Origin of the sequence: Pantoea sp. EKM101V (assembly GCF_011800325.1) — a bacterium.
In the GTDB taxonomy this organism is placed as follows: Bacteria; Pseudomonadota; Gammaproteobacteria; order Enterobacterales; family Enterobacteriaceae; genus Pantoea; species Pantoea anthophila.
The window spans coordinates 1-197,080 of sequence record NZ_JAALFP010000010.1; the positions used below are offsets into that span (position 1 = coordinate 1).

Annotated in this window: 185 protein-coding genes, 2 rRNA genes and 2 other RNA genes; 90 read left to right on the forward strand and 99 right to left on the reverse strand. The window is 56.9% G+C overall.

Annotated features, from left to right (window positions below; genetic code table 11):
- Positions 1–117: 117 nt before the first annotated feature.
- Positions 118–251: non-coding RNA, RtT sRNA (locus HFD92_RS15605), on the forward strand.
- 235 nt (positions 252–486) lie between these two features.
- Entirely contained in the window at positions 487–840 is a 354-nt protein-coding gene (locus tag HFD92_RS15610; protein ID WP_111208558.1) for a FlxA-like family protein, read from the forward strand.
- Here the strand turns inward: HFD92_RS15610 and HFD92_RS15615 are convergent.
- The gene (locus HFD92_RS15615) at positions 837–1,757 is read right to left on the reverse strand and encodes a LysR family transcriptional regulator (protein ID WP_058957427.1); all 921 of its coding nucleotides are present in this window, start codon (positions 1,755–1,757) and stop codon (positions 837–839) included. The genes HFD92_RS15610 and HFD92_RS15615 overlap by 4 nt on opposite strands.
- Before the next feature lie 95 nt (positions 1,758–1,852).
- Between HFD92_RS15615 and HFD92_RS15620 the strand changes: the two genes are divergently transcribed.
- A complete protein-coding gene (locus tag HFD92_RS15620) occupies positions 1,853–2,863 on the forward strand; it encodes a bile acid:sodium symporter family protein (RefSeq protein WP_111208557.1) in 1,011 nt (336 codons plus the stop codon).
- Positions 2,864–2,891: 28 nt separating this feature from the next.
- Here HFD92_RS15620 and HFD92_RS15625 read toward each other — a convergent pair whose 3' ends face one another.
- The 3 genes from HFD92_RS15625 to zipA form a co-directional block, all read right to left on the reverse strand.
- Complete coding sequence (locus tag HFD92_RS15625) at positions 2,892–3,110, reverse strand: DUF3820 family protein (RefSeq protein WP_009088854.1); 219 nt, start codon at positions 3,108–3,110, stop codon at positions 2,892–2,894.
- A 1-nt stretch (position 3,111) separates the two neighbouring features.
- Entirely contained in the window at positions 3,112–5,130 is a 2,019-nt protein-coding gene (ligA, locus tag HFD92_RS15630; protein ID WP_167429230.1) for an NAD-dependent DNA ligase LigA, read from the reverse strand.
- 75 nt (positions 5,131–5,205) lie between these two features.
- A complete protein-coding gene (gene zipA / locus HFD92_RS15635) occupies positions 5,206–6,219 on the reverse strand; it encodes a cell division protein ZipA (protein WP_046102334.1) in 1,014 nt (337 codons plus the stop codon).
- 218 nt (positions 6,220–6,437) lie between these two features.
- Between zipA and cysZ the strand changes: the two genes are divergently transcribed.
- The 6 genes from cysZ to crr all read left to right on the forward strand — a co-directional run bounded on the left by cysZ (position 6,438) and on the right by crr (position 11,392).
- A complete protein-coding gene (cysZ, locus tag HFD92_RS15640; RefSeq protein ID WP_046102335.1) occupies positions 6,438–7,205 on the forward strand; it encodes a sulfate transporter CysZ in 768 nt (255 codons plus the stop codon).
- A gap of 141 nt (positions 7,206–7,346) precedes the next feature.
- The gene (cysK, locus tag HFD92_RS15645; protein ID WP_009088849.1) at positions 7,347–8,315 is read left to right on the forward strand and encodes a cysteine synthase A; all 969 of its coding nucleotides are present in this window, start codon (positions 7,347–7,349) and stop codon (positions 8,313–8,315) included.
- Positions 8,316–8,335: 20 nt separating this feature from the next.
- A complete protein-coding gene (locus tag HFD92_RS15650; RefSeq protein WP_058957424.1) occupies positions 8,336–8,530 on the forward strand; it encodes a hypothetical protein in 195 nt (64 codons plus the stop codon).
- Positions 8,531–8,702: 172 nt separating this feature from the next.
- Positions 8,703–8,960 (forward strand): phosphocarrier protein Hpr, encoded by a 258-nt coding sequence (gene ptsH / locus HFD92_RS15655; RefSeq protein ID WP_003848868.1) that lies wholly within the window; start codon positions 8,703–8,705, stop codon positions 8,958–8,960.
- Positions 8,961–9,121: 161 nt separating this feature from the next.
- Positions 9,122–10,849, forward strand: coding sequence for a phosphoenolpyruvate-protein phosphotransferase PtsI (ptsI, locus tag HFD92_RS15660; protein WP_009088845.1), 1,728 nt, complete (start codon positions 9,122–9,124; stop codon positions 10,847–10,849).
- 42 nt (positions 10,850–10,891) lie between these two features.
- Positions 10,892–11,392 carry a PTS glucose transporter subunit IIA gene (crr, locus tag HFD92_RS15665; protein WP_009088842.1) on the forward strand — a complete coding sequence of 167 codons (501 nt, stop codon included), beginning with the start codon at positions 10,892–10,894 and terminating at the stop codon, positions 11,390–11,392.
- A gap of 62 nt (positions 11,393–11,454) precedes the next feature.
- Here crr and HFD92_RS15670 read toward each other — a convergent pair whose 3' ends face one another.
- The 10 genes from HFD92_RS15670 to HFD92_RS15715 all read right to left on the reverse strand — a co-directional run bounded on the left by HFD92_RS15670 (position 11,455) and on the right by HFD92_RS15715 (position 20,205).
- Positions 11,455–12,786, reverse strand: coding sequence for an ATP-binding protein (locus HFD92_RS15670; RefSeq protein ID WP_167429231.1), 1,332 nt, complete (start codon positions 12,784–12,786; stop codon positions 11,455–11,457).
- Positions 12,783–13,463 (reverse strand): response regulator transcription factor, encoded by a 681-nt coding sequence (locus tag HFD92_RS15675; RefSeq protein ID WP_009088840.1) that lies wholly within the window; start codon positions 13,461–13,463, stop codon positions 12,783–12,785. The genes HFD92_RS15670 and HFD92_RS15675 overlap by 4 nt, the downstream gene beginning before the upstream one ends.
- Before the next feature lie 166 nt (positions 13,464–13,629).
- Positions 13,630–14,514, reverse strand: coding sequence for a cysteine synthase CysM (gene cysM, locus HFD92_RS15680; RefSeq protein ID WP_046102338.1), 885 nt, complete (start codon positions 14,512–14,514; stop codon positions 13,630–13,632).
- 82 nt (positions 14,515–14,596) lie between these two features.
- Positions 14,597–15,685 carry a sulfate/thiosulfate ABC transporter ATP-binding protein CysA gene (gene cysA, locus HFD92_RS15685; protein WP_046102339.1) on the reverse strand — a complete coding sequence of 363 codons (1,089 nt, stop codon included), beginning with the start codon at positions 15,683–15,685 and terminating at the stop codon, positions 14,597–14,599.
- Entirely contained in the window at positions 15,675–16,550 is an 876-nt protein-coding gene (cysW, locus tag HFD92_RS15690) for a sulfate/thiosulfate ABC transporter permease CysW (RefSeq protein ID WP_009088837.1), read from the reverse strand. The genes cysA and cysW overlap by 11 nt, the downstream gene beginning before the upstream one ends.
- On the reverse strand, positions 16,550–17,383 hold the full coding sequence (cysT, locus tag HFD92_RS15695; RefSeq protein WP_009088836.1) for a sulfate/thiosulfate ABC transporter permease CysT: 834 nt from the start codon (positions 17,381–17,383) through the stop codon (positions 16,550–16,552). Before cysT ends, cysW begins: the two co-directional genes overlap by 1 nt.
- Positions 17,383–18,399: a sulfate ABC transporter substrate-binding protein gene (locus tag HFD92_RS15700; RefSeq protein WP_167429232.1), complete on the reverse strand. Its 1,017-nt coding sequence runs from the start codon at positions 18,397–18,399 to the stop codon at positions 17,383–17,385. The genes cysT and HFD92_RS15700 overlap by 1 nt, the downstream gene beginning before the upstream one ends.
- A 241-nt stretch (positions 18,400–18,640) precedes the next feature.
- Complete coding sequence (locus HFD92_RS15705; RefSeq protein WP_009088834.1) at positions 18,641–19,258, reverse strand: RpoE-regulated lipoprotein; 618 nt, start codon at positions 19,256–19,258, stop codon at positions 18,641–18,643.
- A 64-nt stretch (positions 19,259–19,322) separates the two neighbouring features.
- Complete coding sequence (locus HFD92_RS15710) at positions 19,323–19,790, reverse strand: DUF2919 domain-containing protein (protein ID WP_009088833.1); 468 nt, start codon at positions 19,788–19,790, stop codon at positions 19,323–19,325.
- Complete coding sequence (locus tag HFD92_RS15715; protein ID WP_167429233.1) at positions 19,780–20,205, reverse strand: GNAT family acetyltransferase; 426 nt, start codon at positions 20,203–20,205, stop codon at positions 19,780–19,782. The genes HFD92_RS15710 and HFD92_RS15715 overlap by 11 nt, the downstream gene beginning before the upstream one ends.
- Before the next feature lie 208 nt (positions 20,206–20,413).
- On the opposite strand from HFD92_RS15715, the gene amiA reads away from it, so the two are divergent.
- From amiA to tkt, 5 genes are all read left to right on the forward strand, one after another.
- Positions 20,414–21,262: an N-acetylmuramoyl-L-alanine amidase AmiA gene (gene amiA / locus HFD92_RS15720; RefSeq protein WP_009088831.1), complete on the forward strand. Its 849-nt coding sequence runs from the start codon at positions 20,414–20,416 to the stop codon at positions 21,260–21,262.
- Between the two features lie 91 nt (positions 21,263–21,353).
- A complete protein-coding gene (gene hemF / locus HFD92_RS15725) occupies positions 21,354–22,268 on the forward strand; it encodes an oxygen-dependent coproporphyrinogen oxidase (RefSeq protein WP_009088828.1) in 915 nt (304 codons plus the stop codon).
- A 199-nt stretch (positions 22,269–22,467) separates the two neighbouring features.
- Complete coding sequence (locus HFD92_RS15730; protein WP_167429234.1) at positions 22,468–23,307, forward strand: class I SAM-dependent methyltransferase; 840 nt, start codon at positions 22,468–22,470, stop codon at positions 23,305–23,307.
- A gap of 499 nt (positions 23,308–23,806) precedes the next feature.
- Entirely contained in the window at positions 23,807–24,757 is a 951-nt protein-coding gene (gene tal, locus HFD92_RS15735; protein WP_009088826.1) for a transaldolase, read from the forward strand.
- Between the two features lie 57 nt (positions 24,758–24,814).
- Positions 24,815–26,815 carry a transketolase gene (tkt, locus tag HFD92_RS15740; RefSeq protein ID WP_009088825.1) on the forward strand — a complete coding sequence of 667 codons (2,001 nt, stop codon included), beginning with the start codon at positions 24,815–24,817 and terminating at the stop codon, positions 26,813–26,815.
- 80 nt (positions 26,816–26,895) lie between these two features.
- Here tkt and HFD92_RS15745 read toward each other — a convergent pair whose 3' ends face one another.
- On the reverse strand, positions 26,896–27,075 hold the full coding sequence (locus HFD92_RS15745; protein WP_146239922.1) for a hypothetical protein: 180 nt from the start codon (positions 27,073–27,075) through the stop codon (positions 26,896–26,898).
- On the opposite strand from HFD92_RS15745, the gene ampH reads away from it, so the two are divergent.
- A complete protein-coding gene (gene ampH / locus HFD92_RS15750) occupies positions 27,074–28,237 on the forward strand; it encodes a D-alanyl-D-alanine-carboxypeptidase/endopeptidase AmpH (RefSeq protein WP_046102347.1) in 1,164 nt (387 codons plus the stop codon). The genes HFD92_RS15745 and ampH overlap by 2 nt on opposite strands.
- On the opposite strand, the gene HFD92_RS15755 is transcribed toward ampH, so the two are convergent.
- The 4 genes from HFD92_RS15755 to HFD92_RS15770 form a co-directional block, all read right to left on the reverse strand.
- The gene (locus tag HFD92_RS15755; RefSeq protein WP_111207804.1) at positions 28,234–29,307 is read right to left on the reverse strand and encodes a DUF1176 domain-containing protein; all 1,074 of its coding nucleotides are present in this window, start codon (positions 29,305–29,307) and stop codon (positions 28,234–28,236) included. The genes ampH and HFD92_RS15755 overlap by 4 nt on opposite strands.
- Before the next feature lie 182 nt (positions 29,308–29,489).
- Positions 29,490–30,068 (reverse strand): GDP-mannose pyrophosphatase NudK, encoded by a 579-nt coding sequence (nudK, locus tag HFD92_RS15760; RefSeq protein ID WP_046102349.1) that lies wholly within the window; start codon positions 30,066–30,068, stop codon positions 29,490–29,492.
- A gap of 135 nt (positions 30,069–30,203) precedes the next feature.
- The gene (gene ansP / locus HFD92_RS15765) at positions 30,204–31,700 is read right to left on the reverse strand and encodes an L-asparagine permease (protein WP_009088814.1); all 1,497 of its coding nucleotides are present in this window, start codon (positions 31,698–31,700) and stop codon (positions 30,204–30,206) included.
- Positions 31,701–31,980: 280 nt separating this feature from the next.
- Positions 31,981–32,253 (reverse strand): YdgH/BhsA/McbA-like domain containing protein, encoded by a 273-nt coding sequence (locus tag HFD92_RS15770; RefSeq protein ID WP_058957421.1) that lies wholly within the window; start codon positions 32,251–32,253, stop codon positions 31,981–31,983.
- Positions 32,254–32,506: 253 nt separating this feature from the next.
- On the opposite strand from HFD92_RS15770, the gene narQ reads away from it, so the two are divergent.
- From narQ to HFD92_RS15800, 6 genes are all read left to right on the forward strand, one after another.
- The gene (gene narQ, locus HFD92_RS15775; RefSeq protein WP_111207803.1) at positions 32,507–34,195 is read left to right on the forward strand and encodes a nitrate/nitrite two-component system sensor histidine kinase NarQ; all 1,689 of its coding nucleotides are present in this window, start codon (positions 32,507–32,509) and stop codon (positions 34,193–34,195) included.
- Positions 34,196–34,263: 68 nt separating this feature from the next.
- Positions 34,264–34,893 carry a response regulator gene (locus HFD92_RS15780; protein ID WP_058957420.1) on the forward strand — a complete coding sequence of 210 codons (630 nt, stop codon included), beginning with the start codon at positions 34,264–34,266 and terminating at the stop codon, positions 34,891–34,893.
- Between the two features lie 167 nt (positions 34,894–35,060).
- Positions 35,061–38,177 carry a multidrug efflux RND transporter permease AcrD gene (acrD, locus tag HFD92_RS15785; protein ID WP_046102353.1) on the forward strand — a complete coding sequence of 1,039 codons (3,117 nt, stop codon included), beginning with the start codon at positions 35,061–35,063 and terminating at the stop codon, positions 38,175–38,177.
- Positions 38,178–38,755: 578 nt separating this feature from the next.
- On the forward strand, positions 38,756–39,124 hold the full coding sequence (locus HFD92_RS15790) for an ArsC family reductase (RefSeq protein WP_009088808.1): 369 nt from the start codon (positions 38,756–38,758) through the stop codon (positions 39,122–39,124).
- 1 nt (position 39,125) lies between these two features.
- Positions 39,126–40,253, forward strand: coding sequence for a succinyl-diaminopimelate desuccinylase (gene dapE / locus HFD92_RS15795; RefSeq protein ID WP_009088806.1), 1,128 nt, complete (start codon positions 39,126–39,128; stop codon positions 40,251–40,253).
- Between the two features lie 22 nt (positions 40,254–40,275).
- On the forward strand, positions 40,276–40,464 hold the full coding sequence (locus HFD92_RS15800) for a YpfN family protein (protein WP_009088805.1): 189 nt from the start codon (positions 40,276–40,278) through the stop codon (positions 40,462–40,464).
- Positions 40,465–40,494: 30 nt separating this feature from the next.
- Here the strand turns inward: HFD92_RS15800 and ypfH are convergent, their stop codons facing one another.
- The 6 genes from ypfH to dapA all read right to left on the reverse strand — a co-directional run bounded on the left by ypfH (position 40,495) and on the right by dapA (position 47,008).
- Positions 40,495–41,175 carry an esterase gene (gene ypfH, locus HFD92_RS15805; RefSeq protein ID WP_009088803.1) on the reverse strand — a complete coding sequence of 227 codons (681 nt, stop codon included), beginning with the start codon at positions 41,173–41,175 and terminating at the stop codon, positions 40,495–40,497.
- A gap of 73 nt (positions 41,176–41,248) precedes the next feature.
- Positions 41,249–43,231 carry a tRNA(Met) cytidine acetyltransferase TmcA gene (locus tag HFD92_RS15810; RefSeq protein WP_167429279.1) on the reverse strand — a complete coding sequence of 661 codons (1,983 nt, stop codon included), beginning with the start codon at positions 43,229–43,231 and terminating at the stop codon, positions 41,249–41,251.
- On the reverse strand, positions 43,231–44,094 hold the full coding sequence (locus tag HFD92_RS15815) for a neutral zinc metallopeptidase (RefSeq protein ID WP_167429235.1): 864 nt from the start codon (positions 44,092–44,094) through the stop codon (positions 43,231–43,233). The genes HFD92_RS15810 and HFD92_RS15815 overlap by 1 nt, the downstream gene beginning before the upstream one ends.
- 130 nt (positions 44,095–44,224) lie before the next feature.
- On the reverse strand, positions 44,225–44,938 hold the full coding sequence (gene purC / locus HFD92_RS15820) for a phosphoribosylaminoimidazolesuccinocarboxamide synthase (protein WP_009088797.1): 714 nt from the start codon (positions 44,936–44,938) through the stop codon (positions 44,225–44,227).
- Between the two features lie 145 nt (positions 44,939–45,083).
- A complete protein-coding gene (gene bamC, locus HFD92_RS15825; protein WP_009088796.1) occupies positions 45,084–46,115 on the reverse strand; it encodes an outer membrane protein assembly factor BamC in 1,032 nt (343 codons plus the stop codon).
- 14 nt (positions 46,116–46,129) lie between these two features.
- Positions 46,130–47,008 carry a 4-hydroxy-tetrahydrodipicolinate synthase gene (dapA, locus tag HFD92_RS15830; protein ID WP_009088794.1) on the reverse strand — a complete coding sequence of 293 codons (879 nt, stop codon included), beginning with the start codon at positions 47,006–47,008 and terminating at the stop codon, positions 46,130–46,132.
- A 143-nt stretch (positions 47,009–47,151) separates the two neighbouring features.
- Here dapA and HFD92_RS15835 point away from each other — a divergent pair, with 143 nt between their 5' ends.
- Together HFD92_RS15835 and bcp are read left to right on the forward strand one after the other, a co-directional pair.
- Complete coding sequence (locus tag HFD92_RS15835) at positions 47,152–47,733, forward strand: glycine cleavage system transcriptional repressor (protein ID WP_167429236.1); 582 nt, start codon at positions 47,152–47,154, stop codon at positions 47,731–47,733.
- Positions 47,734–47,889: 156 nt separating this feature from the next.
- Entirely contained in the window at positions 47,890–48,357 is a 468-nt protein-coding gene (gene bcp, locus HFD92_RS15840; protein WP_009088790.1) for a thioredoxin-dependent thiol peroxidase, read from the forward strand.
- 74 nt (positions 48,358–48,431) lie between these two features.
- On the opposite strand, the gene HFD92_RS15845 is transcribed toward bcp, so the two are convergent.
- The 3 genes from HFD92_RS15845 to HFD92_RS15855 form a co-directional block, all read right to left on the reverse strand.
- On the reverse strand, positions 48,432–49,997 hold the full coding sequence (locus HFD92_RS15845; RefSeq protein WP_009088788.1) for a sensor domain-containing diguanylate cyclase: 1,566 nt from the start codon (positions 49,995–49,997) through the stop codon (positions 48,432–48,434).
- Between the two features lie 381 nt (positions 49,998–50,378).
- Positions 50,379–50,987 (reverse strand): DsrE family protein, encoded by a 609-nt coding sequence (locus HFD92_RS15850; RefSeq protein WP_009088786.1) that lies wholly within the window; start codon positions 50,985–50,987, stop codon positions 50,379–50,381.
- 31 nt (positions 50,988–51,018) lie between these two features.
- The gene (locus HFD92_RS15855) at positions 51,019–51,624 is read right to left on the reverse strand and encodes a DsrE family protein (protein WP_009088784.1); all 606 of its coding nucleotides are present in this window, start codon (positions 51,622–51,624) and stop codon (positions 51,019–51,021) included.
- 756 nt (positions 51,625–52,380) lie between these two features.
- On the opposite strand from HFD92_RS15855, the gene HFD92_RS15860 reads away from it, so the two are divergent.
- Positions 52,381–53,844 (forward strand): M48 family metallopeptidase, encoded by a 1,464-nt coding sequence (locus tag HFD92_RS15860; RefSeq protein WP_009088781.1) that lies wholly within the window; start codon positions 52,381–52,383, stop codon positions 53,842–53,844.
- A gap of 29 nt (positions 53,845–53,873) precedes the next feature.
- A complete protein-coding gene (arsC, locus tag HFD92_RS15865; RefSeq protein ID WP_009088779.1) occupies positions 53,874–54,215 on the forward strand; it encodes an arsenate reductase (glutaredoxin) in 342 nt (113 codons plus the stop codon).
- On the opposite strand, the gene hda is transcribed toward arsC, so the two are convergent.
- The 3 genes from hda to upp form a co-directional block, all read right to left on the reverse strand.
- Positions 54,212–54,913 carry a DnaA inactivator Hda gene (gene hda / locus HFD92_RS15870; RefSeq protein WP_219854829.1) on the reverse strand — a complete coding sequence of 234 codons (702 nt, stop codon included), beginning with the start codon at positions 54,911–54,913 and terminating at the stop codon, positions 54,212–54,214. The two genes, arsC and hda, sit on opposite strands and share 4 nt — an antisense overlap.
- 107 nt (positions 54,914–55,020) lie before the next feature.
- Positions 55,021–56,304 carry a uracil permease gene (gene uraA, locus HFD92_RS15875; protein WP_046102358.1) on the reverse strand — a complete coding sequence of 428 codons (1,284 nt, stop codon included), beginning with the start codon at positions 56,302–56,304 and terminating at the stop codon, positions 55,021–55,023.
- Between the two features lie 144 nt (positions 56,305–56,448).
- The gene (gene upp / locus HFD92_RS15880; protein ID WP_009088774.1) at positions 56,449–57,075 is read right to left on the reverse strand and encodes a uracil phosphoribosyltransferase; all 627 of its coding nucleotides are present in this window, start codon (positions 57,073–57,075) and stop codon (positions 56,449–56,451) included.
- Between the two features lie 229 nt (positions 57,076–57,304).
- On the opposite strand from upp, the gene purM reads away from it, so the two are divergent.
- Positions 57,305–58,345 (forward strand): phosphoribosylformylglycinamidine cyclo-ligase, encoded by a 1,041-nt coding sequence (gene purM / locus HFD92_RS15885; protein ID WP_167429237.1) that lies wholly within the window; start codon positions 57,305–57,307, stop codon positions 58,343–58,345.
- Positions 58,342–58,980 carry a phosphoribosylglycinamide formyltransferase gene (gene purN / locus HFD92_RS15890; protein ID WP_058957413.1) on the forward strand — a complete coding sequence of 213 codons (639 nt, stop codon included), beginning with the start codon at positions 58,342–58,344 and terminating at the stop codon, positions 58,978–58,980. The genes purM and purN overlap by 4 nt, the downstream gene beginning before the upstream one ends.
- Before the next feature lie 181 nt (positions 58,981–59,161).
- Here the strand turns inward: purN and pstB are convergent, their stop codons facing one another.
- Genes pstB through HFD92_RS15905 form a run of 3 tightly spaced genes read right to left on the reverse strand, consistent with a single transcriptional unit; the run spans position 59,162 to position 63,660 of the window.
- Positions 59,162–59,929 carry a phosphate ABC transporter ATP-binding protein PstB gene (gene pstB, locus HFD92_RS15895; RefSeq protein WP_046102360.1) on the reverse strand — a complete coding sequence of 256 codons (768 nt, stop codon included), beginning with the start codon at positions 59,927–59,929 and terminating at the stop codon, positions 59,162–59,164.
- Between the two features lie 12 nt (positions 59,930–59,941).
- Positions 59,942–61,576 (reverse strand): phosphate ABC transporter permease PstA, encoded by a 1,635-nt coding sequence (gene pstA, locus HFD92_RS15900; RefSeq protein ID WP_154927548.1) that lies wholly within the window; start codon positions 61,574–61,576, stop codon positions 59,942–59,944.
- Positions 61,573–63,660, reverse strand: coding sequence for an ABC transporter permease subunit (locus tag HFD92_RS15905; protein ID WP_167429238.1), 2,088 nt, complete (start codon positions 63,658–63,660; stop codon positions 61,573–61,575). Before HFD92_RS15905 ends, pstA begins: the two co-directional genes overlap by 4 nt.
- 150 nt (positions 63,661–63,810) lie before the next feature.
- On the opposite strand from HFD92_RS15905, the gene ppk1 reads away from it, so the two are divergent.
- The 5 genes from ppk1 (at position 63,811) to mgtE (ending at position 69,903) form a co-directional block, all read left to right on the forward strand.
- Positions 63,811–65,871, forward strand: coding sequence for a polyphosphate kinase 1 (gene ppk1, locus HFD92_RS15910; RefSeq protein ID WP_046102362.1), 2,061 nt, complete (start codon positions 63,811–63,813; stop codon positions 65,869–65,871).
- A gap of 5 nt (positions 65,872–65,876) precedes the next feature.
- Positions 65,877–67,403: an exopolyphosphatase gene (ppx, locus tag HFD92_RS15915; RefSeq protein WP_009088767.1), complete on the forward strand. Its 1,527-nt coding sequence runs from the start codon at positions 65,877–65,879 to the stop codon at positions 67,401–67,403.
- A 41-nt stretch (positions 67,404–67,444) separates the two neighbouring features.
- Complete coding sequence (gene tehB / locus HFD92_RS15920; RefSeq protein WP_009088764.1) at positions 67,445–68,059, forward strand: tellurite resistance methyltransferase TehB; 615 nt, start codon at positions 67,445–67,447, stop codon at positions 68,057–68,059.
- Positions 68,060–68,160: 101 nt separating this feature from the next.
- Positions 68,161–68,346, forward strand: a complete 186-nt coding sequence (locus HFD92_RS15925; protein ID WP_033736145.1) for a YfgG family protein — start codon at positions 68,161–68,163, stop codon at positions 68,344–68,346.
- A 123-nt stretch (positions 68,347–68,469) separates the two neighbouring features.
- Entirely contained in the window at positions 68,470–69,903 is a 1,434-nt protein-coding gene (mgtE, locus tag HFD92_RS15930; RefSeq protein WP_140029701.1) for a magnesium transporter, read from the forward strand.
- 3 nt (positions 69,904–69,906) lie between these two features.
- Here mgtE and HFD92_RS15935 read toward each other — a convergent pair whose 3' ends face one another.
- Together HFD92_RS15935 and HFD92_RS15940 are read right to left on the reverse strand one after the other, a co-directional pair.
- Entirely contained in the window at positions 69,907–70,404 is a 498-nt protein-coding gene (locus tag HFD92_RS15935; protein ID WP_154927545.1) for an AlpA family transcriptional regulator, read from the reverse strand.
- A gap of 20 nt (positions 70,405–70,424) precedes the next feature.
- Entirely contained in the window at positions 70,425–70,670 is a 246-nt protein-coding gene (locus HFD92_RS15940) for a hypothetical protein (protein WP_140029703.1), read from the reverse strand.
- Positions 70,671–70,857: 187 nt separating this feature from the next.
- Here HFD92_RS15940 and HFD92_RS15945 point away from each other — a divergent pair, with 187 nt between their 5' ends.
- Positions 70,858–71,037, forward strand: coding sequence for a hypothetical protein (locus tag HFD92_RS15945; RefSeq protein WP_009088756.1), 180 nt, complete (start codon positions 70,858–70,860; stop codon positions 71,035–71,037).
- 32 nt (positions 71,038–71,069) lie between these two features.
- On the opposite strand, the gene HFD92_RS15950 is transcribed toward HFD92_RS15945, so the two are convergent.
- The 3 genes from HFD92_RS15950 to guaB all read right to left on the reverse strand — a co-directional run bounded on the left by HFD92_RS15950 (position 71,070) and on the right by guaB (position 75,268).
- Positions 71,070–71,843, reverse strand: coding sequence for a DUF3750 domain-containing protein (locus HFD92_RS15950; protein WP_150028945.1), 774 nt, complete (start codon positions 71,841–71,843; stop codon positions 71,070–71,072).
- A 309-nt stretch (positions 71,844–72,152) separates the two neighbouring features.
- Positions 72,153–73,733 carry a glutamine-hydrolyzing GMP synthase gene (guaA, locus tag HFD92_RS15955; RefSeq protein WP_009088749.1) on the reverse strand — a complete coding sequence of 527 codons (1,581 nt, stop codon included), beginning with the start codon at positions 73,731–73,733 and terminating at the stop codon, positions 72,153–72,155.
- A 68-nt stretch (positions 73,734–73,801) separates the two neighbouring features.
- A complete protein-coding gene (gene guaB, locus HFD92_RS15960) occupies positions 73,802–75,268 on the reverse strand; it encodes an IMP dehydrogenase (protein WP_009088747.1) in 1,467 nt (488 codons plus the stop codon).
- A gap of 168 nt (positions 75,269–75,436) precedes the next feature.
- On the opposite strand from guaB, the gene xseA reads away from it, so the two are divergent.
- From xseA to HFD92_RS15975, 3 genes are all read left to right on the forward strand, one after another.
- Entirely contained in the window at positions 75,437–76,810 is a 1,374-nt protein-coding gene (xseA, locus tag HFD92_RS15965) for an exodeoxyribonuclease VII large subunit (RefSeq protein ID WP_167429239.1), read from the forward strand.
- A 115-nt stretch (positions 76,811–76,925) separates the two neighbouring features.
- The gene (locus tag HFD92_RS15970; RefSeq protein ID WP_058957403.1) at positions 76,926–77,939 is read left to right on the forward strand and encodes a M4 family metallopeptidase; all 1,014 of its coding nucleotides are present in this window, start codon (positions 76,926–76,928) and stop codon (positions 77,937–77,939) included.
- Positions 77,936–78,268, forward strand: coding sequence for a protealysin inhibitor emfourin (locus tag HFD92_RS15975; protein WP_009088741.1), 333 nt, complete (start codon positions 77,936–77,938; stop codon positions 78,266–78,268). Before HFD92_RS15970 ends, HFD92_RS15975 begins: the two co-directional genes overlap by 4 nt.
- Before the next feature lie 270 nt (positions 78,269–78,538).
- On the opposite strand, the gene HFD92_RS15980 is transcribed toward HFD92_RS15975, so the two are convergent.
- The 11 genes from HFD92_RS15980 to ndk form a co-directional block, all read right to left on the reverse strand.
- On the reverse strand, positions 78,539–80,980 hold the full coding sequence (locus HFD92_RS15980) for a glucose/quinate/shikimate family membrane-bound PQQ-dependent dehydrogenase (protein ID WP_009088739.1): 2,442 nt from the start codon (positions 80,978–80,980) through the stop codon (positions 78,539–78,541).
- A gap of 301 nt (positions 80,981–81,281) precedes the next feature.
- Positions 81,282–81,503 (reverse strand): zinc ribbon domain-containing protein, encoded by a 222-nt coding sequence (locus HFD92_RS15985; RefSeq protein ID WP_140029707.1) that lies wholly within the window; start codon positions 81,501–81,503, stop codon positions 81,282–81,284.
- Between the two features lie 62 nt (positions 81,504–81,565).
- Positions 81,566–83,056 carry a ribosome biogenesis GTPase Der gene (der, locus tag HFD92_RS15990; RefSeq protein WP_167429240.1) on the reverse strand — a complete coding sequence of 497 codons (1,491 nt, stop codon included), beginning with the start codon at positions 83,054–83,056 and terminating at the stop codon, positions 81,566–81,568.
- Between the two features lie 174 nt (positions 83,057–83,230).
- Positions 83,231–84,412, reverse strand: coding sequence for an outer membrane protein assembly factor BamB (gene bamB / locus HFD92_RS15995; RefSeq protein ID WP_058957402.1), 1,182 nt, complete (start codon positions 84,410–84,412; stop codon positions 83,231–83,233).
- 19 nt (positions 84,413–84,431) lie between these two features.
- Positions 84,432–85,049, reverse strand: a complete 618-nt coding sequence (locus HFD92_RS16000) for a YfgM family protein (RefSeq protein WP_009088731.1) — start codon at positions 85,047–85,049, stop codon at positions 84,432–84,434.
- A 33-nt stretch (positions 85,050–85,082) separates the two neighbouring features.
- Entirely contained in the window at positions 85,083–86,360 is a 1,278-nt protein-coding gene (gene hisS, locus HFD92_RS16005) for a histidine--tRNA ligase (RefSeq protein ID WP_046102368.1), read from the reverse strand.
- Between the two features lie 106 nt (positions 86,361–86,466).
- Positions 86,467–87,588: a flavodoxin-dependent (E)-4-hydroxy-3-methylbut-2-enyl-diphosphate synthase gene (gene ispG, locus HFD92_RS16010; RefSeq protein WP_009088728.1), complete on the reverse strand. Its 1,122-nt coding sequence runs from the start codon at positions 87,586–87,588 to the stop codon at positions 86,467–86,469.
- A 37-nt stretch (positions 87,589–87,625) separates the two neighbouring features.
- On the reverse strand, positions 87,626–88,639 hold the full coding sequence (gene rodZ / locus HFD92_RS16015; protein WP_009088726.1) for a cytoskeleton protein RodZ: 1,014 nt from the start codon (positions 88,637–88,639) through the stop codon (positions 87,626–87,628).
- Entirely contained in the window at positions 88,629–89,363 is a 735-nt protein-coding gene (gene pilW, locus HFD92_RS16020) for a type IV pilus biogenesis/stability protein PilW (protein WP_167429241.1), read from the reverse strand. The genes rodZ and pilW overlap by 11 nt, the downstream gene beginning before the upstream one ends.
- 80 nt (positions 89,364–89,443) lie before the next feature.
- On the reverse strand, positions 89,444–90,613 hold the full coding sequence (locus tag HFD92_RS16025; protein ID WP_167429242.1) for a bifunctional tRNA (adenosine(37)-C2)-methyltransferase TrmG/ribosomal RNA large subunit methyltransferase RlmN: 1,170 nt from the start codon (positions 90,611–90,613) through the stop codon (positions 89,444–89,446).
- Positions 90,614–90,799: 186 nt separating this feature from the next.
- Positions 90,800–91,231 carry a nucleoside-diphosphate kinase gene (gene ndk / locus HFD92_RS16030; protein ID WP_003848684.1) on the reverse strand — a complete coding sequence of 144 codons (432 nt, stop codon included), beginning with the start codon at positions 91,229–91,231 and terminating at the stop codon, positions 90,800–90,802.
- Between the two features lie 318 nt (positions 91,232–91,549).
- Between ndk and sseA the strand changes: the two genes are divergently transcribed.
- Positions 91,550–92,392, forward strand: a complete 843-nt coding sequence (sseA, locus tag HFD92_RS16035; RefSeq protein ID WP_167429243.1) for a 3-mercaptopyruvate sulfurtransferase — start codon at positions 91,550–91,552, stop codon at positions 92,390–92,392.
- Between the two features lie 38 nt (positions 92,393–92,430).
- Here sseA and sseB read toward each other — a convergent pair whose 3' ends face one another.
- From sseB to trmJ, 5 genes are all read right to left on the reverse strand, one after another.
- Complete coding sequence (gene sseB, locus HFD92_RS16040) at positions 92,431–93,195, reverse strand: enhanced serine sensitivity protein SseB (protein WP_167429244.1); 765 nt, start codon at positions 93,193–93,195, stop codon at positions 92,431–92,433.
- A gap of 46 nt (positions 93,196–93,241) precedes the next feature.
- Positions 93,242–94,528 (reverse strand): aminopeptidase PepB, encoded by a 1,287-nt coding sequence (gene pepB / locus HFD92_RS16045; protein WP_009088714.1) that lies wholly within the window; start codon positions 94,526–94,528, stop codon positions 93,242–93,244.
- Positions 94,529–94,689: 161 nt separating this feature from the next.
- Positions 94,690–95,850, reverse strand: coding sequence for an IscS subfamily cysteine desulfurase (locus tag HFD92_RS16050; protein WP_167429245.1), 1,161 nt, complete (start codon positions 95,848–95,850; stop codon positions 94,690–94,692).
- A gap of 88 nt (positions 95,851–95,938) precedes the next feature.
- The gene (iscR, locus tag HFD92_RS16055; RefSeq protein WP_009088710.1) at positions 95,939–96,436 is read right to left on the reverse strand and encodes a Fe-S cluster assembly transcriptional regulator IscR; all 498 of its coding nucleotides are present in this window, start codon (positions 96,434–96,436) and stop codon (positions 95,939–95,941) included.
- A gap of 145 nt (positions 96,437–96,581) precedes the next feature.
- Positions 96,582–97,319 (reverse strand): tRNA (cytosine(32)/uridine(32)-2'-O)-methyltransferase TrmJ, encoded by a 738-nt coding sequence (gene trmJ / locus HFD92_RS16060; protein ID WP_009088708.1) that lies wholly within the window; start codon positions 97,317–97,319, stop codon positions 96,582–96,584.
- A 132-nt stretch (positions 97,320–97,451) separates the two neighbouring features.
- On the opposite strand from trmJ, the gene suhB reads away from it, so the two are divergent.
- On the forward strand, positions 97,452–98,255 hold the full coding sequence (suhB, locus tag HFD92_RS16065) for an inositol-1-monophosphatase (protein ID WP_009088706.1): 804 nt from the start codon (positions 97,452–97,454) through the stop codon (positions 98,253–98,255).
- 59 nt (positions 98,256–98,314) lie between these two features.
- Here the strand turns inward: suhB and HFD92_RS16070 are convergent, their stop codons facing one another.
- The 3 genes from HFD92_RS16070 to HFD92_RS16080 form a co-directional block, all read right to left on the reverse strand.
- Complete coding sequence (locus tag HFD92_RS16070; RefSeq protein WP_046102373.1) at positions 98,315–99,328, reverse strand: TIGR04086 family membrane protein; 1,014 nt, start codon at positions 99,326–99,328, stop codon at positions 98,315–98,317.
- Positions 99,329–99,531: 203 nt separating this feature from the next.
- Positions 99,532–100,512, reverse strand: coding sequence for a nickel/cobalt transporter (locus tag HFD92_RS16075; protein ID WP_167429246.1), 981 nt, complete (start codon positions 100,510–100,512; stop codon positions 99,532–99,534).
- Complete coding sequence (locus HFD92_RS16080) at positions 100,503–101,129, reverse strand: DUF1007 family protein (RefSeq protein WP_009088701.1); 627 nt, start codon at positions 101,127–101,129, stop codon at positions 100,503–100,505. Before HFD92_RS16080 ends, HFD92_RS16075 begins: the two co-directional genes overlap by 10 nt.
- Positions 101,130–101,284: 155 nt before the next feature.
- On the opposite strand from HFD92_RS16080, the gene csiE reads away from it, so the two are divergent.
- Entirely contained in the window at positions 101,285–102,553 is a 1,269-nt protein-coding gene (gene csiE, locus HFD92_RS16085; RefSeq protein WP_111208322.1) for a stationary phase inducible protein CsiE, read from the forward strand.
- Here the strand turns inward: csiE and HFD92_RS16090 are convergent.
- Entirely contained in the window at positions 102,535–103,683 is a 1,149-nt protein-coding gene (locus tag HFD92_RS16090) for a 3-phenylpropionate MFS transporter (RefSeq protein ID WP_167429247.1), read from the reverse strand. The genes csiE and HFD92_RS16090 overlap by 19 nt on opposite strands.
- A gap of 128 nt (positions 103,684–103,811) precedes the next feature.
- Positions 103,812–105,065 carry a serine hydroxymethyltransferase gene (glyA, locus tag HFD92_RS16095; RefSeq protein WP_009088694.1) on the reverse strand — a complete coding sequence of 418 codons (1,254 nt, stop codon included), beginning with the start codon at positions 105,063–105,065 and terminating at the stop codon, positions 103,812–103,814.
- A 324-nt stretch (positions 105,066–105,389) separates the two neighbouring features.
- Between glyA and hmpA the strand changes: the two genes are divergently transcribed.
- On the forward strand, positions 105,390–106,574 hold the full coding sequence (hmpA, locus tag HFD92_RS16100; RefSeq protein WP_167429248.1) for an NO-inducible flavohemoprotein: 1,185 nt from the start codon (positions 105,390–105,392) through the stop codon (positions 106,572–106,574).
- A 93-nt stretch (positions 106,575–106,667) separates the two neighbouring features.
- Here the strand turns inward: hmpA and glnB are convergent, their stop codons facing one another.
- From glnB to purL, 5 genes are all read right to left on the reverse strand, one after another.
- A complete protein-coding gene (glnB, locus tag HFD92_RS16105; protein ID WP_003848647.1) occupies positions 106,668–107,006 on the reverse strand; it encodes a nitrogen regulatory protein P-II in 339 nt (112 codons plus the stop codon).
- A 183-nt stretch (positions 107,007–107,189) separates the two neighbouring features.
- Entirely contained in the window at positions 107,190–108,524 is a 1,335-nt protein-coding gene (gene glrR / locus HFD92_RS16110) for a two-component system response regulator GlrR (RefSeq protein ID WP_009088690.1), read from the reverse strand.
- A complete protein-coding gene (qseG, locus tag HFD92_RS16115) occupies positions 108,524–109,192 on the reverse strand; it encodes a two-component system QseEF-associated lipoprotein QseG (protein ID WP_009088688.1) in 669 nt (222 codons plus the stop codon). Before qseG ends, glrR begins: the two co-directional genes overlap by 1 nt.
- A 3-nt stretch (positions 109,193–109,195) precedes the next feature.
- Positions 109,196–110,623 (reverse strand): HAMP domain-containing sensor histidine kinase, encoded by a 1,428-nt coding sequence (locus HFD92_RS16120; protein ID WP_046102377.1) that lies wholly within the window; start codon positions 110,621–110,623, stop codon positions 109,196–109,198.
- Between the two features lie 560 nt (positions 110,624–111,183).
- Complete coding sequence (gene purL, locus HFD92_RS16125) at positions 111,184–115,071, reverse strand: phosphoribosylformylglycinamidine synthase (RefSeq protein WP_167429249.1); 3,888 nt, start codon at positions 115,069–115,071, stop codon at positions 111,184–111,186.
- A 268-nt stretch (positions 115,072–115,339) separates the two neighbouring features.
- Between purL and mltF the strand changes: the two genes are divergently transcribed.
- Positions 115,340–116,806 (forward strand): membrane-bound lytic murein transglycosylase MltF, encoded by a 1,467-nt coding sequence (gene mltF, locus HFD92_RS16130; protein WP_150028955.1) that lies wholly within the window; start codon positions 115,340–115,342, stop codon positions 116,804–116,806.
- Here the strand turns inward: mltF and tadA are convergent.
- Together tadA and yfhb are read right to left on the reverse strand one after the other, a co-directional pair.
- Positions 116,803–117,294 (reverse strand): tRNA adenosine(34) deaminase TadA, encoded by a 492-nt coding sequence (tadA, locus tag HFD92_RS16135; protein ID WP_009088680.1) that lies wholly within the window; start codon positions 117,292–117,294, stop codon positions 116,803–116,805. The genes mltF and tadA overlap by 4 nt on opposite strands.
- 52 nt (positions 117,295–117,346) lie before the next feature.
- The gene (gene yfhb, locus HFD92_RS16140) at positions 117,347–117,985 is read right to left on the reverse strand and encodes a phosphatidylglycerophosphatase C (RefSeq protein ID WP_009088677.1); all 639 of its coding nucleotides are present in this window, start codon (positions 117,983–117,985) and stop codon (positions 117,347–117,349) included.
- 156 nt (positions 117,986–118,141) lie between these two features.
- Between yfhb and HFD92_RS16145 the strand changes: the two genes are divergently transcribed.
- Both HFD92_RS16145 and HFD92_RS16150 read left to right on the forward strand, forming a co-directional pair.
- Positions 118,142–118,981 (forward strand): MurR/RpiR family transcriptional regulator, encoded by an 840-nt coding sequence (locus tag HFD92_RS16145; RefSeq protein ID WP_009088675.1) that lies wholly within the window; start codon positions 118,142–118,144, stop codon positions 118,979–118,981.
- A 55-nt stretch (positions 118,982–119,036) separates the two neighbouring features.
- The gene (locus HFD92_RS16150) at positions 119,037–119,285 is read left to right on the forward strand and encodes a YfhL family 4Fe-4S dicluster ferredoxin (RefSeq protein ID WP_009088672.1); all 249 of its coding nucleotides are present in this window, start codon (positions 119,037–119,039) and stop codon (positions 119,283–119,285) included.
- Here HFD92_RS16150 and acpS read toward each other — a convergent pair.
- The 11 genes from acpS to rpoE form a co-directional block, all read right to left on the reverse strand.
- Entirely contained in the window at positions 119,282–119,662 is a 381-nt protein-coding gene (acpS, locus tag HFD92_RS16155) for a holo-ACP synthase (RefSeq protein ID WP_009088670.1), read from the reverse strand. The two genes, HFD92_RS16150 and acpS, sit on opposite strands and share 4 nt — an antisense overlap.
- Entirely contained in the window at positions 119,662–120,393 is a 732-nt protein-coding gene (gene pdxJ / locus HFD92_RS16160) for a pyridoxine 5'-phosphate synthase (RefSeq protein ID WP_009088667.1), read from the reverse strand. Before pdxJ ends, acpS begins: the two co-directional genes overlap by 1 nt.
- Positions 120,394–120,465: 72 nt before the next feature.
- On the reverse strand, positions 120,466–121,194 hold the full coding sequence (gene recO / locus HFD92_RS16165; protein ID WP_058958401.1) for a DNA repair protein RecO: 729 nt from the start codon (positions 121,192–121,194) through the stop codon (positions 120,466–120,468).
- Positions 121,195–121,198: 4 nt separating this feature from the next.
- Complete coding sequence (era, locus tag HFD92_RS16170; RefSeq protein ID WP_167429250.1) at positions 121,199–122,104, reverse strand: GTPase Era; 906 nt, start codon at positions 122,102–122,104, stop codon at positions 121,199–121,201.
- 95 nt (positions 122,105–122,199) lie between these two features.
- Entirely contained in the window at positions 122,200–122,880 is a 681-nt protein-coding gene (gene rnc / locus HFD92_RS16175) for a ribonuclease III (protein ID WP_009088661.1), read from the reverse strand.
- Positions 122,881–123,011: 131 nt separating this feature from the next.
- On the reverse strand, positions 123,012–123,986 hold the full coding sequence (gene lepB / locus HFD92_RS16180; RefSeq protein ID WP_140029717.1) for a signal peptidase I: 975 nt from the start codon (positions 123,984–123,986) through the stop codon (positions 123,012–123,014).
- Positions 123,987–123,995: 9 nt separating this feature from the next.
- On the reverse strand, positions 123,996–125,795 hold the full coding sequence (gene lepA / locus HFD92_RS16185) for a translation elongation factor 4 (RefSeq protein WP_009088658.1): 1,800 nt from the start codon (positions 125,793–125,795) through the stop codon (positions 123,996–123,998).
- Positions 125,796–126,013: 218 nt separating this feature from the next.
- Positions 126,014–126,478, reverse strand: coding sequence for a SoxR-reducing system protein RseC (gene rseC, locus HFD92_RS16190; protein ID WP_046102382.1), 465 nt, complete (start codon positions 126,476–126,478; stop codon positions 126,014–126,016).
- On the reverse strand, positions 126,475–127,431 hold the full coding sequence (gene rseB, locus HFD92_RS16195; RefSeq protein ID WP_046102383.1) for a sigma-E factor regulatory protein RseB: 957 nt from the start codon (positions 127,429–127,431) through the stop codon (positions 126,475–126,477). Before rseB ends, rseC begins: the two co-directional genes overlap by 4 nt.
- Entirely contained in the window at positions 127,431–128,084 is a 654-nt protein-coding gene (gene rseA / locus HFD92_RS16200; RefSeq protein ID WP_167429251.1) for an anti-sigma-E factor RseA, read from the reverse strand. The genes rseB and rseA overlap by 1 nt, the downstream gene beginning before the upstream one ends.
- A gap of 27 nt (positions 128,085–128,111) precedes the next feature.
- Positions 128,112–128,690, reverse strand: a complete 579-nt coding sequence (gene rpoE, locus HFD92_RS16205) for an RNA polymerase sigma factor RpoE (RefSeq protein ID WP_009088652.1) — start codon at positions 128,688–128,690, stop codon at positions 128,112–128,114.
- A 412-nt stretch (positions 128,691–129,102) separates the two neighbouring features.
- Between rpoE and nadB the strand changes: the two genes are divergently transcribed.
- Complete coding sequence (nadB, locus tag HFD92_RS16210; RefSeq protein ID WP_167429280.1) at positions 129,103–130,725, forward strand: L-aspartate oxidase; 1,623 nt, start codon at positions 129,103–129,105, stop codon at positions 130,723–130,725.
- Here the strand turns inward: nadB and HFD92_RS16215 are convergent.
- Entirely contained in the window at positions 130,710–131,459 is a 750-nt protein-coding gene (locus tag HFD92_RS16215; protein ID WP_167429252.1) for a tRNA1(Val) (adenine(37)-N6)-methyltransferase, read from the reverse strand. The genes nadB and HFD92_RS16215 overlap by 16 nt on opposite strands.
- Positions 131,460–131,623: 164 nt before the next feature.
- Here HFD92_RS16215 and srmB point away from each other — a divergent pair, with 164 nt between their 5' ends.
- Positions 131,624–132,952, forward strand: coding sequence for an ATP-dependent RNA helicase SrmB (gene srmB / locus HFD92_RS16220; RefSeq protein ID WP_150028959.1), 1,329 nt, complete (start codon positions 131,624–131,626; stop codon positions 132,950–132,952).
- A 217-nt stretch (positions 132,953–133,169) separates the two neighbouring features.
- On the opposite strand, the gene grcA is transcribed toward srmB, so the two are convergent.
- Positions 133,170–133,553 (reverse strand): autonomous glycyl radical cofactor GrcA, encoded by a 384-nt coding sequence (gene grcA, locus HFD92_RS16225; RefSeq protein ID WP_009088643.1) that lies wholly within the window; start codon positions 133,551–133,553, stop codon positions 133,170–133,172.
- Positions 133,554–133,795: 242 nt separating this feature from the next.
- Here grcA and ung point away from each other — a divergent pair, with 242 nt between their 5' ends.
- A complete protein-coding gene (ung, locus tag HFD92_RS16230) occupies positions 133,796–134,476 on the forward strand; it encodes a uracil-DNA glycosylase (protein WP_167429253.1) in 681 nt (226 codons plus the stop codon).
- A 59-nt stretch (positions 134,477–134,535) separates the two neighbouring features.
- Here ung and grpE read toward each other — a convergent pair whose 3' ends face one another.
- On the reverse strand, positions 134,536–135,117 hold the full coding sequence (gene grpE / locus HFD92_RS16235) for a nucleotide exchange factor GrpE (protein WP_009088632.1): 582 nt from the start codon (positions 135,115–135,117) through the stop codon (positions 134,536–134,538).
- Between the two features lie 122 nt (positions 135,118–135,239).
- On the opposite strand from grpE, the gene nadK reads away from it, so the two are divergent.
- From nadK to bamE, 3 genes are all read left to right on the forward strand, one after another.
- A complete protein-coding gene (gene nadK, locus HFD92_RS16240; protein WP_009088631.1) occupies positions 135,240–136,118 on the forward strand; it encodes an NAD(+) kinase in 879 nt (292 codons plus the stop codon).
- An 84-nt stretch (positions 136,119–136,202) separates the two neighbouring features.
- The gene (recN, locus tag HFD92_RS16245) at positions 136,203–137,864 is read left to right on the forward strand and encodes a DNA repair protein RecN (RefSeq protein ID WP_167429254.1); all 1,662 of its coding nucleotides are present in this window, start codon (positions 136,203–136,205) and stop codon (positions 137,862–137,864) included.
- A 185-nt stretch (positions 137,865–138,049) separates the two neighbouring features.
- The gene (gene bamE, locus HFD92_RS16250; protein WP_009088629.1) at positions 138,050–138,397 is read left to right on the forward strand and encodes an outer membrane protein assembly factor BamE; all 348 of its coding nucleotides are present in this window, start codon (positions 138,050–138,052) and stop codon (positions 138,395–138,397) included.
- Positions 138,398–138,486: 89 nt separating this feature from the next.
- On the opposite strand, the gene HFD92_RS16255 is transcribed toward bamE, so the two are convergent.
- Entirely contained in the window at positions 138,487–138,780 is a 294-nt protein-coding gene (locus HFD92_RS16255; RefSeq protein ID WP_167429255.1) for an RnfH family protein, read from the reverse strand.
- Positions 138,773–139,207, reverse strand: a complete 435-nt coding sequence (locus tag HFD92_RS16260; RefSeq protein WP_009088627.1) for a type II toxin-antitoxin system RatA family toxin — start codon at positions 139,205–139,207, stop codon at positions 138,773–138,775. Before HFD92_RS16260 ends, HFD92_RS16255 begins: the two co-directional genes overlap by 8 nt.
- A 158-nt stretch (positions 139,208–139,365) precedes the next feature.
- On the opposite strand from HFD92_RS16260, the gene smpB reads away from it, so the two are divergent.
- The 3 genes from smpB (at position 139,366) to HFD92_RS16275 (ending at position 141,639) form a co-directional block, all read left to right on the forward strand.
- A complete protein-coding gene (smpB, locus tag HFD92_RS16265; protein ID WP_009088626.1) occupies positions 139,366–139,848 on the forward strand; it encodes an SsrA-binding protein SmpB in 483 nt (160 codons plus the stop codon).
- 43 nt (positions 139,849–139,891) lie between these two features.
- Positions 139,892–140,253, forward strand: a transfer-messenger RNA (tmRNA) gene (gene ssrA / locus HFD92_RS16270).
- Between the two features lie 192 nt (positions 140,254–140,445).
- Entirely contained in the window at positions 140,446–141,639 is a 1,194-nt protein-coding gene (locus HFD92_RS16275) for an integrase domain-containing protein (RefSeq protein ID WP_167429256.1), read from the forward strand.
- Positions 141,640–141,703: 64 nt separating this feature from the next.
- On the opposite strand, the gene HFD92_RS16280 is transcribed toward HFD92_RS16275, so the two are convergent.
- The 3 genes from HFD92_RS16280 to HFD92_RS16290 form a co-directional block, all read right to left on the reverse strand.
- The gene (locus HFD92_RS16280; protein ID WP_167429257.1) at positions 141,704–142,921 is read right to left on the reverse strand and encodes a hypothetical protein; all 1,218 of its coding nucleotides are present in this window, start codon (positions 142,919–142,921) and stop codon (positions 141,704–141,706) included.
- Positions 142,922–143,440: 519 nt separating this feature from the next.
- Positions 143,441–143,683 carry an ogr/Delta-like zinc finger family protein gene (locus HFD92_RS16285; protein ID WP_167429258.1) on the reverse strand — a complete coding sequence of 81 codons (243 nt, stop codon included), beginning with the start codon at positions 143,681–143,683 and terminating at the stop codon, positions 143,441–143,443.
- The gene (locus tag HFD92_RS16290; protein ID WP_167429259.1) at positions 143,680–144,396 is read right to left on the reverse strand and encodes a hypothetical protein; all 717 of its coding nucleotides are present in this window, start codon (positions 144,394–144,396) and stop codon (positions 143,680–143,682) included. The genes HFD92_RS16285 and HFD92_RS16290 overlap by 4 nt, the downstream gene beginning before the upstream one ends.
- 523 nt (positions 144,397–144,919) lie before the next feature.
- Between HFD92_RS16290 and HFD92_RS16295 the strand changes: the two genes are divergently transcribed.
- From HFD92_RS16295 to HFD92_RS16320, 6 genes are read left to right on the forward strand one after another with little or no spacing between them, the layout of a single operon-like run.
- Positions 144,920–145,177 (forward strand): AlpA family transcriptional regulator, encoded by a 258-nt coding sequence (locus HFD92_RS16295; RefSeq protein WP_058781707.1) that lies wholly within the window; start codon positions 144,920–144,922, stop codon positions 145,175–145,177.
- A complete protein-coding gene (locus tag HFD92_RS16300) occupies positions 145,174–145,422 on the forward strand; it encodes a hypothetical protein (protein ID WP_167429260.1) in 249 nt (82 codons plus the stop codon). The genes HFD92_RS16295 and HFD92_RS16300 overlap by 4 nt, the downstream gene beginning before the upstream one ends.
- A gap of 13 nt (positions 145,423–145,435) precedes the next feature.
- Positions 145,436–145,960, forward strand: a complete 525-nt coding sequence (locus HFD92_RS16305; protein WP_167429261.1) for a host cell division inhibitor Icd-like protein — start codon at positions 145,436–145,438, stop codon at positions 145,958–145,960.
- Positions 145,957–146,223: a hypothetical protein gene (locus HFD92_RS16310; protein WP_058781704.1), complete on the forward strand. Its 267-nt coding sequence runs from the start codon at positions 145,957–145,959 to the stop codon at positions 146,221–146,223. Before HFD92_RS16305 ends, HFD92_RS16310 begins: the two co-directional genes overlap by 4 nt.
- Positions 146,210–146,551, forward strand: a complete 342-nt coding sequence (locus HFD92_RS16315; protein WP_167429262.1) for a DUF5375 family protein — start codon at positions 146,210–146,212, stop codon at positions 146,549–146,551. The genes HFD92_RS16310 and HFD92_RS16315 overlap by 14 nt, the downstream gene beginning before the upstream one ends.
- A gap of 14 nt (positions 146,552–146,565) precedes the next feature.
- On the forward strand, positions 146,566–148,881 hold the full coding sequence (locus HFD92_RS16320; RefSeq protein WP_167429263.1) for a primase-helicase zinc-binding domain-containing protein: 2,316 nt from the start codon (positions 146,566–146,568) through the stop codon (positions 148,879–148,881).
- A 123-nt stretch (positions 148,882–149,004) separates the two neighbouring features.
- Here the strand turns inward: HFD92_RS16320 and HFD92_RS16325 are convergent, their stop codons facing one another.
- From HFD92_RS16325 to HFD92_RS16335, 3 genes are all read right to left on the reverse strand, one after another.
- Positions 149,005–149,883, reverse strand: a complete 879-nt coding sequence (locus tag HFD92_RS16325) for a hypothetical protein (protein WP_163657846.1) — start codon at positions 149,881–149,883, stop codon at positions 149,005–149,007.
- Between the two features lie 416 nt (positions 149,884–150,299).
- On the reverse strand, positions 150,300–151,670 hold the full coding sequence (locus HFD92_RS16330) for a reverse transcriptase domain-containing protein (protein ID WP_167429264.1): 1,371 nt from the start codon (positions 151,668–151,670) through the stop codon (positions 150,300–150,302).
- Complete coding sequence (locus tag HFD92_RS16335) at positions 151,660–152,199, reverse strand: SLATT domain-containing protein (protein ID WP_163657848.1); 540 nt, start codon at positions 152,197–152,199, stop codon at positions 151,660–151,662. The genes HFD92_RS16330 and HFD92_RS16335 overlap by 11 nt, the downstream gene beginning before the upstream one ends.
- A gap of 1,229 nt (positions 152,200–153,428) precedes the next feature.
- Here HFD92_RS16335 and HFD92_RS16340 point away from each other — a divergent pair.
- From HFD92_RS16340 to HFD92_RS16405, 14 genes are all read left to right on the forward strand, one after another.
- Positions 153,429–154,202, forward strand: a complete 774-nt coding sequence (locus tag HFD92_RS16340; RefSeq protein WP_167429265.1) for an RNase A-like domain-containing protein — start codon at positions 153,429–153,431, stop codon at positions 154,200–154,202.
- 55 nt (positions 154,203–154,257) lie between these two features.
- Positions 154,258–154,554, forward strand: coding sequence for a contact-dependent growth inhibition system immunity protein (locus HFD92_RS16345; RefSeq protein ID WP_167429266.1), 297 nt, complete (start codon positions 154,258–154,260; stop codon positions 154,552–154,554).
- A gap of 481 nt (positions 154,555–155,035) precedes the next feature.
- Positions 155,036–156,292 carry an oxalate/formate MFS antiporter gene (oxlT, locus tag HFD92_RS16350; RefSeq protein WP_167429267.1) on the forward strand — a complete coding sequence of 419 codons (1,257 nt, stop codon included), beginning with the start codon at positions 155,036–155,038 and terminating at the stop codon, positions 156,290–156,292.
- 443 nt (positions 156,293–156,735) lie between these two features.
- Entirely contained in the window at positions 156,736–157,566 is an 831-nt protein-coding gene (locus HFD92_RS16355; protein ID WP_009088604.1) for a DeoR/GlpR family DNA-binding transcription regulator, read from the forward strand.
- Positions 157,567–157,578: 12 nt separating this feature from the next.
- Positions 157,579–158,562 (forward strand): substrate-binding domain-containing protein, encoded by a 984-nt coding sequence (locus HFD92_RS16360; protein ID WP_009088600.1) that lies wholly within the window; start codon positions 157,579–157,581, stop codon positions 158,560–158,562.
- A gap of 1 nt (position 158,563) precedes the next feature.
- Entirely contained in the window at positions 158,564–160,069 is a 1,506-nt protein-coding gene (locus tag HFD92_RS16365; protein ID WP_058957968.1) for a sugar ABC transporter ATP-binding protein, read from the forward strand.
- Positions 160,062–161,051: an ABC transporter permease gene (locus tag HFD92_RS16370; RefSeq protein WP_046102397.1), complete on the forward strand. Its 990-nt coding sequence runs from the start codon at positions 160,062–160,064 to the stop codon at positions 161,049–161,051. The genes HFD92_RS16365 and HFD92_RS16370 overlap by 8 nt, the downstream gene beginning before the upstream one ends.
- Positions 161,052–161,066: 15 nt before the next feature.
- Positions 161,067–162,116, forward strand: a complete 1,050-nt coding sequence (locus HFD92_RS16375) for an ABC transporter permease (RefSeq protein ID WP_046102429.1) — start codon at positions 161,067–161,069, stop codon at positions 162,114–162,116.
- On the forward strand, positions 162,116–162,808 hold the full coding sequence (gene alsE, locus HFD92_RS16380) for a D-allulose 6-phosphate 3-epimerase (RefSeq protein ID WP_058957966.1): 693 nt from the start codon (positions 162,116–162,118) through the stop codon (positions 162,806–162,808). Before HFD92_RS16375 ends, alsE begins: the two co-directional genes overlap by 1 nt.
- The gene (gene alsK / locus HFD92_RS16385) at positions 162,805–163,701 is read left to right on the forward strand and encodes an allose kinase (RefSeq protein ID WP_140029737.1); all 897 of its coding nucleotides are present in this window, start codon (positions 162,805–162,807) and stop codon (positions 163,699–163,701) included. The genes alsE and alsK overlap by 4 nt, the downstream gene beginning before the upstream one ends.
- On the forward strand, positions 163,698–164,660 hold the full coding sequence (locus HFD92_RS16390; RefSeq protein ID WP_009088588.1) for a ribokinase: 963 nt from the start codon (positions 163,698–163,700) through the stop codon (positions 164,658–164,660). Before alsK ends, HFD92_RS16390 begins: the two co-directional genes overlap by 4 nt.
- A 138-nt stretch (positions 164,661–164,798) precedes the next feature.
- Complete coding sequence (locus HFD92_RS16395; protein ID WP_167429268.1) at positions 164,799–165,044, forward strand: YmjA family protein; 246 nt, start codon at positions 164,799–164,801, stop codon at positions 165,042–165,044.
- Between the two features lie 261 nt (positions 165,045–165,305).
- A complete protein-coding gene (locus HFD92_RS16400; protein WP_009088583.1) occupies positions 165,306–165,794 on the forward strand; it encodes a cold-shock protein in 489 nt (162 codons plus the stop codon).
- A gap of 332 nt (positions 165,795–166,126) precedes the next feature.
- Positions 166,127–166,981 carry a PA4780 family RIO1-like protein kinase gene (locus HFD92_RS16405; protein ID WP_167429269.1) on the forward strand — a complete coding sequence of 285 codons (855 nt, stop codon included), beginning with the start codon at positions 166,127–166,129 and terminating at the stop codon, positions 166,979–166,981.
- 58 nt (positions 166,982–167,039) lie between these two features.
- Here the strand turns inward: HFD92_RS16405 and mgtU are convergent, their stop codons facing one another.
- A complete protein-coding gene (mgtU, locus tag HFD92_RS21915; RefSeq protein ID WP_350769224.1) occupies positions 167,040–167,126 on the reverse strand; it encodes a magnesium transporter protection protein MgtU in 87 nt (28 codons plus the stop codon).
- Positions 167,127–167,136: 10 nt separating this feature from the next.
- Positions 167,137–169,839: a magnesium-translocating P-type ATPase gene (mgtA, locus tag HFD92_RS16410; RefSeq protein WP_167429270.1), complete on the reverse strand. Its 2,703-nt coding sequence runs from the start codon at positions 169,837–169,839 to the stop codon at positions 167,137–167,139.
- Positions 169,840–170,496: 657 nt separating this feature from the next.
- On the opposite strand from mgtA, the gene HFD92_RS16415 reads away from it, so the two are divergent.
- From HFD92_RS16415 to speG, 6 genes are all read left to right on the forward strand, one after another.
- Positions 170,497–172,065: an ABC transporter substrate-binding protein gene (locus HFD92_RS16415; protein WP_167429271.1), complete on the forward strand. Its 1,569-nt coding sequence runs from the start codon at positions 170,497–170,499 to the stop codon at positions 172,063–172,065.
- Complete coding sequence (locus HFD92_RS16420) at positions 172,065–173,117, forward strand: ABC transporter permease (protein ID WP_046102403.1); 1,053 nt, start codon at positions 172,065–172,067, stop codon at positions 173,115–173,117. The genes HFD92_RS16415 and HFD92_RS16420 overlap by 1 nt, the downstream gene beginning before the upstream one ends.
- Positions 173,114–173,971 carry an ABC transporter permease gene (locus tag HFD92_RS16425; RefSeq protein ID WP_009088573.1) on the forward strand — a complete coding sequence of 286 codons (858 nt, stop codon included), beginning with the start codon at positions 173,114–173,116 and terminating at the stop codon, positions 173,969–173,971. The genes HFD92_RS16420 and HFD92_RS16425 overlap by 4 nt, the downstream gene beginning before the upstream one ends.
- Positions 173,961–174,791 carry an ABC transporter ATP-binding protein gene (locus tag HFD92_RS16430; RefSeq protein ID WP_167429272.1) on the forward strand — a complete coding sequence of 277 codons (831 nt, stop codon included), beginning with the start codon at positions 173,961–173,963 and terminating at the stop codon, positions 174,789–174,791. The genes HFD92_RS16425 and HFD92_RS16430 overlap by 11 nt, the downstream gene beginning before the upstream one ends.
- Positions 174,784–175,461, forward strand: coding sequence for an ABC transporter ATP-binding protein (locus tag HFD92_RS16435; protein WP_167429273.1), 678 nt, complete (start codon positions 174,784–174,786; stop codon positions 175,459–175,461). The genes HFD92_RS16430 and HFD92_RS16435 overlap by 8 nt, the downstream gene beginning before the upstream one ends.
- Before the next feature lie 157 nt (positions 175,462–175,618).
- Positions 175,619–176,164 carry a spermidine N1-acetyltransferase gene (gene speG, locus HFD92_RS16440; RefSeq protein WP_009088567.1) on the forward strand — a complete coding sequence of 182 codons (546 nt, stop codon included), beginning with the start codon at positions 175,619–175,621 and terminating at the stop codon, positions 176,162–176,164.
- On the opposite strand, the gene HFD92_RS16445 is transcribed toward speG, so the two are convergent.
- The 4 genes from HFD92_RS16445 to HFD92_RS16460 all read right to left on the reverse strand — a co-directional run bounded on the left by HFD92_RS16445 (position 176,165) and on the right by HFD92_RS16460 (position 179,476).
- A complete protein-coding gene (locus HFD92_RS16445) occupies positions 176,165–176,584 on the reverse strand; it encodes a hypothetical protein (RefSeq protein ID WP_009088566.1) in 420 nt (139 codons plus the stop codon).
- A gap of 86 nt (positions 176,585–176,670) precedes the next feature.
- The gene (mmuM, locus tag HFD92_RS16450) at positions 176,671–177,606 is read right to left on the reverse strand and encodes a homocysteine S-methyltransferase (protein WP_167429274.1); all 936 of its coding nucleotides are present in this window, start codon (positions 177,604–177,606) and stop codon (positions 176,671–176,673) included.
- A complete protein-coding gene (mmuP, locus tag HFD92_RS16455; RefSeq protein ID WP_009088562.1) occupies positions 177,596–179,005 on the reverse strand; it encodes an S-methylmethionine permease in 1,410 nt (469 codons plus the stop codon). Before mmuP ends, mmuM begins: the two co-directional genes overlap by 11 nt.
- Positions 179,006–179,140: 135 nt before the next feature.
- On the reverse strand, positions 179,141–179,476 hold the full coding sequence (locus tag HFD92_RS16460) for a DUF2002 family protein (RefSeq protein WP_009088560.1): 336 nt from the start codon (positions 179,474–179,476) through the stop codon (positions 179,141–179,143).
- Between the two features lie 153 nt (positions 179,477–179,629).
- Between HFD92_RS16460 and HFD92_RS16465 the strand changes: the two genes are divergently transcribed.
- The 8 genes from HFD92_RS16465 (at position 179,630) to emrB (ending at position 188,248) form a co-directional block, all read left to right on the forward strand.
- The gene (locus HFD92_RS16465) at positions 179,630–179,947 is read left to right on the forward strand and encodes a DUF883 family protein (protein ID WP_009088558.1); all 318 of its coding nucleotides are present in this window, start codon (positions 179,630–179,632) and stop codon (positions 179,945–179,947) included.
- Positions 179,948–180,244: 297 nt separating this feature from the next.
- Positions 180,245–180,487 (forward strand): glutaredoxin-like protein NrdH, encoded by a 243-nt coding sequence (gene nrdH, locus HFD92_RS16470; protein WP_009088556.1) that lies wholly within the window; start codon positions 180,245–180,247, stop codon positions 180,485–180,487.
- Positions 180,488–180,491: 4 nt separating this feature from the next.
- Positions 180,492–180,905, forward strand: coding sequence for a class Ib ribonucleoside-diphosphate reductase assembly flavoprotein NrdI (nrdI, locus tag HFD92_RS16475; RefSeq protein ID WP_009088554.1), 414 nt, complete (start codon positions 180,492–180,494; stop codon positions 180,903–180,905).
- Positions 180,875–183,013, forward strand: coding sequence for a class 1b ribonucleoside-diphosphate reductase subunit alpha (nrdE, locus tag HFD92_RS16480; protein ID WP_167429275.1), 2,139 nt, complete (start codon positions 180,875–180,877; stop codon positions 183,011–183,013). Before nrdI ends, nrdE begins: the two co-directional genes overlap by 31 nt.
- Before the next feature lie 8 nt (positions 183,014–183,021).
- The gene (gene nrdF, locus HFD92_RS16485; protein WP_111209037.1) at positions 183,022–183,981 is read left to right on the forward strand and encodes a class 1b ribonucleoside-diphosphate reductase subunit beta; all 960 of its coding nucleotides are present in this window, start codon (positions 183,022–183,024) and stop codon (positions 183,979–183,981) included.
- Between the two features lie 855 nt (positions 183,982–184,836).
- Positions 184,837–185,367, forward strand: coding sequence for a transcriptional repressor MprA (gene mprA, locus HFD92_RS16490; protein WP_003850381.1), 531 nt, complete (start codon positions 184,837–184,839; stop codon positions 185,365–185,367).
- A 153-nt stretch (positions 185,368–185,520) separates the two neighbouring features.
- Positions 185,521–186,696, forward strand: coding sequence for a multidrug efflux MFS transporter periplasmic adaptor subunit EmrA (gene emrA / locus HFD92_RS16495; protein ID WP_167429276.1), 1,176 nt, complete (start codon positions 185,521–185,523; stop codon positions 186,694–186,696).
- A 16-nt stretch (positions 186,697–186,712) separates the two neighbouring features.
- Entirely contained in the window at positions 186,713–188,248 is a 1,536-nt protein-coding gene (gene emrB, locus HFD92_RS16500) for a multidrug efflux MFS transporter permease subunit EmrB (RefSeq protein ID WP_009088545.1), read from the forward strand.
- Between the two features lie 37 nt (positions 188,249–188,285).
- On the opposite strand, the gene HFD92_RS16505 is transcribed toward emrB, so the two are convergent.
- Positions 188,286–189,458 (reverse strand): tRNA/rRNA methyltransferase, encoded by a 1,173-nt coding sequence (locus tag HFD92_RS16505; protein ID WP_167429277.1) that lies wholly within the window; start codon positions 189,456–189,458, stop codon positions 188,286–188,288.
- Between the two features lie 159 nt (positions 189,459–189,617).
- On the opposite strand from HFD92_RS16505, the gene trxC reads away from it, so the two are divergent.
- The 4 genes from trxC to pssA all read left to right on the forward strand — a co-directional run bounded on the left by trxC (position 189,618) and on the right by pssA (position 195,052).
- Positions 189,618–190,037: a thioredoxin TrxC gene (gene trxC / locus HFD92_RS16510; RefSeq protein ID WP_009088541.1), complete on the forward strand. Its 420-nt coding sequence runs from the start codon at positions 189,618–189,620 to the stop codon at positions 190,035–190,037.
- Positions 190,038–190,118: 81 nt separating this feature from the next.
- The gene (locus tag HFD92_RS16515) at positions 190,119–190,796 is read left to right on the forward strand and encodes a tRNA-uridine aminocarboxypropyltransferase (RefSeq protein ID WP_046102408.1); all 678 of its coding nucleotides are present in this window, start codon (positions 190,119–190,121) and stop codon (positions 190,794–190,796) included.
- A gap of 125 nt (positions 190,797–190,921) precedes the next feature.
- Entirely contained in the window at positions 190,922–193,579 is a 2,658-nt protein-coding gene (locus HFD92_RS16520; protein ID WP_167429278.1) for a bifunctional acetate--CoA ligase family protein/GNAT family N-acetyltransferase, read from the forward strand.
- 117 nt (positions 193,580–193,696) lie between these two features.
- Positions 193,697–195,052, forward strand: a complete 1,356-nt coding sequence (pssA, locus tag HFD92_RS16525) for a CDP-diacylglycerol--serine O-phosphatidyltransferase (protein ID WP_058957954.1) — start codon at positions 193,697–193,699, stop codon at positions 195,050–195,052.
- Between the two features lie 159 nt (positions 195,053–195,211).
- Here the strand turns inward: pssA and HFD92_RS16530 are convergent, their stop codons facing one another.
- The 3 genes from HFD92_RS16530 to HFD92_RS16540 form a co-directional block, all read right to left on the reverse strand.
- Positions 195,212–196,501 carry an MFS family transporter gene (locus HFD92_RS16530; RefSeq protein ID WP_009088534.1) on the reverse strand — a complete coding sequence of 430 codons (1,290 nt, stop codon included), beginning with the start codon at positions 196,499–196,501 and terminating at the stop codon, positions 195,212–195,214.
- A gap of 277 nt (positions 196,502–196,778) precedes the next feature.
- Positions 196,779–196,894, reverse strand: a 5S ribosomal RNA gene (gene rrf, locus HFD92_RS16535).
- A gap of 91 nt (positions 196,895–196,985) precedes the next feature.
- Positions 196,986–197,080: ribosomal RNA gene (locus tag HFD92_RS16540) — 23S ribosomal RNA — on the reverse strand; the annotation flags it as partial.

Genomic DNA, 197,080 nt, shown 5'->3' on the forward strand with positions numbered 1-197,080 from the left:
GTCGTTAGCTCAGTTGGTAGAGCAGTTGACTTTTAATCAATTGGTCGCAGGTTCGAATCCTGCACGACCCACCAATTCAGAGAAAAGCGCCTTTCAGGCGCTTTTTTCGTTTCTGCCGCACAGTCATTCCCGTGCAGGATGAGAACCTGCAGCAGGTTCGACCGAATCGCCAGGCGATTCAGGCTGATGCGTCAGCATCACCCAGAGGGCGAGGCCCGGAATGGGCCGAGGCTATCCTGCACGACCCACCAATGCAGAGAAAAGCGCCTTTAAGGCGCTTTTTTCGTTTCTGCCCCCCTTCACTTATTCTGGCTGCCTGAGTGCCACGTTTATTTTACTGCGCCAGGCTAAGCCTGAATGACGACTCCCCTCAGAAAAGGGCTTTCAGAAGAAGAATCTGCTTTTTTACTCCCCTGCTCTTTTTTGACACTTCAGTTATTCCTGCCTGCGCCGATAACCTTATAGACGAACTACAGGGAGAAAATGATGTCCTCAATAGCCGGAGTTTTAAAAGTTATGTCAGGTGGCAGTGACAGCGGCGGCGGAAGTATCGCCTCGCAGATCGCCGCACTGAATAAACAGATTCAGAGCGTGATGAAAAAAGTCAAAGAGCTTGCCGACAACCACGATCTTGACGAAGACCAGAAATCTAAAATAGCGCAGATGTATCAGTCGCAGATCACCATGCTGGAAGCGCAGATTGCTCAGCTGCAAAAGAAGCAGGCTGAGCAGGCCGAAAAGGCGCAGCAGAAAAGCGACAGCGTTAACCCGGTCAGTGAAAGCAAGGCGAACGGGATTAACCGCCCGACTGACAAAAATAATGTCGATGTCTATATCTAAAACGCGGGCGTAATGGCCCGCTGTTGCGCCAGCAGCGCCGCCTGCTGGCGCACCTCCTGCCAGATGGCTTCGGCGGCGGGCGTCAGTGAGCGGTTTTTGCGTTTAATGAGGGTCAGACTTCGATTGATCTCGGGATAAAGCCGCCGCACGGTGAGCGCGCGATCCGCCGGCAGGGGTAATGCCAGTGCGGGCAGAATACTGATACCAATCCCTACCTGCACCATCGGAAACAGCGTGGCAGGATGACCAATCTCCTGCACCACCTCTGCCTGAATATTCTGCTGCTGCATGGCTGCATCAATCAGTACCCGGCTGCCGGATGCATAATCCTGCAACACCAGCGTGCGCCCATCCAGCATCGACCATTCCGCCCTGTCCACCCGCGCCAGCGGATCATCATCCCGGCACAACAGTAAGAAAGGCTCATCCAGAATGGCAATCGTGTCAAAATCGCTGTCGCGTAGCGGCCCGATCACGATGCCAAAATCAACTTCGGCGTTTCGCACACTTTGCAGCACCCACTGCTGCGCGCGGTCGTGCAGTATCACTTTAATGTCGGGGAAGTGCTGCTGGCTGGCCGCCAGACACTGAGGCATCAGATGCGCGGAAATCGTCTGGCTGGCTGCCACCCGCACGGTGCCGCTGCGCTGTTCGCCAAAACTGCGGATATCCAGCAGCGTAGTATTAATCTCCTCCAGCAGACGTTCCATGCGGGATGCCAGCTGTTTTCCTGCCTCGGTCAGCATCACCTCGCGCGTGGTGCGATCCAGCAGCCGCACGCCAGTTTCCGCCTCCAGCTCTTTGATGCTGTGACTCACCGCCGACTGGCTCAGGCCTATCGCCTGCCCCGCCTGACTGAAACCACCGTAATGTGCCACCGCAATGAAAGTCCGCAATTGACGCAGGGTATAATTCATCGATTACGCTCATAGATTAATGCAATAAATCAATTTTATTTCTAAAAATGATTCCCGCACAATCGGCCTATTGAAAAATTTACCGGATTTTAACAATGGGATTTTTAAAACTTGATCCGATGATGGTTAAGCTCATCATCACCGTACTGCTGGCCACCTTCCTGCCTGCCAGAGGGATCTACGTCGATATCTTCAGCTACCTCGCCACCGCGGCTATCGCACTGCTGTTCTTTATGCACGGTGCCAAGCTGTCGCGAGAGAAGATCATTGCGGGAAGCAGCCACTGGCAGCTGCATCTCTGGATCATGTTCAGCACCTTTGTGCTCTTTCCGGCGCTGGGCATGCTGCTGGTCTGGTGGCATCCGGTTGATGTCGGTCCGGAAATTTATACCGGCTTTATCTATCTCTGTATCCTGCCTGCCACCGTGCAGTCCGCCATCGCATTTACCTCGATGGCCGGCGGTAACGTCGCGGCCGCCGTGTGCAGCGCCTCGGCATCCAGCCTGCTGGGGGTCTTCATCTCCCCGTTGCTGGTAAATGTGGTGATGGATATCCACAGCAGCGCGCCGACTGACGGTCTGGAGCAGATCGGTAAGATTATGCTGCAACTGATGGTGCCGTTTATACTGGGCCATCTTTCACGCCGCTGGATCGGCGGCTGGGTTGAAAAGCACCGCAGCCTGATTGGCAAAACTGACCAGACCTCGATTCTGCTGGTGGTCTACAGTGCCTTCAGTGAGGCGGTGGTGAACGGCATCTGGCATCGCGTGGGCGTGATTACCCTGCTCTGGATTGTGGCAGGCTCCATTCTGCTGCTGGCCACCGTGCTGATTATCAACCTGCTGGCTTCGCGCCTGTTCCGCTTCAAACGCGCCGATGAGATTGTGGTACTGTTTTGTGGATCGAAGAAGAGTCTGGCGAATGGGGTACCGATGGCAAATATCCTGTTCCCGGCCAGTACCGTGGGGATTATCGTGCTGCCGCTGATGATCTTCCATCAGGTTCAGCTGATGGTCTGTTCGTTCATCGCCGGACGCTACAAGAAGAGCGGTGAGAAAAAGCAGGCTTTAGAGGTGAAAACCTCCGTGATGGAGTCGCAGAAATAGTCTGCATGGCCCGCCAAAGCGGGCCACGTTATTTCCGGGTCTGAAGCGGCTTCACCAGCCCCTCCAGACCTTCGATTTTTATCGTCAGCGTGAGCTGCATCAGGTCACCCAGCTGGCCGGAGGGGAAGTCGCCACTGCGGGCAAACCACAGCAGGTAGGGTTCAGGCAGATCGATCAGCATCCGCCCTTTATATTTCCCAAACGGCATCGCCGTATTCGCTATCGCCACCAGCTGATGCTTATCCATCTCAGGCACCCAGCAGACGGATCATTTCAGCTTCATCGATCACCTCGATGCCCAGCTCCTGCGCTTTCGCCAGCTTGGAACCCGCCGCTTCACCGGCAATCAGCAGATCCGTTTTCTTCGACACGCTGCCGCTGACTTTAGCTCCCAGCGCGATCAGCTGTGCTTTGGCATCGTCGCGGTTCATCTGCGACAGCGAACCGGTCAGCACCACGGTTTTCCCGGCAAACGGACTGTCAATCTCTTCGGCTTTCACCACCACAACAGCTGGCCAGTGAACACCAATATCGTCCGTCAGCTGGCGGATGACCTCGCGGTTGCTCTCCTCTTCCATAAAGTTGCGAACGTGCGCGGCGACGACCTTACCCACATCCGGCACGGCAATCAGCGCATCCAGATCGGCATCCATCACCTTCTGCAGCTCACCAAAGTGGTTTGCCAGATTGGCGGCGGTGGCTTCGCCCACTTCACGGATCCCCAGCGCATAGAGGAAACGCGCCAGCGTCGTCGACTTCGCTTTTTCCAGCGCATCCACTACGTTCTGTGCCGATTTTGGCCCCATGCGATCCAGCCCGGTCAGCTTACCCGCCGTGAGACGGAAGAGATCGGCGGGGGTCGAGACATACTCTTTCTCCACTAGCTGGTCGATAATCTTATCGCCCATGCCGTCGACATCGAGCGCCCGACGCGAGACAAAATGCTTCAGCGCCTCTTTTCGCTGCGCGCCGCAAATCAGACCGCCGGTGCAGCGCGTGACCGATTCGCCTTCTACCCGTTCCACCTCAGAACCACAGACCGGGCAGTGAGCAGGAAACACCACTTCACGCGTCTCTTCAGGACGTTCAGCGGTAACCACATTCACGACCTGCGGGATCACATCGCCTGCACGGCGAATCACGACCCGGTCCCCGATGCGCAGTCCCAGCCGCGCGATTTCATCGGCGTTATGCAGCGTGGCGTTGCTGACAATCACGCCCGCTACCTGCACCGGCTCCAGGCGGGCGACAGGAGTGATTGCCCCGGTCCGGCCAACCTGAAACTCGACATCCCGCACCCAGGTCAGCTGCTCCTGCGCCGGGAATTTAAAGGCTATCGCCCAGCGCGGCGCACGCGCCACAAAGCCCAACTGTTCCTGCTGCGCCTGTGAATCGACTTTGATGACCACGCCATCGATATCAAATCCGAGACTGGGGCGCTGTTGCTCAACGTCGTGATAAAAAGCCAGCGCCTCTTCCGCATTATGCACCAGCTTAATGCGGTCACTGACCGGCAGCCCCCAGGCTTTGAACTGCTGCAGGCGTGCCATGTGACTGTGCGGCATCTCGCCGCCTTCCAGCAGGCCGAAACCGTAGCAGAAGAAGGTCAGCGGACGTTTTGCGGTGATGCGCGGATCAAGCTGACGCAGCGAACCTGCCGCTGCGTTGCGCGGGTTAGCAAAGACTTTGCCGTCCGTGCGGCGCGCTTCCTCATTCAGCTTTTCGAAGCCGCGCTGCGTCATAAAGACTTCGCCACGCACTTCCAGCCGCGCCGGAATGTTGTCACCTTTAAGACGCAGCGGAATAGCGCGAATGGTGCGCACGTTGGCGGTAATATTCTCGCCGGTGGTGCCGTCTCCCCGCGTTGCGGCCTGAACCAGCAGCCCGTTTTCATATATCAGGCTCACCGCTAAGCCATCGAGTTTAAGTTCACAGCAGTAGGTAATCTCTTCACTGCTTTTCAGCCGATCGCGCACCCGCTTGTTGAAAGCCATAAAGGTCGCTTCATCGAAGGCGTTATCCAGCGACAGCATCGGGACTTCATGGCGAACCTGTTCAAACACCGTCAGCGGCGCAGCGCCGACGCGCTGGGTTGGTGAGTCCGGCGTAATGAGATCGGGATGATCCGCTTCCAGCTGGCGCAGTTCACGCATCAGGCGATCATATTCGGCATCCGGCACTTCCGGTGCATCCATGACGTGATAGAGGTATTCGTGATGACGCAACGTAGTGCGCAGTTCGGTGATGTGATCCTGGACGGATTTCATAAAGCCCCATCAGATAAAAAACCCCCGACATGCGGGGGTTTGTTTTAACAGTTCAGATAGCGGTTTGCGCCGTGGTCAGACACCGACCACATCGCGAATACGCGCCTTGTAAGTTTCCAGCTTCTGCGGCGTCATCATGCGACGTTCATCATCCAGCACTACGCCGCCAACATCATCAGCGATGCGCTGTGCCGACTGCAGCATCAGCTTGAAGTTCTGATTCGCATCGCCATAGGAAGGCACCATCATAAAGATAGAGATACCCGGCGTGCTGAAATCTGTCATCAGGTCAGGGTTAAACGAGCCAGGCTTGACCATATTGGCCAGACTGAACAGGACCGGACCACTGCCTGCCGGACTGAGATGGCGATGGAAGATGTTCATCTCGCCAAACTGGAAGCCCGCCTGCAGAATCCCCTGGAGGAGCGCCTCACCATTGAGTTCGCCACCCGAGTGTGCGGCAACATGCAGAACCAGCACGGCTTCTTTCGGCTTCTCTGCCGGTGCGGCAGGTGCAGACGGCGGAACAGGAGTCGGTTCCGGCGCCTGAGTGGCTTCAGGCTGCGGCTCGGGTTCAGCCTGGTACTGCGGTGCGGGCTGCACCGATTCCAGCGGGTCCAGATCCAGCAGCGGATCGGCCTGCACAGGCGGCGCGACAAAGGCAGGCGCGGGCTGTTGCTGCTGACGAGCCGGTTCCGGACGCGGCTGAGGAGCAGGCTGCGGTGCGGGACTGAAAAGCGGATCGCTTTCCGGTTCGGCTTGCGGAGCAGGTCGTGGCGCAGGCTGACGAACAGGCTCAGCAGGCGCGGGCTTACGCGGCGCAACCGGCTGGGATTCGCGAATATCATCGAAACGCGGTTCCTGATGGTTGCTGCGCTCAGCGCGAACACGAACCTCGCCGACGCCATCATCTTCGTCGTCGATCAGGTCCGGCTCATCATGTTCATCACGTTGTTTCAGACGTTTGTGCGGGCGATCGCGGAACACTGACGAACGCTCTTTACGGCTGGTCCACAGTCCGTGAAGAAGGAGCGCTATTATGGCGATCGCGCCAACAACGATTAATATCAGACGCAAATCCTGCATCATTGTATTCTCTGTTGTTCCAATACCTTGCCACCGCGGCAAACTTTATCCTCTAACTGTATTTGCCCTGCTACACAAGTGCAAGTCTGTGCACTATTTTCTAACAAATAAGATAGGCAACCCACGCTTTTTCGCTGTTTTTTTACCCAAACGGCACCTGGCCTGGGGAAAAAGCCAGGTTATAGTGGGCCCGCCCTATTACCTTCAGGAGAATTGCCTATATGGCCCTTGAGAAGTCCGTCTCAGATTTTAACGGCATACACTACTTCAGCCAGGGCTGGAAACTGATGCGTCTGCCTGGCATTCGTCGCTTTGTGGTCATGCCGCTGCTGATCAACATTCTGATGCTGGGTGGCGCATTCATCTGGCTTTTCTACCGTCTGGGTGACTGGATCCCGCGGCTGATGGCCTCGATTCCGGACTGGCTGCAGTGGCTCAGCTATCTGTTATGGCCACTGTCGGTGATTGCGATTGTGCTGGTCTTTAGCTACTTCTTTTCCACCCTCGCTAACCTTATCGCCGCACCGTTTTGCGGTTTGCTGGCCGAGCAGCTTGAGGGACGCCTGACCGGTAAACCGCTGCCTGACAGCGGCTGGGCGGGTCTGATCAAAGATGTGCCGCGCATCATGAAGCGCGAGCTGCAAAAGCTGGGCTACTACCTGCCACGTGCGGTGGGACTGCTGCTGCTCTACTTTATCCCGGGTTTCGGCCAGACGGTTGCGCCCGTGCTGTGGTTCCTGTTCAGCGCCTGGATGCTCGCGATCCAGTATTGCGACTACCCCTTCGATAATCACAAAGTGCCTTTTCAGCAGATGCGTAACGCCCTGCGTCGGCATAAAACCGCCAATATGCAGTTTGGTGCGCTTACCAGTCTGTTTACCATGATCCCGGTGCTGAACCTGGTCATCATGCCGGTGGCCGTCTGCGGGGCCACAGCGATGTGGGTCGATCGCTATAGGCAGCAACTGGCACGGCAGGAAGTGCGCTGAACATATCAGCGCGCCTTATGCTCTTTTTAACAAGGCTTATTGCCGGGTGACATATAGATATGCGATTTCTTTCCTTCCGCCCCCAGGCAGAACAGGTATGCTCATAGGGTTCCCAATAATTCATACAGTTAAGGACAGGCTATGAGTAAGATCTACGAAGACAACTCTTTGACAATTGGTCATACGCCATTGGTTCGACTGAACCGCATCGGTAACGGCCGCATCCTTGCGAAAGTTGAATCCCGTAACCCGAGCTTCAGCGTAAAATGCCGTATCGGTGCCAATATGATTTGGGACGCAGAGAAACGCGGTATTCTGAAACCGGGTATTGAACTGGTTGAACCGACCAGCGGCAATACCGGGATTGCCCTCGCCTATGTGGCCGCCGCGCGCGGTTATAAACTGACCCTGACCATGCCTGAGACGATGTCCGTTGAGCGTCGTAAGCTGCTGAAAGCGCTGGGCGCGAATCTGGTCCTGACTGAAGGTGCCAAAGGCATGAAAGGGGCTATCGGCAAAGCTGAAGAGATTGTTGCAAGCGACCCGGATAAATATGTCCTGCTGCAGCAGTTCAGCAACCCGGCTAACCCGGAGATCCATGAAAAGACCACCGGCCCGGAAATCTGGGAAGATACCGACGGCGAAGTGGATGTCTTTATTGCTGGTGTCGGCACCGGCGGTACGCTGACCGGCGTGAGCCGCTACATCAAGAATACCAAAGGTAAAAAAGATCTGATCACCGTCGCGGTGGAGCCAACCGATTCGCCGGTCATTGCTCAGGCCCTGGCAGGAGCGGAGATCAAACCTGGCCCTCACAAAATTCAGGGGATCGGCGCAGGCTTTATTCCGGGCAACCTTGAGCTGAATCTGGTTGATCGGGTTGTGGCTATCACGAATGAGGAAGCGATCAGCACCGCGCGTCTGCTGATGGAGCAGGAAGGCATTCTGGCCGGTATCTCCTCCGGTGCTGCAGTCGCCGCCGCACTGAAGTTGCAGGAAGAGGAAACCTTCGCCAACAAGAATATCGTGGTGATTCTCCCCTCCTCAGGTGAACGCTATCTGAGTACCGCTTTGTTCGCCGATCTCTTTACAGAAAAAGAGCTGCAGTAGTCGGGGCAGAAAGTCTGAAAATGCCGCAAAAAGCACCCGACCGGGTGCTTTTTTGTGGCGCAGATCTCACTTTCACCACCCGGCAGATTGATTTCAGTGACGCCGCTCTGGTATTTAGACTGCCAATTATTTCGATGCCTGAAATTAATCCGCGTTTGAAGTGGATCAAGCTGAATCGATTTACGGATTCAGTGAAACGGCGAATCACGGCATAATTAACCGGTGACGTGTAGAATCGGTTTTACGACGCAACGGAATGTCGATTTGACGCATGCGCGTCCTGGGTCAGCATGAAGCTATACCCGCGCACCGACACAGGCTAAAGTGAAGGCTCCAGGCTAGACTTTAGATCCATAACACTCATTCTGATAACGTTGGGGAAATAGAATGTTCCAGCAAGAAGTTACCATTACTGCACCAAACGGTCTGCATACTCGCCCAGCAGCGCAATTCGTTAAAGAAGCCAAAGCTTTCCAGTCAGAAATCACTGTGACCTCTAACGGTAAATCTGCCAGCGCCAAGAGCCTGTTCAAGCTGCAGACACTGGGTTTAACGCAGGGAACCGTTGTGACCCTGTCAGCAGAAGGCGAAGACGAACAGAAAGCAGTTGAGCATCTGGTCAAACTGATGGCTGAACTGGAGTAATCTCCGCTCAGCTCTCCAGCCAATCGACTCCTCTGCGCCATTGAGTGCAAACATCTTGATCGCGGACAATCTGTCCGCGTTATTGCTTTCGTAGAGTACGTGTCCCGCGACAATGGCACCGCAAAGAGTCCCATCAGCCATCGTGATTAAAAGGTAGCGTTATGATTTCAGGCATTTTAGCATCACCAGGTATCGCTTTCGGCAAAGCACTGCTGCTGAAAGAAGACGAGATCGTCATCAACCGTAAAAAAATTTCTGATGACCAGGTTGAGCAGGAAGTTCAGCGCTTCCTCGATGGTCGCGGTAAAGCGGCACAGCAACTGGAAGCGATTCGCGTCAAAGCGGGTGAAACCCTCGGTGAAGAGAAAGCTGCGATCTTCGAAGGCCACATTATGTTGCTGGAAGATGAAGAGCTGGAGCAGGAAATCATCGACCTGATCAAAAAAGATCACGCCTCTGCCGATGCTGCTGTCGACTCGGTTATCGATGGTCAGGCGAAAGCGCTGGAAGAGTTAGATGATGAGTATCTGAAAGAGCGTGCGGCTGACGTGCGCGACATCGGTAAGCGTCTGCTGCAAAACATCCTCGGTCTGCATATCGTTGACCTGAGCGCCATTCCGGATGAATCCATTCTGGTAGCCAAAGATTTAACGCCGTCAGAAACCGCACAGCTGAACCTGAAAAAGGTGCTGGGCTTTATTACCGATCTGGGTGGCCGTACCTCACATACCTCAATCATGGCGCGCTCGCTGGAGATCCCAGCCATTGTCGGCACCGGCAATGTCACCGTCACGGTTAAAAACGGCGACTTCCTGATTCTGGATGGTGTGAACAACGCGATTCACGTCAATCCTTCTGACGCCGTTCAGGAAGAGCTGAAAGCCGTACAGAACCAGTATCTGTCGGAAAAACACGAATTAGCCAAGCTGAAAGACCTGCCTGCGGTCACGCTGGATGGTCATCAGGTTGAAGTCTGCGCCAACATCGGCACCGTGCGCGACGTCGCCGGCGCAGAGCGCAACGGCGCAGAAGGCGTGGGACTTTACCGCACCGAGTTCCTGTTCATGGACCGCGATGCGCTGCCGACCGAAGAAGAGCAGTTCCAGGCGTATAAAGCCGTTGCTGAAGCCATGGGTTCACAGGCCGTTATCGTCCGTACCATGGATATCGGTGGTGACAAAGATCTGCCTTACATGAACCTGCCGAAAGAGGAAAACCCTTTCCTCGGCTGGCGCGCTATCCGTATCGCCATGGACCGCAAAGAGATTCTGCATGCGCAGCTGCGTGCTATCCTGCGCGCCTCCTCCTTCGGCAAACTGCGCATTATGTTCCCGATGATCATTTCCGTTGAAGAAGTGCGTTCGCTGAAAGCGGAACTGGAACTGCTGAAAGCGCAGCTGCGTGAAGAAGGCAAAGCGTTCGACGAGTCCATCGAAGTCGGTATCATGGTGGAAACCCCGGCGTCAGCGGTGATTGCACGTCATCTGGCGAAAGAAGTCGACTTCTTCAGTATTGGGACAAACGACCTGACGCAGTATACTCTGGCGGTCGATCGTGGTAACGATTTGATTTCGCACCTGTACAATCCAATGACGCCGTCTGTGCTTAACTTAATTAAGCAAGTCATTGATGCATCTCACGCTGAAGGTAAATGGACCGGCATGTGTGGTGAGCTGGCAGGTGATGAACGTGCTACACTACTGTTACTGGGAATGGGGCTGGACGAGTTCAGCATGAGTGCCATTTCTATCCCTGGCATCAAGAAAATCATTCGTAATACTAATTTTGAAGATGCGAAGGCATTGGCAGAGCAGGCACTGGCTCAACCGACAGCGGAAGATTTAATGAACCTGGTGAACAAGTTCATTAAAGAAAAAACGCTCTGCTAATCTGCATGATACTGGCCCCAAATTACTGCTTAGGAGAAGATCATGGGTTTGTTTTCTAAACTTTTTGGCGAAAAAACGGATAGCGCTGGGACAATCGATATCGTAGCGCCTCTGTCAGGCGAAATTGTGAATATTGAAGACGTACCAGATGTGGTGTTTGCAGAAAAAATCGTGGGCGACGGTATCGCGATCAAACCGACTGGCAACAAAATGGTTGCGCCGGTGGATGGCACTATCGGTAAGATTTTTGAAACCAACCATGCTTTTTCAATCGAATCGGACAACGGCATTGAGCTGTTCGTGCATTTCGGTATCGATACGGTTGAACTGAAAGGTGAAGGTTTCAAACGCATCGCTGAAGAAGGCCAGAAGGTCAAAAAAGGCGACGTCGTTATCGAGTTCGATCTGCCATTGCTGGAAGAGAAAGCGAAATCAACCCTGACTCCGGTTGTTATCTCCAACATGGATGAAATCAAGGAACTGATTAAGCTCTCTGGCCAGGTCACCGTCGGCGAAACGCCGGTGATTCGCATCAGAAAATAAGGCTTTGTTCCTGCTATGACGGCACCTTCGGGTGCCGTTTTCGTTTCTGCTCTCTGCGCTTTTCAGGAGGGCCAGTGCGGCAGCCTCAGCGTCAGTTCCAGCCCTCCTTCCGGCCGGTTCCGTGCCTCGACTTCACCCTGATGCGCCAGCACCACTTTGCGGACGATCGCCAGCCCGAGGCCATAGCCCTTTCCCATCAGCGGTGAGTTGACCCGCACAAACGGGTCAAAGATGCTGGAGAGTTTCTCTTCATCAACACCCGGCCCCTGATCGCGCACCTGAATTTCCAGCCACTGCTGCGCGGTGCGCAGTTCAACCTCGATCCGCTGGCCTGGCAGGGAAAAGCGCAGCGCGTTGCGTAACACATTCTCGGTGGCGCGCCGTATCAGTTCGGCATTGCCACGCACGGTGTAGTCGGCCCGATTGTCCACCTGAAACGCCACCTGCACACCGGGGAGCTGCGCTTCATAGCGGACATCGGTGATCACCGCCTCCAGCAGGCCGGTGAGGTCAAAGTACTGCTCATCCGGAATACTTTCATGCTCAGCGCGCGACAGCGTCAGCAGTTCACCGATCATCTTATCCAGCCGGCGCGCCTCTTCGTCGATACGATCGAGCGAACTGTGCACGTTTTCTGGCGTTTGTCTGGCCAGCCCGGTCGCCAGCTGCAGGCGCGCCAGCGGTGAACGCAGCTCGTGTGAGATATCGTGCAGCAGCTCTTCGCGCGCGCGGACCAGGGTCTCCAGCCGCTCAGCCATAGTATCGAAGGCCCGGGCGACATCAGAAATCTCATCATGCCGTTTACGCATCACCGGAAAAAGCCGCACGCTTAAATCGCCCTCTGCGACCCGGGAGAACCCTTCGCGCAGCTGACGCATGGGTCGCGTCAGATTCCAGGCGAGCAGCAGGCTGAAGAGTAATCCTACCGAACCGGCGAAAACAAACATCGGTTCAGGGATATTGAGGAATTTGCGCGGCATGCTGTTCATCATGCTCTCTTTTCGCATGCCATCGATGTCATAGCGCAGCTGATACCCTTTTCCATCGGCGCCGCGCACCCAGCGTTTACTTTCGGCGGGCCGATGCGCCTCCCCATCCGGGTTAGCCTGTGCAGGCGACGGTTGCGCCTGTGGCAGGATGTGGAAAAACTGCCGGTCACGTTCGTCCCAGCCCGACAGCATCGCGTTCAGCGCCTCAGGCCCGTTCTGCGCCAGCACCGTCGCCGCCGAGGTGAGTTGCAGATCGGCCACGCGGCGGACCGCCACCAGCTCAGGCGGCTCGTGTCGTCTACCGGAGAGCGAAAAGCCGAGCCAGATAAGCTGACTGATGATGACAAAGACGATCCAGAAGCCGATAAAGATCTTCCAGAACAGGCGTCCACGGTAGTGCCTCATCGAATGCGATAACCGATACTACGAACGGTTTCGATCGTAATGCTATCAGCGGTTAAGGCACTGAGCTTCTGACGGATGTTGCTGATATGCACATCGACGCTGCGATCATACGCCTCGCGCGGGCGACCAAGTCCCTTCTCCGACAGCTCATCTTTTGATACCACCCTGTCGGGGGCGCGCATCAGCAGTTCCAGCAGATTAAATTCCGAGGCGGTGAGATCGAAGGCTTTCTCCTGCCATTCACTGATACGGGTGGCGGGATTGAGGGTCAGCGCCCCCCAGCGTAGCGGCTCCTGGCTATCCGGCTGCGGAGCCTGCTCTTCGAAACGCCGCAGCACCGCCCGCAGACGCGCCACCAGCTCGCGCGGATAGCAGGGCTTGGGCATGTAGTCATCGGCCCCCATCTCCAGACCGATTACGCGGTCAATGTTATCGCCTTTGGCGGTCAGCATAATCACTGGTATGCGGCTGTTCTGACGCACCTGGCGCAGAACGTCAATGCCACTCATATCGGGCAGCATGATGTCCAGGATCATCGCGGTGAACTGGCCGGAGAGCGCGCCCTGAATCCCGGCGCTGCCGGTCAGCACCAGCTGAGCATCGAAGCCTTCCGCAATCAGGTACTGGCTTAACATCGTGCCCAGCTCTACATCATCATCTACAAGCAGAATTTTCATGGTCATTTCTCCGGAGAACGGGCGCTATTTTCACCTGTGCGGCCGATCGGCGCAGCCTGATTTACGTGATCCTTACAGATTCACACTCGCTGGCACAGTAAACCGGGCAAAAAAAAGGCCTGTGGGCAGCAGACGCTTCACAGGCCAGGTTTCGCATCCGCAGCGGTTACGGGTGATAGAGACCGGTCGAGAGATAACGATCGCCGCGATCGCAGGCGATCGCCACCACCACGCTTCCCGGATTTGCCTCGGCGATGCGCAGTGCACCCGCCACCGCGCCGCCTGAACTGACGCCACAGAAGATGCCCTCACGGCGTGCCAGTGCCCGCATGGTCTCCTCCGCTTCCTTCTGCGTCATATCGATGACGTCATCCACCAGATTGGGACGGTAGATCCCCGGCAGATAGGCCAGTGGCCAGCGACGGATGCCCGGAATGCTGCTGCCCTCGCTGGGCTGTAAGCCAATGACCTGCACGCCGGTGTTGTGCTCTTTCAGGTAGCGTCCCACGCCGGTGATCGTGCCGGTGGTGCCCATACTGGAGACAAAATGGGTCATACGCTGATTCGACTGCTGCCACAGCTCCGGGCCGGTGGTCTGATAGTGGCCCAGCGGGTTATCGGGATTGTTGAACTGATCCAGCACCCGGCCCTCGCCGCGTGCCGCCATCGCCTGCGCCAGATCGCGCGCCCCTTCCATTCCCTGCTCGCGCGGCACCAGTATCAGCTCTGCGCCATAGGCACGCATCGCATCCTGCCGCTCCTGACTCATGTTGTCCGGCATCAGCAGGCGCATACGATAGCCTTTCATCGCGGCGATCATCGCCAGCGCAATGCCGGTGTTGCCACTGGTGGCTTCGATCAGCTGATCGCCGGGCGTGATATCTCCGCGCAGCTCCGCCTGATTGATCATCGACCAGGCCGCACGATCCTTGACCGAACCCGCCGGATTGTTGCCTTCCAGCTTAAGCCAGACCTCACTGCCGTTAGCGGGCGTCAGGCGCTGTAACCTGACCAGCGGGGTATTGCCGATGGTATTTTCGAGAGTCGTCACGGTAAGGTTCCTGGCTTAATGCAAACAGAAGGCAAAAAAAAAGGCGGGAGTCACACTCCCGCCCGGTGTTGATCAGAAAATATCAGGCGCTCTGGGCAAAGGCAACAGCGCGCAGCGGGGTATCCCCCTTATAGAGACGCGCCTGCTGCAGGCCAACAAACAGGCGTTCGCCACGAATCGGGGCGGTCTGTTCACCTTCAAATACCAGCGAAAACGGCTCGCTCTGCCAGCCAGCGGGCTGCACCACCAGCTGCCAGAAGTGTCCACGCGGACTCACTTCCAGCACCTGCACCGGCAGCGGGGTTTCCAGGCTGCTGTGGCGGGACACGTCGATTTCCCACGGACGCAGGAACAGCTCAACCGGGCCCTGATGTGCTGAGGTATACCCCAGCGGCCAGTGATGCGCACCGACATGGAACTGCGACCCGTGGATCTCACCATCAAAGCGATTCACTTCACCCAGGAACTCCAGCACAAAGCGGGTTGCCGGATCGCGCCACACGTCATCTGGCGTGCCGACCTGCTCGATATTACCCTGGCTCATCACCACCACGCGGTCTGCCACTTCCATCGCCTCTTCCTGGTCGTGGGTCACAAACACGCTGGTAAATTTCAGCTCTTCATGCAGCTGACGCAGCCAGCGACGCAGCTCTTTACGCACCTGCGCATCGAGCGCGCCAAAAGGTTCATCCAGCAGCAGGATTTGCGGTTCTACCGCTAACGCACGCGCCAGCGCCACACGCTGTTTCTGCCCGCCCGAAAGCTGAGACGGGAAGCGGTTCGCCAGATGGGCCAGCTGCACCATCTCCAGCAGACGGGTAACACGCTGTTTGATCTCGGCCGCAGAAGGACGTTCCCGACGCGGCAGCACCGTCAGGCCAAAGGCGATGTTGTCGAACACCGTCATATGGCGGAACAGCGCATAGTGCTGGAAAACAAATCCAACCTGACGATCGCGCGCATGCAGACGGCTCACATCGTTGCCATGAAAACGGATCTGGCCGCTGTTCTGATGCTCCAGCCCGGCAATAATGCGCAGCAGCGTGGTTTTACCGGAGCCGGATGGGCCAAGCAGCGCCACCATTTCACCCGAGGCAATATCCAGAGAGATATCGTTCAGCACCGAGGTGCGACCAAAGGATTTGTTGATCTTGTTAATCTCAATGCTCATGATTTCCCTCCTGTTGCAGGTGCTTGTGCTGTTGCTCCAGACGCCACTGCACAATACTTTTCAGAAACAACGTTACAATGGCCATCAGGGTCAGCAGCGCGGCAGCGGTGAAGGCGCCGACCGTATTGTAATCCTGATGCAATAATTCAACCTGAAGCGGCAGCGTATAGGTCTCACCGCGAATCGACCCCGATACCACCGAGACTGCACCAAACTCACCAATCGCACGGGCGTTGGTCAGCACGATGCCATACAGCAGCGCCCAGCGAATGTTCGGCAATGTCACACGACGGAACATCTGCCAGCCTGAAGCGCCCAGCAGCACCGCCGCTTCATCTTCGTGACTGCCCTGGCTCAGCATCACCGGCACCAGTTCGCGCACCACAAACGGACAGGTCACAAACACGGTCGCCAGCACCATGCCCGGCCAGGCGAACATAACCTGGATGTTATGCGCATCCAGCCAGCCGCCCGCCGGACCGTTGACGCCCCAGAACAGCAGATACATCAGACCGGCCACCACCGGCGACACGGCAAACGGAATATCAAACAGGGTCAGCAGCAGCTGACGCCCCGGAAAGGTAAAGCGGGTCACCAGCCAGGCGAGCAGCGTGCCGAACACCAGGTTAACCGGAACGGTGATCAGCGCCACCATCACCGTCAGCCAGATGGCGTGCAGCATATCGGGGTCAGCCAGGTTGCTCAGGGAGACCAGCAGCCCCTGATTCAGCGCCTCCCAGAAGATGGAGATCATCGGCACCAGCAGCAGCAGAATAGAGAGCAGCGCACCGATACCAATCAGCAGCCATTTGCCCCAGTTCACCGGCTGGCGATCCGCATGATTCAGTTGTGAGACTTCAGCCATTAGTGACCTCCCAGTCGACGGCCAAAGCGGCTCTGTAAGGTGTTAATCGCAAATAACAGGATAAGCGAGGCGGCCAGGATCACCGAGGCGATGGCGCTGGCGGCCGGATAGTCAAACTCCTGCAACCGGACAAAAATCATCAGCGAGGTCACTTCCGTTTTCCAGGCGATGTTACCGGCAATAAAGATCACCGCACCAAACTCCCCCAGGCTGCGGGTAAAGGAGAGCGCCGTGCCCGCCAGCAGCGCCGGGGCAACTTCCGGTAACACCACGCGACGGAAGCTCTGCCACGGTGTGGCACCCAGCGTTTCAGCGGCTTCTTCATACTCCGGGCCTAACTCCTCCAGCACCGGCTGTACCGTGCGCACCACAAACGGGATGCTGGTGAAGGCCATGGCGATGGCGATGCCGATCCAGGTGTAGGAGATTTTGATATCGAAATGGGCAAACCACTGTCCATACCAGCCGTTGACCGAAAAGAGTCCGGCCAGTGTCAGGCCCGCGACGGCGGTCGGCAGCGCAAACGGCAGATCCATCAGGCCATCCAGCAGCGTGCGGCCCGGGAAGCGGTAGCGGGTCAGGATCCACGCCATCAGCATGCCGAACACCGCATTAAACAGCGAGGCTACACCGGCGGAGAGCAGCGTAACCTTGTAGGCTGCAACCAGCTGCGGGTTGGTCACCACATCCCAGTACTGCTGAAGGGTCATCTGTGACAGCTGCATGATCACGGCGCTGATGGGCAGCAGCAGAATCAGACAGGTAAAAAGCAGGCTGGTGCCCAGGCTCAGTCCAAAGCCGGGCAACACGCGTTTATGACTTGCTGCAAACATTATCCACGCCCCGCCGCTAACAATTTATCCAGCTCACCGCCGCTGGCGAAATGCGTTTTCATCACGTTGTCCCAGCCGCCAAAGGCCTCTTCAACCCGGAACAGGCTGGTCTGCGGGAAGCGATCCTTCTGCTCTGCCATCAGCTGCGGATTGTTCACGCGATAGTAGTAGTGCGTAATAATCGTCTGCGCTTCCGGTGTGTAGAGGTAGCGGAGATAGGCGCTGGCCGCATCCGCGGTATGGTTACCGGCAACGTTTTTATCTACCCACGCCACCGGGAACTCCGCCAGAATGTTGGTTTTCGGCACGATCACCTCATACTCATCTTTGCCGTACTGGTTGCGGATATTGTTTACTTCCGACTCGAAGCTGATCAGTACGTCGCCCAGACCGCGCTCAGCGAAGGTCGTGGTCGCACCACGGCCCCCGGTATCGAAAACTTCAACGTTTTTCAGAAACTGCATCATAAAGGCACGGGTTTTAGCCTGATCGTTACCGTCCGCTTTATCAGCAGCCCCCCAAGCGGCCAGATAGGTATAGCGACCATTGCCGGACGTTTTCGGGTTAGGGAAAATCAGCTTCACATCATTACGGGTCAAATCTGACCAGTCATGAATCTGCTTTGGGTTTCCTTTGCGCACCAGAAACGCCATGGTGGAATAGAACGGTGAACTGTTATTCGGCAGACGGCTTTTCCAGTCTGCGGCAATCAGGTTGCCTTTATCATGCAGGACCTGCACATCCGTCACCTGGTTGTAAGTGACAACATCGGCGCGCAGTCCCTGCAGGATAGCCAGCGCCTGTTTGGATGAACCGGCATGAGACATTTTGATGGTCAGCGGGTCGGCAGGATGGCTGGCATCCCACTGTTTAACGAAAGGGGCATTCAGGGCAACAAACAGCTCCCGGGACACATCGTAAGAGCTGTTAAGAAGTTCAGTGGCATTGGCTGCGCCAGCAAGGCTCAGCGACAACGCGATACCGCTCACGACTTTTTTCATCGCTTGTAATGTCATTTGGCACCCTGAAAAAAATTTGATGCGGATCTCACCCGCTGAAACATCAGTTTATTTATAACTCAGGGAAAACCAGTAACGGTTTTATATATCGTTTGATGATTTCAAAGTCGAAAAAAGCATAAGACAGCGGCAGAGTTTATGCAGAAATCAGCAAAAGCCGCAGAGAGGATAACCCCCGCTGAGCACCAGCCTGCGGGGGTAACCAGGCGCGTCAGCGCATGGCGTTTAGCAGGCAGTGTTAACGCTGCCAGACGATTTTGCTGAGTTTCCAGGTTTTCAGCGTGTCATCGGAAGGCATCAGCCCTTCCGGTCCATGCCAGTCGCCATGGTAGAGATAGGTGAGATGCTGACTGCCGGGGGCCCGGCATGCTACGTCTCGCGCATCCGTTCCGCTGGCCAGGGTGCAGTTGCTGAAGGCTTTGGTGAACTTATTGCTGAAGGCATCGCCCACTTTACTGCCGTCGCTGCTGGCAATCTGGCTGTCCATCACCTCAATGCGTTCAACCTGCGACTGCCCGTAAATCACCAGCTTCACCTTGTCGTCATCCAGCGCCTGCCAGAACGCAACCACCTGACCGTTTTCGCCACGCATGCCCTGACGCAGGGTGTAATCCCCGTTCAGGCCGGCTTTGATCGCCTCCTCTTTCATGGCCGTCGAGGCGGTCAGTCCGCCTACGCCCTGCTCCGTCGCAGTGAGCGATGAACCGAACCAGTTCCACGGCAGCGCCGAGGACCAGTGATACGTCAGCGGATTCCACCAGCTGGCCTGCTGGCTGCTGTCAGTGCCGGAACCCGAACTGGCACAGCCGCTCAGTGCAACGGCGGCGATCAGTAGCGTGGAACGAACAGCTTTCATGAGAACTCCTGTAAATACGATGCCGGAAGGCGGAACTGATTGGAGTCGCAAAGCGCCAAAAAGTTTATTTAAGATGATGTTCAGGCAGAAAGCAGTCGCGGCAGCGACGGTCAGTCTGCAGCCAGATGAGAGCCAGCAGGTCAAACAGCGTCAGCAACAAGGGCAGCGGCGAACTGAGCAGATCACCCTGCACAAACTGCAGCCCCTGCCAGATAAGATTCACTAAAAATGACAGCGACAGCACGCTGCGCCAGTGCTGCCAGAGTCGCGGCAGCCGCAGCCGGTAACCGGTCAGCAGCAGACCTGCCAGCGCCGGTAATCCCAGGGCAAGACCGATCCAGAACGCCTGGCGATCCGGATAGAAGAGCGCCAGCAGATCGTTACCCTGCTGCCGTGACGCCCCGGCCATCACCAGCAGTAGCCAGGTGCGCGCCTGCAGTAACAGGATCAGCCAAAAAAGAAACGGCAGCCGCAGCTGCCCTCTGGCGTCATAGTGGTCCGGCTGATAGTCAGGGGACGGTTTAGTATTCACGATCTTCGATCAGACGTTTGCCAAACAGCAGCGCATCGACCGGCTCATAATCGAGCTTCTCGTAAAAGGCCACCACCTGTTCGTTCTCTTCGCGGATCATCAGATGCAGCTTCGGACAGCCGCGAGCGATGAGCTTCTTCTCCAGACGATTCATCAGCGCATTCGCAAAACCGCGTCCCTGATAGTCAGGATGCACCGCCAGATAATAGGCCGCACCGCGATGACCATCGTAGCCCCCCATCAGAGTGCCGACGACCACGCCGCCGACTTCAGCGACCAGAAAGAGATCGGGGTCGTGATGCATTTTGCGTTCGATATCCAGCTCCGGATCGTTCCATGGCCGTAACAAATCGCAACGTTCCCATAAGGTGATCACTTCTTCAAAATCTTCCTGGCGGAAGGCGCGGATTTCCATCTTCTTCACCTGCAATTAAGCACAATTTGCTGATTATCACGCATTCTCTGCCGCACGCAACCCTCGGCTGAACGGCGGCAAATAAAAAAGCGCAAATTTTCTGTTCGCGGCCTGCAATACAAAGTAATGCCCTGAAATGGTTATGTGATCGCAGACAACAGAGCCTTAGGCTATAACACCGGCAGGATTTCTGTTACCGGACCCGCACATGCACCTGCTTAAACGTTTGATTCATCGCCGTCAGTTACTCCTTTCCGGTCTGGCTCTGGCCGTTTTATCGCCGCGCGCGGTTCAGGCCAGAGAGCCTTCAGCGCTTACAGGAACAGGCCGCCATGCACGCCCTGCTCCGCCAGCCAGTAACGGAAAGCGCATTGTGATGATTGATCCCGGCCACGGGGGCATCGACTCCGGCGCGGTCGGCGAGGAGGGTTCAGAAGAGAAGCACATCGTGCTGGAGATTGCCGGTAACGTGAAACGGCAGCTGCAGAGCCATCCGCGCATCGAAGTGCGTCTGACCCGCGACAGCGACCATTTTATTCCGCTCTACCAGCGGGTGGAGATTGCTCATCAGCATGGCGCGCATCTGTTCATGTCGATCCATGCCGACGGCTTTACCAGCCCCGATGCCAGCGGCGCCTCGGTATTTGCCCTCTCTAATCGCGGTGCCAGTAGTTCAATGGCGCGTTATCTCTCTCAGCGTGAGAACGATGCGGACAAACTGGGCGGCGTGAAGGCGCAGCAGCAGGATCACTATCTGCAGCAGATCCTGTTCGATCTGGTTCAGACTGACACCATCAAAAACAGCCTGACGCTGGGCAAACATGTGCTGGATCAGATTCGCCCGGTTCATCATCTGCATAGCCAGCACACGGAACAGGCTGCTTTCGCGGTCCTGAAGTCGCCCTCCATCCCTTCGGTGCTGGTTGAAACCTCCTTTATTACCAATCCGCACGAAGAGCAGTTGCTCGGCACCACGGCGTTTCGTCAGAAAATTGCCGCCGCCATTGCCAGCGGTATCGTCAACTACTTTGATGAATTTGATCGCCGTAATGCCTGATGCGGAAAGTTCCTGTATCGCGCCGCACTCATGCAAGCAGCCCGATTTTGCGTATAATCGCCCTAAATTAAAACCGACGATAAGCGAAAAGATGGCTGATATTTCCCGCGTAAAAGCATTCCTGCTCGCTCTGCAGGATGAGATTTGTAACCAGCTGGCGGCTGAAGATGGCGGCGCAGCGTTCGCAGAAGATAGCTGGCAGCGTCCGGGCGGCGGCGGCGGTCAGAGCCGCGTACTGCGAAACGGTGCGGTGTTTGAACAGGCGGGCGTAAACTTTTCGCACGTGCATGGCGATAAGATGCCGGCCTCGGCTACGGCGCACCGTCCGGAACTGGCGGGCCGCAGCTTTGAAGCGATGGGTGTGTCGCTGGTCATCCACCCGAACAATCCCTATGTGCCCACCAGCCACGCCAACGTGCGCTTTTTTATCGCGGAGAAACCCGGTGCCGATCCGGTGTGGTGGTTTGGCGGCGGGTTTGATCTCACGCCGTTCTACGGCTTCGAAGAAGATGCACTGCACTGGCATCAGACTGCCGCCGACCTCTGTCAGCCTTTTGGCGACGACGTTTATCCGCGATATAAAAAGTGGTGCGACGACTATTTCTATCTGAAACACCGCGATGAGCAGCGCGGCATTGGCGGCCTGTTTTTTGACGATCTTAACACGCCCGATTTTGAGCAGAGCTTCAGCTTTATGCAGGCGGTGGGACGCGGCTTTATTGATGCCTACCGGCCGATTGTGGCACGCCGCAAAGATCATCCGTGGGGCGATCGTGAGCGCCAGTTCCAGCTCTACCGCCGCGGGCGTTATGTGGAGTTCAATCTGGTGTGGGACCGTGGCACCCTGTTTGGCCTGCAGACCGGCGGCCGCACGGAATCGATCCTGATGTCGATGCCGCCGTTGGTGCGCTGGGAATATGATTATCAGCCTGAACCAGACTCGCCTGAAGCGGCCCTCTATCGCGATTTCCTGCCGGTGAAGAACTGGCTCAATCTGCCGTCATAATCCCCCGGACCGCAACGTGGCTGCCTGCCTGCGTTGCGGTTCATTACGCTGTCTCAACCGCCTGAAACCGTTCATCTTCCTGCCGCTCCCACCCGACCTGATAACCGATAAAAAGGGTTCAGTTCCGTTTGTTTCTCATTCATTAGTGCCCTGAATTTCATTGATACACTAGGCCATATTCAGGATAAGGACACCAATGATGGCTTCATTCACAGACCCCGATAAAAACCTTGAAACACGGAGTTTTGCGGAAATAGCGGAACGGCTTAACATCGAAATATACAGTGGTTTCAAACCCGACCTTTCTCCCTGGCTGGGCAGAAATATTATCTTCGACGACATCATCGCAAAGAGAGCGGCGACTGAAGGTCACTACGAAGATCAATGCTCCGGGAAATATTACTTTGATATTTTTAACACCATTAAGTCGGCACTGGGTGAAGTCAGCAGAATCGTTGAAGTGGGCGTCTTTATGGGAGGCAGCACCTCTGTTCTGGCTGGCTGTGCACACTATCTGGGTATTGAACTCGATTTGATCGACATCAGTCCGGACCATTTACAGTTCGCCAGAGAGCGCGCAAGAAGAGCCTATCCGGAAACCGTCGAAAGTCGGGTCAGGATGTACCATGGCACCCTTCCGGAGTATGTCAGGGATGTGCTGATGAAAGAAGAAGGCGGAAACGTCATCATTCATCATGATGGCGCGCACGATTTCGAGCAGGTGATCCGTGACCTCGGCAGCCTCTTTTATATCAAAGATAAACTGCACAGCTTACTGATTCAGGATACCCATCTGCGTGGCGTTCCTGAATATTTTAATTTTGTCGATGCCGCCGTCTATTCTATTTTCGGTCGGGATGTCACTTATGCGCCGCTGGGTACCGTCTATAACGACGGGCCGGTTTGTGAACCGAACCGCTGGCAGGGCAACTATTTTATGCCGGGTGAACCCGAAGGGATGTATATCCCGCTGACGCATAATAAATTTTACTACCCGCACCCCAAAATAACGCTGGCGCAATTTTTTGAGAGGCAATAGCGCACCACGTGATTCGGGCCGCCTGTACTCTCATCGCGGCCTGTTTTTAAAACGCCTCTCCCGGGGAGGCTCAGACATCCCCCCCTGTTTAGCATTCAGCCTGCCCCGCCACGTTTCACTGTGGCAGCGCTTTTCCCGTCCCCGCGTTTTTACTTTCCGACTCACCGCACCGTTTTCTGCTCCCGGCGTATGACGAGAGTGAGTGTCCTAACGCCGCTTTGATGCGGAGAGGGCACGGATTGCTACAGTGTTGCCTGCGTCATTTTTCCCGACTGCTATGCTTAAGAGTGGAATATGGCGCACCCCTCGGGTTACACCGCATGACGGCTCCTTCGCACCGCCTCGCAGCGCAACAATCAGAGAAACCGCATTTTCATCAGAAAGTGTCTGTTGCAATGTTATGGGTTCGCGTTCCCGCTAGCAGCACATGCCACAGACCGGCTGCGAGGCCTGAGGTGATCCCTGTTCGCTTTCATTTTTCTTTTCAAGGAGTTTAGAGATGAACCAGCTAGAAGCCCTAAAACAGTTCACCACCGTGGTGGCGGACAGTGGCGATATCGAATCGATTCGTCATTACCACCCGGAAGACGCCACCACCAACCCTTCACTCATTCTGAAAGCATCCGGTCTCGAAGGGTACAAACACCTGATGGATGACGCGATCGAGTACGCTAAAAAACAGGGCGGCAGCAAAGAGACCCAGATCATCAACGCCAGTGACAAAGTGGCAATCAATCTCGGTATGGAAATCCTGAAAAGCATACCGGGCCGTGTTTCGACCGAAGTGGATGCGCGCCTCTCCTTCGATCGTGGCATGTGTGTGACCAAAGCAGAAAAACTGATTCGGATGTACGAAGAGCAGGGTATCGACCGCTCGCGCGTACTGATAAAGCTGGCTTCAACCTGGGAAGGTATCCGCGCTGCGGAAGAGCTGGAGAAGAATGGTATCCACTGCAACCTGACCCTGCTCTTCTCCTTCGCGCAGGCGCGTGCCTGCGCGGAAGCGGGCGTGTTCCTGATCTCGCCGTTCGTGGGTCGCATCTACGACTGGTATAACTCACGCAAGCCGATGGAACCATACGTGGCGGATGAAGATCCGGGCGTGAAATCCGTGCGTCGCATCTACGACTACTACAAAAAGCACCGCTACAGCACCATCATCATGGGTGCCAGCTTCCGTAAAGTGGAGCAAATTGTGGCGCTGGCGGGCTGCGATCGCCTGACGCTCTCCCCTAACCTGCTGGAAGAGCTGCAGAACAGCGACGCACCGCTGGAGCGCAAGCTGGAGCCGTCTACCGAAGGCTTCCATCAGCCATCACCGCTCTCTGAGGCGGAGTTCCGCTGGGAGCATAATCAGGATCCGATGGCGGTTGAGAAACTGTCTGATGGTATCCGCCAGTTCGCTGTTGACCAGCAGAAGCTGGAAGATGTACTGGCCGCACGTCTGTAGTCCTCATTTTAGTCGGGCGGGACTTTCCCGCCCTGATGCATAACAAGGGAGAACTTTATGTCCTCACGCAGAGAGTTGGCAAACGCGATTCGTGCACTGAGCATGGATGCGGTTCAGAAGGCAAATTCCGGCCACCCCGGTGCGCCCATGGGAATGGCCGATATCGCCGAAGTGTTGTGGCGCGACTTCCTTCAGCACAATCCGACCAATCCCGCCTGGCTTGATCGCGACCGCTTTATCCTCTCCAACGGCCACGGCTCAATGCTGCTCTACAGCCTGCTGCACCTGAGTGGTTACGACCTGCCGATTGAAGAGCTGAAAAACTTCCGTCAGCTGCACTCCAAAACGCCGGGCCACCCGGAAATCGGCTACACGCCTGGCGTGGAAACGACCACCGGCCCGCTGGGTCAGGGTCTGGCGAACGCCGTTGGTCTGGCGATTGCAGAGCGCACGCTGGCCGCGCAGTTTAACCGTCCGGATCATGAGATTGTTGACCACCATACCTATGTCTTTATGGGCGATGGCTGTCTGATGGAAGGGATTTCGCACGAAGTCTGCTCCCTGGCGGGCACCCTGGGTCTCGGCAAACTGATCGGCTTCTATGACCATAACGGTATCTCGATCGATGGTGAAACCGAAGGCTGGTTTACCGACGACACCCATAAGCGCTTCGAGTCTTACAACTGGCACGTCATCGGCGACATCGACGGCCATGACGCGGACGCCATTCGTGAGGCGATCAAAGAGGCGCAGAGCGTTACCGATAAGCCTTCGCTGATTATCTGCCGCACCATTATCGGTTTCGGTTCCCCGAACAAAGCCGGTAAAGAGGAGTCGCACGGCGCAGCGCTGGGTGAGGAAGAAGTCGCCCTGACCCGCAAGCAACTCGGCTGGAACTATCCGGCGTTTGAGATCCCGGCTGAAATCTACCAGCAGTGGGACGCCAAAGCCGCCGGTGCGGAACGGGAAAAAGCCTGGGATGCAAAATTTGCGGCCTATAAAGAGGCACATCCTGAGCTGGCGAAAGAGTATGAACGCCGTATGAATGGCGAGATGCCGTCAACGTGGGAAAGCGAAGCCACCCGTTTCATTCAGGAGCTGCAGGCTAACCCGCAGAAAATTGCCAGCCGCAAAGCCTCACAAAACTCGCTGGAAGCCTACGGCAAATTACTGCCGGAGTTCCTCGGCGGTTCTGCAGACCTGGCGCCCAGTAACCTGACAATCTGGTCTGGCTCCAAATCGATCAAAGAAGATCCGGCCGGTAACTACATTCACTACGGCGTGCGTGAGTTCGGGATGACGGCGATTGGTAACGGTATCGCGCACCATGGCGGTTTCGTCCCCTACACGGCCACCTTCCTGATGTTTGTCGAATATGCGCGTAACGCAGCGCGCATGGCGGCGCTGATGAAGGCGCGACAGATTCTGGTCTACACCCATGACTCCATCGGTCTGGGCGAAGATGGCCCGACCCACCAGCCGGTAGAGCAGATCGCCAGCCTGCGTCTGACGCCCAACATGAGCGTATGGCGTCCGTGCGACCAGGTGGAAACGGCTGTGGCGTGGAAAGCGGCTATCGAACGCCATCATGGCCCGACTGCGCTGATCCTCTCCCGTCAGAATCTGCTGCAGCCGGAACGTACCCCGGAGCAGATCGAGAACATCAAACGCGGCGGCTATGTGCTGAAAGATTGCGACGGCACCCCCGAAGTGATCCTGATTGCCACCGGTTCAGAAATTGAGATCACCCTGGGTGCAGCCGATAAGCTCACTTCAGGCGGTCACAAGGTGCGGGTGGTTTCACTGCCTTCAACTGACCTGTTTGATGCGCAGGATGCTGCCTACCGCGAATCCGTTCTGCCTGTCGGCGTGAAGGCGCGCGTGGCGGTGGAAGCCGGAATCGCCGACTACTGGTTCAAGTATGTGGGTCTGGAAGGCGCGATTGTCGGTATGACCACCTTTGGTGAATCAGCGCCAGCCGGCAAGCTGTTCCCGGAGTTTGGCTTCACGGTAGAGAATATCGTCAGTCACGCTGAAGCATTACTCAAGCCGGTGTAATGCTTTTGCCCTTCCCGGCACACCGGGAAGGGCCATTTCATCACATAGCCCGAAACAGAAAAAAATCTCCTCTCCCCTCTTCACGCCCCGCACAAACTGATTACTATAGAGCCGTCATAGTTAATGCTGCCTGCGCCCTGGCTGCCCGCCTGTTCCTGCTGCTGTTCTGCCGGAATAACGCGATGTGCTGCCCGCGTCTGTCCGATGCATGAAGGCAGATCTCCTCCGATCTCTATAGCGAAGCCATTTCCGTTGAACATGCGCACACCCTATTTACTGGCCCTGATGGTTTCACTGCTTCCATTAAAAAGCATGGCGCAGGTCGCGCCCGATCCGCTGCTCGCCTCTCAGATTGTTGACCGCTATGCGGAGCATATCTTTTATGGCAGTGGTGCAACCGGTATGGCACTGGTCGCGATTGATGGCAATCAGCGGGTCTTCGCCAGCTTTGGTGAAACCCGGCCAGGCAACAATGTGCGCCCGCAAAAAGATTCGCTGATTCGTATCGCCTCGCTGAGTAAGCTGATGACCAGTGAAGTGATGGTCAAGCTGGCGGAGCGCGGACAGATTCGCCTCGACGATCCGCTGAGTAAATATGCGCCGCCGGGCACCCGCGTGCCTGCTTATAACGGACAGCCCATTCGTCTGATCAACCTCTCCACCCACACCAGCGGACTGCCGCGTGAACAGCCTGGCGGCAAGGCGCAGCGGCCGGTGTTTGTCTGGCCGACGCGCAGTGAACGCTGGACGTGGCTGTCACGGGCGAACCTCAAAGCCGCACCGGGCAGCAGTGCCGCCTACTCCAACCTGGGTTACGATCTGCTGGGCGATGCGCTGTCGCGCGCGGCGGGCACGCCCTACCCGGCCCTGTTTCAGCAGTTGATCACCCGACCGCTGGGTATGAAAGACACCACCTTTACGCCTTCGCCGGAGCAGTGTGGTCGCCTGATGGTGGCTGAAAAAGGGGCCAGCCCCTGCAACAACACCCTGGCGGCGATTGGCAGCGGCGGCGTTTACTCCACGCCGGATGATATGGGCCGCTGGATGCAGCAGTTCCTTAACTCGTCGGTTAACCATCGCACCCCGCAGATCGATCGGCTGCAAACGCTGATCTATCGCCGCGATCAGCTGACCCGCGTGGAAGGCATGGATGTGCCAGGGAAAGCGGATGCGCTGGGGATGGGCTGGGTCTACATGGGACCAAAGAATGGTCGTCCCGGGATTATTCAGAAAACCGGCGGTGGCGGGGGTTTCATTACCTATATGGCGATGGTGCCGCAGCATAACGTGGGCGTGTTTGTCGTGGTGACGCGCTCGCCGCTGACCCGCTTCACGCCAATGAGCGACGGCGTAAACAACATGCTGGCTGAGCTGGTCGGCAACCAGACCGGCTCTCCGATGATGGTGCAGGTCATCCGCTAACGCTGCTGGACGCCACCGTCTGACTGGCTGACCCACAGGGTTGGCCAGTCATCACTGCTGTGCCAGGCATCGCAGGTCGACTCCTCCGCATATTCCGCCAGCACAAAGCGGGTGCCATCAAACTGCCAGCGTGTGGCACTGCCGCAGTCACCGAGCCCCCGCCCCTTGCCAAACGTATAAAGCTGGCCGCTGGCCGCATTATACTCAGCGTTAATCAGCTCAAGCTGGCGGTCACTCGCTCTCGGCGGAGTAAAGGGCAGCGTCAGCGTGATGCCCCGGGCCACGTAGGGCGTGCTGCGCGTCACTTCAAACGCCAGATCGATGACGTTGTATGCCCCCATTTCACAACTGACCAGCAACAGCGCATGCTGATCGGTGAGAGGCGCAACGCTGACCTCACGCCGCAGCGGGTCGAGTGAGCAGGAGTCGGTATTGATGCGCCAGGTGCCGTAATCGATTAATCCGCTGGTCTCTTCGCGCGTCAGGGGCGCAGGCGGCCTCACGGCGGGAGGCAGCTGTGGCAATGCTGGCGGCGGCGGAACCTCCCAGCTGGCGCGGTCGCCACGTTTAATCCACGCGCTCATGCTGTTCACCCGCCCCTGCCTGTCATCCATCAGCAGCAGTGCAGCTTTCATACCGCGCAGGGAGATCGCGGCACTGGCATCGTAGGTGAGTTGCAGGGTTTTGGCTTCCATCACCAGATCAAGAAATTCATCAATGGCGATAGCATTGCTGGTGGCGAGATGGTGCGGTTCTGCCGTCCAGTGTTTGAGGTCCGGTTTAAGACGCCGCTGGTCGAGCAGCAGATTATCCTGCAGCGGGCCGCCAGGCAGCGCGCCGGTATAGGCACTGCCGTAGTCGATGCGGAGTAAGGGGCGATCGTTAACGCCCGCATGGCGCGAAATCGTCATCACCAGCCCTTTATCGCCGGGGATGTTGCGGGCCACGCAGAAGGCTTCGTTGTTGCAGGTGATTTGCCAGTCGTTGAATGACTTTTGCAACGGTTCCGCCTGAACACAGGTCACCCACAGAGACGTCGACAGCCACAGCGATTTCATCCAGTACGACATTAAGAAAATCGATCCCCAAAAACCCAGAGTGGAGAGGATAGCGCATCAATGGGCCAGACAGGGTTCGCATTCTGTGAACCCGTGCAAAAAGCGCAGTTAACTGCTTAAAAAGCGTGCATAACCTGGAGACAGTGTCCGCATTGCATCCCGGGCTGTCGCGCGGCGGGCCGTTCAGGGCACGATTATGGTGTCAGCCAGCCTGCGATACGGGCATGCTGCAGCAGCATAATAGTTTTACCGTCGCGAATGCGGCCATCGGCGACCATCGCCAGCGCATCCGGGAAGCGCAGCTCCAGTACATCAATCGACTCATCATCAACGCCCCCGCCCGCATTGTCACGCAGCGCGTCGTGATATTCCGCCGCGAAAAAGTGGATCAGCTCGGTCACGCCGCCCGGTGACATGTAGCAGCTATAGAGTTTTTCCACCTCACCCACGGCGTAGCCGGTCTCTTCGATGGCCTCTTTGCGGATGCAATCTTCCGGCGTGTCATCATCCAGCAACCCCGCGCAGGCTTCGATCAGCATGCCGCTGTCGTTACCGTTGACGTAGGTGGCGATGCGAAACTGGCGCGTCAGCACCACACTGTTTTTTTCACGGTTATAGAGCAGGATGGTCGCCCCGTTGCCGCGGTCGTAGACTTCACGCTTGTGGCGGATCACCTCACCCTGACGGTCGGTTATCTCATAGGTGTAGTTACGCAGCACAAACCAGTTTTCAGACAGGAGTTTATCTTTGATGATGTTGATCTTAAACGACATGCAGACTCCGCTACCGCATAAAGGGAGCCTTTCATCATAGGGGCAAGGAGGCGGGAAAACTATCCTAATTCGCGGCGCCGGTTTGCGCCCAAAAAAAAGCCAGCCCGGAGGCTGGCCTGATGACGGCAATGGCGATCAGCGGGAGGATTCATCCGCCAGCTGGGTCGGCTTTGCCTCCTCTTCATGATGATCATGCTCGGTTTCAGCGATAGCGTTAACGCGCTTACGCACGCCAAACCATCCCAGCACCAGCACCACGGCAATCAGTGGAATAGAGGCGATGGTATAGGTGCCGTTCGGGTAGTCGAACGCCATCAGCACCAGCACGCTGAACAGGAACAGCAGGGTCAGCCAGGACGTAAACGGCGCGCCCGGCAGCTTGAAGCTCACATCGTCCGCCTTACCCTCTTTGATCGCCTTACGCAGACGCAGCTGGCAGACCACGATAAAGGCCCAGGAGGAGATAATACCCAGTGAGGCGACGTTCAGGACGATCTCAAACACCTGCGACGGCACGTAGTAGTTAAGCACTACACCAATGACATAAACGCCGATGGTGACCAGAATCCCGGCATAAGGCACCTGCTGACCGTTCATCTTAGACATGAACTTCGGTGCAGAACCGCCCATCGACATGGAACGCAGAATACGTCCGGTCGAATAGAGTCCGGAGTTCAGGCTGGAGAGCGCCGCGCTCAGCACCACGATGTTCATGATGCTGCCGATGTAAGGTACGCCCAGCTTTGAGAAGAAGGTCACGAACGGACTCTGACCGGCCTGATAGGCGTTCCACGGCAGCAGCAGCACCAGCAGGACCACCGAACCGACGTAGAACAGACCGATACGCCAGATCACGCTGTTAATGGCTTTCGGCAGCATGGTCTGCGGATCTTTACATTCGCCCGCCGCCGTTCCGACGAGTTCGATCGAGGCAAAGGCGAACACTACCCCCTGAATCAGCACCAGCGCAGGCAGTAAGCCGTGCGGGAAGATACCGCCGTTGTCGGTAATCAGATGGAAGCCGGTGCTGTTGCCATCCAGCGGTTTGCCGGTGCCAAGGAACACCACGCCCACCACGAGGAAGACCACGATGGCCAGCACTTTCACCAGCGCGAACCAGAACTCCATTTCGGCAAACCACTTCACGCCGATCATGTTCATGGTGCCAACAATCGCCAGCGCACCCAGGGCGAAGACCCACTGCGGCACATCACCAAACGCGCCCCAGTAGTGCATGTAGAGCGCGACGGCGGTGATATCCACGATACCGGTCATGGCCCAGTTGACGAAATACATCCAGCCCGCCACGTAGGAGGCTTTCTCGCCGAGGAACTCACGGGCATAAGAAACAAAGCTGCCGCTGCTGGGACGGTGTAACACCAGCTCACCCAGCGCACGCAGAATAAAGAAGGAGAAAATGCCACACACCAGATAGATGATGGCTAAGGCGGGGCCCGCAGCCTGCAAACGGCCACCTGCGCCCAGGAACAAACCGGTGCCGATGGCACCACCGATTGCGATCATCTGTACGTGCCGGTTACCCATAGCCTTCTGGTAGCCCGCGTCATGAGAATTGAGCCAGCGTCGTTTCGCAGCGCGCAACTCGCCTGGGGTTTTCTTTTTAGATTTCATAGCTTTCCTGTTTGTCCTGACCATCAGTCGTCGCTTCCCCCATGCAGGTGTCATGCCCTGAGTTATGGGGTATTTTCCTCTGTGCGCTTGCCTGTGAGTGAGTGCCAGGCAAGGCGGGAATTTACGGCGATGAATCCTACCCGTTATGCAGGAACGAAGCAAAATATACCGGGCGGATGCACAGGCTGATTTGTAAGAATCCGTCATGATGCACAAAAATAAAAAAACCGGCCATTTTCAGGCCGGTAAGAGCTACAGGGATGGAAACAGGAGGGTATAGCTAGCGATAAATCTCTGCGGTGCCGCTCCACAGGCTGGAGTCGCCTGGGTTATCGACGCCGATAACACGGTAGTGGCTGGCGCCCATCTCTTCCGCTTTTTGCGACAGATGGCGGCTGGCATCATCCAGCGAGCCTCGCACGCCGGAGACCGAGACGCTGCCGATGCTCTGCAGGTTCTGCGCCTGGGCCTGATCGACCGGTGCAGCAGCGAAAGTGGTAAATGAGGCGGTAGTCAGTAAGGCGCCCGCCAGAACAGCATTCAGTTTTTTCATGGGATGCTCCTTAATCTGTAATCGGGGGTAAGTCAGTGACTGGAAGAATTATTAGCGCTGCAATGAAAAGCAACATCGGGGCGGTGTAAAGCTGTTTGTTTTTTGACCACAGAACCGTCGTCGATCCTGGGAACTGTCAGTTGCGGTCATTTTTTGTTCGGTCCGACACAACAGGGGCGATAAACCGCAGCAGGATCATTTGCGTCAGGGGATTGCTCTTTTATAATCCCGCACTCACCACAGGGCCATTCATGTGATTGTTAAACGTTCCGTAACTCAAAGCATCGCGCAGGCGCTCAGTGCAATTGTCCTGCTGTCGCTGCTCACAACAGGTCTGGCCCTGGTCACGCTGCTCAGCAGTCAGCGCGACGCAGAGGCGATCAATCTGGCCGGTTCACTGCGTATGCAGAGTTACCGCATGGCCTGGGATGCCAGCCGTCAGCCGCAGAATCTGCCGCAACATCTGGCGCTCTATCAGCAGACGCTGGACTCCCCGGTGTTACAGAAGCTGGATCGCCCCTGGGTTCCGCGTGAAGTCAGCACTCGCTATCAACGTCTGCGCGCCGCCTGGCCTGACCTGCAACAGCAGCTGCTGCAGGGCGATACCGTCACCTGGCAGCATCAGATCCCGGTTTACGTCGCCGAGATCGACCGCTTTGTGCTGGGCTTACAGCGTTACACCGAACTGAAAATGCATCTGGTGGCGGGCAGCAGCCTGGTGGGGGTGATTGCGATTGTGGCACTGGCGCTGATGACGATTCGCTTTACCCGCCTGCAGGTGGTACGGCCTCTCAATGCGCTGGTCACCGCCAGTCGCTACGTTGAGAGCGGCAATTTTGCTTTTCCGCCGCTGCAGGTCGAACAGCAGAATGAGCTGCGGGTACTGTCTCACGCCTTTAGCGGCATGGCGGCACGCCTGCATTCGCACTATAAGCTGCTGGAAAGTACGGTGCGTGAAAAGACCGAAGATTTAACCCAGGCGAACCGCACCCTCTCCCTGCTCTATGACAGCTCACAGATGCTGACGGCCAGCCCGCTGCATCCGGCCCTGTTTGAAGCCGTCCTGAGCCGCGTGCTGACGCGTGAAAAACTGACGGCTATCCGGCTCGACAGCGATCAGTTTCAGTTCTGCGCCGGTGATGAAGAGGCCGGGGGTCAGTGGCAGCGGCTGCCGGTCCGGCAGGCCGACCAGCCGATGGGCGAGCTGCGCTGGCAGACAGCCGGAGCCTCTCCCCCGGATGAGCTGATGCGCAGCCTCGCGGCGATGCTCGGACGCGCTATCTGGATCTGGCAGGCGCAGCAGCAGTATCAGCAGATGCTGCTGATCGAAGAGCGCACCACCATCGCCCGTGAACTGCATGATTCGCTGGCGCAGTCGCTCTCCTTTTTACGCATTCAGCTGACCCTGCTGCGCCGCACCGTCGATAAAGAGGATAGCGCAGCGCACACTATCATTGCCGACTTCGATCGGGCGCTGGCTGATGCCTACCGGCAGCTGCGTGAACTGCTGACCACCTTCCGCCTGACCATTGAGCAGGCAGATCTGGTCGCGGCGATGCAGGCGATGATCGCCTCGCTGCAGGAGAAGAGTGGCGCAGAGATACAGTTTCACTATCAGACCGGGCTGCTGAGTCTGGAAGCGCAGCAGCAGGTGCATGTATTGCAGATCGCCCGAGAGGCGCTGCTGAACGCGATACGTCACGCCAGCGCAGAGGTCATCCGGGTGGAGTATCAGCACAGTGAAAAAGGTGAGCACTTACTGACGATTACAGACGACGGTGTGGGCATGAACAGCACTGACGAACCCCCTGGCCACTATGGCCTGACCATTATGGCGGAACGCGCTCAGCGCCTGGGCGGCAACCTGACCATCCACGCGCAACCGCGGGGCACCCGGGTCGAACTGCGCTTTCCGCCGCAGCCCGCCCGTCCGCTGGAGTAACGGGACGCCGCCTGGTTTACTCGCCAGAACAGACTGTCGGTTTCACTGAACCGATAAACGGAGAGACTATGCAACAACCCGCATTAACCCTGATGATTGTGGATGACCACCCGCTGATGCGTCGCGGTATTCGTCAGCTGCTGGCGCTGGAGCCGCAACTGACGGTGGTCGCCGAAGCGAATAACGGCACAGAGGCGCTGGCCGAGGCGCGCCGTCAGGAGCCCGACATCATTCTGCTCGACCTGAATATGAAAGGCATGTCCGGGCTGGACACGCTGAAGGCGCTGCGCCATGAAGGGATCAGCGCCCGTATTCTGGTGCTGACCGTTTCTGATGCCCGCAGTGACATTTTTGCGATGGTGGATGCCGGTGCCGATGGCTATCTGCTCAAGGACAGCGAACCGGAGATCCTGCTGGCGCATATTCTGCAGGCTTCGCGAGGCGAAAAAGTCTTCAGTGAAGGCGTCGCCAGCTATCTGACGAATCGCCAGCACAGCGCCGATCCGCTGCGTCAGCTCACCGATCGCGAGCGGGACGTGCTGCAGGAGGTCGCGCGCGGCCTGTCGAACAAAGAGATTGCCGCTATTCTGCACATCTCGGAAGAGACGGTAAAAGTGCATATCCGTAATCTGCTGCGCAAGCTGGATGTGCGTTCGCGCGTCGCCGCCACGGTGATGTGGCTGGAAAGCCGCAAATAGCCAACGAATTTACACTTTCTCCTCAATTTCTCCACGATTTCCCCCGCTGCCGCACGTAGAGTGAATGGCGGCGGCGAATCGTGGCAAAGCACATCCGATTTGTCTGTCAGTACGCCCGTAGCGGGCAGGCCTGGTCGATTTTAACTGTCGTGAGGAGTGTCGGTTTAATGTCGAATTTCTTTATCGACCGCCCCATCTTTGCCTGGGTGCTGGCGATTCTGCTGTGCCTGTGCGGCACGCTGTCGATCAGGTCACTGCCCATTGAGCAGTACCCCGACCTGGCCCCGCCCAATGTCCGCATTACCGCTAACTATCCGGGCGCATCGGCCCAGACGCTGGAAAATACGGTCACCCAGGTGATCGAGCAGAACATGACCGGCATCGATAACCTGATGTACATGTCCTCCAACAGCAGCAACACCGGCCAGGCGCAAATCACCCTCACCTTTACCGCCGGAACCGATCCTGATGAAGCGCGTCAGCAGGTGCAGAACCAGTTGCAGTCTGCGCTGCGCAAATTGCCACAGGCGGTGCAGTCACAGGGCGTCACGGTGAACAAAACCGGTGACAGTAACATTCTGATGGTGGCTTTCGTCTCTACCGACGGCAGCATGGATAAGCAGGATATTGCAGACTATGTCGCCAGCAACATTCAGGACCCCCTGAGCCGCATTGATGGCGTCGGCCAGGTGGACGCCTACGGCTCGCAATATGCGATGCGCATCTGGCTCGATCCCAACAAGCTTATCGCCTATGCCCTGACCACCGGAGATGTGGTCAGCGCTATTCAGTCGCAGAACACACAGGTTGCCGTGGGTCAGGTCGGAGGCCTGCCCTCGGTGGAGAAGCAGGCGCTGAACGCTACGGTCAATGCGCAGTCGATGCTGCAGACCCCGGAGCAGTTCCGGGCCATCACCCTGAAGAACAATCCTGACGGTTCCGTGGTGACGCTGGGCGATGTCGCCAGCGTGGCGCTGGGGGCGGAGAAATATGATTATCTGAGCCGCTACAATGGTCAGCCCGCCTCGGGGCTGGGGGTAAAGCTCGCCTCCGGCGCCAACGAGATGAACACCGATAAGCTGGTGCGGGCGCGCATTGAGGAGCTGTCGCACTACTTTCCGCACGGGCTGGAAGCAAAAGTGGCCTATGAGACCTCGCCGTTCGTCAAAGCGTCAATTACTGATGTGGTGAAGACGCTGCTGGAGGCGATCGTGCTGGTGTTTGGCGTGATGTATCTGTTCATGCAGAATTTTCGCGCCACCCTCATTCCGACCATTGCGGTGCCGGTGGTGCTGTTTGGCACCTTCAGCGTGCTCTACGCCTGCGGATTCAGCATCAACACCCTGACCATGTTTGCCATGGTGCTGGCGATCGGGTTACTGGTGGATGATGCCATCGTGGTGGTGGAAAACGTGGAACGTATCATGCGCGAAGAGGGACTCTCGCCGCGGGCCGCCACCCGGAAATCGATGGGCCAGATTCAGGGCGCGCTGGTGGGTATCGCGCTGGTGCTGTCAGCCGTGTTTGTGCCGATGGCATTTTTTGGCGGAACCGTCGGCGCGATTTACCGTCAGTTCTCCATCACCATCGTGTCGGCGATGGTGCTGTCAGTGCTGGTGGCGATGATCCTGACACCGGCACTCTGCGCCACGCTGCTCAGGCCGGTGGCACAGGGCGAACAGCATGCGGCGCGCGGCTTTTTTGGCTGGTTCAATCGTCACTTCAACCGCAATGCTGAGCGCTATGAGCGCGGGGTCGCGGCGATTCTGCGCCGCGGCGGTCGCTGGCTGCTGCTCTATCTCGGCCTTATCGGCCTGATGGCCTTTCTGTTTCTGCGCCTGCCCACCTCGTTTCTGCCGCTGGAAGATCGCGGCGTATTCCTGACGCAGGTGCAGCTGCCGGCGGGCTCGACGCTGGAGCAGACCGCTCGCGTGGTCGCCAGGGTGGAGCACTACTATCTGACTCAGGAGAAAGCGAACGTACTGTCGGTCTTCTCCACCATTGGCGCAGGCCCGGGCGGCAACGGACAGAACGTCGCGCGTCTGTTTGTGCGACTGAAAAACTGGGAGGAGCGGCCCGGTGACGATCGCACCTCCTTTGCGATTATCGAGCGCGCGACCAAAGCTTTTCAGCAGATCAAAGAGGGCCGGGTGATAGCCAGCAGTCCCCCCGCGATTACCGGTATGGGCAGCAGTTCCGGCTTTGACCTGCAGCTGCAGGATCACGGTGGCATCGGTCATACCCAGCTGATGGCGATGCGCGACAGGCTGCTGGAGATGGCGGGCAACGATAAGGCGCTGTCGCGGGTGCGGCACAATGGCCTGGATGACAGCCCGCAGTTGCAGATCGATGTGGATGCGCGCAAAGCGCAGGCGCTGGGCGTGTCACTGGATACCATCAACGACACCCTGACCACCGCGTGGGGCTCCAGCTATGTCAACGATTTTCTGGATCGCGGCCGGGTGAAAAAGGTCTATGTGCAGGCCGCCGCTCCGTTCCGCATGCTGCCGGACGACATTGACAAATGGTATGTCCGCAACAGCAGCGGCAAAATGGTGCCCTTCTCCGCCTTTGCCACCAGCCGCTGGGAGACCGGTTCGCCACGCCTTGAGCGTTATAACGGCTACTCATCGCTGGAGATCGTGGGCGAAGCCGCCAGTGGCGTGAGCAGCGGCGCTGCCATGGATGAGATGGAGAAGCTGGTTAACGCCCTGCCGCTGGGTGTCGGCTTCCAGTGGAGTGGCGCCTCTTATCAGGAGCGCCTCTCCGGCTCACAGGCCCCGGCGCTCTATGCCATTTCGCTGCTGGTGGTCTTTCTCTGCCTGGCCGCGCTCTATGAGAGCTGGTCGATTCCTTTCTCGGTGATGCTGGTGGTGCCGCTCGGCGTCGTCGGGGCGCTGATTGCCACCTGGCTGCGCGGGCTGGAAAATGATGTCTATTTTCAGGTGGGCCTGCTGACAGTGATCGGCCTGTCGGCGAAAAACGCCATCCTGATTGTCGAGTTTGCCAGTGAGATGAACAGTAAAGGGCGTGAGCTGGTGGAGTCTACGCTCGAGGCGTCGCGTCAGCGCCTGCGGCCCATCATCATGACGTCACTGGCCTTTATCTTTGGCGTGCTGCCTATGGCGATCAGCAGCGGAGCAGGCTCCGGCAGCCAGCATGCCGTGGGAACCGGCGTGATGGGCGGCATGATCTCCGCGACGCTGCTGGCGATCTATTTCGTGCCGCTGTTCTTTGTGCTGGTACGCCGTCGCTTCCCGCTGAAAGAGAAGCCGCATGACTGAATGCGGAGCCAATAAAAAGCGGCCCCTGAGATCAGCGGCCGCCTTATTTCTGTGTGTGGTAAGAATGTCAGCAAGCGGGAATGTCCTGCTTTAATCTCCACGTGTTACTTGTTGCGTAACATCGCTTCGATGAATTCTTTCCAGGTTCCCATTTCAGTGTCAATCATAATGCCCTCTCTTATTGTGCTGGCAATATTACGCGTTTTTTTTCGCCAGGTGAATACGTTTACACCTGTTATCACTATCGGCAGCAGCGATGAAAACATGAATATTGCGGATTTTGTAAGCTGACGCACATTTCAGCAACCTCCTGACTACGCAGGAAATATTTCGCTATTAACCCAGCGGTAGACGATTTTTTCAACATGGCGAAATTCTTAATCGCGAAATGATGAGCAGGGTAATGATTGCCCGCTGAATTGATAGCGTTTACCCGGAGGGAAATGATCCTCTGCCTGAGAATCGCTTTACGCACGATCAGCCGTCAGGGCAGATGCCGCAACGGATCACACTATGCTAAACTCGCGCTTTGGCTGCTTTTTCAGCTTAACGCGCTTCATAACAATAAGGATCAGGCGATGTGCACGCAGTGGGTGATGTTCGGGATAAAAAATTGCGACACCATAAAAAAAGCCCGGCGCTTTTTAACAGATGCAGGCGTTGATTATCACTTTCACGATTACCGGGCCGACGGCCTGAGCGATGCACTGCTGCAGGAATTTATCGATGCGCTGGGCTACGAAGCCCTGCTCAATACCCGCGGCACTACCTGGCGTAAACTGCCCGAGGCTGACCGCGACGCGGTGACCGATGCCCGCAGCGCCAAAGCGCTGATGCTGGCGCATCCCGCCATGATTAAGCGTCCGCTGTTGCGCGCCCCGGATGGCAGCCTGCTCGCCGGTTTCAGCGAAGCCACCTATCAGAATGCTATTCAGGAGAAGCCATAATATGTTTTGCCCGGTCATTGAGCTGACGCAGCAGCTTATTCGTCGTCCCTCTCTCAGCCCCGATGATGCCGGATGTCAGGCTTTGCTGATCGCCCGTCTTGAAGCCATTGGCTTTCAGATTGAGACGATGAACATCGACGATACCCTGAACTTCTGGGCCACCCGTGGCGAAGGGGAAACGCTGGCGTTTGCCGGTCACACCGATGTGGTGCCGCCGGGCGATGCCAGCCGCTGGATTAACCCGCCGTTTGAACCCACCATCCGCGACGGCATGCTGTTTGGGCGCGGTGCGGCCGACATGAAAGGATCGCTGGCGGCCATGGTCGTCGCGGCCGAGCGTTTTGTGGCAGCCCGTCCCCATCACAGAGGGCGACTCGCCTTTCTGATCACCTCTGACGAAGAGGCCAGCGGTGCCAACGGCACGGTGAAAGTGGTGGAACGGCTGATGGCGCGCCGGGAACGCCTCGACTACTGCCTGGTCGGTGAGCCTTCCAGCACCGAAGTGGTGGGTGACGTGGTAAAAAATGGCCGGCGCGGCTCGATCACCGCCAACCTGATGGTACATGGCGTGCAGGGTCACGTTGCCTATCCGCATCTGGCTGACAACCCGGTTCACCGCGCGATGCCTGCCCTGAATGAGCTGGTGGCGACGGAGTGGGATCAGGGTAATGAGTTCTTCCCGGCCACCAGTATGCAGATTGCCAACGTCCAGGCGGGCACCGGCAGCAACAATGTGATCCCCGGCGAGCTGTTTGTGCAGTTCAACTTCCGCTTCAGCACCGAACTCACCGATGAGATGATCCGCCAGCGGGTCGCAGAACTGCTGGATCGTCACCAGCTGCGTTACACCATTGAGTGGAAACTTTCAGGTCAGCCCTTCCTGACCTCACGCGGAAAGCTGGTTGATGCCGTCGTGAAAGCGGTAGCGCACTATAATGAAATTAAGCCGCAGCTGCTGACGACGGGCGGCACCTCCGATGGCCGGTTTATCGCCCGGATGGGAGCGCAGGTGGTGGAACTGGGGCCGGTGAATGCCACCATTCATAAAATCAATGAGTGTGTGAAAGCTTCCGACCTGCAGATGCTAAGCCGGATGTACCAACGCATCATGGAACAACTGATCGCCTGATGGCGATGTTAAGGAGCAGCAAATGGAATTTATCAAAGATTACTGGTGGATCCTGGTGATCCTGCTGATGGTTGGCGTGTTGATGAATGTCTATAAAGATCTGAAACGGATCGACCATAAAAAATTCATGGATAACAAACCTGACCTGCCGCCCCACCGTGACTTTAACGATAAGTGGGATGACGAAGACGACTGGCCGAAGAAGAAGTAACGAAAATGCCCCTGCTCTGCAGGGGCATTTTTACATCATCGCAATGACATCATCGTCACCGGGCTTTGCCCCGCTTAACGCTTCATCGAAGTAGCGTTTTGGCACCGTGTAGCGCAGATGATTCAGCGCCAGCGTCATGCTGCGGTCATCAATAGCGTGCGCCAGATCGTCGACGATATCGAGCGTGACGTCGCCCCCGCTGGCGGTGAGTCGCTGCTCCGCCTGCTGCGCATGAAACACCGGAATCTGCTCATCATAATCACCGTGGATCAGGTGAACCGTGGTACGGGTGCTGGCTTTCTCTGGCAGGGTAATAAACCGGCCGTTGAACACCACCGCGCGGCCGGCCAGATCGGAATGGGCTTTCACCCCTTCCAGCACCATACTGCCGCCCTGGGAAAAACCGATTAACGCCGTTGCTTCCGGGCGCACACCGCTTTTTTTCTGCCAGTGACGCACGGATTCCACAAACTGTGGCATCGCCGCGTTAACCCGCTGCTGTAGCGTCATATCGTGCAGTTCAGCCTCGCTGAACCACTGACGGCCCGCAGCCGGCGAGCCAACAGAAACCACCAGCGCCTCAGGAAATGTCCGGGCAAACCAGCTGCCAATCTCACCCATCGAATCCGGGTTATCGCCTACGCCATGGTAGAGCAGAAACAGCTGAGCCGTGGTGGCAGGCTGTTGAACGATTACATATTTCAGTGTCATAGTGACCTCCGTTATTCACTCTACGCCAGCTGGCAAAGAATGATATGAGGATTATTTGAACCGGCTGGTCGAATTATTTCAACGACGGGTGCAGCGCATCCTGCCGAATGCCCAGACTTTCCAGGGCGGCTGCCGCCTGCTGACGCAGTACCGAAATCAGCGCCTTACGTCCGCTTATGCCCGCCTGGTGTGCCAGCCCGCTTAACGCATCCGGTGTGCTTACCGCTGCGGCCAGCAGTGAGTCTGGTGCCGCACTGGCCGCCACCAGACGCTGCAACACCGGCAGGCTCGCTTCCAGTGGGCGCTGCGCCCAGGCAAAACCCGCGGCCAGCGGGATGTCCTGCGCACGCCATCCATCATCACACCTCGCCTCAAACTGCAGCTCCAGCGCGATGTGCTGACGCAGCAGCGGCCAGTCACGCGCCAGCTGTTCTGCCGCGCGACGCTGCAATGCCTCGCCGGCTGCAGAACAGGGCAGGATGGCCATCGCCGTATAACAGCCGCTGCTGGCCTCACGCTGACTGCCAATCCGTACCAGCGTAAAACCGCAGGCGCGCCAGAATGACCAGAGAGATTCAGTGTAGCCGAAGCTGACCGAGAGGTAGTCGCGATCGGCGGCGGCGCGGGCGGCGGCGGCCACGAGCTGCTGCCCCATTCCCCGACGGCGGCTCTCCGCCGCCACGGCAATCCGGCTGATGCGCAGCGAGCGCAGGGTCGCCGCCTCAGCCAGACCCGCGTGTGCGGCCAGTGACTGCGCCACCAGATTGCCGCGCGGTCGCCGGGTGCCCGCCCAGACCGCCTGCGCCAGGGCGGGCTCCAGCCCGCCCTCCTCCACCAGCCAGAGCGCCCCCTGCAGACCCGGCGGCTCCCCTGCCCGCCACAGCTGCATACCCGGTGCATCCAGCAGGCGGCGCAGATCGAGCGGCGAGGTGCGGTAATGCGCGCTGGTCAGCAGACGATAGGCGGCCTCCAGCATGGGGAAATCGTGACGCGGTACCGGGTGTGGCGTCACGGCAGAAGAAGGCGTGATGGCAGCAGCATCCTCAAACAGCAGCGCCGCATTCAGCCACTGCTCCAGCGGATCGTGACGCGACCAGCGCAGCGGCTCATCCAGCGTGAAGTAGCGTGCCTGCGGCAGCCCGGCACAGAATTTAAGGATAAACCCGCGCCCGCTCCCCTCGTAGCCCTGCACGGTGGTAGTCAGCAGGACGCGGGGATAGCGGCTGACCAGCGCCTGCAGCAGCGGAGACGGGATGGCCGCCGCTTCATCCACGATCAGCCACGACGCCGCTGGTACGGGATCAGACGCCAGCAGGGCATCCGGGGCCATAAAATGGAAAGCCTCAGCAGCAAAGGCCGCCAGCACTTCCGTGGAGGCTCTGGCCGGGGCGGTCACCAGACACTGCCCGTTCTGCCGGGCCAGCATGCCCGCCAGCGCCGATTTGCCCCGTCCGCGGGCGGCGGTCAGGACCGCGACGCCAGAAGGCATCGTCGCCAGCTGATCGAGTATCGTCTGCTGCTGTTGCGGTGCCTGACAGTGCCAGTGCGGCCAGTCCGGTGGGGGCGGAAAACGGTCAGGCTGATGCTGACGCACCAGCAGCACCTGCTTATCGCCGATGATCAGCTGTTGCAGGTGGCGAACAAAACCGGGCGTCGCGATCGGTTCCGCAACATCTGCCCAGCGCAGGCTATCGGCGTCAGGCTGCTGCGACCACTGCCCCCAGGGCGGCACCAGCAGTAACAGCCAGCTACCGGCGCTGAGCGTCCCCGCCAGCGCAGCGAAAGCCTCGGCATGAAAGCCCTGTCGGGCGTCAAAAATGGCGTGATGAAACTCGCGACCAAGCAGCGTTCGCAGCGCTCCGGGCGGTTTATGCGGTTCGGGAGCATCAGAGGGCCCCGTAAACAGCGGTTCAGGACTCACCTGTAGCCAGTCGCCCGGGAGCATTTCACGCCACTCTGCGGCCCGCATCACACACCAGGCCGGGTCGCCGCTGATCACCGCCAGACGACGGACACCGGCCTGCTGCATTAGCTGCGTCTGCTGTGGCAGAGACATCAGTTGCTGGCGAAGGTGTTGCACTGTCCCGGATCGCCACCATCAAATCCGCGCTTGAACCAGGTGTAGCGCTGCTCAGAGGTGCCGTGGGTAAAGCTGTCCGGCACCACGCGCCCCTGACCTTTCTGCTGAAGACGATCATCACCAATCGCCTCGGCAGCATTCAGCGCCTCCTGTAGATCGCCCGCTTCCAGGATGTTTTCCTTCTGCATGTAGTGTCCCCAGACACCAGCAAAACAGTCCGCCTGCAGTTCCATTTTGACAGAGAGCTGATTGACCTGTGTCTGGCTGGCGCCCTGCTGCATTTCACGCACTTTTGGCTCAATGCCCAGCAGCTTCTGCACGTGGTGACCCACTTCATGAGCGACCACGTACCCCTGAGCAAAGTCTCCGCCCGCGCCCAGTTTCGTCTTCATCTCGTCGTAGAAGGAGAGGTCAATGTAGACGGTCTGGTCAGCAGGACAGTAAAACGGTCCCATCACGGACTGGCCGGTGCCACAGCCGGTCCGGGTTGCGCCGCGATACATCACCAGCTTCGGGGCCACATACTGCTTGTTCATCTGCTGGAACAGTTGGCCCCAGGTATCCTCAGTGGTAGCCAGAATCACCTTCGTGAATTTCGCCGCCTCATCATCATTGGCGCTGACGCTGCGCTGCTGCTGACTGGTCGGTGCCACGTCGCCGCCGGTCAGCAGTCCGGTAAGGTCGTAACCGTAATAGCCTGCTACCGCCACCACAATCAGCAGCACGATGCCGCCTTTACCACGTGGCAGACGAATCTGGCGTCCGCCGCCGCCAAAACCGGATGACTGATCGCGACGGTCCTCTACATTGTCGCTCTCGCGACGCCCTTGCCAGCGCATGCTCTACTCCCTTTGATAATCTTCAGATGGCATGATTTTAGTTGTGCGACGAAGCAATCACCAGCTTTACGCCAAAATGAAAAAAGGAGAGCCGGGGCTCTCCTTTTTATGTTCTGCACGGTCGTCAGACTCAGTCGAGTTTAACGCCCAGTCGCTGTGCCACCGCCTCATAGGCTTCCACTACACCCCCCAGGCTCTGGCGGAAACGGTCTTTGTCCATTTTATCCAGCGTCTCTTTGTCCCACAGGCGCGCACCGTCCGGGGAAAACTCATCGCCCAGCGTCACTTCACCGTTGAACAGACCAAACTCCAGTTTGAAGTCGACCAGAATGAGTCCCGCCTCGTCGAACAGCTTGCTCAGCACCTCGTTAGCTTTAAAGGTCAGCTCCTGCATCCGCGCCAGGTTCTGTTTACTGACCCAGCCAAAGGTTTCGCAGTAGGATTCGTTGACCATCGGGTCATGCTTTGCATCATCTTTCAGGAAAAGATCAAACAGCGGCGGATTAAGCACCATGCCCTCTTCCACGCCCAGACGTTTTACCAGCGATCCTGCGGCGCGGTTACGCACCACACACTCTACCGGTACCATCTCCAGCTTCTTCACCAGCGCCTCGTTATCGGACAGCAGCGCTTCCATCTGGGTCGGGATACCCGCTTCCTGCAATTTGGTCATGATGAAGTGGTTAAACTTATTGTTAACCATTCCCTTACGATCAAACTGCTCGATTCGGGCGCCATCACCTGCTGACGTATCGTTGCGGAATTCGAGTATCAGCAGATCCGGGTTATCGGTGCTGTATACGGTTTTCGCTTTACCGCGATACAACTCAGCTCGCTTTTGCATCTTGTTCACTCCAGACTTGAAATAACGGGTGTTCAGCGGCCAGCGCCGCTGCGGCGATTGCCTTGACGCAATCGTTTACTTCGCCGCGCGCTATTATGCCAAAAACAAAATAAAAAGGCCGGAGAATCTCCGGCCTGAGGCAACTTTATTTGTTCAGCGCCGCCTGGAACACGGCCACCAGCGCATCGTTCTGCGACTGGGTCAGCACATGCCCTTTCGGGTCGATGAATTGCAGACTGGTGCGGTTGTCGAGATCGCCGACCTGCACTTTGTAATCGCCGTTCGGCAATTCCGGGTCTTTCGCGCCCACGGAATCCCAGTCGCTGCTGCTCAGTGACTTGTAGGTCACCTTCATGCTGCCAGTGGAGCGGGTGGTGTCAGTCACCTCCATGCCAACGCGTTTCATTGCGTCTGGCAGACGCTGCCAGGCCACGTTGTAAGGCGTTCGCAGGATCAGCATAGGCAGACCGGTGTCATCGGCACCGCTCTGCACATCGATCGCGCCATTCACCCGGCCGGATGCCGCGTTTTCACTGGCGGTATCGATCTTGTCCATGCCGGTGCTGATATCATTCAGCATCTGCGCGGTGTAACGCTGGATCTGGGCAGGTGAAGTGATGGTTTTCCCATCCTGCTGCAGCTCCAGCAGACGCACGGTCAGCAGCTGCTGATAGCTCTGCGACTGCACGCTGATCTGATAGCGACCGCGGTACTGCTGATCTTCATCCGCACGGTTCCACTGAACCCAGTCGGTCGTCAGTTGCTGACCGGCATCATTACGGGAGGCGATCGGGAATTTGTAGGACTGCACCACATTGACGACCTGCGACCAGACCGAGCCACGGCTGTTATCAATGATCAGCGCGCCGGTGTTGTTACTGAACTGCGCGCGGGTGCCGTTCATCAGTGCCAGCGGCTGTGCTGGCGGACGGATGTCCAGCTGCTTGCCGGTAGGGCCCTGACTGGCGGTGCGGGGCACATCATAGTCGCCACGCTGCACCGGCAGGATCATCCCGGCAGGCGCTTTCAGCTCATGCAGTTCACTGGCCTGAAGATAGGATTCGTCGCCGCTGACCTGGCGCTTATAACGCTGATCGGTTGAACAGGCCGACAACAGCATCAGGGTAGAAAGCCCCACCACTGTGGCAATTGTTGACCGCTTTACTGAGTAATTCATTCAAACTCCCTAAATTATCGCAAACCCGCTTTCACCAGCGCCTGTTCCACTTTCGGCTGGCTGGCTGCTGTCAGTGGCGTCATTGGCAGACGCAGCGTGTCGTTAGCGATTAATCCCAGCTGCTTCGCTGCCCATTTCACCGGGATAGGATTGGGTTCACAGAAAAGCGTCTGGTGCAGGTGCATCAGACGCTGATTCAGACGGCGTGCCTCGACGAAATTGCCCTGCTGTGCGAGCTGGCAGACTTCCGCCATTTCGCGCGCAGCCACGTTCGCGGTCACCGAGATGACGCCTTTGCCGCCCAGTTGCATAAAGTCCAGTGCCGTCGCGTCATCGCCACTCACCAGAATGAAATCTTCATTAACCAGCTCTTGGATCTGACTAACCCGCGATAAGTTCCCGGTTGCCTCTTTGATTCCGATAATATTTTTGATTTCGGCCAGGCGGGCAACGGTTTCCGGCAGCATGTCACAACCGGTACGTGAGGGAACGTTATAGAGCATCTGTGGCAGGCTGGTGCTGTCAGCAATCGCTTTAAAGTGCTGGAACAGCCCTTCCTGCGTCGGGCGGTTATAGTAAGGGGTGACAGTCAGGCAACCCACCACGCCGGAATGTTCAAAACGCTTCGTCAGGGAGATGCCTTCAGCGGTGGCATTAGCCCCGGTTCCGGCAATCACCGGAATACGGCCATCGGCCAGTTCCAGGGTCAGCATCACCACATCGCCATGCTCTTCATGACTCAGGGTGGCAGACTCGCCTGTGGTGCCGACGGAAACGATCGCCGCGGTGCCGCTGGCGACGTGATAATCAATCAGTTTTTTCAGACTCGACCGGCAGACATTACCGCTGTCATCCATTGGCGTAACGAGTGCAACAATACTTCCCGTAAACATTGGCGATCCCCTCGACAAACAAGTGCTTCATGGTACGTTTTACGCTTAGGGAAAAGCAAGCAAGCCACGCTATTCCCGCGCTTGTCAGCAGTTTTTTTTATGTTTACCTTATGGTTATTAGCGAAAGCAGAGGAAAAGCCATTTTGTCGCAATCTCAGCCCCATCATCTGGTGATCACCGCCCTCGGTGTTGACCGTCCGGGTATCGTCAACACCATTACCCGACACGTCAGCAGCTGTGGTTGCAATATTGAAGACAGTCGTCTTGCCATGCTCGGGGATGAGTTCACGTTTATCATGCTGCTGTCCGGCAGCTGGAATGCGATCACGCTAATTGAATCGACGCTGCCGCTGAAAGGGGCAGAGCTGGAGCTGCTGATCGTCATGAAGCGTACCAACGCGCGGTTACGCCCGCCGATGCCGGATACCGCCTTTATCCAGGTTGAGGTCGCCGATTCACCGCACATCATCGAGCGCTTTACCGATCTCATTGATAAGCATCAGATGAACGTGGCCGAACTGGTGTCGCGCATCACCCCCGCGCAACAGAGTTTGCCGCCGACACTCTATATTCAGATGACGGCACACAGTCCGACACGCACCAGCGGCACCACCTTTGAGCAGGCGTTCAATGTGCTGTGTCAGGAGCTGAATGCCCAGGGCACGCTGCGCCTTTATAGTGTGTCAGATGCCGACAGCAGCGAATCTGTCAGCGCGGTGCGCTAAACTTTGCAAATAAACCGGAGTTATTTCTCCACATTACTGCCACTGAAACGTGACCGGCTATGTGGTGAAATACCCCCTGATGGTAACGTTCCCTCTGGTTGTTTTTCGCTGGATGGTGTATTACCCACAGCCTGAATAAAAAAATGGAGAGATGTGATGAATCCACTGAAAGCCGGTGACACCGCACCCGCATTTAGCCTGCCCGATCAGGACGGCGAACAAGTGAATCTGACCGACTTCCAGGGACAGCGCGTTCTGGTCTACTTCTACCCGAAAGCGATGACGCCAGGCTGCACCGTGCAGGCGTGCGGTCTGCGTGACAACATGGATGAGTTGAAAAAAGCGGGTGTGGAAGTGCTGGGTATCAGCACCGACAAACCGGAAAAACTGTCACGTTTTGCGGAAAAAGAGCTGCTGAACTTTACCCTGCTCTCGGATGAAAACCATGAAGTCTGCCAGGCGTTTGGCGTCTGGGGTGAAAAAACGTTTATGGGTAAAACCTATGACGGCATTCATCGCATCAGCTTCCTGGTAGATGCAGAGGGCAAGGTTGAGAAAGTGTTTGATAACTTCAAGACCTCGAATCACCACGACATGGTGCTGGATTACGTTAAGTCCGCCTGATCTTAAGGGCGCGGTAGCCTGGGTGCCGCGCCCTTCTTCTTTCTCTTTCCCCGCCCTCCACGCTTCCCGAACCGTTAAGATCGGACAACGATAACGCAGTTGCGCCCGGCATTCTTTGCCTCATAAAGCGCGGCATCCGCCTGTTTCAGGCTCACTTCCAGCCCGGCATCCTGCGTTCCTTTCCAGGCCGCGACGCCGATAGAGAGGGTAATCCGCCCCACATCCCTGAGCCAGGCTTCTGCAATGCCCTGCCGTACCCGCTCTGCGATGACCTGCGCTTCATCCAGCGACGTTCCTGGCAGCAGCATCAGAAACTCTTCTCCGCCGTTGCGGCATACGACATCCGAGTGACGGGCGCTGGCACGCAGCGTGCTGGCCACCTGCTGAATCACCCGATCACCGACGTCATGGCCCCAGCTGTCGTTAACGTTTTTGAAATGGTCGATATCCAGCGCCAGCACCGCGAAAGGCTGGCGCAGCGTGCGGTAATACTCCAGGACCGCGTTCAGCCCGCGGCGATTCAGCAACTGGGTGAGTGGGTCGGTCTGCGCTTCTGAGCTGAGACGGCCGATTTTGTCCTGCACCAGGCCGATACCGGTGAGCAGCGCGCGCTTCACCTGTGCGGCCTCAAAGTACCAGGCGCTGATACCGCCAATCTCCTTAGAGACGCCCTGCGCATCCATCCGGCTGGCTTTGCGCGCCAGCTGAAACAGCGGGCGGGCGATCAGTCGCGCCAGCACCACAGCCACCAGCAGAGTCAGCAGCGCAAACGGCACCGAGTTTTTCAGCACTTTCATTAACAGCCCGGAAAGCGGATCGAGCGTGGCATTGATGGGCTTCAGGGCCACCACCGTCCAGCCGGTGGTCGGAACGACGGCATAGCCTGCCAGCTGCGTGGATTCTCCCGCACCGGTCATCATCAGCGAGCCGTTAGTCTCCTCACCGTTGGGACTGACGATAGCAGGCAGGGTTTTGCCCACCAGCTGACGATTCTGGTGATACAGCACCTCATTATTACTGTCGAGCACATAAACCGTGGTGCCATCGCGGTAGAACTGTTCACCCAGCAGCGCATTCAGAATACTTTTCTTTTTCAGATAGATGGTGCCGCCGACGTAGCCCAGATAGTCGCCCTGTTCGCTCCAGATCGGCCACGAGACAAACACCAGCAGATTGTTGGCCGGTGACAGCGTCGGTTTGCTGATCGCCGGCTGCCGCAGCGTCAGCGCTTCGCGCGAGGCATCACTGGTGAGATGCATGCCTTTCAGGGTCAGGGACTCAGGCGAGATCGCTTTGACCACGCCCTGCCCATCCACCACCACCACCGAGTTAAAACTGGTGGTCTGCTCACGCAGGCGGTTGACCTCACTGCTCAGCAACGCATCATTGTTAAAGTCACGGCTGAGCTGATTGGCGCTGAAGTGCAGCTGTGACTGCGCCAGCTGGAAGAAGATTTCGCTGGTAGAGGCGAGCTTGGCGGCATAGGCGCGGTTAGCTTCAAGCGTGGAATCGATCAGCACCTGACGCTGCACCCGCCAGGTGGCGTAAAGTGTGTTGGCGAGCGTAATGACAATACTGACAATGACCAGCAGGGCGATGAGATTGCGCAAATCGGCTTTAGGCCGAAACAGCTTTAGCATGGCGTTGCCGCCCCGAAGAAGGAAGTCATGTCATGAATGCCTGATTATTTTTTTAATGAAAGCCAGCTGATAATCCGGGCTTAAGTCTACACCCTGCTGGCCTTTTTGAGCAGCATTAAGACAAATTTCAGCCGACTAAATACAAATTATCCTGGCACTGATTTAATGATCAGGGCTTCTCTGCTGACAGGGAAAAAGCACGATAGATAGGGGTCCCGAACCCCGGTAAACATGACGTTTTATCGTAGGAGCCGCGGCAATTAAGGCCAGCCTGAAGCGACAGGGCGCATCCGGTGAGAAGAAAGGAGTAAGGCCGGTCCGCCTTACAGGAAAAGCAAAGCACAGCAGATGACAGCGGCGATGACGCCGCTGTCAGGAGGATCAGAGCATCAGGAAGGCGTAACCGCTGTTTTCCAGGGTGGCGACTGTTGTGCCGCTGGAGATCGTGTGGGTGACCATCGGGTCGATCCAGTCACGCTCCAGCTGATGAAACGCCACTGACTGGTCACAGATAGTGACCTGCACACCCGCTTTTTTCAGTTCGCTGATTAATTTCAGGTTCGGGTTATCGACACCGTAGGCTTTGCTGAACTGCGCATTATTCAGGGCAGATGAAACCGCGTCGCCGTTAATGGATACCACAAATTTCAGCTGGTCGAGCGGAACACCCGCCGCATAATAGAGGTTGGTTACACGCGCGACGCGCTCCAGACCGAGATTCGGTTTACGGATATCGCCTTCACTGCGGTTGATCTGAAAGACGATTTTATTACTCAGGCCTGTCGTTGTGCCGGGTTTAAAGGCTGGCGTATCGACATAATGTATTTTGCCATACCCCTCAATTGCCGGTGTACTCCAGAAGTCGGCAGGCTCGGTTTTATTCTCCGCCAGTTTATCGCTGGCCTTACCAAATAAAGCGGGCAGCTGTAAAACATTGCCGCCAATAAATCCCGCGACGGCTGCCACCACCACTAAAGCTGCTGGACGCATCAGATATTCTCCCGATTAAATAAAACGTTAATTACATTGCCAGCCACGCATACCCCTGGTTTTGCAGCGTTGAGACCGTGGTTGGACTGGAAAGCGCATGCACAACGGATTTATCAATCCAGTTGTTGGGATAGTGGTGGAAGGCCACCGACTGATCGCACACGGAGACTTTGACGCCCGCCTGATTCAGCTCGTTAATCAGCTTCAGGTTGGGATTGTCGATGCCATAAAACTGTTTGAAATGGGCGTTATCCAGCATGGCGGGGGTCGCGTCACCGGTAACCGAAACCACAAATTTCAGCTGATCGGCCGGAACGCCAGAGGCGATATAAAGATTCACTACCCGCGCGACGCGCTCCAGTCCCAGATTAGGTGCGGTCATCGCGCCATCGCTGCGGGTGATCTGGAAAACGATTTTATTGCTCAGACCCGGCACCGGCTTAAAAGCGGCATCAGGCTCATAATGAATTTTGCCGTAGCCTTCAATCGCCGGTGTACTCCAGAATCCGGCGGGTTCCTGAGGCTCTGAGGCAAAATGGCGTGTGACTTTGTCATAAATAGTGCCACTCTGTGTAACAGCCGCACCCACTACGCCACCGATAATGGCGATTAACGCGTACGAAATAGCTGAACGCATAACACTTCTCTCCGGCAAATAATCTCTGGCCGATTCAGGACTGAATCAGGTCGGCTATCTATATCACAGCGCGGACGTGATTCTCTCCTGAAGGAAAGGCGGGCAGGCACGCTGCTGATGACAGCAGAAATGATTCACCGCCTGAATTAATCGAAAAATTTCATTAGCGACTAAAAACCGTCTTCTTATCACTGGCCCGCGATAAGGGCCGCCTTATTTATGGCGACAGGGGAAAGATTTAAAAAATAACAGCCAGCGTTAAATAGAAAAAAACAAATATGGCCGGAATAACGATTGAATTTATCAATGTAAAAAAAGGATTAAACCCATGCGTTTCGCTGTTTTTTTCAGATTTGGCCTGGAAAAAATCATGCCATATTCAGTTTTTTTGAGTGAATTTACATAACTTTAAAAAGGAATGCGGATTAACGTCAGAAGACCGACAGAAGATTCTGCTTTATTCATGCCGGACTCAATCAGCAGGGTAAATAAGCCGTTGTATAATTGCGCGCCGCCGCGGGCAATCCCCTGCCCCGGCTTATCCGTTTAACTACGGTTTAGGTTTCAGGGATGTTCAAATTTTTTCGTCATATTCGCTTATCTTGCACAAACCGCGCCGCCGGCTGGCCCCGAAAACAGCATTTCTTTCTTTTCGGGCACTGGTTAAGATAGGCGCAAACCGTCGTTATCTGCGGAAAAGGGAACCTACCCGCTGCGCACCTGTCTCTTTTCAGAGCCTCTCTACAGGATTAAGGCATGTTGAACCGGTTAAAAAAAACGCTGATCGCCGCGCTTCTGCCGACGCTCATTCTGTCCACGCTGTCACCGGCTTACGCTGATGTCAGTGATTCTCTTCCCGATATTGGCACCACGGCCGGTTCGACGCTGTCGATTAATCAGGAGCTGCAGATGGGCGACTTCTATGTCCGCCAGCTTCGCGCCAGCGCACCGCTGATCAACGATCCGCTTCTTAATCAGTACATCAATCAGCTCGGCCAGCGCCTGGTTGCGCACGCTGACTCGGTGAAAACGCCGTTCCACTTCTTTCTGATACAGAACGATGAGCTGAACGCCTTTGCCTTTTTTGGCGGCAATGTGGTGCTGCACTCCGCGCTGTTCCGCTTTACCGAGAATGAAAGCCAGCTGGCGTCGGTAATGGCGCATGAGATTTCTCACGTTACCCAGCGCCATCTGGCGCGCGCGATGGAAGATCAGAAGCGCAATGCGCCGCTGACCTGGGTCGGTGCGCTGGGCTCCATTCTGCTGGCGATGGCGAGTCCGCAGGCGGGCATGGCCGCACTGACCGGTACGCTGGCGGGCACCCAGCAGGGGATCATCAGCTTTACCCAGGGCAATGAGCAGGAGGCAGATCGCATCGGGATTCAGGTGCTGCAGCGCGCCGGATTCGATCCGCAGGCGATGCCGAACTTTTTGCAGAAGCTGGCCGATCAGAGCCGCTTCTCGTCAAAGCCACCGGAAATTCTGCTGACGCACCCCCTGCCCGACAGCCGTCTGGCGGATGCCCGAAACCGCGCCAACCAGATGCGGCCAGTAGTCGTGCAGTCGACGGAAGATTTTTATCTGGCGAAGGTCCGGGCGCTGGGCATGTACTCCACCGGGCGCAATCAGCTTACTGACGAACTGCTGAGCCAGTATGCCAGCGGCAATTCGCGTGAGCAGCTGGCCTCACAATATGGCAAAGCGATACAGTTTTTGCAGGCGAAGAGTTTTGCCGACGCGAAGCGGATTATGACCCCGCTGCTGGCGAAGCAGCCCGGTAATGTCTGGTTCCTCGACATCATGTCCGATATCGATATCGGCCTGAACCAGCCGCAGCAGGCGATTGCCCTGCTCACCGCGGCTACCGGGGCGAAAAACAGCCCGGTGGTGCAGCTCAACCTGGCGAATGCCTATGTAGAAGCGAAACAGTATGCCAGCGCCAGCCGCATTCTGAATCGCTACACCTGGGCAAACAAGGATGACCCCAACGGCTGGGATTTACTGGCGCAGGCGTCTGCTCAGCAGGGGCTGAATGATGAGGAGCTCTCGGCGCGGGCCGAGAGTCTGGCACTGAATGGTCAGCTCGATCAGGCGATTAGCGCACTGAGCAGCGCCAGCGCCCAGGTGCCGCTCGGCAGCCTGAAGCAGGCGCGCTACGATGCCCGTATCGATCAGCTGCGTCAGTTGCAGCAGCGTTTCAAACAATATCAGAAAGGCTGAGCATAACAGCCGGAAAGGGAGAGCCTGACATGGTGACGATTTACCACAACCCGCGCTGCAGCAAGAGCCGCGAAACTCTGGCCCTGCTGAACGCCCGCGGCCTGACACCGGAAGTGGTGCTCTATCTGCAGACGCCGCCTGACCGCGAGACGCTGCAGAGTCTGCTGCAGAAGCTGGGGATGCAGAGCGCACGCCAGCTGATGCGGACGAAAGAAGCGCTCTACAGCGAACTGGCGTTGAGTGATAAAGAGGAAAGTGCGCTGCTGGACGCGCTCGCCGCCCATCCGCAACTGCTTGAAAGGCCGATTGTGATCAAGGGCGATCGGGCGCGAATCGGACGTCCGCCGGAAGCGGTGCTCGACATTCTTTAAAGGCCGAGCGTCTCTTTAACGAAGGGGATGGTGAGCTTGCGCTGGGCGCTGATCGAGGCACGATCCAGCCGATCCAGCGTCTCAAACAGGGTGCGCATTTCACGATCCAGTCGCTTCAGCAGGAAACGTCCCACATCCTCCGGCAGCTCAAAGCCGCGTAACCCGGCGCGCAGTTGCAGCGCCTGCAGTTTATCTTCATCGGAGAGCGGCTGCAGGCGATAGATCTGCCCCCAGTCCAGGCGCGAGGCGAGATCCGGCAGCTGCAGATTCAGCTGGCGCGGTGGACGATCGCCGGTGATGAACAGCCGCGTGTTGCCGGTTTCCAGAATGCGGTTATAGAGATCGAAGATCGCCATCTCCCACTCCGGCTCACCGGCAATGCACTCAATGTTATCGATGCAGACCAGTGACAGCTGCTCCATCCCCTCCAGCACTTCCGGTACAAACCAGGTGCGTTTGTCCAGCGGCACATACCCGACCGCTTCACTGCGTGCGGACATTTCGGCGCACGCGGCGTGCAGCAGATGACTCCGCCCGCCGCCTTCGCGTGACCAGAAGTAGAGATAGCTGCCATGTTGTTGGCTGAGAGCGCCTTTCAGCGCGGCAATCAGCGACGGGTTCTCCCCCGGCCAGAAGCTGGCGAAGGTTTCATCGTCAGGTAAATAGAGTGGCAATGACAATTGTGCCGGCGTGTTCAGAAGCACCTCAGCAAGAGAACAAGCAAAAAATCGGGGGAAGTCTACCACAGTTTTCAGAAAGAGATGAATGGGGCGTCCCTGCCCCGATCCTGTCCTTCACGATGCGATCAGGGCTCGCGGGATTCTTCGGCGTCCAGCACCACTTCTTCCGGACGCAGCAGCGAGATCACCCGGAAGATCAATGAGAGTCCGACGCCCACGATCGTCGCTAACGCCATGCCCTTCAGCTCTGCCGCGCCGATGTGCACCTTCGCGCCGCTGACGCCAATGATCAGGATCACCGAGGTCAGGATCAGGTTTTGCGCTTTGTTGTAATCGACTTTCGATTCGATCAGGACGCGGATACCCGAAGCGCCGATCACGCCATACAGCAGCAGCGACACGCCGCCCATAACCGGCACCGGGATCGCCTGGATCACCGCCGCCAGTTTGCCGACGCAGGAGAGCAGGATCGCCAGAATCGCCGCACCGCCAATCACCCAGGTACTGTAGACACGGGTAATCGCCATGACGCCGATGTTTTCGCCGTAGGTGGTGTTCGGGGTGGAGCCAAAGAAGCCGGAGATCACCGTCGACAAGCCGTTGGCGAACATTGAGCGATGCAGGCCAGGGTCGCGGATGAGATCTTTCTTCACGATGTTAGCCGTGACCACCAGATGCCCGATATGTTCGGCAATCACCACCAGCGCGGCGGGGAGAATCGTCAGCATCGCCACCCACTCAAAGCGCGGCGTATAGAAGGTCGGCAGGGCAAACCAGGGGGCACTGACCACGCCGCGCCAGTCCACGATGCCCATAAACGCGGAGAGCAGATAACCCGCCACCACGCCGACCAGGATAGGGATGATCGCCAGGAAGCCGCGGAACAGCACCGAACCAAATACCGTGACGGCCAGGGTCACCAGCGAAATCAGCACCGTTTTACTGTCGGGTGCACTGCCTTCTGCCGGCAGCAGGCCCGCCATATTGGCTGCTACGCCCGCCAGCTCCAGACCGATTACGGCGACAATCGCGCCCATCGCCGCTGGCGGAAACATCACGTCCAGCCAGCCGGTTCCCGCGCGTTTAACAATCAGCGCCACGAGGCAAAAGAGCACCCCGCAGAGGATAAATCCCCCCAGCGCCACCTCATAGCCCAGCGGCAGCAACAGCAGTACCGGCGAGATAAAGGCGAAACTGGAACCGAGATAGGCGGGGATTTTGCCCTTACAGATAAAGAGGTAGATCAGCGTGCCGACGCCGTTAAACAGCAGAACCGTCGCCGGGTTGATGTGAAACAGAATCGGCACCAGCACCGTGGCACCAAACATGGCGAACAGGTGTTGCAGGCTGAGTGGAATGGTTTGCAGTAACGGCGGTCGTTCAGTGACGCCAATGGCGCGACGAGTCATCATTTATCCCCTTATGTTATTTTCCCCACGGGTGCGCGCTTCAGGCACAGCCTCAGGCACGCGGGTCAGCCCTGCGGCAAACCCGCCCCGGTCGGAGAGCTTTTTTTTGCAAAAAAAAGCCGACTCTCTGGTCGGCTATGCGATTTATTTGGTTCCGAAAATCTTGTCCCCGGCATCGCCGAGTCCGGGAATGATGTAACCCTTCTCATTCAGTCCCTGATCCACGGACGCCGTGTAGAGCTCAACGTCAGGGTGTGCCTTCTCCAGTGCAGCGATCCCTTCCGGGGCAGCAACCAGTACCAGCACTTTAATGCTGGTGCAGCCCGCTTTTTTCAGCAGGTCGATGGTGGCGATCATTGAGCCCCCGGTCGCCAGCATCGGGTCTACCACCAGCGCCAGGCGCTCTTCGATGTTAGAAACCAGCTTCTGGAAATAGGGAACCGGCTCCAGCGTCTCTTCATCACGGTAAACCCCAACCACGCTGATACGGGCGCTGGGAACGTGCTCCAGAACCCCTTCCATCATGCCAAGACCGGCACGCAGAATCGGCACCACCGTGATCTTTTTGCCTTTGATCTGATCGATTTCAACCGGGCCGTTCCAGCCCTCAATGGTGACGCGCTCCGTTTCCAGATCGGCGGTCGCTTCGTAGGTCAGCAGGCTGCCCACTTCAGACGCCAGCTCACGAAAGCGCTTTGTACTGATATCATGCTCACGCATCAGGCCCAGTTTATGTTTGACCAGCGGGTGTCTGACTTCCACGATCTTCATTGGTGTTCTCCCGGAATGAGTTGAGCTAAAAAAAAATCGCGGGATTATACCGCCTTTTCCGCTCTGCGCCACCTGTCCTTGCGCAAAGCCGCGAGTCTGGCCGGGATAAAACAAGGATTAATGAAAATTGTCCGATGCGCAATCCCGGACTCGCAAACGTTTGCCTGCACTGTTAGAATTGCCGCGCTTTATTTTAACCACCAACCGCAACTCGCGTGGGGACCTCGCAGTGACCGACAAAACCTCTCTCAGTTACAAAGACGCCGGTGTTGATATTGATGCTGGTAATGCCCTGGTTGACCGTATTAAAGGCGTAGTGAAAAAGACGCGTCGCCCGGAAGTGATGGGTGGACTGGGCGGTTTTGGTGCGCTTTGCGCGCTGCCGCAAAAATACCGTGAACCCGTGCTGGTCTCCGGCACCGATGGCGTTGGTACCAAGCTGCGTCTGGCGATGGATCTCAAACGTCACGACGCCATTGGTGTTGACCTGGTGGCGATGTGCGTTAACGACCTGGTGGTACAGGGTGCTGAGCCGCTCTTCTTCCTGGATTACTACGCGACCGGCAAACTGGACGTGGACACTGCCTCTGCGGTGATCACCGGCATCGCCGAAGGATGTCTGCAGTCAGGGTGTGCGCTGGTCGGCGGTGAAACGGCCGAGATGCCAGGCATGTATCACGGCGAAGATTACGACGTGGCCGGTTTCTGCGTGGGCGTGGTGGAAAAATCAGAAATCATTGATGGCAGCAAGGTGCAGGATGGCGACGTGCTGATCGCTCTCGGCTCCAGCGGCCCGCACTCCAACGGCTATTCGCTGGTGCGCAAGATTCTGGAAGTCAGCAACACCGATCCGCTGACCGAACAGCTGGAAGGCAAACCGCTGGCTGATCATCTGCTGGAACCGACCCGCATCTACGTGAAAAATATCCTGAGCCTGATTGAACAGGTCGATGTGCATGCTATCGCACACCTGACCGGCGGCGGCTTCTGGGAAAATATTCCTCGCGTGCTGCCCGACAACACCCAGGCGGTGATTGATGAGAAGAGCTGGCAGTGGCCGGCCGTCTTCAGCTGGCTGCAGCAGGCCGGTAACGTCAGCCGTTTCGAGATGTACCGTACCTTTAACTGCGGCGTCGGGATGGTCATCGCCCTGAGCCCGTCCGACGCGGATAAAGCGATCGCGCTGATGGAAGCGGCCGGTGAGAAAGCCTGGAAGCTCGGCGTGATCAAAGCGTCAGAGGCGGAAGAGCGTGTGGTCATCAACGGATGAAAAAGCTGGTTGTACTGATCTCCGGCAACGGAAGCAATCTTCAGTCCATCCTTGACGCCTGCGCCAGCGGGCGCATTCACGGCAGCGTGGCTGCCGTGTTCAGCAACCGCGCCGCTGCCTTTGGCTTAACGCGGGCGCGTGAGGCGGGCATCCCGGCTCACGCGCTGGCCGCCAGCGATTTCACCGACCGTGACGCCTTTGATCGCCAGCTGATCGCTGAGATTGAAGCGTACTCGCCCGACCTTGTCGTCCTGGCGGGGTATATGCGTATTCTCAGCAGCGCATTCGTGGCCCATTTTCACGATCGCCTGCTGAATATTCACCCTTCCCTGCTGCCGAAATATCCGGGCCTGCATACGCACCGTCAGGCGCTGGAGAACGGTGACAGCGAGCATGGCACGTCGGTGCACTTCGTCACTGACGAGCTGGATGGCGGGCCGGTGATCCTGCAGGCAAAAGTGCCGATTTTTGCCGACGACACGGAGGCGGAGATCACGGAGCGGGTGCAGCATCAGGAGCACGCCATCTATCCGCTGGTCATCGACTGGTTTGTTGAGGGACGGCTGGCGATGCGTGACGGTAAGGCCTGGCTGGATGGCGAACCGCTGCCGCCGCAGGGCTATGCTAACGACTGATACACAGGAAGTCCCACAGACAGCGGATAAACCTGAAGCGATGGGGGCCTGTGTCCGGAGTAAAGCATAGCGGGCCATGGAGGGCCCGCGCTGAGCCCGCCATGGAGGGCGTCTTTTGCGTCTTTACGCAGGACACAGGCCCCCTGAGCCGGTGACAGAGCGCCCCTTTCCCGTTGCGGACTCAGCCGTAACGCCCCGTAATATAATCTTCGGTCCGGCGCTGTTTCGGCGCGGTGAAGATACGGTCGGTCTCATCAAACTCCACCAGCACGCCCTGATGCATAAACGCGGTGTAATCTGACACGCGAGAGGCCTGCTGCATGTTGTGCGTCACCAGCACCAGCGTAAAATGCTGCTTCAGCGTGGTCATCAGCTCTTCAATCACCAGCGTCGAGATAGGGTCCAGCGCAGAGGTCGGCTCATCCAGCAGCAGAACCTCCGGTTCAATCGCAATAGCGCGGGCAATCACCAGCCGCTGCTGCTGTCCGGTCGAGAGCGTCAGCGCATTCTGAGACAGCTGATCTTTCACCTCGCCCCAGAGCGCCGCCGCACGCAGCGCACGCTCACAGGCTTCGTTCAGCACCCGCCGGTCGCGTACCCCCTGCAGGCGCAGCCCGTAAACCACATTCTCATAGATCGACTTGGGAAACGGATTCGGCCGCTGAAACACCATCCCGACCCGACGCCGCAGCGCGGAGAGATCCTGCTCCGGTCGCAGTATCGGCAGCGAGCCCAGCAGCACCTCTCCCTCAACCCGGCAGTGATCGATCACATCATTCATGCGATTAAAGCAGCGCAGCAGCGTCGATTTACCACAGCCTGAGGGACCAATCAGTGCGGTGATCCTGTTTTTCGGCACCTGCAGCGAAATATCCTGCAGCGCCTGGCGCTCGCCATACCACAGCGACAGATGGTTAACGGTAAGCGCCATATCCGTGTCGGACGTCATAGTCATAGCCTGTTATTGAGTCATAAGGCGATAGCGTTCACGCAGACGGTGACGCAGGGCCATCGCCAGCAGATTAAGCGACAGAATAATCAGCACCAGCAGCAGCGCGGTGGCAAACACCAGCGGCCGGTCAGCTTCAATATTCGGGCTCTGAAACGCCAGATCGTAAATCTGGAAGCCCAGATGCATAAACTTGCGATCCAGATGCAGATAAGGAAACACCGCGTCTACCGGCAGCTCCGGTACCATTTTTACCACCCCCACCAGCATCAGCGGTGCGGTTTCCCCGGCCGCCCGCGCCACCGCCAGGATCAGACCGGTCAGCATCGCGGGCACCGCCATAGGCAGCACCACATTCCACAGGGTTTCCGCCTGCGTTGCGCCCAGCGCCAGCGAACCCTGTCGCAGACTGTTGGGAATACGGGACAGCCCCTCTTCGGTCGCGACAATGACCACCGGCAGCGTCAGCAACGCCAGCGTCAGTGAGGCCCACAGCAGCCCTGGCGTGCCAAACGTCGGATTGGGCAGTGCGCTGGCGAAGAAGAGCTGGTCGATCGTGCCGCCCACCAGCCAGACGAAAAAGCCCAGGCCAAAGACGCCATAGACAATCGAGGGGACGCCCGCCAGATTGACCACCGCAATGCGCACCAGCCGGGTCAGCGCATGACGTCCGGCATATTCATGCAGCCAGATTGCCGCGATCACGCCCAACGGCATCACCACCACCGACATCAGCAGCACCATCAGCACCGTGCCGAAAATGGCCGGAAACGCGCCCGATTCACTCTCGCCCTCCGCCGGGGAGTCGCTGACGAAGCGCCACAGCTGATGCAGGAAATGCAGCATTTTGCCGCCTGCCGTCATCGCATTGGGCTTCCAGCTGTCCACAATGTCGGTCAGCGGAATCGCATGTTCGGTGCCGTGTACATCCCGCAGGATCAGCAGATCGCGCTGACTCTGCTGCTGCAGAGAGGCCAGCGTCTCACTCAGCTGATTGAAACGGCGCTGCAAAGCGGCCTGATTGGCCTGAAATTCCGACTCGGTCTGCAGATCAAAGCGTCCGGCGGCCCGTCGTGCCTCCGCCTGCTCGTCTAACTGCTCCCGCTGGCTGTTGAGACGCGCCATATCGACCCGACGGATCTGGCTGGCCTGGCGCACCAGGGTCTGCACCTGCCCGAGCCGTTGATGCAGCAGCGCATCCGGGTCTCTGGCGGTTAACTCTTCATTGTCTTCACGCAGCCCGACAAACCACCCATAGGCCTGACCGTGGCCGCGCCGCTGCAGCACCATAACATCGGCGGGCTGAGTGACCTGCGCCGCCTGACGGCTGTAAACCACGCGGAAATCGGGCGCATCCCACTCCCGGTTACCGGTCTTAATCAGATAGCGATGAACCTTCTCCCCCTGATTGCCCTGCTCATCGGCCGGGGCGGGAAAGTGCCGCTGATGCTCCAGCGTTTCACCCAGCAGGCGCGTCTCGCCGCCGTCCGGCTGGCTGAAGCTGTAAAGGTCAACGCGCTGCGGCCAGAAGGCACGCCCCCCCTGCCAGGCCAGCAAACCAATCAGCAGCGTAAAGGCGAGCAGGCAGACGGCTACCGCGCCGGCGGTTAACCACCGCCAGCGATCGTTCTGGCGCATCACCTTCATGCCTGCTCCTCCTGCTGACTGTATCGCTGACGCAGCCGCTGACGGATCAGCTCTGCAATGGTGTTGATAACCAGCGTAAACAGCAGCAGCAGCAGAGCGCTGAGAAACAGCACCCGGTAGTGAGCACTGCCCGCCGCCGCTTCCGGCATCTCGATAGCGATATTGGCGGACAGCGCACGCAGGCCGCTGAACAGGCCCCCTTCACTTTGCGGGGTGTTGCCGGTCGCCATCAGCAGAATCATGGTTTCTCCCACTGCACGCCCCAGGCCTATCATCAGCGCGGCAAAAATACCGGCAGAGGCGCCGGGCAGCACCACGCGGGTCAGCGTCTGCCACGGCGTCGCGCCCAGCGCCAGCGAGCCCTGTCCCAGCGCCGCAGGGACGCTGAAGAGCGCATCTTCCGAGAGGGTAAAGATCAGCGGCACCAGCGCAAAGCCCATCGCCAGCGCGGCCACCAGCAGATTTCGCTGTTCATAATGCGGCAGCCAGTCGCCGGCATCCGGCATAAACCGAGCGGGCAGCCACAGCGTCAGCAGCGTCACTGACAGCAGCAGCGGCAGCAGAATCAGCACTTCACGACCGGGCTGACGCCAGCGCGGCGGTAAGCGGGCGCTGAATACCCCGCACAGCAGCAGCGCGCCCGCCAGGGTGAGCGGCAGCAGCAGCACCCCCAGCAGGGCCTGACCAATGTGCGGCGCCAGCCAGAGTCCGGCAATCAGCCCGACCACCACACTCGGCAGCGCCCCCATCATCTCTATCGCCGGTTTAACCCAGCGTCGCAGGCCGGGGGCCATAAACCACGCGGTGTACATGGCGGCGGCCAGCGCCAGCGGCGTGGCAAACAGCAGCGCTAACCCGGCCGCTTTCAGCGTGCCCGTCACCATCGGCACCAGACTGAACTTTGCCTGATAGCCGTCGCCCGCGGCGGTCGACTGCCAGACCCAGTCCGGCGCGGGATAGTTCTCATACCAGATTTTCTGCCAGAAATTACGCCACGTGACGTCGGGCCACGGGTTATCGAGCCGCAGCATCTGCCAGTGTCCGGGCCGCTCAATCAGCAGGCTGTCACCGCGGGGTGAAAACTGCGCCTGTACGATGCCGGGCGCCAGCTGACGCTCCAGTATCGGGCCGCTCTGCTTGCTGGCGAACAGCCGCAGCAGCCCCTGCCTGCTGAGTGTGGCGAACACGCGACGGTGCGGCTCCGTCACCAGAAGCGTCTCACCGTCGCTCTGCGCGAAGGTCTTTATGCGCTGGAGGCGCGGCCCCTGCTCGCCGGCCACAGCAAACCACTGTGTCACGCCGCTGCGATCCTGAATCAGCAGGCTTGCTCCGCCCACCAGCAGGTGCAGGCTTTGCGGCGGCTGCGGCAGGGTGTGCGTTTCGCGTAATGAGGCCTGTGCATCACCGAGCTGCCAGACGCGCAGCAGATTGCCTTCCGTGGTGTAGAGCAGATCGCCTGTCGGTGAAAGCGCGAGCAGATCAAGCTGACGCTGAGGCAGCGAGAGAATAGCAGCCTGACGATCGGTGCCGATCGTCAGCACCTGAAGTCCGGCCTGGGTGAGCGCCGCGATACGCCATTGATCGGCATGGCGGGTTGCCAGCGCCATCTTCGTCACCGCGCCAGCAGGTAAATGAAAGGGTTTGTCGCCCAGCGGAAAGCGCCACTGCTGGTCGGCTGTGGGCTGCAGCAGCGTCAGCGCTCCCTTAATATTGAGCAGCAGCGTCTGCCCGTCGGCACTCTGCACAATCGCACCCGGTGGTGGCGTCAGCGCCAGTGCCGGTTCTGCGGGCTGCCCATCCAGCGGAATAAAGCGCGCCGCGCCGCGATCGCTGATACGCCAGCCGACCTTGCCCTGATTGCCCATCGCTAATGCAGGCGCACGATCCCAGAGTTGCTGGCTGGAGGCGATTTGCAGACCCGGCGCCGTAAACAGCGGCAGTACCACTCCAATCAGCCAGCAGAACAGCAGCAGCATCAGCAGCAGGATCGCCACGCCGCAGCAGGTGACCAGCCGCCGCGTCAGGCGGTCAATGGCACGACGCTTACGATCGCTGAATTGGACAGGAATGTGGTTTACGCTCATGCGGTTCCGGCAGCAGGCTGAAATAAGCCGCTATGTTGCCCGTAGCGGGTTGATAAGACAACTCCTGGCGTTGGACAACGCTGCCATACTCTCGCCATAATGTTCAGGGACACTGGATCTTCAGTCCTGCAACCGCTAAATGGAGTGAGAATGGGTCAGGTAAAGCTTTATATTGAAAAAGAATTGAGCTGGTTATCCTTTAATGAACGGGTTTTGCAGGAAGCGGCAGATAAAAGCAATCCACTGATTGAGCGGATGCGCTTTCTGGGTATCTACTCCAATAACCTCGATGAATTCTATAAAGTGCGTTTTGCCGACCTGAAACGCCGTATTCTGATTGGTGAAGAGCAGGGTTCCGCCAGTACGCCACGTCATCTGTTTAAGAAAATTCAGCAGCGGGTGATGAAGTCCGATCAGGAGTTCGATGCCCTCTATAACGAGCTGCTGCTGGAGATGGCACGCAACCAGATCTTCCTGATCAACGAACGTCAGCTGTCGCCCAATCAGCAGGCGTGGCTGCGTCACTACTTTAAGCATGAGCTGCGTCAGCACATCTCGCCGATTCTGATCACCCATGAAACTGACCTGACCGAATTTCTTAAAGATGACTACACCTACCTGGCGGTCGAGATTATCCGGGGTGACGACATCCGCTATGCGCTGCTGGAGATCCCGTCCGACAAGGTGCCGCGCTTTATCAATCTTCCGGCGGAGCCACCGCGTCGCCGTAAGCCGATGATCCTGCTCGACAACATTTTACGTTACTGCCTGGATGATATTTTCAAAGGCTTTTACGACTACGACGCGCTCAACGCCTATTCCATGAAAATGACGCGTGACGCCGAGTACGATCTGGTGACGGAGATGGAGTCGAGCCTGCTGGAGCTGATGTCCTCCAGCCTGAAGCAGCGGCTGACGGCGGAGCCGGTGCGTTTCGTCTATCAGCGCGATATGCCGGAGGCGATGGTTGAACTGCTTTGCCACAAGCTCTCTATCTCTAACTTCGATTCGATTCTGCCCGGCGGTCGCTATCACAACTTTAAAGATTTCATCGGCTTCCCAAACGTCGGCAAAAACAACCTGATAAATCGTCCGCTGCCGCAGATCCGCCACATCGGCTTCGACGGCTACCGCAACGGCTTTGATGCGATCCGCGACCGCGACGTGCTGCTCTATTATCCTTATCACACCTTTGAGCATGTGCTGGAGCTGCTGCGTCAGGCATCGTTTGACCCGAGCGTGCTGGCGATCAAAATCAATATTTACCGCGTCGCCAAACACTCGCGCATCATGGATGCGATGATCCACGCCGCTTATAACGGTAAGAAGGTCACGGTGGTGGTTGAGCTGCAGGCGCGCTTCGATGAAGAAGCCAACATCTACTGGGCTAAACGCCTGACCGAAGCCGGTGTGCATGTGATTTTCTCCGCCCCTGGCCTGAAAATCCACGCCAAGCTGTTCCTGATTTCACGCCGTGAAGGGGAAGAGATTGTGCGCTATGCCCATATCGGCACCGGCAACTTTAACGAGAAGACCGCCCGGCTCTACACGGACTACTCCCTGCTGACCGCCGATGCGCGTATCACCAACGAAGTGCGTCGGGTGTTCAACTTTATTGAGAACCCCTACCGGCCCGTGACGTTTGATCACCTGATGGTGTCTCCGCAGAACTCACGCCGGATGCTGTATGAACTGATCGACACCGAAATCGCCAATGCCCAGCAGCAGAAGCCCTCCGGCATTACTCTGAAAATAAACAATCTGGTGGACAAAGGGCTGGTTGATCGGCTTTATACAGCCTCCAGCGTAGGGGTAAAAGTCAATCTGCTGGTGCGTGGCATGTGCTCACTGATCCCGGATCTGCCGGGGATCAGCGAGAACATTCGCGTCATCAGTATTGTTGACCGCTATCTGGAACACGATCGCGTCTATATTTTTGAGAATGGCGGCGATAAAAAGGTGTTCCTCTCCTCCGCTGACTGGATGACGCGTAATATTGATTACCGTATCGAGGTGGCGGTGGCGATTCTCGATCCACGCATCCGGCAACGCATACTCGACATTATTGCCATTCAGTTGAGTGATACGGTGAAAGCCCGCATCGTCGACAAAGAGCTGAGTAACCATTACGTCCAGCGAGGCAATCGCCGTAAAGTGCGCTCGCAGCTGGCCATCTATGATTACATCAAGAAACTGGAACAACCTGACTAAATCCTATGCCAATTTCTCATAAAAGTACGCCTAAACCCCAGGAGTTTGCGGCGATTGACCTGGGCTCGAACAGTTTCCATATGGTGATTGCGCGGGTCGTCGACGGTGCGATGCAGGTGCTGGGTCGCCTGAAGCAGCGCGTCCATCTGGCTGACGGGCTGGATGCTCAGCACAAACTCAGCGAAGAGGCGATGGAGCGCGGCTTAGCCTGCCTGGCGCTGTTCGCCGAGCGCCTGCAGGGGTTCAGCCCGAGCAACGTGACGATTGTCGGTACCCATACGCTGCGTGAGGCGGTAAACGCCGAAACCTTCCTGCAGCGGGCGGCTGAGGTAATCCCCTACCCGATCGAGGTGATTTCAGGTCATGAAGAGGCGCGTCTGATCTTTATGGGCGTGGAGCATACGCAGCCGGAAAAAGGCCGCAAGCTGGTCATCGACATCGGCGGCGGCTCGACCGAGCTGGTGATTGGCGAGGATTTTGAACCGCAGCTGGTTGAGAGCCGCCGTATGGGCTGCGTCAGTTTCGCCCAGCTCTATTTCCCTAAAGGGGAAATCAGCCGTGAAAACTTCCGTCGTGCCCGTTTAGCGGCCGCGCAGAAGCTGGAAACGCTCGCGTGGCAGTATCGTCTGCATGGCTGGAAATATGCGCTGGGGGCGTCCGGAACCATCAAAGCCGCCTGTGAAGTGCTGCAGGCGATGGATGAGAAAGAGAAACTGATCACCCCTGAGCGTCTCGACAAGCTCTATGACGAGGTGATGAAGCATAAATCCTTTGCGGCACTGAGCCTGCCGGGCCTCTCTGAAGAGCGCAAAAACGTCTTCGTGCCGGGACTGGCGATTCTCTGTGGCGTCTTTGATGCGCTGGCGATCCGCGAGCTGCGCCTCTCTGACGGTGCACTGCGTGAAGGCGTGCTCTATGAGATGGAAGGCCGCTTCCGCCATCAGGATATTCGCAGCCGGACCGCACAGAGTCTGGCGAATCACTACGCCATCGACAGCGATCAGGCGCGACGCGTGCTTGACACCACCGAGCAGCTTTATGTGCAGTGGAGCGAGCAGAATCCAAAGCTGGCCAATCCGCAACTGGCTGCGCTGCTGAAGTGGGCGGCCATGCTGCACGAAGTCGGCCTGACCATTAACCATAGCGCGCTGCAGCGCCATTCCGCCTATATCCTGCAAAACACCAACCTGCCCGGTTTCAATCAGGATCAGCAGATGCTGCTGGCCGCGCTGGTCAGATTCCATCGCAAAGCGATTAAACTCGATGAGTTGCCGCGCGTCACGCTGTTCAAGAAAAAGCAGTTTATCCCGCTGATTTTCCTGCTGCGCCTGGGTACGCTGCTCAATAATCAGCGCCAGGCCACGACGCGCCCGGATGCGTTAAGCCTGAAGTGTGATGACGGCCACTGGACGCTGACCTTCCCGGCAGGCTATTTCAGTCAGAACAACCTGGTTCAGCTCGATCTCGAACGTGAGCAGGTTTACTGGAATGACGTGACAGGATGGAAACTGATCCTTAAAGAAGAAGCCTGACCTTACGGGCGCCTGGCGCCCTTTTAACTGAACTGATGACTATGACACAACCAACCACACTGCTTTCAGGCGCAAACTACTTCGCCGAAACCTATGGCCTGACTCCGCCTCACTCTGAAGTGGTTGCGGCGCTGCCCCAGCTCACCGTCGGCAAGGCGCTGGATCTTGGCTGTGGCGTGGGCCGTAACACGCTGTTTCTGAATCAGCAGGGATTTGACGTGACGGCGTGGGATCACAATCCACAAAGTCTGGCGCGCCTGCAGGAGATTGTGACGCAGGAAAACCTCAGCGGTATCCACACCGCGCAGCATGACCTGAACACGACGCGCTTTAATGGCGGCTATGACTTTGTGCTGTCGACCGTGGTGATGATGTTTCTGCAGCCGCAGACCATTCCACAGCTGATTGCGGACATGCAGGCCTGCACGGTGAAATATGGCTTTAACCTGATTGTCGCGGCGATGAACACGGACGATATGCCCTGCCCGGCTGATTTCTCTTTTGCGTTTAAATCGGGTGAACTCAGTCACTACTATCGCAACTGGCACATCGTGAAGTACAACGAGCATCCCGGCCAGCTGCACCGTAAAGATGAAAACGGCCAGCGCATCACCTGCCGCTTTGCCACGCTGCTGGCGCAGAAAGCGAGTTACTGATCATTATCTGCTGTTTTTTTCAACAGCGATTGATTTCATCGGGCGACTGTGACTAAATATTGCAATCGCCCCGATGAGGGTCACTACAGGAATCACCCCGCGTGAACAGCGCTATTTCTCCCCGAAGACGTCAGAAAACCGGCACCATGACCCGCATTGTGTTGCTGATCAGTTTTATCATTCTCTTTAGTCGCCTGATTTTCATCCTGCCTGCTGCCTTCGAACATCATCAGCAACAGAAAGCGACGCCTGGACCGGTTACAGTGACATCAGGCGATACCCGCTAACGCACAGTCCCCTTCTGAACTGAATTTAAAACGTTATCCGACCGATCGGACGCTTTTTTGCATCCCTTTTTCAGGCGAAACGCTACACTTCGTGCTGGTGCTTTCAGACTAAAGGGATCCAATGTGTCTGCCTCTCACTCTCAACGTTTAAGTGAAACCCGTCATCGCATTCTGACGCTGCTGCTCAATGAACACGATCTGGTTGATGCCCTGCTGGAGAAATCCGGCGATCGCCCGCCTGAACAGCAACGTGAAAATGCGGCCCAGCGTGAAGCGCTGGAACAGGATATTCTTCAGCTGCATGCCGCTGACCTTGCCGATATTCTCGAAGCCCTGCCGGAAGAGGAGCGCCAGGCGCTGTGGCGGCTCGTGCCAAACGAGCGGCGCGGTCACGTGCTGGTTGAAGCATCAGAAACGGTCTGGGCCAGCCTCACGGAGGAGATGAGCGACCGCGATATCCTGCGCGCCATCCAGCCGCTGGATATCGACGATCAGGTCTGGCTGGCGCGCTATCTGCCGCGTGACCTGACCGGACGCCTGCTGGCCACCGTGGAACCTGGCCTGCGCGCCCGGATGCTCAGCATGGTGCAGTTTGACCGCGACCGCGTCGCCAGGGTGATGGATTTCAACATCCTGACGGTGCGTGAAGATGTCACGCTGGCGACGGTGCAGCGTTTCCTGCGCAAGCGCAAAAGTATGCCGGGCGGCACCGATAAGCTCTTCATCACGAATAAAGATAATCAGCTGCTGGGTGAACTGCTGCTGACCGATATCCTGCTGAATAAGCCCAACACGCTGGTGAGCGAGGTGATGAACGCACGCCCCACCACCTTCCAGCTTAATGACAAGGCAGAAGACGCCGCCAGCGCCTTTGAACGTTATAACCTCATCTCTGCCGCCGTTACCGATGCAAAAGGCAAACTGATTGGCCGTGTGAGCATTGAAGATATCATCGACCTGGTCAACGCCGAAAACGAAAGCAATATCCGTAAGATGGGCGGTATCAGTCAGGAAGAGGATGTCTTTGCCCCGGTGCATAAGTCAGTCCGTAAACGCTGGGCCTGGCTGGCGATCAACCTCTGTACCGCCTTTGTTGCCTCACGCGTTATCGGGCTGTTTGAAGGGACCATCTCGCAAATCGTCGCCCTCGCGACACTGATGCCAATTGTGGCCGGGATCGGGGGCAATACCGGTAACCAGACGATCACCATGATTGTGCGCGCGCTGGCGCTGCATCAGGTGGAGCCGGGTAACTTCTCGTTTCTGATCGTCCGTGAACTGGGCGTGGCACTGATCAACGGCCTCTTCTGGGGCGGCATCATGGGCGGCATCACCTGGCTGATGTATGACAATATGGCGCTGGGCGGCGTCATGATGCTGGCCATGGCGCTTAATCTGCTGCTGGCGGCGCTGATGGGCGTGCTGGTACCGCTGGTGATGACCAGACTGAAGCGCGATCCGGCCGTCGGCTCCAGCGTTCTGATTACCGCCATCACCGACACCGGCGGATTCTTTATCTTCCTGGGACTGGCGACGCTGTTTCTGACCACGCACTGACCCTCAGGCGTGCAGACCGTAGCGTTGCAGTGACCCGCTGAGATTACGCTGGCGCGTCACCTGCGCCAGTTCCCGGGTCGCCACCGGCAGCACATAGTTACCGCGCTGGTTCAGCCACTCCAGCACATCTGACAGGTGCCAGATGGCGGTTTTGCCATCATGCACCGGCAGCGGAAATGGCGGGCGGTGGCTGAGCATCAGCTTGCGCATGTTCTGGCGCGACATGCCGATCAGCTCGGCTACGTCAGTCAGTCCCACAAAGTCAGGCGCCGCTTCCACCAGCGTGGCACCCGGTATCGCGCGCAGGACCGCCGCTTCTGCCTCTGCCAGTGCCTCCGTCGCGGAGCCTGACTCCCGGGTAAACTCCAGTGCGATTCGCCCCGGCATCCCCAGACCGATCAGCGCATCGTCACAGCCGGCTGCGGCCAGCACTTCCATCATCTCATCTGCCGGCGCATGCCCTTCCGGCAGGCTGAACCGTAATGTAAAACAATATTCCATATGCCTCTCCTTATGCACTCTCAGGACGTCAGATAATCACAATTGTCGACCACTCGCCGGAGCGCACGGGCATGGTTATGCGCATTTTTTGGCGTGCTCCAGATACAGGTCAGACAAAACTCCCCGCAGCGGCATCTCAGCAGCATGTTCGGGCAGTACATTTTGCCCCAGGCGTGATGACCGCCCGTAACGACCAGCCAGCCGTGGGATTCGGCATAACGTAACGCCGCTTCGATCTCTTTATCAGGATGCCGCTTCCTTGCCATCTGTCCTCCACTATCCTGCCGTCGGATTAATTAGTTGTCAACTGACAACCAGAAGAAATATTCTTATCCGGCTGAGCATGGGCAGACTTTTTCACACAGTAAAACGGTCAGGATCTAAACTGGAAAACGTTACGCAAAAAATGTCAGCGCGATGCTGGCAGCAATCACAACTCACGACGGAGAAACTATGTTTAAAGCAGAGGATTTTGTTCAGTCGAAAACCGGTGGCCCTAAAATGCAGGTATTACGCGTTGAAGGTGACACCCTGTATTGCGCACGGGTGGATGATGCGACCAAAAAAGAGATTGAAGTGAAGGCAGAGAGCGTCAACCTCTATCACGAAGAGGGCGATTTTGGCGTGTGCTGAAACAAACCGGCCCCGTTAGCGGGGCCAGACGATCAGGGCTTATCCTGCTGCAGGTTGTCGTTACCCAGCCCGCCAATAAACGGCAACCGCAGGCGGAACGGGGTAAAGTCGAGGCCCATGTTCAGACCCAGCAGATTCACTTCGAACCCCTCTTCCGCTCCCAGCGTGACGCCCGCCACACCCAGAACCGATACCTGCAGACCTCGCCCGGATGGCGGCAGCCCGACCGGACGCCACAGTGGCCGGTAATCTTTGCCCAGGGCATTGGCAGGCAAATCGAGTTTTAAGGCCGGGACTTCGCGACCAATGTGCGCCAGAAAAGTATTGCTGTTGGGCCCCGGCCACGCGTGATAGGTCGTCGGCCAGGGATAGGATTGAATAGCCGCTTCAATCTGCGGGATCATCGCTTCTGCCTCGGGTCCGCGATGGTTCACCAGCAGCCGCGGTTTTGCACCATACCAGTAGCCATCGGGAAGATTGGTATTGTGACGCACTTTATCGCCACTGCCCCAGCTGATCACTTCATAGCGATTGTAGTGCGTTTCACCGGCACGTTTGAAGATAATCCAGGGATGCACCGCGACCCGCCCTTTCCAGCCATAGGTGGGCGCGGCATAGACCTGCACGATAGCCAGATTAGCGAAGGCGCGCGGGTCGGGCGCAATACCGGCTGAATCGCGTCGCGCCGACCACCAGCCGCCCCGCTCTGCGGTTTCGCTGTGACGGGTCGCCTGGGCGATACTGGCTCCCAGAGAGAGGAGCAATACGACAACAAAAAACAGGCTGAACACTTTGAGTGAGAGCATGACAACATTCCTGGTGGCGTCAGAATCAGGAAACGCCTGCGGTGCGGGCGGTTTCCGTAAGCGGCGGCTTTGAGATATGGACAATCGGTAAAAGCGGCGAGTCAAAAGCGGGCGTCAGACAGGAAACCCGACGTGCTTTTGCTGACCAGCAGAATAGCGTACTTTGCGGCAAAGTGAACAGAAAATCACCAGGTTCGGGTGCGGATGTGCTGAAAGGTTAAAACGGCGGTTCGGCGGGCAGCCAGGGCAGAAAAAAGCCCGCTGAGAAGCGGGCTTAAACATCGTCAGGGTAAACCGGCTACAGGCCGATTATTCCCACTCAATCGTCGCCGGTGGCTTACCGCTGATGTCATACACCACGCGGGAGATCCCGTTGATTTCATTGATGATGCGGTTAGAGACGCGGCCCAGGAAATCATACGGCAGATGCGCCCAGTGAGCGGTCATAAAGTCGATGGTTTCCACCGCGCGCAGTGAAACCACCCAGTCATATTTACGGCCATCGCCCATCACACCGACCGAGCGAACCGGCAGGAAGACGGTGAACGCCTGGCTGACTTTGTTGTAGAGATCCGCTTTGTGCAGCTCTTCGATGAAGATAGCATCGGCACGACGCAGCAGATCGCAATACTCTTTCTTCACTTCGCCCAGCACGCGCACGCCCAGACCCGGGCCCGGGAACGGATGGCGGAACAGCATGTCGTACGGCAGGCCCAGCTCCAGACCAATCTTACGCACTTCGTCTTTGAACAGCTCTTTCAGCGGCTCAACCAGGCCCATCTTCATCTCTTTCGGCAGGCCGCCAACGTTGTGGTGCGACTTGATGACGTGCGCTTTACCGGTGGCTGATGCCGCCGACTCGATCACGTCCGGATAGATGGTGCCCTGCGCCAGCCACTTAACGTCTTCCAGCTTCAGCGCTTCTTCGTCAAACACTTCCACAAAGACGCGACCAATGGTTTTACGCTTGGCTTCAGGTTCATCAATACCCGCCAGTGCGTCCAGGAAACGCTGCTCAGCCGGGACATGGACAATATTGAGACCAAAGTGATCGCCAAACATATCCATCACCTGCTGCGCTTCGTTCAGGCGCAGCAGACCGTTATCCACAAACACGCAGGTCAGACGGTCGCCAATGGCACGGTGCAGCAGCATCGCCGTTACCGATGAATCCACACCGCCAGACAGACCGAGGATAACTTTGTCATTTCCTACCTGCTCACGCAGACGTTCTACCGCATCTTCGATGATTTTGGCTGGCGTCCACAGGGCTTCACATTCACAAATGTCGATGATGAAGCGCTCAAGCATCCGCAGGCCCTGACGGGTATGGGTCACTTCCGGGTGGAACTGCACGCCGTAGAAACGCTTCTCTTCGTTCGCCATGATGGCAAACGGACAGGTTTCGGTGCTGGCAACGGTTACGAAGTCAGCCGGGATAGCGGTGACTTTATCGCCGTGGCTCATCCAGACATCCAGCAGCGGTTTACCGGCCGCGCTGATCGCATCTTCGATATCGCGAACCAGAGCGCTTGGCGTGGTCACTTCAACCTGCGCATAACCGAACTCGCGTTCGTTTGAACCGGCAACGGCGCCGCCCAGCTGCATCGCCATGGTCTGCATACCGTAGCAGACGCCCAGGACCGGCACGCCAGCATTAAAGACATATTCCGGCGCTCGCGGGCTGTTCAGTTCGGTGGTGCTCTCCGGGCCACCGGAAAGGATGATGCCGCTTGGGTTGAACTGGCGAATCTGCTCTTCGCTCACATCCCATGCCCAGAGTTCACAGTAAACGCCAAGCTCGCGCACGCGGCGTGCCACCAGCTGAGTATATTGCGAGCCGAAATCGAGAATCAGAATGCGATGCTTATGGATATTTTCCGTCGTCATTGAGGGGGTTCCAGAACGGTGACTTAATAAATAAAAGCGCCCGGCTGAAGCCGGGCGGGAAATCGAAATTACGAGCCCATACGGTAGTTCGGTGACTCTTTGGTGATGGTCACATCATGTACGTGACTCTCATTGATGCCAGCGCCGCTGATGCGGACAAACTCCGCTTTAGTGCGCAGGTCATCAATGGTCGGGCAACCGGTCAGGCCCATGCATGAACGCAGTCCACCCATCTGCTGATGGACGATCTCTTTCAGACGGCCTTTATAGGCCACGCGGCCTTCGATGCCTTCCGGCACCAGCTTGTCAGCGGCGTTATCGGTCTGGAAGTAACGGTCTGAAGAGCCTTTGGACATCGCGCCCAGTGAACCCATGCCGCGATAGGATTTAAATGCACGACCCTGGTAGAGTTCGATCTCGCCCGGAGACTCTTCGGTGCCCGCCAGCATTGAACCCACCATGACACAGGAGGCTCCCGCCGCGATCGCTTTTGCGATATCACCGGAGAAACGGATACCGCCATCGGCGATGACCGGAATACCGGTGCCTTCCAGTGCAGTCACGGCGTCAGAGACGGCGGTGATCTGCGGAACACCGACACCGGTGACGATACGGGTGGTACAGATAGAGCCAGGGCCGATACCGACTTTGACCGCGCTGACGCCGGCCTCAACCAGTGCCAGTGCGCCGGCACCGGTAGCGACGTTACCGCCGACAATTTCGAGGTCCGGATATTTAGCACGGGTTTCACGGATACGGGAGAGCACGCCTTCAGAGTGACCGTGAGAGGAGTCAATCAGCAGCACGTCAACGCCCGCAGCAACCAGCGCATCAATACGCTCTTCGTTGCCTGCACCGGCACCGACAGCGGCACCCACACGCAGACGGCCCTGCGCATCTTTACAGGCGTTAGGCTTACGTTCGGCTTTCTGGAAGTCTTTAACGGTGATCATGCCCAGCAGATGGAAGCTGTCATCCACGACCAGCGCTTTCTCTACACGTTTTTCATGCATTTTGTGCAGCACGACATCACGCGCTTCACCCTCTTTCACCGTCACCAGACGGTCTTTCGGGGTCATGACCGCAGAAACAGGCTGAGAGAGATCGGTCACAAAGCGCACGTCACGACCGGTGATGATACCGACCAGTTCATTGTCGCGGTTAACTACCGGATAGCCTGCAAAGCCGTTGCGCTCGGTCAGCGCTTTGACGTCAGCCAGTGGGGTGGTCGGCAGTACGGTCTGCGGTTCAGTCACGACGCCGCTCTCATGTTTCTTCACCTTGCGCACTTCGTCCGCCTGGCGTTCAATCGACATATTTTTATGGATGAAGCCAAGGCCGCCTTCCTGTGCCAGCGCAATTGCCAGACCCGCTTCGGTCACGGTGTCCATGGCAGCGGAAAGCATAGGAATGTTTAAACGGATGTTTTTGGTCAGCTGTGTGCTGAGATCGGCCGTATTAGGCAGGACGGTGGAGTGAGCAGGAACGAGCAGAACGTCGTCAAAAGTGAGTGCTTCTTTAGCGATTCTTAACATGGCAATACTCCACCTCGGGTGATTGAGATTAGATAAAATATTGCCGCGGCATTATACAGGCCGTAATCGATTGCCTCCACTATTATTTACGAAAAACTCTTGATCCGCACTGGCAGCCCTGTAGTATCGGTGAATTAACCTGCTGATTTGGAATTTGATCTTCGTCACATGTCGCTGCCATCCAACGCCAATATTTTTACCGTCAGCCGTCTCAATACGACAGTGCGTCAGCTGCTGGAGAAAGAGATGGGCCTGGTCTGGATCAGCGCCGAGATCTCCAATTTCACTCAGCCGGCTTCCGGTCACTGGTACTTCACGCTGAAGGATGATGGCGCGCAGGTGCGCTGCGCCATGTTCCGCAACAGCAATCGTCGCGTCACTTTTCGTCCGCAGCACGGCCAGCAGGTGCTGGTGCGCGCCAGCATCACCCTTTACGAGCCTCGTGGCGACTATCAGCTGATTGCCGAGAGTATGCATCCGGCGGGCGAAGGGCTGTTGCAGCAGCAGTTTGAACTGCTGAAGGCAAAGCTGTCGACCGAAGGATTGTTCGACCCGCAGCATAAGCAGCTGCTGCCGGAACCGGCGCGTCAGGTCGGGGTGATCACCTCGGCGACCGGCGCCGCCCTGCACGATGTGTTACGCGTGCTGCATCGCCGCGATCCCTCCCTGCCTGTGGTCATCTATCCTACTGTCGTGCAGGGTGTCGATGCGCCTGCGGCTATCGTCCGGGCGATTGAAGTCGCTAACCTGCGCAATGAATGCGACGTGTTAATTGTCGGGCGCGGCGGCGGGTCGCTGGAAGATTTGTGGAGCTTTAACGACGAACGGGTAGCGCGCGCGATTTTTGCCAGCCGCATTCCCATCGTCAGCGCAGTCGGACACGAAACCGACGTCACCATTGCCGACTTCGTCGCAGATTTACGCGCGCCCACACCGTCGGCCGCAGCAGAAATTGTCAGCCGCAATCAGCTTGAATTACTGCGTCAGCTGCAGTCACAGCAGCAGCGGCTGGAGATGGCGATGGATTATTATCTGGCGCGCCAGCAGCGGCTTTACAGCCGCCTGGAGCATCGCCTGCAGCAGCAGCATCCGCAGCTGCGTCTGGCCCGCCAGCAGACTGCCCTCTTCCGCCTGCAGCAGCGTCTGGGGGATGCGATGGAAACCCGTCTGCGTCACGCTACCCGTCAGCAGGATCGCCTGCAGCACCGGCTCAGTGCCCAACAGCCGCAGCAGCGCCTGTTCGAAGCGCAGAAGCAGCTGCAAAGCTGGCACTACCGCCTGCAGCAGAGTATGACCACTCAGCTGAGCAGCGGAAAACAGCAGTTTGGTCAGCTGGTAGCGCAACTGGAGGGCGTCAGTCCCCTGGCCACGCTGGCTCGCGGATTCAGCGTCACGACCGACACCACCGGACAGGTGGTGAAAAAAACGGCGCAGCTGCAGAGCGGCGACTTGCTGCGCACCCGTCTGGATGATGGCTGGGTCGAAAGCCAGGTCACACAGTTACTGCCTGAGAAAAAGCGTCGCCGCAAAACCGCCTCCTGACCCGCTCCGCTCTCATCGCCCTTCCTTTCCAGTTATGGCTGGTCTCATTTACCGCGTGCATTCGCCGTGACCGGTCTATACTTTCTGGTACATCTCTGCTGCCAAGGAGTTTCAGATGGCTTACTGCGTTATTCCTCCCTATATCCTTCGTAAGATCATTGCTCACGGTTCCGGTCACCAGCAGGCGCAGGCGCGTCGCACCCTCACCCACGTTCAGCACCTGATGGCAGAACACTGGCAAAAGCCCGCCGTGGCTAAAACGGCGGCGGGCGGCCATGTGGACCGGGAAATTTATGATGCCCAGGGCAGAGAAACCCTGCCCGGTAAGCTGATTCGACAGGAGGGCCAGTCCGCCAGTGATGATGTGGCGGCTGAAGAAGCCTGGGACTACCTCGGCATCACCTATGACTTTTTCTGGCAGGCTTATCAGCGTAACTCGCTGGATAATCAGGGGCTGAAGCTGCTCGGTACCGTCCATTACGGAGAGAAGTATCAGAACGCCTTCTGGAACGGTCAGCAGATGGTATTTGGTGACGGTGACGGCGAAATTTTTAATCGCTTTACCATTGCGATTGATGTGGTGGCACATGAACTCGCGCATGGCGTCACGGAAAATGAAGCCGGATTGATCTACTTTGAGCAGGCGGGCGCACTGAATGAGTCCCTGTCTGACGTCTTTGGCTCCCTGGTCAAACAGTACAGCAAGAAACAGCGCGCCGAAGAGGCGGACTGGATTATCGGTGAAGGCCTGCTGGCAAGCGGCATCAATGGGCGCGGTTTGCGTTCAATGTCTGAACCCGGCACCGCCTACGATGACCCGATGCTGGGTAAAGATCCGCAACCGGCGCACATGGATGACTATGTGAAAACCCGTGAAGATAATGGCGGAGTTCACATCAACTCCGGTATTCCTAACCGGGCATTTTATCTGGCGGCCACCGCGCTGGGCGGCTTTGCCTGGGAGCAGGCAGGCTACGCCTGGTATGACACCCTGTGTGACGACGAGCTGCCTCAGGATGCGGACTTCAAGACCTTTGCCCGCTTCACCGTTCAGCACGGTGAAAAGCGCTTTAATTCGTCGGTCGGCCGTGCCATTGAACAGGCGTGGAAGGAGGTTGGCGTGCTATGAGTGAACTGCCCGAACTCACCGATGACGCTACGGTCATCGTCGCGCGTGAAGGCGGCATGGCCTTTATTCCGGGGCTGCGCGCCGAGCGTCGCTTTATGCTGGGCGATCTGCCACCGCCTGAAAAACAGCGCGTCTGCCATGCGCTGGAACAGGCGATGCCGCTGGGCGAACCCGAGGAGAAAGCCGCGCAGGTGGGCAGTGGCGATCAGCGCTATTTTCGCATTCAGATCCAGTACGCGACCCGCCGTGAGGTTGGCACCATTGTGCTGCTGATCCCGGAACAGGTCGCCCCTCCCGAATTGCAGGCGCTGTGGCGCGACGGCAAATAAGCAAAAAAAGGGCCGACAATGTTGGCCCGTAGAGAGCTGATAATCTGATGTGAATCTGGCTGCAACGGATAAGCTTAAAGTGAAGGTAACACGGTCAGAGGAGGAAAGCGTCCCGCGCCAGGGACGGCGCGGGCCGAGCCGTCATGGATGACGATTTTGCGACTTTCCGATCTGACCGTGTTTCCTGAGCATGCCCGCTCTTACAGCGAACCGGCCAGAATTTTTTCAAAAAAAAGGGCCGACAATGTCGGCCCTTTTCCTTTTGCGATATTACTTACTGTCTGGCAGCGCGTAAGCAATCACGTAATCACCGCGGTCCGGTGACTGACGTGCGCCACCTGCCGAGATGAGGATGTACTGCTTACCATCTTTCGGTGAGACGTAGCTCATCGGGCCACCCTGACTGCCGACCGGCAGGCGCGCTTTCCACACCTCTTTACCGGTTGAAGAATCAAAGGCGCGCAGATAGTAATCCTGGGTACCGGCGATGAAGACCAGGCCACCCTGCGTTGCCAGCGTTCCGCCCAGCGTCGGCATACCAATCGGCATTTTCACGCCCATTTTGATACCAAACGGTCCGGTGTCCTGCACGGTACCAACCGGCACCTGCCAGACGATTTTCTGGGTTTTCATGTCGATCGCTGACAGCGTACCAAATGGCGGCTTCTGACAAGGGATGCCCAGCGGAGACATGAAGCGGTTTTTGTTTACGGCGTACGGCGTGCCTTTCAGCGGTACTGCACCCATACCGGTGTTGATCGCTTCGCCACCGTTGCTGCCACGTGAAATGCTGTTGGTGTCAGCCGGGATCATCTGCACCCACAGGCCGAGACGCATATCGTTAACGAACAGCAGATGATTGTTAGGGTCAGTCGACATGCTGCCCCAGTTCATTCCACCCAGCGAGCCCGGGAAGCTCAGCGACTTGTCGGTGTCCGGCACGGTGAACAGGCCGTTATAACGCATCGATTTAAAGGCAACACGGCAGGCCAGCTGATCAAACGGCGTCGCTCCCCACATGTCAGACTCTTTCAGCGTCTGGTTGCCAATCTGCGGCATGCCGGTCGAGTGTGGCTGGGTTTTGGTGTACTGCTCGTTCGGGATATGGCCCTGCGGCATCGGCAGCTCTTCGACTTTGGTCAAAGGCTTACCGGTCATCCGGTCGAGCACAAAGATCATGCCGGTTTTACCGCCGATCACCACCGCTGGCGTGGTGCTGCCATCTTTCTGCGGGAAGTCGATCAGGCTTGGCTGCATTGGCAGGTCAAAGTCCCACAGATCGTTGTGCACGGTCTGATAGACCCACTTCTCTTTACCGGTGGTGGCATCCAGCGCCAGCACGGATGCGCCATATTTGTGATCCAGTGGGGTACGGTTCGCGCCCCAGAGGTCAACAGAGGAGCTGCCCATCGGAATGAACACGGTATTCATGGTCGGATCGTATGACATCGGAGCCCAGGAGTTCGGCGTACTGCGGGTGTACTCCTTGCCCGGCATCAGGATCGCATTCGGGTCAACGTTGCCCGGGTCAAACGCCCAGCGCATCTTGCCGGTGATAACGTCGAATCCACGCAGCACGCCGCCCGGCATATCGGTCTGTACGTTATCCGCCACGCGTCCGCCAACCACGACAGTGGTGCCTGCCAGCGTAGGGGCTGAGGTCAGCTGATACTGCGGGTCTGGCGCCTTACCGATGCCGGCTTTCAGATCGACAATGCCGTGATCGCCAAAGTCTTCACAGAACTCACCGTTGTCGGCGTTGATGGCAATCAGACGCGCGTCGATGGTGTTCATCAGAATACGACGCTGACAGGTGTCACCGGCAGGCAGGGTAACGGCCGTTACCGGAACTGACCCCGGCTTGTCCGGCTGTTGCAGCGGTTTCGTCGCGTCAAAGTAAGCCAGGCCACGGCAGCGCGGCCAGACTTCAGCCTGCGCATTGATTTCGCGTTTCCAGATCTGCTTACCGCTGTTCGCTTCCACCGCAATCACATTATTGTGTGGGGTGCAGAGATAAAGCGTGTTGCCAATCTGTAACGGCGTCTGCTGATCTTCTGCGCCGTTACCGGTCGGGCTGATCGGGGTGTCACCGGTGCGGAAGGTCCAGGCAACTTTCAGATCTTTCACGTTGTCGCGGGTAATCTGGTCCAGCGCCACAAAGCGACTGCCCTGCGGCGTATTGCCGTAGTTATCCCAGTCTTTCTGCTGTTTGGTTTTATCGACCGGGATCAGCGGCAGCTCTTCACCATTACCGGCCACGGTAGGATGCGGCTGGAACATCTGCACCAGCGTGACCACCATGCCTGCGGCCAGCAGTGCGGAGAAGGTATAGGAAGGTTTTGCCAGTGAGGGCTTACCTTCATGCTTACGCAGTGAAGGCCAGATCAGGAAGGCCAGCAGTGTCAGTCCGGCTGGCACCATCAGGCGTGAGACCAGCGGCCAGAAATCCAGCCCGGCATCAAACAGCGACCAGATCAGCGTGCCGATAAAGACCAGCAGGAAAAGAACCGCTGCCGACGATTTGCGGCGGAAGAACTGAATTGCGGAAAGTACGATTACGATCCCTGCAATCAAAAAGTACCAGCTGCCGCCAAGTGCAACCAGTTTGCCGCCACCGATTGCAAAGAACAGACCGGTAGCAAGCAGCACCAGTCCGAGCAGCACGGATGCGATTCCCAACCCCCTGGCGGAGCGGGAGGATGTTTCAGCCATAAACTATCTCTCCTGAATAAACAGAACGTCCGGACAGGTGCCGTCCGGACTCCGCGCCTTAAACGTTCTGCGCAGAGCCCCGTTCTGTTTCAAATCAATTATAAACAGACCCGCGTCCGTAAGAATCTGAGGGCCGGAAGCCTACAGATGTGGCTGGCCCCTCCCACGACGCGGCAGGATTGTACCACCTGGTACATAACCGAGTGAACATATACAACTCATTTGTTACGACGTAATAGCATTTTTGCTACAAAACGGCGGGCGGGTCGGGTTCACCGGTGCGTTTAATCATAGCCAAATCTTACGGTGCAGACGGCTGAAACTGCACCCGCCTGCGCGAGATCAATCCGTGGCCATGTTGACAAAAATAGTCGACCGCACCGCAGGCTTTCAGTACCGTCAGTGGCTGGTGACAGTCCGGACAGACGGGCTGCGCCGGATAGTGCGCACTGCAGCGGTCACAGATAAATTCGCCGTCGCTGAGCCGCAGTGGCTGCTGACATTTTTCGCAGTGAATAGTCACCTTTCTCCTCCTGAGTGGCGTGTTCAGCACAAAAAAAAGAGGGCCTCATGGCCCTCTTCTCATTAACGCTTATTCTTTTTCATATGCGCCATCAGACGCTTACGTTTACGCTGCTGAGTCGGCGTCAGCAGGTTACGCTTGCCTTCATAAGGGTTCTCACCCTCTTTGAACTGAATACGGATTGGCGTTCCCATCACATTCAGGGATTTGCGGAAATAGTTCATCAGGTAGCGCTTGTAAGAATCTGGCAGATCTTTCACCTGATTCCCGTGGATGACCACGATGGGCGGGTTGTAACCACCGGCATGGGCATACTTAAGCTTAACGCGACGGCCGCGCACCAGAGGTGGCTGGTGATCGTCTGCCGCCATGTTCATGATGCGCGTCAGCAGCGAGGTGTTTACGCGCCGGGTCGAACAGTCATAGGCTTCAGTGATCGATTCAAACAGGTTACCCACGCCGCTGCCGTGCAGCGCAGAGATAAAGTGGATGCGGGCGAAATCGATAAAGCCCAGACGGAAGTCCAGCGTCTCTTTCACTTCGTCACGCACTTCCTGCGACAGGCCATCCCATTTGTTAACCACGATTACCAGCGAGCGGCCACTGTTGAGAATAAAGCCCAGCAGGGAGAGATCCTGATCCGAGATACCGGCGTGGGCGTCGATGACCAGCATCACCACGTTGGCATCTTCAATCGCCTGCAGCGTCTTGATCACCGAGAATTTCTCTACGGTGTCAGAAATCTTGGCGCGCTTACGCACCCCGGCGGTGTCGATCAGTACGTAATCACGTCCGTCACGCTCCATCGGAATATAGATACTGTCGCGGGTGGTGCCGGGCATATCGTAGACCACCACGCGGTCTTCACCGAGGATACGGTTAGTAAGCGTTGACTTACCTACGTTAGGACGCCCCACGATGGCCAGCTTGATAGGTAAACCTGTCGGGTCGAAGTTTTCTTCTTCCTCGTCGGCTTCCTGTTCAGCGATCTCCTCGGCGTCCAGCGCCGCCCAGTAAGCCTGGTTCTCTTCTTCTTCGGTCAGTTCGACCGGCTCAACCGTCTCCATCCACGGCAGCAGCGCCGTTTCAATCAGGCTGGTGACACCGCGACCGTGCGACGCCGCAATGGCGTGGATCTCGCCCAGGCCGAGAGAGTAGAAGTCGATAACCGCCTGATCCGGATCGAGCCCGTCAGTTTTGTTCGCCACCAGGAAAGTGGCTTTCTGGCGGGAACGCAGATGTTTAGCGATTTGCTGATCGGCGGCCATCATGCCCGCACGTGCGTCAACCATAAACAGTACGACATCCGCTTCTTCAATCGCCAGCAGTGACTGCTCAGCCATCCGCGTTTCAACACCCTCTTCGGTGCCGTCGATACCACCGGTATCAATAACAATAAATTCGCGCCCTTCCACTTCGGCGCGACCATATTTGCGATCGCGAGTCAGTCCGGGAAAATCCGCTACCAGCGCATCACGAGTGCGGGTTAAGCGGTTAAATAGCGTAGATTTTCCCACATTGGGACGCCCAACCAGCGCGACCACAGGTACCATAACAAAATGCCTCAATAAAAAATGAATCGCCCGAATGGCGTGATTATAACGGCTCTGGCCGTTAAGTTCAGGCTTAAGGCGCAAAGAATACCATGCCTGACTAAAAACGAAACGGCCCCTGATTAAATCAGGAGCCGTCGGAACGGAGGATTTCACCTGCCGGACGTTTACCCGTTAACGGGTAATCGCATAAACCTCACCATCTTTCGACTGGATCAGCAGCTTATCGCTGGCGACCACGGGCTCGGTCTGGAAACCGGAACTGTCCAGCTTCTGCTGCGCGACAAAACGACCGTCGGTGGTGTTCAGCCAGTGCAGATACCCTTCGCTGTCGCCAACCACCAGATAGCCGTTGTAGAGCACCGGTGAAGTCAGGTTGCGATGCAGCAGATCGCTCTGACGCCAGATAGCGACGCCACCGTCCGCGTTCAGGGCAATCACACGGTCATCCTGATCGACCAGATAGATGCGGCCGGCATCAACAATCAGATCTTTCACACCGCCGATTTCGCGTTTCCACAGAATCTGGCCGGAACGCAGATCCAGCGCCGTCAGGTCGCCGTTGTACGCCAGCGCGTAAACCACGCCATTGACGATAACCGGGGTCGTATCGACATCGTTCAGACGATCGATTTCGGTTGCGCCGCTGACCTGAGAAATACGCTGCTGCCAGATCAGTTGCCCCTGGTTCAGCACGACGGCACTGACGCGGCCGTTGTCACCACCGACAATGGCCCCGCCAAACGCAACAGCCGGAGCCGATTCACCGCGCAGTGAAAGCGCAGGCATATCCAGGTTAACGCTCCACTTCACCGCCCCGCTGCTCTGGTCCAGCCCCTGCAACATGCCGTTGCTGGTATGGATCAGCACCAGGCCATCGCTGACCACCGGACGTGACAGCGCTTCACCGGCGACTTTCGTCTGCCAGGCCAGGCTGCCATCGCTGCTGTTCAGGGCATAAACCTGACCGCGCTCGCTGCCGACATAGATCCGATCGCCATCCGCCGTCAGGCCGCCCGATAACAGGGCTGAGCGATTTTTCGAGAAGAAGCCGGTTTTCTCAGAGAGATCGACTTTCCATTTTTCTTTACCGTCTGCGGCATCCAGCGCTTTCACGATACCAAAGCGATCGGCTGCGAAGACCGTACTGTCCTGCCAGGCAGGATGCAGATTAGAGTAGAAATCACCCACGCCATCGCCGACTGAGGTGCTCCACACTTTCTCTGGCGTAAACTGATTTTCCACCTTCGGCAGCGGGGCCATTTTCACTACATCTTCTTCGCCGCTAAACAGCGAACAACCGCTGAGCAAAGTGACTGAAATCAGTCCCGGCAGCAGGTATTTACGTAATTCCATGCGCTCTCTCTTGACTGGCTTAGCTTAAGTTATTCATCTTCATCTGCATCATTTGCTTCAATGCCGGAGAGGCGTCAGATTCCACCCCTTTACTCCAGGCATCGCGCGCGCCCTGCTTGTCGCCTTTGGCCAGCAGCGCTTCGCCGCGAATATCGGCCACAATGGCTGTCCAGCCATCACCCTTCACACCGTCAAGGGTTTTAAGCGCCGCATCCGCTTGATTCTGTTGCAGTTGAATGCGAGCCAGACGCAGGTTAATCACCGCCTGCAGATTGGCATCTTTGGTATCTTTCAGTCCGTTTTGCAGCAGTGCTGCGGCTTTATCAAGCTGACCGGCATCCACATACTGCTTCGCCAGATCCATCGCCGCCAGCGCACCATAAGTGTTGCTGTTTTCGCTGGCAAACCGGTTGACCGCTTCCAGCGTCTCAGGTTTGCCCGCCTGCATGGCGGTGGTCAGCTGCTGATATTGGGCCGATACCGTTTTCGCAGTATCGTCCTGATGACTGCTCCAGTAACGCCAGCCACCCAGCGCAGCAATGCCGATGACTACGCCAATGGCTAACGCCTTACCATTGCTGGTAAAAAAGTTGCGCAGCGCTTCGGTCTGCTCGTTCTCATTGCTATACACTTCCACGCAATCCTTCTCCTTTCTATGGTTGGTGCTGTGTTACGCCTGTAACAGCGTGCGCAATACAGCAGCAGCCTCTGCCTGATCCAGCGTTTGCTGCTCGCCACGGCGCAGATCTTTCACCACGACCTGACCGGCTTTGACTTCATCCTCGCCCAGCACCAGCGCGACGCGAGCGCCCCACTTGTCAGCGCGGGCAAACTGCTTCCTGAAGTTGCCGCCGCCAAAGTTAGTCATCAGCCTCAGCTCTGGCGCTTCATCGCGCAATTTCTCAGCCAGCTGCATCGCAGCGGACTGCACGCCCTGACCGGAAGCGATAACATAGACATCCACATTGCTCGTCGGTTCAAATTCCGGATTCACCGCCTGAACCAGCAGCACCAGACGCTCCATGCCCATCGCGAAGCCCACCGCAGGGGTGGCACGTCCACCGAGCTGCTCTACCAGACCGTCATAGCGACCGCCGCCGCACACGGTACCCTGTGAACCCAGGCTGTCGGTGACCCACTCAATCACGGTGCGATTGTAGTAATCCAGGCCGCGCACCAGACGCTGATTAACGGTGTAGCGGATGCCCGCGTCATCCAGCAGGGCACACAGGCCGCTGAAATGGTCGCGTGATTCGTCATCAAGATAGTCGCCGAGCTGCGGCGCATCATTCAGCAGCTGCTGAATATCGGGATTTTTACTGTCGAGAACGCGCATCGGGTTGCTGTACATGCGGCGTTTGCAATCCTCATCCAGCACCTCTTTGTGCTGTTCAAGGAAGGCGACCAGTGCGTCGCGATAGTGCGCACGCGCTTCCAGTGAGCCGATGGAGTTGAGTTCCAGGCGAACGTGGTCGGCAATGCCTAACGCTTTCCACCAGCGGGCGTTGAGCATAATCAGCTCCGCATCGATATCCGGTCCCTGCAGACCAAACACTTCGACGCCGATCTGGTAAAACTGGCGATAACGGCCCTTCTGCGGACGCTCATAGCGGAACATCGGCCCCATGTACCACAGGCGCTGCTCCTGATTGTAGAGTAAACCGTGCTCAATACCGGCTCGCACGCAGCCTGCGGTTCCTTCCGGACGCAGCGTCAGGCTTTCGCCATTGCGGTCCTCGAAGGTATACATCTCTTTTTCAACCACATCGGTGACTTCACCGATGGCGCGTTTAAACAGTGGGGTCTGCTCCACCAGCGGCAAGCGAATTTCGCTGTAGCCGTAGCTCGCCAGCGTCTGCTTGAGTACGCCTTCAATCCGTTGCCAGAGAGCGGTATCCGCAGGCAGGTAGTCGTTCATCCCGCGAATCGCCTGAATATTCTTCGCCACGTTAAAATCTCTTAATGCAAAAAAAACCTGTCCGGCATCATACCTTATGAGGATGAAACCGCACAGGTTCAGTCAAAAAAGTCACGCACGCAGGCTGCGCACGCCATTATTTTTCCAGCTGCTGCACGTCAATCCGGCGGCTGGCATCCAGCATCGACGCTTTGGCACGAATGCGCGCTTCCAGCTGATCGATCATGTCGTGGTTATCGAGACGATCGCGCTGACGCACGCCATCCTCGTAGAAACCACTCTTCTTGCTGCCACCAGTCACGCCCAGGGTCGAGAGCGTTGCTTCGCCCGGTCCGTTGACCACACAGCCGATAATGGAGACATCCATCGGCGTGATGAGATCTTCCAGGCGCTGCTCCAGCGCGTTGACGGTACCGATCACGTCAAACTCCTGACGTGAACAGGTCGGGCAGGCAATGAAGTTAATCCCGCGCGAACGGATACGCAGTGATTTCAGAATATCGAAGCCGACCTTGACCTCTTCAACCGGATCGGCCGCCAGCGAGATACGCAGCGTGTCGCCGATCCCTTCTGACAGCAGCAGACCCAGCCCAATCGCCGATTTGACTGCGCCAGCGCGCGCCCCGCCCGCTTCGGTGATCCCGAGATGCAGAGGCTGATCGATCTGTTTTGCCAGCAGCCGATAAGATTCCACCGCCAGGAAGACGTCAGAGGCTTTTACACTGACTTTAAACTGGTCGAAGTTAAGACGGTCGAGGTGATCGACGTGACGCATGGCCGATTCCAGCAACGCCTGCGGCGTCGGCTCGCCATACTTTTCCTGCAGATCTTTTTCCAGCGAACCGGCGTTAACGCCAATCCGGATCGGAATATTGTTGTCGCGCGCGCAGTCAACCACCATACGAATACGCTCATTATTCCCGATATTACCGGGATTGATGCGCAGGCAGTCAACGCCATATTCGGCGACTTTCAGGGCGATGCGGTAGTCAAAATGGATGTCTGCAACCAGCGGCACGTTCACCTGCTGTTTGATCAGCCTGAACGCTTCTGCGGCATCCATGGTCGGCACCGAGACACGAACGATGTCGACACCGACGCGCTCAAGGGCTTTGATCTGATTTACCGTCGCTTCCACGTCAGTGGTGCGGGTGTTGGTCATCGACTGGACGGCAATAGGTGCGCCGTCACCGACCGGCACCTTGCCGACGTAAATGCGTCTGGATTTACGACGGATAATGGGTGCTTCGTTATGCATATTTCTTCTCCACAATTGCCCGGTACGCGATACGCTGTTATTGCGCACCCAACGTCAGGCGAGCAACCTGGTTATTACGGATAAAACGACTTAAATCAACGGGCTGATTCTGATATTGCACCTGAACCGCGGACGGCGCGCCAATTTTCAGACGATACGGAGGTGTGCCCGCGAGGCTCAGTTTACCACCACTACGCTGAATGCCGCTGAACAGTTTTTTGCCGGTGGCATCGCTCACTTCCAGCCAGCAGTCGGCGGTGAAGTTCATGACCACCGCATTCGGGTCGGCCGCCGGTTCACTGACTGCGGCAGCGCCGACCGGCATCTGTGGTGTTGTGCTGGTGGCAGGGTTAGTCGTGGCCGGTGCTGCCGATGTGGTGTCCTGTGGCGCCTGGCTCGGTGACACGACAGCATTGCTGCTGTCGGTCTGCGTTGTGGCTGGGGTAGTGGTCGTGCTGGCAGCCGGCGCAGAGGTGGCTGGCGTGCTGGTCGCGCTGTTGTCGCTGGCGGCCGTATTACTTTCGTCAGGCGCGGCTGGCGCCGCGCTGTCACCGCTGGTCTCACCCAGCGGAATCGACTGGCCGCTATCGCCGCTGCTGCCGTTCTGGTCGGTCATCGGCACCAGATCGTCCTGCGACGCTTTGTGATTCTGCCACCACCAGGCGCCGGTCAGGCCAATCACCACGAACACCACCAGCCAGGTAAAAATCATTAACCAGCCGTCGCGTTTCTTGCGGCGCTTGCCCAGGGAGAAACTTTGCATCGGCTCGATTTTTGCCGCCCGGACCGGCGTCTGTTTCGCCATCATCGGCAGCAGTTCCTCTTCAGGAATGTGCACCAGACGCGCATAAGAGCGGATGTAACCGCGCAGGAACGTCGAGGCTAAATCGGCAGGCGATTTGTCCTCTTCGATGTCACGCACGGTAGAGAGTTTCAGACACAGACGTTCAGCGACGTTCTGCTGTGACAGCCCCATCTGCTCACGGGCCAGACGCAGGCGATCACCTGTTGAATGTAATGCAGAGTTTTCTTGAGTGGCTTCAGTATTCATTAGCTAAATAACGCTGGTACTGTATCGATTGCGGAAAACGTCGCGCTAACTGGTCGCCATAACGTGAAACGTCTGCGGCATTTCCCTGTAGCGCGGCGAAACGTAAGTGTAACGCCAGACTGCGTGCCGTTTCGGGCAACTGTAGCTGGTAAACGTCGAGCAAAATCTGCACCCTCGCCAGATGGTTATCAGCCATCTGCTTTTCAGCCTCCGCCAGCAGCGAATCAGCTTTTCGCCTGTCGGCTTCAATGGCCCGGCGTAGCGTCCTGCGGGCGGCAACAACATCCCCCGCCTGCAGGTAACAAAAACCTGCCAGTTCAAGCGCGTCGTTGCGTGCATCAGACGACAGAGCGGTTTCTGCCCGACTAAACTGTTGATGCGCTTCGTCATACTGCCCTAAAGCGCAGAGAAACGCACCGTAATTGTTAGCAACAAAACCATTATCCGGGGCCTGCTGCTGTGCCAGTATAAACCCTGCCTGGGCTGCTGTCTGATTGCCCTGCTGTTGCGCCAGTCGTGCCAGCGCAAGCGAGACCCGGTAATCCTCTGGCGCGGCGGCCTGCGCGCGCAGAAAGTTTCGCTCAGCAGCGGCATAATCACCCGCCGCCAGATAGTGCATCCCTAACTGCAGACGCACCTCTTCAGCACCGGATGAGTGCGGCTGGCTGACACACCCGCTTACAACAAACAGCGCCAGTACACTGGCGGGTAATCCGTTACGCACGATCGTTTCCCTCTGCCTGACATTGACAGGCTGCAGCCTGCCACGCGTCTTCACGTCAGGAAACGTTCTCTGTCACGCTTCTAGAGCGCCTTCACAGAGATGGCTTCACCCGCCATTTTTTTACGCAGCGTACGCTTGGTGCGGTCGATCACCTCACCCGCTAACTGACCACAGGCGGCATCAATATCGTCGCCACGGGTTTTACGCACAATGGTGGTAAACCCATAGTCCATCAGCACCTTGGAGAAGCGGTCAATGCGGCTGTTTGAGCTGCGGCCATAAGGTGCACCCGGGAAGGGGTTCCACGGAATCAGGTTGATTTTACACGGTGTTTCTTTCAGTAATGCGGCAAGCTCATGCGCATCGTCGGTGCTGTCATTGACATGATCCAGCAGGACGTACTCAATGGTCACGCGTCCCTGGTTGGCGTTAGATTTGCCAATGTAGCGTTTCACCGCTGCCAGGAAGGTTTCGATATTGTACTTTTTGTTGATCGGAACAATATCATCACGCAGCTTGTCGTTAGGCGCGTGCAGTGAAATGGCCAGCGCCACATCAATCATATCGCCCAGTTTGTCCAGTGCAGGCACCACACCTGAAGTAGAGAGGGTCACACGACGCTTGGAGAGACCGAAGCCGAAGTCATCCAGCATGATCTCCATTGCCGGAACCACATTATTGAGGTTGAGCAGCGGCTCACCCATGCCCATCATCACCACGTTGGTGATGGGACGCTGGCCGGTGATTTTTGCTGCGCCGACGATTTTCGCCGCACGCCACACCTGACCAATAATTTCTGACACCCGCAGGTTACGGTTAAAGCCCTGCTGTGCGGTCGAACAGAATTTACACTCCAGCGCACACCCCACCTGCGAAGAAACACACAGCGTGGCGCGGTCGCCTTCCGGGATATAGACCGTTTCCACCAGCTGATCGCCCACACGGATGGCCCATTTAATGGTGCCGTCAGTGGAGCGCATCTCTTCAGCCACTTCCGGTGCGCGGATCTCCGTCAGATCCATCAGCCGGTTACGCAGCTTTTTGTTGATGTCGGTCATCTGCTCGAAATCATCGCAGCAGTAGTGGTAAATCCACTTCATGACCTGATCGGCACGGAACGGCTTTTCGCCCAGCGACTGGAAAAACTCGCGCATCTGCTGACGGTTGAGATCCAGCAGGTTGATTTTCTGGCTTTTAGGGGAAACGACAATGGGGGATGCGGACGCGGACGTCACAATCTGTTCGGACATAATATTCTCTGGCCTCGTTGTTACACGTTATGGCGCTGTTCAGGGATAGGTGAAAAAAATTGCGCCTTCATTAAGCGAAGTCAATGAAGGCGCAATATTGTACAACATCTGCGGCCTGATAACAGGCGGGAGTGGCTCCCTCAGGCAGATTTTTGTAAAGCCGACCTGCTGTTTATCGCCAGGCGATTAACGGGTACGTGGGCAGATTTCGTTTTCGCCGAAGAAATAGGCGATTTCGCGGGCAGCGGATTCAGCAGAATCTGAACCGTGCGTGGCGTTTTCGGTGAAGCTGTCTGCGTAGTCAGCACGCAGGGTGCCAGCCAGTGCGTTTGCCGGGTTAGTCGCACCCATCAGGTCACGGTGACGCTGAACGGCATTTTCACCTTCCAGTACAGAAACGACAACCGGGCCAGAGGTCATGAATTCAACCAGACCATCAAAGAATGGCTTGCCCTGGTGCTCAGCGTAAAAACCTTCAGCCTGCTCTTTGCTCAGCTGCAGCATTTTTGCACCAACGATTTTGAAGCCAGCGCTTTCAAAACGGTTGTAGATAGCACCAATCACATTTTTAGCGACGGCGTTTGGCTTGATGATAGAAAAAGTACGTTCGATTGCCATGATGACCTCTGTCTTGACGTCCTGAAGAAACCGGCGGCGCAGCCCCCGGCCAATAAACGGCGCCGATTATAGGGGCTGAGTGCGGCATTGCCTATCAGAGATCCCTAATTTGTTGAAAATTCTTGATCTGAGTCGACGCAGAGGCGTCTTCGTTATGATTTTGCCTGAAAAAGCGCCGGTGCTGCGGCCCTGACGGACGATTCCTGAGCAGCACGCCAGGCTTTTTCTCCTCCCCTGCCCCATTTTATTAACGCATCGCTTGAGATGGTTTCCACATTCCCCGACACTGCTATCACAGATTGCAGAGATGAGGTTGTTATGACGACGCCACTGTTTGTGTCCGCCGACTGGTTACAAGAGCACTATGATGATGAGCGGCTTCAGGTACTGGATGCGCGCATGTTGCCACCCGGCATGGAGGCCGTGCGTGATATTCAGGCTGAATATCTGGCGGGACACTTACCCGACGCCCCTTACTTCGATATCGAAGCGCTGTCCGATCACACCAGCCCCTATCCCCATATGCTGCCGCGCGCCGAACGCTTTGCCGTGGCGATGCGCGAGCTGGGCGTCAGCAGTGATAAACACCTGGTCGTCTATGACGAAGGCAATCTCTTCTCCGCGCCACGCGCCTGGTGGATGCTGAAGACCTTTGGTGTCGCGCAGGTGTCGATCCTGGCGGGCGGACTGCAGGGCTGGAAAGCAGCGGGCTTTGCGCTGCAAACCGGCGAGGTCAGCCTGCCGGAAGGCGAGTTTGAGGCTCAGGCGGATGAAAGCCGGGTGAAACGTCTGACGGACGTGCTGCTGATCAGCCATGAAGGCGGCGCACAGATCGTGGATGCACGTGCGGCCAATCGCTTCAACGCGGAAGTGGACGAGCCGCGTCCCGGATTACATCGCGGGCATATTCCCAACAGTCTGAACGTGCCGTGGAACAGTCTGGTAGAGCAGGGAGAACTGAAGCCGGAGGCGGCGCTGCGCCAGCTGTTTGCTGACGCCGGCGTCGATATCAGCAAACCGGTAGTGGCCAGCTGCGGCTCTGGCGTCACGGCGGTGGTGGTAATCCTCGCGCTGACGTCGCTGGGAGCGCGGGATGTCACGCTGTATGACGGCTCCTGGGGTGAATGGGGCAGTCGCGACGACTTACCGATTGCGAAATAAAAAACAGGCGGCCCATGAGCCGCCTGTTTTTAACTGCGTCAGATAATCCGCTCGCTGCCCTTGAAGTCACGCAGGAAACTGCCCCAGCGACGTTCATAAAAGGGCGTGATGTGCGCGGTAAAGAAGTGGCTGATACCGCGGTCCTGCAGGGTAACTTCGCAGATATCAATCGGCGCATCGTCCGGCAGCGTATCCGTTGCCACGCTGCCCGCCGCCTGAATGATCGCCTCAATGTTGCTGTCCGCTTCGATACCAATCAGCAGATTAGGCGCTTCGTCGGCCTGCTCACGAATGCTGGCAACAAAGGCGCGCCGCACCTCTTTGTGCTTGCTGAACAGCTGCGTCAGCGAGTCGATCATCTGCGCAGGCGGCTCGGCCACCTCAGAGAGCAGCAGGGCGTGCCCGCCTTCCAGCACGGTCTGCTGACTCAGCGCACTGCCCTGCTCCGCCAGCAGATGCGTAATCTCTGCCGGGGTAAACTCTTTGCCGGAAGGGAGTTTTGGATTGAGAAACAGCGTTTCGCCGCGGGTAATCTCAAACAGCGTCCGCACCGGCAGACGCAGCCAGGCCTGTTCACCCGTGACGGCTTCGCTCATCGCCTGTTCCGACGTGAAAAAAGGAATGATGCTGCTGCCATCCTCTTTTTCCCAGTGCTGCAGATCAACCGGCGTACTGGCATCGAGCTGTGGCTGGGTGCTTTCACCCGGTATCCAGACATCGGACTCCAGCAGCAGTTGAAAAAATTCGGGCCGATGGGCTGGCTCAGTTGCGGCCAGCTTCAGCACCTCTTCAAGACGGTTCATAGTTGCTCTCTGCATCGCGGTGGCATCGGCCACCGCTGGGGTCAGCTTATTTCAGTAACAGGTTGGCGATAGTGCGCACGCCCAGGCCGGTTGCGCCTGCGGCCCACTGATCGACCGCGCCTTTGCGATAGGTCGCAGAGCAGTCAATATGCAGCCAGCCCTGCTGATAGTGGCTGACGAAGTGGGACAGGAACGCTGCCGCGCTGCTGGCACCCGCCGCATGGGAAGGACTGGCGATATTGTTAAGGTCAGCGAAGTTAGACGGCAGGTGGCTGCGATGGAATTCTGCCAGCGGCAGACGCCAGAAAGGTTCATTCTCGCTCACCGCGCTGCCCATCAGCGACTGCGCCATCACGTCGTCAAAGGTAAACAGCGCATGGTAATCGTTACCCAGCGCCGTTTTGGCTGCGCCGGTCAGGGTAGCAGCGTCGATCAGCAGCGTCGGATTCTGTTCGCTGGCATCGATCAGGCCGTCGGCCAGAACCAGACGTCCTTCCGCATCGGTGTTCATCACTTCCACCGATTTACCGTTGCGATAGCGAATGATATCGCCCAGTTTAAAGGCGTTGCTGCTGACCATGTTGTCGGCACAGCAGAGGTAGAGTTTGACGCGCTTGTTGAGGCCACGGGAAATCGCCAGCGCCAGCGCGCCGGTGACGGTCGCCGCTCCGCCCATATCTGACTTCATCGAATCCATGAAGCTGCTCTGCTTCAGGCTGTAGCCGCCGGTATCAAAGGTAATGCCTTTACCGACCAGACAGGCGTAGACCGGCGCACTCTCATCGCCGGTCGGGTTGTAATCCAGCGCCAGGAAAACCGGCGGGCGATTCGAGCCACGTCCTACCGTGTGCAGGCCCATGTAGCCCTGCTCGCGCAGATCGTCACCTTTGGTGATGCGATAGCTGACGGCGCTGCCGCCCACTTCACTGATCAGATCGATCGCCATGTGTGCCAGCTGTTCCGGCCCCAGATCTTCTGCAGGCAGGTTGATGACGTTGCGGACCCAGTCGATCGCTTTAAGACGACGGTCAAACTCCGCCTGCTCATGTTCGCCCAGCGCCGGCCACTCCACCTGACGCTGCCCTTTCGGGCCACGGAAGCCCTGCCAGAATGCCCAGCACTGCTCAAGGTGCCAGCCTTCTCCGGTGAGCGCCACGTGGCGGATCCCCTGGCTGTCGATTTTGTGCGCCGCGCGCTGAATGGTGTTCAGCGCATCCGCGCCGGTCAGATGCAGCGTCATGCCGCTGTCGTTGCTGCTGAGAATCGCTTTTTCGCCCCAGCGCGCATCGGCGGGCTGGCTGCTAAGCGTGATGTTCATCGGTTGTGTGGTCATCGAAAAGCTCCATAATCGTTATCTGTTTCATCCAGCCTGATTGTTATAACGGCTTTAATAAGATGTTAAATGCAATCCGCAGACAGACCTGATAACAGATTCCGTCGGGTGATGCCAGCGAAGTGCAATGACAGGTGCCGTTTCCGGATTCTGACCGGGTGTCAGGATTTCATTAATGCCCGCAGACGCGTCACGGATTTCTGCACCAGCGCGATGGCGTAGTCGATCTCTTCATCGGTGGTGAAGCGTCCCAGCGAAAAGCGCAGTGAACTGTGCGCCAGCTCTTCACTCAGCCCCAGCGCCCGCAGAACATAGGAAGGCTCCAGGCTGGCGGAGGTACAGGCCGAGCCGGAAGAGAGCGCGAGATCTTTCAGCGCCATGATCAATGATTCACCCTCAACGTCAGCGAAACTGACGTTGAGAATATTCGGCGCGCTCTGCTGAGGATGGCCGTTAAGGGTCACGCCCGGCAGTGTGCTGATGCCCTGCCACAGACGCTCACGCAGCGCCTGCAGACGCGCCATCTCGGTTTCGCGCTCTTCAGCTGCGATGCGAAAGGCTTCCCCCATCCCGACAATCTGATGAACCGGCAGGGTGCCGGATCGCATACCGCGCTCGTGCCCGCCACCGTGGATCTGGGCGGCGATCTGCACGCGCGGTTTCCGCCGCACATAGAGCGCGCCGATGCCTTTCGGGCCATAGAGTTTGTGAGCAGAAAAGGACATCAAATCGACCGGTAACTGGCTGAGGTCGATGGGCAGCTTGCCGACGCTCTGGGTCGCATCCACATGAAACAGAATCTCACGTTCGCGACAGAGTTCACCAAAGGCAGCGATATCCTGAACCACGCCGGTTTCATTATTGACGTGCATCAGGGTGACCAGAATGGTGTCGTCGCGCAGCGCCGCCCGCAGCTGGTCAGGGGAGATAATGCCGTCAGTGCCTGGCGTAAGCCAGGTGACTTCAAAGCCTTCACGTTCCAGCTGCTGACAGCTGTCGAGTACCGCTTTGTGTTCGGTCCGGCTGGTGATGATATGTTTGCCGCGCGTCTGATGGGCGTGGGCCGCACCTTTGATCGCGAGGTTGTCAGATTCGGTGGCGCCTGAGGTAAAGACGATTTCACGCGGATCGGCATTGACCAGTTCGGCGATCTGATTACGCGCAACATCGACCGCTTCTTCAGACTGCCAGCCAAAACGGTGCGATCGCGAGGCCGGGTTACCGAACGTGCCATCCAGCGTCAGAAACTGCATCATTTTGCTGGCCACACGCGGATCGGCCGGCGTGGTGGCGGCGTAATCCAGGTAAATCGGTAATTTCATTGCGCTACAGCTCCGTATAAAAAATCATACGTCTTTATAGCAGATTCGGCCCTGACCGCGTTAGCAGTAAGGGCCGCAACAGGGGGGATTACGAGGCGCGCTGATTGATGTTGATTTCCTGAGTACGCGGGCTCTGGAAGCGGCGATTATCAATCGCATTCTGCCGGTCGGCGACATCCAGGATCTCCTGATTATTCACCAGCTCAGCCAGCGTGATGTTATTCAGGAAGTCACTGATGCGCACGCTCAGGTCGCGCCACAGTACGTGGGTCAGGCAACGTTCGCCGCCCTGGCAGCCCTCTTTCCCCTGGCACTTCGTCGCATCTACAGACTCATCCACGGCGGTGATCACTTCACCGACAGAGATGGTATTGGACGCTTTGCCCAGCAGATAACCGCCGCCCGGTCCACGAACGCTGGAGACCAGATCGTTTTTGCGCAGCCGCGAGAATAACTGCTCCAGATAGGAGAGCGAAATGCCCTGGCGCTCTGAAATATCAGCCAGCGGGACCGGGCCTTCATGGGAGTGAAGGGCAACGTCCAGCATTGCGGTAACGGCATAACGTCCTTTGGATGTCAGTCTCATAGCATACGACCTCAATAGCGTCCGGTTATCGGAGGATTAGCAACAGATGCTCTGAAGTCTGACATTCCCGAGTAAATTGGTCAACTATTTAACCTGGTAAAACACTCAACTATTTAACCTGGTAAAACACTCAACTATTAACCGCTTATTTTTTATCGCTTTTTGGCTTTTCAAAGGAGGAAAGCATGCCGCGCAGAATGTTGAGTTCATCGCGTTCCGGACGCGCGCGGGTATAAAGACGGCGCAGTTTGCTCATCACCTGACCAGGATTGGCTTCACGGATAAAGCCGCTGTTCAGCATCATCTGTTCCATATGCTGATAGAAGCGCTCCAGGTCGTCGACCAGCGGATAAGGCGATTCTTCATACTTCGGTGCCGGGCTGGCCTGCTCCTGCGACTGTAACCATGCCATGCGCACTTCATAGGCGATAATCTGCACCGCCATCGCCAGATTCAGCGAGCTGTACTCCGGATTAGCCTGAATCGCGACGTGATAATGACACTTCTGCAACTCTTCGTTGGTCAGGCCGACGCGCTCACGCCCAAAGACCAGCGCGACCGGTGCCTGCTGGCCCTCTTCCACACTTTTCACGCCGCACTCACGCGCATCCAGCATTGGCCATGGCAGTGAGCGGGAACGGGCGCTGGTGCCCACGACCAGACTGCAGCCGGCGATCGCCTCATCCAGCGAGTCGACGATTTTCGCGTCGCCGATAACATCGCTGGCACCCGCCGCGAGTGAGATGGCCTGTGAGTCGGGCTTGACCAGCGGATTCACCAGATAGAGGTTGGTTAAGCCCATGGTTTTCATGGCGCGCGCAACGGAGCCCATGTTACCGGTGTGAGAGGTCTCAACCAGAACGATACGAATATTTTGCAGCATGATTAGGGATACTCAGAAACGGGTCAGTAAAATCAGTGGGGTGAATCCTAACATAAAGCAGGACATTTACCGAACACACTGCTATACTCCGCGCCGTTTTCCCCGTTCTTTAACATCCAGCGAGAGATACCGATGCATCCAATGCTCAACATTGCCGTGCGCGCAGCGCGCAAGGCCGGAAATTTAATTGCCAAATATTATGAAACCCCGGACGCCGTCGAAGCCAGCCAGAAAGGCAGCAACGACTTCGTAACCAATGTTGACCGTGAAGCAGAACGCCTGATTATCGAAATCATTCGTAAATCTTACCCGAAACACACCATCATCACCGAAGAAAGCGGTGAGCTGGCGGGCGAAGATCAGGACGTTCAATGGGTTATCGATCCGCTGGATGGCACCTCAAACTTCATCAAACGTCTGCCCCACTTCGCTGTCTCTATCGCTGTGCGCATCAAAGGCCGCACTGAAGTCGCGGTCGTTTACGATCCGATGCGCAATGAGCTCTTCACCTCTTCACGCGGTCAGGGCGCCCAGCTGAACGGCTATCGTCTGCGCGGCAGCATTGCCCGCGATCTGGATGGCACCGTGCTGGCAACCGGCTTCCCGTTCAAGATGAAGCAGCATGCACCGGCTTACATGAACATCCTGACCAAACTCTTTACGCAGTGCGCCGATTTCCGCCGCACCGGTTCAGCTGCGCTGGATCTGGCCTACGTGGCCGCCGGTCGCGTGGACGGTTACTTTGAAATCGGCCTGAAGCCGTGGGACTTTGCGGCGGGTGAACTGCTGGTTCGTGAAGCGGGCGGTCTGGTGACAGACTTCACCGGTAACCATGGCTATATGCACTCCGGTAATATCGTTGCCGGTAACCCGCGCGTGGTGAAAGCGATGCTCTCCTCCATGCGTGATGAGCTGAGCGAAGCGTTAAAGCGCTAAGTTTCAGACAGAAAAAAGGCGGCTTCTCAGCCGCCTTTTTTATTGCCTGTTACAGGGGATTAGCGACGTTCGTGCGCCAGCACCTGACGAGGCTGAGTGCGACGACCCACCATACCCATCACACCCGCCAGCACGGCTTCGATGATCAGCAGAATCAGGGCATACCAGCTCGCTTTTGCAGTGGCGGCGGCCGCTTTTTCGCCGGCTTCACGCGCTTTCTGCTCAGCCTGCTGTTTCAGTTCCTGATACTTCTGAACGGCCTGCTGATAGCTCTGCTCGGTTTTGGCAACGATCTGATCCACTTCCTCATCGCTTTTACCGGTGCGCGCCTTGATAATATTTTTCAGCGCATCACGGTCAGCGGCCTGCAGCGTATCGGAATGACGGTCCATCACACCTTTTAACCAGTTAGCCAGATCGGTATCGGCCGTCTGCGGATGGTTTGCGGTATTGTTCGCCTGATTCTCTGCATTCTGCGCTTCGTTATTCGCATCCTGTTTTAAATTCTCTGGCTGTAATTCCGGCTTACCGGTCTGACGCAGCGTGGTTTCCAGTTCGCTCTGCAGGTTATCCAGATTAATATTATTTTCCTGCAGCTTCTCTTTTGCCATTTGCGTTACCGAAGGTGCCGCTGCGGAAATACCATTACCCAGCGCCTGGAAGCCGGAGCCTACAATATTCATCGCGCCGCCTAATACACTGGAAGCCAGCGTAACCGCCAGGTAAATAGTGAAAATTGTGCTAAGGCCAAACATCAGTAAACCGTGCATGGCGCCTTCGCGCTGCGCCAGGCGTCCTGCCACATAGCTACCCGCCGCAATGGCAACCAGCATCTCAATCGCCGTCCAGACCAGTGCGCCCGTACCAAGGCCATCCAGAGGATTCTGTTCTTTCATCGGATCAATGGTGGTGGCACCGATCGCCGTTCCCAGCAGCGTCAGAATGATATGAACGATAAGCGCGCAGATAACACCGGCAAATACGGCGCTCCAGGAAATACGCTTTAACGGTAATCCTGCGGGCCCGGTCGCCAGCGTTTCGGTATAACCATTATTAATACGGGTATCAGCCATGAAATATACTCCTCACAAAAAAGAAAGCTGCTTTGATCTTTTATCATCCCGACGGCGACGTGCCGATTTGGTATTAACAGCGTAGACAGGAAATAGTCACTTCTCCACTAAAGCGGCGTGAGAAAATAATAAAGATGTGAATTTAAAGCGGATTAGCGAAGAGAAGAACGCAGCGGCTATTTTATTCCCGCTGCGTTTTTAATTCAGAAAGGGCGGATACCACCGCCCAGCGTCAGCTGGGCTGATTGCCACAGGGCGAGACCCGCGACGATTAAAATCAGACTGCCGGTCAGGGTCAGCAGCGGGATAAGCAGCCGCGCCCTGCCCGCCGTTTCGCGGGGCTGCGCCAGCCGTTGCGCCACCGAGCGCGCCTGCTGAACCAGCACGCCTATGGCGGAAATGGTGAGGGCCGTGCCGAGCGCCATCACCGCAGCCGAGAGCACGCCCCAGCCATACACGCCGATCACTTTGGCAAACAGCAGCATCATGATCGCGCCGGAACAGGGGCGTAATCCCATCGACACCACGACCAGCAGCTGAGTTTTCAGGCTGACACTTACCTGCATCTGCTGCGGTGTCGGCAGGTGTGCATGTCCGCATCCACACTGCGCATCATGCTGATGATGGGGCTGGAAAGCGCGAAACAGTGGCGCAGGCCGGGGACGCAAAGCCCGCCACAGGGCACGCAGCGCCCGATAGCCCATCAGCACACCCAGACCGATCACCAGCAGATAGCTGCCCTTCTCCAGCCAGAAACTGCTGAGGTGCAGCTGGCGCGACGAGGTTTGCAGTATGACCAGCATCACCGTCACCAGCCCGATAGCCACCGAGCCCTGCAACAGTGAGGCGAGCAGCGTCAGCCTGATACTGGTTTTCACTCTGGCAGGATGGGTCGCCAGAAAGGTGGCGATCACTACTTTTCCGTGGCCCGGCCCCAGCGCATGCAGCACGCCATACAGCAGGCTGAAAATCACCAGCGACAGACCCGCCTGATGGGGTTGCTCAGCCACCTGCTGCAACAGTTGCGTCATCTGCCGGTGCAGATCTTTCTGCCACAACACGCTCTGCAGCAGAATCTGTGACCAGTAGATCCAGACCAGCAGTCCGCCGCTCAGCAGCAACGCCGCCATCAGCCAGAGTGGCCAGAGCCGCGATCCCCGCCCCGGTGTGGACATTACTGACATGTCAGCCCCACCGTCTGAGCAAACTGGCGGCCCAGATCCATCTCCTCTGCGGGGGCATCGGCTTTATCCAGCGACAGCGCATACTGCTTCAGCGAATCATTGGGTTTCGGTGTCGTCAGGGTAAAGCGGCAGCGCCCCTGCAGTGCAGGCGGCAGCGTTAAGGCGCCGGGATTGTCATAGAACATATCGACGAAGTAGGTGGGATCGAAGGTCAGGATCTCAAAGTGCTGTCCGGTCAGCGTCGGCGGCTCCGCCAGCGGCAGAATAAATTCGAGCACCGCCTTATGGCCATTGCGTGACAGATTATATTCCGTTGGCAGATTCAAAAACTTTACCCGCTGTTTGTTATGCCAGACTTCAGAAAAGTAGTGCTGGCCAAGAACGTTCGCCATCACGCCCGCCGCCAGCTTTTTCCACACCACGCTGCCCGGTCTGGCGTCGCCTGCATCATAAAGCAGATCGGCGGAGGTGATTTCATCCATGGTCCAGGTCATCTTTAAACCGGTAAAGGTGTCACCCTGTGCCACCAGCGCGGTTTTCATGTCGATGAAACTGTGAGGATGAGCCACGACAGCCGGACTTAATGCCATCAGTAAGGTTAAAAGTGCGCGTTTCATAATGTTATAAAGTAACGTTCCCGATGAAAAGAATCTATAAGTAACAAAATTTTGTGACCCGCCTTAAACCTCCGGCAAATAAACCGCGCAAAGCGCACAGGCGCTGACGCGGTTGACTATTCTTAGCTCAAAATAGCCTGCTGGAAATCTGATTGATGAGTTCTGCTACCCCTTTGGCACCACTCTTCACCCGTTCACAGCGTCAGTGCCACCTTTTATTGCTGCTGTTTCTGCCATCATCCGCGCTCACACTTGAGAAAGTCTGCCAGCTTAATGGCGTCGATCCTGCCGTTGCCCGACAGGATATCGCGGATGTCGGTCATGAGATACAGCGATATCACCAGCTGGAATTGCACCAGATGGTGGACGGCAGTTTTCGTCTTCATGGCACAGAGCTGAATCGGCGACTCTGTCTGCTGCACAACCTGCGGCGCAGTCTGCGTCTGTCGCAGGAGTTTGTCTGCGCGCATTTTGCCGCCCCGCTGCGCCAGCGCCTGAAGGTGATGAAGATTGAGAAAGCGCTGTGGGATGAGACCAACCTGCAGGCACTGATCCAGCACTGCGGCCTGCGCCTGAAGCGGGATTTCAGCGAGCGCGACCGCCTTTTTCTGCAGATTTTTATGAAATATGGCTTATGCGAGCGCCAGCCGGTGCTGTTCAGTGAGGCGCAGCGTCACTGGCTGCTGCATAAGGCAGAGCGGCAGGCCGCCGAGGATGTGATCCACCACTGGCGCAAACGCTGCCACCTGGCCCCGCCGATCAGTGAAGCGGATTTCTGGACGCTGCTCTTCAGCCAGATCCATACGCCGCTGACCCATGCCATTCATCATCCTGCCGAGCAGCAGTTAATGACGGCGACGCAGCAGTTGATCAATGACTTCGAACAGTGCGCCGGTGTTACCTTTGCTGACCGCGACGGATTGCTGAACCAGCTCTACCCGCATCTGGCCCAGGCGCTGGAGCGCACCCACTTCCAGATCGGTATCGACAACAGCGTCGCGCTGGATGTCAGCCGCCTCTATCCCCGTCTGCTGCGCACCACGCAGCAGGCCTTACAGCCGTTTGAACAGCATTACAGCGTCGCTTTTACGCCGGAAGAGGTGAGTTTAATGACCATTATTTTCGGTGCCTGGCTGATGCAGGAGAGTGCCTTGCAGGAGAAGCAGGTGCTGATTCTGACGGGGGATGATACGCAGCTGGAGCAGGATGTGGAGCAGCAGATCCGCGAGATCACGCTGCTGCCGATCAATATTACCTATCAGGATATCAGACAGTTTCAACAGGAGGGCGCACCGCGTGATGTGGATATCATCATCTCGCCCTACCCTACTTCGCTGCCTCTCTTCTCGCCGCCGCTGGTGCACGCCGAACTGCCGCTGACGTTACACCATCAGCAGCGTATTCGTTACTTACTGGAGTCGTAGCCGGGACGAAGGAACAGTGCGGGCAGCGCCACCAGCGCCATGACCCAGAAAAGGTGGCCCTGCAGATGGGTAAATAGCACGCCACAGATCATGGTCATTACCGCAATCCCGCCGCCCATTGCCAGAGCGGAGTAGAGCGACTGCAGGCGGATCACTTCGGCTCCCTGCCGCGCCGCAATAAAGCGCATCGCCGCCAGATGACAGACGGTGAAGCTGCCACAGTGAAGGATCTGCGCCACAATCAGCAGCGGCAGTGCGGTAGTGGCTCCCATCAGGCTCCAGCGGATTAGCGCGCAGATGCCTGAAAGCAGCAACAGATCCCGGGCGCTCCAGCGACGGAACAGGCGGTTGCTCAGGGCAAAAACCACGACTTCCGCCACCACGCCCAGCGACCAGAGATAGCCCACCGTCGAGGCGGAGTAGCCGCTCTCCTGCCACCAGATAGCACTGAAGCCGTAATAGGCGGCGTGCGCGCCCTGCAGCAGCGTCACGCAGAGCATGAACCGCCAGACGGCGTTCTCACGCAGCAGCGCCCGCCACGCCTGCCAGCCCCCACCTGCGGCACCCTGGCGCTCATCGCCCTGTGGCTGCGTGACGGGGGTGAGCATCATGCCGGCCAGCATACTGACCGCGCCCAGCGACAGCAGCAGCAGAATCGCCCGGGAGGTCCAGGCGCTGACCAGCACACCGGTTAACGCTGAGCTGAGCACAAAGGCCAGCGATCCCCACAGTCGCACCGGTCCATAAGCCAGACCAATCTGCCGTGTCCAGGTGGCAGCCAGCGCATCGCTGAGCGGCACCAGCGGGGAGAAAAAGAGATTGAAGCCAATTATCACCGCCATCAGCCACATCCACTGCTCACCCACCCAGAATCCGATGATGAACAGGCAGGTCATCAGGGCCAGCAGGCGCAGCGCCGTGATCAGCCGGGCAGGATTTCTGACCTGAGACGCGATAAGCAGGCTGCCGACAAAGCGCGCCACCATGCCACAGCCCAGCAGCAGGCCGATTTTTTCTGCATCCAGACCGGTGCCTTTCAGCCACACGCCCCAGAATGGCAGGTAGATGCCGTAACAGAAGAAGTAAGTGAAGTAGCCCAGTCCGAGCCATCTGGCGGAGCCGATTGCCATATTCCCTCCAGCAGGTTTGCTGCCTTGCAGCACAGGTGGGCGCTACTCTGGCAGAGCGCCACCAGACAGGCAATAAAAAAGGATGGCAGATGCCATCCTTTTTGTGCTGTCTTACAACAGGTTAGCGATTAAGCGTAGACCGGCAGACGACCGCAGATTTCCAGCACTTTCTGCTTAGTGCGCTCAATGGTCGCTTCGTCGTTGACGTTGTCCAGCACGTCCGCGATCCAGCCTGCCAGTTCACGTACGTCCGCTTCTTTAAAGCCACGACGCGTGACGGCCGGGGTACCGATACGGATACCCGAGGTGACAAACGGGCTCTTCGGATCGTTTGGCACGCTGTTTTTGTTGACGGTGATGTTGGCACGGCCCAGTGCGGCATCCGCTTCTTTACCGGTCATGTTTTTGCTCACCAGATCGATCAGGAACAGATGGTTATGGGTTCCGCCAGAGACGATGTCGTAACCGCGCTCAATCAGCACCTCTACCATCGCTTTGGCGTTTTTTGCCACCTGCTGCTGATAGGTTTTGAACTCCGGCTCCATCGCCTCTTTGAAGGCTACCGCTTTACCGGCGATAACGTGCATCAGAGGACCACCCTGACCGCCCGGGAAGACCGCAGAGTTCAGCTTTTTGTAGAAATCTTCGTCGCCGTTTTTCGCCAGAATGATGCCGCCACGCGGACCCGCCAGAGTTTTGTGGGTGGTGGAGGTGACGATGTGCGCATGCGGAACCGGGCTCGGATAGACCTCAGCCGCGACCAGACCGGCAACGTGCGCCATGTCGACGAACAGCCAGGCACCGACGCTGTCGGCGATTTCACGCATTTTTGCCCAGTCGCAGACGCCGGAGTAGGCAGAGAAGCCACCCACGATCATTTTTGGCTTATGGGTTTGCGCCAGTTCAGCCAGCTCGTCATAGTCGATTTTACCGGTTTCATCGATACCGTAAGCAACCACGTTATAGAGTTTGCCGGAGAGGTTAACCGGTGAGCCGTGAGTCAGATGTCCACCGTGCGCCAGGTTCATCCCAAGGATGGTGTCGCCCGGCTGCAGCAGCGCGGTGTAGACGGCGAAGTTTGCCTGTGAACCGGAGTGAGGCTGCACGTTAGCGTAGTCGGCACCAAACAGCGCTTTTGCGCGATCGATCGCCAGCTGCTCAACGATATCAACGTATTCACAACCGCCGTAGTAGCGTTTACCCGGATAGCCTTCAGCGTATTTGTTGGTGAGCTGAGAACCCTGCGCCTGCATAACACGCGGGCTGGTGTAGTTTTCAGAAGCAATCAGTTCAATGTGCTCTTCCTGACGCACTTTCTCCTGCTCCATCGCCTGCCACAACTCGGCATCATAATCGGCAATGTTCATATCACGCTTTAACATCCGGATCTCCTGACTCAGCTAACTTTCTGACGGTATTTGCCCCCTCTGGGAGCGAAGGCCAACAGTGTAAACCGTTTTAACAGGTGAAGGTAGGGTGAACCGCCTCTTTTTACGCAAACGATTGGCTGACGGGTGGCACTGCTTTTTTACACCTTTTCTCCCCTCTCCGGCCCGCCGAATCCGCGTCTGATAACAGGCGCTTTTTTCCAAATGCACGGAAAAGTTGCCACCGGCAGCCGGTGAAAACTGACCGGCTGCTTTACAGCAGAAGCGAGACGGTATTAAGATGCATTTAAAATGCAACTTTAAAATGAGGTCACTGATATGCTTGATGCACAGACAATCGCCGCTGTTAAATCGACCCTCCCTGCCGTCGCCGCCTGCGGTCCGAAGCTGACCGCGCACTTTTACGAACGCATGCTGACCCGCCACCCTGAGCTGAAAAACGTTTTCAACATGAACAATCAGCGCAACGGTGCTCAGCGCGAAGCCCTGTTTAACGCTATCTGCGCCTATGGCGCGAATCTGGAGAATCTGGCCGTGCTGCTGCCCGCCGTAGAGAAGATTGCGCAGAAGCACACCAGCCTGAATATTCAGCCTGCGCAGTACGCTATCGTCGGGGAGAATCTGCTGGCAACGCTGCGCGAGCTGCTGAATCCGGGTGAAGAGGCGCTGGCCGCGTGGGGACGGGCCTATGGCGTGCTGGCGGATCTGTTCATCCAGCGTGAGGAGGAGATTTATCAGGCGACAGAGAACCAGCGCGGTGGCTGGCGCGGCACCCGTGCGTTTCGCATCAGCGCGATTGAACAGCAGAGCGAGGTGATCAAAAGCTTTACCCTGACGCCGGTTGGCGGAGGGCCGGTAGCGGCCTTTAAACCGGGTCAGTATCTGACCGTTCATCTGCAGCCTGCCTGTTTCGACCATCGTCAGATCCGTCAGTATTCGCTTACTCACCTCAGCAACGGCAGAGATTACCGTATCGCGGTGAAACGTGAAGCCGCGGGCAGCGTCTCCGGCTGGCTGCATCAGCATGCCTGCGAAGGTGATGTGCTGCAGCTGACCGCGCCGCACGGGGATTTCTTCCTTGAAGTCACCCCTGCTACGCCGGTGGCGCTGATCTCCGCGGGCGTGGGTCAGACGCCGATGCTGGCGATGCTGCATGCGCTGGCCGCCGGTTATCATCGCGCGCCGGTCAGCTGGCTGCACGCGGCAGAGAACGGCAGACAGCATGCGTTTCGCAATGAAGTGGCCGCGACAGGCGCACAGCTGGCCGATTTCACCCACCGGGTCTGGTATCGCGAGCCCGCAGCTGAGGATGCCGGACACTATGAGGCTCAGGGCGTGATGGATCTCACCGCCCTCTCTGCACGGCTGGCCTCACCCGCCACCCACTTCTATCTCTGCGGTCCGCTGGCTTTTATGGAGCACGTGGTGGCGCAGCTGCGGGATGCCGGCGTGGCAGACACACGCATTCATTACGAACTGTTTGGCCCGCATAAAGGCATGTAATGAGCGTAAAAAAGCCCGCAGTGCGGGCTTAATCTGTTGAACGATGCAGGGTAATGCTGGCAGCAGCGGATACACGCAAGGCGCAGCAGGGCATCAGATTGCCTCTTCATCCTCTTCGCCGGTACGGATTCGCACCACGCGCGCAACGTCAAAGACAAAGATTTTACCGTCACCGATTTTGCCGGTCTGCGCCGTGCGCATAATGGTCTCGACGCAGGTATCAACGATATCGTCGCCCACCACCATCTCGATCTTCACTTTCGGCAAAAAGTCGACCATATACTCTGCGCCGCGATACAGCTCGGTGTGCCCTTTCTGGCGACCAAAGCCTTTAACCTCACTCACGGTCATCCCGGTGATGCCCACTTCCGCTAAGGCTTCACGAACATCATCGAGCTTGAATGGTTTGATAATCGCATCAATCTTTTTCATGTCAGACCCTTTTTCACTCCCTCCATGGTCAGAGGGTTTATCAAGTATAAATGTTGCTGGCGCTGTCGGGCGCTAATATCCGGGATTCTTCAGGTTGCCGCAAGCGCTGTCAGCGCCGGGAGCATGCCCGGCCACGATCCGCGCCTCAGCAGGCAACCTGGCGCTCGCCCGTCTCAGCCTGCCCTACTCTTTGAAATCACTGGCATCCAGCTCATGACGGGAGAGCAGCTTATAGAACTCCGTGCGATTGCGTCCAGCCAGTCGCGCGGCATTGGTCACGTTGCCCTTCGTCATCTGCAGCAGCTTACGCAGATAGTTCAGCTCAAACTGATTGCGCGCCTCAGCAAAGGTGGGCAGCGCACTGTTTTCACCGCTTAACGCCTGCTCCACCAGCGCATCGCTGATGACCGGCGATGAACTCAGCGCCACGCACTGCTCAATCACGTTAACCAGCTGACGCACGTTGCCAGGCCAGCTGGCGGCCATCAGACGCTTCATCGCATCGACTGAAAAACTGCGCACCTGCGGTTTATGGCGTTCCGCAGCCTGACGCAGCAGATGATTAGCCAGCAGCGGAATATCTTCGGTGCGCTCATGCAGCGCCGGAATTTTCAGGTTCACCACATTGAGACGATAGAAGAGATCCTCGCGGAACTCCTTTTTCTCCATCGCCTTCGGCAGATCGCGGTGGGTGGCGGAGATAATGCGCACGTCGATCTCGCTGTCGTGATCGCTGCCCAGCGGCCTGACCTTACGCTCCTGCAACACCCGCAGCAGCTTAACCTGCAAGGGTTGCGGCATGTCTCCAATCTCATCCAGGAAAAGCGTGCCGCCGCCCGCGGTTTTGAACAGCCCTTCGCGGGCGCTGACCGCGCCGGTAAAGGCCCCTTTGGCGTGACCGAACAGCTCCGACTCCAGCAGCTGCTCCGGCAGCGCGCCGCAGTTAATGGCGACAAACGGCTTGCCGTTGCGCGGGCTGGCGGCGTGGATCGCCTGCGCCAGCATCTCTTTACCGGTGCCGCTCTGTCCGTTAATCAGCACGCTGACATCCGACTGCGCCACCATATGGGCCTGCTCCAGCAGCCTTAACATCAGCGGGCTGCGGGTCACGATCGCCTCCCGCCAGCGGTCATCACTGACCGGCGCCTGCTGGGCCAGCGCCTCATCAATCGCTTTATAGAGCGCATCGCGATCGACCGGCTTGGTCAGGAAGCTGAATACCCCCTGCTGCGTAGCGGAAACCGCATCCGGGATCGACCCATGTGCGGTCAGGATAATCACCGGCAGACCGGTATGGCGTTTCTGAATCTCGCCAAACAGCGCCAGGCCATCCATTTCATCCATGCGCAGATCGCTGATCACCAGCTCAATCTTCTCTTTCTGCAGCAGGCGCAGCGCCTCTGGTCCACTGGCTGCGGTGGTGACCTGATAGCCTTCGCTGCTCAGACGCATGCCCAGCAGCTTCAGCAGGCTGGGATCGTCATCCACCAGCAGCAGTTTTGCCGCTTGTCTGACCATTATTGCTCCTCATCCTGCGGCAGCGCGGTGCCGTGGCCGTTTTCAGAGACATCCGGGGCTTTGCGCGAGGAGAGCTGACGCTCAATGTCCGTCAGCCGCTCCAGCTTATGCTGGGTATCGCTGAGCTGCTGCTGCTGTTTAACCATCTGCTGGCGGAGCGTCTCCTGCTGGAGGTCGCTGCTCTGTTGCAGATGCGCATAGCGGGTGCGCGCTTCGCTCAGGTCAAGCTGCGCGGTCTGGTTACTGCGCCACAGCTGAATCAGCGGGCGCACGGACGGCGGAAAATCACTGTTGTAGCGATCCAGGGTTGCCACATAGTCACGGCGCTCTACGGGGGTCACGTTGCCATTGGCCATCAGCACGCCCTGCTTGAACGCGCGCGACCAGCTCTCTGCCGGCCAGCGGTGGGCTTCGGCTCTCGCTTCGGCGGGAGAGAGGCGTTCCGCGCAGTCAATCGCCCGCATCCAGTAGAGGGGATTGCTCAGCGCCGCGCTCTTCTCTATCGGCCACAGATCGTTACAGCGGGTCGCCAGGTAGTCAGCGACCGTCACCTCCGGCTCCGCCACCTGATGACCAGACGGCAGAGAGGAGGTGGCCGGTGCGGTGGTGCATCCGCTGAGCAGCAGCGTCGCCAGCGTGCTCAGCAGCAAAGCGGGTAAATATTTCATCAGTCAGACGTTCCCGGCTGTGGTGTTCAGTTCAATTCGAAAACAGACATCCGCCTGTTCGCAGGCAACCAGCGTCAGGTCGCCCTGCATCCGGCGCAGGCAATCTTTGGCAATGCTCAGACCCAGTCCGCTGCCCTTGACCGGCCCTTTACGCTGCTGGCTGCCCTGATAGAACGGCTCAAAAATCATGGCCTGCTCCTCCGGCGGGATCGGCGTGCCGCTGTTGGCGACATCAATCCAGATCCGATCCCCCTGCTGCTGACTGCGCAGCCAGATGGTACCGGATTCGCTGCCGTAGTTCACGGCGTTCGAGTAGAGGTTATCGATGACCCGCACCAGAAGCGTGGGTTCAGCAAGACAGTGGCTGACGTTGAGGTCGACTACCGTCTGCATCATTCTGGCATGGGCCGAGAGTGCATGCGCGTTCACCACCGACCCGACCGCATCCACCACGCTGACCGGCTCCAGCCGAATCGGACCATCGGCCAGTTTGCGGTTGTAATCAAGCAGCTGTTCAATCAGGCGCTGCAGATGGCGACTGCTGCCGTCGAGGATAGCGACCACCTCTTTCTGATCGGCATTCAGCGAGCCAGCCACCTCATCCGCCAGCAGCTCCGTGCCTTCGCGCAGGCTGGCCAGCGGCGTTTTCAGTTCATGAGAGATATGGCGCAGAAATTCATGGCGCTGCGTTTCCAGCCAGGCCAGCCGTTCGCTCAGCCAGACGATGCGCTGTCCCAGCGACCGCAGCTCGCGCGGGCCACGAAACTTCACGCTGTTCCCCAGCTCCCGCCCTTCTCCCAGCCGGTTGATCATCCGCTCGATACGCTTGACCGGTCCGATAATCATGCCGGTGAACAGCGTCATCAGCGCGAGGCTGATGATAAACAGAATCAGCGCCTGCCAGCCGAAAAACTGGCCGCGATCGGCAATTTCGCGCTGCAGCTGTAAGCCGCGCGCAAACACCACTTCACGCGTGTCCTGCACCATCTGCGCGTTGGTGGCTGAAAAGCGATCCAGCGCCTCTGCGGCAACCGGCACCGGATTGCCATTGTCACATTTCAGTGGCGTCAGCAGCGGCAGGGTGGCCTGCAGCGTCTGAAAGACGGGCAGTTCCGGCAGGCTGGCGCTGTGCGAACTCAGCATCTGACTGTAGCGGGTGTGCTGGGTCTGATAGAGGCGGGCCAGTGAGGCATCGTCCAGCACGCAATACTGACGATAGCTTCGCTCCAGCTCCACCGCCGTGCGCGCCATCGCCTCACTGCGGCGAACATCGGTAAACGTATTGCGGTTGGTGTCAGCGGCCTGCTCGCTTAGCGCAGAGAGACTTTCCCACGCCTGCCAGGCCAGCACCAGTAAAGGCAGCAACACCAGCACGAAAGCCATCAGCACCAGCTGACGCAGAGAACGGGGAAATAAACGCCATTTTTTCACGCGGCCGCTTCCTTAAAAGAGTGCTGACAGGATGCTAGCGGAGTCTGCCGACGGAAGAAAGGGGAAGAAAAGAAAACGGCAGGCTCAGTGGCCTGCCGTGGACACGACGCGCAATGCCTCGTGTAAGAATGGGTGGAGCCTTACTCAACGTTACGTCCGGTGTTTGATAACGCAAGCGATTATCGGTCAGTTGGACGGCAGGCTCCGTTTGGTGCGTCATTCGGACTTTATGAGCTCTTTTCCGCCAGGCGGGGCAATCATAAACAGATGAATGAGCAGCTGCAGGATTATAGCAAGTTCCGTGCCAGAAAATAAATGATTATATTTTTCAGCATATTGCCTGCCTTAGCCCGCCTCCCCGTGCGAAAAGTCTGATGATGACAGGGGCGGAGTGTCGTCCGAAAGCGACATAAAATCACCCCTGCTCAGTAATCTAATAAAATCAGCAGGATAGATGTCGCCAGAAAGCGACACCCTCCTTACCGCTCTGTCGCCTTTTGCCAACAGGGGGCAAAAAAAGAGGAGGCCCGGAGGCCTCCTCTTTAATGCAGCGGATGAGATTAACCCAGCTGTCTGCGCGCGTTGCGGAAAATACGCATCCACGGGCTGTCTTCACCCCACTCTGCCGGATGCCAGGAGTTGCTGACGGTACGGAATACGCGCTCCGGATGCGGCATCATGATGGTGACGCGACCACTTTCGTTCGTCACGGCCGTGATACCGTTTGGCGAGCCGTTCGGGTTAGCCGGATAGGTTTCGGTCACCTTGCCGAAGTTATCCACGAAGCGCAGCGCCACCAGACCTTTCGATTCCAGCGCGGCCAGATGCGCCGCATCACGCACCTCAACGAAGCCTTCACCGTGGGAAACCGCGATAGGCATGTGCGAGCCGGCCATGCCGTCCAGCAGCAGTGACGGACTGGCGGCCACTTCGACCAGGCTGAAGCGGGCTTCGAAGCGCTCAGACTGGTTACGCACAAAGCGCGGCCAGAGATCGCTGCCCGGGATCAGCTCACGCAGATTCGACATCATCTGGCATCCGTTACAGACGCCCAGCGCCAGGGTCTGCGGACGGTGGAAGAAGGTTTCGAACTCATCACGCACGCGCGGGTTGAACAGAATCGATTTCGCCCAGCCCTCGCCAGCGCCCAGCACGTCACCGTAGGAGAAGCCACCACAGGCAACCAGCGCCTGGAACTCTTCCAGACCGCGACGACCGGCCAGCAGGTCGCTCATGTGCACATCAATGGCGGTGAATCCGGCCCGGTCGAAAGCCGCAGCCATTTCCACATGGGAGTTGACCCCCTGCTCACGCAGCACGGCGACCCGTGGACGCGCACCCGTGGCGATCATCGGTGCCGCCACATCTTCCTGCGGATCGAAGGTCAGATTAACGTTCAGGCCTGGGTCGCTGTCGTTTTTCTTCGCCTCATGTTCCTGATCGGCGCACGCCGGGTTGTCACGCAGGCGCTGCATCTGCCAGGTGGTCTCTGCCCACCAGGTCCGCAGCGTGGTCCGGCTTTCGCTGTAGACGGCGCTCTCGCCGGCACGGATCACGAAGCGATCGCCCGGTTGCGCGCTGCCCAGCAGATGCGTTGAGGCGGCAAGGCCGTGATCGGCAAGGATCTGCTCCACCGCAGCACGATCGGCGGCGTTAATCTGGATCACGGCGCCCAGCTCTTCGGTAAACAGTGCGGCCAGCGCATCGTTACCCAGCGCGGCGATGTCAACGTCGATGCCGCAGTGACCGGCAAAGGCCATCTCGGCCAGGGTCACCAGCAGGCCCCCGTCTGAACGGTCATGGTAAGCCAGCAGTTTCTGCTCAGCCACCAGCGCCTGAATGGCGTTAAAGAAGCCTGCCAGCTGTGTGGCATCGCGCACGTCCGCAGGCTTGTCGCCAAGCTGACGATAGACCTGAGACAGCGCGGTTGCGCCGAGGGTATTTGCCCCATTGCCAAGATCGATCAGCAGCAGCAGGTTATCCCGGTCGGCCTGCAACTGCGGCGTAACGGTGCGGCGCACATCTTCGACCCGGGCAAACGCGGTAATTACCAGCGACAGCGGAGAGGTCATCTCACGCTGTTCGGTGCCTTCCTGCCAGCGGGTTTTCATCGACATCGAATCTTTACCGACCGGGATGGTGATCCCCAGCGCCGGACAGAGCTCTTCGCCGACCGCTTTCACCGCCGCATATAAACCAGCATCTTCACCCGGATGACCGGCTGCAGACATCCAGTTTGCCGAAAGCTTCACGCGCTTCAGCGAGCCAATCTGGGTTGCCGCCAGGTTGGTCAGCGCTTCACCCACGGCCAGGCGGCCCGAGGCGGCGAAGTCAAGCAGTGCAACCGGCGAACGTTCGCCGAGGGCAAAGGCTTCACCGTGATAGCTGTCGAGGCTGGCGGTGGTCACGGCACAGTTGGCGACCGGGATCTGCCACGGGCCGACCATCTGATCGCGCGCCACCATGCCGGTCACGCTGCGGTCACCGATGGTGATCAGGAAGGTTTTTTCCGCCACGGCCGGCAGATGCAGGACACGATTGACCGCATCAACCAGGGTAATGCCGTCACGCTGCAGCGGGTTGCCCTGCGCCTGCTGCGTTACCACATCCCGCGTCATCTTCGGCGTTTTACCGAGCAGAACGTCAAGCGGCATGTCGATCGGCTTATTATTGAAATGCGAATCTTCCAGGCTCAGGTGCAGCTCTTCGGTCGCTTCACCAATCACCGCGAATGGAGCGCGTTCGCGCTGGCAGATCGCTTCAAACTGCGCCAGCTGATCCGGGGCCACGGCCATCACATAACGTTCCTGTGATTCGTTGCACCACACTTCCAGCGGGCTCATACCCGGCTCATCGCTCAGGATGTCACGCAGATTAAAGCGGCCGCCGCGGCCGCCGTCGCTGACCAGCTCTGGCATCGCATTGGAGAGGCCACCCGCGCCCACGTCGTGGATAAACAGAATCGGGTTCTCATCGCCCAGCTGCCAGCAGCGATCGATCACTTCCTGGCAGCGGCGCTCCATCTCCGGGTTATCGCGCTGAACGGAGGCGAAGTCGAGGTCAGCATCAGACTGGCCCGAGGCCATTGATGACGCGGCACCGCCGCCCAGACCGATGTTCATGGCCGGGCCGCCCAGCACCACCAGTTTGGCACCGACGCTGATTTCGCCTTTCTGTACATGGTCGGCACGGATATTACCGATGCCGCCTGCCAGCATAATCGGCTTGTGATAGCCGCGCAGTTCGGTGCCGTTGTGGCTGGTGACCTGCTCTTCGTAGGTACGGAAGTAGCCATTCAGAGCCGGACGACCAAATTCGTTGTTAAACGCCGCCCCGCCCAGAGGGCCGTCGGTCATGATCTCCAGCGCGCTGACGATGCGAGCCGGTTTACCAAAGTCCTCTTCCCACGGCTGCTCAAAGCCCGGGATGCGCAGGTTAGAAACCGAGAAGCCGACCAGGCCCGCTTTCGGCTTGGAGCCGCGTCCGGTTGCGCCTTCATCACGGATTTCGCCACCGGAACCGGTCGCGGCGCCTGGCCACGGTGAGATGGCCGTCGGGTGGTTGTGTGTTTCCACCTTCATCAGGATGTGCGCCGCTTCCTGATGCCAGCGGTATTCGCTCTCTCCGGCGTCAGCGAAGAAGCGGCCCACTTCGGAACCTTCCATTACGGCGGCGTTATCTTTATACGCAGAGAGCACGTAGTCCGGCGTCTGCTCCATCGTGTTTTTGATCATCTTAAACAGCGACTTTGGCTGTTTTTCGCCGTCGATAATCCAGTCGGCATTGAAGATCTTGTGACGGCAGTGCTCAGAGTTCGCCTGAGCAAACATATAGAGTTCGATATCGTTGGGGTTGCGCCCCAGCGCGGTAAAGGCCGTCACCAGGTAGTCAATTTCATCATCCGCCAGCGCCAGACCCAGCGTGGTGTTCGCCTGAACCAGCGCCTGACGGCCCTCACCCAGCAGATCGACACTCTTTACCGGCTGCGGCGTATGGTGCGCGAATAATTGCTCAGCCTGCGCCAGATCGCTGAAGACCGTTTCCATCATCCGGTCATGCAGCAGTGTGCTCAGCGCCTGCCACTGCGTTTCGGTCAGCTGCGGGGCCTGCACATAAAAGGCCAGGCCGCGTTCGAGGCGGCGAACCTGCGGCAGGCCGCAGTTGTGGGCGATGTCGGTGGCTTTGGATGACCAGGGCGAAATCGTACCGGGACGCGGGGTCACCAGCAGCAGACGGCCCTGCGGGGCATGTTCAGCAAGAGAGGGACCATATTTCAGCAGGCGCTGCAGACGGCTCTGTTCGTCTGCGCTTAACGGCGTGCTGACATCAGCAAAATGGATGTACTCGGCGTAAATATCACTCACCGGCAGATGAGCGTCCTGAAAGCGGGTCAGCAGTTTGTTTACACGAAATGCCGACAGGGCGGGCGAACCACGCAGAATTTCCATTACATAAGTCTCTCGTCAGGGCGCCGGGCGACGCTTGATTGGGCGCAACAGGGAAAACGGGGCGTATTATAGAGAAAGCGCCTTCGCGACGAAACCGTTTGCGCACAATTTTTGGCGACACGGATTTGCCTGAAATTTGCGCAAAAGCTGCTATAAAAGTTGCTCAGCGTCATTTTGTTGCGCAAAATGCCCCTCGCTCTGGGAGTTCAAAGAAGACAAATACTGCCTTTAAAAGACAGAGGCCTTAGAGCCAGCGAGAGATAACTATTTGAAACGCCTAAAATTTAATTATCTGTTTATCGGTCTGGTTGCCGTGCTGTTAGCGTTAGCGCTGTGGCCATCCATTCCCTGGTATGGGGGTGGGCAGGACGCGATTTCACAGATTAAATCACGGGGAGTGCTGCGCGTCAGCACCATCAATTCCCCCCTGACTTACTACACCGTCAATCAATCTCCGGCCGGTATGGATTATGAGCTGGCAAAACGTTTTGCTGATTATCTGGGCGTCAAGCTCAAGGTCACGGTGCGCCCTAACCTGAGCGATCTGTTCGATGACCTGGATGATGGCAAAGCCGATTTGCTGGCCGCAGGCCTGAATTACAACAGCGAACGCCTGACCCGTTACCAGACCGGGCCGGGTTACTACAACGTATCGCAGCAGCTGGTCTACCGCGTGGATAAGCCTCGCCCCAAAAACCTCGGTGACTTAAAGGGGCGGTTAACGGTCGCGTCCGGATCGGCTTACCTCTCCACGCTGAAGAGTGCCCGTTCCAATCAGTTCCCCGATCTGGACTGGGCCATCTCCACCGACCAGAGCCCGAAAGCCCTGCTGGAAGCGGTGGCAGACGGCAAGCTCGACTACACCATTGGTGACTCCGTCACCATCGCCCTGCTGCAGCGTATCTATCCGCAGCTGGCGGTGGCGTTCGACGTGACTGATGAGGAGCCGGTCACCTGGTATGTGCGGCACAGCGACGATGACAGCCTGAATGCCGCGATGCTCGACTTCTTTAATGGCATGGGTGAAGAAGGCGCGATGGCGCGACTGGAGGAGAAGTATCTCGGCCACGTCGGCACCTTCGATTATGTCGATACCCGCACCTTCCTGCGCGCGATCGACAACACGCTGCCCGACATTAAGCCGCTGTTTGAGAAGTACGCCACCAGCATTGACTGGCGGCTGCTGGCGGCGATCTCCTATCAGGAGTCACACTGGAATCCTCAGGCCACCTCTCCTACCGGCGTGCGCGGCATGATGATGCTGACGCGCAACACCGCAGAGAGCCTGGATGTGGGCGACCGCACCGATCCTGAACAGAGCATTCGCGGTGGCAGTCAGTATCTGCAGGATATGATGTCGAAAGTGCCACAGACCATCCCGGAAGATGAGCGCATCTGGTTTGCGCTGGCCGCCTACAACATGGGCTACGCCCATATGCTGGATGTGCGGAAACTTACGGCCCGTCAGGGTGGCAATCCGGACAGCTGGGCAGATGTGAAGCTGCGGTTACCGATGCTGAGCCAGAAACGCTACTACGCCCAGACGACCTACGGCTATGCGCGCGGGCATGAGGCCTATAACTATGTGGAGAACATCCGCAAGTATCAGATCAGTCTGGTGGGCTATCTGCAGGAGCAGGAGAAGCGCCTGGCACGCCAGGCGGCGGAGGCAGCGGCGGAGGCCGAACTGGCCAAAGGCTATCCGGCGGTGGAGCCGAAGATCGCCATGAACTAACTCTGGCGTTGCGCCTGACGCAACGCTTTTTTCTCTTCGCGACGCATACGAAAGAAGTCGCTCAGCATCGCAGCACACTCCTCCGCCAGCACGCCGCTCGCTAACTCAACCTGATGGTTCATGCCGGGGTGACCCAGCACATCCAGCAGCGAACCCGCCGCCCCGCTTTTCAGATCGTGCGCGCCATAGACCAGCCGGGTGATCCGGCTGTGCACCATCGCCCCGGCGCACATCACGCAGGGTTCCAGCGTCACATAGAGGGTGGTTTCCAGCAGACGGTAATTTTCCAGCACCTTGCCGCCCTGACGCAGAGCCATGATCTCCGCATGGGCGGTGGGATCGTGCTGGCCGATGGGCCGGTTCCAGCCTTCGCCGATCACCCGGTCATTCTGCACCAGCACCGCCCCCACCGGCACTTCGCCCTGCTCCCAGGCCCGCCGTGCCAGGCTGAGCGCATGGCGCATCCAGTATTCATCTTGTTGTTTCATGCAGACCACTCCGGGCGACAGAAAAGCGGCGCATTATAACGGGTGCCGAAACTTATTCCAGCTGTTGCAGCTCACCTGCCGGTGTCACGCGCCAGCGATGCTGGCAGAAAAACAGCAGCGGGTTATCCTGTTTGCTGTCGCTGTAGCCGCTGTAGAGCTGCAACGGCGTGCCGATTTTCTCTTCGAGCTGGGCGACTTTCTCATGGCCGAGGCAGCGCATGGCCAGCACCCTTCCCCCCCAGCCGCGCCGCATCTGACTGGCAATCAGCTTCACGCGCGGCAGAAAGGCGGAGTCATAGTAGACCTGCTCCACCAGCGACTGAGGCGATCCGGTGATCAGCCAGACATCGGCGTCATCACTGCCGAGGTAGTCGGTCAGGCGCTGCTGCACCACCGGAAAGGCGGTGACCCGCTGGCGAAACCACCGGGCAAACTCCGCCTCAAGACGCAGCAATGTCTGCTCTGAACGGCCAAAGGTAATCGACCAGAGCAGCAGGCTCATGGGCCAGCGGGCCGCCCGGCCTTTAAACAGCAGGCCGATCCCCACCACCGGCAGGAGGGGCACCACCAGCAACAGATTAAGTGGTCGCCGGCGCAGCAGATAGCGCATAAAGGTGCCGAACATGTCCTGCTGGTGCAAAGTGCCATCCAGGTCGAAAAATACGATGCGACGTTGTGTTCCCCTGGTCAAACAACTCTCCTTCGGGTCTGGTTCCGGAATCATAAAGAGTAGTGTAGCCATCATCAGGCGTAACGGCGATGAGTGTCATTTTTAATTCCGATGACTACAATGCCTGATGAATAGTTTATTCTTCTCCGATTATCCCCTGAATGATGAGGATTGGGCATGAGTTCACTGCTGCGCATTCGCCAGCTTTATCCACGTCTGGCACTGAACGAGCGTCGGCTGGCCGATTTTTTACTGTCGCAACCTGACAGGGCGCGTCATCTCAGCTCGCAGAAGCTGGCGGAGGAGTCCGGCGTCAGCCAGTCGAGCGTGGTGAAGTTTGCGCAGAAGCTGGGATACAAAGGATTTCCGGCACTGAAGCTGGCGCTGAGTGAGTCACTGGCGGACAAGGATGCCATCACGGTGCATAACCATATTCTCAGCGACGACCCGCTCAAAATGGTGGGTGAAAAACTGCTGACCGAAAAGCTGTCGGCGATCCGCGCCACGCTGGATATCAACAGCGAAGAGAAGCTCAACGATGTGCTGCAGCTGCTGAAGAATGCCCGGCGTATTCTGCTGGTGGGGATCGGGGCGTCAGGTCTGGTGGCGAAAGACTTCTCCTGGAAGCTGATGAAGATCGGGATCAATGCCGTGGCGGAGCAGGATATGCACGCCCTGCTGGCCAGCGTCCAGGCGATGGGGCCGGGCGATGTGCTGCTCGCCATCTCCTATACCGGTGAACGGCGCGAGATCAATCTGGCCGCGCAGGAGGCCGCTGAGGTGGGTGCGGATGTGGTCGCCTTTACCGGCTTTACCCCGAATACGCTGCAGCAGAGCGCCAGTTACTGCCTCTATACGGTGGCGGAAGAGCAGAGTACCCGCAGCGCGGCGATCTCCTCGACGACGGCCCAGCTTGCGCTGACCGATCTGCTGTTTATGGCATTGGTGCAAAACGATCCGGAGCGCGCTTCCAGCCACATTCGCCACAGCGAGGCGCTGGTGAAAAAGCTGGTCTGATCAGCGGGAGCGCGTATAATACCCGCGCTTTTTCTGTTGTTATCAGGTGGGAAACATGGCGTTATTGATTACGTCCAGATGCATTAACTGCGATATGTGCGAACCGGAGTGCCCGAATCAGGCGATCTCACTGGGCGAGGCGATCTATGAGATAGATGTCAGCCGCTGCACCGAATGTGTCGGCCATTATGAGGCGCCAACCTGTCAGCAGGTCTGCCCTATCGATAACACTATCATCGTTAACCCACAGCACACCGAATCACGCGATGCGCTGTGGGAGAAGTTTGTGCTGCTGCACGGCTAGTTTTCGATAATCACCGTGGCGCAGGCGTAGTGACGTTCATCTGCCAGCGTCACGTGTACCCGGCTGACGCCCAGCTGCTGTGCCACTTCCGCCGCGTGCTGGAAGAAGCGTAATCCCGGTTTTCCCAGCGCATCGTTGTAAACTTCAAACTGATTAAACGCCAGGCCACCGCGAATGCCGGTGCCAAAGGCCTTAGCCGCCGCCTCTTTCACCGCAAATCGCTTGGCGAGAAAACGCACCGGCTGCTGATGGGCCTGATACTGCTGCCATTCGGCTTCGCTCAGCACCCGACGCGCCAGACGATCGCCGGAGCGCTCAATCACCCCGGCAATGCGTTCAATCTCAACGATGTCGGTGCCCAGTCCCAGAATAGCCATCAGCGACGGGCTTCACGCAGCAGCTGTTTCATCTCTCTGACCGCTTCCGGCAGGCCACTCATCACCGCACGGCCGATAATCGCATGGCCGATATTCAGCTCATGCATCTCCGGCAGTGCCGCAATGGGCAGGACGTTGTGGTAGGTCAGGCCGTGACCGGCATTCACCTTCAGCCCCAGGCTGGCGGCAAAGGTCGCGGCGTGGCGGATGCGGGCCAGTTCCGCCTCGCGCGCCAGCCCTTCCGGTGCTTCGGCGTAGGCGCCGGTGTGAATTTCGATATAGGGCGCGCCGCTGGCAACGGCGGCTTCGATCTGACGGTGGTCGGCATCAATAAACAGCGACACCAGAATGCCCGCATCACTCAGCAGTCGCACCGCCGCAGTGATCTTCTCCTGCTGCCCTGCCACATCCAGGCCGCCTTCAGTGGTGACTTCCTGACGCTTTTCCGGCACCAGGCAGCAGAAATGGGGCTGAATATCGCAGGCGATACCGATCATCTCATCGGTCACCGCCATCTCCAGATTCATACGGGTCTGGATGGTGTCGCGCAGAATACGCACGTCGCGGTCAGTGATGTGGCGGCGATCTTCCCGCAGATGCACCGTGATGCCATCTGCGCCCGCCTGCTCAGCAATAAACGCCGCCTGCACCGGATCGGGATAATTTGTCCCACGGGCGTTTCGCACCGTGGCAATGTGATCGATATTGACGCCTAACAGCAACTCAGCCATGACTATCCTCACTTCTTTTCCATCGGGGTGTTGAGTGTACCGCGCCCATGTCAGCAGGCGGTACGACCAGCGCTATTCATCTGTCTGTTCGGGCTTCTTCTTCGGGATAAACTGGCGAAACAGCTCCTGACTCTTCAGCGGCTTACCGCCCAGATAGGGCTTCAGGGCGATGCGGGTAAAACGCTTCGCGGCGCGCAGGCTCTCCGCATCGGGAAAGTCGCGTTCATAGAGGGCACGCAGTTCCCGGCCGGTAAAGCTGCGCTGATTGAGCACCAGGCTGGCGATAAAGCCGCGCTCTTCGCGGTAGCTGTAGGTCATGTTATCCGTGATCGGCTCGCCGCTGCCTGCGCAGTGCAGGAAATCGACGCCATAGCCCAGGTGACCGAGCAGCGCCAGCTCAAAACGGCGCAGGGCCGGTTCGGGCTTGCCGTGCGTTGAGGCTAACGCCTGCAGACAGTGAAGGTAGTCGAAGAAGAGTTCCTGGAAAGGCGATTCCTGCTGCAGCACGCGAGAGACCAGCTCATTCACATAGAGACCGCAGTAGAGGGTGATGCCGCTGAGCGGCAGTGCCAGCGACACCGCTTCGGCGTTGCGCAGGGTTTTGACTTCACCCCGCCCGCTCCAGCGAACCAGCAGGGGGGTAAAAGGCTGTAACGCGCCCTTCAACTGTGAGCGCCGGGAACGTGCGCCCTTGGCCAGAACCCGCACCCGCCCTTCATTTTCACTGAACAGGTCGAGCAGCAGGCTGGTTTCGCTGAAGGGGCGACTATGCAGCACAAAAGCGCGTTGCCAGCCTTCCATCAGATCAGAGATCGTCTGTATAACCCAGGCTGCGCAGAGCACGTTCGTCATCTGCCCAGCCGGATTTCACTTTCACCCACAGTTCGAGATGCACTTTCGCTTCGAACATCTCTTCCATGTCCCTGCGCGCTTCGGTGCCGATGGTTTTGATTTTGGCCCCTTTGTTGCCAATCACCATCTTCTTCTGCCCTTCGCGCTCGACCAGAATCAGACCGTTAATGTCGTAACCGCCCCGCTCGTTGCTTACGAAGCGTTCAATCTCGACCGTGACGGAGTAAGGCAGTTCAGCGCCCAGGAAGCGCATCAGTTTTTCACGGATGATTTCAGACGCCATAAAACGCTGGGAGCGGTCAGTGATGTAATCTTCCGGGAAGTGATGATCGGCCTGAGGCAGATGCTTGCGGGTGATCTCCGCAATGGTATCGACGTTTTTGCCGCTTTCCGCAGAGATCGGCACGATGTCGAGGAAGTTCATCTGCTGGCTCAGGAACTGCAGATGCGGCAGCAGCACGCTCTTGTCCTGAATATTGTCGACCTTGTTGATCGCCAGGACGACCGGCACTTTGCCGTCACGCAGCTTGCCTAACACCATCTCATCGTCTGGCGTCCAGCGGGTGCCTTCCACCACGAAGATCACCAGCTCCACGTCGCCGATAGAGCTGCTGGCGGCGCGGTTCATCAGGCGGTTAATCGCGCGCTTCTCTTCCATGTGCAGACCGGGGGTATCGACGTAGATCGCCTGATATTCGCCCTCGGTGTGAATGCCCATGATGCGGTGGCGCGTGGTTTGCGGCTTACGCGAGGTGATCGACACCTTCTGCCCCAGCAGCTGGTTCAGTAAGGTGGATTTACCGACGTTAGGTCGGCCAACAATCGCGACAAAGCCGCAATAAGTAACGTTTTCGCTCATTCGAATCCTGAGTTATTCAGCGCCTGTTGCGGCGCCGAAAGAGTGCAATGTGTCTTAGCGCATCCGGCGTCCGCAGACGCCGGTATGCCGGAGTGCTATTCGAGGCCCAGCTTGATCAGCGCCTGCTCAGCGGCAGCCTGCTCAGCTTTACGACGGCTGGAGCCGACACCGACAACCGGCTCGGCCATGCCACTCACCTGACAGTGAATAGTGAATTCCTGGTCGTGGGCTTCGCCACGCACCTGCACCACCAGATAGCTGGGCAGCGGCAGGTGTCGTCCCTGCAGATATTCCTGCAGGCGGGTTTTGGGATCTTTCTGTTTATCGCCCGGACTGATCTCGTCAAGGCGCGTCCGGTACCAGTCGAGGATCAGCTGCTCTACCCGTTCGATACTGCTGTCGAGGAAGATGCCGCCAATCAGCGCTTCGACCGTATCGGCCAGAATCGATTCGCGGCGGAAGCCGCCGCTTTTCAGCTCGCCCGGCCCTAAGCGCAGGCATTCACCGAGATCAAATTCGCGCGCCATTTCAGCCAGCGTATTGCCGCGCACCAGCGTGGCGCGCATGCGGCTCATGTCACCTTCATCAACCCGCGGGAAGCGATGATAAAGGGCATTCGCAATCACATAGCTAAGAATAGAATCGCCAAGAAATTCCAGGCGTTCGTTGTGCTTACTGCTGGCGCTGCGGTGTGTCAGGGCCTGCTGTAACAGTTCCGAATGAGTAAAAGTGTAGCCCAGTTTGCGCTGAAGCTTATTAATCAGGATGGGGTTCATGCGATTCCAGTTCTTTGTTGCGTCTGTGACTCTGCATACCAAACGGGGCTGGCTTTCCAGCACGTTCCGTTTGGTGTGCAGTGGCCTCCCAAAGGAGGCCACCCGTTTTGCCTGTTAATCAGACAATTTTATCAGTGAATACCGCCGATACGACTGAATCGTACGCCGGTTGGCCACTGGCCTTCCTGTTTCTCAAAGCTCATCCAGATAGCGACCGCTTTACCGACCAGGTTACGCTCCGGGACAAAGCCCCAGTAGCGGCTGTCGGCGCTGTTATCACGGTTGTCGCCCATCATGAAGTATTGCCCTTTCGGCACCACCCAGGTCGCCTGCGGCTGGCCCGGCTGCTGATAATACATGCCTGCCTGACTCTGCGCTTCGTTTACCAGCAGAATGTCATGCGTTACGTTTCCGATGGTCTCTTTGCGGGTGCCCAGGCGCAGTCCGCCGCGCAGGGTATCGCCCTGCGGCACCTGATAAAAACCGTTACCGGTTTCGTTGCCATCAAAGCCGCTGAAGGTCTGGATAAACTTGCTTGGCTCAACGCTGGTGTAGGTCACCGGCAGCGCAGAGTCACAGGCTTTGCCCTCATCGCAGGCCGGTTTCACCGTCAGCGTCTTACTGTAAGGATCATAGATGACTTTATCGCCCGGCAGGCCGATCACGCGCTTAATGTAATCCAGGCTCGGATCTTTCGGGTATTTAAAGACCGCGATATCGCCGCGCTTCGGCTGACCGGTTGGGATCAGCGTGGTCTGGGTGATCGGGTCTTTAATCCCGTAGGCAAACTTCTCCACCAGGATAAAGTCACCGATCAGCAGGGTTGGCATCATCGAGCCAGACGGGATCTGGAACGGTTCGTAGATAAACGAACGCACGATGAACACCACGGCCAGCACCGGGAAAACAGAGGCGGTGGTCTCCACCCAGCCAGGCTGTGAGGAGACCTTCGCCAGCGTTTTGCTGTCGAGTGCATTGCCGGTCTGCGCCTGCGCCGCGGCCTGCTTTGCACGGCGCTCCGGCGCCCATTTGAAACGATCAATTACCCAGACGATGCCAGTAATCAGCGTCGCTATCGCCAGAACCAGGGCGAACATATTAGCCATTGGAAATCCTTATTTGCTGTCCTTACCGACATGCAGAATGGCGAGGAACGCTTCCTGTGGCAGCTCAACGTTGCCAACCTGCTTCATTCGCTTCTTACCATCTTTCTGCTTCTGCAACAGTTTCTTCTTACGGCTGACGTCACCGCCATAACATTTGGCGAGAACGTTTTTACGCAGCTGTTTAACCGTTGAACGTGCGATGATGTGGTTACCAATGGCGGCCTGAATCGCAATATCAAACTGCTGACGCGGGATGAGATCTTTCATCTTCTCAACCAGTTCACGGCCGCGATAAGGGGCGTTATCGCGGTGCGTGATCAGCGCCAGCGCATCCACACGCTCAGAGTTGATCAGAACGTCAACGCGCACCATGTCAGAAGTCTGGAAACGCTTGAAGTTGTAATCCAGTGAGGCATAACCGCGCGAGGTCGACTTCAGACGGTCGAAGAAGTCGAGCACCACTTCTGCCATCGGAATTTCGTAGGTCAGCGCGACCTGGTTGCCGTGGTAAACCATGTTGGTCTGCACGCCACGCTTCTCAATACAGAGCGTAATGACGTTGCCCAGATACTCCTGCGGCAGCAGCATGTGACATTCCGCAATCGGTTCACGCAGCTCTTCAATGTTGTTCAGCGGCGGCAGCTTAGAGGGGCTGTCGACATAGACCGTATCACCGCTTGTGGTCACGACTTCATACACAACCGTCGGCGCGGTGGTGATCAGGTCGAGATCGTATTCACGCTCCAGACGCTCCTGAATGATCTCCATATGCAGCAGACCCAGGAAGCCACAGCGGAAACCAAAGCCCAGCGCCGTTGAGCTTTCTGGCTCATAAAACAGCGAGGCGTCGTTCAGGCTGAGCTTGCCGAGCGCGTCACGGAAGGCTTCATAGTCATCGGAGCTGATCGGGAACAGACCGGCGTAAACCTGCGGCTTCACTTTTTTGAAGCCAGGCAGCGCTTTGTCAGCCGGGTTGCGGGCGGTGGTCAGGGTATCGCCCACCGGCGCGCCGAGGATATCTTTGATGGCGCAGACCAGCCAGCCCACTTCACCGCAGTTCAGTTCGGTACGGTCGACCTGTTTCGGGGTAAAGATACCCAGACGGTCCGCATTGTAGGTCTGGCCGGTGCTCAGGACTTTAATCTTGTCGCCTTTGCGCATGGTGCCGTTTTTCACACGCACCAGTGAGACCACGCCCAGGTAGTTATCAAACCAGGAGTCGATAATCAGTGCCTGCAGTGGCGCTTCCGGATCGCCTTCCGGCGGCGGAATATCGCGCACTAAACGTTCCAGCACGTCAGGCACGCCAACGCCGGTTTTGGCAGAACAGCGCACCGCATCGGCGGCATCAATGCCGACGATATCTTCGATCTCCTGCGCCGCGCGCTCAGGGTCGGCAGCCGGCAGGTCGATTTTGTTCAGAACCGGCACTACTTCCAGATCCATCTCAATCGCGGTGTAGCAGTTCGCCAGTGTCTGCGCTTCAACACCCTGACCGGCATCCACCACCAGCAGTGCCCCTTCACAGGCAGCCAGTGAGCGGGACACTTCATAGGAGAAGTCTACGTGGCCCGGGGTATCGATGAAATTGAGCTGGTAAGTTTCGCCGTCTTTCGCATGGTAGTCGAGTGTGACGCTCTGTGCTTTGATGGTGATGCCACGCTCACGCTCCAGATCCATAGAGTCAAGAACCTGCGCAGCCATTTCACGGTCTGTGAGGCCACCGCAGATCTGAATAAGGCGGTCAGAGAGCGTGGATTTACCATGGTCGATATGAGCGATGATGGAGAAATTTCTTATGTGCTTCATTTATAGGGATATCTTCGCTTAAAATTCAGTTGAAAACCTGAGCACAGACACATTCAGGAAGATCGCTCTTTACCCACAATCCTGTCAGCCTCATTAATGACGACGCATATTACACTGTTAACGCCGCGCATAAAAGAATGGAACGAGGTGGAAGCGAAACAGATATCTGCGCAGGGCAGAACGGACAAAGGCCGCGGAGTGCGCGGCCTGGACGTGCGTTACGCTTCGCTTTCGACACGCAGCGCATCGGGAGGTAACGCGATGTTGAGGATCACCGGCTGAAAGGCTTCGCGATCGCCAAATTTCAGTGAAACGCCTTTGGCGATAATAAAGCCGCCAACGCCGCCCAGCAGCGCACCGCAGGCCGCCGCCAGATCGCTGCTGAACAGCGACTGAAACAGACCCGCCACCAGAAAGAGGCCCAGCAGCGGCGTCATGTAGACCAGCAGCGCCGAACCGAGCAGGCTGCTCTCTCTGATGCCCAGTTCGATCCGCTGCCCCGGCTGCAGTGGCTCGCTGCTGGCGATCTGCATCACGTGCGCATTTTTCGGGCCGAGTTTATTCAGCATATGACTGCCACAGCCTTTGCGCGCCTGGCAGCTGTTGCAGGAGGTTTTTGCTTCAGTGTGCAGCGTGGCGATGCCATCCTGCCATGCCACCACGGTGGCCCATTCTCTCATCATTTCTGTGATCCCAGGTCGATGCTGTCCGCAATACGTTTAGCGGTTGAAGGCGGTATCTCGCCAATCACCGCAATCTCGTAATTATTGCGCACAACAGTCTGAACCGTACGACGCCCAGTGCGCAATGTCTGGGTAAGGCTGGTTTTATCCGCCGGCGTCACGTTGATCGCAAAACTGAACAGGCCGTCGCTGTAGAGCTTCGATTCCATATTTTTGTTCAGCGCCGGCAGCGAACGGCGATTCTGCGACACCAGTGACATCCCGGCCGGGATCCAGCCTGGCTGCCAGGTGAGCGTGACCGCATCCCCTTTCGGCACCGACAGCGACGGCGGCAGATTGGCTTTCTCCAGCCCCTGCATCAGGTTTCGCACCCCCTCATCCACCGCAAAACTGATCACGCGGAACTGCTCCAGCGTTTCACCATCACGGTCAAGCAGGTCAATGCGCAGCGGCAGTTTGGTGTCGACATCCAGCCAGACCACATAGCTGTAACGGGTCCCATCCCGTGAAACGATACGCAGTACATCACACATCTGATCGGCAATGCGCGAGCGTCCCACGGTAATGAAATCGTAGGCGCTGGCCAGCTTGCTGAAGTCAGCAAAAATCACAGACGGCAGTGCGTCAATGATGTGATTGCCGGGAAGCGAAAAGGGATCGAGGCCAGGTTCGAAGTAACTGATATCGTTGCCGCGCTGGATCACTTCCCGACGCGGCCCGTCCATCTGCAGCAGCTGAGCGAATATCCGGTTATCGATCACAGCATGTCGATAGCGCAGCGATTCGATGCCGATGCGGGAGACGTTGATATAGGCGAATTCGTAGTTGAGGTTCTGGCTTGCCTGTTCCATCTGCTGCAATAGCGCCCCGGACGCCGAAGTTTGCGCCGGGGCGACAGATGACCACAACAGGCTGCCTGCCAGCAGGCTAACAGCATACCAATGCGGCTTCATTACTGCTGCTGCTGTCCTAAAGATTGGTTTCCGGGAACATCCACCTGTGCCTGTTTAGGGGCATCGGTTTCGAATTGCAGCTGATCAGCGTGCAGACGACGCTGCAGTTCATAATCCTGCAGCATAGCATTGACGCGACGGCGCTGATCCTGAACCTGCTGATTAGAACTGTTGGTGTCAAACGCATCAGACGGCACGCCCAGGCTGACCGGCGACGCTTTACCCATCATCGGCAGCGTATTGAACACCGGCGAGTCAGAGGTCTGAGTCGCGCTACCCTCAGGCTGATTATAATGCTGAACACCCACGATGACGGCCAGTGACACACAGGCCGCCACGCCCACCTGCGTCAGCTGAGCTGCCCACGGACGCGCTTTTTTCCAGAACGGCATTTTTTCCCAGCGGGAAGGTTCTGGCTGAGCTTCAGGGATCAGCGTTGTGACAGAACGCAACGGTTCTTTTTCGATAGCAGCAGCGACGCGCGCAGAGATATCGAAATGCAGGTGCTCACTCACGTCACCGCGCATGGTATCGCGGATGAGGTGATAGCTTGCCCAGTTTTTCTGCAGTTCTGCGTCCTTCGATAAGGCGGAAAACAGCTCGTTATCTAAGGTCTCACCATCCATTAAAGCGGAAAGTTTTTCTTTCTGCATGCCTATGTACCCTTCCAGTAGCCGTTATCACTGACGTTGGATAAGCGGTTGAACTTTGTTATCAATAGCCTCTCGCGCACGAAAGATACGTGATCGAACAGTGCCTACCGGGCAATCCATAATGACGGCGATCTCTTCATAGCTCAGGCCGTCCAGTTCCCTGAGGGTGATTGCCATACGCAAGTCCTCGGGTAGCGCCTCGATGGTACGAAAGACAATTTGTTTCAATTCGTCAGACAACATTAAGTTCTCAGGGTTCGAAATTTCTTTTAATGCACCCGCACTTTCGAAATTTTCTGCGTCAATCGCATCCACATCGCTGGATGGCGGACGACGCCCCTGAGCAACCAGGTAATTTTTCGCTGTATTGACCGCAATGCGGTACAGCCAGGTATAAAAGGCGCTATCGCCACGGAATGAATCCAGTGCGCGATACGCTTTGATAAATGATTCCTGTACGACATCAGGCACATCACCTGAAGGTACATAGCGTGAAACCAGGCTCGCCACTTTGTGCTGGTAACGAATCACCAGTAAGTTGAAAGCTTTTTGATCTCCCTTCTGAACCCGCTCGACAAGAACCTGATCCGTTAACTGCTCGCTCATCCGAGGTAATGTCTCCCCAAACTTTTCTTACGCATAAAGTAACTGCCAGCACATCTCATTGGTTCTGAGCAAGCATGCGCTTAGAGTTGTGATGTGGTGCGAAGTTCACTTCCCGACCTGATATTTGCCGCTCCGGAATTGATTACACAGGTTGTTCGTTTTCGTTCAGTGTAAGGAGCGCAAATCGCAGGCAGAGTAACCTATGACAACAGCTTTTTCATCATTAAATCCTCCGCCGATAATAAGTTTGGTATAGAAAACAGAGCTCAAATTGTACTGTTTATAACTTAATGATTATCGGTGATTTTTCTGAATTCACACCGTGGATCTGCGAACTTTTGTTTAAAATACTTCACAGCGACCGGCTCAGGGCTTATGCTCAGGGCAATCTTTGTTTAGTAAATTAAACACCATGACAAATGCGAATCCGGATTATCAGTGTGATGTATTGATTGTGGGCAGCGGTGCGGCGGGACTCTCTTTAGCGCTGCGCCTGGCGAAACAGTATCAGGTCACGGTGCTCAGCAAAGCGCAGGTCAATGAAGGCTCTACGCTTTATGCTCAGGGCGGCATTGCGGCGGTGTTCGATGAGACCGACAGTATTGAAGCGCATATAGAAGATACGCTGATTGCCGGCGCAGGGCTGTGCGACCGGGAGGCGGTCTCGTTTATCGCCAGCAATGCGCGGCACTGCGTGCAGTGGCTGATCGACAACGGCGTTGCCTTTGATCTCGATCCGCAGGCCTCAGGCGAGATGCGCTATCACCTGACGCGCGAAGGCGGACACAGCCATCGCCGTATTCTGCACAGTGCCGATGCCACCGGTCATGCGGTTGAAACCACGCTGGTAAGCCAGGCGCTCAGCCATCCCAACATCCGCATTCTGGAACGCACCAACGCGGTCGATCTGATTCTCTCCGATAAAATCGGCCTGCCTGGCCCGCGCCGGGTGGTGGGTGCCTGGATCTGGAACCGTAACCGCGAGCAGGTGGAAACCTGTCAGGCGCGGGCGGTGGTGCTGGCGACCGGCGGCGCCGCCAAAGTGTATCAGTACACCACGAATCCTGACGTCGCCTCCGGTGACGGGATTGCGATGGCCTGGCGTGCGGGCTGCCGGGTCGCCAACCTTGAATTTAATCAGTTTCATCCCACCTGCCTGTTTCATCCCCAGGCGCAGAACTTCCTGCTGACTGAAGCCCTGCGCGGAGAAGGCGCCTGGCTGGTGCGTCCCGATGGCAGCCGTTTCATGCCCGATTTTGATGAGCGCGCCGAGCTGGCTCCGCGCGATATCGTCGCACGCGCCATCGATCATGAGATGAAGCGGCTGGGCGTGGACTGCATGTATCTGGATATCAGCCACCAGCCGGAAGAGTTTGTGCGCGCCCACTTCCCGATGATCTATGAAAAGCTGCTGACCTTTGGCTTCGACCTGACCCGGGAACCGATCCCGATCGTGCCTGCCGCCCACTATACCTGTGGCGGCGTGATGGTGGATCAGCATGGGCAGAGTGACGTCAGCGGCCTGTATGCCATCGGTGAGGTGAGTTACACCGGCCTGCACGGTGCGAACCGCATGGCCTCTAACTCGCTGCTGGAGTGCCTGGTCTATGGCTGGTCAGCCGCCGAAGCGCTGATCCAGAGCCTGCCTGGCATAGAGGCTGTGGCCACCCTGCCCGCCTGGGATGAGAGCCAGGTCGATGATGCCGATGAGCGCGTCGTCATCCAGCACAACTGGCATGAGCTGCGGCTCTTCATGTGGGATTATGTCGGCATTGTGCGTACGACCCGACGACTGGAGCGGGCTTTGCGCCGCATCACCCTGCTTCAGCAGGAGATCGATGAGTATTACCGTCACTTCCGCCTCTCCAATCATCTCCTGGAGCTGCGGAATCTGGTTCAGGTGGCGGATCTGATGGTGCGCTGTGCGCTGGAGCGAAAAGAGAGTCGCGGCCTGCACTATATCCGCGACTACCCGAACCTGCTGCCAGAGGCGCGACCGACAATTCTGACGCCGCCCGGCTACATAAAGAGATAGAACGCCCGCGTCAGGCTACACCACTCGTCGGAATAGTGGGTGTCTGCCGCGCGGATAGCGAGCCGCTCCAGCAGGGTTTCGCCAGGCTGCGGCGAGAAGCCCAGCACAACCCGGTGTGGCGGACGATGAGCATACTCCGCCACATCCAGGCGCGAACGCAGATGCCAGCCATCCGCCTCTGCCAGCGCGATAAAATCCTGGCCGATGGCGGCAGGCAGCACCACGCAGAACATCCCCTCCTCCTCAATCAGTAACGCCGCGCTGCGCAGTAACGTCTGATGGTCGAGCGAGGCTGTGGCGCGGGCGCTGTCCCGCGCTGCCGTAGAACAGGCCACGCCAGGCGCAAAATAAGGCGGATTACTGACGATGAGGGAGTAACGCGCGGTGGACTCCTCTGCCCAGCGGGCGATGTCGTGCTGATGCACCTGGATCCGTTCAGGCCACGGCGACTGCTGCACATTCTCCTGCGCCTGCTGCGCGGCTTCAGGCTCTAATTCAACCGCATCGATCAGCACCTGCGACGGTGTACGCTGCGCCAGCATCAGGGCAATCAGCCCGCTGCCGCTGCCGATATCCAGAATGCGCCTGACCCCGGCCACCGGTGCCCAGGCCCCGAGCAGAATGGCATCGGTTCCCACTTTCATCGCACAGCGATCGTGCGCGACAAAAAATTGTTTAAAGGTAAAACCGTTCTTGTTTAACTGTGGCCGTTCACGCGGCTTATCCTGCATCATTCTTCACTACCATCGTTTTTTCCTGCCGTCCGGCAGCGCATGAGTGTAACGTGGCAACAGAGGGAATTCACGCGGCAGACAACCCCAGGCGCAGCGGAAACGGATTAACAGATGAAGATTCAGTCTGATCTGTCTATAATCAGCGCCCCAAACTGAGGTAGACCATGACAGTAACCACATTTTCCGAACTCGAACTCGACGAAAGCCTGCTACAAGCGTTGCAGGAAAAAGGCTTCACGCGTCCAACAGTGATTCAGGCTGCTGCAATTCCGCCCGCGCTGGAGGGCCGCGACGTTCTGGGTTCGGCACCTACCGGGACCGGGAAAACTGCCGCCTATTTGTTACCGGCGCTGCAGCACCTGCTTGATTTTCCGCGCAAGAAATCTGGCCCGCCACGCATCCTGATTGTGACCCCGACCCGCGAACTGGCGATGCAGGTCGCTGAACATGCGCGTGAGCTGGCGAAACATACCCATCTGGATATCGCGACCATCACAGGCGGCGTGGCCTACATGAACCACGCCGAAGTGTTCAGCGAAAACCAGGATATCGTGGTCGCGACCACCGGCCGCCTGCTGCAGTATATTAAAGAAGAGAACTTCGACTGCCGCGCGGTGGAAACGCTGGTGCTGGATGAAGCGGACCGTATGCTGGATATGGGCTTCGCCCAGGATATCGAAACCATCGCGGCTGAAACGCGCTGGCGCAAGCAGACCCTGCTCTTCTCCGCCACGCTGGAAGGCGACAACATCCGCGATTTCGCCGAACGTCTGCTGAACGATCCGGTTGAGCTGGAAGCGGATCCGAGCCGTCGCGAGCGTAAAAAGATCCAGCAGTGGTACTACCGCGCTGACGATCTTGAGCACAAAACCAAACTACTGATCCATCTGCTGAAGCAGCCGGAAGTGACACGCAGCATCGTGTTCGTGCGCAAGCGTGAGCGTCTGCATGAGCTGGTGAGCTGGCTGCACGAAGCGGGGATTCGCACCAGCTATCTGGAAGGCGAAATGGTGCAGGCGAAGCGTAACGAAGCGATCAAACGTCTGAGTGAAGGACGGGTGAACGTGCTGGTTGCCACCGACGTTGCGGCGCGCGGCATCGACGTTGAAGATGTCAGCCACGTCTTCAACTATGACATGACGCGTACCGCCGATACCTATCTGCACCGTATTGGCCGTACCGGTCGCGCCGGTCGTAAAGGCATCGCCATCTCGCTGGTGGAAGCGCACGATTACGTCCTGCTGGGTAAAATCACCCGCTACGTTAATGAGCCGATTAAAGCGCGCGTTATTGACGAGCTGCGTCCGGTGACCCGCGCTCCAAGTGCGAAAACCACCGGCAAACCGTCGAAAAAGGTGCTGGCTAAGCGCGCAGAGAAGAAAGCGAGCGAAACTGAAAAGCCCCGCGTGAAAAAACGCCATCGTGATGCCAAAAATATCGGCAAACGCCGTAAGGCAAGCGGCAGCGCGGCCGCTAACGAGAATGCGGAATAAAACAGCGCTTAAACAAAAAAATCGCCTCTGATGAGGCGATTTTTTTTAGCTGACAGCTGTTAACAGCCTTTTCACACCATTTTACCTGCCTGACCGCGTTGCTGGCGATACTCACTGACCGGCTCGCTGCACATGACTCTCTATCTTGCTGATAAGGATGATAAAATCTGCTGTGTGCGCTTTGCGTTTATTTTCAGCGTCCGATCACTCAGGCTACTTAAAGACTTTCGGTAAAAGTACGGGCAATCACGTCACGCTGCTGTTCAGGAGTCAGTGAGTTGAAGCGCACGGCATAGCCCGACACGCGGATGGTCAGCTGCGGGTAGTTTTCCGGGTGCTTCACCGCATCTTCCAGCGTTTCACGACGCAGCACGTTGACGTTCAGATGCTGACCGCCTTCAACACGCACCTGCGGTTTGATTTCTACCGGAACTTCACGATAAGCAAATTCGCCCAGCTCGCTGATAGCCACAACCTGGTCTTCTTCATAACCCCCGGCGGCACACAGGCAACGCGCCTGGGCTTTCTCTTCGTCCAGCAGCCAGAAGGAGTTCAGCAGGTTGGCATGGTTGGATTGAGTGATCTGGATTCCTGTGATCATCTTTGCATCTCCCGAATAATAGGTGAATAAATCAAATTTAAGGCTCCGGTATACCACCCATCCTTTCGACCAGCCTTGACCTGCATCAATCTTCACCCGGCGCTCTGTGGCCATTCAGGCTAACCCGTTGATCTGAAAATGCATTACCACTTAACTTTATTTGTATTTTTCAAATTTATTTTACCTTCAGCTGGGCGGCAGGAACGGCTAAGCTTACGGCACTAACGGAAAGGGAGTTAAACATGGCTGAAAAGCTGACCTGGCACGACGTGCTGGCTGAAGAGAAACAGAAACCCTATTTTGTCGAGACGCTGAAGCTGGTCGCCGATGAACGCGCTGCGGGGGTCACCGTCTATCCGCCGCAGAAAGATGTCTTTAATGCCTTTCGCCTGACGGAACTGGGCAACGTCAATGTCGTCATCCTCGGCCAGGACCCCTATCATGGCCCTCACCAGGCACATGGCCTGGCCTTCTCTGTGCTGCCAGGCGTTCAGGTGCCGCCATCCCTGCAAAATATCTATAAAGAGTTGCAGCAGGATATTCCGGGCTTTGAGAAACCTAATCACGGCTTCCTGGAGAGCTGGGCGAAACAGGGTGTGATGCTGCTGAACACCGTTTTAACGGTCGAGGCGGGCAAAGCGCACTCTCATGCGCGATTCGGCTGGGAGACATTTACCGATAATGTGATTGCAGCGATCAATCAGCATCGTGAAGGGGTCATTTTTCTGCTGTGGGGATCGCATGCCCAGAAGAAAGGCAGCATCATCGATCGCCAGCGCCATCATGTATTGCAGGCGCCGCACCCTTCGCCGCTCTCTGCGCATCGCGGCTTTTTCGGCAGCCACCATTTCTCAAAAACCAACGAACTGCTCAGCGCGGCCGGCAAAAAACCGGTGGACTGGACGCCGGTATTACCGGACTGACGCCAGAATGCACACGGCCGCGTCAGTGCGCGGCCGTGTAGCGGGATTCCGGTGCTGAATCAGCCTTTGGCTTTGGCAACGGCAACCATCGCCGGACGCAGCAGGCGACCATTCAGCGTATAACCACGCTGCATCACCAGCATGACATGGTTAGGCTCGAACTCTTCCGACTCCATCATCGACATCGCCTGATGCACTTCCGGGTTAAACGGCACGCCGGTTTCGCCGACCACTTCAACACCGAATTTACGCACGGCACCCAGCAGACCTTTCAGAGTCAGTTCAACCCCTTCGATCATAGGTGCCAGCTGTGAATCTTCTTTGTTCGCCACTTCCAGCGCGCGCTCAAGGCTGTCGATAACCGGCAGCAGTTCGTTGGCAAATTTCTCCAGCGCAAATTTGTGCGCCTTCTCAACGTCCATTTCCGCACGACGACGAATGTTTTCGACTTCAGCCTGCGCACGCAGCTGAGCATCACGCACGCCGGTCTGAGACTGCGCTAATTCAGCTTCGAGCTGAGCGATACGCTCATCACGCGGATCCACCTCTGCCGCTGTCTCCGCTTCCTGAGGTTGCTGCTGATCCTGCTGAATTTCGTCTGAGACTTGCTCGTTTGGGGTGTTCTGTTCTTTACTACTCATGAATTTCTCCGCGTTTTGCACATTCATTTCGCTGGTTGGCTTATTATGGGGATTGAAATAGCGGTTTCAAGGGAACCTGTCACATTGCCTTGCCGTTTTGGCTTATAAGGAACACCGACCAGATGAACAAACACTTTAACTGCATTGGTATTGTGGGTCATCCACGCCATCCCACCGCGCTAACCACGCATGAGATGCTCTGGCGCTGGCTGACAGCCAAAGGTTATCAAGTGATCGTCGAGCAACAGATTGCGCAGGAGCTGTCGCTTCACGATGTGCAGACCGGCACGCTGGCGGAGATTGGTCAGCAGGCCGATTTAGCGGTCGTAGTAGGCGGTGATGGCAACATGCTGGGTGCCGCGCGCGTGCTGGCCCGTTATGACATTAAGGTGATTGGCATTAACCGCGGTAACCTCGGCTTCCTTACCGACCTCGACCCCGACAATGCGCAGCAGCAGCTGGATGAGGTGCTGCAGGGCAACTATTTTGTCGAGAGCCGCTTTCTGCTGGAAGCGCAGGTGTGCAAATCGGCCTGTTCGCCGCGCATCGGCACCGCCATCAACGAGGTGGTACTCCATCCCGGCAAAGTCGCGCACATGATCGAATTTGAGGTTTACATCGATGAGGTGTTCGCCTTTTCGCAGCGCTCTGACGGACTGATTATCTCCACCCCTACCGGCTCGACCGCCTACTCGCTCTCTGCGGGGGGCCCGATTCTGACACCGTCGCTGGAAGCGATCGTGCTGGTGCCGATGTTCCCGCATACGCTCTCGGCGCGGCCGCTGGTTATCAACAGCAGCAGCACCATCCGCCTGCGCTTTTCGTCCCGCCGCAGCGACCTGGAAATCAGCTGCGACAGTCAGATCGCCCTGCCGATACAGGAAGGTGAAGATGTTCTGATCCGGCGCAGCAATCATCACCTCAACCTGATTCACCCTAAAAACTACAGCTATTTCAATACGCTGAGTTCTAAACTGGGCTGGTCAAAAAAATTGTTCTGAAAAGGGGTGCAGCCTCTTTACTGGATAAAAAACCAGTTTATACTGTATGAAAAACCATATGTGTTTATTCGTACAGGTGAACCTATGCTGGCCCAACTGACCATCAGTAATTTCGCTATCGTTCGTGAGCTCGACATTGATTTCCACCGCGGCATGACAGCCATCACGGGTGAAACCGGTGCCGGTAAGTCCATCGCGATTGATGCGCTGGGATTATGTCTTGGCGGTCGTGCTGACGCCGACATGGTGCGTCAGGGAGCCAGCCGGGCTGACCTGTGTGCCCGCTTCCAGCTTAAGGCCTCCCCTTCAGCCCAGCGCTGGCTGCTGGATAATCAGCTGGATGATGGCAACGAGTGTCTGCTGCGCCGGGTGATCAGCGCCGATGGCCGTTCGCGCGGCTTTATCAACGGCACCGCGGTCCCGCTCTCTCAGCTACGCGACCTTGGTCAGCTGCTGATTCAGATCCACGGTCAGCATGCCCATCAGCTTCTGCTTAAACCCGATCACCAGAAACATCTGCTGGATGCCTATGCCGGCCATGATGATCTGCTGCAGCGCATGCGTGCCAGCTATCAGACCTGGCATCAGAGCTGCCGCACCCTGGCGCTGCATCAGCAGCAGGCGCAGGAGCGCGAAGCGCGCCGTGAACTGTTGCAGTATCAGCTGAAAGAGCTGAACGACTTTGCCCCGCAGCCGGGTGAATATGAGCAGATCGATGAAGAGTACAAGCGTCTGGCGAACAGCGGCCAGCTGCTGTCAACCAGCCAGCAGGCGCTGCAGATGCTCTCCGACAGTGATGACACCAATCTTAACAGCCTGCTCTACAGCGCCCGTGAGCTGATTTCTGAGCTGACCTCGCTGGATGAGAAGCTGAACGGCGTGCATAACCTGCTGGAAGAGGCGGCTATCCAGCTGAGCGAAGCGAGCGATGAGCTGCGTCACTACTGTGACAGTCTCGATCTGGACCCTAATCGCCTGTACGAACTGGAAAAACGGATTTCGCGCCAGATCGCCCTGGCGCGTAAGCATCACGTCACGCCAGAAGCGCTGCCTGAACTGCATCGGCAGCTGCTGGATGAAGCGGAGCTGCTGTCACAGCACGAAAGCGATCAGGAGAGCCTGCAATCGCTGGTCGGTGAACACTATCAGGCGGCCCTTAAGAGCGCCGAAGAGCTTCATCTGCAGCGCAGCCACTTTGCAGACGAGCTGCAGCAGCTGATTACCCAGAGCATGCATCTGCTCTCGATGCCGCACGGCCAGTTTAAAATCGCCCTGACCTTTAACCCGGATCAGCTGACGGCTGATGGCGCAAGCCGCGTCGACTTCCAGGTCACCACTAACCCAGGTCAGCCATTGCAGCCGCTGGGTAAAGTGGCCTCAGGCGGTGAGCTGTCACGTATCGCGCTGGCGATTCAGGTGATCACCGCGAAGAAAATGGAAACGCCGGCAATGATTTTCGATGAGGTTGATGTCGGCATCAGCGGCCCGACCGCCGCCGTCGTAGGTAAACTGCTGCGTCAGCTGGGTGAATCGACGCAGGTTATGTGTGTCACGCACCTGCCGCAGGTGGCCGGCTGCGGTCATCAGCACTTCTTTGTGAGCAAAGAGACCGACGGCGCAATGACTGAAACCCACATGCAGCCGCTGGACAAGCGGGCGCGCCTGCAGGAACTGGCTCGTCTGCTGGGCGGCAGCGAGGTCACCCGCAACACCCTGGCGAATGCAAAAGAACTTTTAGCCGCATAGCAGCGCACTTTTTTAACCTGACGGGGTCATATGCTTGCTCTGCAGAGGTTTCCAACAGCGAAAAGGTTTATTATCATCGGCACTTATGTCGCCAGAGTAATAAAGCCTGCCGCAGGCAGAGTTCAGATTTTGATGGCAATAAAATCGCCTGTTGAGGCGTTTGGCCCCGGAAAAGGAATGTATAGATGCGCTGTAAAACGCTGACTGCCGCGGCAGTGGTAATGTTGATGATGACCGCCGGATGTTCCACTTTAGAGCGCGTGGTCTACCGTCCTGATATCAACCAGGGCAACTATCTGGTTGCCAACGATGTGGCCAAGATCCATACCGGTATGACACAGCAGCAGGTGGCTTACACCCTCGGCACGCCGATGATGAAAGACCCGTTTGGCAGCAACGTCTGGTATTACATCTTCCGTCAGGAACCCGGCCATGAGCGCGTCAAACAGCAGACGCTGACCCTGACCTTTGATGGCAACGGTGTGCTGACCAACATCGACAATAAGCCGAATCTCTCTCAGAACAGCGATTAATCACACGGCAGAGAGTCTGAAAAACAGGCAGCAAAAAGGCGCACCGAGCGCCTTTTTTTATGTCCGTTATCTGCAAAGCCAGACAGAACTTATTTTTTGCTCACCACAGCCCGCTCTGCACGCTGGCGACGAAGCTCTTTAGGATCGGCAATCAGCGGACGATAAACCTCGATACGATCGCCCTCATTCACCTCATCATCCAGCTTCACCGGCCGACTGTAGACGCCGACCTTGTTGCTGGCGAGGTCAATTTCGCGACGCAGCTCCAGTAACCCTGATTTTACGATGGCCTGTTCTACCGTGCTGCCCTGCTCCACTTTGACGTAGAGCTGATACTGTTTTTCAGGCAACGCATAGACCACCTCAACGGTGATGTCAGGCACTGTAGACCTCTTTGGCACGCTGGGTGAAAGCCTGGACCATGCTGTTGGCAAGCTCTTTGAAAATGCGTCCAAAGGCCATCTCGACCAGCATATTGGTGAATTCAAACTCCAGGCTTAATTCGACTTTGCAGGCGTCATCGCCCAGCGAGACGAACTTCCATCCGCCGGTCAGCTTACGGAACGGGCCGTCAACCAGCTGCATATGGATGCTCTGGTTATCCGTCAGGGTGTTACGGGTGGTAAAGGTTTTGCTGATACCCGCTTTCGAGACATCCACAGACGCCGTCATCTGATTCTCTGACGCATCCAGCACGCGGCTTCCGGTGCAACCCGGCAGGAATTGCGGATAGGCATCCACATCATTTACAAGTTTGTACATCTGCCCGGCACTAAACGGGACCAGTGCCGAACGACTAATCTGAGCCATAATGGTTCCTGTTCATCAAGAAACCGCTGAATAATAGCATTTTCAGCGATCAAACAAAAATGTCCCTGGTAAAGGGTGTGCTAGAATATCCCGTTTCCTGCTGCCCCGCTGGACTGGGGATGCGATAACCGACTAAGTGATGTAAAATACGCCTCATTATGACAAAGAAAAAAGCACACAAACCCGGTTCGGCCACTGTTGCCATGAACAAACGCGCCCGCCACGAATACTTCATCGAAGAGGAGTATGAAGCGGGATTATCGTTACAGGGATGGGAAGTTAAATCACTTCGTGCCGGTAAAGCCAACATCAGCGACAGCTATATTCTGCTGCGCGATGGCGAAGCGTTCCTGTTCGGTTCAACCTTTCAACCCTTAGCGGTTGCGTCCAGCCATGTGGTCTGTGACCCGACCCGTAACCGTAAGCTCCTGCTGAAGCAACGCGAACTCGACTCCCTCTATGGGCGCGTTAACCGCGAAGGTTACACCCTTGTGGCGCTGTCGCTTTACTGGAAAAACGCCTGGTGCAAACTGAAGATTGGTGTGGCACGCGGTAAGAAAGAGCACGACAAGCGCGATGACATCAAAGACCGCGAATGGAAATTAGACAAAGCCCGTATCATGAAGAATTCAGCCCGCTAAGCACTGGATTTTATGCTGTTTAATTGCTAATATTTGAAGTTCTGGGGCTGATTCTGGATTCGACGGGATTGTGAAGCCTTAGGAGCATGCCGAGGGGCGGTTTGCCTCGTAAAAAGCCGCAAAAAAATAGTCGCAAACGACGAAAACTACGCTTTAGCAGCTTAATAACCTGCTCTGAGCCCTCTCTCCCTAGCTTCCGCTCTTAAGACGGGGATCAAGAGAGGTCAAACCCAAAAGAGATCGCGTGGAGGCCCTGCCTGGGGTTGAAGCGTTAAATCCAATCAGGCTAGTCTGTCAGTGGCGTGTCTGTTCGCAGCTGACCGGCGAATGTAAAAACTGACTAAGCATGTAGTGCCGACGGTGTAGTAATTTCGGACGCGGGTTCAACTCCCGCCAGCTCCACCAAAATTCTTCAAAGATGGTTCCAGTGCCATCCGCAGAAGTCCTGAAAGCCCGCACGGAACAAGCCCTGCGGGCTTTTTTGTGTCTGTAATCTTCCGAGACGATTCGCCTGAATCCAGAGATAATTGGTACACGAATTGGTACACGCTATAATGTGGGCCAAAAACGTGTACCAATTATGGACGGAAATCAGTCATGGCGCGGATGACACGCCCCCTTACCAATAACGAAATCCTCAAAGCTAAACCTCAAGATAAAGACTTCACGCTGCACGATGGCGACGGGCTTTTCATGCTCGTGAAAACATCAGGTAAAAAGCTGTGGCGTTTTCGCTATCAGCGGCCAAATAGCAGCAGCCGCACAAATCTCAGCCTTGGCTCTTACCCTGCCCTGACGCTCGCTGTTGCACGCCAGATGCGTGACCAATATTTGTCGCTGCTTGCGCAAGGGATCGACCCGCAAAAACAGCAAGAGGAAGTATCAGAGCAGCGGCAAATCGAGCTGGATAGCATTTTTTCAGTTGTTGCTGGAAGGTGGTTCCAGCTTAAGAGCAAAAGCGTTACCGAAGATTATTCGAAGGATATTTGGCGATCGCTGGAGAAAGACATCTTCCCTAGTATCGGTGAGATTCCTGTTCAGGCGCTCAAAGCCAGGACGATTGTTGAAACACTGGAGCCAATCAAAGCTCGCGGCGCACTTGAGACTGTTCGCCGATTAGTGCAGCGCATTAACGAGATTATGATTTTCGCAGTCAACACAGGGTTGATTGATGCCAACCCTGCCTCAGGTGTAGGCATGGCTTTTGAAAAGCCTAAAAAGCAAAACATGCCCACGTTACGGCCTGAAGAATTACCAAACCTGATGCGTTCTTTAGTCATGTCGAATCTTTCTGTTCCGACTCGCTGTCTTATTGAGTGGCAGCTCCTGACTCTTGTGCGCCCTTCTGAGGCTTCAGGTGCTCGGTGGGCAGAGATCGATCTTGAGGCAAAATTATGGACGATTCCGCCTGAGCGGATGAAAGCTAAACGCCAACACATTGTTCCTCTCTCGCCTCAGGCTATAGAGATTTTGGAAGTGATGAAGCCTATTAGCGCTAATCGAGAACATGTTTTCCCAAGTAGGAACGATCCGAAACAACCGATGAATAGCCAAACTGCAAATGCTGCTTTAAAACGGATTGGCTACGGAGGGAAACTAGTAGCTCATGGTTTAAGATCTATCGCAAGCACTGCTTTAAATGAGGCGGGTTTTAACGGAGATGTTATTGAATCAGCCCTCGCACATACTGATAAAAATGAAGTCCGGCGAGCTTATAATAGATCTATCTATCTTACACAAAGAGTTGCATTAATGAATTGGTGGGGGAAGGAGGTAAAAAGTCAACTTTAAAATTCACATAGAAAAAAATATAAGTAGAGGAATATTAATTTATCTCTCTACTTAATATATGGCGTTACCAAACCGGGAGTGATGAATCAACATCCTTTATGTTGTAAGTTAGGTTTTTATAAGATAACTCAAATCTTTCGTCCAATTTTTTCCAAAAACGGACTTTATTCATTCTTGATAATTTAATGAAATTTATAAGCATACCTAAATCCATTAGTTGTACTTTACAGCCATTATTATCATATATTGAATTTGTTGAATGATTAAATTGACTATCAGGATCATCGTAAATCATTTCTGAAACCACTATAATAATATGAATATTTTGAGATGGTGTGATTTCTCCATTCTTCCCATCAGTAAAAAAAGCCACCCCATTCTTACAAAGCTTTGCAACCCCTTCAACCTGACTTATTGCTTTTTTAATAAGCCCGTAAGTATTGCTATTTCTTCTAGGTAATGACACCAACTTTCCCTTTTCTATAATAGCACTTGCTTTTGACTCTATTAGAAGTACACTAGAACTATCTATAACAGCTACATCGATTAATTCTCTAATTTTATCACCCTGTTTAATATTTGGTGACTTCAAAACTTCATCTCCGAACAAATATGATAAGGCATGGGCAATCATCTCTTCTTGCACATATCCTTCACTTCCATTTTCCCCTTCAGATAAATCATACGACAAATCAGAGAGACCAGGAACGACTACAGACGATAAAATAGATTTTATATTTTCCAACTTTAGATAGGAGCTGTTAATTTGTGTATCGTATTCGTTATTACAAACAAAATCTGGAATAATTTTCTTATAAAATGAATCAGACGCCTCGTAGCTATTTTTGAATGATTTTGTTGTGGTATACCCTACATTCACCAGCCTTTTAGATTCTTCTAAAAAACCATCTTCAAACTTAACATCTGCCCATACCACAGGATGGGTAAACTCATTATAAAAAGTTAGAGTTATATTATCATAGGAACCATATAACAACTTATGCAACCCCTTAACTTCGCGTTTATCCCGAATGGTAGTTACATATACTGCCGGATTTTCTTCAATATCATAGATGGTCATACCTATGCATAAATGCCTCGAGTTTGCTGAAACTATAGCAAGATGAAACTCAACTTTAGCGTTTAGCAGAATCCCTTTAATGGCGGTGAATGGAACCTTAACAATGATACCTACCGATTTATCCTCATATGAATAATCTATCCAAAAACCAATATTTTCCGACTCAAGATAAAAATTTATATGCTTATTTGGCAGAAACATGACACTCCTTACAAATGATCATAAAGAAAAGAAATTTAATTCATTAGTAACGTATTCAAAAAAACTCTTATGCATTAATTTATACCCATCACTTTATAATTTGCAAATGAGTTTTTATCAAAACATGAAAAATAGAGTTGGAAACCATGCAATAAAAAACTAACACACTGAAACAGAGTACATTTCACTCGTATTTTATATCAAGCATGGAGCATTCTTGAAGGAAACCATGCTGCATGAATGAAACTTTGCTTTGGCTGCCCTCAGCGCGCAATGCTATCCCCGCCACGCCTGCCCGCTTTATGCATCGCTTTTCATGCGGGTGCATGATGCGGGCCGGGCCGCGCCCGGTATGGCCTGAACGGGGGAAAGCGGTGCATGATTTTGCATGCAGATTCATGCACGCTATGCATGCACGGCTCTTTACAAAGCGGCTGGCCAGAAAAAGGGCTTCAGAAAGACAAAGGACAGACACAAAAAAGCCGCTGGTCAGGCAGCGGCTGTGCGGGGTTAATGAACCTAGCGGAATGCAGAACCGTAACGGCCCAGCGTCTGACGTTCTCTTGCCGGTTCCGGTGGTATTTCCGGTACGTTTTCCGGCTGTGGCGGTGCGGTGATCACCTTTGTGATGCTCTCATTCGTCTTGAAAGTACATGAGCAGTCAAGGTTAGTGCACTGGTGATAACGCTCTTTTACCTGCTCTGACATATAGCGGCTCGATTTGGTGTGCGCCGCGCTTTTGCAGTAAGGGCAGTGCATCATTTCTGGCTGCCCTCCTGAAGTTTTGCACGCTGCGCCCGGATTGATTCAGCCAGCTTCTGGCGGCGCATAGGATGGCGGTAAAGCTCCATATCAATACCCGTCAGCGGCGGGCGATACAGACCAATATTCTCCAGTAGCGGTGCCTCTTCCATTACACTGTCCGGCAGGGCCGCCGCTTCCCGCGTCAGTGCTTCACCAACCAGATAAGCCACGTCCTGAATCGCATCACGGTCGTCTCCGGCAAACGTCGGGGAAAGTTCTTCACGGCGGATACGCAGCTTAATGGCCCACAGCAGCGACGGGCTCACGTTACGCAGGGCTGACTGCCAGTGTGCATCCGCGAACCCGGTAAATGCCTCGCGGTGTGATTCAACGTACTCTTTCCCACTGCCGCAGCATTTCAGCATCGCCTCCTGCTTATCCAGCGCCAGCTCTTTCAGCAGCCCGCCGAACTCATCGGCCAGTTCCCGGCTGGCGATGCGCTGAGAGTGTTCGGCGCGCAGCTCGTCAGTGAGATTGCCTCGCAGGTTGCGAAAGCGCGTGCGCCAGTTGCTCTCGGCTTCTTTCCCTGCCTCGATGGCCGCCTGCTGCTCTCTTTCACAGCGGACGATATCGGCGCAGATGCCGTTATAGGCTTTCATCCTTTCGGTATGCTCAGCGCGGGCTTTCTCAAAGCGTTCCAGTGATGCAGGTTTCTGTTCCGGGGTGGTCATGGTGGTCTCTCATCGTCTGTAAAGGATGAGGCCATTCTGTCGTGTACCACAGGACAGCGCATTTCATTGCTTTCCGCCTGCCGATGAGCAGACAAGGGCACAACCGGTGCGGGATGGTCCCTTAACTGATTATATTTCTTATATAACTGTTCACTGGTGTTCACTGAGCTAAAAAAGATAATAAATACAGTAAATAAGATAGTGAATACTTCAAAATTAAGTATTCACTGAGTATTCACCGGTGTTCACGCAACCTCATATAACAGCTTTTTTCTGGCGAGCATTTTTTCAGCGTTTAATCCTATCAATAACAGTCTTTTAATTGCCTGAAACTTGCAAATGGCAAATGTTTGCAGTTCATTGCAATTTAATGGCAAATGATGGTTAAAAAACACTCATCCGTGCTTATCTCAGCAAGCCGGACACTTGTTTACTTACCGAAAAATATTCTCAGAATAGGGGGTTACCTGAAGACGCCACCGGAACCGGACAGCACCGGCCGGACTCATAATGAGGTAACACAATGCACACAGTTTCATCCGTACCGGCCCCCGCCATTCCTGCAATCCGCGACGCTTTTTTCCCGCGCGACCGCTTTATGCGCCTGCCGGAAGTCATCAGCACCTGCGGCCTGTCACGCTCGACCATTTACGATTTAATCAGCCGGGAGCAGTTTCCCTCACAGATTTCACTTGGCGGTAAAAACGTCGCCTGGCTGGCGTCAGAAATTGACGGCTGGATGCAGGCCCGCATCGCACAGCGCGCCGGAGGTACAGCATGATTAGGCTGAATATCGGCACGAAAAACTGTCCGCTCACCCGCGAAGAAGCCGCCTTTTTTGCAGCAAGCCCGACGGCAGTCGTCAGCGGCAAACCGGCTCCGGCACCCATCTTTACCGGCGGGATGCACGGCCATATCTCCGTGCTGAGTAAAAAAACTAAGCCTGCCAGGCAGCGGGTGAAGAAAGAGAGCGGGAAATTCCGATCAAATCCGCCGCAATCCGATCACGTCCTGACCGGTTGCTGAGGAAATAGCCCCGATGTGTGAAAAAAGGCTTTTCTCTGGCGAGCGGCCGTTATACAGTTTTCGTGCTGCCGCAAAATCGGCAGCCGGGCGTGAGAACCCGAGCAAAACAAAGGCGACACAACACGCGCCAAGCGTGTTTTTTTGTGTCATCGCCTCAGTGCACCCATTATCCGGGCAACGGTTCTTTCGCCGTTGCGCCGTCTGCGTAATGGTGGCCCGGGCGGGGCAGCCTTCGGGCTGGCCGGTTTCCTTTGTTGCCGGTTTCTCACCCCCGTCCGGGCTACCACCCAAGCGTGAGAACTTCTGTGGTAGCTCTTTTCAGCTAACAAAGGAGTTATTCATCATGGCAGTGATCCTCTGCACGTCTCATTCCGAATTCACCTTTATTTTTGCCGCCGTGCGACGCACTGATGCCGCCGCCCGTCCTTGCATGCTGCGCACTATAGCATGCGATGAGCGCAGCGCCCGCGCCCGCCTCGCCCGCGATTACGTACTTTCCTTTGCCGGTCGCCTGCCGGTTAAAGCGGTGGCCGCATGAACACGCTCACAAAGCGCCTGAATAACAGTGAGACCTACCCTATTCCCCACGCTGACTACCTGCGCCTGCTCCACGCGCACGCGGTCGGCGTGACCGTGCTTGATATGTTCGACTCGGTGAACGGCATGAGCGCACGCGGCTGCGTGCCTGACGGCGCGGCGCTGGCCTCGGTCGTCGCCCTGCTCACCGACCAGCTCGGTAAAGTCGTTGAAACCTGTGAATCCCGCATGTTAGCCACGGAGGCCCGCCATGATGACCGTTAATCACTCCTGCCTGCCCGTTGAGGTACGCACCGCCGTTTACCGCCGCGCGCTGGCGCAGGGCTATCTGGATGCCTGCAAAAACCTCGGCATCACCGTTTCAGCCACGCTCGATGAGTTGCAGATGACGATTGCCCTTGAGCTGGAGAGCTTCTATGTGCGCCGCCACGGCCCCGATGCGGGCATGGAAATGGCCTGCACCATGCTGGGCGATATGGTTGAGCCGGACCTGCTGACCGCGCCGCCGCGCCTGACGCAGCTCGGCGTCACCATGATGGATGAACTTTTCCGCAGCCAGCTTGCGGCCGCCAGCCGCATCACGCTGCACTGAGGGAGGAAGCACATATGAAACATATCGTCTCTGACACCGTAAAGGCGGCCACCGGATTCTGGCCGCAGCTTCTGCCCGCCCTGGGCATCGGCGTGCACGCTGGAGGGCGGCACGGTGCCTGCCCGGTGTGCGGCGGCAAAGACCGCTTCCGCTTCGACAATCAGGACGGGCGCGGAACGTGGCTGTGCAACCAGTGCGGGGCCGGTGACGGCCTTAACCTGGTGGAAAAGGCGCTCAGTATCAGCGCTAAAGAGGCCGCCATGAAGGTGGCCGGAATGCTCGGCACGCTGCCGGACTCAGCCCCGGTTATGCATGATGAAGCCGCAGACAAAAGTCGCGCGCAGGCAGACGCCGCCACACGGGCGCGGGCACTTATCGCCGCCGCTGTCAGCCGCACGGACAACGCCTACCTTTCATCGAAAGGGCTGCACGGCACGCAGGCGCTCACACTTGCTGATGCGCTGCGCTGTGGTGGCATCCGCTTTGCCCCCGGGGACGTGCTCATCCCGCTGACCGGTGAAGACGGCACGGCGGTTAACGTGCAGCTCATCAGCGCCGCAGGCGACAAGCGCATCCTGCCCGGCGGACAGGTGAAAGGCACGTACTGGCTCGCAGGCGAGCCGGACGGCAAAACGCTGTGGCTCACCGAAGGGTACGCCACCGGCTTGACCGTGCACCGGCTGACCGGCCAGGCGGTTTACGTGGCGCTGAGCGCCAACAACCTGCCCGCGCTGGCGAAACGGCTGCGTGAGTCGCATCCTGATGCGATGATGCTGATTGCCGCCGACCGTGACGATAACGGCACCGGCCAGTTAAAGGCAGAGGAAGCGGCGAAAGCCTGTGGCGGTAAAGCCGCACTGCCGCCGGTGTTGGGTGACTGGAACGACGTGTGGCAGGTGCAGGGCGATATCGCCACGCAGGCGCAGCTCACCGCCTTCACGCAGCAGCAGCCACTCAGCCCGTTTGAATCCGTCAGCGAGGCTGACCTGAAGGCCATGAGCGCCAGCCAGAAAGCCGAGTTGCTGGTCGCCCACTACGGGCAGGCGCTGGCCGTGCCGCCGGTCGGGGAGGAAATCTGCCGCTATGAAAACGGCGCATGGCAGGTGATGGAGGCGAAGACGCTGCGCCGGGAAATCGCCGCGCTGTTTCAGAAGGTGCGCGCGCCGTTCTCGGCCGCCGGTATCGGCAGCGTGCTGGACACGCTCAAGTTGATGGTGCCGCAGATGGGTGAACCGTCCCGTCGCCTGATTGGTTTCCGTAATGGCGTGTATGACTCCACAACAGGCACCTTCAGCCCGCACCGCCGCGAGCACTGGCTGCGCACCGTCAACAGCGTGGACTACACCGCCCCGCGTCCGGGTGAAAACCTTGCCGACCACGCCCCGGCATTCTGGCGCTGGTTAACGCGGGCCGCCGGACACAATCACGACAAGCAGGAGCGCATCCTCGCGGCGTTATTTATGGTGCTGGCAAACCGCTATGACTGGCAGATGTTTCTTGAGGTGACCGGCCCCGGCGGCAGCGGTAAAAGTGTGATGGCCTCGATAGCCACTCTGCTGGCCGGAAAAGACAACACCACGTCCGCCACCATCGACACGCTGGAATCCTCCCGCGAGCGCGCCAGCGTGGTGGGCTTCTCGCTGATTATTTTGCCCGATCAGGAGAAGTGGAGCGGCGACGGCGCGGGCATCAAGGCGATAACCGGTGGCGATGCGGTGGCAATCGATCCGAAATACCGTGACGCCTATTCAACGCATATCCCGGCGGTCATTCTGGCGGTGAACAACAATCCGATGCGCTTTAGCGACCGCAGCGGCGGCGTGTCACGCCGCCGGGTTATCCTGACGTTCCCCGAAGTCATACCGGCAAAAGAGCGTGATCCGCAATTGCTGGACAAAATCAGCACCGAGCTGGCCGTGATTGTTCGTCACCTGATGCAGCGTTTCTCATCACCAAACGAAGCGCGCGAGTTGTTACAGGCGCAGCAGACTTCCGGTGAAGCGCTGGATATCAAACGACAGGCCGATCCGCTGGTTGATTTTTGTGGATACCTGATGCCGCTGAGCACGCCAAACGGGCTGTTTATTGGTAACGCCAATATTCGCCCGCTGAATCCGAAGCGCTATCTCTATCATGCCTACCTGTCATTTATGGAGTCACGCGGCCATCAGCACCCGCTCAGCCTGACGGCTTTCGGCCAGGCCGTGCCGCAGACGCTGAAAGAGTATGAGCGAATCCTGTTAAAACGCAGGACTAATAACGGCATACAGACTAACCTCACGCTACATGAGGATAGCGAGGCTGATTGGCTGCCAGCATGCAGCTCCTAATTACTACCCTACGTAAACCGGCTTAGGCCGGTTTTTTATATTTTATGCAATTATCAATGCCTCCTAAGGTTCGCTAAGATCGAAGCCGTTTGTCTGAAGCTGCTAAAGATCTTGCTAATTGAGTCAACTATGTATTTTTTTTAAATTTAATTTTATTTCTGTGATTGTAGCCTTAAGTACCTGTAAACAAATTTTAGCTGTATGTTCTCTTGGTGTGAAGCCTGATGACATTTGCTGATAAGGATGAATATAATTACGAAAGTCCCTTAAAGTATGTGAGAACTTATAAGTGTCAAGCTGGATAATTTCTAAATCTTTAGCGACATCAATAAAAGCTGCGAGAGTCCAGTCATGAAAAGGCTGAACTTTACCATCACGATTCTTAGGTGAAGATTTCACTGTATTAAATGCTCGTGGATAACTTGAAGCTAACCCAAGAAAAACCCCTTCTAAAGTACTACCAGCGATTAGTATCGTAGAGAGGTAGGCTGCCGAAGTATATGTTTTTTCAATTTCATCGATCCGCTTGTTCAGAACTTCTGTTACATTAATGTCTAATCCTAAATCAGAGATTGTAAAACCACTAAACTCACGACTTAAAAAGTCAGATTCAGAAAGACTGCTGGATTTCACCGGATTCTCATTTAATTCCACTCTGTGAAGCTTCTTGAAGTTTATTTCAGCTTCGTTTCTAACTACTTGCCATTTATCGAAAGCTAAGTACTGGTTAAAATCAAAAATATATCCATCCAGTTCATCAAGGCGACTAATGAAATTGATAGGATTGAAAACTTCTTTTATACATTTATCAAGCCGTGGTGTTCCATTGATTGTTTCCAAACAATCATCTGTATACTTCCAACGAGAGGGGAAGCCTTGTCCATATGAATGATTGAAGCCTAATGCATTAAAAAACTTTACTAAATTAGGGCCGGAACGATACTCAGTCACTTCGTTTATCAAGTCACGAAGTTTTTCACTCGTTTTATTACTGATGATCATTAAAAATCCTCAAGAAATCATAACCCGCCTAGAAAGAGATATGGCATATTTTGTATCGCCATAATGCCGTTTTATAATGTTACACCAAAGCTAACCAATTCATTAGTACTAAAACGTTCAAACTAGATTTTCAAATACTTTCCGCTTATAGATTTTCGTCAGAACTTTCGGCCAAGAGCTATCTCAAGCTCCTCCTTATAGGGGTCAGAGCTGCTATAACAACATAAAGATGAGGTTTATAGCTTGAAAGAGTATTGATAATTATTATCATATACGCGGAAATGTAAGGAGAAAAATTCAAATCTTGTTGTAATGGAAACCGGGTCAGTGACACGCTCAGAATGCGACCACTATTCAGAGCTAGCTACATATTCTTCTAATCAAATTCAGCTTTGGTGCCAGATACGTTCATAGCTTTATGATATTCCTGAGATGTCTTCTTCAAGTTCCTTAGCAGACTTTGCAATTATATAGTTAAATCGCCTTTCGATTTCACTGTCGCTCATTTTTTTTGCTTTGGCTTTGCCTATCCACATTGACACTAGTTCCCTCTTCTGAGCTATATCTAGGTTATCAAAGTTAGGTATGTATTTGAATGTATCGGCGGCTCCTCGGCGAAGTTCATAGAATGTTTTTATTAAGGATTTTTGTTTTATATCGGATGAGAGCCCGAACCGACGAATGAGATGACTCACGGTATGGTTAACGGAACGAAGTTGAGATGTTTCTGTTATTTGTGAGAAATATGATACCCATCCCAGGCGTTTCCCTTTGAATACACATCCTGTTATTCTAAGGTTGAGTTTCCACTGGCAGTAAGATATCGCACGCTCTTTATCCGCCTTACTCTTGGCCTGCATTAATGCATGTTTGTAACCGGTGAATATTTTTGCCAGTGATGCTTCAAATTTGAGAATGCTTTCATGTTTAATTAGCAATTTCCCTTGGCTTATGTGATAGCCAAGAAAGTCAAAGGATTCATTAAGAGAGCCAGTTTTAGATTTTGAGTTTTCGTCATTTAATGGGTGAGGATTTAAATTCAGATGTTGGAGTTTTTCAATAACATTAGATGCTATTGATTCAGCCTGTCCATCAGGAGTTAATATTAAAATATCATCAACGTAACGCATGAACCATATGTCTAGCGTCGCATTCATATCCTTGTCGAAAATAGACAAAGAAATTTCGGCTAATATGTTTGAAATTGCTAACCCCTGAGGTACTCCTATGCAATTTGACGAGACCCCTTTGCTCCCTTTAAATTCGCTTACTGTAGGAACCTCCAACGAGGACATTATTAATTTTCTAATCTCATTCTTACGAATTTTATTTTTTACCACATCAATTATTAACTTATGCTCAATTGAAGGATAGAAAGCTCTGAGATCTATCTTGGCATATTCTGTATAAAGACCGCTTTCAAGTGAAGCCTTTAGTGAATTAATGACAGCGTGTGGGAGCCTTAACCTTGATTCGGGGTAAATTTCCGTAAGGCATTCGCAGAGAGCTCGGAGCGTAATCCTGTCTCTAGCAGTAGGTATCGAAATCTGCCTCGGGTTTGAGTTGGCTCCCTTTGAAATTAGTTTCTCTTTATATGCGGTGAACTTATAACTACCAGATAGAACTTTTTCAGAGATGAATTTAACTTCACTTTTAATTATAGGTTCTAATTTGGCGGGGCGTACTCGGTCAATCCCAATAGCTCCAGATTCTTTTATCTTTTCCTTATAAATCCTCAGGAGGTTTCGTTCCGAAAAAGACTTTCTGAATTTTCGGCTAGCAGTCATAATTTATCCAAAGCATCAAGAGAGGGAGTAAATAGAAGGAGTAAGTGAATATAAATCGCTTCGCTTTCCAGCGCTTAACACTCTGCTTTTCATCATCGGTAGGGAACCTTGATCTCAATCCTGTTTGGCCTACGCGGGCTGCCTTATCATCAATATCAAGATGGTTCTCAACCTCATCGAGTAATTCATGGTATTTATCTAATTGTGCGGGTGTTAAAGGAACGCTATCAGAAGTGTTAGCATACAATCGTTGTAACGCCAGATAGTTCCTTCTCATGGAAATCGCTCTTCCGCGAAAATCGAGGTTTGAAACTACGAGAGAGATACCTAGCAAAGCCACAGAAAGTATTGACGCAATAATATCAGTATTACCCCCCAAGACTTTTGGGAAGCGTATGGATATGATGGAAAGTACTGCGCTTAATATGGCATACCAGACGAGAATGAACTGAGAATGTTTCTCTAGCCACTCTAAACGATGGTGTGCATTAATGCGTGCTTTATATGTAAACCAGATATTGTCCCGCATAAAAAACTCCATTTGATTTTTTGGGGATTTGGAGGGGCAGGAGAGATTGGAATCGTTGAACACCCTGCTAAGCAGGATCAAGCTAAAAGCTTAAACAGCAAAGGTCGCTGTTGATTATCAGAGCCGCCCTTACATAAGTAAGAGGAAGTACCTGCCCCATCCTTCTGAATTATGTCAGTTTTATCAGATTGAAGTCAATCTGTTACTTATGAATTGATTGAGCATCATCCTCTCGATTGCTAGTCCTGAGACAGATTAGATTGACTGGTCAGCATCAAGTTGTTAATCAATGGATTTAGGTAAATTATGCTTAAGCGCAAAGCGGATCATTTAGATAGTAGCGCCTAGTAACTTGACATTACTAATAGTAGCTTGAGTAGCTTTTGATCATCTTTGCCAAGGTGATTACCCCCAGTGCACACTAGTTTACATCCCGCATTAAACCATTCACCACCTAACCCAATGATTTTAATAAATAAAAAAACAAAAGTGAACAGTGTGAACACTTTTCTCTAAAATCATTTTATTTTGGATTTAGTGCCGTGCATTCGTTATCATTGCTATGACGTTCCTGGGTATGAGATCTAATAATTGGTACACGTTTAGGTACACAACACAAAGTTGAATTAGATAAAAACACCTAAATACATGAGCTTGCGAGTTTTGTTCAGACTCCGCCAGCCACTAAAATTCTCCATCGGTGATTATCAAAGTCATCCGTTGAAGCCCTAAGAGCCCGCACGGCGTAAGCCCTAAGGGCTTTTTTTTGTCTGCGGCCTACTGACACCCAGTCAATAATCGCGACGATTATCCATTCCTGATGCTGACTGATTTAGCTTTTGTAGTGGTGACACCGGCACGTTCACCTCACACCGCCGCGAGCAGTAGCTGTTCAACGTAAGCAACGTGGACTTCACCCCCCTGCTTCTGAATGAAAACAGAGGGTCCGACTGACTACCCGCATGCAGTCATTACCCCCCCGCAGCAACCGAACCGGTTCAGGCCGCTTTTTTTAAGTTCCAGCCAGAAGTGATTACTCCATATGTACACCGATATACACGCAGCCCTTATACCTTCAACACCTAACAGAATGATTTAGAATACTTAAATCTAAAATGATCAGTGCAAATCCTTTTAACTATGATCATTTCTGGCTCTGAAATGATTGGTCATGTCAGAAAAAAGTTTAGAATGGCCCTGTTTATCTTCTAAACACATGAGGTTGCATTATGGATGATGGCATAAAGATCGCGATGTCCCCTGTTCAGCTTGCTGCCGCGCTCTCTGACAAAACAGTGACAGAAGCGGAAACGATGAGTAACCGCCTTATCGGAGGGCTTGGACTTGTCATGGGTTCACTTGAGCTGGCTGGTGCCACCGCTCTTTGCATCGCACCTGAACCTACTGGCTTAACAAAAGCAGGATGTGTAGTTGTTGGCGCACATAGTCTTGATAGCATTCACGCTGCTGCAAACCAGCTCATTGTGGGTAGAGACACCCGCACGGCAACTTACGAGGCAGCATCAGCGATTGCAAAATCCTTTGGAGCAGATGACGATACGGCGATGAAAATCGGGCTGACTGTCGATATTGCTGTTCCAATAGGATTTGCACTTGGCATCGGCGCAAGCCGGGTAGCAGCAGTAAGGGCTGGCCGCATTAAACTCTGTGAGCATGAGTCAATGACGGGTTTTAAACCCGGCGGACACACGCTTTCCACACATGTTGGCAAAAGCGATACAGAGCTATTAGCCCGCTTTGAAGCGAATAAACGTTTGCAGTATTCCACCACCTTTAGCAATGTGCATGTTGCAGAAGAAGCCATATCGAGAGCGCTCTTTGCTAATCGGGGCGTTATAAAATCTGTTCTTGGCGGAGGCAGGCAGGGAGCAAGGCTTACTATTCGTTATGCATCTGGTAAAGCGATTGGCTACGGTTTCAGGCGCGGGAATAACCAGCGGATCGTCATGACAAATGTGAGAATTGTTATTGAGTTTCAGTAATATAACGGCAAACCTTATTACATTCTCACCGCTTTCCCGGATCTATAGGTACAAAATGCAAAACTTCTACTTTCTTGACCAGCTTATTTTCGGTTATTTCAACCAGGACGCCGACATCATCAATGATGGCGAGGATACGATTGAGGGCATCATTCGACTATTCAAAAGGTCAGCGCCAGACTGGATGCTCAAAGATCTCGTCGAAGAAGTTGATGATTTTATCTGCACTTATGGTGATGGTGTCGAAGAGGAGTTCAGGAAACGATACGAGTTTGATTTTTCGCCTGAACTTTGGGAAACCACCGCTCATGGATTCCTGATGACTGTGCGTCAGATTTCGTCAGAGAAATGAGGCTTTCAGGGGTACATTTCCTGATGAAAAAATAATTGGTACAAGTAAGAAAACTGAATCAGACGAAAATAATAGTTTGCGATAGTTATCCAGACTCTGCCAGCTGCCCCTCTCCCCCCTGAAATCCCGCCACCCTGCCGGCTTTTCGTCTCCTTCATTCTTCCTGTAACCTCTTCAGCACACCCTCTTTAAATCAGTCACTGCCCACGCTCATCCCTTTCCTGCGCACCAACTCAGCGCACTCATATTTTGCACTGCATCACACTTATCACTTTGCCCTTCCTTTTAACTCCTGATTTTGAAGAGTTTTTGGATTGGCACACTTCCTGCAAACTTCTCCAGTCACGTCGTTCCACAGGGATGATGATCTTAAAGATTTGGCATCAGCCGTTAACCGTCCGGATATCTGCCACGCCATAAGAGTGGCATACAGAGCGGGCGGAATCTGGCTGCATAACAGAACGTACTTCCGGAGAGAGCCATGACCTCAATTAGCGAACCAGTGGTAATAGCGAAACACAGCAAGTGGGTACAGCTTCTGCTTGGCTTAATCTGCATGGCAGCCATTTCCAGCCCGCAGTACGTCTGGACGCTGCTGACCAAACCGATGATGGCCAGACTTGGCGTCGGGCTGGCGGAACTGCAGGTAACGTTCTCAGTGCTGATTATTCTGCAGACCTTTTTCTCACCCTTTCAGGGTCGGCTGGTGGAGCGTTTTGGCCCGCGTCTGCTGATTTCGATAGGTACAGTGATGGCTGGCTTCAGTTGGGTCTTTGCCGCCCGGGTCGATAGCCTGGCCGCACTTTATCTGGTTTATGGCTGCCTCGGCGGACTGGGCACGGGAATTGTTTATATAGGCGTCGTGGGGCTGGTGATGAAATGGTTTCCACAGCAGCGCGGTTTTGCCGCCGGAACCGTGGCGGCGGGCTACGGCATGGGCGCGATTTTTACCACCTTCCCCATTTCCATCTCTCTCAACAGCTACGGTCTAGAACAGACAATGACGGTTTTTGGCCTGCTCTTCGCTGCGGTAGGTCTTCTCGCCAGTCAGAACTTAAGGCTGCCCGGAACCAGCATGATGACGCCGGTCAGCACATCATCCGCACCCGTGGTGAGCCAGCGCCAGTTTAAATCCGGGGAAATGCTGCGTCAGCCGCTGTTCTGGCTGATGTTTGTGATGATGACGATGATGTCGACCTCGGGTCTGATGGTGACGTCGCAGATGGCGATTTTTGCCGAAGACTTCGGCATCAGCAAGGCGGTCATTTTCGGTATGGCCGCGCTGCCTCTGGCGCTGACCATCGATCGTTTCACCAACGGTTTAACGCGACCGCTGTTTGGTTTTATCTCCGACCGCTATGGGCGTGAAAACACCATGTTTATTGCCTTCGCACTGGAGGGCGTGGCGATGACGCTGTGGCTGGCGTGCCGTGAAGATCCGTTGCTGTTCGTTCTGCTCTCAGGCGTCGTCTTCTTTGGCTGGGGTGAAATCTTCTCGCTTTTTCCCTCCACACTCACCGACACCTTCGGCAGTGAAAATGCCTCAGCCAACTATGGCTGGCTCTATATCTCTCAGGGTATAGGCTCGATCTTTGGCGGCCCGCTGGCGGCGCTGATGTATCAGCACACCCATAACTGGCACCTGGTCTTTGGCTGCGCGATTACCTTCGACTTTATTACTGCCGGGCTGGCGTTATGGGTTCTCAAGCCGTGGCGGGCACGGTTTATGCGCCGGTAAGTCTGCCGCTGGCGACGCAGAACATAGAGTGTACAGCCGGGACCCGAGGTCCCGGCCAATAAATAAGCTCCATCCCTCACCATGCCCGCAATCGCAGTACGACTCTCACCCTCCCCGCCTGCTGTCAGATGGATCACTTCCCTTCATGAAAACGTTAAAGCGTAAGCTTAAACGGTCAAACCCACATAAACGGTCACAAACAGTCATGCCTTTCCCGTAACAGCGGTATAGTCTGTTCAGCCGGTATTTTATTTTCACCGGCCCTCACCGCGAAAATATGTGAGGGGAATCACTTTTACCTGCAATTAATTGCATGGCTTTGCATGTTTTATTTCGACTTCATCACTTAATAAAGGGCGTCACTATTTGCCCGCGTGGACTCCTGCCCAGTCCACATTTTCCCATGTTCGCTTCCAGTAATTTATCTCCATCGGAGGAAAAGTATGTTGCCGATTGAAAGACAGCAAAGAATTATTAATGAGATTAATATTAATGGCCGGGTAATTGTCTCAGAGCTGGTCACGCTGTGTCAGGTTTCACAGGAAACCATTCGCCGGGATTTAAGCCAGCTGGAAAAGCGCGGTTTATTACAGCGCAGCCACGGCGGCGCTGTACTGATAAAAAAACAAAGCACCGGCACGCCGGGAAATAACAGAATCGCTAAAGAGAACGAATTATCCTTCCGGCAGCGAATTAATGAGCACGCTGATGAAAAAATGATCATTGCCAAGCGTGCGCTCGACTTTATCAGCCCCGGCGACTGCATCCTGCTGGATAGCAGTACCACCTGCTGGTATCTGGCGCGACAGCTGCCGGACATTGAGTTAACGGTATTAACCAATTCGCTGCGTATCGTGCAGACGCTGGCGGCGCGCGGCAGTATCCGCACGATCTGTTTGGGTGGGGAATATTCCGATCGCGATGAAGATTTTCACGGCGTGGTGGCCGAGCAGCCACTGCGTGAATTTCAGATTAATAAAATCTTTTTTTCCTGTAGCAGTCTGGGCAACGACGGATATTTACGTGAAGGCAATGAAAATAATGCGCACCTGAAACAACAGATGCTGCTGGCCGCAGAAAGAAAACATCTTTTAATGGATGGCAGTAAATTCCTGCGCCCCTCTTTTGCCCGAATCTGTCACTACCGTGATGTCGATTTTCTTATTACCGACCAGTTAAAAGATAAAGAGCTTGAACAGGAACTGGCATGGAATGGTGTCAACGTCATCGTCTGTTCTCAGCGTTATCAATCCATGCAGCTAATTAAAAATTAATCCGGAGTCTGTATGAAAAAACATCTTATCGCCTGCTCTCTGCTTGCCCTGTTTGCCGCCTCCGGTGCGCAGGCCGCAGATAAATTACGTATGGGTATTGTGGTCAAAATAGGCGGTATTCCCTGGTTCAATGCCATGGAGACGGGCATTAAAAGTGAAGCGGCTAAACGCGGTATCGATGCGTGGATGGTGGGGCCGACCGCCGCGGACCCGGCGCTTCAGGTGCGCGCCATTGAAGATTTGATTGCGCAGAAAGTCGATATCATCGGCGTGGTGCCCAACGACCCGAAAGTGCTGGAGCCAGTGCTGAAACGGGCCCGTGACGCCGGTATCGAGGTGATTACCCATGAGTCACCCGGCCAGCAGGGGGCCAACTGGGACTTCGAACTGGTCGATGCGACCACTCACGGCATCAACCATATGAAAGCGCTGGCGAGCTGCATGCATGACGAAGGCAAATATGCCATGTACGTCGGCAGCCTGACGGTGCCTCTGCATCAGCAGTGGACCGACGCCGCGCTCACTTACCAGAAAGAACACTATCCCAGAATGCAGCTGGTCACCGACAAGTTTGGCGTCGGCGAATCGCTGGATGACTCCATCCGTACCACCAATGAGCTGATGTCAAAATATCCCGATCTGAAAGGGATCCTGGCGTTTGGTTCACAGGGACCTATCGGCGCCGGGCGTGCGGTGATGAACCGTAAAAAAATCGACCAGGTCTGCGTCATTGGCTCTTTCAGTCCGGGCCAGGGTGCCTCGCTGGTGCAGCGTAACGCCATCAAAGGGGGCTACATCTGGAATCCGGAGACCGCGGGCGAAGTCTTTGTCCGCATCGCCGACATGATGCAGAAGAAGGAGCCGATCACCGATGGCATGACGATTGAAGGGCTGGGCAAAGTCAAAGTGGATGAAGCCACCCACACCATTCTGGGTAACAGCACCGAAAGTCTGGATAAAGCCAACCTGCCAAAACTGGTAAAAATGGGGCTCTGATATGCAAGAGGTCACTCCACAGACATTGATTGCGCTCGGGAATCTGTCGAAAACATTTGGTGGTAACCGCGCACTCAGCGATATCTCCCTGACTCTGCGGGCAGGCGAAGTGCACTGCCTTGCGGGCACCAACGGCTGTGGCAAGAGCACTCTGATCAAAGTTATCTCCGGGGTGCACGCCCCGGACAGCGGCAGCCGCATCACGCTGGGCGACGGTCCGACGCTGCCGCGCCTCACTACCCGGCAGGCGCGCGACTTCGGTATCCAGGTGATTTATCAGGATCTCTCGCTGTTCCCCAACCTCAGCGTGGCAGAGAACATCGCCTTCGAGCATAACCTCAACGGTCTGCTGCGCTGGCACCACCGCGCACGTCTGCGGGAGAGCGCGCGCACTATCATTACCGAACTGAAGTTCGATCTCGATCTGGATGAGAAAGTCGCGGCGCTCTCTATCGCGCAGCGTCAGCAGGTGGCGATCTGCCGTGCGCTGGTCGCCGATGCGCGGCTGGTGATCATGGATGAGCCGACTGCCTCGCTGACCCGCACTGAGGTCAATCAGCTGCTGCGTACCGTGCGCTACCTGAAAGATAAAAACATCTGCGTGGTGTTTGTCAGCCACAGGCTGGATGAGGTGCTGGAGATCTCCGACCGCGTAACGGTGATCCGCGACGGACGCAAAATGGGCTGCTGGCCTGCGCGGGAGATGACGCCGCACCATCTGACAGAGCTGATGACCGGCCTGAAACTCGACTATCAGCTGAAAGCCCCGACGCGCAACAGCGATCGCGCCATTCTGGAGATCGAGTCGTTAACCCGCGCCGGTCAGTATCACGACGTCAATTTTAAACTCTATGAAGGTGAGGTGCTCGGACTGTGCGGGCTGCTCGGTTCCGGCCGTACCGAGCTGGCGCTGTCGCTGTTCGGCATGACACGTCCCGACAGCGGCAAGATCTGGCTCGACAGCAAGCCGGTGCGCTTTCGCGGCCATGAAGATGCGATCAAAGCGGGCATCGGCTACGTCTCGGAGGATCGGCTGACGCTGGGCCTGGTGCAGCAGCAGTCGGTGGCAGACAACATGGTGCTGCCGATCCTCGACAAGCTGCAGAACCGCTTTCACCTGATCGATGAGTACCGTAAGAACAAGCTGATTCTGCAGTGGATCCAGCAGCTTGGCGTGCGCGTCGCCGATCCAAATCTCGCCATCTCCACCCTCTCCGGCGGTAACCAGCAGAAAATTGTGCTGGCGAAATGGGTGCTGACCCAGCCGCGCATTCTGATCCTCGACTCTCCCACCGTCGGCGTCGATGTGGGTGCCAAGGCCAGTATCTATCAGCTGATCCATGAACTGGCGAAAGAGGGTCTGTCGATCATCCTGATCTCTGATGAGGTGCCGGAGGTCTGGTACAACTGCGACCGGATCCTCCACTTCCGCGATGGCACGATCCATGCCGAATACCAACCCGATAGCGTCGAACAGCAGCAGCTGGCGGAGGTGATCAATGCCTGACTTTTCCCGTTTCCGTCCGCACTCCAGTCAGGGCTGGCTCGCCTGGGTGCTGCTGGCGTTCATTCTGTTTTTCTCGCTCGCCAGCGACCAGTTTCTCACCATGCAGAATCTGCTGGATCTGGCGGAGAGCTACGCCGTTACCGGCATCTTTGCGCTGGGCCTGTTTGTGGTGCTGGTCACCGGCGGGATCGATATCTCGTTTGCGGCCGTCGCCTCGGTGGTGCAGTACCTGCTGGCGTCGCTGTTTGTACAGTTCCAGTTCGACAATGCGCTGCTCAGCATTCTGCTGGCGGTGATGTGCGGCACGCTGTTCGGGGTGGTCAATGCCCTGCTGATCACCACGCTGCGGGTGGTCTCCATCATCATCACCATCAGCATGCAGTCGCTGCTGTTCGGGTTGCTGATGTGGGTTACCGGCGGCCGCAGCCTCTACTCGCTGCCGGAGTGGTGGATCACGCTGCGCAACGTGCTGCCGTTCAGCTGGCAGGGTGAGAGCTTCCAGGTCGGGCTGCCGCTGGTCACCATGCTGCTGATCGCCGCTGTCACCGCCCTGCTGCTGAACAAAACCAACCTTGGACGCCAGCTCTACGCCGTTGGCGGCGATGCGGAGTCGGCCCGTCGTATCGGTATCCGCGTCGGTCTGATTCACGTGTTCGCTTATGGCTGGCTGGGGGCGATGGCGGCCATCGGCGGGCTGGTGCAGGTCTATCGCATGGGCGAGGTGGTGCCCAACGCGCTGGTTGGAGGCGAACTGGACGTGCTGGCCGCCACGGTGCTGGGCGGTGCCAGCCTGATGGGAGGCAAAGGCACGGTGAGCGGCACGCTGATGGGGGTCTTCCTGATCGCCATTCTCAAGAACGGCCTCAACCTGGTCGGCGTCTCGAACTACTTCATGAATATCGTGGTAGGCGGCGTCATCATGATTGCGATCGCCGTGACCCACTACAAAAAACGCAAAGAAACTGACGTCAGTTTCGTGTGACCGAGGGCACTGATGATGAAATCACTGACTGCATTGCGACCCGACGGGACCAACATCGGCCTGATGCTGCTGATTGCGCTGGCGCTGGCCACCTTCACGGTGATGCTGCCGGGGCGCTTCCTGACCGACTCCACCTTTATGAGTATGGCGTTTCAGCTGCCGGAACTCGGCTTACTGACGCTGGCGATGTTTATCGCCATCCTCAGCGGCGGCCTGAACCTCGCCATTATCGCGACCGCTAACCTCACGGCGCTGTTTATCGCCTGGACGCTGATGAGCGCCCTGCCCGCCGGTGCCGGGATGGCGCTGCAGCTACTGTGGCTCTTTATCGCCATCCTTGGCGCCATGCTGATCGCGGCCGCGATCGGCGTAGTGACGGGGCTGATGGTGACGCGGATCGGCGCACACCCGATTCTGGTGACGCTGGCGACGATGATGACGCTGAACGGCATCGGGATCTGGCTGACCCACGGCGCGGCCGTCAGCGGCATGCCGCCGGTGGTGCAGGCGCTGGGAGCTGACACGCTGCTGGGTATGCCGCTGCCGCTCTGGGTGTTCCTGGTCGCCGCCGCGCTGCTGGCGCTGTTTCTTGGTAAAACCCGCGCCGGTAAATGCATCTATATGGGCGGCAGCAACATCAACGCCACCTGGTTCAGCGGGATCAACACCCATCGCATGGTGATGCTGGTCTATGTGATCTCCAGCCTGCTCTGCGTGCTGGCGGGGCTGATCATGATGGCGCGCTTCAACTCCGCCCGTATGGGCTACGGCGACGCCTATCTGCTGCTGACGGTGCTGGCCATTATTCTCGGCGGCACCGATCCCAACGGTGGCTTCGGCCGTGTGACCGGCGTGGTGCTGGCGCTGATTGCGCTGCAGGTGCTCTCTACCGGTTTCAATCTGATGAACATCAGCCAGCACGTCAGCCTGGCCATGTGGGGCGCGGTACTGATTGTGGTTCTCGCCTTCAAACAATTCAAAACCCGATTCAACGAACACCGTGCCGTAAAGCTCAGCAGGCTGGCCGCGGTGCTTAATCCTCTGACTGAAAAGAAGGAAGTATGATGCGTACTCAAATCTCCCCGTCACTGATGTGTATGAACCTGATGGAGATCAAGCACCAGCTGCAGATCCTCGACTCGCGCGCTGACTTTCTTCACGTGGATATCATGGATGGTCACTACGTTAAGAACATCACGCTCTCTCCCTTCTTTATTGAGCAGATCCGTCCTTTTACCCGCGTGGCGATCGACGTGCATCTGATGGTGGAAGAGCCAACCGACTTTATCGAGGCGGTCGCCAGAGCGGGTGCTGACTATATCTGTCCGCACGCGGAGACCATCAATCGCGATGCGTTTCGCGTCATTAACCTCATCCGCAGCTTCGACAAAAAGGTTGGCGTGGTGCTGAATCCGGCGACGCCGGTGTCATACCTTCAGCACTATATCCATCTGCTTGATAAGATCACCGTGATGACGGTCGACCCCGGCTACGCCGGACAGCCCTTTATTCCGGAAATGGTGGAAAAGGTGCGTGAGCTGAAAGCGCTGAAGGAGCAGCACGGCTTCCACTATCTGATCGAGATCGACGGCTCCTGCAACACCCGCACCTATCACCAGCTGATCGGCGCAGGTGCGGAAGTGCTGATTGTCGGCACCTCCGGCCTGTTCAATATCCATGACGATTTAGCCACCGCGTGGGAGATGATGCGCGACAGCATTGATGAGGCCCAGGGGCTGACGAAGGTGTCCGCATGAGATCACGCTGGCTCGGTATCGATATCGGCGGCACCGGTACCCGGCTGCAGCTGATGGAAGAGGGGGGCGTCTGGAGCAGCTTTCGCAAGGTGCCCACCACCAGCTGGGCGCAGCAGCCCGATGCGCTGCAGGCTCTGGCACAGCTCATTGATGAAACGCTGGAGCAGCAGCCGGTCAGCGGCATCATGCTGGGGCTGCCCGGCATCCTCAGCCGCGACAGGAAACAGGTGATCTCGCTGCCCTTTATTCAGGCGCTGGATCATCAGCCGGTGGCGGCGCGTCTGGCGGCGCAACTCGGCGTGCCGGTCGCGATGGACAAAGATGTGAACCATCTGATGCTGTGGGATCTGCTGCAGCTGGAGCAGCTGCCGGATAACGCCGTGGGCCTCTATCCCGGCACCGGGATGGGCAACAGCCTGTGGCTGAATGGCCACTTTTATCACGGCGAGCATGGTGGTGCAGGTGAACTGGGCCACGTGCCCGTCGCCGGAAACGACCTCCCCTGCCCGTGCGGCAATCGCGGCTGTGCGGAGACCCTGACCTCGGGTCACTGGCTGAGTCACTGGGCCGCTCTGAACGCCGCCGACACGCCGATCGCCGCGCTGTTTACCCGCCATGGGGAGCAGCCAGAACTTCAGGCGTTTGTGCGACGTCTGGCGCAGCTGATCGCCACCGAGATGAATATACTCGACCCGGAATATCTGATCCTTGGCGGCGGCGTGCTGGCGATGGCTGATTTTCCGCTGGCCCTGCTGCGCAGCCAGATCCAGCAGCATCTGCGGCCACCGGTCACACGCGAAAACCTGAAGATTGTTTTCAGCCACTCAACCGACTACACGGGCTGTCGCGGTGCCTGTCTCGCCGCCGAACGCCTGTTCAGGAGCGCAGGATGAAAGGAAAAGTGTGTGTGTTCGGCTCTTTTAATCTCGATGTGGTCGCCGTAATGCGTCGCTTTCCGCTACCGGGTGAGTCGCTGACGGCGCACCACAGCATGATGGGTGCGGGCGGAAAAGGAGCAAATCAGGCCACGGCGGCGCTGCGCGCAGGTGCGCGGGTGCACTACATCGGGAAAGTGGGTAACGATGATTTCGGCCTCTTTGCACGTCGTCATCTGGAGAAAACCGGCTTTGACGCCATTACGCTCTTTACCTGTAAGGAGAAGCCCACCGGTAACGCCCTAATCTATGTTGCAGGCGATGATGCGGAAAATATGATTTCGGTTTATCCCGGCGCCAATACCACCGTGACGGCCGCAGAGGTAACGCGCTGTCAGCCGACGGTAGCCGCCGCAGATATCCTGCTGGTGCAGCTCGAAAATAACCTCAGCGCCATCCAGCGCATGATCGATAACGCCCGAGCCAGCGGCACCTTTGTGATCCTCAATCCGGCCCCCTGGCAGAAAGTCAGCGATGCGCTGCTGGCAAAGATCGATCTACTGACGCCCAACAGCACCGAGGCGACCCAGCTCAGCGGCGTGACCGTCACCGATTTCGACAGCGCCCGCCGCGCCGCCGCGGTGCTGCATCGCAAAGGGGCGCGTCAGGTGATCATCACGCTGGGCATCGCCGGAGCCCTGCTGTCAACGCCTGCGGAGCAACAGCGCATTCCGCTCTTCCCGGCGCAGCCGCGCGATACCACCGGCGCGGGAGATGCATTCAACGGCGCGCTCGCCGCCCGGCTCGCTTCGGGCGATGACCTGCCGCAGGCGGCGCGCTTTGCTGCGGCATTTGCCTCACTCTGTGTCGAGCGTGCTGGCGCGGCCGACTCCATGCCCTCCTATGCCGAGGCGCTGGCACGCCTGCAGGCGCACCCGGAGTGTCTTGTCGAGCCGATTGAGAGTATTACCGCCTGACGCAGACAGCCCGATTACGCGGCAGTGTCATCTGCCGCCTCTCCCCCTTTACAGCCCCCGTCCAGACACGAAATAATAGCGCCACACGCCAGGCCCCCTGGCAGCCTCTGAACCGACGTTAATCCAGCGGACCCCATTATGACCAACGAAATCCCTCTTAAGTATTACGATGTCGCCGATGAGTATGCGACCGAGTCCGCGAAGCCGGTGGACGAAGCGGAACGCACCCCGCTGGCGCACTACTTCCAGCTGCTGATCACCCGTTTAATGAACAACGAGGAGATCAGTGAAGCGTCGCAGCAGGAGATGGCGAGTGAAGCGGGCATCGACGAGCAGCGTATTGATGATATCGCTGAATTCCTGAACCGCTGGGGCAATGAGTAACGGCGATTGACCCTCAGGCGGGCCTGCGCTTTCCGGCAGCCCGTCTGGTGCGCCTGCCCGATCGCTCCGCTGCGGAGCACGGCGCCGGACAGCCTGATATCCCCGCCTTCCCCTTTTCCGCCCCGCTTTTTACCCCGCCGCCTGACGCGCCGCCGCCCCTGGCACGCCGGAAAATTATCGTCCAGACTGATATAGTCTGCGCAGGCATTGTGTTTTACACTGCGCGCTGTAAAAACTGAGCAGAGTAAGCAGGCAAGAAAAATGGCGATGAACGGAACAATCACAACCTGGTTTAAAGATAAAGGATTCGGCTTTATCAAAGATGAAAACGGCGATAACCGCTATTTTCATGTGATTAAGGTCGCCAATCCTGATCTGATTAAGAAAGATGCGGCGGTAACGTTTGAGCCAACCACCAACAACAAAGGCTTATCCGCCTATGCGGTGAAGGTGGCCCCGGAGAGTAAATATATCTTCATCGCGGGCGAGCGGCTGAAAATCACCTCGATCAAGTCTTACCTGGTCTACAGCGAAGAAGTGCCAGCGGATACTGGTATCGACAAAGAGAACGCGGTGCTCTCAGTAGGACTGCTGCTGAATAACATCCGGCCTAAATCGGACGCGAAACCGGGTGAGATGCGCTCGCTGAAAAAGCTGGCGGTCACCACCTTCCAGGGCTCGACGCTGATCTTCTCCGAAGATGAGATCGACATTGAAAGCACAGTCAAAGTGCTCAAGTCCCTGAAGTAACCCCGCCGCAGGGCCGGATACCTGTGCGCCGCCGCACCAGGATACCGGCCCGCTGCCCCTCTCTTCCTGAACCCGTCCCGTCGCTGCGCATCTGACGCCATACTCCCTAGGTTTCTCTGTTGCGCCACGGGGCCGCACGCATCTCCTTCTGCTTCAGCACGCCACTCTCTGACGGCCTGCGGAAAAAAACCGGTCAGAAACGCGGGTCAGGCAAGGATCATCCCCCTGAAGCGTTTTCCAGGGTAGAATTACAGACTTTGTTCACGCATGGCTCAGGTTTTCCATCAGCGCAAATTGATACGAAAAGCGGGTGAAATAAGGTATAAAGCCGCATGAAAATCCCAAACAGAATTCAGCCCCTGGTCGATGACGGCCTGATTGACGATGTGCTGCAGCGCCTGAAAAGCGGCAAGGAAGCAGACGTCTACACCGTGCTTTGCGGTGACAAAGTGCAGTGCGCCAAAGTCTATAAAGAGGCGACCCAGCGCAGCTTTAAGCAGGCGGTTCAGTATCAGGAAGGCCGGAAAACCCGTAACAGCCGTAACGCCCGCGCCATGCAGAAAGGCTCAAAGTTTGGCCGTAAGCAGCAGGAAGAGTCCTGGCAGACCGCCGAAGTCGACGCCCTGTTTCGCCTGGCTAACGCCGGGGTGCGCGTGCCTCAGCCCTATCTCTGCATCGACGGGGTATTGCTGATGGAGCTGGTCACCGACGCCAATGGTTCGGTCGCGCCGCGCTTAAGCGACGTAACGCTCTCCGAAGAGGAGGCGATCACCGATTTTAACACCATGATCCGCAACATCGTTCGCATGCTCTGTGCCGGTATCGTTCATGGTGACCTGTCGGAGTTCAACGTCCTGCTGGATGATCAGGGACCGGTCATCATCGACCTGCCCCAGGCGGTGGATGCGGCGGCCAACAACCATGCGGAGTCGATGTTCACGCGTGACGTGAATAACATCACCGCCTACTTCGGGCAGTTCGCCCCGCAGCTGTTAAAGACGCGCTATGCCGGCGAGATCTGGCAGCTCTATGAAGAGGGTAAGTTAACCCCGGAAACGACACTCACCGGCCAGTTTGTGGAAGAGGAGCGTGACGTGGATATGGATTCCCTGCTGGATGAGATCATCACCGCTGAAGATGAGTATTACGAGCGTCAGCGCGCCAGCCGGGAGCGCGACCAGGAATAGGTGCCCCGGCAGTAAAAACGGCAGCGAGTCACCTCGCTGCCGCACGCTCTTTCTTCTGTCACCGCACCAGAACCGTCAGCGCAATCAGGGTGACGCCGATAATCATGACGCTGACAAAAACGCGGTCCAGCCTGCTTTTTTTCATCTTCCCCTCCTCAGAACCACTGACCGAAACGACGGATGTAGAGACGTTTCATGCCCTGCGCCACCAGGCAGTAGCTGAACAGCGTCAGCACCAGCCAGGGGAAATATTGCCAGGGCAGCGGCACCAGTCCGACCATCGCACCCAGCGGTGAGAATGGAATCAGGATTCCCAGCGCCATGATCGCCAGGGTCGTCAGCATCACCGGCAAGGTGGCGCGACTCTGGATAAACGGAATCTTCCGGGTGCGCAGCATATGCACCACCAGCGTCTGCGACAGCAGCCCCTCAATAAACCAGCCGGACTGGAACAGCGACTGCACGCCCGCATGGTTCGCGCTGAAGACAAACCACATCAGCGCAAAGGTGGTGATATCAAAAATCGACGAGGTTGGCCCCATCCACAGCATAAAGCGTTTGATGTTGCCGGCATCCCATTTGCGCGGCTTGTTCAGGAACTCACGGTCAACCTTGTCCCACGGCAGCGCCAGCTGGGAGACGTCATACATCAGATTCTGAATCAGCAGATGAATCGACAGCATCGGCAGAAACGGAATAAAGGCACTGGCGACCAGCAGCGAGAAAACGTTGCCGAAGTTCGAACTGGCGGTCATGTTGAGATACTTAATGATGTTGCCAAAGGTCTCACGTCCCTTTAATACCCCCTCGTTCAGCACCTGCAGATCTTTCTCCAGCAGGATGATGTCTGACGAGGCTTTCGCCACATCCGCCGCGCTGTCTACGGAAATCCCGGTGTCAGCCGCCCGCAGCGCAGGCGCGTCGTTGATGCCATCGCCCAGAAACCCCACGGTATGACCGTTCTGCTGCAGCAGGCGCACCAGACGTGATTTCTGCAGCGGCGTCAGCTTAGCAAACAGGGTGCAGCGTTCCGCCTCCAGCGCCAGCTGCGTGTCGTCCATCGCCTCAATCTGTTCGCCGGTCAGCATCGCCGGATCGGTCAGCCCGACATCGGCACAGACCCGCTGCGTCACCAGAGGGTTATCCCCGGTCAGCACTTTCACCGCCACGCCGCTGTCGCGCAGGGCTTTAATCGCCTTGCCGGCGCTGGCTTTCGGTGGGTCGCGGAAGGTCAGCATTCCCTGGATAACCAGATCGCGCTCATCACTTTCGCTGAGCGGCGCGTGCAGCTCATCATCACGGGTCGCCACCAGCAGCACCCGATAGCCCTGCTGATGGTAGCGTTCGGTCTGCGCCAGCAGCGCCTCGCGCTGTGCCGCATCCAGCGCGACGACTTCATCGCCCTGCCGGACGGCGATGCTTACCGCCAGCATCTCTTCCACCGCCCCTTTGCAGATCAGCTGTGAGCGATGCTGCGCCAGATCTTCCACCAGCACCGAAACGCGGCGGCGGGTAAAATCGAATGGCACCTCATCGATCAGCTGATACTGGCTGCGCCGGGTCTGTGAAATAACCTTGTCTCCGGCGCAGAGCACGGCGCGATCCATCAGGTTTTTTGCGCCACTCTGACTGCCGCTGTTGAGCCAGGCCAGCAGCAGCACCTCCGCATCCTCCGCGCCCCGGGTGTCCAGATGATGCGCCAGCAGGATGGTGTCCTGGGTCAGCGTGCCGGTTTTGTCGGTGCAGAGCACATCCATTGCCCCCAGGTTCTGAATGGCATTGAGCTTTTTAACGATCACTTTGCGGCGTGACATCGCAATGGCGCCTTTTGCCAGGTTGGCGCTGACAATCATCGGCAGCATTTCCGGGGTCAGCCCGACTGCCACCGCCAGTGCAAACAGCGTCGCATCCATCCAGTCGCCTTTGGTAAAGCCGTTGATCAGCAGCACCACCGGCACCATCACCAGCATAAAGCGGATCAGCAGTTTACTGACGCTGTTAACGCCGCGATCAAAAGCGGTCTGCGGACGGCTGCCGGTCAGCGAGGAGGCCAGTGAGCCAAACCAGGTGTCACCACCGGTCGCCACCACCACGGCACTGGCGGTGCCGCTGGCCACGCTGGTGCCCATCAGGCAGATGTTGGCTGACGCCAGCAGCTCCTGATCGGTTCGGTCATGGGCGTCGATACCGGCATCCAGGCTCTGTTTCTCCACCGGCAGAGACTCTCCGGTCAGCACCGCTTCGCTGATGAACAGATTGCGTGAACTCAGCAGCCGGACATCCGCGGGCACCTGATCGCCGGTGCTGAGCAGAATAATATCGCCCGGCACCAGCTCGCTCATATCCACATCCTGACGCTGTGCGGTTTCACTGCCCGCCTCGCGCCGCAGCACGGTAACCTGGCTGCGCACCAGAGACTGCAGTGCCTGCGCCGCGCGGTTGGTGCGGAACTCCTGCCAGAAACGCAGCAGGCCACTCAGCGTCACCATCGTGCAGATGATGATCACCCCGGAGAGATCGGTCTCCTGACCGGCGCGCAGCGGCAGTATGTAGTCGGTAAACAGGCTGACCAGCGCCAGGACCAGCAGAACATAGATAAACGGGTTGTTAAACGCCATCAGCAGCTGCACCAGCGCCGGTGGCGCTTTCTCATGAGCCACTTCATTGCGGCCATAGGTGGCCAGGCGTTTCGCCGCTTCAGCCTGGGTCAGCCCCTGGCGATGCGTGCGCAGATTCGCCAGCGTCATCTCAACGTGCTGACCTGCCTGCCGGGTCACGGCAAATGTTTTTTTACTTTTTTTATCGTTGCGGTTGCCGGAAGCGAGGATGGCAGCCTGTTCCAGTTTCATGTCGCTCATTTCGACATCTCCCTGTTTTAAAGCAATGGTTGTCCTGCACGCAAAATAACGTGCATGGATAAAACCTGGCGTAGCCGGGTTATTTAATGAGGCGACCCTGGGAAATGAACACGCGTTTCTGACTGCGCAGAAAATAATGTCGCGCGCAGCGAAGCGTGACGCTGTTTAAACACAGCGTAATCCGGGTCTGATATCAGCGGTCGGGCGCAGCCTGAGCTACGCCAGACGAGGCGGAGGAAAAAGGGCTAAGATAAACAGCAGCATAACGCGCACTCCCACAGGCAACGGGAAATTATTAAGGAGCGCGATCGGGAATTAAAACGGGGGATCGCTGCTCGCCGGTTGGCAAGCAGCAAAGAAAATTCAGCTTGCCAGAATAATCGTTAATTCAGGGTGACTGTCCAACGGAATACTCCAGTAGTGAGATGCCGCTATTATAAGAAGAGCGGGATTGCGGTAAAGCCGTTTCGCGGGAAATAACCGCTTCGTTGAGGTTCTGTTTCTGCTCAGCCTGCCGCTTCGCTAACAACGCCGTTACGCTGTTATAACCACAACTCATCGCTTATAACTTTAAGGCATATGATTAGCCCATATTCGACTATTCTTCACATCGGCCCTTTCGTAAACTCGCGTAACTTTCTAAGGCAAGGAAATTTCATGAAAACTATAATTCCATCACTGCTGGCGCTGACGCTGGCTGCCTCCTTCACAGCCCAGGCCGCCACACCCAAAGATACGCTGGTCATCGCGCAGTCCACAGACGATGCAGACAGCTTTGACCCGGCAAAAGGCTTTGAACTGACCAGCGTTCAGGCCTTCACCAACATCTATCAGCGCCTGGTCCAGTCTGACCCGCAGAACCCGGTGGATCTGAAGCCGACGCTGGCGACCGCCTGGCAGCCTGGCAGCGACAACCGCAGTCTGACCTTTGAACTGCGCAAAGATGCGAAGTTCTCCACCGGCAACCCTGTGCGCCCGGAAGATGTGATCTTCTCGCTGGGCCGCGTGGTCAAACTGAACCTGGACCCCTCTTTCATTCTGACACAGCTCGGCTGGACCAAAGAGAACGTCGATGGCTTCCTGAAAAAGGTCGATGACAACCATGTGCAGATCAGCTGGACCGCCAACGTCAGCCCGACCTACGTTCTGAGCCTGCTCTCCGCGCCGGTCTCCTCGATCGTCGATGAGAAAACCGCGATGGCGAACCAGAAAAACGGCGACTTCGGTAACGCCTGGCTGGCCACCCACTCTGCGGGCAGCGGCCCGTATCAGATCCGTAAAGTGGTCATGCATCAGGTGGTGCTGCTGAGTGCCAACCCGACCTCACCGGCGGGCGCACCAAAAATGAAAAACATCCTGATCAAAAACGTGCCGGAACCGGCCGCGCGTCGTCTGCTGCTGGAACAGGGTGATGCGGATATTGCCCGTAACCTGGGCGCTGACCAGATCGCCGCGCTGAACGGCAAAGCGGGCGTGAAGACCGAAGCGATCCCGATGGCGTCGCTCTACTATATCCAGTTCAACATCGGCGCGAACGACACGCTGAAGAACCCGGCCTTCTGGGAAGCGGCGCGCTACCTGTGGGATTACAAAGGCATCGCCAATGAGCTGCTGAAAGGCCAGTTCGACGTGCATCAGTCCTTCCTGCCAAAAGGCTTCCTGGGCGCGATCAACGACACGCCTTACAGCTACGACCCGGAAAAAGCCAAAGCGATTCTGAAGAAAGCGGGCCTGACCAATGTGACCTTTAAGCTCTCCACCAGCAACCAGCCGCCTTATCTGGATATCGCGCAGGCGCTGCAGGGCAGCTTCGCCAAAGGCGGCGTGAAGGTCGAAGTAGTGCCGGGTCTGAGCTCCGAAGTCTCCACCAACGTGAAAGCGCATAAGTATGAAGCGACGCTGAACGCCTGGGGCTCCGACTATTTTGATCCCAACACCAATGCCGCCTCCTTTGCCTACAATCCGGAAGATGGCAGCAAAACCATTGCTTACCGTTCAGACTGGCACATTCCTGAGCTGAACAAGCAGGGGATTGCGGCGACCGCCGAAAGCGATCCGAAAAAACGGGTGGCACTGTATGAAGCGATGCAGCGTGAAGTGATGAAGAACTCACCTTACGTGATTGGGATGCAGGCGAAGAACCTGATCGCCCTGCGCGACAACCTGAAAGGCTATGTCCAGGGCATCAACCCTGACATGGTGTATTACTCGCAGGTCACCAAGTAATGGCTCAGTCTGTTCCTTCAGCCGGGTTCGCCCGGCTTTTTTGGCAGCGGGGCGGGCGTCTGCTCGGCAGCGTGCTGTCGCTGCTGGTGACGCTGCTCGGCCTGCTCGCCTTTACCTTTATGCTGTCGCATCTCTCACCGATCGATCCGGTGCAGCAGATCGCGGGCGATCACGCCAGTGAAGCGACCTATGCGCAGGTGCGTCACGACCTCGGTCTTGACCAGCCGGTGCTGACACAGTTCTGGCGCTACATTGAACATCTGGCGCAGGGCGACCTCGGTGTCTCCCGCCTGACGAATCAGTCGGTGAGCAGCGACCTGATGTCCACCTTCCCGGCCACCATTGAGCTGGCCACCTGTGCGATGATCTTCGCGGTTATCTTCGGCGTCACCCTGGCGCTGCTGGCGGCCTGGAAACCGGGCAGCTGGATCGATAACCTCGCCCGCTTTATCTCCCTGCTCGGCTACTCGGTGCCGGTGTTCTGGCTCGGCCTGCTGGGTCTGCTGCTCTTTTATGCGGTGCTGCACTGGTCTGCCGGACCGGGACGGCTGGATGACATCTGGGTCTATACCCTGGAGCCGAAAACCGGCTTTGTGCTGATCGACAGCTGGCTGTCGGGTGAACCGGAGATGTTCCGCAACGCGATTGCGCACCTCTGGCTGCCGGTGGTGATTCTGGGCCTGCTGGCGATGGCGGGCATTACCCGTCTGCTGCGTGCCGCACTGCTGGAAGAGAGCAGCAAAGAGTATGTGGTGCTGGCGCGAGCCAAAGGCGCGGGTCGGGTGCGCATCCTGCTGCGTCACATCTTCCCCAACGTGCTGGGGACGCTGGTGACGGTTATCGCCCTCTCCTACGCCACGCTGCTGGAAGGCTCGGTGCTGACCGAAACCGTCTTCGCCTGGCCGGGTGTGGGCCGCTATATGACCAACGCACTCTTCTCCGGCGACGTGCCGGCGATTCTGGGCTCAACCCTGTTAATCGGCGGCTGCTTTATTCTGATTAACACCCTGGCGGATGTTTTAACCTGGTTAACCGATCCGAGAACCCGATGACGCAACAACTCTCTGAACTCGAAACGCTGCGACCACGCCGTCGCCGTCAACGCGTTACCTCGTTAACCGTTGGGCTGACGCTGGTGGCGATCCTGATTCTGATGGCGCTGTTAGCCCCGCTGATTGCGCCGTTCGATCCCAACCTGCAGACCATGTCGAGCCGCCTGCTGCCACCTTCGGCGCAGCACTGGTTCGGCACCGACGGCTTTGGCCGCGATCTGCTGTCGCGCGTGATTTATGGCGCGCGCCCTACCCTGCTGCTGGTGTCGCTGATTCTGGTGCTGACCATTCCGGCCGGGCTGCTGATCGGCATCACCGCCGGGTATGTGGGCGGCTGGACGGAGCGCGTGCTGATGCGCATTACCGATATCTTCCTGTCGCTGCCGAACCTGGTCATCGCGCTGGCACTGGTGGCGATTCTCGGCCCCGGCCTGATGAACGGCGCGCTGGCGCTGGCGCTGACCAGCTGGCCGCCGTTTGCCCGCCAGGCGCGCGCGGAAACCCTGGCGCTGCGCCGCAGCGACTACCTGGCCGCCGCGCGGATGCAGGGCATTACCGGCTTTCGCCTGATGTTCGGTCACATTCTGCCGCTCTGCCTGCCGACCGCCGTGGTGCGCGCCGCGCTGAGCTTGGGCGGAATTATTCTGGCCGCTGCCGGCCTCGGTTTCCTTGGCATGGGCGTTCAGCCGCCGACGGCAGAATGGGGGTCGATGGTGGCCGAAGGCAGTAAAGTGATCTTCGATCAGTGGTGGGTAGCTGCCGCACCGGGCGCGGCGATTCTGTTTGCCAGCCTGGCCTTTAACCTGACAGGCGATGGCCTGCGCGACCGACTGGATACCCGTCATGCAAAATAATCTGCTCTCTGCTGAGGGGCTGACCATTCGCAGCGATGATGCGCTGCTGGTCGATAACATCACCTTTTCCGTGGGCCGCGAACGCGTGGCGCTGGTCGGTGAGTCCGGTTCCGGTAAGTCCCTGACTGCCCGCAGCCTGATGGGCTTACTCTCTCCGTCGCTGCATCTGCAGGCCAGCCAGCTGCAGGTCGCGGGCGAAAATGCGCTGACGCTGAGTGAGCGCCACTGGAGCCAGCTGCGCGGTAACCGCGTGGCGATGGTGATGCAGGACCCGAAATATGCCCTGAATCCGACGCGCACCATCGGCTGGCAGGTGGAGGAGCCGCTGATCCTGCATCGCCGCCTGAGCCGTGCCGAGCGCAAAGAGAAGGTGTGTGAGATGCTGGATGCGGTCGGCCTGCCCGACCCGCGTCGCCTGATGCAGCACTATCCGCATCAGCTCTCGGGCGGCATGGGCCAGCGCGTGATGCTGGCCATCGCCCTGATCACCGATCCCGACTTCCTGATTGCCGATGAACCCACCTCCGCGCTGGATCATGCGATGCGCGATCAGGTGCTGGCGCTGATCCGCGGTCTGGTGGAGGCACGCAACATGGGTCTGCTGCTGATCAGCCACGACCTGCAGCAGGTGTCGGAACACTGCGAACGGGTGATGGTGATGTACAAGGGCCGGCTGCTCGATACGCTGCCTGCCGCTAACCTGCCCCGCGCGACCCACCCCTACACCCGCACGCTGTGGGCCTGCCGGCCAAGCAAGGCGACCCACGGCCAGGCGTTACCGGTGCTGGACCGCGCTGCACTGGAGGCAAATCATGATTGAGCTTGCGAATTTAAGCGTCGCCCATAAGCAGGGCTACGAGCTGCGCACCGTGGTGCATGAGGTTAACCTCACGGTCAGAGCGGGAGAGTGCTTTGGCCTGGTCGGCCCGTCCGGCTGCGGCAAGTCGTCGCTGCTGTGGGTGCTGGCGGGACTGAACCCGCACTGGCAGGGTCAGATGCAGCTGGCCGGTCATCAGGTCCAGGCCGGCAAAGCCTTCACCGGCGCGCTGCGGCAGGAAGTGCAGATGGTGTTTCAGGACCCCTATGCCTCGCTGCATCCGCGGCACCGTCTGCGCCGCACGCTGGCGGAGCCGCTGAAGCTGCTGAAACGCGATAACATCAACGACCGTATCGATCAGGGTTTCCGTCACGTCGGGCTGGACCCGGCGCTGGCCGATCGCTATCCGCATCAGCTTTCGGGTGGTCAGCGTCAGCGCGTCGCCATCGTGCGCGCCCTGCTGCTGCAGCCGAAGATCCTGCTGCTGGATGAGCCGACGTCGGCGCTGGATATGTCCGTGCAGGCGGAGATCCTCAACCTGCTTAACGATCTGAAACGGCAGGATGGCCTGACCATGGTGCTGGTCAGCCACGATCCCGATGTGATCGATCACATGTGCGATCGCGCCGTGCGCATGGCGCAGGGTCGTATTATCGAAGAGATCACCGCCTGATCGCTGGCCGGACGGCACCGCTCCGCTGTCCGGCCCCTCCTGCTCCGCCTCTGCCCGCCTTATCGTCTCCCCGGCCATCACGGCTCGCGCTTCCCGCCTGCTCACGCACGGCCGTTGCGGTATACTCGCGACGACGTTTTTAACAAGGAGTCTGACGATGACGGTAAAACTGCGTCCGCTGGAGCGGGAAGATCTGCATTTTGTCCATCAGCTGGATAACAACGCCAGCGTGATGCGCTACTGGTTCGAGGAGCCCTATGAGGCGTTTGTGGAGCTGTCCGATCTCTACAACAAGCACATTCACGATCAGACCGAACGTCGCTTTGTGGTGGAGCATGACGGCCAGAAAGCGGGACTGGTGGAGCTGGTTGAGATTAACCATGTGCACCGCCGTGCCGAGTTTCAGATCATCATCGATCCGGCCCATCAGGGCAAAGGGCTGGCCACACAGGCGGCGAAACTGGCGATGGATTACGGCTTCTCGGTGCTGAATCTCTACAAGCTCTACCTGATTGTGGATCAGGAGAACGAAAAGGCGATTCACATCTACACCAAACTCGGCTTCGAAATCGAAGGCGTGCTGAAGCATGAGTTCTTTATCAACGGGGAGTACCGCAACACCATCCGCATGTGCATTTTCCAGCATCAGTATCTGGAACGCCATAAAACGCCAGGCGGAATGGTGAAGCCGACCGCGCAGTAATCAGCCGCGCGCGCCAACCGGGTTCATAAAGGGACGCGGATGTTCCGGCTTGAGGTCATACATGCCGCCGTAGAAGGGGTCGACCAGCAGCCAGCCGGGGAAACCGCCCAGCGGAATGTTGCCCAGCAGATACCAGAGGTTAGCGCGTGCTTCGATAGGCACCGTGACCGGCACGTAGCCCGGACTTTCCAGCATCAGCAGGTAGTGTTTTTTGCCGAAGTAGCGGCCGGTCGATTTGGCCAGTTCAACGGTCTGAGGCGTGAAACCCTGCGCCACCGCATAGCCGCGCTCATCCTGCACGGTAAAACGCGCGCCCTGCGGCAGAGAGTCAATGCGCACCAGTTGGGTTTCATTGCCGACAATGGTGGCGCAGCCGCTGAGCAGCAGCGCGGCGGCCAGAGCCAGAATTCGCTGTTTCATAGAGGGGGTCCACAGAGTGATCAGTGATCAGAGTGTAGTCTCCCCTCTCCGCCTCAATCGGGCTATCATCGCCCGATTCCGGCAGCTTATTGCGGTTGACAAGTGCGGGCGATGGCCGCGATGTCGCCAGGTGAGGTGCGGCAGCAGCCGCCAATCAGCCGGGCACCCGCCTGCTGCCACTCGGCCAGCTTGTCATGCAGGGTGCAGCCCGACGGCGCAGAATGCCAGGTTTTGCTGCCGGCATCATACTGCTCGCCGGAGTTGGGATAGACCACCAGCGGTTTGTCGGTCAGGGTCTGCAACTGCTGCAGGGCGGGCGTTACGCTCTCCAGCGCCACGCAGTTGACCCCCAGCGCCACTACCTGTGGCTGCTGATTCAGCCAGCTCACCACCTCTGCCAGCGGCGTGCCGTCGCTGATGTGTCCGGCGTCACGCAGCGTAAACGAGAACCAGGCGCGGGCGTCAGGGAACTCAGCCAGCAGTTTCACCAGCGCCTGCGCCTCGGCAAAGGAAGGCAGGGTTTCACAGGCCAGCAGATCGGCTCCTGCCGCCAGCAACGCCTGCACGCGCGGGCGGTGGAACGCCATCATCTCCGCTTCCGGCAGCGCATAATCCCCGCGATACTCCGATCCGTCCGCCAGGAAAGCGCCATAAGGTCCCACCGAGCCTGCCACCAGCAGCGTTTTCGCATCGGGCCGCACCGCCAGATAGTCGTGACGGGCGCGCTGTGCCAGTTCAACACTGCGGGCGATCAGCGCCAGCGACGCTTCCTCACTCAGGCCGCGCGTGGCAAAGCCCTGCGGGGTCGCCTGGTAGCTGGCGGTGATGGCGCAGCGGGCGCCCGCCACAAAGTAGTCGTAGTGCACCTGATAGATCAGCTCAGGATCCTCCATCAGCACTTTGGCCGACCACAAGGCATCGGCAAGCTGACAGCCGCGCGCTTCCAGCTCGGTGGCCAGCGCGCCATCCAGAATCAGCAGCGGTGACTCTGTTAAAGCCTGCGCGACAGGGTTATACGACATCATTGGCCTCCTCAGGCTTCGGGGATGATTTGTGGGTCAGATGGTACGCGGCGTAGCAGAACAGCACAAACGGGATGCCACACCACAGGGCGATGCGCTGTGTCGGATCAAACGCCAGGCCGACGCACGCCAGCAGGCAGAGCAGGAAGCCGAGAACAGGCGTCAGCGGATAGAGCGGCGCGCGGTAGGCGAGATCGGCCAGCGATTTGCCCTGCTGAAGGTGACGGCGACGGAACACAAAGTGCGAGGCGCAGATGCTGAGCCAGACCGCCACCACGGCAAAGCCGGAGATGGCCGACAGCGCCACAAATACCGTGTCAGGCGCGACCACACTGGAGATCAGCGCCAGCAGGCCGCCGATCATGCTGACGGTCAGCGCCAGCAGCGGCACGCCGCGCCGGTTCACCTTCGCAAAGGCGCGTGGCAGCGTGTTCTCATTGGCCAGCGACCAGAGCATACGTCCCGACGCATAGAGGCCGGAGTTGGCCGCTGACAGAATGGCCGTCAGGATCACGAAGTTGATGATATCCGCAGCCCAGGGCACACCGATCTTTTCAAACACCAGCACAAACGGGCTTTTCACAATACCGGCCTGATCCATCGGGATCAGCGCCGCCAGCACCAGCACCGTGCCGATGAAAAAGAGGATTAACCGGGCCACCGTGGTGCGAATCGCCAGCGGCAGCACCTTCTGCGGCTGCTGGGTTTCACCGGCGGCAATCCCGATCAGCTCGGTGCCGGAGAAGGCAAAGTTCACCGCCACCATGGTCATCAGGATAGGCAGCACGCCGTTGGGCAGCCAGCCGTGCGCCGTGAGGTTACTCAGACCGGGTGCAGGCGTGCCATCTTTCATCGGGATAAAGCCAAACATCGCCGCCGCGCCGAGCAGGATAAAGGCGATGATGGTGACCACCTTGATCAGCGAGAACCAGAACTCCCCTTCGGCGAAGAAGCGGGCAGAAACCACGTTCAGCAGATAGATGGCGCAGCAGAATACCAGGCACCAGACCCACACCGGCACCTGCGGGAACCAGTACTGCATACAGAAGCCCGCCGCCGTCAGGCTGGAGCCCAGCGCCACCGTCCAGGTCAGCCAGTAGAGCCAGGCCACGGTGTAGCCGGTCGCCGGACTGAGATAGCGCGCCGCATAGACGTGGAACGCGCCCGTTTCCGGCATCGCCACCGACAGTTCACCCAGACAGACCATCACCAGCCAGACCACCAGCGCCCCAATCAGATAGGCGAGCAGCGTGCCTGCGGCCCCGGTGGTGGAGATGATATAGCCGGTGTTGAAAAAGAGGCCGGTGCCGATGACACCGCCCAGCGATAACATCACCAGATGGCGGACTTTCATGGTGCGTTTAAATTGTTGCTGCGGGGAAGTTGGCTGTTCGCTCATCAATTTTATCCGTATGGACGTCTAAACATCTATAAGGGACAAATTTATACGCGTCACAGCCGGGAATTGCAACGGCAGGAGAACAGGGAGCGGGGTCATGCGCGTCAGTGCCCCGTCGCGGCGGGGCCTGATGCCTCAGCCGAAAACGCTCTGAATGTAGCGTTCCAGCGCCATGCGGGAACTGAATCCGTGCGGGATGCCGTAATGTTCCTGTGAATCACCCGCCAGGTAGAGAGGGAATTGGGTGTAGTGATCGCAGGTTTTCATTTCAGACGCCGGCTCAGCGAACGGCTGGCTCTTCTCTTTCAGGGTCGGATGAATCACTAATGCCATGCGCCCCATACGCGCTTCGCGATTCACATAGACATAGTTTTCCCCCCGGCGATAGCCATAGGCCCGTGGGGTAATCTGATCCATTTCGAAACCCGCTTTTTCCAGTACGCGCGCTACCTCATCTGGTCGTAAATACATGCTCGATCCTCTCCTCTTTCAAAAGCTTCGCAACCTTACATCAGCATGACAGAGCGGGCATTCGGAATTTTCCCTAAAGCCCCCTCCCGCGTCTCGTTTATCTCAAGGTCGTCTACACTAGTATTACGTTTTTAAATCAAAGGGAGCCAAAAAATGTTTAATCGCACTGTAAAAAACGATGACATTGATATCAATCAGGACGTTAACGAACTGGCCGATTCACTGGAAGCGCTGTTGAAATCTTATGGCAGTGATGCCAAAGACGAAGTGGACTCTGCCCGCAGTCAGGCAGAAAAACTGCTGAAGCAGACCCGTTCTAAACTGAATGGTGGCAGCAACCGTGTGACCCAGGTTGCCCGTGATGCCGGTGCACAGGTTGATACCTATGTACATGATAAGCCGTGGCACGGTGTCGGTATCGGTGCCGCTTTCGGTATCGTGGTGGGTGTCCTGCTGGCCTCACGCCGCTAAGCGCGAAAAATCTTCTGAGCCCTGCCGCGTGCGGGGCTTTTTTTTGCCTGTCATCCGGCCCGTAAAATTTACAAAAGATTTTTTCCGCGTCGCAGGGCGCACGCCTGCTGGCTTTGGCCGTGTTGCGCAAATGCAAATCATAAAACCCTATATCTGGTGGGCTTGACCACCAAAACCCCTACATCTAGTATTTAACCCATCAGTCTGACACCCGATGTCCGCCAGAATGAAGCCGCAAATCAGGCGGGCGGCGTCATTGCCGGGCACCCGAACCGCATACAGAGGGAAATACGAATCATGCGCATTATTATTTACACTAAAGATAACTGTGTCCAGTGCAATGCCACGAAGAGTGCGATGGACCGTCAGGGTCTGACCTATCAGCTCATCAATCTCGACAGCCAGCCCGAGGCGATCGACAACCTGAAATCCCTGGGTTATCGCCAGGTGCCGGTGGTGATGGCGGATAACGATCACTGGAGCGGCTTCCGCCCGGACAAAATCGCCTCGCTGCGCACGCTGTCCGCTGTCGGGGGATAAACGCATGTTCCCGCTGGTCTATTTTTCCAGCCAGTCGGAAAACACCCACCGGTTTGTGACGCGCCTTGGCCTGCCAGCCCGGCGCATCCCGCTTGATGCCCGTCAGACGCTGCATATCGACCAGCCCTATATTCTGGTCGTGCCCAGCTATGGCGGTGGCAGCAGTCGCGGTGCCGTACCCGGTCAGGTGATTCAGTTTCTTAATGATGAGGCCAACCGGCGGGAAATCCGTGGCGTCATCGCCGCGGGCAACCGGAACTTCGGCGCCGGTTACTGTCTGGCGGGCAGCATCATTGCAAAAAAATGTCAGGTTCCTCTGCTCTATCGTTTTGAGCTGATGGGAACCCCGGACGACATCGCGAACGTTAAAGCGGGAGTAACCCAATTTTGGCAACAACAGACACCCTCAACGGCGTGACGCTCGACTATCACGCGCTCAACGCCATGCTCAACCTCTATGACGCGGAGGGGCGCATCCAGTTCGACAAGGATCGCGAAGCGACCCGTCAGTTTCATCTGCAGCATGTGGAGCCGAACACGGTGAAGTTTGCCAGCCGCGCCGAGCGTTTACGCTATCTGGTGGCGGAGAGCTATTATGAAGCTGAGGTGCTGAACCAGTACGATTTCGACTTCCTGCTTGCGCTGCATGAGGTGGCGGAGACGTGGGGATTTGAGTTCAAAACCTTCCTGGGTGCCTGGAAGTACTACACCAGCTACACGCTGAAGACCTTCGACGGCAAACGTTATCTTGAAACCTTTGAACAGCGCGCCTGCATGGTGGCGCTGACGCTGGCTCAGGGCGATGAAACCCTGGCGCGGGCGCTGCTGGAGGAGATCCTCAGCGGCCGCTTCCAGCCTGCCACTCCCACCTTTCTGAACTGCGGCAAGCAGCAGCGCGGCGAGCTGGTCTCCTGCTTCCTGCTGCGCATTGAAGACAACATGGAGTCCATTGGCCGTGCCGTGAACTCCGCGCTGCAGCTCTCAAAGCGCGGCGGCGGCGTCGCCTTTTTACTCTCCAACCTGCGTGAGTCCGGTGCGCCCATCAAGCGTATCGAAAACCAGTCGTCGGGCGTCATCCCGGTCATGAAGATGCTGGAGGATGCCTTCTCCTATGCCAATCAGCTGGGCGCTCGTCAGGGCGCGGGCGCGGTATGGCTGAACGCGCACCATCCCGATATTTTCCGCTTTCTCGACACCAAGCGCGAAAACGCCGATGAGAAGATCCGCATCAAGACCCTGTCGCTGGGTGTGGTGATCCCCGATGTCACCTTCCGGCTGGCGAAAGAGAACCAGCCGATGGCGCTGTTCTCGCCCTACGATGTTGAGCGCATTTACGGCCAGGCCTTTGGCGATATCAGCATCAGCGAGAAGTATGACGAGATGCTGGCCGACGATCGCATCCGCAAAACCTGGATTCAGCCGCGTGACTTCTTCCAGACGCTGGCCGAGATTCAGTTTGAGTCAGGCTACCCCTACATCATGTATGAGGACAGCGTGAACCGCAGCAATCCGATTGCCGGTCGCATCAATATGAGCAACCTCTGTTCAGAGATCCTGCAGGTGAACAGCGCCAGCGAGTATTTTGACGATCTCAGCTATCGCCGGGTCGGCAAAGATATCTCCTGCAATCTTGGCTCACTCAATATTGCCCACGCCATGGATTCCCGCGATCTGGCGCGCACCGTGGACGTGGCGGTACGCGCCCTGACCTCGGTGTCGATGATGAGTGAGATCGCGTCGGTGCCGTCGGTCGCCGAAGGAAACCGGCGGTCGCACGCCATTGGCCTGGGTCAGATGAACCTGCACGGCTATCTGGCGCGGGAAGGCATCGTCTACGGTTCGCCGGAAGCGCTCGATTTCACCAACCTCTACTTTTACTGCATCACCTATTACGCGCTGCGCACCTCTAATCAGCTGGCACAGGAGCGTCAGCAGAGCTTCGACGGTTTTGCTGATTCGCAGTACGCCAGCGGCGTCTATTTCGACAAATATCTGCAGCGCGAATGGCTGCCGCGCACCGAACGGGTGGCAAAACTGTTTACCGACGCCGGCGTGACGCTGCCGACCCGGGCGGACTGGCAAGCGCTGCGCGATGCGGTAATGCAGCACGGGCTGTTTAATCAGAACCTGCAGGCGATCCCACCGACCGGTTCGATCTCCTACATCAACCACGCCACCTCCAGTATCCATCCGATTGTTTCGCCGATCGAGATCCGCAAAGAGGGCAAAACCGGACGCGTTTACTATCCCGCGCCGTTCATGACCAATGAGAATCTGCATCTCTATCAGGATGCGTATCAGATTGGGCCGGAAGCGATTATTGATACCTATGCAGAAGCGACTCAGCACGTTGATCAGGGGCTGTCGCTGACGCTCTTTTTCCGCGACGACGTCACCACCCGTGACATCAACAAAGCACAGATTTACGCGTGGAAGAAAGGCATCAAAACGCTCTATTACATTCGACTGCGCCAGATGGCGCTTCAGGGCACGGAGGTTCAGGGCTGCGTCTCCTGCTCCCTGTGATAAACACTATGCAACTTAAACAGATTCAGGCCATTAACTGGAACCGTCTTCAGGATGAGAAAGATCTTGAGGTCTGGAACCGCCTCACCAGCAACTTCTGGCTGCCGGAGAAAGTGCCGCTCTCCAACGACCTGCCTGCCTGGCAGACGCTGGATAAACAGCAGCAGCAGCTGACCATCCGGGTTTTTACCGGTCTGACGCTGCTGGATACCATTCAGAACGTGATCGGTGCGCCGGGACTGATGGGCGATGCGATAACCCCGCATGAAGAGGCGGTGCTGTCGAATATCAGCTTTATGGAGGCGGTGCATGCCCGCTCCTACAGCTCCATCTTCTCAACCCTGTGCAACACGCAGGATGTGGATGCCGCCTATCAGTGGAGCGAAGAGAATGCGCCGCTGCAGAACAAGGCGCGCATCATTCTGGAACACTATCAGGCCGACGATCCGCTGAAGAAGAAAATCGCCAGCGTTTTCCTGGAGTCGTTTTTGTTCTATTCCGGCTTCTGGCTGCCGATGTACTGGTCGAGTCGCGGCAAGCTGACCAACACCGCGGATCTGATCCGCCTGATTATTCGTGATGAGGCGGTGCACGGTTATTACATTGGCTACAAGTTCCAGCAGGCGCTGGCGACGGTGGACGATCAGCGCCGCGAAGCGCTGCAGCAGTTCGCATACGATCTGTTGCTGGCATTGTATGAGAATGAAGTGGCTTATACCGAAGCGCTGTATGGTGAGGTCGGCTGGGTGGAGGAGGTGAAGACCTTTCTGCACTACAACGCCAATAAGGCCCTGATGAATCTCGGCTACGAGGCGCTGTTCCCGGCGGAGCTGACGGCGGTGAATCCGGCCATTCTGTCAGCGCTGTCACCCAACGCAGATGAAAACCACGACTTCTTCTCCGGTTCGGGCTCATCCTATGTGATGGGTAAGGCGGTTGAGACGGAAGATGAGGACTGGAACTTCTGATGGCGGGCAGGTGGTCGTGATCTGAAAGCGTTTCTTCATTCAGACGGCGCCAAAACTTAAAGCGATGGGAGCATACGCCTGTAGCAAAGCATAGCGGGCCAGGGATGGCCCGCGCTGAGCATGCCATGGATGGCATCTTTTGCGTCTTTGCGAAAGGCGTATGCTTCCTGAGCCTATTCGCATAACGTCACCCGTAAATCCTCTACCGAGGTTTAAACCTCTTGTTATGACTGGTCTGGCCTGCTAATAAACATGCGTGTGAAATAGTTTTTTGAGTTATTATTAACCTCATATGATTATTAGCGAACGACACGGTTTATGCCTGCGCCCCGTCAGGGTCTGACGCCCGTTTCAGTGCTCCCGCAGTCGGTAGCCACCGGCCTCTGCGTGGGCAGCAACGACGACGTTCAGCCCCTGCTCATACGATTGCTCAGCACTCTTTCCTCTCTGTCAGCCTCGCCGGAGCACCCTGTCACGTCTCAGAGGGTGAAATCGGCCTGCCGGGTCGGGTGGGAGCCGGCGGATCGCATGCTGAACCCGAAAAATTCACTGAACTCTGTCCGGAAAGCGGATTGCATCTGGTCACAAATGGTTAGGTTTGTTATGGTTAGCAGCAAACCTATTCACTTCAGTTATTTTTCCTCGCGATATTATTAAATTTGCCCCCTTTTTGATAACGCTCTGGCACTGCGGCTGCCGCCGGGCGGACGGGTTTTTGACCCAGGGCCAGGGAATGGCCTGGAACACCTTTAATGGTGCAGCGTGCGTCGGTCAGCGATCACCTGCCGAAAAGTGACTACGCTTAGCCTGTCACCATAGTTATTATACAAGTTGCAATTAGTGAGGTTTTTTTTAATGGAAAGTTCGTTTACTCCCATTGAGCAGATGCTAAACATCCGTGCCAATCGCCATAAGGATTTTCCGTTACAGGAAATTATCCTGACGCGTCTCTGTATGCATATGCAGGGTAAACTGCTGGACAATCGTAATAAGATGTTGAAAGCACAGGGGATCAACGAAACCCTGTTTATGGCGCTGATCACGCTGGATGCTCAGGAAAATCACAGCATTCAGCCTTCGGAACTCAGCTCGGCCCTCGGCTCGTCACGCACCAATGCTACGCGCATTGCTGATGAGCTGGAAAAACGCGGCTGGATTGAGCGTCGCGAAAGCGATCACGACCGCCGCTGCCTGCACCTGCATCTGACCGACAAAGGCATGGAGTTCCTGCGTCAGCTGCTGCCCCCGCAGCATCAGAGCCTGCAATATCTCTGGTCTTCGCTGTCGGTTGATGAGAAGTCGCAGCTGGAAGGGATTACCCGCAAGCTGCTTAATCGCCTCGACAAAATGGATGAAGATCAGCTGATCGCCTCACTGTCCCGCTGATAGCAATAAGTGCGACACAATCACCTGTCGGAATCGTTATTTTAAGTTCCTTTTTTATCTGGCCAGCGCTCAGTCGCTGGCTTTTTCGACTCGGGCGCCGGCGGACAGGGATCCCTGCCCCTACCCGACTCAATGGAATACGTGGAGAAAGACATGAGTGCAACGGCAGAAGCACAGAGCCCGCAACCGTCAGTCAGCAACAAAAAGAAGAAGCGCAAAGGTGTGCTCATTGTGCTGGCGCTGATCTTTGTGCTGATTGGGATTGCCTGGGGTGTTTACTGGTTCCTGGTACTGCGCCATTTTCAGGAAACGGATGATGCCTACGTTGCCGGTAATCAGGTGCAGGTGATGGCCCAGGTCTCCGGCAGCGTCAATAAAGTCTGGTTTGAAGATACCGACTACGTCAAAAAAGGCGATGTGCTGGTTTCCCTGGATAAGACCGATGCCGAGCAGGCGTTTGAAAAAGCGCAGACGGCCCTCGCCACCAGCGTGCGTCAGACGCATCAGCTGATGATCAACGGTAAGCAGTATGAAGCCAGCATCACCCTGCAGCAGACCGCTCTGGCCCAGGCGCAGGCTGACCTGAAACGCCGGGAGCCCCTAGGTGCCGCTAATCTGATTGGCCGTGAAGAGCTGCAGCACGCCCGCGACGCCGTGGCGACCGCCAAAGCGCAGCTGGACGTTGCCGTTCAGCAATACAATGCCAATCAGGCGATGATCCTCAATACCACGCTGGAAAATCAGCCTGCGGTGCAGCAGAGCGCCGCTGAACTGCGTGACGCCTGGCTGGCCCTGCAGCGAACCGACATCCGCAGCCCGATGGACGGTTATGTCTCCCGTCGCAGCGTTCAGGTGGGTTCACAAATCTCCACCAGCACCCCGCTGCTGGCCGTTGTTCCGGCAACCAATCTGTGGGTCGACGCCAACTTTAAAGAGACACAGCTGGCTGGCGTGCGTATTGGCCAGCCCGCTACCGTGGTGGCTGATATCTATGGTGATGATGTGGTCTATCACGGCAAAGTCGCCGGTCTGGATATGGGCACCGGCAGCGCCTTCTCGCTGCTGCCCGCCCAGAATGCCACCGGTAACTGGATTAAGGTGGTTCAGCGCCTGCCGGTGCGAATCGAACTGAATCAGGACGATATCGCCAGACATCCGCTGCGTATTGGCCTCTCAACGCTGGTGAAGATCGATACCACCAGCAAAGAGGGCATTACGCTGGCGAATAGCGTTCGTCAGCAGGCCGCTTACAGCAGCAACGCCCTGGCGATTGACCTTGCGCCGGTCAATAAACTGATCACCGATATCGTCCGCGCCAACGCCGGATGATGGCGCGGAGGCTGTAATGGCACAAAAACCGCTTGAAGGGATGCCGCTGGTCCTGATGACCGTGGCGCTGTCGCTGGCCACGTTCATGCAGGTGCTGGACTCGACCATCGCCAACGTGGCTATCCCCACCATTGCCGGAAACCTGGGCGCGTCTAACTCGCAGGGAACCTGGGTGATCACCTCGTTTGGCGTAGCCAATGCGATTTCGATCCCCCTGACCGGCTGGCTGGCCAGACGCATCGGTGAAGTGAAGCTCTTTACCTGGGCGACCATTCTGTTTGCTGTCGCCTCCTGGGCGTGCGGCATGTCAGAGAGCCTGGAGATGCTGATCTTCTTCCGTATCCTGCAGGGGATCGTGGCGGGTCCGCTGATCCCGCTGTCGCAAAGTCTGTTGCTCAGTAACTATCCGCCCGCTAAACGCAGTATCGCGCTGTCGCTGTGGGCGATGACGGTGATCGTAGCGCCGATCTGCGGCCCGATTCTGGGCGGCTGGATCAGCGACAACTATCACTGGGGCTGGATCTTCTTCATCAACGTACCGATTGGTGCGGTGGTGGTGATGCTGACGCTGCAGACGCTGCGTGGCCGGGAAACCAAAACCGAAATCCGTCCCATCGATACGGTCGGTCTGGTGCTGCTGGTCGTCGGGATCGGCTGTCTGCAGGTGATGCTCGATCGCGGGAAAGAGCTCGACTGGTTCAGCTCGACGGAGATCATCGTGCTGGGGGTAGTGGCCGTGATTGCGCTCTCCGTGCTGCTGGTGTGGGAGCTGACGGACGATCATCCGATCATCGACCTGTCGCTGTTTAAGTCGCGCAATTTCACTATCGGCTGCCTGTCGATCAGTCTGGCTTACATGCTCTACTTTGGCTCGATTGTGCTGCTGCCGCAGCTGCTGCAGGAGGTCTACGGCTATACCGCGACCTGGGCCGGTCTGGCCTCTGCGCCGGTGGGGATCATCCCCGTGATCCTGTCGCCGATTATCGGTCGCTTCGCCCACAAGCTCGACATGCGACGGCTGGTCACCTTCAGTTTCATTATGTATGCGGTCTGCTTCTACTGGCGCGCCTGGACGTTTGAACCGGGTATGGACTTCGGCGCTTCCGCCTGGCCGCAGTTTATTCAGGGCTTTGCCGTGGCCTGCTTCTTTATGCCGCTGACCACCATCACGCTGTCGGGCCTTCCCCCGGAGCGTCTGGCGGCCGCTTCCAGCCTGTCAAACTTCCTGCGAACCTTTGCCGGGTCAGTGGGTACGTCGATTACCACCACCATGTGGACCAATCGCGAGTCAATGCATCACAGCTATCTGACGGAGTCGATTACCCCGTACAACGTCAATTCGCAGCAGATGTACAGCCAGCTGGAGGGCATGGGGATGACGCAGCAACAGGCGTCAGCCTGGATCGCGCAGCAGATCACTAACCAGGGACTGATTATTTCAGCGAATGAAATTTTCTGGGCGTCGGCGGGGGTGTTTCTGATCCTGCTGGTGCTGATCTGGTTTGCCCGTCCGCCGTTTGGCGCGGGCGGCGGTGGCGGCGGCGCGCACTGATGAGACAAAGCAAAACGGGCCTTTCGGCCCGTTTTTTTTATGCGTTCTGACGCCACCATTCGGCGAGCAGCACGCCGGTAGCAACCGAGACGTTAAGGCTCTCGACGTTGCCGGTGCCGCCAATCGACACGCTCATATCCCCCTGCTGAAACGCCGTGTCAGAGAGACCTTCGCGCTCCTGACCTAACACCAGCACCATTTTTTCCGGCAGCTCAGCCTGAGCCAGGGGCGTACCCTGATGGCTGGAGGTGGTGACGATGGTGTAACCCGCTTTGCGAAACGCTTCCAGACCTTCACTGAAGGTGGCACCGCTGATCGCCTGCACATGCTCGGCTCCGCCCTCTGCGGTTCGCACCGCCGCACCGGACTCCAGCAGAGAGGCGTCGTTGACCAGCAGACCTTTCACGCCAAAGTGCGCGCAGCTGCGCATGATTGCGCCGAGGTTATGCGGGTTGCTGACATCTTCCAGTGCCAGTACACAATCTTTGGCATTCGCCTGCCCCAGCCACTCAGAAACCGCCATACCCATGCGCTTTTTGATCAGGAAGCAGACGCCGCCATGATGCTCAGTGCCGGAGGCTTTGGTGATCTCGGCATCTTCAACCACATGATAGGCTTTGCGGTTGGCCGCCAGCCAGCGCAGGGTTTCGCGGAAACGCGGTGTCACTTCCTGCACAAACCAGGCGCGGACAATCGCTTCCGGACGGCTCTGGAACAGGGCCTGACAGGCGTTCTCACCATAGACGCGCGTCTCTTCGTTACGCTGACGGCGAATCTGCTCCGGATCGACGAAGCTCTTGCCGCTGATGCCACCGTGATCCGGCTTGTCGCTTTCTGACGCCGCGGTGCGATCGGCAGAAGGCGCGCGTGACACGGTCCGCCATGGGGAGTCGCTGCTGCCGTAGCTACGATCGTCGGAGCGCTCGTTGCGACGGCCTGAACCCTCACCCGAGCGGCGTGGCGCACCCCGTCTGCCTTCGTCGCGGCGCGCTGAACCGCTGCGTCCGCTGTCGTCGCTGCGACGACCCGCAGAGCGGCCGCCTTCCTGGCTACGTTCTGTGCGGGAACCCGATGAACGACGATTATCATCCTGGCGGGCGGCAGCGTAACCACCTTTGCCTGTACGAGGATTAGATGTGCTCTTTTCATCCTCGCCACGCACGTACATCACCTTAACCTTACCGCTTTTGCCTTTAAATTCGTCGTTCATGTCTTCCTCCTGCATTGAGAGCGCGCAGATTACCTGATGTGCCGGCGCTTAGCTATCAACTATTGAACCTATAGAGCGATCCAGATTGAGGGTAAATCGCTCCCCTTTCATAATGGACAATAATTACCAGACTGACACTTTCCAACTTCAGAGGTTCCTATGAATACGGTATGCGCTTCCTGCCAGGCAACTAATCGCGTTCCCGAAGAGCGCCTTGCCGATGCGGCGAAATGCGGACGCTGTGGAAGCGAACTGTTCGACGGTGAAGTGGTCAACGCCACCGCCGCGACCTTCGACAAATATCTTCAGGACGACCTGCCCGTCGTGATTGATTTCTGGGCGCCGTGGTGCGGTCCGTGCGTCAACTTTGCGCCGGTCTTTAAAGATGTCGCCAGTGAGCGCAGCGGTAAAGTGCGCTTCATTAAAGTGAACACCGAAGCGGAACCGGCGCTGAGCGCCCGCTTCAACATTCGCAGTATCCCGACCATCATGCTGTTTAAAAACGGCGAGCGGGTCGACATGCTGAACGGTGCCATGCCCAAAGCGCCGTTTAACGAATGGCTGGATGAATCCCTTTAATCTTCCCAGGCCAGCCCGGCTGGCCTTTTCCTTTTCGCCTGCGCTTCGATTACACTGACGTTTTTCCTGCCCTGAATACTCATGTCTGATAATGCTGTTTTGCGCTTGCGCACCCAACGTCTCGCCCGCGCGACCCGTCCTTTCCTCGCGCGCGGAAACCGGGTCATTCGCTGCCAGGGCTGCCTGCTGCCCGAGGCCAGCTGTCTCTGCAGCCAGATCGTCCCGCAAGCCGCCCGCAGCCGCTTTTGTCTGGTGATGTTTGATACCGAGCCGATGAAGCCGAGCAACACCGGCCGTCTGATTGCCGATATTCTGCCCGACACCCAGGCCTTCGGCTGGTCACGCACCGAGCCCGATCCGCTGCTGCTGGCGGCTGTGCGCAACCCCGATTACCAGCCGCTGGTGGTCTTTCCGGCCAGCTATGCCGATCCGGGCCGGGAGGTGCTGACCTCGCCGCCCGCGCAGGGGAAACCGCCGCTGTTTATTATGCTGGATGGCACCTGGACCGAAGCGCGCAAAATGTTCCGCAAAAGCCCCTGGCTCGATGCCCTGCCGGTCATGTCGCTGAATGTCACTACCCCTTCGCGTTACACGCTACGCGAAGCCCATGGCGCAGGTCAGCACTGTACCGCCGAAGTCGCCGCGGCGCTGCTGGAGCAGGCGGGCGATAGGCTTGCGGCAGACGCGTTATCTCACCATTTTGATCGCTTTCGTGCCGCCTACCTGGCGGGCAAACCGCATCATGCCGGGCAGGATTAACCCGCCCCGCTTCTCACCGGTTGCCTGAGGCCTGCGCGGCCGGATGCTCAGGCTGCGATCTGCCCGAAAGCACGGCCCGCAAAAAGCGTTTACAATCACGCAAATCCTGAACTCTGGAGGACGCGATGAGTCAACGTGGGCTGGAAGCGCTGTTACGACCTAAATCCATTGCGGTTATTGGTGCCTCGGTGACGCCGGGGCGCGCCGGCTACTTTATGATGCGAAACCTGCTGGCGGGCGGATTCAGCGGACCGGTGCTGCCGGTGACGCCGAAATATAAGGCGGTCAGCGGTGTCCTGGCCTGGCCCACCATCGACAGCCTGCCTTTCGCGCCGGATCTGGCGGTCATCTGCACCCATTCAAAGCGCAACCTTGCGCTGCTGCAACAGCTCGGCGAAAAAGGCTGCAAGGCCTGCATCATCCTTTCGGCCCCCGCCAGCCAGTCTGCTGAACTTAAAGCGTGCGCCAGTCAGTGGCAGATACGCCTGCTGGGACCAAACAGTCTTGGCCTGCTGGCCCCCTGGCAGGGATTAAATGCCAGCTTCTCACCGGTGCCGATAGCCAAAGGCCGACTCGCCTTTATCTCCCAGTCCGCCGCCGTCTCGAATACCATTCTCGACTGGGCGCAGCAGCGTAACCTCGGGTTCTCCTGGTTTATCGCGCTGGGTGACAGCCTGGACACCGATGTCGACGACCTGCTCGACTTCCTGGCGCGCGACGGTAAAACCAGCGCCATTCTGCTCTACCTTGAACACCTCAGTGACGCACGCCGTTTCGTTTCCGCCTCGCGCAGTGCCTCCCGCAACAAGCCGATTCTGGTGATTAAGAGCGGTCGCAGCCGTGAAGCGCAGGCGCTGCTCGGCACTCACAGCGGCCTGGATGCGGCCTGGGATGCCGCCATTCAGCGTGCCGGGTTGCTACGGGTGCAGGATACCCATGAACTCTTCTCTGCGGTGGAATCGCTGAGTCATATGCGGCCGCTGCGGGGTGACCGGCTGATGATCGTCAGTAATGGTGCCGCCCCTGCTGCGCTGGCGCTGGATGAGCTCTATGCCCGCAACGGCAAACTGGCACAGCTCAGCGAACAGACCCGTCAGCAGCTGGAGGCGCTGCTGCCCGCAGGCGCGGGCCGGGGCAATCCGCTCGACTTAAAGGATGATGCAACGCCCGCGCGCTATGCCGCCTGTGTGGAGATCCTGCTCGACAGTCATGACTTTGATGCGCTGATGATTATTCATGCGCCAAGCGCGGTTGCGCCCCCTACCGAAACGGCCAGCCACCTTATCGAAACCCTTGCCCGTCACCCGCGCGGTAAGCGGGTAACCCTGCTGACTAACTGGAGCGGAGAGTTCTCTTCGCAGGCGGCACGACGCGCCTTTACCCAAGCGGGAATCCCCACCTGGCGCACGCCGGAGGGCACCGTCACCGCGTTTATGCATCAGGTTGAATACCGGCGTAACCAGAAGCAGCTGCGCGAAACCCCTGCCCTCCCCGCGACGCTGACGCAGGATAGCGCGCATGTTCACCAGTTACTCTCCCAGGCCCTGGCGCGCGGGATCACGGCGCTGGATACGCACGAAGTGCAGCCGGTTCTTCAGGCATACGGGCTGACCACGCTGCCGACCTGGATTGCCAGCGACAGCGCGTCGGCCGTAACGATTGCCGACCAGATTGGCTATCCGGTCGCGCTCAAGCTGCGTTCACCCGATATCGCGCATAAGTCGGAGGTGCAGGGGGTAATGCTCTACCTGCGCAATGCCAGTGAAGTGGAGCGCGCCGCCGAAGCCATTTTCGATCGGGTCAGGCAGACGCTGCCGCAGGCGCGTATTGAAGGGCTACTGGTTCAGGGCATGGCAAGCCGTGCGGGCGCACAGGAGCTGCGGGTTGTGGTCGAACAGGATGCACTGTTTGGTCCGATCATCATGCTGGGCGAAGGCGGCGTCGAGTGGCAGGCTGACAAACAGGCCGCCGTTGCGCTGCCGCCGCTCAACATGACGCTGGCGCGCTATCTGGTGATTCAGGCAATCAAGAGCGGAAAAATCCGCAGCCGCAGCGCCCTGAATCCGCTGGATATCGCCGGGTTAAGTCAGCTGCTGGTGCAGGTCTCAAACCTGGTGGTCGACTGCCCGGAAATCGATCGGCTCGATATCCATCCGCTGCTGGCAGCGGGTAGTGATTTTACCCTGCTGGACGTCACCCTGACGCTGGTCCCCTTCCACGGTGACAATGAAGCACGGCTGGCTATCCGCCCTTATCCGCAGCATCTGGAAGAGCAGGTCGAATTAAAAGATGGGCAGTTCTGCCTGTTCCGTCCCATCCTGCCTGAAGATGAACCCCTGCTGCGCGACTTTATCAGCCAGGTCACGAAAGAGGATCTCTACTACCGCTACTTCAGCGAAATCAATGAGTTTACCCATGAAGACCTCGCCAACATGACGCAAATCGATTATGACCGTGAGATGGCGATTGTGGCCGTGCGTCAGCATCAGGGACACCCTGAGATCATCGGCGTCACGCGCGCTATCTCAGATGCCGATAACATCGACGCCGAGTTCTCGGTGCTGGTGCGTTCAGACCTCAAAGGGCTGGGTATGGGGCGCCGCCTGCTGGAAAAGATGATCCGCTATACGCGCCATCACGGCTTGCAACAATTAAACGGTATCACCATGCCCCATAACCGGGGCATGATTACGCTGGCACGAAAACTTAACTTTCATGTTGATATTCAACTGGATGACGGTATTGTCAGCCTGAAATTGCCTTTACAGGAGGGGATCAACTAACCTTGTAGAGAAAGGTAAAAAAGGTTCGGGTCGACGGAGTTAATGTTATTATTTATGGTTATAACCCTGATTTGATGGCAAAAGGCCATGCAATGAACAGAGAAGAAGTGCACTGTGATGTTGTCTAAATTCAAACGTAATAAACACCAACAACACCTCGCACAGTTGCCGAAACTGTCACAATCCGTTGCGGATGTGTCGACACTTTACTCGCCTGCCGAATTTCGTGAGACGCTGCTGGAAAAAATTGCCGCAGCGCAGACCCGCATCTGTATCGTTGCGCTCTATCTGGAAAATGATGACGCCGGGCGCGCCATCATGGATGCGCTCTACCGTGCGAAGCAGGCGCGTCCGGAACTGGATATTTCAATTCTGGTTGACTGGCATCGTGCACAGCGTGGACGCATTGGTGCCGCGCGAGGCGTCACTAACGCTGACTGGTATTGCGAAATGGCGACCCGCCATGCCGACATTGCGATTCCGGTGTATGGCATCCCGGTTAATACCCGCGAAGCGCTGGGTGTGCTCCATCTGAAAGGCTTCATTATTGATGACACGCTGATTTACAGCGGAGCCAGCATTAATGATGTCTATCTGCATCAGCATGATAAATATCGCTATGACCGCTACCAGATCATCCGCAATGCTCAGCTGACCGATACCATGTATGCCTGGATCGATCTCAACCTTAAGCCAGCAGAAGCGGTCAACCGGCTCGATGTGGCTGAACGCCCTTCCAGTCCTGAAATCAAAAATGAAACGCGTCAGTTTCGTCAGGATCTGCGTGGCTTTAACTATCAGTTCGACGGAAATGCGGGTAACGAAGAGCTGGCGGTCACCCCGCTGGTGGGACTGGGTAAGCATAGCCTGCTGAACAAAACGATTTTCCACCTGATGCCCTGTGCAGAGCAGAAACTCATTATCTGCACCCCCTACTTCAACCTGCCTGCGCTGCTGGTTCGCAATATCATTCATCTGCTGCGTCAGGGTAAGCAGGTTGAGATCATTGTGGGGGATAAAACCGCCAATGACTTCTACATCGCCCCCGATCAGCCCTTCAAGATCATTGGTGCGCTGCCTTATCTCTATGAGATTAACCTGCGTCGCTTCCTGAGCCGCCTGCAATACTACGTCAGCAACGAACAGCTGGTCGTACGGTTGTGGAAGGATGGCGAGAACAGCTATCACCTCAAAGGGATGTGGGTGGATGATGAGTGGCAGCTGATCACCGGTAATAATCTCAATCCGCGCGCATGGCGACTCGATCTGGAAAATGCGGTGCTGATCCACGATCCGCATCAGGAGTTAGCAGTCCAGCGTGAGAAGGAGCTGACGTTAATCCGGCAGCACACCACGGTCGTGAACCATTTCCGTGAACTCGAAAGTATTGCGGATTATCCAGCCAAGGTGCGGAAACTGATCCGCCGTCTGCGCCGGATCCGTATCGATCGCTTAATCAGCCGTATTCTTTAAAAGGTTGACGCTCAGAGGCCGCACTGTGTGAATCCTGCGGCCCGGAGCAGGCAAAGATGGATATGAGAGCCGATCGGATGGCTCAGGCTGGAGCTTCACCCGGGATGCCGCCGGTACAGCCAGCGGCATTGCCCCTTAGAATCTGAGCCAGTAATCGCGTCAGAGCCTGATTCCCTTCCCGCGCTTATGCAGTAACAGCGACACCACAAAGGCCACCGCCCCCATCGCGGAGACATACCAGAAGAAGGTTGTCTCAATACCCTGCTTCTTCATCAGTAAGGCCACATACTCGGCCGACCCACCGAAAATCGCATTGGCGACCGCATAGGAGAGTCCTACCCCCAGCGCACGCACCTGAGGCGGAAACATTTCGGCTTTAAGGATGCCGCTGATGGCGGTGTAGAAGCTGGTGATTAGCAGCGCCAGCATGATCAACACGAAAGCCACGCCGGGGCTCTGCACATTTTGCAGCAGGGTCAGGATCGGGACTGTACAGATGGCCGCGCCCGCGCCAAAAATCATCATTGAGGTACGGCGGCCAATTTTATCTGACAGGGCCCCAATAATGGGCTGAATCAGCATAAAGACCAGCAGTGCGCCGGTCATCAGGCCGCTGGCGGTCTTAGGATCCATTCCCGAGGTGTTAACCAGATACTTCTGCATGTAGGTCGTGAACGTGTAGAAACTCAGAGAGCCGCCAGCGGTGAAACCCAGCACCATCAGGAAGGGACGGGTATGATTGCGCAGCAACCCGATTACGCTTCCTGCATCGCGATGTTCACGGCTGGTTTTATCTGAGGTCTCTTCCAGCGATCGGCGCAGCCAGAGCGCAACAACGGCGAGCAGCGCACCAAGGAAGAACGGAATACGCCAGCCCCAGCTCCGCAGTTCTGCATCGGTGAGCAGAAACTGCAACACCACGACGGTGAGCACTGCGGCTAACTGGCCTCCGATCAGCGTGACATACTGGAATGAGGCGTAAAAACCTTTGCGCCCTTCCAGCGCAACTTCGCTCATGTAGGTTGCGCTGGTTCCATACTCGCCCCCTACCGACAGGCCCTGAAACATACGCGCCAGCAGCAGAATGACCGGAGCCGCCACACCAATGGAGGCATAACCGGGTAAGCAGGCGATCACCAGTGAGCCAAAACACATCATACAGACTGAAACCAGCATCGAATTTTTTCGGCCATGTTTGTCGCCGATATAGCCGAACAGCCAGCCCCCTATCGGACGCATTAAGAAGCCGGCCGCAAATACGCCCGCTGTCTGGAGCAGCTGGGTCGTGGTATCGCCCTGCGGGAAGAAAATGTGGGCAAAATAGAGTGAGAAGAATGAATAGACATAAAAGTCGAACCACTCTACCAGGTTACCCGATGACGCACCGACGATGGCCCAGATACGCTTTTTTGTATCATCCGTCTGCATTTTATTTGTTGTGGGTGTCATGCCTTACCTCTGTTCCTTGCTGATCAACAGCGTTTAAAGTATGAGTAAAGCATTTAAGTCCACGGAAGGTAAAGGCGGCCTAATCTGAGATTATTATTGTGAGCCGCATCGCTAATTATCGAAAAATCAGCGGTTTGCTGGCGATAAAGGCAGGGAAAATGGAGAGTCAGAAAGTGAAGGAATGCAGAGGATCAGTACCGCATTTCAGTTTAAAACAGAAAAATTCAGACGTAAAAAAGCCCCGCACGTCGGTGCGGGGCTTCTTCACTTATATAATGCCTGGCAGTTCCCTACTCTCGCATGGGGAGGCCCCACACTACCATCGGCGCTACGGCGTTTCACTTCTGAGTTCGGCATGGGGTCAGGTGGGACCACCGCGCTAAAGCCGCCAGGCAAATCTGTTTTCCGCGCCGCCACAGGGGCCGCGCAGACGTATCCGTCACAAACTGAAAATCGCGTCTCTCAAAAACGCCTCTGGCGTTGTAAGGTTAAGCCTCACGGGTCATTAGTACCGGTTAGCTCAACGCATCGCTGCGCTTACACACCCGGCCTATCAACGTCGTCGTCTTCAACGTCCCT

Bases quoted from the DNA above. Each gene is read 5' to 3' on its own strand.
- HFD92_RS15610 (WP_111208558.1), top strand. From the start codon at position 487: ATGTCCTCAATAGCCGGAGTTTTAAAAGTTATGTCAGGTGGCAGTGAC.
- HFD92_RS15615 (WP_058957427.1), bottom strand. From the start codon at position 1,757: ATGAATTATACCCTGCGTCAATTGCGGACTTTCATTGCGGTGGCACAT.
- HFD92_RS15620 (WP_111208557.1), top strand. From the start codon at position 1,853: ATGGGATTTTTAAAACTTGATCCGATGATGGTTAAGCTCATCATCACC.
- HFD92_RS15625 (WP_009088854.1), bottom strand. From the start codon at position 3,110: ATGGATAAGCATCAGCTGGTGGCGATAGCGAATACGGCGATGCCGTTT.
- ligA (WP_167429230.1), bottom strand. From the start codon at position 5,130: ATGAAATCCGTCCAGGATCACATCACCGAACTGCGCACTACGTTGCGT.
- zipA (WP_046102334.1), bottom strand. From the start codon at position 6,219: ATGATGCAGGATTTGCGTCTGATATTAATCGTTGTTGGCGCGATCGCC.
- cysZ (WP_046102335.1), top strand. From the start codon at position 6,438: ATGGCCCTTGAGAAGTCCGTCTCAGATTTTAACGGCATACACTACTTC.
- cysK (WP_009088849.1), top strand. From the start codon at position 7,347: ATGAGTAAGATCTACGAAGACAACTCTTTGACAATTGGTCATACGCCA.
- HFD92_RS15650 (WP_058957424.1), top strand. From the start codon at position 8,336: ATGCCGCAAAAAGCACCCGACCGGGTGCTTTTTTGTGGCGCAGATCTC.
- ptsH (WP_003848868.1), top strand. From the start codon at position 8,703: ATGTTCCAGCAAGAAGTTACCATTACTGCACCAAACGGTCTGCATACT.
- ptsI (WP_009088845.1), top strand. From the start codon at position 9,122: ATGATTTCAGGCATTTTAGCATCACCAGGTATCGCTTTCGGCAAAGCA.
- crr (WP_009088842.1), top strand. From the start codon at position 10,892: ATGGGTTTGTTTTCTAAACTTTTTGGCGAAAAAACGGATAGCGCTGGG.
- HFD92_RS15670 (WP_167429231.1), bottom strand. From the start codon at position 12,786: ATGAGGCACTACCGTGGACGCCTGTTCTGGAAGATCTTTATCGGCTTC.
- HFD92_RS15675 (WP_009088840.1), bottom strand. From the start codon at position 13,463: ATGAAAATTCTGCTTGTAGATGATGATGTAGAGCTGGGCACGATGTTA.
- cysA (WP_046102339.1), bottom strand. From the start codon at position 15,685: ATGAGCATTGAGATTAACAAGATCAACAAATCCTTTGGTCGCACCTCG.
- cysW (WP_009088837.1), bottom strand. From the start codon at position 16,550: ATGGCTGAAGTCTCACAACTGAATCATGCGGATCGCCAGCCGGTGAAC.
- cysT (WP_009088836.1), bottom strand. From the start codon at position 17,383: ATGTTTGCAGCAAGTCATAAACGCGTGTTGCCCGGCTTTGGACTGAGC.
- HFD92_RS15700 (WP_167429232.1), bottom strand. From the start codon at position 18,399: ATGACATTACAAGCGATGAAAAAAGTCGTGAGCGGTATCGCGTTGTCG.
- HFD92_RS15705 (WP_009088834.1), bottom strand. From the start codon at position 19,258: ATGAAAGCTGTTCGTTCCACGCTACTGATCGCCGCCGTTGCACTGAGC.
- HFD92_RS15715 (WP_167429233.1), bottom strand. From the start codon at position 20,205: ATGGAAATCCGCGCCTTCCGCCAGGAAGATTTTGAAGAAGTGATCACC.
- amiA (WP_009088831.1), top strand. From the start codon at position 20,414: ATGCACCTGCTTAAACGTTTGATTCATCGCCGTCAGTTACTCCTTTCC.
- hemF (WP_009088828.1), top strand. From the start codon at position 21,354: ATGGCTGATATTTCCCGCGTAAAAGCATTCCTGCTCGCTCTGCAGGAT.
- HFD92_RS15730 (WP_167429234.1), top strand. From the start codon at position 22,468: ATGGCTTCATTCACAGACCCCGATAAAAACCTTGAAACACGGAGTTTT.
- tal (WP_009088826.1), top strand. From the start codon at position 23,807: ATGAACCAGCTAGAAGCCCTAAAACAGTTCACCACCGTGGTGGCGGAC.
- tkt (WP_009088825.1), top strand. From the start codon at position 24,815: ATGTCCTCACGCAGAGAGTTGGCAAACGCGATTCGTGCACTGAGCATG.
- ampH (WP_046102347.1), top strand. From the start codon at position 27,074: ATGCGCACACCCTATTTACTGGCCCTGATGGTTTCACTGCTTCCATTA.
- HFD92_RS15745 (WP_146239922.1), bottom strand. From the start codon at position 27,075: ATGTTCAACGGAAATGGCTTCGCTATAGAGATCGGAGGAGATCTGCCT.
- HFD92_RS15755 (WP_111207804.1), bottom strand. From the start codon at position 29,307: ATGTCGTACTGGATGAAATCGCTGTGGCTGTCGACGTCTCTGTGGGTG.
- nudK (WP_046102349.1), bottom strand. From the start codon at position 30,068: ATGTCGTTTAAGATCAACATCATCAAAGATAAACTCCTGTCTGAAAAC.
- ansP (WP_009088814.1), bottom strand. From the start codon at position 31,700: ATGAAATCTAAAAAGAAAACCCCAGGCGAGTTGCGCGCTGCGAAACGA.
- HFD92_RS15770 (WP_058957421.1), bottom strand. From the start codon at position 32,253: ATGAAAAAACTGAATGCTGTTCTGGCGGGCGCCTTACTGACTACCGCC.
- HFD92_RS15780 (WP_058957420.1), top strand. From the start codon at position 34,264: ATGCAACAACCCGCATTAACCCTGATGATTGTGGATGACCACCCGCTG.
- acrD (WP_046102353.1), top strand. From the start codon at position 35,061: ATGTCGAATTTCTTTATCGACCGCCCCATCTTTGCCTGGGTGCTGGCG.
- HFD92_RS15790 (WP_009088808.1), top strand. From the start codon at position 38,756: ATGTGCACGCAGTGGGTGATGTTCGGGATAAAAAATTGCGACACCATA.
- dapE (WP_009088806.1), top strand. From the start codon at position 39,126: ATGTTTTGCCCGGTCATTGAGCTGACGCAGCAGCTTATTCGTCGTCCC.
- HFD92_RS15800 (WP_009088805.1), top strand. From the start codon at position 40,276: ATGGAATTTATCAAAGATTACTGGTGGATCCTGGTGATCCTGCTGATG.
- ypfH (WP_009088803.1), bottom strand. From the start codon at position 41,175: ATGACACTGAAATATGTAATCGTTCAACAGCCTGCCACCACGGCTCAG.
- HFD92_RS15810 (WP_167429279.1), bottom strand. From the start codon at position 43,231: ATGTCTCTGCCACAGCAGACGCAGCTAATGCAGCAGGCCGGTGTCCGT.
- HFD92_RS15815 (WP_167429235.1), bottom strand. From the start codon at position 44,094: ATGCGCTGGCAAGGGCGTCGCGAGAGCGACAATGTAGAGGACCGTCGC.
- purC (WP_009088797.1), bottom strand. From the start codon at position 44,938: ATGCAAAAGCGAGCTGAGTTGTATCGCGGTAAAGCGAAAACCGTATAC.
- bamC (WP_009088796.1), bottom strand. From the start codon at position 46,115: ATGAATTACTCAGTAAAGCGGTCAACAATTGCCACAGTGGTGGGGCTT.
- dapA (WP_009088794.1), bottom strand. From the start codon at position 47,008: ATGTTTACGGGAAGTATTGTTGCACTCGTTACGCCAATGGATGACAGC.
- bcp (WP_009088790.1), top strand. From the start codon at position 47,890: ATGAATCCACTGAAAGCCGGTGACACCGCACCCGCATTTAGCCTGCCC.
- HFD92_RS15845 (WP_009088788.1), bottom strand. From the start codon at position 49,997: ATGCTAAAGCTGTTTCGGCCTAAAGCCGATTTGCGCAATCTCATCGCC.
- HFD92_RS15850 (WP_009088786.1), bottom strand. From the start codon at position 50,987: ATGCGTCCAGCAGCTTTAGTGGTGGTGGCAGCCGTCGCGGGATTTATT.
- HFD92_RS15855 (WP_009088784.1), bottom strand. From the start codon at position 51,624: ATGCGTTCAGCTATTTCGTACGCGTTAATCGCCATTATCGGTGGCGTA.
- HFD92_RS15860 (WP_009088781.1), top strand. From the start codon at position 52,381: ATGTTGAACCGGTTAAAAAAAACGCTGATCGCCGCGCTTCTGCCGACG.
- arsC (WP_009088779.1), top strand. From the start codon at position 53,874: ATGGTGACGATTTACCACAACCCGCGCTGCAGCAAGAGCCGCGAAACT.
- uraA (WP_046102358.1), bottom strand. From the start codon at position 56,304: ATGACTCGTCGCGCCATTGGCGTCACTGAACGACCGCCGTTACTGCAA.
- upp (WP_009088774.1), bottom strand. From the start codon at position 57,075: ATGAAGATCGTGGAAGTCAGACACCCGCTGGTCAAACATAAACTGGGC.
- purN (WP_058957413.1), top strand. From the start codon at position 58,342: ATGAAAAAGCTGGTTGTACTGATCTCCGGCAACGGAAGCAATCTTCAG.
- pstB (WP_046102360.1), bottom strand. From the start codon at position 59,929: ATGACGTCCGACACGGATATGGCGCTTACCGTTAACCATCTGTCGCTG.
- pstA (WP_154927548.1), bottom strand. From the start codon at position 61,576: ATGAAGGTGATGCGCCAGAACGATCGCTGGCGGTGGTTAACCGCCGGC.
- HFD92_RS15905 (WP_167429238.1), bottom strand. From the start codon at position 63,660: ATGAGCGTAAACCACATTCCTGTCCAATTCAGCGATCGTAAGCGTCGT.
- ppk1 (WP_046102362.1), top strand. From the start codon at position 63,811: ATGGGTCAGGTAAAGCTTTATATTGAAAAAGAATTGAGCTGGTTATCC.
- ppx (WP_009088767.1), top strand. From the start codon at position 65,877: ATGCCAATTTCTCATAAAAGTACGCCTAAACCCCAGGAGTTTGCGGCG.
- tehB (WP_009088764.1), top strand. From the start codon at position 67,445: ATGACACAACCAACCACACTGCTTTCAGGCGCAAACTACTTCGCCGAA.
- HFD92_RS15935 (WP_154927545.1), bottom strand. From the start codon at position 70,404: ATGGAATATTGTTTTACATTACGGTTCAGCCTGCCGGAAGGGCATGCG.
- HFD92_RS15940 (WP_140029703.1), bottom strand. From the start codon at position 70,670: ATGGCAAGGAAGCGGCATCCTGATAAAGAGATCGAAGCGGCGTTACGT.
- HFD92_RS15945 (WP_009088756.1), top strand. From the start codon at position 70,858: ATGTTTAAAGCAGAGGATTTTGTTCAGTCGAAAACCGGTGGCCCTAAA.
- HFD92_RS15950 (WP_150028945.1), bottom strand. From the start codon at position 71,843: ATGCTCTCACTCAAAGTGTTCAGCCTGTTTTTTGTTGTCGTATTGCTC.
- guaA (WP_009088749.1), bottom strand. From the start codon at position 73,733: ATGACGACGGAAAATATCCATAAGCATCGCATTCTGATTCTCGATTTC.
- guaB (WP_009088747.1), bottom strand. From the start codon at position 75,268: ATGTTAAGAATCGCTAAAGAAGCACTCACTTTTGACGACGTTCTGCTC.
- xseA (WP_167429239.1), top strand. From the start codon at position 75,437: ATGTCGCTGCCATCCAACGCCAATATTTTTACCGTCAGCCGTCTCAAT.
- HFD92_RS15970 (WP_058957403.1), top strand. From the start codon at position 76,926: ATGGCTTACTGCGTTATTCCTCCCTATATCCTTCGTAAGATCATTGCT.
- HFD92_RS15975 (WP_009088741.1), top strand. From the start codon at position 77,936: ATGAGTGAACTGCCCGAACTCACCGATGACGCTACGGTCATCGTCGCG.
- HFD92_RS15980 (WP_009088739.1), bottom strand. From the start codon at position 80,980: ATGGCTGAAACATCCTCCCGCTCCGCCAGGGGGTTGGGAATCGCATCC.
- der (WP_167429240.1), bottom strand. From the start codon at position 83,056: ATGGTACCTGTGGTCGCGCTGGTTGGGCGTCCCAATGTGGGAAAATCT.
- bamB (WP_058957402.1), bottom strand. From the start codon at position 84,412: ATGGAATTACGTAAATACCTGCTGCCGGGACTGATTTCAGTCACTTTG.
- ispG (WP_009088728.1), bottom strand. From the start codon at position 87,588: ATGCATAACGAAGCACCCATTATCCGTCGTAAATCCAGACGCATTTAC.
- rodZ (WP_009088726.1), bottom strand. From the start codon at position 88,639: ATGAATACTGAAGCCACTCAAGAAAACTCTGCATTACATTCAACAGGT.
- HFD92_RS16025 (WP_167429242.1), bottom strand. From the start codon at position 90,613: ATGTCCGAACAGATTGTGACGTCCGCGTCCGCATCCCCCATTGTCGTT.
- ndk (WP_003848684.1), bottom strand. From the start codon at position 91,231: ATGGCAATCGAACGTACTTTTTCTATCATCAAGCCAAACGCCGTCGCT.
- sseA (WP_167429243.1), top strand. From the start codon at position 91,550: ATGACGACGCCACTGTTTGTGTCCGCCGACTGGTTACAAGAGCACTAT.
- sseB (WP_167429244.1), bottom strand. From the start codon at position 93,195: ATGAACCGTCTTGAAGAGGTGCTGAAGCTGGCCGCAACTGAGCCAGCC.
- pepB (WP_009088714.1), bottom strand. From the start codon at position 94,528: ATGACCACACAACCGATGAACATCACGCTTAGCAGCCAGCCCGCCGAT.
- HFD92_RS16050 (WP_167429245.1), bottom strand. From the start codon at position 95,850: ATGAAATTACCGATTTACCTGGATTACGCCGCCACCACGCCGGCCGAT.
- iscR (WP_009088710.1), bottom strand. From the start codon at position 96,436: ATGAGACTGACATCCAAAGGACGTTATGCCGTTACCGCAATGCTGGAC.
- trmJ (WP_009088708.1), bottom strand. From the start codon at position 97,319: ATGCTGCAAAATATTCGTATCGTTCTGGTTGAGACCTCTCACACCGGT.
- suhB (WP_009088706.1), top strand. From the start codon at position 97,452: ATGCATCCAATGCTCAACATTGCCGTGCGCGCAGCGCGCAAGGCCGGA.
- HFD92_RS16070 (WP_046102373.1), bottom strand. From the start codon at position 99,328: ATGGCTGATACCCGTATTAATAATGGTTATACCGAAACGCTGGCGACC.
- HFD92_RS16075 (WP_167429246.1), bottom strand. From the start codon at position 100,512: ATGTCAGTAATGTCCACACCGGGGCGGGGATCGCGGCTCTGGCCACTC.
- HFD92_RS16080 (WP_009088701.1), bottom strand. From the start codon at position 101,129: ATGAAACGCGCACTTTTAACCTTACTGATGGCATTAAGTCCGGCTGTC.
- csiE (WP_111208322.1), top strand. From the start codon at position 101,285: ATGAGTTCTGCTACCCCTTTGGCACCACTCTTCACCCGTTCACAGCGT.
- HFD92_RS16090 (WP_167429247.1), bottom strand. From the start codon at position 103,683: ATGGCAATCGGCTCCGCCAGATGGCTCGGACTGGGCTACTTCACTTAC.
- glyA (WP_009088694.1), bottom strand. From the start codon at position 105,065: ATGTTAAAGCGTGATATGAACATTGCCGATTATGATGCCGAGTTGTGG.
- hmpA (WP_167429248.1), top strand. From the start codon at position 105,390: ATGCTTGATGCACAGACAATCGCCGCTGTTAAATCGACCCTCCCTGCC.
- glnB (WP_003848647.1), bottom strand. From the start codon at position 107,006: ATGAAAAAGATTGATGCGATTATCAAACCATTCAAGCTCGATGATGTT.
- glrR (WP_009088690.1), bottom strand. From the start codon at position 108,524: ATGGTCAGACAAGCGGCAAAACTGCTGCTGGTGGATGACGATCCCAGC.
- qseG (WP_009088688.1), bottom strand. From the start codon at position 109,192: ATGAAATATTTACCCGCTTTGCTGCTGAGCACGCTGGCGACGCTGCTG.
- purL (WP_167429249.1), bottom strand. From the start codon at position 115,071: ATGGAAATTCTGCGTGGTTCGCCCGCCCTGTCGGCATTTCGTGTAAAC.
- tadA (WP_009088680.1), bottom strand. From the start codon at position 117,294: ATGAAACAACAAGATGAATACTGGATGCGCCATGCGCTCAGCCTGGCA.
- HFD92_RS16145 (WP_009088675.1), top strand. From the start codon at position 118,142: ATGAGTTCACTGCTGCGCATTCGCCAGCTTTATCCACGTCTGGCACTG.
- HFD92_RS16150 (WP_009088672.1), top strand. From the start codon at position 119,037: ATGGCGTTATTGATTACGTCCAGATGCATTAACTGCGATATGTGCGAA.
- acpS (WP_009088670.1), bottom strand. From the start codon at position 119,662: ATGGCTATTCTGGGACTGGGCACCGACATCGTTGAGATTGAACGCATT.
- pdxJ (WP_009088667.1), bottom strand. From the start codon at position 120,393: ATGGCTGAGTTGCTGTTAGGCGTCAATATCGATCACATTGCCACGGTG.
- recO (WP_058958401.1), bottom strand. From the start codon at position 121,194: ATGGAAGGCTGGCAACGCGCTTTTGTGCTGCATAGTCGCCCCTTCAGC.
- era (WP_167429250.1), bottom strand. From the start codon at position 122,104: ATGAGCGAAAACGTTACTTATTGCGGCTTTGTCGCGATTGTTGGCCGA.
- rnc (WP_009088661.1), bottom strand. From the start codon at position 122,880: ATGAACCCCATCCTGATTAATAAGCTTCAGCGCAAACTGGGCTACACT.
- lepB (WP_140029717.1), bottom strand. From the start codon at position 123,986: ATGGCTAATATGTTCGCCCTGGTTCTGGCGATAGCGACGCTGATTACT.
- lepA (WP_009088658.1), bottom strand. From the start codon at position 125,795: ATGAAGCACATAAGAAATTTCTCCATCATCGCTCATATCGACCATGGT.
- rseC (WP_046102382.1), bottom strand. From the start codon at position 126,478: ATGATGAGAGAATGGGCCACCGTGGTGGCATGGCAGGATGGCATCGCC.
- rseB (WP_046102383.1), bottom strand. From the start codon at position 127,431: ATGAAGCCGCATTGGTATGCTGTTAGCCTGCTGGCAGGCAGCCTGTTG.
- rseA (WP_167429251.1), bottom strand. From the start codon at position 128,084: ATGCAGAAAGAAAAACTTTCCGCTTTAATGGATGGTGAGACCTTAGAT.
- rpoE (WP_009088652.1), bottom strand. From the start codon at position 128,690: ATGAGCGAGCAGTTAACGGATCAGGTTCTTGTCGAGCGGGTTCAGAAG.
- nadB (WP_167429280.1), top strand. From the start codon at position 129,103: ATGACAAATGCGAATCCGGATTATCAGTGTGATGTATTGATTGTGGGC.
- HFD92_RS16215 (WP_167429252.1), bottom strand. From the start codon at position 131,459: ATGATGCAGGATAAGCCGCGTGAACGGCCACAGTTAAACAAGAACGGT.
- srmB (WP_150028959.1), top strand. From the start codon at position 131,624: ATGACAGTAACCACATTTTCCGAACTCGAACTCGACGAAAGCCTGCTA.
- grcA (WP_009088643.1), bottom strand. From the start codon at position 133,553: ATGATCACAGGAATCCAGATCACTCAATCCAACCATGCCAACCTGCTG.
- ung (WP_167429253.1), top strand. From the start codon at position 133,796: ATGGCTGAAAAGCTGACCTGGCACGACGTGCTGGCTGAAGAGAAACAG.
- grpE (WP_009088632.1), bottom strand. From the start codon at position 135,117: ATGAGTAGTAAAGAACAGAACACCCCAAACGAGCAAGTCTCAGACGAA.
- nadK (WP_009088631.1), top strand. From the start codon at position 135,240: ATGAACAAACACTTTAACTGCATTGGTATTGTGGGTCATCCACGCCAT.
- recN (WP_167429254.1), top strand. From the start codon at position 136,203: ATGCTGGCCCAACTGACCATCAGTAATTTCGCTATCGTTCGTGAGCTC.
- bamE (WP_009088629.1), top strand. From the start codon at position 138,050: ATGCGCTGTAAAACGCTGACTGCCGCGGCAGTGGTAATGTTGATGATG.
- HFD92_RS16260 (WP_009088627.1), bottom strand. From the start codon at position 139,207: ATGGCTCAGATTAGTCGTTCGGCACTGGTCCCGTTTAGTGCCGGGCAG.
- smpB (WP_009088626.1), top strand. From the start codon at position 139,366: ATGACAAAGAAAAAAGCACACAAACCCGGTTCGGCCACTGTTGCCATG.
- HFD92_RS16275 (WP_167429256.1), top strand. From the start codon at position 140,446: ATGGCGCGGATGACACGCCCCCTTACCAATAACGAAATCCTCAAAGCT.
- HFD92_RS16280 (WP_167429257.1), bottom strand. From the start codon at position 142,921: ATGTTTCTGCCAAATAAGCATATAAATTTTTATCTTGAGTCGGAAAAT.
- HFD92_RS16285 (WP_167429258.1), bottom strand. From the start codon at position 143,683: ATGATGCACTGCCCTTACTGCAAAAGCGCGGCGCACACCAAATCGAGC.
- HFD92_RS16290 (WP_167429259.1), bottom strand. From the start codon at position 144,396: ATGACCACCCCGGAACAGAAACCTGCATCACTGGAACGCTTTGAGAAA.
- HFD92_RS16295 (WP_058781707.1), top strand. From the start codon at position 144,920: ATGCACACAGTTTCATCCGTACCGGCCCCCGCCATTCCTGCAATCCGC.
- HFD92_RS16300 (WP_167429260.1), top strand. From the start codon at position 145,174: ATGATTAGGCTGAATATCGGCACGAAAAACTGTCCGCTCACCCGCGAA.
- HFD92_RS16305 (WP_167429261.1), top strand. From the start codon at position 145,436: ATGTGTGAAAAAAGGCTTTTCTCTGGCGAGCGGCCGTTATACAGTTTT.
- HFD92_RS16310 (WP_058781704.1), top strand. From the start codon at position 145,957: ATGAACACGCTCACAAAGCGCCTGAATAACAGTGAGACCTACCCTATT.
- HFD92_RS16315 (WP_167429262.1), top strand. From the start codon at position 146,210: ATGATGACCGTTAATCACTCCTGCCTGCCCGTTGAGGTACGCACCGCC.
- HFD92_RS16320 (WP_167429263.1), top strand. From the start codon at position 146,566: ATGAAACATATCGTCTCTGACACCGTAAAGGCGGCCACCGGATTCTGG.
- HFD92_RS16325 (WP_163657846.1), bottom strand. From the start codon at position 149,883: ATGATCATCAGTAATAAAACGAGTGAAAAACTTCGTGACTTGATAAAC.
- HFD92_RS16330 (WP_167429264.1), bottom strand. From the start codon at position 151,670: ATGACTGCTAGCCGAAAATTCAGAAAGTCTTTTTCGGAACGAAACCTC.
- HFD92_RS16335 (WP_163657848.1), bottom strand. From the start codon at position 152,199: ATGCGGGACAATATCTGGTTTACATATAAAGCACGCATTAATGCACAC.
- HFD92_RS16340 (WP_167429265.1), top strand. From the start codon at position 153,429: ATGGATGATGGCATAAAGATCGCGATGTCCCCTGTTCAGCTTGCTGCC.
- HFD92_RS16345 (WP_167429266.1), top strand. From the start codon at position 154,258: ATGCAAAACTTCTACTTTCTTGACCAGCTTATTTTCGGTTATTTCAAC.
- oxlT (WP_167429267.1), top strand. From the start codon at position 155,036: ATGACCTCAATTAGCGAACCAGTGGTAATAGCGAAACACAGCAAGTGG.
- HFD92_RS16355 (WP_009088604.1), top strand. From the start codon at position 156,736: ATGTTGCCGATTGAAAGACAGCAAAGAATTATTAATGAGATTAATATT.
- HFD92_RS16360 (WP_009088600.1), top strand. From the start codon at position 157,579: ATGAAAAAACATCTTATCGCCTGCTCTCTGCTTGCCCTGTTTGCCGCC.
- HFD92_RS16365 (WP_058957968.1), top strand. From the start codon at position 158,564: ATGCAAGAGGTCACTCCACAGACATTGATTGCGCTCGGGAATCTGTCG.
- HFD92_RS16370 (WP_046102397.1), top strand. From the start codon at position 160,062: ATGCCTGACTTTTCCCGTTTCCGTCCGCACTCCAGTCAGGGCTGGCTC.
- HFD92_RS16375 (WP_046102429.1), top strand. From the start codon at position 161,067: ATGAAATCACTGACTGCATTGCGACCCGACGGGACCAACATCGGCCTG.
- alsE (WP_058957966.1), top strand. From the start codon at position 162,116: ATGCGTACTCAAATCTCCCCGTCACTGATGTGTATGAACCTGATGGAG.
- alsK (WP_140029737.1), top strand. From the start codon at position 162,805: ATGAGATCACGCTGGCTCGGTATCGATATCGGCGGCACCGGTACCCGG.
- HFD92_RS16390 (WP_009088588.1), top strand. From the start codon at position 163,698: ATGAAAGGAAAAGTGTGTGTGTTCGGCTCTTTTAATCTCGATGTGGTC.
- HFD92_RS16395 (WP_167429268.1), top strand. From the start codon at position 164,799: ATGACCAACGAAATCCCTCTTAAGTATTACGATGTCGCCGATGAGTAT.
- HFD92_RS16400 (WP_009088583.1), top strand. From the start codon at position 165,306: ATGGCGATGAACGGAACAATCACAACCTGGTTTAAAGATAAAGGATTC.
- HFD92_RS16405 (WP_167429269.1), top strand. From the start codon at position 166,127: ATGAAAATCCCAAACAGAATTCAGCCCCTGGTCGATGACGGCCTGATT.
- mgtU (WP_350769224.1), bottom strand. From the start codon at position 167,126: ATGAAAAAAAGCAGGCTGGACCGCGTTTTTGTCAGCGTCATGATTATC.
- mgtA (WP_167429270.1), bottom strand. From the start codon at position 169,839: ATGAGCGACATGAAACTGGAACAGGCTGCCATCCTCGCTTCCGGCAAC.
- HFD92_RS16415 (WP_167429271.1), top strand. From the start codon at position 170,497: ATGAAAACTATAATTCCATCACTGCTGGCGCTGACGCTGGCTGCCTCC.
- HFD92_RS16420 (WP_046102403.1), top strand. From the start codon at position 172,065: ATGGCTCAGTCTGTTCCTTCAGCCGGGTTCGCCCGGCTTTTTTGGCAG.
- HFD92_RS16425 (WP_009088573.1), top strand. From the start codon at position 173,114: ATGACGCAACAACTCTCTGAACTCGAAACGCTGCGACCACGCCGTCGC.
- HFD92_RS16430 (WP_167429272.1), top strand. From the start codon at position 173,961: ATGCAAAATAATCTGCTCTCTGCTGAGGGGCTGACCATTCGCAGCGAT.
- HFD92_RS16435 (WP_167429273.1), top strand. From the start codon at position 174,784: ATGATTGAGCTTGCGAATTTAAGCGTCGCCCATAAGCAGGGCTACGAG.
- speG (WP_009088567.1), top strand. From the start codon at position 175,619: ATGACGGTAAAACTGCGTCCGCTGGAGCGGGAAGATCTGCATTTTGTC.
- HFD92_RS16445 (WP_009088566.1), bottom strand. From the start codon at position 176,584: ATGAAACAGCGAATTCTGGCTCTGGCCGCCGCGCTGCTGCTCAGCGGC.
- mmuM (WP_167429274.1), bottom strand. From the start codon at position 177,606: ATGTCGTATAACCCTGTCGCGCAGGCTTTAACAGAGTCACCGCTGCTG.
- mmuP (WP_009088562.1), bottom strand. From the start codon at position 179,005: ATGAGCGAACAGCCAACTTCCCCGCAGCAACAATTTAAACGCACCATG.
- HFD92_RS16460 (WP_009088560.1), bottom strand. From the start codon at position 179,476: ATGTATTTACGACCAGATGAGGTAGCGCGCGTACTGGAAAAAGCGGGT.
- HFD92_RS16465 (WP_009088558.1), top strand. From the start codon at position 179,630: ATGTTTAATCGCACTGTAAAAAACGATGACATTGATATCAATCAGGAC.
- nrdH (WP_009088556.1), top strand. From the start codon at position 180,245: ATGCGCATTATTATTTACACTAAAGATAACTGTGTCCAGTGCAATGCC.
- nrdI (WP_009088554.1), top strand. From the start codon at position 180,492: ATGTTCCCGCTGGTCTATTTTTCCAGCCAGTCGGAAAACACCCACCGG.
- nrdF (WP_111209037.1), top strand. From the start codon at position 183,022: ATGCAACTTAAACAGATTCAGGCCATTAACTGGAACCGTCTTCAGGAT.
- mprA (WP_003850381.1), top strand. From the start codon at position 184,837: ATGGAAAGTTCGTTTACTCCCATTGAGCAGATGCTAAACATCCGTGCC.
- emrA (WP_167429276.1), top strand. From the start codon at position 185,521: ATGAGTGCAACGGCAGAAGCACAGAGCCCGCAACCGTCAGTCAGCAAC.
- emrB (WP_009088545.1), top strand. From the start codon at position 186,713: ATGGCACAAAAACCGCTTGAAGGGATGCCGCTGGTCCTGATGACCGTG.
- HFD92_RS16505 (WP_167429277.1), bottom strand. From the start codon at position 189,458: ATGAACGACGAATTTAAAGGCAAAAGCGGTAAGGTTAAGGTGATGTAC.
- trxC (WP_009088541.1), top strand. From the start codon at position 189,618: ATGAATACGGTATGCGCTTCCTGCCAGGCAACTAATCGCGTTCCCGAA.
- HFD92_RS16515 (WP_046102408.1), top strand. From the start codon at position 190,119: ATGTCTGATAATGCTGTTTTGCGCTTGCGCACCCAACGTCTCGCCCGC.
- HFD92_RS16520 (WP_167429278.1), top strand. From the start codon at position 190,922: ATGAGTCAACGTGGGCTGGAAGCGCTGTTACGACCTAAATCCATTGCG.
- pssA (WP_058957954.1), top strand. From the start codon at position 193,697: ATGTTGTCTAAATTCAAACGTAATAAACACCAACAACACCTCGCACAG.
- HFD92_RS16530 (WP_009088534.1), bottom strand. From the start codon at position 196,501: ATGACACCCACAACAAATAAAATGCAGACGGATGATACAAAAAAGCGT.